Origin of the sequence: Halomonas gemina (assembly GCF_023554995.1) — a bacterium.
GTDB classification, from domain to species: domain Bacteria; phylum Pseudomonadota; class Gammaproteobacteria; order Pseudomonadales; family Halomonadaceae; genus Halomonas; species Halomonas gemina.
In genome coordinates, this window is sequence record NZ_JAMJPK010000006.1 from 57,672 (window position 1) to 281,340 (window position 223,669).

Below are 223,669 nucleotides of genomic sequence, written 5' to 3' on the forward strand. Positions count from 1 at the left end.
CGCGCATCAGCCTGGCGGTCCAGGTGGTGGCGGCCCAGCACTCCACCATCGCCAGCCTGGTGTTCGACGAGGTGGACGTGGGCGTCTCCGGCGCCACCGCGGAGATCGTCGGCCAGCTGCTGCGACGGCTCGGCCACAACGGCCAGGTGATGACCGTGACCCACCTGCCCCAGGTGGCTGCCCAGGCGCACCATCACCTGCACATCGAGAAGCAGGCCGGCGAGGCCTCTACCCTGACCCGCATGGCGCTGCTCGACGAGGCCGGCCGGGTCGGTGAGCTGGCCCGCATGCTGGGCGGGGTGAACCTCTCCGACCGCACCCTGGCCCACGCCCGGGAGATGCTCGACGCCAGCCAGCGCGCCCACCACTGAGCGCCCCGATCGCCCGGCCCTGACGTCAAGCCCTGACGCAACGCGGCCCCGATCCTGGGATCGGGGCCGCGGTCGTCTGCCTGGCGGAATTCAGCGAGGCGGGATCACTTCTTCTGGATGCCTTCCTGGCGGGTCGCCCGTGAGCCACGGGGCCTCACGTAGAGCACCAGGGCATGGTCGACCAGCTCGAAGCCGTGTTCCTCGGCGAGCTCCTGCTGGCGACGCTCGATGGTCTCGTCGAAGAACTCGATGATCTCGCCGCTCTCCAGGCACACCATATGGTCGTGGTGCTCCTCCTGGGAGAGCTCGAAGACCGCATGACCGCCATCGAAGTTGTGGCGGATCACCAGGCCGGCGGACTCGAACTGGGTCAGCACGCGATAGACGGTGGCCAGGCCCACGTCCTCGCCCGCATCCAGCAGGGTCTTGTAGACATCCTCGGCACTCAGGTGGTGCTGCTCGGAGGCATTCTCGAGGATCTGCAGGATCTTGACGCGCGGCAGGGTCACCTTGAGACCGGCCTTGCGTAATTCATGGTTCTGGTCGGCCATGGTCGCTCTTCGCAGTATCGGGTAGGGTCGGTTATGATCGACCGAATCCACGATAGTGAAGAACAGGCGCAAATGCAAAAGCTGACCAGAATCGTCACCCTTTCCCTCGCCCTGCTGATGATCAGCGGTTGCAGCTATTTCGGCGTGTACAAGCGCGACCTGCCCCAGGGCAACCTGGTGACCAAGGCCATGGTCGAGCAGCTGCGGCCGGGCATGAGCCGCCAGCAGGTGGTCGACCTGATGGGCAGCCCGCTGCTCGAGGCCCCCTTCGATGCCAGCCAGTGGGACTATGTCTACCGCCTCGACGAGGCCTATGGCGGCGTGGAGCAGCGCCGGGTCACCCTGACCTTCCAGGGCGAGCGCCTGGCCGGCATCGAGAGCGAGGGCAATATCGCCGGCGACATCCGGCTACCCAATGACCAGGGGGCCGGCCCCCGCGTCGAGGGGACGTCGGACACCGAGATAGAGCCCATCGACAACGTCACCCCGGACCGCCCCTGACCGCACCGAACGGCATGGTTCGCTGACGCCCCGTACCGGCCCTCGCCGGGCGGGGCGTCAGCGTTTCGCGCGGGCGGCCCGCTCGCTGCGCGCCACCTTGGGGTCGAGCTGCAGCGGGCGATAGACCTCGACCCGATCCCCGGCGCGCAGCCGCTCCGCGTCCGGGTCGCGCAGCCGTCTGCCGAAGATGCCCAGGTCGGCTTCACGGAAGGTGGCCGGCGGCAGTTCCGGAAACGCCTCTTCCAGCCCGGCCATCACCACCGCCTGGCGCGGCGTGGTGCCCTCGGGCACCGCGAGCGGGATGATGCGCTGCCGCTCGGGCAGCGCGAAGGCCACCTCGACCTCGAGCATGGCGGGCATGCTAGCGGCCATAGAGGTTGTCCGCCCGGCGGGTGAAGGAGTCCACCAGCTGGCCGGCCACCTGCTGGAAGAGCTTGCCGAAGGCCATGCCCAGCAGGCGGTTGGCGAACTCGAACTCCAGTTCGAGGCTCACCTTGCAGGCCCGCTCGCCCATGGGCAGGAACAGCCAGCGCCCTCGCAGGCGCTTGAAGGGGCCGCTGACCAGCGACATCTCGATGCGCTCGGGCTCGATCAGGTCGTTGCGAGTGGTGAAGCTCTGCTCGATGCCGGCCCGTCCCAGGGTCATCTCGCCGATCAGGTGCGAGTCGTCGCGCTCGAGCAGGCGTGCGCGCCGACACCCGGGCAGGAACTCCGGATAGCGCTCGAAGTCGTTGACCAGGTCGAACATGTCCTTGGGGGTGTGCCGCACCATGGCGGACCGATTGACCGTTGGCATTGAGCTCTCCGCTGACTTCACAGTGCCCAGGGCGTATCATGAGCGGTTATTTCAGGCCTTGAATGGTACCACGCTTCCCCCCACATCGAAGGGGCAGCGCCACCGGCAGATACAGGACACGAGGTTTCATGGCCAACAAGAAAGGCAAGAGCAAGGGGCCCGGCAACAACGTCATCGCCCAGAACAAGAAGGCTCGCTTCGAGTACCACATCGACGAGACCTTCGAGGCCGGCCTGGTGCTGGCCGGCTGGGAAGTGAAGAGCCTGCGGGCCGGCAAGGGGCAGCTCACCGATACCTACATCCTGGTCAAGAACGGTGAAGCCTGGCTGCTGGGCAGCCATATCATGCCGCTCAACACCGCCAGCACCCATGAGGTGGCGGACCCGACGCGCACCCGCAAGCTGCTGCTGCACCGCAAGGAGATCGCCAAGATCTTCTCGCGCAGCCAGGAGAAGGGCCACACCTGCGTGCCGCTCAAGCTCTACTGGAAGAACAACCGGGTGAAGTGCGAGCTGGCCCTGGTGACCGGCAAGAAGCTGCACGACAAGCGGGCCACCGAGAAGGACCGCGACTGGCAGCGCCAGAAGAGTCGCATCATGCGGGAACAAACCAAGGCCTGAGGTGTCACAGAATCGCACATCCTGTTAGGATACGCGTTACGGGGGCGACACGGTTTCGACGCCGGTGACAATCCCCGAGGTGCATGCCGAGAGCGTGATGTATCTCGTAAATACAACATCACGATTGAATAGTCGCAAACGACGACAACTACGCTCAGGGCGCGCTGGCAGCTTAAACGCCGCTAGCTTCTAGCCCGGCCCCGAAGTGATGTGCCCATTCATCACGGAGGGGATACGAGCGACGACTGATGGGATCGCGATCGGTGGTGTCCTCTCGCCGGTCGTTAAAACTCAGAGGAATCGCGTGGCTGGATCCTGCTCGTCGGAGCCAGTCGCGCTAAAACAAAAGACGAAACTAAGCATGTAGAGCCAAGGGGTGAGTGCCGGCGGACGCGGGTTCAATTCCCGCCGCCTCCACCAAACAGTCGACGAATCAAGCGCCTACGGGCGCTTTTTTCGTTTCCGGCCGACCGGCTCTGCCCCGCCCGCCCGTCGACCGGCAGACGGCTCGTGCAACGGGCTGACCCAGCCCGACTTTCGTCTTAGTCTTGACGCGAAAACCTCTTGCGACCAGCCTCAGGGGGCGCCATTATCAGCGCCCACTCGCCGGCCCATGCGTCCGGCCGGGCGAGAGTGAGACCGGGGTGGCATCGGGTCCGGACGCGCCAAGGCGCTCCCATTTCCGATAAGACCCTACCATTGTTGATATTTTCCCGATCTGGATTCGAACCCCCATGAGCAAAGTCCTGATTATCGGCGCCGGTGGCGTCGGCGGTGTCGTCACCCACAAGTGCGCCCAGCATCCCGAGGTGTTCAGCGAGATCTGCCTGGCCAGCCGCAACCAGGCGAAGTGCCGTGCCATCGCGGCCCAGCTGGAGCGCCCCATCCAGACCGCCGAGGTGGATGCCGATGACGTCGAGGCGCTGGTCGCGCTGATCGAGTCGTTCCAGCCCGATGTGCTGATCCACGTCGCCCTGCCCTATCAGGACCTGACCATCATGGAGGCCTGCCTGCGCACCGGCGTGCCCTACCTGGACACCGCCAACTACGAGCACCCGGACGAGGCCAAGTTCGAGTACAAGGAGCAGTGGGCCTTCCAGGAGCGCTACGCCAAGGCCGGCAACATGGCCACCCTGGGCTGCGGCTTCGACCCGGGCATGACCAACATCTACTGCGCCTGGGGCCAGAAGAACCTGTTCGACGAGATCCACCGCATCGACATCCTGGATGCCAACGGCGGCGACCACGGCTATCCGTTCGCCACCAACTTCAACCCCGAGATCAACATCCGCGAGATCACCGCCAACGGCCGCTACTGGGAAGAGGGCGAGTGGAAGGAGACCGCGCCGCTGGCCGAGAAGCGCACCTTCGACTTCGACGGCATCGGCGAGAAGGACCTCTACCTGCTCTACCACGAGGAGCTCGAGTCCCTCAGCCAGAACATCAAGGGGCTGAAGCGCATCCGTTTCTGGATGACCTTCTCCGAGAAGTACATCACACACCTCAAGGTGCTCGAGAACGTCGGCATGACCCGCATCGAGCCGATCGAGTTCGAGGGCCGCGAGATCGCCCCGCTGCAGTTCCTCAAGGCGGTGCTGCCGGACCCGGCCTCGCTCGGCCCGCGCACCAAGGGCAAGACCAACATCGGCGTGATCCTCGACGGCATCAAGGATGGCAAGCGGCGCAAGGTGCACATCTACAACATCTGCGACCACCAGGCCTGCTACCGCGAGGTGCAATCCCAGGCGATCTCCTACACCACCGGCGTGCCGGCGGTGACCGGCGCCATGCTGATGCTCGAGGGCCTGTGGAAGGGCGACGGCGTGTTCAACGTCGAGCAGCTCGACCCGGACCCCTTCATGGAGCGCATCGGCGACATGGGCCTGCCCTGGCAGATGGTCGAGCTCGACCCCGATGCCGACCCGCTGGCCTGAGCCCGACATGAGCCAGATCGCCTATCCGTTCGATGCGTATCCCTTCGACATTGGGGCCTGTCCGTCGCCCGCCTACGTGATGGACGATGCGCTCTTGCTTCGTAACCTGGAGCTGCTGCGCCAGGTCCAGGAGCGCAGCGGCGCGCGCATCCTGCTGGCACTGAAGGGCTTCGCCATGTGGGACAGCTTCCCGCTGGTCAGCCAGTACCTGGTGGGCACCACGGCAAGCGGCCAGGACGAGGCGCGCCTCGGCTTTGATACCTTCGGCGGCGAGGTCCACTGCTACTCGCCGGCCTTCAGCGAGGCGGAGATGGCGGTGGTGCTGCAGTATGCGGACCACCTCAGCTTCAACTCCCCGACCCAGTGGCAGCACTTCCGCGAGCGGGTGGCCCAGGCGCCGCGACGGGTCTCCTGCGGCCTGCGGGTCAACCCGGAGTACTCCGAGGGCAAGGTGGCACTCTATGACCCCTGCGCCCCCGGCTCGCGGCTCGGCACCCGGGCCGTGGACCTGGAGGGCGTGGACCTCGCCGGCCTGGAGGGCCTGCATTTCCACACCCTATGCGAGCAGAACAGCGACGCCCTGGAACACACCCTGGCCGCCTTCGAGGAGCGTTTCGGCCGGCACCTCGCCGGTCTCAAGTGGGTGAACTTCGGCGGCGGCCACCACATCACCCGCGAGGACTATGACGTCGAGCGGCTGGTGCGGGTGATCCGCGACTTCAAGGCGCGCCATCCACACCTCGAGGTCTACCTGGAGCCCGGCGAGGCGATCGCCCTCAACACCGGCTACCTGGTGTGCAGCGTGCTGGACATCGTCGAGAACGACGGCACCATCGCCATCCTCGACACCTCGGCCACGGCACATATGCCCGACGTGCTGGAGATGCCCTACCGGCCCGAGATCATCGGTGCCGGCGAGCCCGGCGAGAAGGCGTATACCTATCGGCTGGGCGGGCTGACCTGCCTGGCCGGCGACGTGGTGGGCGAGTACAGCTTCGACGCGCCGCTTGCGATCGGCGACCGGCTGGTGTTCACCGACATGGCCCACTACACCATGGTCAAGACCACCACCTTCAACGGCATGCGCCTGCCGTCGATCTGCCGGGTCGACGCGGCCAGCCGCGAGGTGCGCACGGTCAAGACCTTCGGCTACGAGGACTATCGGCAGCGGCTGAGCTGACGCCCGCGCAGGGCCCGGCAGAACCAGAACAGGCACCCGTGGGTGCCTGTTCTGGTTCTGTCGGCGGCCGGCACGCCCTTTCCCCGGTCGGCAATTTCACGCAAGGTAGCACCCGTAACCACAGTGAATGGCGGGAGGATTCGGATGACCCAGGTCTTCAAGTTCGGCGGTGCCTCGATCCAGGACGCCGCCGCCATCCGCCGACTGGGCGAGCTGCTGGCCCGCTTCCGGGCGCGCCCCCTGGTCATGGTGGTCTCGGCCATGGGCAAGACCACCAATGCGCTGGAGGCGCTGCTGGCCGCAGCGCGGGAGGGCGAGGAGGCCGACTATCGCGACCGCCTCGAGACTCTGCGCCGGGAGCACCTGACCACGGTGGAGGCCCTGTTCGGCACCAGGGCCGGCCCCGTGGCGGAGCGGGTCGAGGCACTGATCACCGAGCTCGACCGCCGCCATCGCCGCCATGCGGGGCGTGAGCGCCCCTTCCACTACGACCAGACCGTCTGCTTCGGCGAGCTGCTCTCCACCACCATCGTCAGTGCCTGGCTCGACGAGGCCGGCATGGAAACCCAGTGGCTCGATGCCCGGGAGCTGGTGGTCACCGACGACTGCTACCAGGCGGCCAATGTCGACTGGCAGGCCACCGCCGAACGGCTACGCGGCCTGGACGCCGACGACGGCAGGATACGGGTCACCCAGGGCTTCATCGGCGGCGCCGCCGAGGGCGTCTCGACCACCCTAGGCCGCGAGGGCTCGGATTTCAGCGCGGCGATCCTCGCCCACTGCCTGGACGCGGAGGAGGTCACCATCTGGAAGGACGTCCCCGGGCTCTTCAATGCCGACCCGCGGCGCTTCGACAACGCGGTGCAGCTCGAGCGGATCTCCTACGACGAGGCCATCGAGCTGGCCTGGCACGGCGCCAAGGTGATCCATCCCAAGACCCTGGGGCCGCTGCAGCAGAAGGCAATCCCGCTGACGGTGCGCTCCTTCCAGGACCTCGAGGCGCCCCCCAGTACCATCGGCCGCGACACCCGGTTCGACACCCAGACGCCCTCCCTGGTCCTGCGCGAGGCGCAGACGCTGCTGGAGATCCGCTCCCGGGACTTCGCCTTCATGGACGAGGCGTGCCAGCACGACATCCTCGGCCGCCTGGTGGAGGCCGGGCTGCATGCCGGCCTGGTCGACGGCGGGGCCATGCGCCTCTCGCTGTGCCTCGACGGCCACCCCGAGCGCCTCGAGCCGCTGGTCGCCTCGCTGTGCGCCGACTATGCGGTGGCGCGCCACGATGACCTGACCCTGCTCACCGTGCGCCATGGCGACGACGCCCTGCTGGCGGCCCTGGGCGCCGGACGCGACAGCCTCGCCGAACGGCGCAACGCCGATACCGCCCAGCGGCTCTTCCCCGGCAGCCAGTGCCGGGGGACCTGGCACATCCCGAGTTGAGGGTCAGCCCAGCGCCCGAAGCAGCAGCTGCACGCCGACGATGGCCATGGCCAGGATCACCAGGCGGTAGAAGAGGCGCTCGCTGACCCGGTGCTGCAACCACAGGCCGCTCTTCACCCCGGCCCAGGCCACCGGCACCAGCAGCAGCGATGCCCCGGCACTGGTCAGGTTGATCTCGCCGAGCCACAGGTAGGGCGGCAGCTTCATCAGGTTCACCGCGGCGAAGAGGATCGCGCTGGTGGCGATGAAGGCCTCCTTGCTCAGCCGCCGGGGAACCAGGTAGAGGTTGAGCGGCGGCGCCCCGGCATGGGCCAGGAAGCTGGTGAAGCCGCAGCCGGCACCTGCCGGCAGTGCCCAGCGGGGCGAGAGGGGACGCCCCGCGCTGGGCTTGAGTAGCATGTAGGCGGCGAACAGCAACGAGATCACGCCCAGCAGCAGGCGCACGCCATCCTCGTCCAGGCGACCGATCAGCAGGGTGCCGATGACCACCCCGATGGCCAGCCCCGGGAGCACGCGACGCACCTCGGCGCGGTCGTGATGCCCCCACCAGGCCTTCACCGTGAAGGCGTCCATCACCAGCAGCAGCGGCAGCAGCAGGCCGGCCGCCTCGACGGGGCCGATGGCAAGCGCCATCAGCGGCACCGAGAGGGTGCCGAAGCCGCCGGCAAACCCGCCCTTGGAGACGCCGGTGAGGTAGGTGGACACCACGATGAGGGTCCAGGCCAGCCAGGAGTAGTCGGGGAGCGACATGGGCCTTCCTTGGGTTTCATCCATCCTTGTCACGAGACGACGCCGGGCCACGGTGGTGGCCCGGCGTCATGCTACCGCAAGGATAGGGCCGTCCGTCAGGGACGGCCGGAGATCAGGCGGCGTCGCGCTGGCGCCCGGCGGCCGCGTGCATGGCCAGGGCGGTATCCAGCATGCGGTTGGAGAAGCCCCACTCGTTGTCGTACCAGGCCATCACCTTGACCAGGCGGCCGTTCACCCGGGTGTGGTTGGCATCGAAGGTCGAGGAGTGGGCATCGTGGTTGAAGTCGATGGAGACCAGCGGCTGGGCGTTGACCGCCAGCACCGGGGAGGCCTCGGCCGCGCCGGCCACGATCTCGTTGATCTCCTCCCGGGTGGTATCGCGCCCGGCGGTGAACACCAGGTCGACCAGCGAGACGTTGATCACCGGCACGCGCACCGCCAGGCCGTCGAACTTGCCGGCCAACTCCGGCAGTACCTTGCCCACCGCGGCGGCGGCGCCGGTCTTGGTGGGAATCATGGAGTGCGTTGCGCTGCGCGCCCGGTAGGGGTCCGGGTGATAGACGTCGGAGAGGTTCTGGTCGTTGGTGTAGGCGTGCACCGTGGTCATCAGGCCGTTCTCGATGCCCACCGCATCGTTGAGCGCCTTGGCCACCGGGGCCAGGCAGTTGGTGGTGCAGGAGGCGTTGGAGACTATCTTGTGCTCGGGCTTTAGCATCTGCTCGTTGACCCCGTAGACCACCATGATGTCGGCATCCCCGCTGGGCGCCGAGATCAGCACGCGCTCGGCGCCGGCCTTGATGTGCTTGGCGGCGGCCTCGCGCTGGGTGAACAGGCCGGTACACTCCATCACCAGGTCCACGTCCAGCGACTTCCAGGGCAGCGCCGCGGGATCCCGCTCGGAGAGGATGGTGATGCGCTGGCCATCCACGCTCATGCTCTCCTCGTCATGCTCCACCTTGAAGGGGAAGTGACCGTGCACGGTGTCATGGCGCAGCAGGTGCGCATTCAGCGCCGGGTCGCCGAGGTCGTTGATGGCGACCACCTGCACGCGATTGCGGTAGCCGTTCTCGTAAAGGGCCCGCAGCACGTTGCGGCCGATGCGGCCGAAGCCGTTGATGGCGATCTTGAGCGTCATGGCGTTGTTCTCCTCGGTCCAATAGCGTCATCTCCCCCATAATGTGGACCAGTCCTGTCCGGGGCTCAAGCATTTTTTAGTAACTTTACAACATATGAGCCTTCGACCTGATGACAGCCGGTGTCGCCATAATCGACGCGCCCGATAGAATCCGCCAATAGAAGGGGCTGGTATCTCGGCATACAGGCAAGGCCAACACCGGCCATAATGTAGTAAACTTACCATAAAGACGTTATCGTGAACGGATAACAACCCGCGTCCACCGGAGGAGCCCGACATGTCGACCACCCCACTGCACACCCCCATCCGTCGCACCAAGATCGTCGCCACCCTGGGGCCGGCCAGCGACCGCGAGGGGGTCCTGGAGGCGATGCTCGAGGCCGGCGTCGACGTGGTACGCCTCAACTTCTCCCATGGCAGCCCCGATGACCACCGCCGTCGCCTCGAGCGGGTGCGCGCGATCGCCGACCGCCTGGGCCGGAGCGTCGCCGCCCTGGGCGACCTCCAGGGCCCCAAGATTCGTATCGCCCGCTTCAAGGAAGGCACGGTGGAGCTCGAGGAGGGCCAGTCCTTCATCCTCGACATGGGCCTGGGCAGCGATGAGGGCGACGCCCGCCGCGTCGGCTGCGACTACAAGACCCTGGCCGACGACGTCGCCCCCGGCGACCGCCTGCTGCTCGACGACGGCCGGGTGGTGCTCGACGTCAACCGGGTCGCCGACCACCTGATCCACACCAGCGTGGTGGTGGGCGGCACCCTCTCCAACAACAAGGGCATCAACAAGCAGGGCGGCGGCCTCTCGGCTCCGGCCCTCACCGACAAGGACAAGGCCGACCTGGAGACCGCCGTGGCGATCGGCGTCGACTACCTGGCGATCTCCTTCCCGCGCAGCGCCGCCGACATGCAGGAGGCCCGCGAGCGGCTCGGCGAGGCGGGTGCCGAGATCGGCCTGGTGGCCAAGCTCGAGCGCGCCGAGGCGGTGGCCGACGACGCCACGCTGGACGCCATCATCGAGGCCTCCGAGGCGGTGATGGTGGCGCGCGGCGACCTCGGCGTGGAGATCGGCGATGCCCAGCTGATCGGCACCCAGAAGCGCATCATCAAGCACGCCCGCACGCTGAATCGCGCGGTGATCACCGCCACCCAGATGATGGAGTCGATGATCGAGTCCCCGCTGCCCACCCGCGCCGAGGTGTTCGACGTCGCCAACGCGGTGCTCGACGGCACCGACGCGGTGATGCTCTCCGCCGAGACCGCCGCCGGCGACTTCCCGGTGGAGACCGTCGAGGCCATGGACCGGGTCTGCCTGGGCGCCGAGCGCGAGCGGCGCATCCAGGAGTCCGGCCACCGCATCCACGAGGGGTTCTCGCAGGTCGACGAGACCATCGCGCTCTCCGCCATGTACGCCGCCAACCACCTTTCCGGGGTGGCCGCCATCGCCTGCATGACCGCCTCGGGCTTCACGCCGCTGATCGCCTCACGGATCAGCTCGGGGCTGCCGATCGTCGGCCTGGCTCACAACCCCATCGCCCAGCGGCGCATGGCGCTCTACCGCGGGGTGGTCTCGCTGCCCTTCGACACCAGCGAGATGAGCGCCCAGGAGCTCAACGACCGGGCCCTTCAGCGGCTGGTGGAGCACGGCATCGCCGAACCCGGCGACCACGTCATCCTCACCCGGGGCGATCACATGAACGCCCACGGCGGCACCAATACCCTGAAGATCCTCGCCGTGGAGGCCAGCCATGAGTGACATCCGCCCACCGCGCACCGTGAAGCGCACCCTGCCGGCCCGCAAGCGCATCGCCCTGGTCGCCCACGACGGCAAGAAAGACGAAATGCTGGAGTGGGCGGCGCGCTGGCGGGAGACCCTGGCCGAGCACCAGCTGATCGGCAGCGGCACCACGGCGGGGCGGGTCTCGCGCACCCTGGGGCTCGAGGTGGAGGGCCTGATGAGCGGCCCGCTGGGCGGCGACCAGCAGATCGGCGCGCGCATCGCCGAGCAGCGGCTCGACCTGCTGATCTTCTTCTGGGACCCCTTCGCGCCGCAGCCCCACGACCCCGACGTCAAGGCCCTGCTGCGCCTGGCGGCGCTGTGGAACATCCCGGTGGCCTGCAACGCCGCCAGCGCCGACTTCCTGATCAGTTCCCCCTGGCTCGGCCAGGACTACGAGATGACCATCCCCGATGCCGGCGCCTGGGTCTCCTCGCGCACCGGCTGATCGCACCCCCTGCCCTGCCGAGACGTCGACAACCCTACCAACCCACAAGAGGTCGACCATGTTCCAGCTCACCCGCAGCGTCACCTGGCAGGCCCTCGAGGGCCTGCAGCAGACCACCGCCAACGACCGCATCCGCGACTATTTCGCCGCCGATCCCAAGCGCTTCGAGAAGATGAGCCTGCGCGTCGGCGGGCTCTTCCTCGACTACTCCAAGCAGCCGGTCTCCGATGAGGTGCTCGAGACCCTGATCGAGCTCGCCGAGCACTCCGCACTCGTCCAGCGCCGCGCCCAGATGTTCTCCGGCGACATCATCAACGTCACCGAGGACCGGCCCGTCCTCCATACGGCCCTGCGCAACCTCGGCCAGGGGCCGCTCAAGGTCGACGGAAAGGACGTGATGCCGGAGATCCAGCGCACCCGCGAGCAGATCCGCGCCTTCTCCGAGGCGGTGCGCAGCGGCGAGTGGACGGGCTTCGATGGCCAGCGCATCAAGGATGTGATCAACATCGGCATCGGCGGCTCGGACCTGGGCCCCAACATGGCCTGCCGGGCGCTGCTCAAGTACCGCCATCCCGAGCTCAGTTTCCATTTCGTCTCCAACGTCGACGGCGCCCACATCCAGAAGGTGCTCAGCCGCCTCGACCCGGCCACCACCCTGTTCATCGTCTCCACCAAGACCTTCTCCACCCAGGAGACGCTGCTCAACGCCCATACCGCGCGGCGCTGGTTCCTCGACAACGCCGGCCCCGACGCCGACGTGGGGGCGCACTTCATCGCCGCCTCCACCAACAAGGCGGCGGCCATGGAATTCGGCATCCGCGAGGAGAACGTCTTCGAGTTCTGGGCCTGGGTCGGCGGGCGCTACTCGATGTGGTCCTCCATCGGGTTGCCCATCGCGCTCTCCATCGGCTTCGAGGGCTTCATGGAACTGCTCGAGGGCGCCTACGAGATGGACCAGCACTTCCTCGCCGCGCCCTTCGCCGAGAACATGCCGGTGCTGATGGCGCTGATCGGCATCTGGCACATCAACTTCCAGGGCGCCGAGACCCAGGCCATCGTGCCCTACGACCAGGCGCTGCATCAGCTGCCGGCCTTCCTGCAGCAGCTCGACATGGAGTCCAACGGCAAGTCGGTGGACATCTTCGGCCACCCGGTGGACTACAAGACCGGGCCCATCGTCTGGGGCCAGACCGGCTCCAACGGCCAGCACGCCTTCTTCCAGCTGCTGCACCAGGGCACCCGCTACGTGCCCATCGACTTCATCGCCTCGCTCAAGCCCGAGCCGGGCATGGAGGAGCACCACTTCGCGCTGCTCACCAACATGCTGGCCCAGGCCAACGCCTTCATGGAGGGTAGCCTCAAGGGGGGCGAGGGAAGCGGCAGCCGGCCCGACCCCTACAGCTGCCCGGGCAACCGCCCCTCCAGCGTGCTGCTGCTCGACGAGCTGACGCCCAAGACCCTCGGCGCGCTGATCGCGCTCTACGAGCACAAGGTGTTCGTCCAGGGGGTGATCTGGAACATCAACTCCTTCGACCAGTGGGGCGTGCAGCTGGGCAAGCGCATCGCCGGCGAGATCAGCGAACGCATCGACGCCCACAGCCAGGACTTCGACGCCTCCACCCAGGGCCTGCTGGCGCTGGTGCGCGGGCACTTCCCCCGCGGCAGCGGCGAACCGGCTCCCGGGGGCGGCAAGAAGGGCAAGGCCAAGGGCTGAGGCCCCTTAGCCCCGGGCGACCGCCAGCCGATGCCCGGCGTAATATCCTCCCCAGGCGGCGCCAAGCCACACCACGAGGCTGACCGCCACATAGCCCAGGGCCGCCAACAGGCGGCCCTGATGCATCAGGGCCAGGGTCTCCAGGCCAAAGAGCGAGAAGGTGGTGAAGCCGCCACAGAAGCCACCCACCAGGAAGGGCTGCCAGCGCGCGACCCGGCCGTGGGTGCGGCGGGCGGCATAGGCGGCGAAGCCGACGATCAGCCAGGAACCGAGGCCGTTCACCGCCAGGGTGGCCCAGGGAAAGGCCGGCCCCGCCAGCGCCAGCGAGACGAGGTAGCGCAGCGTGGACCCCAGGGCGCTGCCCAGCCCCACGGCGCCATAGGCACGCCAGGCGATCATGTCAGGCCGCCCGCCAGCCAGGCCCCGACCAGCAGGGCAGCGAACCCGGTCCCCAGGGTCAGGGCGACGTAGCCCAGGGCAGCGGCCTTGCGCCGCTGCTGCCAGAGCGTCAGGGTCTGCAGGCTGAAGGAGGAGACGGTGGTGTAGCCCCCCAGCAAGCCGATGGCCAGCAGCGACCAGGCCAGACCCGCCTCGGGGCCAGGCAGGCCCAGCCCCCCGGCCGCGAGGCCCATCAGCAGGGCGCCACTCAGATTGACCACCAGGGTCCCCCAGGGAAAGCCGGCGCCCAGGTAATGGGCCACGAGGTTGCCCACCGCCAGGCGCGCCATGCCGCCCAGCCCCCCACCACCGGCCACGGCCAGCAGCACCAGCGGGTCGATGCTCATCCACTCTCCAGGCGTTGCGAGGAACCAAAAAAAAGCCACCCGATGAGGGTGGCCAAGAGTATCGCATGCTTGCCTTGCAGGTGGCAGTGACCCTCGGGTCGCTGCTGCAAGCAATATTGGCACATGCTGGTCGTGATGTACAATACATGTACATGAAAATGTGATCACAGCGTCCAGCTCGTGACCCCGAGACAAAGTCCGTATCATGCCGATACCCGAGCGCAACCCCGACACAACATCGCCAACACGCCAAGAGACGGAGGTCACAGCGTGAACCCATTGCGAGCCCTTCCAGCCATCCTCGGCTGGCTGCTGATTGCCCTGGTGGCACTCGCCGCCCCGGCCCATGCCCAGCAGGCCGATGCCGGCAGCGAGCCGCCGGCCTACTCCACCCTGGCCGACCTGCTCGAGAACGAGCAGTCTCGCCAGCAGCTGATCGACCAGCTGCGCGGCATGGCCGGTGACGTCGCCGCCTCCGAATCGACGGCCGCCGAGCGGAGCGCCGCCGCCGAGCCCTCGCTGCCCCGTCAACTGGCCGAAGCCACCAGCCGCATCGTCGGCGATGTCGGCAGCCAGTTCACCAGCCTGGTGGAGGTGCTCGGCGGGCTGTTCACCGGCAGTGCCGATGCGACCAGCAGCTTCGACACGGCCGCCTTCACCAGCGCCGCCATCAACCTCGGCCTGGTGATACTGGCCACCTTCGTGCTGTTCGTGGTGATCCGCCGCCTGGCCCGGCCGCTGTTCACACGCATTAGCCAGTGGTCGCTCAACGGCCAGGGGCTGACCCCGGTGCTGCGCCTGGTGCTCTGCGTGGCCCTGGCGGCGGTGATCGACGTGGCGGTGGTGGCCCTGTCCTACGTGGGGGGCAACCTGGTCGCGACCTTCGCGGTGGGCGAGACCGGCGAACTCTCGACCCGTGCCTCGCTGTTCCTCAACGCCTTCCTGGTGATCGAGCTGCTCAAGGCGGCCGTGCGCATGCTCTTCTCGTCGCGCTACGAGGGGCTGCGCCTGCTGCCTGTGGGGGCCGAGGACGCCGCCTACTGGAACCGCTGGATCGCGCGCCTGATCGGGCTGGTGGGCTACGGCCTGATGGTGGTGGTGCCGCTGGTCAATGTCTACCTGTCGCCGACCCTGGGCCAGAGCGTTGGCACCCTGATCATGATCGGCGCCTTCATCTATGCGGTCGGCGTGGTGCTGCGCAACCGGGTTCGCCTGCGCGACGCCCTGAACCACAAGGCCGACAACGCCACCATGGCCGCCAGCCGGGTCTCGCTGCAGCTGTTCGCCCGCACCTGGCACCTGTTCGCCCTGGCCTACTTCGTGATGGTGCTGGTGCTGGTGCTGACCCGGCCGGCGGACGCCCTGCCCTTCGTGCTCTTCGCCACCCTCAAGACCATCGCCGCGGTGATAGTGGGCCTGCTGGTCTCGAACCTGCTGACCCAGACCATCGGCCGACGCATCCGCCTGGGCGACGACCTGCGCCGCAAGCTGCCGCTGCTCGAACCGCGGCTCAACAGCTATGTGCCCAATGCCCTGCGGGTGATCCGCACCCTGATCCTGATCACGGTATTCCTAGTGGTGCTGAACGCCTGGGGCGCCTTCGACCTGGCGACCTGGTACGCCTCCGAGGCCGGCCGCGGCCTGGTCGGCAAGGTGATCAGCGTGGCGGTGATCCTGATGATCGCCGTGGCCGTCTGGCTGGGGCTGGCCAGCCTGATCGAGCACAAGCTCAACCCGGAGACCGGCGGCGGCATTCCCTCGGCCCGGGCCCAGACGCTGCTGGCCCTGTTCCGCAACGCCCTGGCCATCGCGCTGATCACCATGACCGCGATGATCGTGCTGGCCGAGATCGGCATCAACATCGGCCCGCTGATCGCCGGTGCCGGCGTGCTGGGCCTGGCCATCGGCTTCGGTGCCCAGAAGCTGGTGCAGGACATCATCACCGGCATCTTCATCCAGGTGGAGAACGCCATGAATACCGGCGATGTGGTCACGGTGGGCGGCATCACCGGCACCGCCGAGAAGCTCAGCATCCGCTCGGTGGGCATCCGTGACCTTTCCGGCACCTACCACCTGATTCCCTTTTCCAGCGTGGATACCGTCTCCAACTACATGCGCGAGTTCGGCAATCACGTCGGCGAGTACGGCATCGCCTACCGCGAGAGCATCGACGAGGCCATCGAGCAGCTCAAGCTCGCCTTCGAGGACCTCCAGGCCAGCGAGGAGCACGGCCACAAGCTGCTGGAGCCGCTCACCGTGGCCGGCGTCGTGGCGCTGGCCGACAGTTCGGTGAACATCCGGGTAGTCATCAAGACCACGCCCGGCGACCAGTGGGCCGTGGGCCGCGCCTACAACCGCCTGGTCAAGCTGCGCTTCGACGAGGCCGGCATCGAGATCCCCTTCCCGCATACCACTTTGTATTTCGGTCAGGACAAGACAGGATCCGCGCCACCAGCCAACCTGCGAGTAATGCAGCAGGCCTTCACCATCGATGGAAGCCCGGCTGGCCAGCCCAAGACCCTGGACAGGCAGACTGACGATCGCTTCGACCCCAGGGGAAACAAGCACAAGCGGCATGATGTGGAGGAAGTATCAGATCCCTCACATGAGAAACCGAGTGGTGATGACGTCGACGAGACCTGACGACCCGGCAACTCTCCAATCTCAGCGAAAAGCGGGGCTGCCGAAAGGCAGCCCCGCTGTGCACTCGGGTGGGCAGCGGCGATGTCTTAGTGGGTGGTCACCAGCATCAGCACGCTGAGTGCCGCCGAGACCCACATGGCCGGACGGATCGCCTCCAGGCGCCCGGTGAAGAGCTTGATCAGCACGAAGGAGAGGAAGCCGAAGGCGATCCCCAGGGTGATGGAGTAGGTCAGCGGCATCAGGATGATCGCCAGGAAGGCCGGGAAGGCTTCGTCGTAGCGGCTCCAGTCGATCTTGGCAATCGGTGAGAGCATGAACAGCCCCACCAGCACCAGGGCCGGGGCCGTGGCGATGCCCGGCACCAGCGAGAGCAGTGGCGAGAGGAACAGGAAGGGCAGGAAGAGCAGGGCGATGGTCACCGCCACCAGGCCGGTACGCCCGCCCTGGGCGACCCCGGCACCGGACTCGATGAAGGTCTGGGCCGCGCTCGTACCGAGCGGTGCCGCGATCATCGAGGCGAAGGCATCCACGGTCATGGAGCGCTTGAGGTTGCGCGGGTTACCGTCCTTGTCCTTGAGGTCGGCCGACTCGGAGAGCGCCATGAAGCAGGAGAGGGCATCGAAGAAGTTGGTGAACAGCATCACGAAGATGAACGGCAGGTAGGCCACCTTCAGCGCCCCCCAGATGTCCACCTGCATCACCGCGCTGAAGTCGGGCCAGGCGGCCAGGCCGCTCCACTCCACCATCACTTCTTCGCCCCACACGCGCCCCATGGGGGCCGCCAGCAAGGTGGTCAGGGCGATGCCGAGGATCAGCGCGCCGTTGAAGCGCAGCACCACCATGATGGCCGTGGCCATCAGCCCGATGAAGAAGGTCACCAGGCTGGCGTCGAAGTTGCCCAGGGTCACCAGGGTGGCCTCGCTGCCGACGATGAAGCCGGCGTTCTTCAGCCCGATGAAGGTGATGAAGAGCCCGATGCCGCAGGTGATGGCGTAGCGCAGCGAGGCCGGGATCGCCTCGATGATCGCCTGGCGCACGTTGAACATCGCCAGCACCGCGAACAGCACGCCGGACCAGAAGACGCAGCCCAGCGCCACCTCCCAGGAGAGGCCGGCGCCCAGCACCAGGGTGTAGGTGAAGAGCGCATTCATGCCCATGCCGGGGGCCACCAGGATGGGGTTGCGCGCATAGAGCCCCATGGCCAGGCTGCTCATGAAGCTGATCAGCACGGTGGCGGAGAGGGCCGCCGAGAAGGGGATGCCGGCATCCGAGAGGATCGCTGGATTGACCACGACGATGTACATCGAGGCCAGGAAGGTGGCGATCCCCGCGAGCACCTCGGTGCGCAGGGAGGAGCCGCGGTCACGTACACGAAAGTAGCGGTCGATCCAACGCCCCTCCGAGGCGTCGGCGGGAGAGGCGGCGGCGGTCGATGTCTGTTCCATGGCGGGGTCCCGTTGTTGTTGTGGGTCGTGGTGGAAGGTCTGTCGCCGACTAGGGTAGGCAATTCCTGACCGATTGGACAACACCCGAGGCGCCATCAGGGTATACAAAAAGGTCTAATACCTGGATACCGGATGGCCAGGCAGCAGAAGGGGCGCCCTAAGGCGCCCCATGGAGAGTGGATCACTGGCCGGCTCGGCGGCGAGCGCTCAGGCCGTCTTGCTCTGTTTCTCCTCGTGCGGCGCCTCGCTCGGCTGGGGCAGGGAGGGCAGCGACTTGTCGAGCAGCTCGACGCTTTGCCGATAGAAGAGCTGGCTCTTCTGGTGCTCGCCCAAGTTGGCATAGAGCCGGGCCAGCTCGGCACTGGCCACGCCGCTTGGCCGCTGGCGCTGGCTCGCCTCGAAGTACTCCTGGGCCTTGCCCCAGTAGGCGTTGCGCAGCGACAGGCGCCCCAGGGTCAGCAGCAGGTCCGGGTCGTTGGGCCGCTCCTGCAGCCACTTCTCCGCCACCACCAGCTGCCGCGGGGCATCCACGTCGAGCAGGCCATAGCGCAGCACCAGGCGGCTGTCCCAGTGCTCCTTGAGCGAGTGGCGCAGCAGCCGCTCGGCGATGCCCTCCTCGTGGCCCCGCACCAGCGCCTCGCCATAGAGCACGATCAGGTCGGTGTTGATACGCAGGTAGTCGGGCATGTCGGCCCAGAGGTTGCGGACTCGCTCGATGTCGCCGGGACTGCGCGCCTCCTGGCCGATCAGCTCGCGGTAGGCGCGCAGCTCGAGCTGTTCGCGCTCCTCGCGGGAGATCAGCTGCTGGGCCCCCAGCCGGGGCATCAGGCGGCGCAGGCCATCCCAGTCGCTGACGCTGAGGTAGGCCTGCTTGAGCTGCTTGAGCACCTGGGGGTGATTGGGCAAGTGGCGGTCCAGGCGGGTGAGGATTGCCAGCGCCTCCTCGTACTGCTGGCGGTCCAGCATCAGCTGGGCCTGCATCATGCCCACCGCGGTGTCGGCCCCCTCGGTACTCAGGTGGGCCCGCTTGAGCAGGGTGTCGGCCTGCTCGTAGCGCCCCTGGTAGTGGGCCGCCAGGGCCGCCGAGAGGTAGTTGACCAGCGGCGTGCTGGAGTCATCGGCCGCCTTGACCAGCGACTTCTCGGCCTTCTTCCAGCGGCCCTCGGCCAGCGCCACCAGGCCGCGCACGGTGCGTTTCATGGCGGTGCGGTTGCGGGCACGGCTGTTCCACACCTTGAAGCGGCTCACCGGCCGCGTCAGGCGCATCAGCAGCCGCAGGGCGAAGTGCAGCACGATGAAGGCGGCCAGCAGCAGGATCAGGCCGAACCAGAAGGAGGTCTGGAAGGAGGTATCACCCACCCGCACCAGCCAGTAGCCCGGCACCGACATCATCAGCTGGCCGAACAGCGCCCCGAGCGCCAGGCCCAGGACCACGATCAGGATCAGCTTTCTCATGCGTCATCTCCCTGGCCCTGGCCATCGTCATTTTCCTGGCTGTTGCCACGACCCTCGAAGCGCCGCTCGATAAAGGTCGCCAGCGCCTGCTGGGAGCCGCTGATATCGGGAAGCTCCGGGCGGATGCTCTGCTCCTTGAGCTCCTCGAGACGCTCGATCACCGACTGGACGCCGCTGGCGCTGGTGTCATAGTAGCCGCGGATCAGCGTCAGGGCCTTGTCGAGGCTGGCCTCATAGAGCTCCTGCTCCTCCTTGAGCAGCGCCAGCTGGGACTGCTCGAGCACCAGGCGCACGCTCTGGCGCAGATAGGACTCCTGCTCCGGCGAGATCAGCGCCTCCAGGGCCTGGTCGTGCTGGCGCACGGTGACCAGCTCCTTGAGCTCGCCGCCGAAGCGCGCCAACTGCTCCTGCCACCCGCCCGTGGGCGCCTCCTCGAGGGCGGCGGCGTCGGCGGTGATCTCCTCGATCTCCTGGGCCAGCGGCTGGCCGGCGAGCTGCTCCTGCTGGGCGTTGAGCGCCAGGTAGAGCCCGGTACGGTCGACCCGCGGCACCGAGTCCAGCGCGGCCAGCTCGGAAGCGATCTCGCGGCGCACCGGCACCAGGGCCGGGTTGTCGGCCTCGCGGAGCCGCTCGTCGGCGGTGCGCAACAGGGCGGCGGCGCCCTCGACATCGCGCTCCAGCTGCAGGCGCTGGTTGGCCAGGCGCAGCAGGTAGGCGGCCTCGGCGTGCAGCCAGTCGCGCTCGTCGGTGTCCTGCTCGCGGGAGAGCTCGTCGAGCACCTTGTCCAGGGTCTCGTCGACGCTGCCGCGATAGTCGGCGAATTCGCCGCGCAGGTCGGAGAGGGCCGAGTCGAGGGCCGCATCACGCTCGCTCTCCGCGCTCTCGAGCTGCCCCTGCAGGTCGCCGAGGTCCGACTGGCTGGCCACGTCGCCGGGCAGCGAGGCCAGGCGCTGCTGCTGGGCGTCGAGCTTCTGCCAGGCCTGCCAGCCGAACAGCACAACCCCGATGGCCAGCAGGATCACCAGCACCAGGGCCAGGATACCGGCCTTGCCCCCGCCCTTGCGGCCATCACCACCGGAGCTCCCCGTCGTGGCAGCGGACGCACCGCCACCCGCCGCGGCGGTCGAACCACCGCTGCCGGCGCTCTTGCCGATCTTGGCCGAGGTGTCGGCCTTGCCGGACTTGTCGGCACCGCCACTCGAGGCAGTCGGCTTGGGGCTGGCCGCCTGGCTCGCGGCGGGCTTCTCTGCCGCGGACTTCTCTGCCGCGGGCTTCTCTGCCGCGGGCTTCTCTGCCGCGGGCTTCTCTGCCGCGGGCTTCTCTGCCGCGGGCTTCTCTGCCGCAGGCTTTTCCGCCGCGGGCTTCTCTGCCGCGGGCTTCTCTGCCGCAGGCTTTTCCGCCGCGGGCTTCTCTGCCGCAGGCTTTTCCGCCGCGGGCTTGTCGCTGCCGGTTGCTGGCTTGTCGCCCTTTGCCGGAGGGCTGGCGGACGTGTCGGCGGCGCTGGACGACGTCTTACCGGCGCCGGACTCGCCGGCCGCAGCAGGCGCCTGCGTGGCGTCCGGCTTGCCCTGCGTCGCGCCGGCGGCCTGCTTGCCACCGGCCTTGTCATAGCGACGCGATCGACGCCTGCCGGAAGCGGCCGGCTTGCCGGCCTCGCCTCCCGAGCTCGCCGATTCCGCGCCGGAGGGCGCCTGCTGTTCGTCCTGATCGTGTGGTTGCTTGCTCATCTGTCGCTAGCCCTTTTCGAGATCATCATGATCGACATCGGCCTCCTCCGGGGCGCTGCTCCTGGCGACCGCGACCGCCAGGGCGGCAGGCGTGGCACCCGACGCCACGACGGGGAAACGAAACCCCAGCCTGCCGGCCAGTGTAGCCAACCGGGCACTGGAAACGATTAGCGGTTGGTTCAAGGCGGCGTCTGTGCACCATCTTGCCAGATGTTCGAGGATTTCTCCGCTGCTGACCACCAGCGCACGGTAATCGCCGGCAGCGAGTCGCGCCTGCATGGCGGGTTCGGGGTCGAGGAGGCGACGGCGATAGACCGCCAGGCGCCTCACCCGGGCACCGCGTGCCGCCAGAGTCTCGGCGATCAGCGCACGCCCTCCTTCGCCGGCGACCAGCAGCACGCGCCGCGCGTCGAGGGCCTGCAGGGAGGCGAGCCGCAGCAGCGCCTCGCTGGTGTCCTCACCGGCCGAGGGCGAGGGCACATGGACCCGCACGCCCAGGCGCCGGTGGAGCAGGGCGGCGGTAGAGGCCCCCACGGCATAGAAGTCGATGCCCACCGGCAACTGCGGCCAGTAGCGGTCCAGCGCCTCGACCAGGCACTCGGCGGCGAAGGGGCTCACCACCACCACCTTGTGGAAGTGGTCGATGTCCAGCCAGGCGGTGCGCGTCGCCGGGGCGTCCGGCAACGCCTCGAGGCGCATGACGTCCAGACGCAGGACGTCGAGGCCGCGGGCCTCGATGGCCGCGGCCAGCGGGCCAGCCCGCTCGCCCGGCCGGGAGATCAGTACCGGCAGGTCCGCCATCAGCCGGCGCCGTAGACCTCGGCGAGGATCTCGCCGGCGCCCTGGTCGAGCAGCTCCTCGGCGACACGAATCCCCAGGGCCTCCGGCTCGTGCATGGAGCCGCGCCCCTCGGCACGCAGCACCCAAGTGCCTTCCGGATTGCCCACCAGGGCCCGCAGCCACAGGGTCTGGCCGTCGTCCTCGAACACCGCATGACCGCCGATGGGCACCTGGCAGCCCCCCTCCAGGCGGGTGTTCATGGCCCGCTCGGCGCGCACCCGGGTCGCGGTGGCCGCATCGTCCAGGGGGGTGAGCAGCGCGAGCAGCTCGGGGTCGTGCAGCCGACACTCGATGCCCAGCGCGCCCTGGCCGCAGGCCGGCAGGCAGACCTCGGGGGGCAGCTCCATGGTGATGCGGTCGTCGAGGCCCAGGCGCCGGAGGCCCGAGGTGGCCAGCAGGATGGCGTCGAACTCGCCGTCGTCGAGCTTGCCCAGGCGGGTCTGGACGTTGCCGCGCAGGCTCAGGACCTCGAGGTCGGGACGTGCCTCGCGCATCTGCAGGCCGCGACGCAGGCTCGAAGTGCCGATGCGCGCCCCTTCGGGCAGCTCGTCCAGGGAGGCGTAGTGGTTGGAGATGAAGGCGTCGGTGGGCTCGGCACCCTCGAGGATCACCGAGAGACCCAGGCTCTCGGGAAAGTGCATGGGCACGTCCTTCATGGAGTGCACGGCGATGTCGGCGCGGCCGTCGAGCATCGCCTCCTCGAGTTCCTTGACGAAGAGTCCCTTGCCGCCGACCTTGGCCAGCGGCGTGTCGAGGATCTTGTCGCCGCGGGTGGACATGGCCACCAGCTCCACCTTCAGGCCGGGATGGGCGGCCATGAGTCGGTCGCGGACATGCTCGGCCTGCCACATGGCCAGTTGACTCTTGCGGGTGGCGATACGCAGGGTATTGATGGCTTGCACGTGGTTCTCCCGTACCGGTTGCCTGCCGTTGGCGCGCGTTGTGCCGCCGCCCGGTGATGACATGGATATCCTTCATCATAAAGCACCGCGCGAGGCAGGAAAAATCGCGTCGTCCCGCGGCGACCTTCCACTGCCGCCCCTCGCCAGCCCCACGGACTCTGGTACACTTTCCGCCATGTCAAGGCAGCACCGCCCCGGCGGCGCTGCGGCCGGCACGCCGGCCGTCACCCACCGCAATCGTCTAGCAGGATGCCCAGCCCGATGAGCCCTAGTTCACCGAACCCCGGCACCAACCAGTCCTGGGGCGGCCGCTTCAGCGAGCCCACCGACGCCTTCGTCGAGCGCTTCACCGCCTCGGTCGACTTCGACCAGCGCCTCGCCCTCCACGACATCCAGGGCTCCATCGCCCATGCCACCATGCTGGCCCGGGTCGGGGTGCTGACCGACGAGGAGCGCGACGCCATCATCGAGGGGCTCGGCGAGATCCGCGGCGAGATCGAGGCTGGCACCTTCGAGTGGTCCGTGGCCCTCGAGGACGTGCATATGAATATCGAGGCGCGGCTCACCGAGAAGATCGGCATCACCGGCAAGAAGCTGCACACCGGCCGCTCGCGCAACGACCAGGTGGCCACCGACATCCGCCTCTTCCTGCGCGACGAGATCGACGTGGTCGGCGCCGAGCTGGCCCGCCTGCGCGAGGGGCTGATCACCCTGGCCGACCGCGAGGCCGACACCATCATGCCCGGCTTCACCCACCTGCAGACCGCCCAGCCGGTCACCTTTGGCCACCACCTGCTGGCCTGGCAGGAGATGCTCGCCCGCGACCACGAGCGCCTGCTCGACTGCCGCCGGCGGGTCAACGTGATGCCGCTCGGCGCCGCCGCGCTGGCCGGCACCACCTACCCCATCGACCGCCACGTCACCGCCGAGCTGCTGGGCTTCGAGCGCCCCGCCGAGAACAGCCTCGATGCGGTGAGCGATCGCGACTTCGCCATCGAGTTCACCGCCTTCGCCAGCATCCTGCTGATGCACCTGTCGCGCATGAGCGAGGAGCTGGTGCTGTGGACCAGCGCCCAGTTCGACTTCATCGACCTGCCCGACCGCTTCTGCACCGGCTCCTCGATCATGCCGCAGAAGAAGAATCCGGACGTGCCGGAACTGGTGCGCGGCAAGACCGGCCGGGTCTACGGCCATCTGGTGGGCCTGCTGACCCTGATGAAGTCCCAGCCGCTGGCCTACAACAAGGACAACCAGGAGGACAAGGAGCCGCTGTTCGACAGCCTGGATACCGTCAAGGGCTGCCTGCGCGCCTTCGCCGACATGGTGCCGGCCATCGAACCCAGGAAGGCCAGCATGGCCGAGGCCGCCCGCCGCGGCTTCTCCACCGCCACCGACCTCGCCGACTACCTGGTGCGCAAGGGCGTGGCCTTCCGCGACGCCCACGAGATCGTCGGCCAGTCGGTGGCCTTCGGGCTGGCCGAGGGCAAGGACCTCTCCGAGATGCGCCTCGAGGAACTCAAGCAGTTCTCCGACACCATCGAGGCGGACGTCTTCGAGGTGCTGACCCTGGAGGGCTCGGTGGCCGCCCGCAACCATATCGGCGGCACCGCCCCGGACCAGGTACGCGCCGCGGCCCAGCGGGCCCGGGACGCCCTGGCGACCCTGACGGGCCAGGCCTGATGCGTGGCCTCGCCCCCCTGACCATGGGACTGGCCTTGGCGCTGGCCCTGGCCGGCTGTGGCCAGAAGGGCCCGCTCTACCTGCCCGGCGACGAGGCGGCCGCCGAGCGCTACGACCCCGCCGGCCAGCAGGAGGCGTCGGACGAGGACGCAGCCCGGCAGGACGACGACACCGCCCGAGACGACGAGAGCTAGGCATGGACCACTTCGAATACCGCGACGGCGTCCTCTATGGCGAGGACGTGCCGCTCACCCGCATCGCCGAGGAGTTCGGCACCCCCTGCTACGTCTACTCCCGCGCGACGCTATCTCGCCACTTCCGCGCCTATACCGAGGCGCTGGGCGGACACCCGCACCTGATCTGCTACGCAGTGAAGGCCAACAGCAACCTGGCGGTACTGGGGCTGCTGGCGAGGCTCGGCGCCGGCTTCGACATCGTCTCCGTGGGCGAACTGGAGCGGGTAGTGGCCGCCGGCGGCGACCCGGCCCGGGTGGTGTTCTCCGGGGTCGCCAAGCAGGAGGCCGAGATGGCCCGCGCCCTGCAGGTGGGCATCAAGTGCTTCAACGTTGAGTCGCGCCCCGAGCTCGAGCGCCTCGACGCCGTGGCCGGACGGCTCGGCAAGGTGGCCCCGGTGTCGCTGCGGGTCAACCCGGACGTGGACGCCGGGTCCCACCCCTACATCTCCACCGGGCTCAAGGACAACAAGTTCGGCATCCCGGTGGACGAGGCGCTGGCCGTCTACGAGCTCGCCGCCACGCTCCCCCACGTGCGCGTCACCGGCCTGGACTGCCATATCGGCTCGCAGCTCACCGAGCTCTCGCCCTTCCTCGACGCCCTGGACCGCCTGCTGCTGCTGCTCGAGCGCCTGCGCGAGCGCGGCATCGAGGTGGAACACCTGGACCTGGGCGGCGGCCTCGGCGTGCCTTACCGGAACGAGCGCCCGCCGGCGCCCTTCGACTATGCCACCGCCCTGCTCGAGCGACTGTCGAAATGGCCGGGCAGCGAACGCCTGACCCTGCTCTTCGAACCGGGTCGCTCCATCGCCGCCAATGCCGGGGTGCTGCTGACCCGGGTCGAGTTCCTCAAGCCCGGCGAGACGAAGAACTTCGCCATCGTCGACGCGGCCATGAATGACCTGATCCGCCCCGCCCTCTACCAGGCGTGGCAGGCGATCATCCCGGTCGACACCCGCCGCCCACGGGAGAGCGCCGTCTACGACGTGGTCGGCCCGGTCTGCGAGACCGGCGACTTCCTGGGCAAGGACCGCGCGCTCGCCATCGCTCCCGGCGACCTGCTGGCGGTACGCTCCGCCGGTGCCTACGGCTTCGCGATGGCCTCGAACTACAACAGTCGTCCGCGCCCCGCCGAGGTGATGGTCGACGGCGAGACCACCCACCTGGTGCGCCGCCGCGAACGCCTGGAAGAACTCTGGGCCGGAGAGTCGCTGCTGCCCGACGACGCCCCAGGCCGCGGGGGGGAGGCGCGCTGATGCTGCTGCACTTCACCAAGATGCAGGGGCTGGGCAACGACTTCATGGTGGTCGACCTGGTCACCCAGCGGGCCCACCTGACCGACGACCAGATCCGACGGCTCGCCGACCGCCGCTTCGGCATCGGCTTCGACCAGCTGCTGGTCGTGGAACCCCCGCGGGACCCGGAGATGGACTTCCGCTACCGGATCTACAACGCCGACGGCAGCGAGGTGGAGAACTGCGGCAACGGCGCCCGCTGCTTCGCCCGCTTCGTGCGCGACCAGCGCCTGACCCACAAGCGCGAGATCCATGTCGAGACCGCCGGCGGCCCGCTGACGCTGGTGGTCGAGGACGACGGCCAGGTTCGCGTCGACATGGGCGCGCCGCGCTTCGCGCCCGAGGCGCTGCCCTTCGAGGCCGCCGAGGACCGCCCGCTGCATCCGCTGCAAGTGGACGGCGAGCGCCTCGAGGTGGGCGTGGTCTCGATGGGCAACCCCCATGCGGTGCTGCGCGTCAACGACGTCGACACGGCCGCCGTCGAGCGCCTGGGACCGGCCCTCGAGGCCCATCCGTGCTTCCCGCGGCGGGTCAATGTGGGCTTCATGCAGGTGATTTCTGCCCATGAGATACGCTTGAGGGTATACGAGCGCGGCAGTGGCGAGACCCTCGCCTGCGGCACCGGCGCCTGCGCCGCGGTGGCCAGCGGCATCCGCCAGGGGCTGCTGGAGAGCCCGGTCACCGTGCACCTGCGCGGCGGCGACCTGCGCATCGACTGGGCCGGCGGCGACGCCTCCCTGATCATGACCGGTCCCGCCGAGCGCGTCTTCGACGGCCGCATCGTCCTGAACTGAGCCGCCCCGCCACCAGAGGAGAAGCTGCCATGACCCGAGCCGCCCCCGACCCGCGCAAGACCCTCGACCCCGACCGGGTGGCCCAGTGGCTGGCCTGCCACCCTGACTTCTTCGTCGGTCGCGAGGGCCTGCTGCAGCAGCTCAAGGTGCCGCACCCCGAGGCCCGCGGCGCCACCTCGCTGCTCGAGCGGCTGGTCCACGACCTGCGCTCCCGCGCCGAGCAGGCCGAGTGGCGTCTGGAGCAGCTGCTGGAGTCGGCCCGCCACAACGAGGGCCAGTATCGCCGCACCCGCGAGCTGGTGCTGGCGCTGCTCGAGGCCGAGGACAACGACGCCCTGGGCCAGGCGCTGGCCACCCAGCTCGCCGAGCGCTTCCATACCCCGGCGGTGGCGCTGTGGTGCCCGGCCAGCCTCACCGATGCCGAGCCCCGGCCGCCCCAGGCCCCGCGCCAGGTCCTCGACGACCATGCCGGCCAGCGTCTGGCCGCCCTGCTCGACGGCCGCACCAGCCGCTGCACGCGACTGACGCCGACCGACTGGAAGCGCCTGCTGCCCCATGTGCCGGCGCCCGACAAGGCCGGCTCCTGCGCCCTGTCGCGGCTGACCCTGGGCGAGCCGCTGGGCTACCTGGTGCTGGCGAGCCCCGACCCCGACCACTTCCGCGCCAGCATGGATACCCTGTTCACCGAGTACGTGGGCGAGGTGGTGGCGCGGCTGCTGGTGCGCCTGGCCCCGGCCTCGCCGTGACCGCTCGCGCGCTGGACCGCGAGGTCGACGCCTTCCTGGCCGGGCTGGCCCGCACCGCCAGTCCGGCGACCATCAGTGCCTACCGGCGTGACCTGGCGGCCCTGGTGAGCTTTCTCGAGGCCGAGGCCATCGACGACTGGTCGCGGCTGGATGCCGCCCTGCTGCGCCGTTTCCTGGGCAGCGAGCGCCTGCGGGGGCAGGCCCCGCGCAGCCTGGCCCGGCGCCGGGCGGCCATCTCGGGCTTCGCCCGCTATCTGGTGGAGGCCGGCCGGCTCCGCCACAACCCGGTGCCGCTGGTGCGGACACCGCGCCAGCCCCGGCACCTGCCGCATCCCCTGGACGTGGACCAGCTGGCACGCTTCCTCGACACACCCCACGACGACTCGCCCCTGGCCCGGCGCGACCAGGCGATGCTCGAGCTCTTCTACTCGAGCGGCCTGCGCCTGGCCGAGCTGGCGGCGCTGGACCTCGGCGACCTCCAGCCGCAGCGGGTGCGGGTGCTGGGCAAGGGCGGCAAGCCCCGCCAGGTCCCGGTGGGTCGCCGGGCGCGCCAGGCGCTGGAGGCCTGGCAGGCGGTGCGCGGCCAGCTGGCCGCGCGCGACACGCCGGCGCTGCTCGTCGGGGTGCGCGGTGCCCGGCTGGGCCATCGCGCCATCCAGAAGCGGCTGGCCGGCCTGGCCAGGGCCAGGGGGCTGGCCGAGCACCTCCACCCGCACCGGCTGCGCCACTCCTTCGCCAGCCACCTGCTGGAGTCGAGTCAGGACCTGCGGGCCGTGCAGGAGCTGCTGGGCCATGCGGACCTCGCCACCACCCAGGTCTACACCCGGCTCGACTGGCAGCACCTGGCGGCCAGCTACGACGCGGCCCACCCCCGGGCACGCCGCCGCACCGACGATGGCGGGGAGCCTTCATGAGCCTGCAGGCGATCACCTTCGACCTCGACGACACCCTGTGGGATAACCGCGGCGTGATGGCGCGCACCGAGAGCGGCCACTATGCCTGGCTCGACGAGGCCCTGGCCGCCTGGCTGGCGCGCCGCGGCGAAACGCATCTCGGCCGCTTCGCCGAGCGCTTCCCCCTGGCGGCCTACCAGGCCGGTCGCCGCGAGCTCGCCGAGCGGCACCCGCTGCGTCGTGGCGACTTCAGCTGGCTGCGCGAGCGCGCCCTCGTCGCGCTGCTGGAGGAGTTCGGGCTGCCGCGCAGTGGCGCCTGGCTGTGGGCCGCCGCGACCATGGCCCGCTTCCACGAGCTGCGCCTCGCGGTCTCGCCCCATCCCGAGGTGGAGCCGCTGCTCACCGAGCTCGGTGGCCGCTACCGGCTGGGAGCCATCACCAACGGCAACCTGGCAGTGCATCGCCTGGCGCTTTACCGCCACTTCCGGGTAGCCATCGCCGCCGGCGAGATCCAGGCGCCCAAGCCGGACGCCCGTCCCTTCCTCGCCGCCCTGGCATGGCTCGCCACGCCGCCCTCCCGGGCACTGCATGTGGGGGATTCCTGGCAGGAGGATGTGCTGCCGGCCCTGCGCCTGGGCATGCGCGCGGCCTGGATCGCCGCCGACACGCCGCATGCCGGCGAGCTCCCCGCGGGGGTGCACCGCCTGCGCCACGTGCGGGAGCTGCCGGCATTGATCGACCGGCTGGAGCGTAAGGGCTAGAGCCCTCCGGGGTCAGCTTGGCTCGGCATCGAGCAGCCACTGATCGAGGCGCTCGTGCACCTCTTCGATGCCCTGCTTCTTGAGGGCGGAGAAGAGCTGGATGCTCACCAGGTCCTCCCACTCGCGCAGCCGCGAGCGCACCTGCTGAAGGGCGCTCTTCGCCGCGCCGCTCTTGAGCTTGTCGGCCTTGGTCAGCAGGATGTGCACCGGCATGCCAGCCTCGTCGGCCCAGCCGAGCAGGGTCTGGTCGAACTCCGTCAGCGGGTGACGCACGTCCATCACCAGCACCAGCCCGCGCAGCGAGCCGCGGCGGCGCAGGTAGTCGGAGAGATGGCGCTGCCACTCCAGCTTAACCTGCTCGGGCACCTTGGCGTAGCCGTAGCCCGGCAGGTCGACCAGCCGGTGGCCGCTGTCCTCGCCCAGCGTGAAGAAGTTGATCAGCTGGGTGCGTCCCGGCGTCTTGGAGGTGCGCGCCAGCGCCTTCTGCCGCGTCAGGGCATTGATGGCGCTGGACTTTCCGGCATTGGAGCGGCCGGCGAAGGCCACCTCGGCACCCTCGTCCGGCGGGCACCTGGCCAGGGTCGGGGCGCTGGTGAGGAAACGCGAGGCCTGATAGTTGAGGCGAGAGTTGAGTCGCGACATGGCGGGAAAATCCTGACGTTGATCAAGGGCGCCACGGCTTGCATTCCCGCGGCTCGGGTGTTCCGTTATAATGCAGTGTCTTTGTCTGCGACCCGGGGCGCGCCAGTATATCACCGTGCTCCGGCCGTCAGCGACCGACCACAGGGCGTCGGCGACGATCGGCCTGAGGGCAGCCGGCCTCGAGGATCGGGCGGCACCCGGGGTACGTACCGGCCAACAACGTAACGGGATAGTGGAACAGCGATGAGAAAGCTACTGGCAAGCCTGGCAATCACCGTGGGCGCCGTCGGCGTGGCCCATGCAGACCTTCAAGCGGATGCCGATGCCGCAGCGGGCAAGGAGAAGGCGCAGGCCTGTGCCGCCTGCCACGGCCAGCAGGGCATCAGCCCGTCCGGCGCCTTTCCCAACCTGGCCGGCCAGCAGGCCTCCTACCTGGCCAAGCAGATCATGGACATCCGCGACGGTGATCGCGAGGTGGCCCAGATGGCCGGCCAGGTGGACAACTACTCCGACCAGGATGCCTGGGACGTAGCAGTCTACTTCGCCGACATGGACCCCGCCCTGGGCCAGGCCGATGCCGAGGAGGCGCTGGTCGAGCGCGGCCGCGAGCTCTATCGCGCCGGCGACATGGCCAAGGGCGTCCCCGCCTGTGCCGCCTGCCACACGCCCACCGGCGAGGGCATCGGCAGCGCTGTCTATCCGGCGCTCTCCGGCCAGCACCCCGAGTACACCCTGAGCACCCTGCAGGACTTCGCCTCTGGCGCGCGGAACAACTCCCCCGCCAACATGATGAGTGATATCGCCTCCAAGCTGAGCGATCGCGACATGGAAGCCGTGGCCAACTACGTGCTCGGCCTGCACTGAGGCCGACCCGGCGCAGGCTGCGCTGACACGCCGAGGGCGGCCGTTGGCCGCCCTCGGCGTCTGCGGGGAACCCCACCCCCGGTCGGGACTCAAAGCCTGGGTTGTACCGCCCTGGATCACGATTCATTCAAGGAGAACCCCATGCTCAAGCCCCTGATGCTCGTCCTCGCCGGCCTCGCCCTGCCGGGCCTGGCTACCGCCCAGTCGCTCGTCGAGGGCGAGCAATACGAGGTGCTCGACAATCCGGTGGAGACCCAGGTCGAGGACGGGCACATCGCGGTGACCGAGGCCTTCTGGTACGGCTGTCCCCACTGCTACAACCTGGAGGAGCCACTCAACGCCTGGGTGGCCGAGCAGCCTGAGGATGTCGCCTTCCAGCGCATGCCGGCCACCATGGGCGGCGACTGGAACACGCATGCCTTCGCCTTCTACGCGGCCCAGGAGTTGGAGATCCTCGACGACCTGCATGACGACTTCTTCCATGCCATCCACGAGGAGGGGCGCAGCCTGACCGACCCCGATGCCATCGCCGCCTTCTTCAGCGACTATGGCGTCAGCGAAGAGGAGGCCAAGGGGGCACTGGGCTCCTTCGCCGTCAAGGGCAAGGTGAACCAGGCCCATGCCCGCATGCGCCAGATGCAGCTGATGGGCGTGCCGGCGCTGATCGTCGACGGCCGCTACCTCGTCTCGCCGAGCTCGGCCGGCAGCCTCGACAACATGCCAGAGGTCGCCGGCGCCCTGGTCGAGCGGGTCCGCGAGGAGCGGGCAGACTGAGATGTCGCACCTGGCCGAGGCAAGGACGCCGCTGCTCGAGGGCGGCCACTTGAAGCTGCTCACCTTCAACCTGCAGGTGGGCATCCAGACCTCGGCCTACCACCACTACTTGACGCGCAGCTGGCAGCACCTGCTACCGCACCCGAACCGGCTGCGGCGCCTGGACATGATCGGCGAAGTGCTCGGCCGCTTCGACATCGTCGGCCTCCAGGAGGCCGACGGCGGGAGCTTCCGCTCGAGCCAGGTCAACCAGGTGGAGTACCTGGCCAGCCATGCCGGCTTTCCCCACCACTTCCAGCAGCTCAACCGCAACCTGGGCCGCATCGCCCAGCACAGCAACGGGCTGCTGTCGCGGCTGGCCCCGACCCGCATCAAGGAGTACCGCCTGCCCGGCACCCTGCCCGGCCGCGGCGCCATCCATGCCCGCTACGGCGAGGGCCCCGATGCCCTGCACCTGTTCGTCGCCCACCTGGCGCTGAGCCACCGTGGCCGGGTACGCCAGCTCGACTACCTCAGTGAGATCATCCAGCCGCTGCGCCATGTGGTGGTGATGGGGGACCTCAACTGCACCCCCGAACAGCTCCATGGCCACCGGCGCTTCTGCGCCTCGCTGCCGCTGCATCCGGTGCGCCCGCCGCTGAGCTACCCCTCCTGGCAGCCCCGCCGAGCCCTGGACCACATCCTGCTGTCGGACTCCCTCCAGGCCGACGAGGTGCGGGTGCTCGACCACCTCTTCTCGGACCACCTGCCCATCGCCGTGGACGTGCGACTGCCCGAGGCCTGCCTGGAAACCTGCCTGGCCGCCACCCGAGACAAGACCCGACGGCGGCAGCGCTGACGGCCACCGCGCGAGTATCGTATAGTCAACGTTGGCCCGAGTAGCTGCTGCCGGGACGCCGGTATGCAACAATATCGTCCATCAGACGCGAAGACCGAACAGCGAGACCCACACCCATGGCCCAACCCCGTGAGCTGCCAGGCGTCATCGCCTGGCTCGACCGTGCCTCGGAATGGCTCGGCAGAAGCCTCTCCTGGCTTGTCCTGGCGATGATGCTCATCCAGTTCCTGATCGTGGTGCTGCGCTACGCCTTCAGCTTCAACAGCATTCCCATGCAGGAGTCGGTGATGTACATGCATGCCACCGTCTTCATGTTGGCGGCCGCCTGGACCCTCAAGCACGACGGCCATGTGCGCGTGGACATCTTCTATCGTGCCATGACGCCGAAGCGCAAGGCGCTGGTCGACCTCTGCGGCACCCTCTTCCTGCTGCTGCCGGTGATGGTCTTCGTGATCCTGTCGAGCACGGGCTACGTGAGCAAGTCGTGGCGCATCTTCGAGGGGTCGCCCGATTCCGGCGGCATCCCCGGGGTCTTCCTGCTCAAGACGCTGATCCCGCTGTTCGCCGGGCTGATGCTCCTGCAGGCGCTGGTGGAGGCGAGTCGCCACCTCCTGGTCCTCACCGGGCGCATCGACCCGCCCGCCCATGACCACGACCACGCCGAGGAGCGCCTGTGATGCTGGAGTTCATGCCGCTGGTGCTGTTCCTCGTCATCTGCCTGGTGCTGATGGCCGGCTATCCCGTCGCCCTGTCGCTGGCCGGCACCGCCCTGGCCTTCGCCGGCCTGGGGCTGGGACTCGAGACCCTGGGGATCGATGCCCACTTCGACAGCGGGTACCTGGGTGCCTTTCCCAATCGCCTCTACGGCATCATGACCAACCAGACCCTGCTGGCGGTGCCGCTGTTCGTGCTGATGGGGGTGCTGCTGGAGAAGTCCAAGGTCGCCGAGACCCTGCTCGAGGCCATGGCTCTGCTGTTCGGCTCGCTGCGCGGGGGCCTGGGCATCTCGGTGACCCTGGTCGGCATGCTGCTGGCCGCTTCCACCGGGATCGTCGGCGCCACCGTGGTGACCATGGGCCTGATGTCGTTGCCGACCATGCTCAAGCGCGGCTACAGCATGCCGCTGGCCACCGGCACCATCTGTGCCACCGGCACCCTGGGCCAGATCATTCCGCCCTCCATCGCCCTGGTACTGCTAGGCGACGTGCTCTCCTCCGCCTATCAGCAGGCCCAGCTGTCGATGGGCATCTTCAGCCCCAAGACGGTCTCGGTAGGCGACCTGTTCATGGGCGCCCTGGTACCCGGCTTGCTGCTGGTGGCGTTCTACATCGTGTATGTGGCGATCATCGCCTGGCTCAAGCCCAGTGCCGCGCCGGCTGTCGATCGCCGGGAGCTGATGGCCGAGCTCGGTCACAAGGGCGGCCTCGGGCTGTTGCTACTCAAGGGGCTGGTGCCACCCGTCGTGCTGATCGTCATCGTGCTGGGCTCGATTCTCGGCGGCTTCGCCACGCCCACCGAGGCCTCGGCGGTGGGGGCCTTCGGTGCCCTGGTATTGGCCCTGGCCTATCGGCGCCTGGACCTCCAGACCCTCAAGGAAGTGCTGCGTTCGACGACCCATGTCACCACCATGGTGTTCATGATCCTGATCGGTGCCGCGCTCTTCTCGCTGGTGTTCCGCGCCTATGGTGGCGAGGAGCTGGTCACCGGCCTGTTCGAGAACATGCCCGGCGGTGTGGTGGGGGCCACCCTCATCGTGATGCTGGTGATCTTCCTGCTCGGCTTCATCCTCGACTTCATCGAGATCACCTTCGTGGTGGTACCGATCGTCGGGCCGATCCTGCTGGCCATGGGGCTCGACCCCATCTGGCTGGGCATCATGATCGCCATCAACCTGCAGACCTCCTTTTTGACCCCGCCCTTCGGCTTCGCGCTCTTCTACCTGCGCGGCGTGGCCCCGGACTCGGTGCCCACCTCGGCGATCTACCGCGGGGTCATTCCGTTCATCGTGCTGCAGCTTTGCATGCTGCTGGCCCTGGCCTGGTTCCCGGAGCTGGCCACCTGGCTGCCGGACCAGTTCTGAGCGGATAAATGACGACAGGATTGCCGGTGGCCGCTGTGGCCGCCGGACACACGCCGGCCCTCGCGAGGGCTTTCCACGACAACATACAACACGCACAACAAGCAGAGGGAAAGCACATGAAACTCAGATCACTCGCCGTCGCCGTGGCCATGAGCGGGGCCGTCTCCGGCCTGATGCTGGTCTCCAGCGTCGACAACACCGCGCAGGCCCAGGAAACCTTCGAGTGGAAGATGGTCACCTCCTGGCCGAAGAACTTCCCGGGCGTCGGCCAGGGGCCCGAGCGCCTGTCCAAGCTGGTCGAGGAGATGTCCGACGGCCGCCTGACCATCGAGGTCTTCGGGGCCGGTCAGCTGGTGCCGGGCTTCGAGGTATTCGACGCCGTCTCCGGGGGCACCGCGGAGCTCGGCCATTCCGCCTCCTACTACTGGAAGGGCAAGGCCCCGGCCGCCCAGTTCTTCGCCGCCGTGCCCTTCGGCATGAATGCCCAGGAGATGAACGCCTGGCTGCACTACGGCGGTGGCCTCGAGCTGTGGAACGAGCTCTATGACGACTTCGGCGTCGACGTGCTGGTCGCCGGCGCTTCCGGCGTGCAGATGGGCGGCTGGTACAACAAGGAGATCAACTCCGTCGACGACCTTAACGGCCTGAAGATGCGCATGCCGGGCCTGGGCGGCGAGGTAATGGAGCGCATGGGCGTGGCCATCGTCAACATGCCCGGCGGCGAGATCTTCACCTCGCTGCAGTCCGGCGCCATCGACGCCACCGAGTGGATCGGCCCCTACAACGACCTGGCCTTCGGCCTGCACCAGGCCGCCGACTACTACTACTACCCGGGCTGGCACGAGCCGACGGTGATGTTCGAGGCGATCATCAACGAGGAGGCCTATGCCTCGCTGCCCGCCGACCTGCAGGCGATCCTGCGCACCGCGGTGCGCGACATCAATGCCGATGTGCTGGACGAGTACACTGCGCGCAACAACGACGCCCTGGAGACCCTGGTCAACGAGCACGGGGTGGAACTGCGCCGCCTGCCGGACGACGTCCTCGCCCAGGCCAAGGAGCACTCCGCCGACGTGGTCGCCGAACTCGCCGAAGACAGCGAGATGGCCGGCAAGATCTACGACTCCTACCGGACTTTCCAGGACAAGGTGGTCGACTACCACGCCATCTCCGAGCAGGCCTACTACAACGCCCGCAACCCGGACGAGAGCACCGGCAACTGAGGCCGTTGTCTCGCCAGCGCAGGGGGCCGCCTACGGGCGGCCCCCGTGCGTTGCGGCAGTGATCCTGGGCCTGGCGATCAGCGGCACAGCGGCGCCAGCCAGGCCTGCGCGAACCACAGCACCAGGGCATAGCGCACCGCCTTGGCCAGGGCGATCAGCAGGATGGCACGCCACCATGGCAGGCGCAGGACGCCGGCCAGCACGGTGAGCGGGTCGCCGACCACCGGCGCCCAGCAGGCCAGCAGGCTCCACTCGCCGAAACGCAGGTACCAGCGCTCGGCCCGCTCCAAGCCGCGACGGGACACCGGGAACCAGCGGCGATCCTGGAAATGCCGCGCGTAGCGCCCCAGGGCCACGTTGACCAGGCTGCCCAGGGTATTGCCGGCGCTGGCCACCGCCCACAGCAGCAGGGCCGGCTCGCCGCTGCACCACAGCCGGGCCAGCCACACCTCGGAGCCACCGGGCAGCAGGGTGGCGCTGGCCAGCGCCACCAGGAACAGGGTCAGCATGGTACCGCCCCCCGTCGCTGCAGTAGGCTAGGGGCCCCCTTCGACCGCAATGACGTGACGCCGATGGCCGCCTCCCGCTCCATACCCAACACCCTGACCATCGCCGGCTCCGACCCCAGTGGCGGTGCCGGCATCCAGGCCGACCTCAAGACCCTATCGGCCCTGGGAACCTATGCTACCAGCGTGATCACCGCCCTGACCGCCCAGAACACCCGCGGCGTCAACGGGGTTCATCCGGTACCGGCAGCGTTCATCGCCGCCCAGCTCGAGACGCTGCTCGATGACATTGCCATCGACGCCGTGAAGATCGGCATGGTGGCCAGCCGGGAGGTGGCCGAGGTGATCCGCGAGGCCCTGGGCACCCGGCGGCCGGGCTGGATCGTGCTCGACCCGGTAATGGTGGCCAAGAGCGGCGACATCCTGGTCAACGATGCCGGCATCGCGGCGGTGCGCGAGTGCCTGGTGCCGCTGGCCGACCTGATCACCCCCAACCTGCCGGAGGCCGCGGTGCTGCTGGGCTGTCCGGTACCGGAGGACCGCGCCGGCATGGAGGCGCTGGCCCCGGGCCTGCGGGCCCTGGGCGCCGGCGCCGTGCTGCTCAAGGGGGGCCACCTGCATGGCGAGCACTGCCCCGACCTGCTGATCGAGGGTGGCGCCCTGCACTGGGTGGAAGGGGCTCGCATCGCCACCGGCAACCTGCACGGCACCGGCTGCACCCTCTCCTCGGCGATCACCGCCCGCCTGGCCCTCGGCGACGCGCCTCGCGACGCCGTGGCCGCCGCCAAGGCCTGGCTGTCGCGGGCGCTCGAGGAGAGCCACCAGCTTGACGTGGGTCAGGGCCATGGGCCGGTACACCATTTCCATGCTGCCTGGTAGCCCGACTGGCTTGCGCGCTCCCGCCCTGCCGCCCATGCTGAAGGCTGTGCCGTGGGGATCCACCTTCCCGGGAGGGAGCCATCATGAACCAGACCCTGCTCTTCGCCAGCGACCTCTCCGCCGAGAACCGGGCCGCCTTCGCCCGCGCCATCCGCCTGGCGGTGGAGAGCGGTGCCCGGCTCGATGTCATCCATGTGCTCGACCCCTACCTGCCGCGGCGGGTCCTGCACGACCTGGAAGCGGCCGTGGTGGAGGACATCCGCGCCACCCTCGTCGACATCCGCGAGGACTATGCCCTGCCCGAGCCCCAGTGCCTGATCCAGACCATGGCCGGCGCCCCCTATGCCGAGATCATCCGCGAGGCCCATGAGCGCGAGGCGGACATGATCATCCTCGGCGCCCATCGCAAGCGCGGCCAGCCTGATCTGGTCGCCGGCACCACCCTCGCCCGGGTGCTGCGCAGCGCTCCCTGCCCGGTGCTCTCGGTCAGCCACCTGGCCACCCAGGAGTGGCAGGACATCCTGGTACCGGTGGACTTCTCGCTGACCTCGCGGCATACCCTGCGCGAGACCCTCAAGCGCTTCCCCGGCGCCCGGTTGACCCTGCTCCATGCCTGGGACATCCCCGGCGAGCGGGAGCTGGGCTCCGACGGCGACTATGCCCGCTGGCGCGACCGCGAGGTGGAGCGCCTGCGCACGCAGCTCGAGCGCGAGACCGAGCAGCTGATGAGCGAGCTCGACGACGTCCCGGAGCTCGAGCTGGTGCTGGAGCAGGGCGAGCCCCTCGAGGTCCTGATGACCCGCCTGCGCCGCCAGCCGCCGGACCTGCTCGCCCTGGGCAGCCGCGGTCAGCTGGGCCGCCACAGCCAGATCACCGAGCACCTGCTCGCCGAGCCCCACTGCGACATCATGCTCTGCCGCGCCTGGTAGGGAACGCAAGATAGCTATACAAAACCTTTACCGATGGGTATTGTCCATGTCGGTAAATCCCCTGTCGTGAGAGGTTCGCCATGCCCCTTCCCAGCCTACGAGGCGCCCTCCTGCTGACGACCCTGGCAATCGGCCCCGCGGCGGCGGCCGAGACGGTGGAGATCAAGGGCGCGCGCTTCCCGGCCGCTCTGGAGGCCGACGAGCGCCGCTACGAGCGGATCGGCCACGGCCTCTTTCGCTACATGATCTGGGACGCCTATGCCGGTGCCTACTACCAGGCCCAGGGCTTCCCGCGCCCGGCCCCTCAGTCCAAGGTGCCGCGCCGCCTGGAACTCGAGTACTTCCACGCCATCGAGGCCGAGGAGTTCGCCGAGGCAACCCTCAAGAGCGTGCGCAAGTCCCTCGACGACGCCAGCTATGCCGAGCTGGCATCGCCGCTGGCGGCCTTCAACGAGCGCTATCGCGACGTCGCCCCCGGTGACCGCTACGCCTTGGGCTGGGACGGCGACGAGCTGACCCTGGCCCTCAACGGCGAGATTCTCTACGAGGGCGACAATCCGGCGCTGGCCAACGCCCTGTTCGGTATCTGGCTGGGGGAGGATCCGCTGGGCGAGGCGTTCCGCGACGACCTGCTGGGGCGCTGAGGCGGCAACATGCTAGGCTTGGCGCTCCGTGACGGCAGCCAAGGAGACCCCGCCCGATGAAGGCCCTGATCCAGCGCGTGAAACGCGCCAGCGTCGAGGTAGACGGTCGCGAGGTGGGCGCCATCGGCACGGGGCTGCTGGCCCTGGTGGGCGTCGAGAAGGGCGACGACGAGGCGACGGCCGACCGCCTGCTGCACAGGCTGCTGCACTACCGGGTGTTCCCCGACGAGGCGGGCAGGATGAACTTGAACCTCCAGCAGGCCGAGGGCGGCCTGCTGCTGGTCGCCCAGTTCACCCTGGCCGCCGATACCCGCAAGGGGCTGAGGCCCAGCTTCTCCAGCGCCGCGCCGCCCGCCGAGGGCGACCGGCTCTTCCACTACCTGCTCGCGCGCGCCCATGACGCCTGGCCACGGGTCGCCAGCGGCGAGTTCGCCGCCGACATGCAGGTCTCGCTGATCAACGACGGGCCGGTGACCTTCCTGCTGGAGAGTTAGCTACTTAGTTCTGCCTCCATGGCCTCCAGCGCCTCCTCGGCCTCCAACCAGGCCTGTTCCAGCTCTTCCAGACGCGACTTGAGCTCGCCCTGGCGACCGAGGCGGTCGGTGAGCTCCGCCTTGCGCGCGGGGTCGGTATAGAGCTCGGCGTCGCCCAGTGCCTCCTCCACGCTGGCAAGCTCTGCCTGGACCCTTTCCATGGCCTGCTCGGCACGGTCGCGCTGCTTCTTCAGCGGCCGCAGCCTCTCGCGCAGCTCGGCGGCGACGCGACGGGCCGTCTTGCGATCCTCCCTGGGGCCCTCCGCCTCGGCCTGGCGGTCGGCCTTGTCGGCCCGGGCCTCGCGGCGCTCGCCCTCCAGACGCGCCTTCAGCCAGGCCCGGTAGTCCTCCAGGTCACCGTCGAAGGGCTCGACGCGGTGGTCGGCCACCCGCCAGAACTCGTCCACAGTGGCGCGCAGCAGGTGGCGGTCGTGGGAGACGATGATCACCGTCCCCTCGAAACTCGCCAGCGCCTCGGTGAGCGCCTCGCGCATCTCCAGGTCCAGGTGGTTGGTGGGCTCGTCGAGCAGCAGCAGGTTGGGCTTCTGCCAGGCGACCAGCGCCAGGGCCAGGCGCGCCTTCTCGCCGCCGGAGAAGCGCCCCACCTCGGCGAAGACGTCATCGCCGTGGAAACCGAAGCCGCCCAGGAACTTGCGGATGTCCAGGTCGGCGGCCGCGGGCGACAGGCGCTGCACGTGCATGAAGGGGGTAGCGGCCAGGTCCAGCCCCTCCAGCTGATGCTGGGCGAAGTAACCGATCGCCAGGTGTTCGCCGGCCACCCGCCTGCCGGACAGCAGCGGCAGGTCGCCGGTCAGCGACTTGATCAGGGTCGACTTGCCGGCCCCGTTGGGACCCAGCAGGCCGATGCGTTGACCGGGCAGCAGGGTCAGCTTGACGCCGTCGAGCTGCACCGTCTCCCGGCCGGCCCCGTCACGGTAGCCCAGGCGCGCCTCGTCGAGCACCAGCAGCGGGTGGGAGACCTTGTCTGAGGCGGGAATGGTGAAGTGGAACGGCGAGTCGGCATGGGCCACGGCGATATCCCCCATGCGCTCGAGGGTCTTGAGCCGGCTCTGGGCGGCGCGGGCCTTGTTGGCCTGATAGCGGAAGCGCGCCACGAAGCGCTCGATCTCCTCGCGGCGCGCCTGCTGCTTGGCGGCCTCGGCCTGCTGCAGGGCCAGCTTCTCGGCCCGGGTGCGCTCGAAGGTGGAGTAGTTGCCGCGATAGAGCACCAGGCTGCCGCGATCGAAGTGCACGATGTGGTCGCACACCGCGTCGAGGAAGTCGCGGTCGTGGGAGATCAGCAGCAGGGTGCCGGGGTAGCGGGTCAGCCACTGCTCGAGCCACAGCAGGGCATCCAGGTCCAGGTGGTTGGTGGGCTCATCCAGCAGCAGCAGGTCGGAGGGCTTGAACAGCGTGCGCGCCAGGTTGACGCGCATCCGCCAGCCCCCCGAGAACGCGGCCAGGGGCCGGTCCAGGTCGGCCTGGACGAAGCCCAGCCCGACCAGCAGCTGGGCCGCCCGGGCCGGTGCGCTGTAGCCGTCCAGCGTCTCGATGGCGCCATGCAGCTCCGCCTCGCGGTGGTCGTCGCCCCGCTCCCGGGCAGCCGCCAGGGCCGCTTCCGTCTGGCGCAGTTCGCGGTCGCCATCCAGCACGTAATCGACGATGGAGCGCTCCAGGGCTTCCACCTCCTGGTCCATGTGGGCGATGCGCTGGCCACCGCTCATCTCCACCTCCCCCTTGTCCGGGGGGAGCTCGCCGAGCAGCAACTTGAACAGGCTCGACTTGCCCGCCCCGTTGGGCCCGACGATGCCCGCCTTGTGGCCGGCGTGCAGGGTCAGGTCGGCCCCCTCGAGCAGGGTCTGGGTGCCGCGTTGCAGGGAAACTTGGCGCAGTGCGATCATGCAGGCTCCACTCGGCAGTCCGTGAGGCTGCCGCCCACCGGGACGACAGCCATGTCATGAACCACGATTCTACCCAATTGCCGTCCGCTCTGCGGGCTCGACTGCGCGACGCCCCCCTGTGGGAGTTCGCCCTCGCCCTCTACGGGCGCGACGGCGTCGAGGCGGCCTGCCTGTTGCTCCAGGACGAGGCCGGGGTCGATGTCTGCGAACTGCTCTGGCTCTGCTGGCTGCACCGTCACGGAGTGTCGTGCGACGCCTGCCTCGAGCCGGTCCGCCGCTGGCAGCGCCATGTCACGGCCCCCCTGCGTCGGCTGCGCCGGGAGCTGAAGCCAGAGGCCCGAGGGCGCGAGACCGTGGCCTCGCTGCGCCGGACGCTCCAGCAGGCCGAGCTCCAGGCAGAGCGCGAGGCCCTGTCGCGACTAGAGCGGCTGGCGCTGGAGAGCGACCGGCTGGATGCCCTGCCGAGCCCTGCCCCCCGTCTGGCTGAACGCCTCGCCACGCATCTGCAAGTGCAGAAAAAACCTCATCTTAGCGCCCTGAGAACCCTGGAAAGCCAGCTTGACCCCCCATGTCGGCCACGCTAGCCTGAAATTAGCCGAGTGAATGTCATGTTCACCTGACACCCGTCGATGGTCGCATCCTCCATCACGGGACACACCTGCAGAGGGACCACAAGAATGAAGTCACACAAGCTGTTGACGGGCGCCGGAATCGGCGCACTGATGTTCGGCATGTCCACCGCTGCCATGGCCGACAACTGGCGCTACGCCCACGAGGAGTACGAGGGTGACGTCCAGGATGTCTTCGCCCAGGAGTTCAAGCGCTACGTCGAGGAAAACTCCGACCATAGCGTCCAGGTCTACCGCTTCGGTGAGCTCGGCGAGTCCGACGACATCATGGAGCAGACCCAGAACGGCATCCTGCAGTTCGTCAACCAGTCGCCCGGCTTCACCGGCGCCTTGATTCCCGAGGCACAGATCTTCTTCATCCCCTACCTGATGCCCACCGACATGGATCAGGTGCTCGAGTTCTTCGACGAGAGCAAGGCCATCAACGAGATGTTCCCGGAGCTCTATGCCGAGCAGGGCCTGGAGCTACTCCAGATGTATCCGGAAGGCGAGATGGTGGTCACCGCCGACGAGCCGATCACCTCGCCGGAGGACTTCAATAACAAGAAGATCCGCACCATGACCAACCCGCTGCTGGCGGAGACCTACAACGCCTTCGGCGCGACCCCCACGCCGCTGCCCTGGGGCGAGGTCTATGGCGGCCTGCAGACCGGCATCATCGACGGGCAGGAGAACCCGATCTTCTGGATCGAGTCCGGCGGCCTCTACGAGGTCTCCCCGCACCTGACCTTCACCAGCCATGGCTGGTTCACCACCGCCATGATGGCCAACCAGGACTTCTTCGAGGGCCTCTCCGAAGAGGACAAGGAGCTGGTGCGTGAGGCGTCGAATGCGGCCTACGACCACACCATCGAGCATATCCAGGGCCTGGCCGAGGAGTCTCTCGCCAAGATCCAGGAAGCCTCCGACGAGGTCACCGTGACGCGCCTGAACGAGGAGCAGATCCAGGCCTTCAAGGAGCGCGCTCCCCAGGTCGAGGAGGAGTTCATCGAGATGACTGGCGAGAGCGGCAAGGAACTGCTCGACCAGTTCAAGGCCGACCTTGAGGCCGTGAGCGAAGACGCGGAGTAATCACCGCCGGCTTCGACCTTGAAGGGGGGGTGGCCTGCCCGGGCCACCCCCCTGGTGTTTCTGGACATGAGATTTCTGGAAATGAGGTTGCTGGGCATGAAGTTTCCGGACAGGGCAGCGTGCACCCAGCGTTGACGTCGGTGGCCACCTGGCCTGGCATCCACGCGTATGCTGGCCATAAGGAAATCCTGATTTTCCCGCATCGCAGCCGAAGGGGAGTACGGACATGACCGACGACGAGTCCGAAAAGCACTATCGCTCGGGCCTTCCTGGCCCGCTCGGGATCATCGACACCCTGATCAGCAAGCTGGAGGCGGCGATCCTGGCGCTCGGCGTGCTGCTGATGGCAGTCAATACCATCGCCAATGTCATCGGCCGTTTCGTCTTTGGGGAAAGCATCATGATCTCCGGCGAGATCAACCGCATCCTGATCATCATGATCACCTTCGCCGGCATCGGCTATGCGGCACGCCACGGCCGCCATATCCGCATGTCGGCCATCTATGATGCCCTGCCGGCAGGAGGTCGCAAGGCGTTGATGATCGTCATTTCACTGCTGACCTCGCTGGTGATGTTCTTCCTTCTCTACTACTCGATCATCTATATCCTCGATATGTATTCCAAGGGCCGCGTGTTGCCGTCGACGGGCCTACCGATCTGGATCATCTACGTCTGGGTGCCGTTGGGCTTCCTGATCACCGGGATCCAGTACCTGCTCACCGCGATCAAGAACCTGACGTCACGGGACGTCTACCTGTCGACCGGCGTAATCGACGGCTACAAGGACACGGAAACGGAAGTCTGACGCAGGGCAGAATGCCCGGGGGAACGCACGATGACGACAATAATGGTTACCACCATGATCGCCCTGCTGCTGCTGGGCTTTCCCATGATGATCCCGCTGATCACCGCGGCGATCATCGGTTTCTACATGATGTTCAATGGCCTGGGCCAGATGGACACGCTCATCCAGCAGATGTTGGCCGGCATCCGCCCCGCCTCGCTGATCGCGGTGCCGATGTTCATCCTCGCTGCGGACATCATGACGCGCGGCCAGTCGGCCGAGCGGCTGATCAACATGGTGATGGCCTTCATCGGCCATGTGAAGGGCGGCCTGGCGGTCTCCACGGCCGCCTCCTGCACCCTGTTCGGCGCAGTGTCGGGCTCCACCCAGGCTACGGTGGTGGCCGTCGGCTCCCCCCTGCGCCCCAAGCTGCTCAAGGCCGGCTACTCGGACTCCTTCACCCTGGCGCTGATCATCAACGCCAGCGATATCGCCTTCCTGATCCCGCCGAGCATCGGCATGATCATCTACGGGGTCATCTCGGGAACCTCCATCGCCGAGCTGTTCATCGCCGGCATCGGTCCAGGGCTGCTGATCCTGCTGATGTTCTCGATCTACTGCGTGATCTACGCCACCGTGCGCAAGGTGCCCACCGAGCCGAAGTCAAGCTGGGGCGAGCGCCTGACCGCGGTCCGCTTGGCCCTGTGGCCGCTGGGCTTCCCGGTGATCATCGTCGGCGGCATCTACGGCGGCATCTTCAGCCCCACCGAGGCGGCCGCGGCCTGCGTGCTCTACGCCATCTTTCTGGAGTTCCTGATCTTCCGTTCGCTGAAGGTCAACGACATCTACGCCATCGCCAAGTCCACCGGCCTGATCACCGCCGTGGTGTTCATCCTGGTGGCCGTGGGCAATGGCTTCTCCTGGATCATCTCCTTCGCCCAGATTCCCCAGGAGATCCTGGCGGCAGCGGGCATCCACGAGGCCGGCCCCACGGGCGTGCTGATCGCCATCTGCATCGCCTTCTTTGTGGCCTGCATGTTCGTCGACCCCATCGTGGTGATCCTGGTACTGACGCCGATCTTCGCCCCGGCCGTGGCCGCCACCGGGCTCGACCCGGTGCTGGTGGGCATCCTGATCACCCTGCAGGTGGCCATCGGCTCGGCGACGCCACCCTTCGGCTGCGACATCTTCACCGCCATCGCCATCTTCAAGCGCCCCTACTGGGACGTGATCAAGGGCACGCCGCCCTTCGTCTTGATGCTGATCCTGGCCGCAGCCCTGCTGATCATGTTCCCGCAGATCGCCCTGTTCCTGCGTGACCTGGCGTTCCGTTGACCCAAGGAGTAACGACCATGTTCAATCGGATACTGGTCCCGGTGGATGGCTCCAAGGGCGCCCTCAAGGCGCTGGAGAAAGGCGCCGGCCTGCAGCTGCTGACCGGGGCCGAGCTCTACATCCTGTGCGTCTTCAAGCACCACAGCCTGCTCGAGGCCTCGCTCTCCATGGTGAGGCCCGACCGGCTCGACCTGCCCGATGACGCCCTCAAGGAGTACGCCACCGAGATTGCGGTCCATGCCAAGTCGCATGCCGTGGAGCTCGGGGTGCCGGCCGAGAAGGTCCGCGCCTTCGTCAAGGGGGGACGACCGTCGCGCACCATCGTGCGCTTCGCCCGCAAGCGCGAGTGCGACCTGATCGTGATCGGCTCCCAGGGCACCAACGGCGACAAGAGCCTGTTGCTGGGCAGCGTGGCCCAGCGGGTGGCCGGCTCTGCCCACTGCCCGACCCTGATCGTCTGACCCTCGCGCACGCCCCCGCCGGGCCGGTTTCCCCCGCATGCCATGCGGGTGCGGAACCGGCCCGGCCCTGTTAGAGTCCCATGAATTCCATGCATTTCGTGACATCCACCCGAGGCGCCTGCGCGCCAACGTACAAGGTTCCTTCATGAAGACACTGCTGACCTCCGCTTCCCTGGCGGCCCTGCTGGCCGCCGCTCCCCTGGCACTGGCCGCCGCCCCGGAGACCGACGACGAGAAGCTGGGCTACAGCCTCGGCGTGACCCTGGGTCAAAGCATCCAGCAGGACGTCGAGGACCTGGACATCGATGCCTTCACCCAGGCCATCCGTGACGTCTTCGACGGCGGCGAGCTGGAGATGAGCGACGAGGAGATGGCCGAGGCCCTGACGACGTTCCAGCAGGAGGCCATGGCCGCCCGTGAGGCCGAGGCCGAACAGCAGTCCGCGGCCAACCGCGCCGAGGGCGAGGCCTACATGGCCGAGAACGCCGAACAGGACGAGGTGACGGTCACCGACTCCGGCCTGCAGTATCGCGAGCTGGAGTCCGGCGATGGTGCGACCCCCGGCGCCGACGACACCGTCGAGGTCCACTACGAGGGCACCCTGATCGACGGCACCGTCTTCGACAGCTCCTACGAGCGCGGCGAGCCGGTGAGCTTCCAGGTCGGCCAGGTCATCGAGGGGTGGCAGGAGGCCCTCCAGCTGATGAGCGTGGGAGACACCTGGGAAGTGGTGATTCCCTCCGATCTCGCCTACGGCGCCCAGGGACAGGGGCCCATCGGCCCCCACGAGACGCTGATCTTTAAGGTCGAGCTGCTCGACGTGGCCGGTGAATGATCCGGTCCCGATGAAGGCCATCCGCCACCTGGCCGCCGCCAGCCTCTGTCTGGGGCTGGCGGCCCCGCTGGCCGCCCAGGAGCCGCCGGCACAGCTGCCGGGCCTGGGTGTCGACCGGGACGGGGTCAGCGTGCTCGGCGTCTCCTCGGGGGGCTACATGGCCACCCAGCTGGCAGTGGCCTGGCCCGAGCGGTTCGCCGGGCTGGGCGTTGCGGCCGCAGGGCCCTGGGCCTGCGCCCGCGGCTCCCTCGGCCTGGCCCTGGGCCAGTGCATGGCGACCCGGCGGGGCATGCCGGACCCGGCGGAACTGCAGAACCGCTACCAGGGGTACCGACAGCGCGAGCTGGTCGGCGACCCCGAGGCCCTGGCCGAACTGCGGGTCTTCGTCTGGCATGGCGCCAAGGACGAGACCGTGACCCCGTCACTGGGCCGTGCCCTGGCAGAGCAGTTCCGCGACTGGCTGGCCTCGCCCGATGACCAGCTGAGGTTCGTGGAGAGCGAGGAGGCCGGCCATGGCTGGCCGCTGGCGGCGCCACCGGGCACGCCCGTGGATGCCCTGGCGGACTGCCGCGCGGGCGGCGGGACCCATCTGCTGGCCTGCGACCTAGACATCGCCGGAGAGATGCTGGGCTGGCTACACGGCGACCTGGAGCCCCCCGAGCCGGGCGAGCCTCGGGGCGAGCTGGTGCGCTTCGACCAGTCGGACTTCGACGCCCGCGGGCTGGGCGATACCGGTTACCTCTTCGTGCCGACGGGCTGCGAGGACGGCGGCTGTGAGCTCAGCGTGGCGCTGCATGGCTGTGCCATGGATGTCGAGCAGATCGACGAGGCCTTCGTCCGCCACAGTGGCCTCAACGAGTGGGCCGCCGCCAATCGACGGGTGGTGCTCTACCCCCAGGCGGAAACCAGCCTGCCCAATCCTCAGGGCTGCTGGGACTGGTGGGGCTTCGCCGAGAGCACCTGGCAGCTCGACCCCCTGCATGACAGCCGGCAGGGCTCCCAGACGGGGGCGCTGATGGCCATGATCGAACGCCTGCAGCAGGCACCCGACACAAACTGAACCGGCCGGCGCATCATCCCTCGGCCAGCGCCTGCTCCAGGGCGGCCTGCAGCGGGCCTGACGTGGGAGAGTGCAGCACCCGGCGGCGAATCTCGCCGTCGCGGTCGACCAGGAACAGCGAGGCACTGTGGTCGATGGTGTAGGCCATGGCCGAGTCGGGGGTCTCCACCTTGCGCCAGATCACACCGTAGCGCTCGGCCAGTTCCTCGAGCGCTTCCTGGCTGCCGGTGGCACCGATGAACTCCTCCCCGAAGAAGGCCAAGTACTCCTCCAGTCGTGCCAGGGTGTCCCGCTCGGGGTCCACCGAGACCATCAGCGGGACCACCCGGCGCCGCTGCTCGGGGTCGAGGCGCCCCATCACCTGGCGCACCACGGCGAGGCTCATCGGGCAGACATCCGGGCACCAGGTGTAGCCGAAGAAGACCACCGCCAGCTGATCATCGTCGAGCTGGCTCAGCGAGAACTCGCCTTCGGTCGACGGCAGTTCGATCGGCCCTCCCTGGGGTTCGCCGTTCGCCTGTTCCCTCAGCTGCTGCTGATAGAGGCCGAGACCGACCGCCGCCACCACCAGTATCGCGCCCAGTCCCAGCCAGATGCCTCGCCGCTTCATGATCACCGCCTCGCCACTTCGAAGTCGAACCAGCTTCCCAGACGCCCCTGCGGGGTGTCCACCACCACCTTCGCGCGCCAGGGCATGACCGCTTCGGTGCAGATCGCCACCTGCCCCTCCCCGCGGAAGACGCCGCCCCCCATGGCCTCGAGGGGAAAACGGTGCAGCCCCATCTCCATGTCGCGGCCGACGAAGTCGACGCGGGCCGAATCGGCGCTAATGCCGGCCAGGCGCACCTCCAGCGGCAGACGCTCCAGGGCCCGGATGGGACCATCCGACTCGATCGCCAGGCGCAGCGTGATGCCCTGCCCCAGGCGCGCCGTGCAGGGGGCCGCATGGAGGTCGCAGCGGGCCTCCGCCGGCGGATGCCAGTGCACGCCCGCCTCGTCGCGCAGGCTGTAGCGGGTCAGGTACCAGAGCGCCACGGCAAGGGTCAGCAGGGTGAGGATGATCAGCAGGCGCAGCAGCGGGGGGCGAGCCGCGCCGGTCGACGACAGGATGCGCTGTGGCATGGCGGAGAACGGGGCCTCCATCGGTGGCAGGATGCAGGTAAGCTTATCAGCATTTGCCTGCGGCGAAGTGCGCAAGGATGTCGCAGGGGGGAGCATCGCGAAGGAGGTGTCATGGAAGGCGTGGGCAATGCACTGGGACCGCTGTTCCTGCTGATCCTGCTGGGCGCCGGGCTCGGCTGGTGGCGCCAGCCGGGCGGCGACTTCTGGCCTCGCATGGAACGGCTGATCTACTTCCTGCTGTTTCCCGCCATGCTGGTCTCGACCCTGGCCACCGCGGACGTTGCCCAGGTGCCGGTGGCCCGGCTGGCCCTCGCCCTGCTGGGCGCCATAGGCCTGTTCGGCCTGCTGCTGTGGGGGCTGCGAGCCCGGCTGCGTCTCGATGCGCCCGCCTTCACCTCGGCCTTCCAGGGGGCGCTGCGCTTCAATACCTATGTCGGCGTGGCCGGGGCCGCCGCCCTTCACGGCAGTGCCGGCGCCACGGTGGCCGCGGTAGCGGTCGCGCTGATGGTGCCGGTGGTCAACGTGCTCTGCGTGGCGAGCTTCATCGCTGCCGGCACCCTGGGTTCGGCGAGCCTGGGCAAAAGCCTCGCCGCCCTGACCCGCAATCCGCTGATCCTGGCCTGCCTGACCGGCATCGCCCTCAACGTCAGCGGCATCGGCCTGCCCGGCTGGAGCGAGCCCGGCATGGAACTGCTGGGGCGTGCCGCCCTGCCGCTGGGCCTGGTGGCCGTGGGCGTGGCGCTGCGCCCCGCCGCCCTGCTGAGGCTGGACCGCGGGGTCTGGGCCGCCAACCTGGTCAAGCTGGGCCTGATGCCGGCCCTAGTGCTCGCCTTCGCCCTGCTACTGGGCCTGGACCCGGTAACCCGCGACGTGGCGCTGCTCTTTGCCGCCCTGCCCACCGCCACCTCGGCCTATATCCTGGCCCGCCAGCTGGGCGGAGACGCCGAGCTGATGGCGGCCCTGATCACCGGCCAGACGCTGCTGGCCATGGTGACCCTGCCGCTATGGCTACGCCTCGCAGGCTGAAGCCACGCCGATAACGAAAAGCGTTCGCATTTGTATTGACAGAGCAAACGAGAATTATTACGCTTAAATCGTGGCGTTGATGAGGCGCCACGCCGGGCAGGAAGGCGCCAGTCTCCTGCCTTGGTTTCTCCCTCTCATTGCTAGTCACGGTCTTTTTTGCCGCCCCTACGGGGCGGCTTTCTTTTGCCCGCAAGATTTCTTCCCGGACGAAAGCGCCCCCGGCACCTGTTGAATGCCGGGGGCGCGGAAGGGGGGGCAGGCCCTGAGCGGTCAGTCGACCCGCTTGAAAATCAGGTCCCAGACGCCGTGCCCCAGCTTCTCGCCACGCGCCTCGAACTTGGTCAACGGACGAAACTCGGGGCGGGGCACATAGGGGGCCGTCTCGGGGCCGGCGATGTTGGCGAAGCCGGGGGCGGCGTCCATCACCTCGGCCATCCACTCGGCATAGGCCTCCCAGTCGGTGGCCATGTGCAGGATGCCACCGGGCTTGAGGCGGGTGCGTACCAGCTCGACGAAGGCGTACTGGACGATACGCCGCTTGTGGTGCTTCTTCTTCGGCCAGGGGTCGGGGAAGAACAGCTGCAGGGTATCGAGGCTCGCCTCGGGCAGGCACTGCTCGAGCACCGCCAGGGCGTCCTCGCGGTAGACGCGCAGGTTGGTCAGGCCACGCTTGTCGGCCTCGTCGAGCAGCTTGCCGACCCCTGGCGCATGCACCTCGATGCCGATGAAATCGGTATCGGGATGGCGCTCGGCCTGCTCGACCAGGGAGGCCCCCATGCCGAAGCCCACCTCCAGCACCCGGGGCGCCTGTCGCCCGAACAGGGCATCGAGGTCCTGGCGGCCATCGGCGAGGCTCAGCCCCAGGCGCGGCCAGACCTCCTCGAGCCCCCGGGTCTGGGCCTGGGTCATGCGGCCGGCACGCAGCACATAGCTCTTGATGCCGCGGCGGTGCAGCGGGGCGTCCGGACCTTCGGGGCCGGTCGTCTTGTCGTCGTGTCGCGGGTCGCTCATGGCGTAGGGAAACTCTTGCCTGGAAAACCTGAGGGGCGCGTATTGTAGCGGCTAACGCATTCGCCGGGTACGGTAGCGACCGATTCCACAGGCAGAGAGGAGACGGGTATGCAGGACAGGGGATGGTGGCTGGGCGCGGCGCTCTCCGGCGCCCTGATGGTGATGGCCGGTGCCTTCGGCGCCCATGCGCTGGAGGGACAGCTGGCCCCGCGGCTGGCGGCGGCCTTCGAGACCGGGGTGCGCTACCAGGCGTGGCATACCCTGGCACTGCTGGCCGTGCTGGCCTGGCGCTCCACTACGCCACGCGCCGGCCAGCGGCAGGCCATGGGGCTGTGGGCGGCCGGCATGGTGCTCTTCTCGGGCTCGCTCTACGCCATGACACTTACCGGCGCGACAGGCCTGGGGATGGTCACACCCATCGGCGGGGTGCTGATGATCGGCGGCTGGCTGGCCCTGGCGGTGGCGGTGCTGCGCGCACGGTCCTAATCACTGTCCGGCAGCGCGTAGGTGGCGGTGACCAGGGCCACCGGCCGCTCATCGCCATCGGAGAACAGCTGCACCTCGCCCACCGCCAGGCGGCGTCCCAGCTTGAGGATGCGGGCGTTGGCGATGACATCGCGATCGCCCCGCGGCCGGCGCAGGAAGCGGCAATGCAGGTCGCTGGTCACGGCCATGGGCTCGGGGCCGATCTGTGCCAGGATCGCCACGTAGAGACAGACGTCGGCCAGCCCCATCAGGGTGGGACCGGAAACGCTGGCCCCGGGCCGCAGGTGCTCGTCCTCGATGGCCAGGCTCATGGTCGCGCGCATCTCGTCGACGCCCTCGATGGTCCCCGTCCGCTGGGGAAAGATCTCGTCGAGGAAGTCCTCGATGGCGGCGGCGGTCATCACGGTCATCGGCAGGCTCCTTGCGGTGGTGGTGGTGATGGCGAGGCAGGCCCCACGATAGCCGAGCCTGCCCCTGGCCGACAGTCACCGAACGTCGAGCGCTTCAACGACGGCCCCATCATGGAAACGCCCCCGCGGCCGAAACCGCGGGGGCGTTCTGTCTCGGGGCCCGGCGCAGGCCGGTGCCCCATCGGGCGATGGCCTTACTTGGCCTTGTGCACGGCACGCCAGTGGTGCAGCAGCGGCTCGGTATAGCCGGCAGGCTGCTCGCGGCCCTTGAAGATCAGATCGCTGGCGGCCTGGAAGGCGGTCGAGGCGGCGAAGTCGCCGCTCATCGGCGTGTATTCCGGGTCGCCGGCGTTCTGCTGGTCGACCACCTTGGCCATGCGCTCCAGGGTCTCCCGGACCCGGGCGGCATCGACCACACCATGGTGCAGCCAGTTGGCGATGTGCTGGCTGGAGATCCGCAGGGTGGCGCGGTCTTCCATCAGGCCCACGTCGTGGATATCCGGTACCTTGGAGCAGCCCACGCCGTGCTCGACCCAGCGCACCACATAGCCGAGGATGCCCTGGCAGTTGTTGTCCAGCTCCTGCTGGCGCTCCTCGTCGCTCCACTGCGGTGACTCGGCCACCGGCACGGTAAGCAGGTCATTCAGGAAGTCCGTCTCGCCATAGCCCTCCATCTCGCGCTGCAGGGCCGCCACGTCCACCTGGTGGTAGTGCAGGGCATGCAGGGTCGCGGCGGTGGGCGACGGCACCCAGGCGGTGTTGGCGCCGGCCTTGGGATGGCCGACCTTCTGCTCGAGCATGGCGGCCATCAGGTCCGGCATGGCCCACATGCCCTTGCCGATCTGGGCGCGGCCGCGCAGGCCACAGGCCAGGCCGACCTGGACGTTGTTCTTCTCGTAGGCCTGGATCCAGGCGGAGCCCTTCATGTCGCCCTTGCGGATCATCGGGCCCGCCTCCATGGCGGTGTGCATCTCGTCGCCGGTGCGGTCGAGGAAGCCGGTGTTGATGAACACCACCCGCGAGCTGGCCTCATTGATGCAGGCCTTGAGGTTGACCGAGGTGCGACGCTCCTCGTCCATGATGCCCATCTTCAAGGTGTCGCGGGCCATGCCGAGGATGTCCTCGATGCGGCCGAACAGCTCGTTGGAGAAGGCGACCTCCTTCGGCCCATGCATCTTCGGCTTGACGATATACATGGAGCCGGTGCGCGAGTTGCGCGGCTCGTCCTCGCCCTTCTTCAGGTCGTGCAGGGCGGCCAGGCCAGTGACGATGCCGTCGAGGATGCCCTCGGGAAGCTCGTTGCCCTCGGCATCGAGAACCGCCGGGGTGGTCATCAGGTGGCCCACGTTACGCACGAACATCAGCGAGCGGCCAGGCAGAGTCACGCTGCCGCCGTCGGTGTTGTGCCAGGTGCGGTCGGCATTGAGGCGGCGGGTAATGGTCTTGCCGCCCTTCTCGACCTGCTCCTCCAGGTCGCCCTTCATCAGCCCCAGCCAGCTGGCATAGACCCCGACCTTGTCCTCGGCATCCACCGCGGCCACGGAGTCCTCGCAGTCCATGATGGTGGTCAGCGCCGCCTCGACCACCACGTCCTTGACGCCGGCCGGGTCGGTCTTGCCGATCGGGTGGCTCGGATCGATCTGGATCTCCAGATGCAGGCCATGGTTGACCAGCAGCACGGACTCGGGGCGCTCGGCCGGGCCATTGAAGCCCACCAGCTTGCCCGGGTCCTTGAGGCCAGTCTCGCGACCACCCTCCAGGGAGACCACCAGGTGGCCGTCACGCAGCGCGTACTTGACGGCATCATGATGGGAGCCGGTGGCCAGCGGGGCGGCGCGGTCGAGCACGCTGCGGGCATAGCCGATGACCTTCTCGCCGCGCTTGGGGTTGAAGCTCGCCCCCTTCTCGGCACCGCCCTCCTCGGAGATGGCATCGGTGCCATAGAGGGCGTCGTAGAGGCTGCCCCAGCGGGCATTGCCGGCGTTCAGCGCATAGCGCGGGTTGTTGACCGGCACCACCAGCTGCGGGCCGGCCTGGACGGCGATCTCGCGGTCGACGTTGGCGGTGGTCACCTTGACCTCGGACGGGGCCTCCACCAGATAGCCGATCTCCTCGAGAAAGGCACGGTAGGCGGCCATGTCGCGGATCGGGCCAGGGTGCTCGCAATGCCAGGCATCGAGCTTCTCCTGCAGGCGGTCACGCTCGGCGAGCAGTTCGCAGTTCTGCGGGGTCAAATCATGGAAGAGGGCGTCAACGCCGGCCCAGAAGGCCTCGGGGTCGACGCCGGTGCCCGGCAGGGCCTGTTCGTTGATGAAGCGGTCCAGCTCGGCGGCCACCTGAAGGCGATGGCGAGTGGTGCGTTGGGTCATGGGTCGTGCTCCTCATGCTTGGCTGCTCGGTGCCCCCTGGCACCGACCGGCCGGACAGGGAATGGTGACTGCGTAGCACCAATTTTGTGGAAAATACTTCCACATGTAAACCCGTAGCTGCCGCCTGCCGCCCGGCGCTAGACCAAATGATGAGGCCGACGCCGGCCACCGAGGCATTGCTGGCCGGGCCGTCGGCTTGGCGCTAGCATGAACGGGCATTGCGGAGAAACCGATGAGCGACTTCACCCCCCTGCAGGCCCTGGGGCCCCTGGCCCCGGCCGACCTGTCCGGCCAGGACCTCGAGCGCTACCTGGGCCACTACGGCCTGGCGCCCCTGCTTGCCGAACACGTGGGGCTCTATGTGGGGTACCTAGAGGCCGGTGACTTCCGCCTCTGGACCCAGGTCTGGAGTCCCGAGGCGCCCATCGGCACGGCCTTCGTGGTACACGGCTACTTCGACCATCTGGGCCTCTACCGTCACCTGCTGGAGTGCCTGCTCGCGCGGGGCTGGCGGGTCGTGCTCTGGGACCTGCCCGGCCACGGCCTCTCCAGCGGCCGCCGCGCCTCCATCGACGACTTCAAGGACTATGGCAGCTGCCTGCACCGCTTGCAGCAACATCTCGAGGAGGAGGGGCTGGCTCCCCGCCCCTGGCTGGGCGTCGGCCAGAGCACCGGGGCGGCGATTCTCGCCACCGATGCCCTGACCCGCGGCGACGACGGCGCCTGGTCGGGACTGGCGCTGCTGGCGCCGCTGGTGCGCCCCTGGGGCTGGAACCAGTCGAGCTGGCTGCACCGCCTGGTGGGGCCCTTCGTGGACTCGATCCCTCGCAAGTTCCGCGCCAACTCCACGGATGCCGACTTCGCCGACTTCCTGCGCGAGGGCGACCCCCTCCAGGCCGACCGCCTGGCGATGGACTGGGTCGGGGCCATGCGCCGCTGGATGCCGCAGCTGCTGGCGCTGCCGCCGAGCTCAGTGCCCACCCTGATCCTGCAGGGTGAGCAGGACCTGACCGTGGACTGGGAGTGGAACCTCGAGGTGCTGGCACGCAAGTTCCCCGGCGCCGAGATCCATCGCCACCCCGAGGCCCGTCACCACCTGGTCAACGAGGCAGCACCGATCCGCCGCGAGCTCTTCACGGTGCTCGACCGCTTCATTGCCGGACTCGAGCCGGCCGACACCCCGCCCCGGGAGATACCCTCACCATGAAGTCCTACCGTCTTCTGCTGCTGGTGCCCCTGCTGCTCGCCGGCTGTGCCGCTGCGCCGGAGCAGCCGACCACGCTGCGCCAGGCCCTGTTCGGGCTGGGCGAGCGCGCCGCCGAGCAGCTCACGGCAACGCCACCCATGCCCAGGCCGGCAACCGACCAGGTCCTGCTGCTGGCCAGGCCGGAGGTCGACAACCGCCTGGGGCTCGGCGACGAGCGCGTCCTCGAGAGCCTGACCCGCGCCCTGCTGGCGGTTTCCGACGGCCCCCAGGTGCTGGCGTGGCGGGAAGCCATGGCCGAGGGGGGCGGTGGCAACCAGTGGCGCCTGGACAGCCGACTCGAGGCCGACGGCCCCCGGCTGCAGCTCTCCGACCGCGAGCTGCTGCCCTATCGACTGAGCCTGGAGCTGCGACGCGCGGGGAGCGACGCGCCCGAATGGCGCAGCGAGATCAGCGGGGCCCTGGACGCCACCGCCCTCTGAACGCACGGATCCTCACCCCTTGAGCAGGCGATCGAGCTGGCGGTAACCGATCGCCTCGATCAGCTGGTCACGCCCGGGACGCGCCTCGCCGGCCAGGTCGGCCAGGGTCAGGGCCACCCTCAGCACCCGATGGTAGGCCCGGGCCGAGAGCTTGAGACGCTCCAGCACGCCGGCCAGCCAGGCGCGATCCGCCGCCTGCAGGGCGCAGGCTTCCTCCAGGGCCCGCCCGGCCAGCCGCGCATTCAGCGCGCCGCGTGCCGCCTGGCGTTCCCGTGCCGCCAGCACGCGTTCGCGCACCACCGCCGAGGACTCGCCCGGTTCGCGGGAGGTGAGCTGCTCCGGCGCCAGGGCCGGCACCTCCACCTGCAGGTCGATGCGGTCGAGCAGCGGTCCCGAGAGGCGTGCCTGGTAGCGCTGAATCTGCGCCGCCGTGCAGTGGCAGGCCTGGCGCGGATCACCCAGATGGCCGCAGGGGCAGGGATTCATGGCGGCCACCAACTGGAACCCCGCAGGGTAGCGCCGCTCGTGGCTGGCCCGGGCGATATGGATCTGCCCCGACTCCATGGGTTCACGCATCACCTCCAGCACGTGTCGCGAGAACTCCGGCAGCTCGTCGAGGAACAGCACCCCGCGGTGGGCCAGGGAGATCTCGCCGGGCCGCGGCCGGGAGCCACCGCCCACCAGGGCCACGGCGCTGGCGGTATGGTGCGGGGCACGAAAGGGGCGCACGCCCCACTGCTCGGCGTGCGAAAGCCCGCTGACCGAGCGGATCGCCGCCACCTCGAGGGCCTCCTCCTCGGAAAGCGGCGGCAGGATTCCCGGCAGGCGGCTGGCCAGCATGGTCTTGCCGGTCCCGGGCGGTCCGGCGAACAGCAGGTTGTGGCCGCCGGCCGCGGCCACCTCCAGGGCACGCCGGGCCTGGTGCTGGCCACGCACCTCCGCCAGGTCGGAGCCCGCCTCGAGTGCCGGGACGGCCCTCGGCGGCCGATGGGGCGCGATGGGCGCCTGACCCAGCAGGTGGGCCACCACTTCGAGCAGGTGATCCGCGGGTAGCACCTCGAGATCGCCGGCCAGGGCCGCCTCGTCGGCATTCTCCTGGGGCACGATCAGTCGTCGGCCGGCGCGGCGCGTCGCCATGGCCAGCGGCAGCACGCCGGTCACCGGGCGCAGACGCCCATCCAGGGCCAGCTCGCCGGCACACTCGACGCCCGACAGCGCCTCGGGCGGCACCTGTCCGGAGGCCACCAGCAGGCCGAGGGCGATGGGCAGGTCGAAGCGGCCGCCCTCCTTGGGCAGGTCGGCGGGCGCCAGGTTGAGGGTGATGCGCCTCAGCGGGAAGTCGAAGCCGGCATTGACCAAGGCACTGCGCACCCGCTCGCGGCTCTCCTTGACGGCGGCTTCCGGCAGGCCCACCAAGGTCATGCCGGGCAGTCCATTGGCCAGGTGAACCTCGACCAGCACCTCGGGAGCCTCGAGGCCGAGGCCGGCCCGGGTGTGGATGATTGCCAGCGTCATCGGCGATCCCTCGCAGCCCGTCTGACCTCAGGCTAGCCCAGGCCGCCGGGATGCGCCCGGCGCCGGCCGGGGATCAGCGGTCGCTCTCGCCGCCGCCGGCATCCTCCTCGGGGCTCGGCGCGTCCGGCAGCGCGGCCGGGGACTCGCTCGGTGCCGCCTCCTGCGAGGCCTTGCCATCCAGCGCCGCCTCGAGGGCCGCCACCTGCGTCTCCAGCGCCTCGACCCGCGCCCGGGTGCGCTGCAACACGTCCATCAGGATGTCGAAATCCTCCCGCGAGACCAGCTCCAGGCGATCGAAGGCGCCCTTCACCACCTGCTGGATGCCCTTCTGCATCTCCTCCGGGGCCTGGGAGGCGCCCTGCAGGCGGTCGCCGATCTGCTGGGCCAGGCGACTAAGGGGATCTTGTCTTGCCATGGTGTCTCTCCTGAATCGTGATGGGATGCCTGCCCACAGGATACGCAAGGCCCTCGCCCGGCGCATTCCCCACCGTCGCCCTCTTGTGGAGCATGCGCACCACGACAACGCACCACAACAGGGCAGTCACGGCGACACCAAGCTTCTCCTGCCTGGAAACCCGCCCCGAAAATCCATTCATCATGCTGATATAAAAACCATATTCTGCAAGGTGGCACGATTTGCGCTTGAACAGGGCAGCCACTCATCGCGCGGCATCACGCCGCCGACATCCAGCAGGGGAGATTCGGGATGAAGCTGATAACCGCCATCATCAAGCCGTTCAAGCTCGACGACGTGCGCGAGGCACTCGCCGACAACGGCGTCCAGGGCATCACCGTTACCGAGGTCAAGGGCTTCGGGCGCCAGAAGGGCCATACCGAGCTCTATCGCGGTGCAGAGTATGTCGTCGACTTTCTGCCCAAGGTGAAGGTCGAGGTCGCAGTGGACGACTCGCGGCTGGAGACGGTACTCGATGCCATCTGCAGCGCGGCCAACAGCGGCAAGATCGGCGACGGCAAGGTCTTCGTCACGCCGCTGGAGGACGTCATCCGCATCCGCACCGGCGAGCGCGGCGCCGATGCCGTTTAACGACGCCTACGATATTCCTGAACGGAGACTGAAGCATGAATGATATTCCACAACTGACCGAGCTGATGTACGCGGTAGATACCTTCTACTTCCTCATCTGCGGCGTGCTGGTGATGTGGATGGCCGCCGGCTTCTCGATGCTTGAGGCCGGCCTGGTGCGCTCCAAGAACACCGCCGAGATCCTCACCAAGAATATCGCCCTGTTCGCCATCGCCTGCACCATGTACCTGGTTCTCGGGTACTACCTGATGTATTCCAGCAGCGCAGGGGGCTTTCTGCCCAACCTGGGCTTCCTGATCGGCGGCGAGAACACCGTAGATGCGATCACGGCCGGCGGTGATGACGCGCCCTATTACTCGATGCGCTCCGACTTCTTCTTCCAGGTGGTATTCGTGGCCACCGCCATGTCCATCGTCTCGGGTGCCGTGGCCGAGCGCATGAAGCTATGGGCCTTCCTGGCCTTCGCCGTGGTCATGACCGGGGTGATCTACCCGGTCTCCGGCTATTGGACCTGGGGCGGCGGCTGGCTGGCCGAGGTCGGCTACTCCGACTATGCCGGTTCCGGCATCGTGCACATGGCCGGTGCGGCCGCGGCGCTGGCCGGCGTGCTGGTGCTCGGCCCACGCAAGGGCAAGTACGGCAAGGACGGCAGCATCTTCGCCATTCCCGGCGCCAATCTGCCGCTGGCCACCCTGGGTACCTTCATCCTGTGGATGGGCTGGTTCGGTTTCAACGGCGGTTCCGAGCTGAAGCTGTCCGACGCCGGATCGGCCAACAACGTCGCCCAGGTATTCGTCAACACCAACGCGGCCGCCGCCGGGGGCGTGATCGTCGCCCTGATCCTGGCCAAGCTGTGGTTCCGCAAGGCCGACCTGACCATGGCCCTGAACGGCGCCCTGGCCGGCCTGGTGGCCATCACCGCCGATCCGCTCTCCCCCAGTGCCGTTGGCGCTACCCTCATCGGCGCCGTGGGTGGCCTGATCGTGGTCGCCGCCATCGTCACCCTGGACAAGCTCAAGATCGACGACCCGGTGGGTGCCATCTCCGTCCACGGTGTGGTGGGTATCTGGGGTGTATTGGCTGTGCCGATCAACAATGGCGACGCCGGCTTCGGTGCCCAGATCATCGGTATCCTCGGCATCTTCGTCTGGGTCTTCGTGGCCAGCCTGGTCGTCTGGCTGATCCTCAAGGCCATCATGGGCATCCGGGTCAGCGAGGAAGAAGAGTACGAAGGTGTCGACCTGGCCGAGTGCGGCCTGGAAGCCTACCCCGAGTTCAGCGCCTCCAAGAAGTGAGCCAGGCCCCGGAATGAGCGGGCATGCTCCTCCTGGCCCCCTTCGGGGGGCCTTTTTTATTCCTCCCGCAGCGGGTGTATGCTCTGGCACAATGAATCCAGCAGGGGTGGCGGTCAGCGCCACCGACCAACGCACAGGACGAGGATCAAGACCATGAAACTGGTGACCGCCATCATCAAGCCGTTCAAGCTCGACGACGTACGGGAGTCGCTCTCCGAGATCGGCGTCCAGGGCATCACCGTCACCGAGGTCAAGGGCTTCGGGCGCCAGAAGGGCCACACCGAGCTCTATCGCGGCGCCGAGTACGTGGTCGACTTCCTGCCCAAGGTGAAGCTCGAGGTGGCCGTGGACGACGAGATGGCCGAGAAGGTGATCGATGCCATCACTCAGGTCGCCAACACCGGCAAGATCGGCGACGGCAAGATCTTCGTCACCGCCCTGGAGCAGGTGATCCGGATCCGTACCGGGGAAACCGGCAAGGATGCGGTCTAAGCACCAAGCGGCCAAGCGGCCAAGCGGCCAAGCGGCCAAGCGGCCAAGCGGCCAAGCGGCCAAGTGGCCAAGCGGCCAAGCGGCCAAGCGGCCAAGCGGCCAAGCGGCCAAGCGGCCAAGCGGCCAAGCGGCCAAGCGGAGTCTAGGTCCAGGTGACAAGTAGCAAGAAACCCCACCAGAGGTTAGCCCGGTGGGGTTTCACGTCTCTGCCTCGCTAGCGATCGCCCATCACCGAACAGCTTGGCGGCTCGGCGCTTGTAGCTCGGTGCTGCTTACTTCTCGACGAACGCCCGCTCGATGACGTAGTCCCCCGGCTCGCCCATGCGCGGCGAGATGGTGAAGCCGAGCTCGTCGAGCAGGACGCTGGTGTCGTCGAGCATCGCCGGGCTGCCGCAGATCATGGCGCGATCCTGCTTGGGGTCGATGGCCGGCAGGCCGGTGTCCTCTGCCAGCTTGCCGCTGCGGATATGGTCGGTCAGACGCCCCATGGTGTGGAAGGTCTCGCGGGTCACCGTGGGATAGTAGACCAGCTTCTCGCTGATCTCCTCGCCAAGGTACTCGTGGGCGGGCAGGTCCTTCTGTATGAAGTCGGCATAGGCCAGCTCGCTGACGTTGCGCACGCCGTGCACCAGCACCACCTTCTCGAAGCGCTCGTAGACCTCCGGGTCCTGGATCAGGCTCATGAACGGGGCCAGGCCGGTGCCGGTGGAGAGCAGGTAGAGGTTGCGTCCCGGCAGCAGGTCGTCGGTGACCAGGGTCCCGGTCGGTTTGCGGCTGACCATGATCTGGTCACCCACCTGGAGGTGCTGGAGGCGCGAGGTCAGGGGGCCATCGGGCACCTTGATGCTGAAGAACTCCAGGTGATCCTCGTAGTTGGGGCTGGCGATGGAGTAGGCCCGCATCAGCGGCTTGCCGTTCACCTCGAGGCCGATCATCACGAACTGGCCGTTCTTGAAGCGCAGGCTGCGCTCGCGGGTGGTCCGGAAACTGAACAGGGTATCGTTCCAGTGGTGCACACTCAGAACGTCCTCAAGCGCAAACTTGCTCATGCCGACTCCTTGATATTCCATAAGAGAATAGATCGGACAGCCAATCTTTGAGTGCAATTCTAAGAGCCGGGGGAATATCTGTTAAATGGATTGTGTGGATAACACTTATCTATACTATGGATATCAAGCCACCCGAGGAGCATCATGCGCTACACCCTGCGCCAGCTGGAAGTCTTCGTCGCCGTCGCCCAGCACGAGAGCGTCTCCCGGGCGGCCCGCGCCCTGGCGCTCTCCCAGTCGGCGACCAGCACCGCCCTCGCCGAGCTGGAGCGGCAATTCGACTGCCGGCTGCTCGACCGCATCGGCAAGCGCCTCAAGCTCAACGCCCTGGGCTTCCAGCTGCTGCCCAAGGCGGTGGCGCTGCTCGACCGGGCCGAGGAGGTCGAGGAACTGCTGCGCGGCCAGCAGGGCATCGGCACCCTGGACGTGGGCGCCACCCTGACCATCGGCAACTACCTGGCGACCCTGCTGATCAGCGACTTCATGCAGCGCCATCCGGGCAGCCGGGTGCGCCTCTCGGTGCGCAACACCCGGACCATCATCGACAGCGTTCGCCAGCACGGGCTCGACCTGGGGCTGATCGAGGGGCAGTGCGAGGAGGAGGACGTGATCACTCAGCCCTGGGTGGAGGACGAGCTGGCGGTGTTCTGCTCGCCTCGCCATCCGCTCGCCACGGCCGGCCCGGTGGAGCTGGACCGCCTGCTGCGCGAGGCCTGGATCATGCGCGAGCAGGGCTCCGGCACCCGGCTGACCCTGGAGCAGGCGGCCCGTCACCGCCGCGGGCGCTTCAACATCCTGCTGGAACTGGAGCATACCGAGGGCATCAAGCGGGCGGTGGAATCGGGGCTCGGCATCGGCTGCGTCTCGAAGCTGGCCCTGCGCGACGCCTTCCGCCGCGGCAGCCTGGTGCCCATCGCCACCCCCGAGCTGGACCTGAGCCGCCAGTTCACCTTCATCTGGCACCGCCACAAGTACCTGGCCACCGGCATGCGGGAGTTCCTCAAGCTGTGCCGGCAGATGACCGAAGGCATACGGCGCAGCGACCAGATCGACCTCCCACAGGTGCCCTGACGCAGCGCGGCCCGGCAACAGGGCCGGGCCGCGGGGAAGGCATCAGCGCGTGGCTAGCGCAGGTCGCTGACCGCCTCCTGGATATCGGCGAGAGAGGCCTTGGTGAGATCCTTGGCCAGGGTATGGATCACCAGCTTGGCGGTGGGGCCATCAACCTTGTCCCGCAGCTGGCCGAGGAAGCGCGGCGGGGCGACCAGGATCAACTTCTCCATGGTGTTGTCGACGCGGGCGCGATAGAGCCGCTCGGCGACCTCGCGGGCGAAGATCTCCTCGTGGTGCTGGATCGCCACGTTCTCCCCGCCGGCGCTGCGCGCCGTCGTCGAGGTAGACTCGTGGACGTCGCCGCCGCGGTCCGTCACCAGGTCGCCCTCGTGCATGCGTCCTTCGGCATGGACGAGGCTGTCCTTCTCGCTGACCTTGAGTCCATCGCGGGTGAACAGTCGAGCCCGCGCCGCATCAGCCACCACGATATAGGTTGTCATAGCCGCTCCTTGATGCCGGTGAGTTGACGGAAGTCCTCCCGACGGGACAGCCACTTCCGCCTCTCGTTCAACATTGGCAAGACCGCTCCCGTTGGTCAACCTGGCGAGACGCGAAGACTGCAGGACGGCGGGATCTGGGGTAGCATCCTGCCCTGGCCGGCACGGAAGTCGGCGCGACTCATCACCACGATGTGCATCCTCCGGGAGGACCCCGATGCGACAGTTCCTGTTTCCCCGCCGGCCGCTGGCCCGCACCACCCTGCTGACCTGCCACCTGCTGCTGCAACTCGGCCTGCTGGCCGCAGTGGCCCTGTGGCTGGCTCCCCGTACGCCCTGGCTGGCGCCCATCGACTGGGCCGCCGCCTGGCCGACCCTGGCACTGGGTGGTGGCAGCTGGCTGCTCGCCGCCGTGGCCCTGCGCCTGCTGGCCGAGCTCTGGCTGCTGCCCCACCACCTGGGCGCACAGCGCCCCGGCTTCGCCCCCGGCGCCGTGGTCACCCGCTCCTGGGCACGGCGCCCGGCGGTGCATGACCGCGAGGCCGCCTGGACCAGCGCGGCGAGCAGCGTCGCGCCCGAGGAGGAGAGCGTACTGGGCCACGCCCGGGTGCTGCGCCCCGCCGAGCGCCACCGCCCCGCCGCCAGCGAGCCGACCCTGGACCTGAGGGCCGACCAGGCAGAGCCTGCCTCGACCCGGGAGCCACGCTACTAGCGGGATGGCGCCTTACGCTCCTGCCGCGGCGAGCGACGCAGGCAGGCCCGACGGAAGGCATGCAGCCCCAGGGCCGCCGAGGCAGCACCCAGGCCGTTGGCCAGGATGTCGGCCCAGTCGCCGCCGCTGCGGCCGGCGACGGCGACCTGGGCAAACTCGATGGCGATGCCCAGCAGCAGCGCGGCCAGGAAGGCCAGCGACAGACGAACCCCGGCGAGCCCCAACAGGCCCGCCAGGCCGGCATAGCCGATGAAGTGGCTGGCCTTGTCCCAGGGCAGCGTCTCGGGCAGCTCGCTGCCGGGGGTCAGGCTGCCCCAGGCGATCACCAGGGCCGCCAGGCAGGCCAGCACCGCCCAGCGGCGGCGCCACCGCCGGTCCTCCCCGGCGGCCAGCCGGTACAGCCAGTCAGCCATGGGCAATGTTGCGATGGTAGGCCGGGCTCAGGTCATGCAGGGCCTCCATGAAGGCTGTCACATGATCCGGGTCGGTGAACTGGTTGATGCCGTGGCCCAGGTTGAAGACATGGCCGGGCCCGTGGCCGAAGCTGTCGAGGGTGCGCGCCACCTCGGCACGAATCGCCGAGGGGCGGGCAAACAGCACGTGGGGGTCGAGGTTGCCCTGCAGGGCGACGCGATGGCCGACCCGCCCCCGGGCATCGGAGAGCTCGGTGGTCCAGTCCAGGCCGACGGCATCGGAGCCGGCCGCCGCGATGTCCTCGAGCCACTGACCGCCGTTCTTGGTGAACAGGATCACCGGCACCCGGCGCCCCTCGTGCTCGCGGATCAGGCCGGCAACGATCTGCTCCATGTAGCGCAGCGAGAACTCCAGATAGGCCGGCGTGGAGAGCGCGCCACCCCAGGTATCGAAGATCTGTACCGCCTGGGCGCCGGCGCGGATCTGGGCGTTGAGGTAGTCGGTGACCGCATGGGCCAGAGTATCGAGCAGCCGATGCATGGTGTCCGGCGCGTCGTAGAGCATCGTCTTGACGTGGCGGAAGTCCTTGCTGGAGGCGCCCTCCACCATGTAGGTGGCCAGCGTCCAGGGGCTGCCGGAGAAGCCGATCAGCGGCACCCGGCCGTTCAGCTCACGGCGGATGGTCGAGACCGCCCGCATCACGTAGTCCAGGTCACGCTCTGCGTCCGGCGCCTGCAGGGCGTCCACCTCGGCCGAGGTGCGCACCGGCTTGCGGAATTTCGGGCCCTCGCCGGTCTCGAAATAGAGTCCCAGCCCCATGGCATCGGGGATGGTCAGGATGTCCGAGAAGAGGATGGCCGCATCCAGGGGATAGCGCTCCAGCGGCTGCAGGGTGACCTCGCAGGCCAGCTCCTGGTTGCGGCACAGGTCCATGAAGCTGCCGGCATGGCCACGCACCTCGCGATACTCCGGCAGGTAGCGGCCGGCCTGGCGCATCATCCACACCGGGGTGCGGTCGACGGGTTGACGCGCCAGGGCGCGCAGAAAGCGGTCGTTCTTGAGTTCCATGCGGGCGCTCGTCCACGGAAAATGTGGGCGCCATTGTACCCCATCGAACGACCCGGGGATGAGCCCCGTGACACAACGGTGAGCCGGCCCGGCCTTCCTGATAGAATGACCCTCCACCCGTCGGCAACGCCGTGGTCTTCCACCGAGGTACATCGTGACGATTCGATTCATCGCCGCCTCCCGGCTGCCCACCCCCTGGGCCACCTTCACCATGCACGGCTTCGAGGACGATGCCACCGGCAAGGACCATATCGCCCTGACCCTGGGCGACGTGGCCGATGGCGAGCCGGTGCTGGGACGGGTCCACTCCGAGTGCCTGACCGGCGATGCCCTCTTCTCCATGCGCTGCGACTGCGGCTTCCAGCTGCAGGAGGCACTCAAGCGCATCGCCGAGGAAGGGCGGGGCGTGCTGCTCTACCTGCGTCAGGAGGGCCGCGGCATCGGCCTGCTCAACAAGATCCGCGCCTACCACCTACAGGATGCCGGCGCCGACACCGTGGAAGCCAACGAGCAGCTTGGCTTTGCCGCCGACCTGCGCCGCTATGACCTCTGCGTGCCGATGCTCGACCACCTGGGGATCAAGGCGCTACGCCTGATGACCAACAACCCGCGAAAGGTCGATGCCCTGACACAGGCCGGCGTGGTAGTGGAGGAACGCGTCCCACTGACCACCGGTCTAAACCCCCACAACGAGCAATATCTCACCACCAAGGCCGGCAAGCTGGGCCACATGATGGCGCTAGGCGACTTCACCCAGGCCAGTGACGTGGATATCGAACGCAAGCCCTGAGCCACCGGGACCCGGGATCGGGCTGGCTCCTCGGCAGGAGGCTCCTCCGATGACGCATCCCCCCCGCAACGACGAGATACCCTTCAGTAGCCGCGAGGAGCTCCTTCACAGCATCAGCCATGGCATCGGCGCGGCGCTAAGCCTCGCCGGGGTGGTGGTGCTGCTGGTGCTGGCCAGCCTGGCCGCCCGGGTCGACCCCTGGAAGATCGTCGGCATCGGCTTGTATGGCGTCAGCCTGGTGCTGCTCTATACCGCTTCGACCCTCTACCATGGGGTCCGCCACCCGCGCCTGAAGCGCCTGTTCCAGTCGCTCGACCACTGCGCGATCTACCTGCTGATCGCCGGCACCTACACCCCCTTCCTGCTGGTCAACCTGCGTGGCCCGACGGGCTGGGTGCTGTTCGCCACCGTCTGGTCCCTGGCGCTGGCCGGCATCGCCTGCAAGCTGGCCTGGCCCCACCGCTTCGCCACGCTGCGTGTCGCGATCTACCTGGTGATGGGCTGGCTGATCGTCTTCGCCGGCGACGAGCTGGCCGCCCGCCTGTCCGATACCGGCCTCGCCCTGCTGGTCGCAGGTGGCGTCACCTACACCCTGGGCGTGATCTTCTATGCCATCAGCGCCATCCCCTTCAACCACGCGATCTGGCACCTGTTCGTGATGGGCGGCAGCACCTGCCACTACTTCGCGGTCTACACCGCGGTGCTGCCCTTCGCCGCCTGAACGCCCTCAGGTGGCGCGAGCCTTGCGGATGCGCTCGTAGGCGCTGCCGATCTCGCTGGTGCGCTCCTTGGCGACCTCGCGCATGCTCTCGGGCAGGCCCTTGGCGGCGAGCTTGTCGGGGTGGTTCTCGCTCATCAGGCGGCGGTAGGCCTTCTTGATCTCGGCGTCGCTGGCGTCCTCGTTGACCCCCAGCACCCGGTAGGCATCCTCCAGCGACGGGCCCTGTTCGTCCGCCGCTCGGGGACCACCGCGCAGCATGGCCTCGACCTGGGCAATCTCGGCCTCGCTGCAGCCCAGGCCACGCACCACTCGCATCAGCATCTCGTGCTCGGCGGGGTGCAGCTCACCATCCGCGGCGACCGCGGCCAGCTGCACCTGCAGGAACACCTGGCGCAGCGCGGGCTGGTGTGCCGCGATGCGGCGAATCTTGGCCAGCTCGGCGTCCAGGTCGAAGTCGGCGCCCTTGCCGCGGGTAAAGTCGGCGCGGGCCTGGGCGCGTTGGGCCTCATTGAGCCGCAGCCGATCCCACAGCTTGCGGGAGGCTTCCAGCTCGTCCTCGGAGACCTGGCCATCGGCCTTGCACAGACATCCCATGACGGCGAAGGTCGATTCCAGGAACTGCGACTGGGCGCCGAGGAGCTTGTTCATCAGGCGCTTTCGCAGGGTCTTGCCCAGCCAGTAGCCCAGGGCGCCACCCACCAGCAGGCCGATGGGGCCGCCGATGGCCAGCCCCAGCAGGGCACCGATCAGTATCAGAAACAGCATCGCAACCTCGTGAGAAAACGTGACGTATCAGGGCAGCCGGGCGCGGATCGAGGCCTCGAGGCCGTCCGCATCCAGGCCGCACTCGGCGAGCAGCTCGGCGGGCTTGCCGTGCTCGACGAAGGCATCGGGGAGTCCGAGGTTGAGCACTTCCACCTGAACCCCCTCGGCCATCAGCAGCTCGTTGACCGCGCTGCCGGCACCACCGGCGACCACGTTCTCCTCCAGGGTCACCAGCAGGTCGTGCTCGTCGGCCGCGGCCAGCACGGCATCACGGTCCAGCGGCTTGATCGAGCGCATGTTGAGGTGGCTGGCGTCGAGGCGCTCGGCCACCTCCGCCGCCGGGCCGTTGAGGCTGCCGAAGGCCAGCAGGGCCACCCGCGTCGCCTCCCCGCTGCCACGTCGCCGCCACTCGGCGCGGCCGATCTCGATCGGCTCGAGGTGATCCGGCGTGGCAACGCCCGGGCCGGTGCCGCGCGGGTAGCGCACCGCTGCCGGGCCGGGATGGTAATAGGCGGCGCTGAGCATCGCTCGACACTCGGCCTCGTCGGCGGGGGCCAGCACCACCATCCCCGGAATGCAGCGCAGGTAGGAGAGATCCAGGCTGCCGTGGTGGGTGGGGCCGTCCTCGCCCACCAGGCCGGCACGGTCGATGGCGAAGGTGACATCGAGCTCCTGCACCGCCACGTCATGGATCAGCTGGTCATAGCCGCGCTGCAGGAAGGTGGAGTAGATCGCCAACACGGGCTTCATGGCCTCGCAGGCCAGGCCCGCGGCAAGGGTCACCGCATGCTGCTCGGCGATGGCCACGTCGAAGTAGCGCTCGGGGTACTCCTTCGAGAAGCGCACCAGGTCGGAGCCCTCGCGCATGGCCGGCGTGATGCCGACCAGGCGCTCGTCCACCGCCGCCATGTCGCACAGCCAGTTGCCGAAGACACGGCAGTACTTCTGCTGGCGGCTTGCCGGTGGGCTCTTTGGCTTGAGCGGCGGTGGCGTCTCGCCGTTTTTTTCCAGCTTGGTGATGGCATGGTAGCCGATGGGGTCGGCCTCGGCGGGCAGGAAGCCCTTGCCCTTGCAGGTCTTCACGTGGAGGAACTGGGGCCCCTCGAGGTCACGCATGTTGCGCAGGGTCTGCACGAGCAGCGGCAGGTCATGGCCGTCGATGGGCCCGATGTAGTTGAAGCCCAGCTCCTCGAAGAGTGTGGCCGGGCTGATCATGCCCTTCATGTGCTCCTCGGTGCGCCGCGCCAGCTCCAGGGCCCCGGGCAGGTGGGAGAGCACCCGCTTGCCGCCCTCGCGCATGCTGGTGTAGGGCTTGCTGGTGAGGATGCGCGCCAGGTAGCTGGCCATGCCGCCGACGTTCTCGGAGATCGACATCTCGTTGTCGTTGAGCACCACCAGCAGGTTGGCATCCACATGGCCGGCATGGGCCAGGGCCTCGAAGGCCATCCCCGCGGTCAGCGCGCCGTCGCCGATCACCGCGCAGACCCGCCGCTGCTCGCCGCGGGTGCGGGCGGCCAGAGCCATGCCCAGGGCCGCCGAGAGTGAGGTGCTCGAATGGCCCACGCCGAAGGTGTCGTACTCCGACTCGGCCCGCCGCGGGAAGGCGGCGAGGCCGCCGTACTGGCGGATGCCGGTCATCGCCTCGCGGCGCCCGGTGAGAATCTTGTGGGGATAGGCCTGGTGGCCCACGTCCCACACCAGGCGGTCGAAGGGGGTCTCCAGCGCCTGATGCAGGGCCACGGTGAGCTCCACCACGCCCAGGCCGGCGCCGAAGTGGCCGCCGGAGACGCCCACGCTATAGAGCAGGTAGGCGCGCAACTCGTCGGCCACCTGGGCCAGCTGCCCGGCGTTCATGGCGCGCAGCGCGGCGGGGGTATCCAGGGTATCGAGCAGCGGCGTGGCCGGACGCTCGACGGGGATGTCATCGAACAGCTTCATGGGGGCCCTGTAGTATCAATGGTCACGCTCGATCATGTAGCGGGCCAGGTCGGCCAGGGGAGTGGCGTCCTCACCCAGCGGCGCCAGGGCCGCCACGGCCGTCTCGACCAGTGCGTCGGCCCGTCGACGGGCGCCCTCGAGCCCCAGCAGGCTCGGGTAGGTGGGCTTGGCCCGGGCGGCGTCGGCCCCGGATGTCTTGCCCAGGGTGGCGGTGTCGCCGGTCACGTCGAGGACATCGTCGTGGATCTGGAAGGCCAGGCCGATGGCATCGGCATAGGCGTCCAGGGCGGCCAGCCGGGGGTCGGCCACGTCGACGGCGACCAGCCCGCCGAGGCGCACCGCGGCGCGGATCAGCGCGCCGGTCTTGTGGCCATGCATGGCCGCCAGGGCCGCCGCGTCGGGATGCCCGCCGACGGCGGCGAGGTCCAGCGCCTGGCCGGCCACCATGCCGTCGCGTCCGGCGGCCCCGGCCAGGCTGGCGACCAGTGCCGGCAGCCGGGGGTGAGAGGCCTGCGCCAGCACCTCGAAGGCCAGGGCCTGGAGGGCATCACCGGCGAGGATCGCGGTGGCCTCGTCATAGGCCCGGTGCACCGTGGGCTGGCCGCGCCTCAGGTCATCGTCGTCCATGGCCGGCAGGTCATCGTGGACCAGCGAATAGGCGTGGACCAACTCCAGCGCCATGGCCGGGGCATCCAGGTCGTCGTCTGGCGCCCCCAGGGCGCGACCGGCCGCATAGACCAGCACCGGCCTCAGTCGTTTGCCACCCACCAGCAGGCCGTGGCGCATGGCCGCCTCGAGACGCGGCGAGGGGGCCGAGCGCGCCGCGAAGAGTGCCTCGAGACAGGCATCGACCCGGGCCCGGTCCACGGCCAAGCGACCGGCCAGGGAATCAACGCTCACCATCGGCCTCCGCGGCGGGCGCATCGAAGGGCTGCAGGTCAACGCCACCGGCCTCGCCCTCGGTCAGGGTGCGCACCCTAAGCTCCGCCTCGTCGAGCCGGCGCTGGGCGTCGCGGGTCAGGCGAACCCCCTGTTCGAAGGCGGCCAGCGACCCCTCCAGCGACAGCTCGCCGGATTCCAGTCGCTCGACGAGCTGCTCGAGCCGCTCGACGGTGGCGGCGAAGTCGGCCGGTGCCGGCTCGTCGCCGCTGCCTTGGCTGTGCTGTTCCGCCATCGACTCTCTCGCTGGTGGCTGATCCATGGGCGAACAGTATACACGCTCTCCCCGGGGGGTCGTCTGCCCCGGCCGGCCCGCGGACAAGGTGCATGCCATTCATCCATGGCGCCCAGCATTTTCATCCTCGCTCATGCCGGCTGTGGTAAGCTATCGGCCCTGTTTCGAGCCTGCCCTTGGGCCCCAGGCTCTTCAGCATCTTCACGACACATGCATGCGGCGCGCGCCGACGAAGGGGTTGAATCGACCATGGCCAAAACGTCCCTGGACAAGAGCAAGATCAAGATCCTGCTGCTCGAGGGCGTCCACCAGAGTGCGGTGGACAACCTACTCAATGCCGGTTACACCAACATCGAGCACCTGCCGACCTCGCTGGACGAGGCGACGCTGATCGAGAAGATCCGCGACGTCCACTTCATCGGCATCCGCTCGCGTACCCAGCTCAACGATCGCGTCTTCGACGCGGCAGAGAAGCTGGTGGCGGTGGGCTGCTTCTGCATCGGGACCAACCAGGTGGACCTCGATGCCGCCCTGGTGCGTGGCATCCCGGTCTTCAACGCCCCCTTCTCCAACACCCGTTCGGTGGCCGAGCTGGTGCTGGCCGAGGCCATCATGCTGCTGCGCGGCATCCCCGAGAAGAGCGCGCGCGCCCACCAGGGCGGCTGGCTGAAGTCAGCGAAGAACGCCCACGAGGCGCGCGGCAAGACGCTGGGCATCATCGGCTATGGCAGCATCGGCTCGCAGCTCTCGGTGCTCGCCGAGTCGCTGGGCTTCGACGTCATCTACTACGACGTGGTAACCAAGCTGGCGATGGGCAATGCCCGCCAGGTGGCCAGCCTCGAGGAGCTGCTGGCCCGCGCCGACGTGGTCAGCCTGCACGTACCGGACCTGCCCTCCACCCGCTGGATGATCGGCGAGCCCGAGATCGCCCTGATGAAGCCGGGTAGCATCCTGATCAACGCCTCCCGCGGCAGCGTGGTGGTGATCGAGGCCCTGGCCGAGGCGCTGAGGGCCGGCCGCTTGAACGGCGCCGCCATCGACGTCTTCCCGGTGGAGCCCAAGGGCAACGAGGAGGAGTTCGAGAGCCCGCTGCGCGGCCTGGCCAACGTCATCCTTACTCCGCACATCGGCGGCTCCACCCTCGAGGCCCAGGAGAACATCGGCATCGAGGTCTCCGAGAAGCTGGTCACCTACTCCGACAACGGCACCACCGTCAGCTCGGTCAATTTCCCCGAGGTGGCCCTGCCGGCCCACCCCGGCAAGCACCGCCTGCTGCATATCCACGAGAACGTGCCCGGGGTCCTCTCCGAGATCAACCGCGTGCTCTCCGAGAACGACATCAACATCCTTGGCCAGTACCTGCAGACCAACGAGCGCATCGGCTACGTGGTCATCGACGTGGACAAGGCCTACGGCGCGCGAGCGCTGGAGGCCCTGCGCCAGGTGAAGCATACCCTGCGCGTACGGGTGCTCTACTCGGAGAGCAGCTACGCCGGCTGAGCCCCGCCCCTCCTTCGGCAGACCAAAGCCGCCGCGTCGATGACGCGGCGGCTTTTTCATGGTTCTACCACGACTTGACAGATCACACTTCCCCTATCACTTTGTACACAATCCATGCCGCTCATTGACTGATACTGAAAGTACACACATGAAGCCGACTTCACAGACCCTATGGATCCGGGCCCCCCGCGCCTGCAGCGATGCGCGTGCCGCCGGCGGCGTGGTGATCCGCGACTCGCACATCGTCGAGGCCGTGCCGGCCAGCGGCGCCCCCGAGACGCCGATCGACACGACCTTCGACGCCTCGGCGCACGTGCTGCTGCCAGGGCTGGTGAATACCCACCATCACTTCTACCAGACCCTGACCCGGGCCTACTCGCCGGCCCTGAACAAGGAGCTCTTTCCCTGGCTGACGACCCTCTATGACGTCTGGGCCCGCCTCACCGAGCGCCAGCTGGCACTCGCCAGCGAACTCGCCATGGTCGAGCTGCTGATGTCCGGCTGCACCACCGTGGCCGACCATCACTACGTCTTCTCCGGCGCGCTGGAGAACGCCATCGATGTCCAGGTGGAGACCGCCCGCCGCCTCGGCGTGCGGGCCGCCCTCACCCGGGGGTCGATGAGCGTCGGCCGCGACGACGGCGGCCTGCCGCCCCAGTCGGTGGTGCAGGACGAGGCCACCATCCTCGACGAGAGCGCCCGGCTCATCGACGCCCACCACCAGCGCGGCGACGGCGCCATGACCACCATCGCCCTGGCGCCCTGCTCACCCTTCTCGGTAAGCCGCGAGCTGATGCAGGAGAGCGCCCGCCTGGCCGAGGAGAAGGACGTCCGCCTGCACACCCACCTGGCGGAGACCGAGGACGAGACGGCCTACTGCCAGCGGCTGTTCGGCATGCGCCCGCTGGACTACCTGGAGGCCACCGGCTGGCTGGGCCCGCGTACCTGGCTGGCCCACGGCATCCACTTCAATGACCAGGAAGTCGCTCGCTTGGGGCAAGCCGGCACCGGCATCGCCCACTGCCCGTCGTCGAACATGGTGCTGGGCTCGGGGCTGTGCCGCACCCTGGAGCTCGAGGCCGCCGGCTGCCCGGTGGGCCTGGCGGTGGACGGCTCGGCCTCCAACGACCACTCCAACCTGGCCGAGGAGATGCGCCAGGCCCTGCTGCTGGGCCGGCTGCGCTACTCGCCGAGCCGGGTAACCCATGACGACGTGATCCGCTGGGCCACCCGCGGCTCGGCGGCCTGCCTGGGGCGCAGCGACATCGGCGGGCTGGCACCCGGCCAGCAGGCCGACCTGGCGCTGTTCCGGCTCGACGAGGCGCGCTTCTCGGGTGCCGAGAACCCGGTCGCCGCCCTGCTGCTGTGCGGGGCCCACCGCGCCGACCGGGTGATGGTCGCCGGTCGCTGGCGTCTGATCGATGGCCGGCCACGGGACCTCGACCTCGACGCCCTGCTGGCCGCGCATGACCGAGCCGCCCGGGAGCTGCGCGGGTCGCGCTGATTCCCTTCCCGTTTCCAGCCCTGTTCTACCACGTCCAACAACGACAACAGGAGACACCCCATGACCACCGAGTCCCGCGCCGAAGCGACGGAGCACCGCGTGCGCAGCACCCAGGACGTCGATGCCATGCCACCCCTGGGGCGCGCCATCCCTCTGGGGTTGCAGCACGTGCTGGCGATGTTCGTCGGCAACGTCACCGTGCCCATCATCATCGCCGGGGCGGCGGACCTTTCCGCCGAGCAGACCACCTTCATGATCCAGGCCGCCATGTTCGTGGCCGGGGTGGCCACCCTGGTGCAGTCCCTGGGGCTCGGCCCGATCGGCGCCCGCCTGCCCATCGTCATGGGCACCAGCTTCGGCTTCGTGCCGGTGCTGATCCCCATCGCCGTGGGCATGGGGCTGCCGGCGGCACTGGGCGCTGCCCTCTGCGGCGGGGTCGCCATGGCCCTGGTGGGGCTCTTCCTGCCCTGGTTCCGCTTCCTCTTCCCGCCGGTGGTCACCGGCACCTTCGTGATCATGCTGGGCACCCTGCTGATGCCGGTGGGCCTGGCCTATGTCGGCGGCGGCTTCGGGGCCGAGGACTTCGGGGCCTCGCACCACCTGCTGCTGGCGGGACTGGTGCTGGTCATCACCCTGGGGCTGCACCAGTTCGGCCGCGGCATCTGGTCGGAGGCGGCCCCGCTGCTCGGCCTGCTGGCCGGCTACGCCACGGCCACCGCCTTCGGCCTGGTGGACTTCTCCGCCATCGGTGGCGCCGCCTGGATCTCGCTGCCCACCCCGCTGGCCATCGGCCTGGAGTTCCACTGGGCCGCGGTGCTGCCGGTGGTGCTGCTGGCCGTGGTGACCTGCGCCGAGTCGATCGGCGACATCGCCGGCACCACCGCCGGGGGTCTGGACCGCGCCCCGACCCCCAAGGAGCTCTCCGGCGGGGTGATGGCCGACGGCCTGGCCAGCGTCTTCGCCGCCATCTTCAACGCCTTCCCCCAGATCAGCTTCAGCCAGAACGTCGGCATGGTGGCGCTGACCGGCGTGGTCAGCCGCTACGTGGTGGCCATCGGCGGCGCCTTCCTGGTCATCGCCGGCCTGCTGCCCAAGCTCGGCGCCATCGTCTCCAGCATCCCCAACGCGGTGCTCGGCGGTGCGGTGGTGATCATGTTCGGCATGATCGCCAGCGCCGGCATCAAGATGCTCTCCCATATCGACTTCAACAAGCGCAACATGGTGATCATCGGCGTCTCGCTGTCGGCGGCCATCGGCCTGCCGGCCCAGGAGGGGCTCTACGCCAACCTCTCCGACAACCTCCAGGCGATCATCGAGTCGGGGCTGATTCCCGGCGCGCTCTGCGCCATCGTCCTCAATCTGATCCTGCCCCGCGAGGAGCGCCCCTTCCGCAGCGACGTCTGAGCTGACCCGAGCCCGCCCCGCCGCCTCGAGGAGGTGGCGGTGTTTCGCGTTCGGGGTATCAGAAGCAGGTCTCGAGGACCTCGACCACCGCCAGCGATGCGTCGACCCGGCACAGGCGTCGCCACTTGTCGAAGGTCAGGCAGGGATGGGAGATGCCGAAGGCGACGATGTCGCCCACGCGCACGTCGCTCGCCGTCTCGGGCAGGCCCACGAAGGCGTGCTGGTCCATGAGCTTCTCCACCCGCCAGCCTTCGACCGACAAGGTCCGGTCCGCCATCCCGCCTTCGCGATAGCGGCGCAGCGCCCGCGGCAGGCGGTCGCCGCCGACATCGCGACGCCCCATGGCGACGATGGCAAGCCCCGGCTCGGGCAACGACTGCACCTGGGCGAAGACCTCCAGGGCCGGGCGCAGCCCCTCGCCGAGGGCGGGCCGACGCCCCAGCACCCGGGCCTGGGCCTCGCCGTAGAGCCCGTGGTCGTGGGTCACGTAGCAGCCGGGGCGCATCACCCGGCGGACCTGGCCGTCCAGCCCGGCATCGCGGAAGGCCTCGGCGACGATGTCGTGCCAGGCGGAACCGGAGGCAGTGACCAGCGGCCGCGCCACCGCCAGCCGGCCGGCCCGCTGCAGGGCGGTGAGGGTGTCCACCAGGTCGGCCGCATAGGCCGCCACCGCTGCCTCCGGGGAGGCCCCCGCCTCGGCCTGGACCAGGCCCTCGTAGCCCTCCACGCCGGAGAGCTCAAGGCCGGCCGTCGCGTCGACCACGGCGGCCAGCGCCAGCACCTCCTCGCGGCTGCGACAGCCGCAGCGCCCGCCCGGAACGCCCCGCTCGATCAGCACCGGCAGGCGCAGGCCACGCCCGGCGAAGAAGGCGTCTAGCTCGCGGGCGTTGTCGGCGGAGTCCACCAGGCACCAGAGCTCGGCGCCGGCCTCGAGCAGCTCCGCCACGATGGCCATGTTGGCCCGCCCCACCAGCTGGTTGGCCAGCAGCAGGCGCGTCACGCCATGGGCGAAGGCGGCCCGGCACTGGGGGGCGGTGGCCAGAGTGATCGCCCAGGCGCCGCTTTCCCGCTGGCGGCGAAAGAGCGCCGGGGCCATGGTGGTCTTGCCGTGGGGTGCCAGCAGGGCGCCATGGGCATCACAGAAGGCCTGCATCCAGCCCAAGTTGTGGGCCAGCGATGCCTCGTGCAGCACCGCCGCCGGCAGGCTCACGTCCGCCAGCAGGCGGGGGCCGGTCTCGGGCAGCCCCTTGTGCTCGGCGCGTGCGGTGGCCGCCGGGAAGGCGGCGGACTCGGGGGAAACATCGCTCATGGGCACTCCTCGCCAGGGACCATCTTTGGTCGCAAGCCTAACGAAAGCGCTGCCCGGGACGCTAGGCTGGGGGCTCTTCCTTCCACCGGAGTTCCCACGATGCAGGATGACAGCCCCCTGGTCCGCCGCCACGATCTCGACGGCGTGACCACCCTGACGCTGAACCGGCCGAAGCAGTTCAACGCCCTCTCCGAGGAGATGCTCGAGGCCCTGGGTGGCGAGCTCGACCGCGTGACCGATGACATGCACGTGCGTTGCGTGGTGATCGCCGCCGAGGGCCGCGCCTTCTGTGCCGGTCACGACTTAAAGCAGATGCGTGCCACCCCCGACGAGGCCTACTACCAGCAACTCTTCGCGCGCTGCGGGGCCGTGATGCAGGCCATCGTCGAGCTGCCGGTGCCGGTGATCGCCCGGGTGCAGGGCATCGCCACGGCGGCGGGCTGCCAGCTGGTGGCCAGCTGTGACCTGGCCGTGGCGGCGCGCTCGGCGCGCTTCGCCGTCTCGGGCATCAACGCCGGGCTGTTCTGCTCCACGCCGGCGGTGGCGCTGTCGCGCAACGTGGCCCGCAAGCGGGCCATGGAGATGCTCTTCACCGGCGAGTTTATCGACGCCGACACCGCCCGCGACTGGGGGCTGGTCAACCGGGTCGCCGACGACGAGGCCCTCGACGAGACGCTGGGTGCGCTCACCTCAAGCATCTGCGCCAAGAGCGCGGTGGCGGTGCGCACCGGCAAGGCGATGTTCCAGCGCCAGCTGCGCATGCCGCTGGACGAGGCCTACGCCTTCGCCGGTGAGGTGATGGCACGAAACATGACGGCCGAGGATGCCGGCGAAGGGATCGACGCCTTCATCGAGAAGCGCCCACCCGAGTGGCGACACCGCTGAGGTCATGCACAACGCTGGATGGAAGCCATTTCCGCAACCGCGACAACGCCCGCCCGAGACGGTATCCTGTGGCCTCGAGAGAATGCGGCAGGAGGACGATCCGGGTGACCGAAGGCAAGCGCAGAACGGCGGGACGACCCGCGGGGTCGGGCAAGAGTACCAGCGGCCACAGCCAGTCGCTGGTCCGCGGACTTAACCTGCTCGAGCGCCTGGCGGCCAGCCCCGGCGGCCTGGCCCTCTCCGAGGTGGCCGAGCAGGCGGACCTCGCCCCCTCCACCACCCACCGGCTGCTGCAGGCCCTGCAGAGCCAGGGCTTCGTCGCCCAGGACAGCGAACTGGGTGTGTGGAAGATCGACGTCAAGACCTTCCGCATCGGCAACAGCTTCCTCGAGGCCCGCGACTTCGTCGGTACCAGTCGCCCCTTCCTGCGCCGCCTCACCGCCCAGACCGGCGAGACGGCCAACCTCGGCGTGCGTGACGACGGCACGGCGGTCTTCCTGGCCCAGAGCGAGTCGCCGCAGATGATGCGCATGATCACCCGGCTCGGCTCCCGGGCGCCGCTGCACGCCTCGGGCGTCGGCAAGGCGCTGATGGCCTGGCTGCCGGACGACGAGCTCCAGCGCATCCTCGACGCGCGGGGCCTGGCGCGCGTCACCGAGAACACCCTGCACACCCCCGCATCGCTGCGCGAGGGGCTGGCCGAGATCCGCCGTCAGGGCTTCGCCTGCGACCGGGAGGAGCACGCCATCGGCCTGCAGTGCGTGGCCGCCTGCATCCACGACGAGCATGGCACTCCGCTGGCCGCCATCTCGGTCTCCGGCCCCAAGGCGCGCATCCCTGAGCAGCGGCTGGCCGAGCTAGGCGCGCTGGTGCGCGACACCGCCACCGAGATCACTGCGCGGCTGGGGGGCAAGGTCCCGGCGGCCTGACCGCTGCCCTGCACCTGACCCACACGACAGAGCCCGGCCATGGCCGGGCGCTGTCGTGTGGAGGTTGGCGTCGAGGGCCGGCCTAGCCGATCCGCTCCAGCTGCCGCTCGAGCTTGCCCATGGCATTGAGCAGGTCACGGTACTCACCCGCACTCAGGGTCGCCACGAGCTCCGCCTCCCAGTCCTGGGCCTCCGGAATCAGGCGCGAGAGCAGCGCTGCCCCCTCGGGGGTCAGGTGCAGGTCATGCACCCGCTGGTCCCTTGCGGAGGGCGTCCGGGTCACCAGGCCACGATCGACCAGCGCCTGCACCGCCCGGGAGACCCGCGCCTTGTCCATATTGGTGTAGGTGCAGACCTTCTTGGCGGTCAGGTCATCGCAGTGGCTGAGCCAGGCCAGCACCCGCCACTGGGCCACGTTGAGGTCGTAGCGCTGTGCGTACATGCGTTCCAGCTCGTCGCTGATGCGGTCGGCCAGCCGGTTGAGCCGATAGGGCAGGAACTGGTTGAGGTCCAGTCGTCCGGGTCCCTGCTGCGCTACTCGTGGATGCTCCTCGCCTGACGACATCCCACCTTCCTCCTGGTCTGGGGAACTACCTTGATGCACAGGCAGATAGTTGCATATGAAACCATCCCGGTCTAGCATCGAGGAATTGGTTTCATGTGAAACTGCATCTCGGAGCACAATGACAATGACCGCCCCCCTCCTCTACCAGAACGGCTTTCGCAACCACTTCGCCACCGAGGCCCTGCCCGGTGCACTCCCCGAGGGTCAGAACTCCCCGCAGAAGTGTGCCTACGGGCTCTATGCCGAACAGCTGACCGGCTCGGCCTTCACGGCACCACGCCACCAGAACCTGCGCAGCTGGCTCTATCGCATCCGCCCGTCCGTGGTGCAGAGCGCCTACCAGCCGCTGGAGAACCGCCAGGTCCATACCTCGCCGCTTGACAAGCCCGCCGCCGACCCCAACCAGATGCGCTGGGATCCGGCACCGCTGCCCAATGAGCCCACCGATTTCATTGATGGCCTGCTGACCATCGCCGTCAACGGCGATGCCGGCGCCCAGACCGGTGTCGGGGTGCATGTCTACACGCTCAACCAGGACATGACCGAGCGCTTCTTCTACAGCGCCGATGGCGAGATGCTGTTCGTACCCCAGCTCGGCGCACTGCGGCTGCGCACCGAGTTTGGCGAGATCGAGATAGACAACGGCGAGATCGCCGTGATCCCCCGCGGCGTGAAGTTTCAGGTGTGTCGCGCCGCCGGCGTCGATGCCGCCCGCGGCTATATCTGCGAGAACTACGGCAGCCCGATGGAGCTGCCCGGCCTGGGTCCCATCGGCGCCAACGGCCTGGCCAACCCGCGCGATTTCCAGAGCCCCCTAGCCACCTACGAGGATGTGGAAGGCGACTTCTCCCTGGTGGCCAAGTTCTCCGGTCGCTTCTGGGAGACGCGCCTGAACCACTCACCGCTGGACGTGGTGGCCTGGCACGGCAACTACGCGCCCTACAAGTACGACCTGGCCAACTTCAACACCATCAACACGGTCAGCTTCGATCACCCCGACCCGTCGATCTTCACCGTGCTGACCTCGGCTTCCGACACGCCGGGGATGGCCAACCTGGACTTCGTGGTCTTCCCGCCGCGCTGGATGGTGGCCGAGAACACCTTTCGTCCGCCCTGGTTCCACCGCAACCTGATGAGCGAGTTCATGGGGCTGGTCCATGGCGAGTACGATGCCAAGGCCGAGGGCTTCCTGCCCGGCGGCGCCAGCCTGCACAACTGCATGTCGCCCCACGGCCCCGATGCCGAGACCTTCGACAAGGCCTCCAACGCCGAGCTCAAGCCGCAATATCTTGGTGATACCCTGGCCTTCATGTTCGAGAGCCGTTACGTCTACCACCCCACCGAGGCGGCGCTGGCCACGGACTTCCGCCAGCGCGACTACGTGGATGTCTGGTCGACCCTGCGCTCCAACTTCACCCCGGACAAGACCTGACCCACACCCATAATGCGCGGGGCTCAGGCAGCCCCACCCCTGATGAAAAGGACCGAATTCGAATGAAACTGGCAACGCTGAAGAAAGGCCGTGACGGCGAACTGATCCTCGTCTCTCGCGACCTCTCCCGCGCGGTAAGTGCGGCCGACATCGCCCCGACTCTCCAGCAGGCCATCGAGGCCTGGGACGCCGTAAGCCCGAAGCTCGAGGCACGCTACGCCGAGCTCAACGACGACAAGGCCGAGGGTGCCTTCGACCTCGACCAGAGCGCCCTGCACTCTCCCCTGCCGCGCACCTACCACTGGGCCGATGGCTCCGCCTACCTGAACCACGTCAAGCTGGTACGCCAGGCGCGTAATGCCGAGATGCCCGAGACCTTCTGGACCGACCCGCTGATGTACCAGGGCGGCGGCGACAAGTTCCTCGCCCCCACCGAGGATATCGAGGCGATCAGCGAGGAGCACGGCATCGACTTCGAGGGCGAGATCGCCGTGGTCACCGACGATGTGCCCATGGCGGTCACGCCCGAACAGGCGGCCAAGCACATCAAGCTGGTGATGCTGGTCAACGACGTCAGCCTGCGCGGCCTGATCCCCGGCGAACTCGCCAAGGGCTTCGGCTTCTTCCAGGCCAAGCCGGCATCAAGCTTCTCGCCCATCGCGGTGACACCGGACGAGTTGGGTGACGCCTGGCAGGAGGGCAAGGTACACCTGCCGCTGACCGTGCACCTCAACGGCGAGAAGTTCGGTGAGCCCGAGGCCGGTCCCGACATGATCTTCGGCTTCCCGCAGCTCATCGCCCACGCCGCCCGCACCCGCTATCTGGGCGCCGGTGCCATCGTCGGGTCCGGCACCGTCTCCAACCCGGATCCTGACGGCGGCCCCGGTAAGCCGATCAGCGAGGGTGGAGTGGGCTACAGCTGCCTGGCCGAGGTACGCATGGTGGAGAAGATCTTGCACGGCGACAGCAAGACGCCGTTTATGCGCTTCGGCGACCGGGTCCGTATCGAGATGTTCGACCGTGAGGGCAAGAGCATCTTCGGCACCATCGACCAGCAGGTCGTGAAATACGAGCCCAAGTAAGTCAGCGGAGACGCAACGATGACCACGCTCTACGGTTACTACCGTTCGTCGGCCGCGTACCGGGTTCGCATCGCCCTGAACCTCAAGGGCCTGGACTACGAGCAGGCCCCGGTCAACCTGGTCAAGGGCGAACAGCGCCTAGATGCGAATCTCGCCCGCAATCCCCAGGGACTGGTGCCTAGCCTGGTGACAGACCATGGCCTGGTGCTCAACCAATCGCTGGCGATCTGCGAATACCTCGACGAACGCCATCCCGAGCCGCCCCTGCTGCCGGCGGATGCCGAGGGGCGTGCCCGGGTGCGCTCGCTCGCCCAGCTGGTGGCCTGCGAGATTCACCCGCTCAACAATCTGCGAGTGCTCAAGTACCTGGTGGGCGAGCTCGGCCTCGACGACGAGGCCAAGCTCAGCTGGTACCGCCACTGGATCGCCGAAGGCTTCGCCGCCCTGGAAACCCAGCTCTCCCGGGAAGCCGGCAGCGGTGACTTCTGCCACGGCGACACGCCGAGCCTGGCGGATATCTGTCTTATCCCTCAGGTCTATAACGCCGAGCGCTTCGCGTGTGACCTGTCGCACTACCCGACGATACGACGCATCGCCGCCAACTGTCGTGCACTGCCGGCCTTCTCCCAGGCCGCGCCGGAGGCGCAACCCGACGCCCGCTGAGAATATACCGGGATATGATGCCGAGCATGACCCGGCGCGCGAGAGTCGGACGTGCACTGTTTCGACCGTGAAGCCCTCCCCCCGGAGGGTTACACTAGCGCCCGTCCCCCAGCCACCAGCCGAGGCCTGTGATGAGTTCCCACCTGCTCTCCATCGACTCCCTGTCCCGCGACGACATCGACCACCTGATGCGCGTCGCCGCACGAATGGAGCCCATCGCCCAGCGGCGCAAGATCACCCGGGTGCTGGAAGGGGCCGTGCTCGGCAACCTCTTCTTCGAGGCCAGCACCCGCACCCGGGTCAGCTTCCATGCCGCCTTCTCGCGGCTCGGCGGCAGCGTCTGCGACACCACCGGCTTCACCTTCTCCTCCATGGCCAAGGGCGAGTCGCTCTACGATACCAGCCGGGTGATGAGCGGCTACTGCGACGCCATCGTCATGCGCCACCCGGACCAGGGCTCGGTGGCGGAGTTCGCCGCCGCGACGAATGTGCCGGTGATCAACGCCGGTGACGGCCCCGGCGAGCATCCCAGCCAGGCGCTGCTGGACTTCTACACCATCGACAAGGAGTTCGCCCTCCAGGGCAAGGCGCTCAGGGACGCCCACGTGCTGATGACCGGCGACCTGAAGTACGGCCGCACCGTGCACTCCCTGATCAAGCTGCTGTCGCGCTACGCCCCGATGCGCATCACCCTGGTGGCGCCGCCCGGCCTCGAGATGCCGAACCACCTGATAGAGCGGGTCAGCCGCCAGGGGCTCAGCGTGGAGGTCCGCGAGAGCCTGGCCGGCGACTTCTCCGACGTGGACGTGGTCTACACCACCCGCATCCAGAAGGAGCGCTTCACCGCCGAGATGAGCGAGGGCTTCAACCTCTCCCGGGACTTCACCGTGGATCGCGCCTTCCTGGACAGCCGCTGCAACGCCTCCACCATTGTCATGCACCCGCTGCCCCGCGACAGCCGCCCCGAGGCCAACGACCTGGACGTGGACCTCAACGGCGACCCGCGCCTGGCGATCTTCCGCCAGACCGACAACGGCATCCCGGTACGCATGGCGATCTTCGCCACCCTGCTCGGGGTCGAGGAACTCATCGACAAGGACCTGCGCGACGTGCCCTGGTTCGTTCCCGACCGCCTGGGCGTTGACGACGCCTCCTTCTGAACGGCCTGCAGGTCGCGCCAGTTCACCTATGCTGGTGGGGAACGACAATCCGCGTCGCCGCGCATGGCGACCAGGCCTGGAGGCGCAACACCGATGAATCTGAAGCGTGCGTACCTGCTGCTGTGTGGCTTCTACACCCTGCTGATCCTGATCGGCGTCATCGCCCTGCTGAGTGGCGGGGGGTCGCTTACCGCCATGATCCAGTTGGGCGTGGGGGCAGTGGTGGTGATCGGGCTGTGGGGCTACTTCCTGGAGAGGGGATTCATGAATCCGCGGATGTGGCGCCCCCTGGCGGGGCTGCTGGCGCTGGGCATCGTCGTGCAGCTGGTCGCGGTGTTCACGGCGCATCTCTCCGGCGCGGCGATGACCTGGACCCTCACGACCGCCATCTTCTCGGTGCTGCCGATGATCTTCCTGTATCGCTACGGCGACCGTGACCAGCCCCTCTGGGCCTCGCCCGAGGAGCGCGAGGGGGGCAAGGTGCTGGGGGAGCTGCTCGAGGGGCAGCGCGAGCTGCTGGTCGAGAAGCGGGCCGAGGACAGCCAGGCGACCGTCAGGGTACGCAAGGCCGGTGACGCCTACCTGGCGAGCGTCGAGCGGGAACGGGAAGGAGAGGTGGAGGCCTTCGAGGAGCGCTTCCGCTGCCCGGCGACCCTGGCGTTCTTCATCGAGAAGTTCACCTGCATCTCGGTGGGCGACTTCGCCCGGAAGTACCGCGACGGCGGCACCAGCCCGGCCTGATCAGCGCGGCGGCAGGCCCTCGCGCCGGGCGAAAAAGCCCTCCAGGATCAGCACCGCGGCGATGCCGTCGACCCCCTGGTCGCGATAGTTGCCGCGGTGGCCGGCTTCACGGGCGATCGACTTGGCCTCGCGGGTGGAGCCGCGCTCGTCGACCATCTCGCAGGGGATGCCGTAGCGGCCGTAGAGGCGCTTGCCGAACTTGCGTGCCCGGGTGCTCATGACCGACTCGCTGCCGTCCATGTTGAGCGGCAGCCCCACCACGAAGAGGTCGGGGCGCCACTCGTCCACCAGCCGCGCCACCTGCGCCCAGTCGGGGATGCCGTCCCGGGCCGGCAGCGGCTCGAGCTCCCGGGCGCTGGCGAGCAGCTCGTTGCCCACCGCCACGCCGATGCGCCGGGTGCCAAAGTCGAAGACCAGGATCAGTCGCGAACCGGCGTCGGCCATCACGCCGGCTCCGTCATCGCGAGCCGTCCCCTCATCACGCGCCGACCCTTGATCAAGAGTGGCCCGCCTCGCGGGTCATCAGGTTCAGGTCGATGCCCAGGATCCCCGCGGCGGCGCCCAGGCGCTGCTCGGGCGGCACCGTGAAGAGGATGTCGGCACGTCCCTCCACCGTGAGCCAGGCGTTCTCCTTGAGCTCGGCCTCCAGCTGGCCCGACTCCCAGCCGGCACAGCCCAGGCAGACCAGGAACTGCTCGGGCCCCTTGCCATCCGCCAGCGCCTGGAGGATGTCCATCGAGGTGGTCAGGGCGATCTCATCGGCGACCTGGATGCTGGAATCCCAGGCGTCGCTGGACCCGCGATGCAGGATGAAGCCGCGATCCTTGTGGGTCGGGCCGCCATAGTAGACCGGCGCCTGGCGATGGGGACTCTCGTCGCCGCCCAGCTCGAGCTGCTCGAAGAGGGCGTCCAGGGTCAGCTCAAGGGGCCGGTTGACGATCACGCCCATGGTGCCGTTCTCGTCATGGTCGCAGAGGTAGCTGAGGCTGCCGGCGAAATTGGGGTCTTCCAGGTGCGGCATCGCCAGCAGGAAGTGGTTTTTCAAGCCGAAGTGTTGCACGGATTGCATGAGACTCCCCGGCGGACCTATTGCACGCCGTAATGATTGCCTTGGCCGAACCGCCAGACCCGAGTGATGGACAGGCTGTCCAGGTTGCCCATGCCCCGGTCGAAGGGGCGATAGGGCGCGGCACCGTGCACCGTGTCCAGGGCCGCCTGGTCGAGTTCGGCATGTCCCGAGGATTGTACCACCTCTGCCCGGCGAACCTGACCGTCGCGGCCGATCACCACCCGGATGCGCAGCTGCCCCTCCAGGTGACGCGGCGCCGGGTGCACCCGGTTGCCGTAATCCTCGACCCGGCGGGTCCAGTCGTCGATGTAGCGCGCCTCGGCGGCCTGCTGGGCGGCCTGGCGCCCCTCGCCCGGCTGCTCGCCGGCGAACTCCGACGAGAGGCCCTGCTCGCGGATGCTGGAGGTAGCCTGGGCGAGCAGGTCGCGCCCCGAGGCGGAGGGAGCCGAGGCGGTGGGCGGTGCCGAGGTCTCGGCCGACTGGGGGGCACTGTCGCGAGGCTCGGGGGTTGCCTGGGCCTCGCGGGGGCGCTCGGCCGCCGGGGGCTCGGGCGCCTCGCTGGCGCGCTCGGGCTCGGGGCGGGCGGCACTCTCGGGCTCGGCCGGGGTGGCCGGGTCCACCTCGGGCTCGGCCGCCTGCAGCTCGGGGAGCTCGTCCATGGGCGCGGCCCGGGCCTCCGCCGGGGCCTGCTCCTGGGGGGTACCCGCCGCACGCTGGTCGGCCTCGGCGATGGCCGCGGCCTCCACGGCCTCCGGCGACGGCCGGCTCACCAGCACCACGTCGATGCTGGAGCGCTCGACGGGCGCCGGCGCGAACTGGCGGCTGGCCACCACCCCGATGACCACCAGGTGCAGCAGCAGCGCCAGCGACCAGGCCAGCCAGTGCCGGTACGGCCGGGTCACCGGGGCATACTGGATGGGGTCGCTGAGGGGGCTGCTCATGGGCCGCAGGCCTCCCGGATCAGCGCCGCTCGACGAGACGCCGCTGGATGGCGTCCATCAGGGTACCGGCGATATCGGTACCGCGCTGGTCGTCGATCTCGCGCACGCAGGTAGGGCTCGTGACATTTATCTCGGTGATGTAGTCGCCGATCACGTCGAGGCCGACGAACATCAAGCCCTTCTCGCGGATCGTCGGCTGGACCTGCTCGATCAGCCAGTGGTCGCGGGCGGTGAGCTCGCGACTGACGCCCGTGCCGCCGGCGGCCAGGTTGCCGCGGGTCTCGCCGGCCATGGGCACCCGCGCCAGGCCGAAGGGGATCGGCTCGCCGTCCACCAGCAGGATGCGAGTATCGCCCTCGCTTATCTCTGGGATGTAGCGCTGGGCCATGATCTGGCGCCTGCCACGCTCGCTCAGCATCTCGATGATGGCGCCCAGGTTGCGGCCCTCGGGGCGCACGTGGAAGATTCCGGTGCCGCCCATGCCGTCCAGCGGCTTGAAGATCACGTCGCCGTGCTCGGCGTGGAAGTCGCGCAGCACGGCCTCGTTGCAGGAGACCAGGGTCGGTGTACAGCAGTGGGGAAACTGCTGGGCGAAGAGCTTCTCGTTGCACTCCAGCAGTGCCTGGGTGGGGTTTACCACCAGCACCCCCTCGCGCTCGGCGAAGCCCAGCAGGTAGACGGCGTTGAGGAAGTAGCCATCGACCGGCGGGTCCTTGCGCATCAGGATCACGTCGAGCTCGGCCAGGGGCGCCACCTCGGGCTCGCCCAGGTCGAACCAGTGGCCTGGGTCGCGATGCACTTCCAGCGCGCGCATCCGGCCGAAGGCGCGCCCCTCGCGCAGGAAGAGGTCCTCCTGCTCGAGGTAGTACAGCGGCCAGCCGCGGTCCCTGGCGGCCCACAGCATGGCCAGGCTGGTGTCCTTCTTGTAGGTGAGATCGGCGATGGGGTCCATCACCACGCCGATCTTCAGCGCGCGTTCGCTCATGGCGTCGGGTTTCCGGTCGGAGAGTGAATGCGGTCAGTATGCCGCAGGGCCGGCGAGCGCACCAAGTTGCCAGGCCAGTAACAACAAGGCTACTCCCCGCCCGGCACCAGACGGATCCCGCCGGGCTCCAGGGTGATCAACTGGCGCTTGTAGAGGCGGCCGATGGCCTGCTTGAAGGCGTTCTTGCTCACCCCCAGCCGCGCCTTGATCTCCGCCGGGTCGCTCTTGTCGCTCAGTCGCAGGTAGCCACCGCTCTCGCGCAGGGCCTTGAGCACACGCTCGCCGACCACGTCCAGCCGCGCTTCCCCCGGCGGAAGCAGCGAGAGGTCCAGGCGGCCGTCGTCACGCAGGCGCTTGACGTAGCCGGTGAGGCGCTGGCCGCGACGCAGCGGCCGGTTCGCGTCGTCGCGGAAGAGCAGGCCCCAGAAGCGGTGGTTCACCACCGCCTTGACCCCCAGGTCGGTCGCCTCGGCGATCACCAGCGACACCTCGTCGCCCGCTTGCAGGCCCACGGCCTCGTCGGCGATGAAGCGTTCGAGCTTCTGGGAGGCCACCGGCCGGCCCTGCTGGTCCTCGTAGATCATCACCAGCACCCGCTTGCCCACGCTGGGACGGAAGCGCTGCTCGCCGTAGGGCAGCAGCAGGTCACGGGGGTGGCCCCAGTCGAGGAAGGCGCCGGTATCATTGACGGTCACCACCTCCAGGTAGGCCACGTCGCCGACTGCCGCCCTGGGGGCACGATAGTTGCGGGTGCCGGCCGGGCGAGGCGAGGGGGATGTCCGTGGGTGACGGTCTCGGGAATCGGGCATGGGGAGCTCCGGTGAGGGGAGAGGCGCAAGGCGTCGGGGATGCGTCGGCGCTCACAGATCCCCGAAGCGGGATTGCAAAAGCGACAGCGCCACCACCGGCGCGGTCTCGGTGCGCAGGATACGCGGACCGAGGGAGAGGGGGACGAAGTCGCCGGCCAGGGCCGCCTCGACCTCGGCCTCGGAGAGCCCACCCTCCGGCCCGATCAGCAGAGCGGCGGTGGCAGGCGCCTCCCGCTGTGCCAGGGCCCCGGCGGTGCCGGGATGCAGCACCAGGCGAAGCGCCTCGTGGCGACCCGCCAGCCAGTCGACCAGGCCCGCGGGGGGATACACGGGCGGCAGGGTCGCGCGACCGCACTGCTCGCAGGCGCTGGCCGCCACAGCCTGCCAGTGGGCGAGCTTCTTCGCCTCGCGCTCGCCCCTGAGGCGCACGTCGCCGTGCTCGGTGTAGAGCGGGGTGATCGCCGCCACGCCGAGCTCGACCGCCTTCTGGATGGCGTAGTCCATGCGGTCGCCCTTGGAGATCGCCTGTCCCAGGTGCACCGCGAGCGGCGACTCGCCGCTACCGGGGGCCACGGCCTCGATACGCGCTACTACCCGCTTGCGAGAGGCCTCGGTGATCACCGCCCTGGCCTCCAGGCCGGCGCCGTCGAAGAGCCGCAGCGACGCGCCCTCGGCCAGGCGCAGCACCCGGGCCACATGGCGAGCCGGCCCCTCGGGCAGAACGACGTTGCCGCCGACGGCAAGGTCGGCGGCAACGTGGATGCGCGGGGCCTTCACTCGCAGGGCGCTCACTGGCATTGGCCGCTCACCCTTACTGGGTCGCCTGCTCGCCCGACTGCTGGGCCTGTTCGGCCTCGCGCTTCTTCTTCTGGGCGTAGATCGCCTCGAAGTTGACCGGCGCCAGCATCAGCGGCGGGAAGCCGCCCCGGTTGACCAGGTTGTCGATGCACTCGCGGGCATAGGGGAAGAGCATGTTGGGGCAGAAGGCGCCCAGGGTGTGGTCGAGCTGCTGCCCCTCGATGCCGCTGATACGGAACAGGCCGGCCTGCTCGATCTCGGCCAGGAAGGAGGTGGTGCCTTCCTCGCTGTGGGTGACCTGGGCGGTGACCTTGACGACCACCTCGTAGAGGCCTTCCCCGACCTGGCGGCTGGTGGTGTTCAGGTCCAGGCCGACCTTGGGCTTGAACGGCTGCTGGAAGACCGTCGGCGAGTTGGGGGCCTCGAAGGAGATGTCCTTGACGTAGATGCGCTGCAGGGCGAACTGCAGCTGGGGCTTGTCCTGCTGGCCGGCCGCCTGGCCGTTGGCGCCGGCGTTCTGGTTGTTCTCTTCCGCCATGGGAAAGGTCCTTTGATTCGATGAACGAAATTTACTTCTTGACGACCGGCAGGCCATCGGCCTGCCACTGGGCCATGCCGCCCTTGAGCTTGAGCACCCGCTCGAAGCCTGCCTTGGTCAGCTTGGCCTGGGCGACGCCGGCGCTCTGGCCATGCTTGCAGGCGACGATGATCGGCTTGCCCTTGAACTTCTCGAGTTCGCGCATGCGATCGTCGAGCTTGCTCTGGGGGATGTTGCGCGCCCCGGCGATGTGGCCCGCCTTGAATTCGCCGGCCTCGCGCAGGTCCAGCACCACGGCGTCCTCGCGATTGACCAGCTGGGTCGCCTCGCCGGAGGTCACGCCTCCGCTGCTGCTGTTGCGGACCTCGTAGGCGATCCAGGCGGTCAATACCAGCAGGAAGGCCCCCACCAGCAGCGGGTGATTCTGCACGAATTCGAACAGCTGATCGATCATGGGTTCGGCTAACTCTTTTCTCGGGTGCACGGTGAACGGGGCCGGCCAGTCGCGGCGGCACCCAGTATACATGAAGCCAGGTCATGACGCGGCCCGCGGGGCCGGTCAAATGACGTCCGGCGGTGCCCTGCGATATGATGCCGCAAGCAGATACAAGTCGCGACCCCGGTGACCGGCCCCGCGCCTCCCGGGGCTGACAAGGACAAAGAGGCCCTCCCCATGACCGAACCCCGCACCCCTACCCCGCGTCCGGTGGCGCTGATCATCCTCGACGGCTACGGCTACAACGAGGACGCCAGTGACAACGCCGTGCTCGCCGCCCGCACCCCGGTGATGGATCGCCTGTGGCAGGAGCAGCCGCATACCCTGATCCATACTGACGGCCGCCACGTGGGCCTGCCGGATGGCCAGATGGGCAACTCCGAGGTCGGCCACATGAACCTGGGGGCCGGGCGCATCGTCTACCAGGACTTCACGCGCATCACCAAGGCCGTCGAGGACGGCGACCTGGACACCATCGAAGCCCTCACCGCGCCGGTTGATACCGCCGTGGCGGACGGCAGGGCGGTACATCTGCTGGGCCTGCTCTCGCCGGGCGGCGTGCACAGCCACGAGGAGCACTTCCTGGCGATGGCCGAGCTGGCCGCCCGCCGCGGCGCGCAACGAATCTACGTCCACGCCTTCCTCGACGGCCGCGACATGCCGCCCAAGAGCGCCATGGCCTCGCTGGAGCGCACCAACGCGCGCCTCGCCGAGCTGGTAGGCCCCGAGAATGGCTTCGTGGCCTCGATCATCGGTCGTTACTACGCCATGGACCGCGACAACCGCTGGGATCGCGTCGAGAAGGCCTACCGCCTGATCACCGAAGGCGAGGGCGAGTTCGAGGCGATCGGCGCCGAGGAGGGGCTGCGCCGGGCCTACGAGCGCGACGAGACCGACGAGTTCGTCACTGCCACCAGCATCCGCCCGAGCGGCGCACCGGTGGCCATGGCCGATGGCGATGCCGCCATCTTCATGAACTTCCGTGCCGACCGCGCCCGGGAGCTGACCCGTGCCTTCGTCGAGGAGGGCTTCAGCGGCTTCGAGCGCCGGGCGCGCCCGAGGCTCGCCGCCGACGGCCTGGTGATGCTGACCCAGTATGCCGCCGACATCCCGACGCCGGCGGCCTTCCCGCCGGCGGAGCTGGTCAACACCCTGGGCGAGGTGATGGAGCAGCGCGGCCTCACCCAGCTGCGCATCGCCGAGACCGAGAAGTATGCCCACGTCACCTTCTTCTTCTCCGGCGGCCGCGAGGAGGAGTACCGGGGCGAGACCCGGGTGCTGGTGCCTTCCCCCCAGGAGGTGAAGACCTACGACGAGAAGCCCGAGATGAGTGCCGAGGAGGTCACCGACCGGCTGGTGGAGGCGATCGACGCCGGACGGTTCGACCTGATCGTCTGCAACTACGCCAACGGCGACATGGTCGGCCACACCGGCGACTTCGAAGCCGCCGTCAAGGCCATCGAAGCGGTGGACGCCTGCGTCGGCCGCGTGGTCGAGGCGATCCAGCGCGCCGGCGGCGCCTGCCTGGTCACCGCCGACCATGGCAACGCCGAACAGATGGTCCACCCCGAGACCGGGGCGCCGCAGACCGCCCACACCACCTTCGAGGTACCGCTGATCTATGTCGGCGAGCGCCCGGCGCGACTGCTGGACGACGGCAGCCTGTGCGACATCGCCCCGACCCTGCTGACGATGATGGACCAGCCGATTCCCGAGGAGATGACCGGCCGGGTGCTGATCGAGCGCGACTGAGCCGGGCAGGGAGGCCAGGGCATGGCGAGAGTCGGCGCGACGCTCGGCGCATGGCTGTCGGGACTGGCGCTGGTGCTGGGCCTGGCTTCCCCGCTGGCCGCACAGCCCTCCGAGCGCGAGGCACAGGCCCGCCTCGATGCCCTCGGTGAGGAGCTCCGGGAGGTTTCCGAGCAGCTCTCCACCACCCGGGAGGCCCGGGACGAAGCCAGCGAAGCGCTGCGCGAGGTGGAGACCGCCCTGGCCGAGACCCACCGCCGTCTCGACACCCTGCAGGCCGAGCGGCGCACCCTCGATGACGAGATCATCAGCCTCGAGGCGCGCCGCGAGCAGCTCGCCGCCGAGCGCGCCGAGCAGGTCGAGGCCCTCTCGGCCCAGCTCGACGCCCTCTACCGCCTCGGCCGCACCCCCCAGCTCAAGCTGCTGCTCAACCAGGACGACCCGGCGCGGCTCGACCGCCTGCAGACCTACCTCAACCGCCTGGCCCGGGCGCGCAACGAACGTCTCGACGAACTGGCGAGGCTCGATGCCGAGCTGGCCGACACTCGCCGGGCCCTGGCTGCGCGCGACGAGCGCCTCGAGGCCGTGGCCGAGGAGCTTGCCGCACGCAGCGCCACCCTGGCCGAGCAGATGGCAGAACGTACCACCCTGGTGGCCGAGCTAGACGAGCGCTTCGCCAGCGAACAGGCCCGTCTGGCTAGCCTCGCCCAGGACCGGGCCCATGCCGAGCGCACCCTGCGCGAAGTGCAGGAGCGGCTGGCTCGCCTGGAGCGGCCACCGCCCTCCACCGCCATCGAGCAGACCCGCGGCGAGCTGCCGTGGCCGGTACAGGGCCGCATCGCCTCCACCTTCCACGAGGGGGCTGGCGTGCATCGCAACGGCCTGCTGATCCAGGCCGCCGCGGGCACCCCGGTCAGGGCCGTGCACGCGGGCCGGGTGGTATTCGCCGACTGGATGCGCGGCTTCGGCAACCTGCTGATCGTCGATCACGGCGACCGGGTGATGACCCTGCATGCCCACCTGCAGCACTTCGAGGTGCCGGTGGGGACCGCGGTTTCCCGCGGCGACACCCTGGGCGCGGTGGGGGACAGCGGCGGTCAACAACGGCCGGGGCTCTACTTCGAGGTACGCCGCGGCGGCGACCCCATCGACCCGCGGCGCTGGATCGCCCGCCAGCCCTGAGACCCCGGCTATTCCATAGACGCCCGGCCACGGGCTATGCTGGGCGGCCACCTCCGGAACCGCGAGAACCTGCATGCCCCTACGTCCCGCCGCTCTGCCCACCGTGACGCGCCGCCTGGTGTCGGCACTGCTGCCGGCCGCCCTGCTGGCACTCGCTCCCCTGCCTGTCGCCGCCCAGGGCCAGAGCCCGGAGGATGACCTGCCGGTCGCCGAGATCCAGGCCTTCGCCGAGGTGTTCGAACGCATCAAGCGCGCCTACGTGGAGGAGGTCGAGGATGCCGATCTGCTGCGCAATGCCATGCGCGGCATGCTCAGCGAGCTCGACCCTCACTCGGCCTACCTGGACAGCGAGGAGTTCGAGAGCCTGCGCGAGTCCACCGAGGGAGAGTTCGGCGGCGTGGGCATCGAGGTGGGCATGGAGGATGGCCAGCTGACGGTGATCACGCCCATCGACGACACCCCGGCCTCCCGGGCCGGCTTGCAGTCCCGGGACAAGATCCTGCGCATCGATGACACGCCCACCGACCGGCTCTCGCTGCAGGAGGCGGTCAACCTGATGCGCGGCGACCCCGGGACCGAGATCCGCCTGACCATCCTGCGCCAGGGCGAGAACGCCCCCCAGGAGGTCACCCTGACCCGCGAGGTCATCCGCACCGAGAGCGTCAAGAGCGAGCTGCTGGAGGCGGGCTATGGCTACCTGCGGGTCAGCCAGTTCCAGACCCGCACCGGCGAGCAGGTCGGCAGCGCCATCCGCCGCCTGGAGCGCGACGCGCCGCTCAAGGGCCTGGTACTCGACCTGCGCAACAATCCCGGCGGGGTGCTGCAGGCCGCGGTGGACGTGGCCGATGCCTTCCTCGACGAGGGACTGATCGTCTACACCGAGGGGCGCCTGCCGGACAGCGAGATGCGCTTCTCGGCCGGTCGCGAGACGGCGGCCGCCGAGGTGCCGCTGGTGGTGCTGATCAACGGTGGCAGCGCCTCGGCGGCGGAGATCGTCGCCGGCGCCCTGCAGGACCAGCGCCGCGGCGTGGTGATGGGTACCGAGAGCTTCGGCAAGGGCTCGGTGCAGCAGATCATGCCGCTGGGCAACGGCGAGGGGCTCAAGCTGACCACGGCGCTCTACTTCACCCCCGACGGCCGCTCGATCCAGGCCCAGGGCATCGAGCCCGACGTGGAGGTGATCCGCGGCCGCCTGGAAGTCGCCGAGGGCAGCGGCCTGGACGTGCGCGAAGCGGACCTGGAGGGCCACCTGGGCTCCCGTGACGAACAGCGCATCCGCAGCGAGATGAGCGAACGCCTGCGCGAGGACTACCAGCTCGGCGAGGCCCTCAACCTGCTCAAGGCCCTCAACGTGCTCAGCCAGCGTCGCGGCGGCTGAGCGGTCGGCAGACGCGAGGCAGGCGACCGCGATGTCCCGTCGCCTGCTGCATCAGCAGCCGCTTGAGCGGTCCGAGCCGGTCGACGCCCGAGAGCCCCAGGTTGCGCGCCAGAGTCAGCGCCGGGTGGCGCGCCCCGAACAGCAGCCGGAAGCCGTCCATCAGCGCCAGCATGGCGGCATTGTCGCCGCGCCGCCGTCGGGCGTAGCGGCCCAGCAGCGCCGCATCCCCCGGGGAGAGCCCCCGCCGCCGGCCCGTGACCAGCTCCTCGGCGAGCACCGCCGCATCCATCAGCCCCAGGTTGACCCCCTGGCCCGCCAGGGGGTGGATGCTGTGCGCCGCGTCGCCCACCAGGGCGAAGCCCGGCAGCACGTAGCGCTCGGCATGGCGCTGGGTGAGCGGCACCGCCAGCGCACGGTCCGTCACCGTCACCTCGCCCAGCCGGTGGTCGATGGCGGCCGCCAGCTCCACGCCCAGCGCCTCCCCGGGCAGCGCCACCAGGCGCTCGGCCTCCTCCGGGGTGGTGGACCAGACGATGGAGCAGTGGCGGTCATCGCCTTCGATATGCAGCGGCAGGAAGGCCAGCGGTCCCGTGGGGAGGAAGACCTGGCGCGCCACGCCGCCATGGGCGAGGCGGGTACGCACCGTGGTGACCACGGCCACCTGGCCGGTATCGCGGGAGCGGACGCCGATGCCGGCCATCTCGCGCAGCGGTGACCGGGCCCCGTCGGCGGCCACCACCAGGGGGGCCGTCAGCCGGCCGCCATCCTCCAGCCGCACCGTTCGCCCGGCGTCGCCTTCCTCGAGCCCGGCTACCCGGGCGCCGAAGTACAGCTGGACGCCCGGCAGCTCGGCCAGGCACGCCTCCAGCGCCGCCAGGGTGACGTCGTTCTCGACGATATGCCCGAGCACCGGTACCCCGGCCTGCTCCGCGGAGAAGTTCACCTCGCCGCTGCCCTCGCCATCCCAGACCTGCATGAAGCGGTAGGGGCTCACCCGGCGCGAGGCCATCCACGCCCAGGCCCCCAGCCCCTCCAGCAGCTGCCGCGATACCGGGGTCAGGGCGCTGACGCGCATCGAGGGCGGTCCCTCGCCCACGGCGTCGTGGTCGAGCGGTGCCTCGCGGGCATCCAGCAGCGCCACCTCCAGCCCGGCCCGGCCCAGCAGGCAGGCCAGGGCCGTGCCCACCATGCCGCCGCCGACGATGATCACCTCTAACGGCGCCGGCGCGCGTCCCTGTTCTGCGCTCATGACCTCTGCTCCTCGTGATGGCCCCGATGGCCATGCTCTCTGTTCAGCGTGTCGATGCCCAATCTTCGCGCTCCTGTGTCTTTCCAGGCCTTGACGTTCCGGCGCCCAGTGTTCCGGCCGCTATCTTTCCAACCGCTATCTTTCCAACCCCATGGCCCGGCGGGCCAGGTCGCGACGCAGCGGCCCCATCAGGTTCAGCCCCACCAGGCCGGCGCCGCGGGCATGGGAGAGCAGGGGAAGGTCGAGCCCGAACAGGCGGATCAGGCCGTCGCTGAAGCGGATGACATTGCCACGGTCGGCGTCCCGGCGCGCCTCGAAGTCCTGCAACACCGCCGGGCTCCCCGGGCGCTGGTCGCGCTGGCTGCCGGCCTCGATGGCCGCCACCAGGTCCATGACCCCGCGCAGCGCCAGGTTGAAGCCCTGGCCGGCCACCGGGTGCAGGGCATGGGCCGCATTGCCCAGCACCGCGAGCCCCGGACGAGCGGTCTCGCGGGCGGTGATCAGCGACAGCGGGTAGGCATGGCGACGACCCACCCGCCGGAAGTGTCCGGCCCGGTCGCCGAAGGCCTGCTGCAGCTCGGCCAGGAAGTCCCCGTCGGAGAGGGCCAGGCGGCGTTCCTCCTCGCCGCGCGCGTGGGTCCAGACCAGCTCCATGGCCTGGCCCCGAAGCGGCAGCAGGGCGATGGGTCCCGCCGGCGTGAATCGCTCGTAGGCGACGCCCCCGTGGGGGCGGCTGACCTCGACGCTGGCGATCAGCGCCACCTGGTCATAGGGCCGCTCGCGGCTCTCGATCCCCAGCCGCTCCTTGAGCCCCGAGCGACCGCCATCGGCGAGCACCGTCAGCTCGGCCTCCAGCGAACTGCCATCCGACAGCTGCAGCCGGTGCCCCTCGGCGGCGGGGTGAATCGCCTCGACCCTGGCCGGACAGTGCCAGGCCAGCGGCAGCTCGCTCAGCCGGCCATGCAGCACTCGCCCCATCCAGGCATTGGGGATCACGTGGCCCAGCGCCTCGACGTCCAGCTCCGCGGCGCGCAGCCGCGTCACGCCCAGCCGGCCCCGCTCGCTGACGTGGATGGTGCGGATCGGAGCGGCCATCTCGGCCATGCGCTCCCAGACGCCCAGGCTCGCGAAGTGCCGGGCGGAGCCACCGGCGATGGCACTCGCCCGGGCATCGAAGCTGGGCTGCCAGGGCTCGGCCTGCTGCGGCGCCAGCGGTGCCGCCTCGATCACCGCCACCCTGAGCCCCCTCCGCTCGACCAGCGCGGCCAGGGCGCAGCCGAGGCTGGCCCCCACCAGGCCGCCGCCGATGATGGCGATATCCACCTTCTCTTCCCGCATCGCCGTCATGGCCATAGCCCGGCTATTTCATAACGTACATTACATAAAGGCATTTCCTGACACTCCTAGGCTGGTCAATTCCTGTCCATCAGGGCTTCGATATCTGCCGCCCGCTTGGGGACATCCGCGGTCAGCACCTCGTGGCCATCGGGAGTCACCACCACGTCATCCTCGATGCGGATGCCCTGGCCGCGGAAGGCCTCGGGCAGGTCGTCGTCGGCCGGCACGTAGAGGCCGGGCTCCACGGTGAGCACCATGCCGGGCAGCAGGGCACGGGGCTGGCCCTCGTGGCGGTAGGCACCCACGTCATGCACGTCGAGTCCCAGCCAGTGGGAGGTCGAGTGCAGGTAGAAGCGCTTGTAGCTGCCATCATCGATGCGCGCCTGGACGTCGCCCTCCAGCAGCCCGAGTTGGACGAGACCGGCGGTGAGGTCGTGCACCACGCCCTCGTGGATCGTCGCCAGGGTGACGCCGGGGCGGACCGCGGCGACGGCGCGCTCCTGAGCGTCCAGCACCACCTCGTAGAGGGCACGCTGGGCCTCGGTGAAGCGGCCGTTGACCGGGAAGGTACGGGTGATGTCGCCGGCATAGAGATCGAACTCGGCACCGGCATCGATCAGCACCAGAGCGCCATCCTCCAGGGGGGCGTGGTTCTCGATGTAGTGCAGCACACAGGCATTGATGCCGCCACCGACGATGCTGGCGTAGGCCGGGCCGCTACCCCCCTGCCAGCGGAACTCGTGCTCGAGCTCGGCCTGCAGCTGCCGCTCCATTAGCCCCGGGCGAGCCGTGCGCATGGCCCGCACATGGGCCCGGGCGGAGATCGCCCCGGCATGGCGCATCAGGGCCAGCTCCGCCTCGCTCTTGCGAAGGCGCTGCTCGTGGATCAGTTCGCTGACGTCGGCGAAGGCCGATGGCGCCACCGCCCCACGACGGGCGCGGCCGGCCAGCTCGCCGCGCACCTCCTCGGCGAGTGCCAGGGCCTCGGCATCGCCCAGCGGAAGGTAGAGCGCCTGACGTCCGTCGAGCAGCTCGGCCAGCCGCGCCTCGCGCTCGGCATTCTCGAAGGCCTCGCCGACGCCATGCTCACGCACGGCGCCCTCGGCGCCCAGGCGGATACCGGTCCAGGCTTCCAGGGTCGGGTCACGGTCCTGGCAGAACAGCACGCTCTCGCCGGCCTCGCGGCCGGGCAGCAACAGCAGCAGGGCCTCCGGTTCGGGAAAACCGGTCAGGTAGTGGAAGTCGCTGTCCTGGCGGAAGGGGAACTCGCTGTCCCGCGAGCGGGTAACGAGTGCCGCACCGGGCAGCAGCACGGCACTGCCGGCGGGCAGCCGATCCATCAGCGCCCGGCGGCGGGCGCGATACTCGTCATTGGTGATCGGGGCGGGGCGGGGCAGGGTTTCGGGGTGCATCGCGGCTCCTGGAAGGGTGGGGTTCTCTGATCGGCCTCAGTGGCGGGTAGGCTCGTCGACCTGCTCGACCTGGGGCTTACCGGGGTGCTGCTCGGTATAGAGCAGCATGGCGGCCATCCGCGCGTGCTCGGTGAGGGCGAAGAGGTCATTCTCGTTCTCCGGGTTTTCCTCGATATCGGTCTCGATACTCGTCAGGCCCTGGAGGTCCTCGAGGGCCTCGCGCAGGGCCGGCGACCAGGCACGACAAGGCTCCTCGCCGGCATCGGCCACCACCTCGAGGAAGCCCAGCGTCCACTCCTGCAGGCCCAGGGCGCGCTCGGCCAGGGAGAAAAGCTCGTCCGGCAGCAGGGGCTCGAAGTTGAGCTCGGCGGCGGAGAGGGCCTCGAGGGTCTGGCGGCGCCAGCCCAGCAGCCGTTCGGCACTGGGCTCGTCGCGGGGCTGGTCGACGCCGAGGCTCAGGCAGACCTCTTCCAGCCAGGCCTCGGGGGTCAGGTCATGCAGCGCGAGTTCGGCGCACAATCGCCCGTCGAGGAAGGCCGGCGACTGCATGCTGCCGTGGAGCAGGAAGGTGTCGGCAATGGTCGAGAAGTCCTGGCGTTCGTTGATCAGTGACATGGCAAGATCCGCTGGTGGGGCCGCCGGGCGCGTTGACCGCCCGCAAACGGCTCTCTTATAGTGACTGGCGTTCAATCTGTGGCCTCGATGTTAACGCATCGGCTCCCCATGACGCGCACCCGGCGTGCGCCACCTTCCTCTGGCCCTTAGCGGAGCCCGCCATGACCGAGCCCAAGCGGCCCACCACCGAGATCACCCTCCTGGAGCGCAGCTATGCCATCGCCTGCCCGCCGGAGGAGCAAGACAAGCTCGAGCGGGCTGCCCGCTACCTCGACCGCGCCATGCAGGGCATCCACTCCCGTGGCCGGGTGATCGACCGCGAGAAGATCGCCATCATGGCGGCCCTCAACATCGCCCACGAGCTGCTCGAGGCCCTGGATGACCAGCGGGCCGGCGAGCAGAGCCTCAACGAGCTCAACGCCCGCCTGGAGAAGGCGCTGGACGACATGCCCGAGCGCTGAGCCGGCGCAATCATCCCTTTGGCCCCGCCCGAGCCTCTGATAGGATGAAGATGTTCCCTGGGGTGTTTGCCAGTCGTTATCGTCCCTCGAGCCTATGCGCAGTACCCAGGGGGCCAAATGCTAGCCGGACCCGTGTGCATGTCCGTGCGTCGGAAAGCCTGACGGTTCGGCTGCGGCCACCCACCTTGAACCACTGGGTTCAAGGGCCAGAACGACAGCGGCACTCTGGGGAACCCTCATCCGACATGAACCACATGCAGGATACCGCCGCCGCCCCTCCGACCGACGACGCCCGTCGCCGGCTGAGACGTGAATTGCGTCTTCGCAGGCGCGAACTGAGCGCCGACGCCCGCCGTGACGCCGCAGAACGGCTCTGCCGACACCTCCGCCAGCTGCCCGAGATCCAGCGTGCCCATCGCGTGGCCCTCTACCTGCCCAATGACGGCGAAATCGATCCCACTCCGCTGATCCCCTGGCTCGAGCGCCGCGGCACCCGCGTACACTTGCCGGTTCTCAAGCCGCTCTCCCGCAACCAGCTGTGGTTCGTGCATTACCATTCGGGGACGCCCATGGTGGCCAACCGCTTCGGCATCCCGGAGCCCGAGGCCCGCCACGGGGCGCATCGTGCACGGCGCACGCCGGCCTGGGCCCTCGATGTGATCCTGCTGCCGCTGGTGGGCTTCGACGCCCAGGGGCAGCGGATGGGCATGGGCGGCGGCTTCTACGACCGCACCCTGGCCTTCACCCGTCGACCGGGACCGCGCCCTCGGCTGATCGGCCTGGCCCACGACTGCCAGCGTGTCGAACGCCTACCCGCCGCGCCCTGGGACGTGCCGCTGGACGCCATCGTCAGCGACGCCCGGGTGATTCGCCCCTGAAAGACCCCGCTGCACGAACGACGAAGGCCGATGCAGATGCATCGGCCTTCGTCATCAGGCGGTTCCGGTCGTGGTGCTCTCCACCCGGCCTGAGGGGGATTCAGCCACCCGCCAGCGCCTGGGCATAGCCGGTCGCCACGACCCCGATGCCGAATACCAGCACCAGTGCCATGACCAGATCGGGCTTGCGCTTCATTGTCGACTCCATGGGAGGCAGGACCGCGAGGGTCGTTGTGGATATTGTTCTCGGGTCACCGCGAGGGAGCGATGACGCCGTGACTATAGGGCCTGATGCCTGCGTATGACAACCAGCATACTTAGGGTGTTACATATTTAAACACTCGGCATTGCCCGGCTCCGCGGTGAGTCAGCGCTTACTCGGTGCTTCGAGGATGGCCCGACGTCAGGCCATGAAGAGCCGGTAGGCCGGGTTATCGCTCTCCTTCCAGTAGCGATAGCCGATGTCGTCGAAGTACTCCTCGACGTGGGTGCGATCACCATTGGGGACCTGCATGCCCACCAGCACCCGACCATAAGCGGCCCCGTGGTTGCGGTAGTGGAACAGCGAGATGTTCCAGTCGTGGGGCAGGTGGGTGAGGAAGTTCATCAACGCCCCGGGTCGCTCCGGGAACTCGAAGCGGTAGACCTCCTCGTCGAAGTGCTCCTTCGGCCGACCGCCCCCCAGGTGGCGGATATGCAGCTTGGCCAGCTCGTTGTCGGTGAGGTCCTCCACCGGGTAGCCGGCCCCACGGAGCTTGTCGATCACCGCCTGGCGGTCCTCGCCACCGGGCTTCACCTGGACGCCGACGAAGATATGGGCCTTCTCCGGATCCGCGTAGCGGTAGTTGAACTCGGTGACCATCCGCTTGCCGATGGTGCGGCAGAACTTCTTGAAGCTGCCGGGCCGCTCGGGGATGGTCACGGCGAGGATCGCCTCGCGCTGCTCACCCAGTTCGGTACGCTCGGCGATGTGCTGCAGGCGGTCGAAGTTGGTGTTGGCCCCGGAGTTGATGCAGACCAGCGTCTGGTGCTCGGCCCCGGTCTGCTGGATGTACTTCTTGAGGCCCGCCAGCGAGAGCGCCCCGGAGGTCTCGGAGACCGCCCGGGTGTCCTCGAAGATGTCTTTCACCGCGGCACACATCTCGTCGGTGTTGACGGTGATGACGTCGTCGATCAGGTCGCGCAGGATCGAGAAGGGCACCTCGCCGACCTGCGCCACGGCCACGCCCTCGGCGAAGACCCCCACCTGGTCCAGCACCACGCGCTCCCCGGCGGCCAGCGCCGCCTTGAGGCAGGCGCTGTCCTCGGACTCAACCCCGATCACCTTGATCTCGGGCCGCAGGTACTTGATGTAGGCCGCCATGCCGGCGATCAGGCCACCGCCCCCTACCGGCACGAAGATGGCATCGATCGGCCCGCCATGCTGGCGCAGGATCTCCACGGCGATGGTGCCCTGGCCGGCGATGACATCAATATCGTCGAAGGGCGGGATATAGGTGTAGCCGTGCTCGGCGATCAGCTCCTGGGCATGGGCCGCCGCCTCGGCGAAGGCATCGCCCTTGAGCACCACCTTGGCGCCGCGCGCCCGCACCGCCTGGACCTTGATCTCCGGCGTGATGCGCGGCATCACGATCACCGCCTTGACGCCCATCAGCTTGGCCGCCATGGCCAGCCCCTGAGCATGGTTGCCGGCAGACGCCGCGATCACGCCCTGGGCCTTCTGCGCCTCGCTGAGCTGGGCCATCTTGTTGTAGGCGCCGCGAATCTTGAAGGAGTAGACCGGCTGCAGGTCCTCGCGCTTGATCAGAATGGTGTTGTTGAAGCGACGGGAGAGGAAGGGGGCCGGGGAGATGGGGGTTTCCCGGGCGGCCTCGTAGACCCGGGCCTGGAGAATCTTCTTGACGGTAGCTTCGAGCATCCTGATATCCCAGAAGTGACGCGAGGGGCGCCGTGAGCGGCGCCGCGAGGAATCCTTATTGGTAGCATTGCGACGGCCATGGCGTCCAGCACCCGCCACCGGCATCGCCTATAATGGCGCGGCATTCGCCATCCACCCGACAGCGAGCACGACATGACCCAGGACGAACTCAAGGACGCCGTGGCCGCCACCGCCATCGACGAGATCCGCCCCCGCCTCGAGCGCGACACCATCCTCGGCATCGGCACCGGCTCCACCGCCGACCGCTTCATCGATCGGCTGGCGGCCCTGCGCCATGACTTCCGCGGCGCCGTGGCCAGCTCCGATGCCAGCGCCGCGCGCCTGCGCGGCCATGGCATCGAGCTCTTCGAGCTCAACGAAGCCGGCAGCGTGCCCTTCTACATCGATGGTGCCGACGAAGTGAACGCTCACCTCCAGATGATCAAGGGGGGCGGTGCGGCCCTGACCCGGGAGAAGATCGTCGCCGCCTGCGCCGAGCGCTTCATCTGCATCGCCGACGCCTCCAAGAGGGTCGAGCGGCTGGGACACTTCCCGCTGCCGGTGGAGGTGATCCCCATGGCTCGCTCCTACGTGGCCCGGGAGCTGGTCAAGCTGGGGGCCGATCCGGTCTATCGCCAGGGAGTGGTCACCGACAACGGCAACCAGATCATCGACTGCTTCGAGTTCATGATCGATGACCCGGTGGCCATGGAGGCACGGCTCAATGCCATCGTTGGCGTGGTCACCAACGGACTGTTCGCGGCGCGCGGTGCCGATGTGCTGCTGCTGGGCACCGAGCAGGGCGTGGAGCGCCTGCTGCCCGCCTGACCCCGCCTGACGAAGTGAGCACTCACTCCGTCGGCATGAGCCCTTCCAGGCCCGCCAGGGTGCGCGCCAGGGCGCCCCGATTGGCCGCGACCACCCCGCGGCCGGCCTCGGCGAGGCGGCGCCGCTCCTCCCGGTCGCCGAACAGGCGCCGCAGTTCGGTGGCCAGCGTCTCGGCGTCTTCGACCTCCACCAGGGCGCCGGCCTCGCGCATCACCTCGGCCACGTCCGAGAAGTTGGCCAGCGCCGGCCCGGTGAGCACCGGGGTTCCCAGTGCCGCCGGCTCCAGCAGGTTGTGCCCGCCGATGGGCACCAGGCTGCCACCCACGAAGGCCAGGTCGGCCACGCCATAGAGCGCCAACAGCTCGCCCATGGTGTCGCCCAGGTAAACGGCCGTGTCGTCCCGCGGCCACTCGTCGCGGGAGCGGCGCGCCAGTGTCAGGTCCGCCTGGCGGCACAGCGCGGCCACGGCGTCGAAGCGACGGGGATGGCGGGGCACCAGGACCAGCAAGGCATCGGGTAGCCGCTCGCGCAGGCGGGCATGGGCGGCCAGCAGCTGCTCGTCCTCGCCGGGATGGGTGGAGCCGGCTACCCAGACAGGACGCTCGCCCAGCCGGGTACGCAAGCGCTCACTCACCTCCCGGGCCTTGCCACCGACGGTGATATCGAACTTCAGCGAGCCCACCACCGTGGTGCGTGGCGGCGCCATGCCCAGCTCAATGAAGCGCCGGGCATCGGCCTCGGACTTGGCCGCCAGCCAGGCCACATGGGACAGCGCCTCGGCCATCAGCGGGCGCAGGCGGCGGTAGCCCCGAAAGCCGCGGGGCGAGAGACGGCCGTTGACCACCGCCACCGGCACCCCGGCCCGGTCGCAGGCGGCCAGCAGGTTAGGCCAGAGTTCGGTCTCGAAGAAGATGGCAAGCTCGGGGCGTAGCCGGGCGACGAAACGGCGGGCCGCGCCGGGAAAATCCAGCGGCACGAAGTGATGGCTCACTTCGCCCCCGCTTCCCGAGCCGCTGCGGTTCCCTGCCAGCGCCAGCACGCGTTCGGCGCCGGTGGCGGTCATGGTGGTAACGACCAGGCGGTGGCCGGGCCAGCGTTCGAGGAGCACCTCGATCAACGGGCGGGCGGCCTGCACCTCGCCTACCGAGGCGCAGTGTAGCCAGAGGGTGCGCTCGCCCTCGCCGGCGGGCGGGATCAGGCCCAACCGCTCGCGACGCGCCCTCCCGGGCAACTGCTCGCGCCAGACGCGTCGCCAGATCAGCGGCGCAAGGAGGTAGAGGGCCGCCGCATAGCCCCGACGCGCCCAGGGACGTGGCGCCGGCATCAGGCCTCGCGGTCGAGGATGGTGGAGATCATCGCCGTGGTGGAGACGCCATCCTCGAAGCCCAGCACCCTGACCTCGCCCCCCGCCTCGCGGACGGCCGCGCCACCGGCGATTTCCTCGGGGCGATAGTCACCGCCCTTGACCAGCACGTCCGGCAGCACCGCCTCGATCAGCCGCTGGGGGGTGTCCTCGCCGAAGGGCACCACCCAGTCGACGGCGCCCAGGCCGGCCAGCACCTGCATGCGCCGCGCCAGGGGATTGATGGGCCGCTTGGGGCCCTTGAGGCGGCCGATGGAGGCATCATCGTTGACGGCCACCACCAGCCGGTCGCCGAGGCGGCGGGCCTGCTCCAGGTAGGCGACGTGGCCGGCATGCAGGATGTCGAAGCAGCCATTGGTCATCACTACCCGCTCACCGCGGGCCTGGGCGGCACGTACCGCCTCGATCAGCACAGGCTCCTCGATCACCCCGAACTCGGCCAGCTTGTCGCCGTGCAAGGCGGTATAGAGCTCGGCAATCGACAGGGTCGCGGTGCCAGGCTTGGCCACCACCAGGCCGGCGGCCAGGTTGGCCAGGGTCATCGCCTCGGCGAAACCGTGCCCGGCCGCCAGCGCCAGGCCCAGCACGCCGATCACGGTGTCGCCCGCCCCGGTGACGTCGAAAACCTCGCGGGCATGGGTCGGCAGGTTCAGCGGCTCGTGTCCCTCGCGGATCAGCGTCATCCCCTTCTCGCTGCGGGTGATCAGCAGCGCCTCCAGCTCCAGCTCGGCGCGTAGTGCCTCGCCCCGGACGGCGAGTTCGGCGTCGTCCCGGCAATGGCCTACCACAGCCTCGAACTCCCCCAGGTTGGGGGTGATCACGCTGGCCCCGCGGTAGCGGCTGAAGTCGCTGCCCTTGGGATCCACCAGCACCCGTTTGCCGGCGGCCTTCACCAGCCGGATCAGCGCCTCGACCCGATTCAGGGTCCCCTTGCCGTAATCTGAGAGGATCACCAGGTCGCAGTCGGGCAGGGCCGCCTCGACCTTCTCCAGCAGCCCGCTGGTGTCGACGTCGCCGAGCCCCTCCTCGAAGTCCAGGCGGATCAACTGCTGGTTGCGGCTCATCACCCGCAGCTTGGTGATGGTCGGAATGCCGGGGCTGCGGTCGAAGTGAGTACTCACTCCGGAATCCTCTAGCCGGGAGGACAACCGCTCGGCATTGTCGTCGTCACCCACCAGGCCGGCCAGGGCGGCATGGGCGCCCAGGGAGGCGATGTTGAGGGCCACGTTGGCGGCGCCGCCGGGACGGTCCTCGGACTCGTCTACCCGGACCACCGGCACCGGCGCCTCCGGGGAGATGCGCGAGGTGCCACCATGCCAGTAGCGATCGAGCATGACATCGCCCACCACCAGCAGGCGGGAGCGCTCCAGGGCGGTCAGGTCAAGCTTCATCAGGGGACTCCGTGTCCGGTGGGATCTCGGGTTGGGCCAGCACTGCCTCGAGACGGTCGATCACGTCCTCGGCACGAATCAGCGACATGGCGTCGGGGTGACGGACCCGCTGGCCCCAGGAGAGTTCCGTGGGTTCCTTGTGCAGGAAGGTACGTACCGCGTCTGCGTAGCGATTCACGGCGAATTCCCGCCATAGGTAGGGGCCCGTCCTGTCCACATTCGATGTGGCATAAAGTCCGACCACGGGTGTTCCGAGGGCATTGGCCATGTGTACGGGCCCCGTGTCGGGAGCGATCACCAATCGAGCGCTGCGAATCAGCGCCAGCAGGCCCTTGAGCGAGGTCTGGCCGATGGCATCGATCACCACGTCGTCAGGACAGAGGGCCTGGATGCGCTCGCCGAGCTGGCGCTCCTGGGTGCTACCGCCGCCAGTGAGCACCGTCTTCAGGCCATACTGGCGCCAGGCATGCTCGATCACCGCCGCATAGCCCTCGGCAGACCAGTTGCGAAAATTTCGCAGACGTACGCTGCTGCAAGGGTTGATCATCACATAAGGTGTCTCGCCGGTGATGTCGGCGGCCTCCTCGACAGCGGCCTCGGGTACCGGCAGGTCCCAGGCCAGCGAGAGGTCCTCGACGCCCAGCAGGCGTGCAAAGTCGAGGAAGGACTCCAGCACATGGGCTCGAGGATGGGGCGCCAGGTGGCGCTGGGTGAACCAGTGCTGGGCATCCTTGGCACGGGCCCTGTCGTAGCCCACCCGTACGTCGACCTTGAGTCCCAGGGAGAGCACGCTGGCCCGCAGCGCCTGCTGCATATGCAGCAGGACGTCGAAGCGGGTATCGGCCAGCTCGCGCCACAGGGCCCGCATGCCCGCTACCCCCGTCGCCTTGTCGTAGACGATGAACTCGACCCCGGATAGGCCCGCCAGTAGACTGTGCTCGCCCTTGCCGATGATCCAGGTGATCCGCGCCTCGGGCCACTGACGCTGCAGGGCACGCACCGTCGGCACCAAGTTACAGACATCGCCCAGGGCGGAGAGCCGCAGTATGCAGATATGCTCAGGTCGGGCGGGCAGAGGATGCTTCATGCGGTTGGCAACGTATCGAGCGGGAAAGATTTTCATTCTATATGATGCAGACAGTTTATGTGACGCCGACCGGGCGTCACAAACGGCACCGCCCATCCCGCCCCGCGCCTTCGAATCCGCCTACTGGCGCGACGCCGGCCGGGTCATTGGCGAGGCCCCCGGCCGCGGGGCCAGCCTCTTCCTGGATGCCAGCCCCTTCGAGGAGGGCGCCCAATGGGTGCTCAGGCCCTATCGTCGCGGTGGCCTCATCGCCAGGCTCGGCGACACCCGCTACCTGTGGACCGGCCTGGAGCGGACCCGCGCCTTTCGCGAGTGTCGCCTGACCGCCGAGCTCTTCGAGCAAGGCCTGCCAGTGCCACGACCGGTCGCCGCTCGGGTGACCCGCCAGGGGCTCGCCTACCAGGCGGCACTAATCACGGAGCGCATTCCCGGCGCCCGTGCCCTGGCCAGCCTGCTTCAGAACGACGAAGCCGATGACCGCCTGCTTGCACGCGTCGGCGCCACCATCCGGCGCTTCCACGATGCCGGCCTGGATCACGTGGACCTCAACGCACGCAACCTGCTGGTCGACCCGCAGCACGCGGTGTGGCTGATCGACCTCGACCGCTGCCGGCTGCGCCTCAAGGGCGCCTGGCAGGCGGGCAACCTGGCGCGTCTCGAACGCTCGCTGGTGAAGTTCGAGGCCCCCGCGGCCATGGCAGTCATCCGAGCCGGCTATGACGCTCACTCCCAGGCGTCGATATAAGCCCTCTCCAGCCCCTGCACGTGGGCATTCAGCGTGAAGTGAGCACTTACTTTCTCGCGAGCACCCTCACCCAGGCACTGTCTCAGCGTGGCATCGCCGGCCAGTTCCCCCATGGCGTCACGCCAGGCCAGGGGATCATCGGGCGCGGCCAGGCGGCCCGTCCCCTCATCGATGAGCTCGGGAATGGCCCCACTGTTGGCACCGACCACGGCCTTGCCGGCGGCCATCGCCTCGATCACCGTCAGGCCGAAGGCCTCATTGCGCGACGGCACGCAGACGATATCGAGGGCCTCGAACAGCCTCGGCAGGTCAGCCCGGAAGCCGGCGAAGGTCACCCGCTCCGCCAGGCCGAGTTCGGCCACGCGCTCGTGCAGTTCGGCCACGAAGGCCTCGCTGCTGCCCTCAGCGGCGGTCAACCCGCCGATCAGCACCCCGTGCCAGGCCAGCGCCGGATGACGCTCGGCGAGCCCTGCCAGTGCCTCGATCCACAGGCCCTGGCCCTTGCCAGGCGTCAGCCGACCTGCCAGGCCGATCACCACTGCCCCGGGCGGAACACCGAGCGAGTCGCGCAGGGCCTGCCGCTTGGTCTCGGTGAGGCGCGGCGCATAGGGTGCCGGGTCGATGCCCAGATAGAGCCGGCGGATGCGCCCGGGTGGCAGCGGGAAGGCAGCCAGATTGCGTTGACGAGTCGTCTCGCTGATGGAAAAGACAAGCGTCACCTTGCCGTAGGCCCAGCGATGGTAGGGATCCTTCTTGGGACGCGTGACGCCCATATGGTCGGTGAAGAAGAGTCGCAGCGAGGGACGCAGGGTCACCAGCAGGGCCCCCAGGCGCAGGTCGCTGGACTTGTGGCAATGGAGGATCCGGATATCGTGGGCCTTCAGGTATTTGAGCAGGCGCCCCACCTTCAAGAGGGCCTTGCCACGGGAAGCCACTGTCAGCGGCGTGATGTCGGCCTCGACAAGGCTCGCGGCGACCCGAGAACCCGCTAGCGCCAGGCCGTGGGCCTCCCACCCCTGTCGCCTCAGCTCGGGTATAATGCGCGATGGATACATTTCCAGTCCGCCCCAGCCGTTCGAGAGGCAGATATGCATGACCTTGCGGGACAAGAGGGTCTCCTTTGCGGTTACGGGGCTCGGGAGCCCGGATGATGACACTTCGCCCTGCCAACGGTGATGGCGACAGCCCCCGTCTGCTGGTGGTTCGCAACGACAAGCTCGGGGATTTCATGCTCGCCTGGCCGGCACTGGCCGGTCTCAAGGCGACCGATCCTAGCCCCCATGTCAGCGTGCTGGTACCAGCCTACACCGCGCCCCTTGCCAGGCAGTGCCCCTGGATCGACGAGGTGCTGATCGACCCGGGTGAAGCAGGCGGCCGCCCGGGTCGACAGGCGCTGCTACACCAGCTGCGCGAGGCGCGCTTCGATGCCCTGCTGACGCTCTTTTCAACACCGCGCATCGGCTGGCTGGGCTGGCGGGCTGGTATTCCCCTGCGTCTGGCCCCGGCCACCAAGTGGGCCCAGCTATTCTACAATCGACGCATCGTGCAGCGCAGGTCCCGCTCCGAGAAGCCGGAATACCTCTACAACCTGGAGCTGGCCGAGGCCCTGCTGGCAGAACTCGGGCTCGCGGTGCCGGCACGCCCCGAGCCGCCCTACTGGCCGCTTCCCGAGGGGGTCCGTGAGGCGCAGCGGGAGCGAATTTCCGACGAGTTGGGCCTGGATAGCTCGCGCCCCTGGTTCTTCGTGCATCCCGGCAGCGGCGGCTCGGCCGTGAACCTATCCCTCGAGCGCTATGCGACCCTGGTACTGGGCGTGGAAGCTCGACTGGCCAAGGCGAATCTTCCCGCCCCGGCCTGGGTGCTCACCGCCGGCCCCGGCGAGGAGGCCGCAGCCGATCGACTCCGCGAGCGCCTGGTCGGCGACGGGGTAACGGCATGCCTGCTGCCGCCCCGCCACGGGCTCGAAGACTTTGCCCTCAGCCTGTCCGCCGCCGACCTCTTCATCGCCGGCTCTACCGGCCCCCTGCATATTGCCGGCTGCCTGGACCGCCCTACCGCGGGCTTCTATCCCTCCCGGCGCTCGTCTACCCCCTTGCGCTGGCAGACCTGCAATGCCGAGGCCCGTCGGCTAGCCTTCTGCCCGCCACCCGGGGCCGGTGAGCGCGACATGGACAGCATCGACCTGGAGGCCGCAGCGAGCCGGATCGCCGACCACCTATACCACTTCCCGACCAGCGAGACGACGTCATGACCCCGATCACCGGCATCATCATCACCCTCGATGAAGCGGAGAACATCGCCGACTGCATCGCCTCGCTGAAACCGGTCTGCGACGAGATCATCGTCGTGGACTCGGGAAGCCGGGACGATACGATGGCGATCGCCGAGCGAGAGGGCGCCAACGTCATCCATCAGCCCTACCTCGGCGACGGCCCACAGAAGGCCTTCGCCGTGCCTCGGGCGCGCAACGACTGGATCCTCGCCCTGGATGCCGATGAGCGACTCGAGGAGGATGCCATCGCTGCCATCCGGGCACTGGAACTGGATGATCCCGACAAGGCCTATCGCTTCAATCGCCGAAACTTTGCCGGCAACCACTGGATCAAGGCCGCTGGCTTCTATCCAGACCCGGTGACACGGCTTTACAACCGCACCACCTCGGGTTACCTGCCGAAGAAAGCACACTCTTCCGTAAAGGCCCCACAAGCCCTGGACACTGGGACGCATATCCGTCATTTCACCTACCGGGACCTGTCCCACTGGATCATCCGCATCGATCAACTTTCGAGCCGAGACGCCTGGGCGATGAAGCAGCAAGGGAAAGGGCCCTCCCGTAGCCGGCCCACCTGGCATGCACTGAGTGCCTTGTTGAGAAAGCTCATACTCAAGGGAGGGCTGTTCCAGGGCGCCGACGGGATGACGGTGGCCGTGACCACCGCGTTTCATGCCTACATGAAGTACGCGAAGTTGAATGAGCTGTACGAGAACGAACGAGCGCGCGTAGCTTCTGATCATGCCTAGAGAAGTGATCCAGTTTCGCCACCCCCGCTGGTGGGCCCTGCTCGTCATCGGGCTATGGCTGGGGTTTGCCGTGGCCACCCTGCCCCATGTTCCGCTCTGGGCCATGGTGCCGGTCACCGGGGGATGGCTGCTGCTAGCCCGCTGGTGGCGCTGGGGCGCGCCATCACACCCTCGCCCCGTGCGCAGGGTGTGGCCCTGGTCGCTGTTTCCGATCGCCTTGTGGGGGCTCTACGTCTTCCTGGCCAACAGCTTCGGCAAGGTCGATCTCGGGGCTGTCTTCTTTCACCTGCAGGCCGGCATGGAGGAGCATGGTGGCGGAGAGCGCATCGGCGCCGCCATCCTCTACACCCTGTGCATGATCCTGTTGCTGGCCTCCTTCACCTGGCTGGTACGGGTCGACCATCGCTGGCGGCTGGCGGAGCGTCTGCTGGCCCTGGCGCTGCTGGCGAGCAACCCGATGCTCTATGGGATCGGCCAACGCGGTGCCGCCATCGTCACCGACGATGGCGCCTGGCTGGAGCGCCAGTATGTCGAGCCGGTCATCCTCGAGGCCCCGCGCGACCCGCCCAACCTGCTGCTGCTCTACCTGGAGAGCATCGAGCGCACCTATGCCGACCGGGAGCGCTTCGGGGATGCCTATGCCCATCTCGAAGCCCTGGGCGAGAAGGGCGTGGTCTTCGAGGGTGTCCGCCAGGTCGACAACACCGGCTGGACCATGGCCGGCATGATCGCCAGCCAGTGCGGCACGCCGCTGATGCCGGCCGGCCTGCTCCATGACAGCCAGTTCGAACCCCTCGGCAAGGTGGTGCCGGGCGTCGACTGCCTGGGCGACCTGCTCGACGCCCAGGGCTACGCCCTGTCCTACATGGGCGGCGCCAGCACCCGCTTCGCCGGCAAGGGCGTGTTTTACGAAGACCACGGCTTCGACCGGATATTGGGGAGGGAGGAGCTGGAGCCCCGGCTCGAGGCGCCCGACTACGTGAACAGCTGGGGGCTCTACGACGACACGCTGTATGACCTCACCGTCGAGGAGATCCGCCGGCTGGAGCGGCAAGACGACCCCTGGGGGCTGGTCAACCTGAGCATCACCGGCCATGCCCCCAACGGCTACCCGGCCCGCGACTGTCGGGAGCGGCAGGGCGAATTCGACGGCGTGGATATCCTCTATTCGGTGGAGTGCTCGGCCTGGCTGGCCCGCCGGCTAGTGGAGCGGCTCGAGGAGGAAGGGCTGCTGGAGAACACCCTGGTGGTGGTCGCCAGTGACCACCTGACCATGCGCGTCTCCGCCTGGGAGCAACTGGTCGCCGGGGAGCGGGACAATACCTTCATGCTGATCGGGGAAAAGCTCGAGCCTCGCCGGCTGGACGTCGAGGCATCGACCATGGACGTCCTGCCCACAGTGCTCGAAGCCATGGGCTTCGTCATCGACTGGCACCGTGCGGGGCTGGGGGTCTCGCTGCTCTCCGCCGAGCCGACCCTGGTCGAGGAGCACGGGCTGGATACCATCAACAACCGCCTGCGGGAGGAGACGGCCCTGCAGGAGCGCCTGTGGGAAGGCCTGGCGCCTCCGCAAGGCCCGCCGCCACCGCCCGAGCCGGTCGTCGAGCAGGTCGTCGAGACCCCCGAGGACCAGGCGCTCGAGGCGCCCGAGGAGCTGCCCTAGCCGGCGCTCGCCAGTATCGCCTGCAGGATGCGCTCGGGCATCAGCTGCTTCAGGCAATTGGTATGCCCCAGCGGGCAGGTGCGCTGGAAACAGGGCGAGCAGTCGAGGGCGAGGTAGTGCACCTCGGCATTCTCGGTCAATGGCGGTGTATAGGCAGGCGATGACGACCCGTAGAGGGCCTGCACCCGGGTCCCTACCGCGGCCGCCACATGCATCAGCCCGGAGTCGTTGGTCACCACCTGCTGACAGTCACCGAGCAGGTCGACGGCGTCCGCCAGCCGCGTCCTGCCACACAGGTTATGGGTGTGAGGTAGCGCATCGGCGATCACCTCGCCGGAATCCACGTCCTTGGGGCCTCCCAGGACACGGACCTCGAACCCCTCCACCACCAGCGATCTCGCCAGCTCCCGAAAATAGGCGAGCGGCCACTGCTTGGCGGGGCCATATTCTGCCCCCGGCATCATGCCGATGGCCGGGCGCGACGAGAGCCCCAGTTCGACGCGGCGCTCGACCAGGTTCTCGGTATCCAGCCGCAGCCGGGGCCGGGGTATGGGGAAGTCGCCCCGGGCGGTCTCTTCCGCGGGCAGGCCCAGGGCCACGAAGCGCTTCACGGTCTGGTCCAGCACCGCCTTGTCGAGCCGCCTGCGGTCATTGAGCAGCCACAGGCGCTGCTCGCCGGTGAAGCCGGTACGTCGAGGGATACGCGCCAGGAAGGGCACCAGCGCCGACTTCCAGGAGCGTGGCAGCACGATGGCATGGTCGAAGCGCCCCTGCAGGGAGCGGGCGAGCTGCCGCCGGGTGGCCAGGCCGAACTGGCCATGCCCTACCTCGAGGCTGGCCACCTCGTCGACCTCGTCCATCCGCTCGAGGATCGGCCGTGACCAGGCGGGGGCCACCACGGTGATCCGGCTGCCCGGCTGCCTCGCCTTCAGGGTCTTGAACAGGCTCTGCGCCATGACCATGTCGCCGACCCAGGAAGGCCCCACCACCAGGATGCGAGGCTCCCGGGAGGCCGGCATCTGCGGGGCCTCAGCCATTCAGCCACTCCAGGTACTCGTGCACCCCCTGGGCCACGGTACGGAACTCGCGATCGTAGCCGGCCTCGCGCAGGCGGCTGATATCGGCGCGCGTATAGCTCTGGTAGCGCCCCTTGAGTTCCTCGGGAAAGTCGATGTACTCGATCCTGCCGTGGCCGTAGTAGTTGACCACGGTCTCGCCGATGGCCTTGAAGGGCTCGGCGCGGCCGGTGCCCAGGTTGAAGATCCCGGAGGCCTCGGGGTGATCAAGGAACCACAGGTTGACGTCCACCACGTCGCCCACATAGACGAAGTCGCGGCTCTGCATGCCGGCCTCATAACCCTCCCAGGCGCCGAACAGCTTCACGTTCTGCCCGGCGCTAATCTGGGTATGGTGGTGGTAGGCGACGCTGGCCATCTTGCCCTTGTGCTGCTCCCGGGGCCCGTAGACGTTGAAGTAGCGGAACCCCACCACCTGGCTGGTGAAGTCGTCGTGGCGGGCGCGCACGTACTGGTCGAACAGCAGCTTGGAGTAGCCGTAGACGTTAAGCGGCTTCTCATGCTCCGGGGCCTCGAAGAACACCTCGCTGCCACCGTAGGTGGCCGCCGAGGAGGCGTAGAGGAAGGGGATGCCCTCGCGCTGGCAGAAGTGCAACAGCACCTTGGAGTACTCGAAGTTGTTCTCGAGCATGAAGCGCCCGTCCCACTCGGTGGTGTCCGAACAGGCGCCCTCGTGGAAGATGGCCTCGATAGGCGGCAGGTGCGAGGCCTCGCCATTCATCGCCGCCCTCACCCGGGCGAGGAAGTCATCCTTGTCCAGGTAGTCGCCGAGGGTGCAGTCGGCGAGGTTCACGAACTTGGTGCCGTCGCTGAGGTCGTCCACCACCAGCACATCGTCGTGGCCGCGGGCATTGAGTGCCTTGACCAGATTCGAGCCGATGAAGCCGGCCCCGCCTGTCACTACGATCATGGGAATCCTCTCGTCTCCGGGCCTGCGCCTATAACCGATCTTCCGGTGATTGTATACTTGACGGCTCGTGAATTCATGGCCAACGGTGCTTCCAATGACACAGTCGACGCCAGACGTGACAACCTTCCAGGGCCTGATCCTCGCCCTGCAGCAGTACTGGGCCGATCAGGGCTGCGTGATCCTCCAGCCCCTGGACATGGAGGTGGGAGCCGGCACCTTCCACACCGCCACCTTCCTGCGCTCCATCGGCCCCGAGACCTGGAACGCGGCCTACGTGCAGCCTTCACGCCGCCCTACCGATGGCCGCTACGGGGAGAACCCCAACCGCCTGCAGCACTACTACCAGTTTCAGGTGGTGATGAAGCCCTCCCCCGCCGACCTGCAGGAACGCTACCTGGGCTCCCTGAGGCACCTGGGGCTCGACCCGCTGGTCCATGACATCCGCTTCGTCGAGGACAACTGGGAGTCCCCCACCCTCGGCGCCTGGGGCCTGGGCTGGGAGGTCTGGCTCAACGGCATGGAGGTGACCCAGTTCACCTACTTCCAGCAGGCCGGGGGCCTGGAGTGCTACCCGGTCACCGGCGAGCTCACCTACGGCCTGGAGCGGATCGCCATGTACCTGCAGGATGTCGACAGCGTCTACGACCTGGTCTGGACGGTGGCCCCGGATGGCAGCCGCGTCACCTACGGCGACGTCTACCTGCAGAACGAGCGTGAGCAGTCGGCCTACAACTTCGAGCACGCCGACGTCGACTTCCTCTTCGCCTCCTTCGACCACCAGGAGCGCGAGTGCACCAAGCTGCTGGATGCCAGCCTGCCGTTGCCCGCCTACGAACAGGTGCTCAAGGCATCGCACACCTTCAACCTGCTGGATGCCCGTCACGCCATCTCGGTGACCGAACGCCAGCGCTACATCCTGCGCGTGCGCACCATGGCCCGTGACGTGGCCCAGGCCTACTACGACTCGCGCAAGGCCGCCGGCTTCCCGCTGGCCCCCGAGGCCTTGCGCCACGAACTGCTTGCCGAACAGGGAGAAGCTTGATGGCTGCCAATACCCTACTGGTCGAACTGGGCGTCGAGGAGCTGCCACCGGGCGCCATCGATGACCTCTCCGACGCCCTTGCCGAGGGCATCCGCAGGGGGCTCGTCGAGGCCGACATCGACTTCGGTGAGGTCCTCGCTCATGGCGGCCCGCGCCGGCTGGCCGTCCAGGTGGGCGAACTGGCCGACAAGCAGCCCGACCGCGAGGTCGAGCGTCGTGGCCCGGCCCTGGCCGCCGCCTTCAAGGAGGGCCAGCCGACACGAGCCGCCGAAGGCTTCGCCCGCTCCTGCGGCGTCGGCGTCGACGACCTGATCCACCTGGAGACCGACAAGGGCACCTGGCTCGGTTACCGCGAGCTGCAGCAGGGTGAGGCGACCACGGCCCTGCTCCCCGCCATCGTCGAGAAGGCCATCGGCGCCCTGCCGGTGCCCAAGAACATGCGTTGGGGTGCCTCACGGGTAGAGTTCTCCCGACCCGTCCACTGGCTGGTCATGCTCTACGGCAGCGAGGTCGTCGAGGCCAGTGCCCTGGGCCTGCAGGCAGGACGCACCACCCGCGGCCACCGCTTCCACGCGCCGGCCCCCATCGAACTGGCCCACGCCGACGACTACCTCGGCGCCCTGGAACAGGCCTGGGTGCTGGCCGACCGCGACAAGCGCCGCGAGCGTATCCGCGAGCAGGTGCTGGCCGAGGCCGAGGTCCAGGACGCCGCGGCCGTGATCGACGAGGAACTGCTCGTCGAGGTCAGCGGCCTGGTGGAGTGGCCCGTGGCCCTCACCGGCAGCTTCGACGAGCGCTTCCTCGAGGTGCCCGCCGAGTGCCTGATCTCCTCCATGAAGGCCAACCAGAAGTACTTCCACCTGCTGGATCACCAGGGCCGCCTCAAGCCGCTGTTCATCACCATCTCCAACATCGACAGCCACGAGCCGGAGCAGGTGATCCAGGGCAACGAGAAGGTGATCCGTCCACGCCTGGCCGATGCCGCCTTTTTCTACGACACCGATCGCCGCCGCCCGCTGGCGGACCGCGCCCCGGAACTGGCTGGCGTGGTGTTCCAGAAGAAGCTCGGCACCCTGGAAGACAAGGCGCATCGCAGCGCCGCCGTGGCGGCCTTCATCGCCGGCCGCATCGACGGTGACGTGGCCCAGGCCCGCCGCGCCGCGGAGCTCGGCAAGTGTGACCTGGTCACCGAGATGGTCCTCGAGTTCCCCGAGCTGCAGGGCATTATGGGCCGCTACTATGCCATCAACGACGGCGAGGCCGCCGAGGTGGCCCAGGCCCTGGAGGAGCAGTACCTGCCCCGCTTCGCCAGCGATGCGATCCCCCAGAGCCACACCGGCCTGGCACTGGCGCTGGCCGATCGCCTCGATACCCTTACCGGCATCTTCGGTATCGGCCAGCGCCCAAGCGGCACCAAGGACCCCTTCGCCCTGCGCCGTGCAGCTATCGGCGTGATCAATATCCTGGTCAAGGGCAAACTGGCCCTCGACCTGCGGGAGTTGCTGGAGCTGGCCACGGCACAGCACCAGGAGCTGCCTTACGCTGAAGGGCTGGTGGACGAGGTACTCACCTACATGCTCGACCGTTTCCGCGCCTGGGCGCGCGACGAGGGTATCGATACCGAGGTCTACCTCGCCGTGCGGGCCCGCCCGGTGACCCAACCCCTCGATTTCGCGCGCCGCCTGCGGGCCGTCCAGGGCTTCTCTCGCCGCGAGGAAGCCGCGGCCCTCGCTGCCGCCAACAAGCGGGTCTCCAACATCCTCAGCAAGCAGCAGCATGACGGCAGCACCGAAGTGGAGGCGGGACTGTTCCAGGAGACTGCCGAGAAGGCACTCTACGAGGCCCTGGCATCGCGCCGACAGGCGGTGATGCCGCTCTTCGCCGAGGCGCGCTACAGCGAGGCACTGGACGCCCTGGCTGGCCTGCGGGAACCGGTGGACACCTTCTTCGACCAGGTGATGGTCATGGCCGAGGATCCCGCCGTGCGCCGCAACCGACTGGCCCTGCTCGCCGGCCTTCAGGGCCTCTTCCTGGAGGTGGCGGATATCGCCCTGCTCCAGCAGTGACGCCATCCCCGAGTGACCAACCGAGGCCGGCGAGCAATCGCCGGCCTTTTTCATGCACGACACCGCTTGTTCCACGTGAAACACTCCTGCACAACGGACAATCCGCCCAAGGAGATCACCACCATGCCCGCAGCCGACCGGCTCGTGATCCTCGACCGTGATGGCGTCATCAACCAGGACTCCGACGACTATGTGAAATCCCTGGATGAGTGGATCCCCTACCCTGCCGCCATCGAGGCCATCGCCCGGCTCAATCGTGCCGGCTGGACAGTGGCCATCGCTACCAACCAGTCCGGCATTGCCCGCGGTTACTATGACGTGGAGGAGTTGGAGGCCATGCATGACCGGCTCCATGAGCTGGTTCACGACGCCGGCGGGGAGATTGCCCATATTGCCCACTGTCCCCATGGCCCGGATGAGGGCTGTGAATGCCGCAAGCCCTTGCCCGGCCTGCTGGAAGAGATTCGGGAGGCTCTGGCGATGGACAGCCTCGAAGGCAGCTGGATGGTCGGCGACAGCCTGCGGGACCTGCAAGCCGGCGAGCCGATGGGTTGCCGGCCGGTACTGGTCCGCACCGGCAAGGGGCGCCGGACGGAAGAGAAGGGGGAGGGACTCGAAGACGCGCTGGTCTTCGATGATCTAGCGGCCTTCGTGGACTGGCTGCTGGCGCACTAACTAGGCACTGACACAAGGAGCAAGAAGCAAGAAGCAAGGAGCAAGGAGCAAGGAAGGCTCGCCTGCAGCATATAGAAAAGCCCCACCATCGAGAAATGGTGGGGCTTTTCTTTGGTGCTGGGCGCTGGGCGCCTTCAGTAGTGTTTCACGTGGAACATGCTACCTCGGCCATCAGATATCCAGGTTGGCCACCAGCGCATAGCGTTCGATGAAGTCGCGGCGGGGCTCGACCTCGTCACCCATCAGGGTATTGAACATCATGTCGGCGGCGACCGCATCCTCGATGGAGACCCTCAGCATGCGACGGGTATCCGGGTTCATGGTCGTCTCCCAGAGCTGGTCCGGGTTCATCTCGCCCAGCCCCTTGTAGCGCTGGATGGATAGGCCTCGCTGGGCCTCGGCCATCAGCCACTCCAGGGCATCATAGAAGGTCGCGACGGGCTTCTGTCGTTCACCACGAGCCACATGGCTGCCCTCCTCCAGCAAACCGTCCAGCGTCTCGCCGAGGCTTGCCATGGCGCGATAGTCGGCACTGGTGAAGAACTCGATACCCCAGACATAGTCGGTAGTGACACCATGCGCCGTCAGCGTCACCGCCGGCAGGAAGACACCACGCTCCCCTTCCTCCTCGAGGCGGAAGGTATATCTCGGGCCACCCTCGTAGGAGACCAGCGCATCCATCTCGGCCTGCAGGTACTCTATCCAGTTCTGCATGGTGACGCGATCACGCAGGCTTTGCTCGCCGTCGAGATGCGCCGCATGGACGATCTTGCGCAGCACCACATTGGGGTAGACGCGCGACAGGCGATCGATGCGCTTCATCACATCGCGATACTGGTTGACGAGGGCTTCCAGCTGGGCACCGCCGATGCCGGGTGCATCCGCATTGACATGCAGCCGGGCTCCGTCGAGCGCCGTCGTCGTCAGGTAGTCGATCATCGCCTGCTCATCCTTGAGATAGAGCTCCTGCTTGCCACGCTTGATCTTGTAGAGCGGCGGCTGGGCGATGAAGACATGGCCTCGTTCGATAAGCTGCGACATCTGGCGGAAGAAGAAGGTCAGCAGCAGGGTCCGGATGTGCGACCCGTCCACGTCGGCATCGGTCATGATGATGATGGAGTGATAGCGCAGCTTGTCGGGGTCGAACTCCTCCCGGCCGATACTGCAGCCCAGGGCCGTGATCAGGGTGCCGACCTCTGCCGAAGAGAGCATCTTGTCGAAGCGCGCCTTCTCGACGTTGAGGATCTTGCCCTTGAGCGGAAGGATCGCCTGGGTACGACGATCCCGCCCCTGCTTGGCACTTCCGCCGGCCGAGTCACCCTCGACGAGGAAAAGCTCGGAGAGGCTGGGGTCCTTCTCCTGGCAGTCGGCCAACTTGCCGGGCAGGCCCGCGATGTCCAGGGCTCCCTTGCGGCGGGTCATGTCACGCGCCTTGCGCGCCGCCTCGCGGGCACGTGCCGCATCCAGCATCTTGTTGACGATGGCCTTGGCTTCGTTGGGCTTCTCGATCAGGTATTCCGAGAACAGCCGCCCCATCTCCTGCTCAACCGCGGTCTTGACCTCGGAGGAGACCAACTTGTCCTTCGTCTGGGCAGAGAACTTCGGATCCGGCACCTTCACGGAGATGATCGCGGTCAGTCCCTCACGGGCATCGTCGCCGGAGGTATTGACCTTGGCCTTCTTGAGCAACCCCTCGGCCTCGATGTAGTGGTTGAGGGAGCGAGTGAGGGCCGCGCGGAAACCCGCCAGATGGGTGCCGCCATCCCGCTGGGGGATGTTGTTGGTATAGCAGAAGATGTTCTCGGAGAAGGTGTCGTTCCACTGCATCGCCACCTCCACGCCGACGCCATCCTCTCGTTCGGCATTGAAGTGGAACACCGGGTTGAGCACCGTCTTGTTGGTGTTCAGGTGATTGACGAAGGCCTTGAGACCACCCTCGTAGTGGAACAGCTCCTCCTTGCCACTGCGCTCGTCCATCAGGCGGATGGCCACGCCGGAGTTCAGGAAGGAGAGCTCCCTGAGGCGCTTGGCCAGGATGTCGTAGTGGAATTCGATGTTGTGGAAGGTCTCGGACGAGGGGCGGAAGTGCACGCGCGTCCCGCTCTTCTCCGTCTTGCCGACCAACGACAGCGGCGCATCGGGAACGCCATGGTGATAGATCTGCTCATGTATCTGGCCCGCACGCCAGATGGTCAGCTTGAGCTCCTCGGACAGGGCATTGACGACCGAGACGCCCACGCCATGCAGGCCACCGGACACCTTGTAGGAGTTGTCGTCAAACTTGCCGCCGGCATGCAGCACCGTCATGATCACTTCGGCCGCCGACACGCCCTCTTCTTCATGAAGCTCGGTCGGAACGCCACGGCCATTGTCGGTGACGGTTACAGATTCGTCGGGATGGATGATGACCCGGATCTCGCTGCAGTATCCGGCCAAGGCTTCATCGATGGAGTTGTCCACCAGCTCGAACACCATGTGGTGCAGGCCCGTGCCGTCGTCGGTGTCGCCGATATACATGCCCGGCCGCTTGCGTACGGCATCCAGACCCTTGAGGACCTTGATGCTCGATGAGTCGTAAGCCTGTTCGCTCATTGACTACTCCGTCATGAAGTCTGTCTGTCCAGTGGCAGCAGCTGTCCCTGCCCCGATTCGGAATGTTTCACGTGGAACATCGCCACCTGGGTGTCCGGCTGCCAGAGGCCTGCCAGGGCATCGGGGTCGACGCTGGTGACGAACACCTGGCAGCGCATCCGCTCCAGCCAGCCGCAGAATACCCGGCGGTGCTCGAGATCCAGTTCGGCAGGCAGGTCATCGATCAGGTAGATGCAGGTGCGGCCGGTGATCTGCTCGAGCAGGCGCCCCTGGGCCAGCTTCAGGGCACTCACCACCAGCTTCTGCTGACCGCGGGAGAGCACGTCCACGGCCGGACGCTTGCCGAGACGGATACCCAGCTCTGCCCGCTGAGGCCCCTGCTGGGTAAAGCCCATCTGGCGATCGGTGTCGCGTGCCTGATGAAGGATGTCCGCCAGTTCTCGCCTGCGGTCCCAGCCGCGCGTATAGCGCAGCGAAAGCCCAGGCAGGGTGATCAGCTCGGCCAACGTGTCCTCGAACACCGGAACGAACATCTCGATCCAGTCGCGACGCATGCCATCCACTCGGTCGCCCCAGTGCACCAGTTCCTGTTCCCAGGCATCCAGGGAAGCATCCGTCATTCTACCATGCCGGAGAAGGGCATTCCGATGTTTCAGCGCGCGCCGAAAGCGTCGCCAGACATCGAGAAAGCCATGTTTCACGTGAAACACGCCCCAGTCGAGGAACTCGCGTCGCCCAGACGGCGGCCCCTCCAGGAGACGGAAGGCGTCGGGGTTGATCAGCTGCAACGGCAGGGCCTCCACCAGGCGCGAGACGCGTTCCAGACGCTCTCCCGCCAGGCGCATCTCCAGCTCACTACCCTCGCGGTGTCGGCGTATGCCGATGGTCATCGCCGGATCACCGGCCAGGCGTCCATGCAGCGTCATGGCGTCGGCATCGTGAGCGATGACGTGACGCAGCTGACGGGCGCGAAAGGAGCGCCCCATGCCGAGGACATGGATGCCCTCCAGCAGGCTGGTCTTGCCGCTGCCGTTGGCGCCGGTGAAGAGGTTGATGCGAGGGCCCGGGGTCAGGTCCACGGCCTGCAGGTTGCGCAGGCCATGGAAGGCAAGGCGTTCGAGAGGCATCAGGCAGAATCGACCGCAGCGGCGGTGACGCCCGGCATGGGCGCCACCGGCCGGCGCCTCAGAGGCGCATCGGCATGACGACGTACATGGCGTCGCCGCCGCCGGGCTCTTCCATCAGCGCACTGCTGTTGGGATCGGCCAGGGTCATCTGCACCCGGTCCTCGTCCAGCACGCTGAGCACGTCGACGAGATAGCCGACATTGAAGCCGATCTCCATGACCGGCCCGCTGTACTCGATGGCGACGTTCTCCTCGGCCTCCTCTTGCTCGGGGTTGTTGGCCATCACTCGCAGGTTGCCCTCCTCGAGATTCAGGCGTACGCCGCGATACTTCTCGTTGGAGAGGATGGCCGTGCGCGACAGGACCTGGCGCAGCTCGGCACGATCGGCGATGAAGACCTTGTCACCTCCGCGCGGCACGACCCGCTCGTAGTCGGGGAACTTGCCGTCGACCAGCTTGGACGTGAAGGTAAAGTCGCCGGTATGGGCACGCACATGGCTGGCACCGAGGGTCAGACTTACCGGCTCCTCGCCATCATCGAGCAGGCGCACCAGCTCCAGGACCCCCTTACGCGGCACGATCAGCTTCTGGGCGGGCTCCACCTGGATCTCGGCCGGACGCGAGCAGACGGCCAGGCGATGGCCGTCGGTGGCCACGGTGCGCACCAGGTTGTTGCCCAGTTCGAGCAGCATGCCATTGAGGTAATAGCGGACGTCCTGCTGGGCCATCGCGAAGGAGGTCGCATCGATCAGGTGCTTCAGGACGCCCCGCGGCAGGCTGAGCTCCACGTTTCCCGGGTCATCCTCGATATTGGGGAACTCGGCCACCGGCAGGGTCGAGAGGGTAAAGCGCGAGCGACCGCTGCGCAGTACCGCCCTCCCCTCTTCGAGGGAAAGCTGTATCTCGGACTGGTCCGGCAGTGACTTGCAGATATCCATGAGCTTGCGCGCAGGTACCGTCGCCGATCCAGGCTCTTGCACCTGGCTGGCGGCGGTACGGCCGATCAGCTCGACCTCGAGATCGGTACCGGTGAGTGATACCTGATCCTGGTCGACCTGAATCAGTACGTTGGAGAGTACCGGCAAGGTCTGGCGTCGCTCCACCACGCCGGCAACCAGCGTCAGCGGGCGCAGCAGCGCTTCTCGGGAGATGGAAAAATTCATGTCGGCTCCACTACTTGTCCTGGAGGGATTGAGGCCGGCGACCCGACCGCTGGTGTTCCGTTCAGCTGGTCAACAGCCGCAGCAGATTCTTGTAGTCCTCGCGGATGTCCGCGCTCTCCTCCTGCAACGCCTTCACCTTGCGGCAGGCATGCAGCACCGTGGTGTGATCCCGGCCACCGAAGGCATCACCGATCTCCGGCAGGCTATGGTTGGTCAACTCCTTGGCCAGGGCCATGGCGACCTGTCGGGGCCGGGCCACCGAGCGGGAGCGACGCTTGGAGAGCAGGTCGGCAAGCTTGATCTTGTAGTACTCGGCCACGGTGCGCTGGATGTTGTCCACACCGACCTGCTTGTCCTGGAGCGCCAGCAGGTCCTTGAGGGATTCGCGGATGAAGTCCTGGGTGATCGTCTTGCCCATGAAGTGGGAGTCGGCGATTACCTTCTTCAGGGCACCCTCCAGCTCACGCACGTTGGAGCGGATCTTCTGGGCGATGAAGAAGGCGGCGTCGTGGGGCAGGTCGACCTTGGCCTGGTCGGCCTTCTTCATCAGGATCGCCACCCGGGTCTCCAGTTCTGGCGGCTCGATGGCCACCGTCAGACCCCATCCGAAACGCGACTTCAGGCGTTCCTCTACCCCACTGATTTCCTTGGGGTATCGATCGGAGGTCAGGATCATCTGCTGGCCACCCTCGAGCAGCGCATTGAAGGTATGGAAGAACTCCTCCTGGGAGCGCTCCTTGCCGGCGAAGAACTGGATATCGTCGATCAGCAGGGCGTCGACGCTGCGATAGAAGCGCTTGAAGTCGTTGATGGCGTTGAGCTGCAGCGCCTTGACCATGTCGGCCACGAAGCGTTCGGAGTGCAGGTAGACGACGCGGGCATTCTCGCGGCGCGTTGCCAGGGCGTTGCCCACGGCGTGCATCAGGTGGGTCTTGCCGAGGCCGACCCCGCCATAGAGGAACAGCGGATTGTAGGCGCCGCCGGGATTCTCGGACACCTGGCGGGAGGCGGCCCTGGCCAGCTGGTTCGACTTGCCCTCGACGAAGGTCTCGAAGGTGAAGTTAGGATTGAGGCCACTGCTGTGCTTGAGGCTCCCCTCCACCTGCACCTGCCGCTCGCCGCCACGCCGCTGCCCAGCGCCTTCCTCTCGCAGCTGGTCGATCTCGCGCTCGTCCCCCACATCCCCCCGCGGAGGCACCTGGACTGCCGGTGAAGCCGGAGCTCGTGACGCCGAGACGGGATTGCCCAGCTCACGAGGCTGAGGAGCCGGCGCCGCGCGGCGACTGCCGACTGTCAGCACCACCTTGGGTGGCTTGGCGGGCGAGAGTTCACGCATCAGCTCGCTGATCCGCTTGGCATACTTGTCGCTGACCCAGTCGCGCACGAAGCGGTTCGGCGCCAACAGGCGCAACTGGTTGGACTCCCCTTCCTCCGCCTGCAGCGGGCGGATCCAGGTATTGAACTGCTGTGAATTCAGTTCATCCTGCAGGGTATCCAGACATTGTTGCCAGAGAGCCAGTGACACGCGACCTCACCATTGCATTGAAAACGACCGCCCATTGTATCGTTCAGGTGACGGGTTATCCACATGCCCCATATTGTGACATTCTCTGTGGAAAACCCTCGGAGGCCTGATGGAGGAAGGTCTGATGGGAGACTGTAGGTCGACGATCTCGGCACCCACGTCATCGGCATGCGATGCCGGCGGCTGGTGCACGTCATCCCCGCAGCATCCCCACCTTGTCCACAGCTAAACATTTAAAGCAAAATACTGATATTAAATGCCTATAGCAACTTACTCACAATACATATCCCCAATAGTGATAACAGGGCCTGATCACTGCCGGTGATTGCCCGCGGCCGCGACGAGCGCCCAGGCGCGCGCCACACCCTGCCGGCAGCATCGTGACGCACGGAATAATTGCACCGCGGGCCTGAAATCACTACAATTTCCGGTCTTGAACCGAACACCCCCGGGTCCGCCAGCGGCATCCGGATCTCTCCGAATGATCGATTCGTTCCAAAAACCACGTGGGAATAACGAGTTATGAAACGTACTTTTCAACCTAGCGTCCTCAAGCGCAAGCGCGTGCATGGCTTCCGTGCACGCATGGCCACCAAGAATGGTCGTGCCGTACTGGCTCGTCGCCGTGCCAAGGGCCGCAAGCGCCTGAGCGCCTGACCGCGGCCCTCGCGTGTCCAATCAGGGCTATCCCCGGCAGCTGCGACTGCTGACCGCCGGGGATTATCGACGTGTCTTCGAAACGGCTGCATTCAAGGTCCACGGCAAAGGGCTGATGGCCCTCGCCTCTCCCAACGAGCGAGGTCATCCGCGACTCGGCCTGATCTTCAGCAAGAAGAACGTCCGCAGAGCCGTCGACCGAAACCGCCTCAAGCGCATCGTGCGTGAATCCATCCGGCTTCAGCAGCATCGCCTGCCCTCGGTGGATATCGTGGTGCTGGCAAGACGAGGTGTCCATGAACTGGACAATGCCACCGTGCATCGCCAGCTCCACGGCATGTGGCGTCGCCTGGAGCGAGAGGCACGCAGGTCGTCCCACGGGACGGACTCGCCCAGCCCGGAGAACGGTAACGCGGGCCGCGCACGATGACCGGCACCTCAGCGTGCCGATGTATCCCGGAGCCGGCATGGGCATGACCCCTGCCATCCTCGCTGCGCCCCTCCACGCTGACGCCTTGGATGCAGCCAGCCTGCACGCGTTGTCCAGCCTGCCCCCGGCAGGCTTTCGTGTATCTCGGGTGGGCGACCTGCGTTGCACCATCGGAATGTTCACTACCCATCGGGCAGACCCCTCATGGACGTAAAACGACTTCTCCTCGTGATTCCCCTGGCGGTACTCGCCTACCTGCTGATCGTCCAGTGGAATCAGGACTACGGACAGGTGACCCCTGAGCCGCAAGCTCCCGCCATCACCAGCAGCACCCAGGAAGGGGCCCGCCAGGACTCGGCTTCCTCGGGTGGTGACGACCTCTCTGTCCCCGCGACAGCCGGTTCGGCGGACGACATGACCGGCGAGATTCCCGGCGAGGCCGCTTCGGCATCAGGCAGCCGTGACCTGGTGGCCGTGGTCACCGACGTGCTCGATGTCCGCATCGACCCCCAGGGCGGTGACATCGTCTATGCGGCGCTGCCCCAGCATCGCTTCAGCCTCGACTCCAAACAGCCCTATGTGCTGCTCTCCAACAGCGAGGGTCGCAGCTATGTGGCACGCTCCGGCCTTCAGCTCGAGGGCCACGAGGGACGCATCACCTTCGCCCCGGAAGCGACCGAATACCGGCTGGGCGAGAACGACGAGCGTCTCGAGGTCGACCTTACCGCCGAGGTAAATGGCGTGGAAGTGATCAAACGCTTCACCTTCGAGCGTGACAGCTACGCGGTGGACGTGAACTACTACCTGGCCAACAACACCGAGCAGCCGGTCACCGCCCGCTTCATCGGCCAACTGGCCCGCGACAACAGCAGCGACCCCTCCAGCGGTCCGGCCCTGGGCATGCAGTCCTTCCTCGGCGCCGCCTACTCCACCCCGGAGGATCGTTACCTCAAGGTCGACTTCGAGGAGATTCAGGAGGGCGCCTTCAACAACCGCGATGTCGAGGGTGGCTGGGTCGCCATCATCCAGCACTACTTCACCTCGGCCTGGGCCCCTGCCCAGAACCAGCAGAACCTCTACTACGCCACCACCGACTCCCGTGGCCGCAACGTGGCCGCCTTCGCCGGCCCCACCATCAGCATGGCCGCCAACGGCGAGGCTACACTGGGCGCGACCCTCTACATGGGGCCCAAGGTGCAGGAGCGACTCGAGGCCGTGGCCCCCCACCTGGAGCTGACGGTGGACTTCGGCTGGCTGTGGTTCATCGCCAACCCGCTGTTCTGGCTGCTGGACCAGATCCACGACCTGATCGGCAACTGGGGCTGGTCCATCGTCCTGCTGACCCTGCTGGTGAAGCTGGCCCTGTGGCCGCTCTCCGCCAAGGCCTACAAGTCCATGGCCCGCATGCGCAAGCTGGGCCCGGAGATGCAGCGCCTCAAGGAGCAGTTCGGCGATGACCGCCAGAAGATGTCCCAGGAGATGATGAAGTTCTACCAGAAGGAGAAAATCAATCCCCTGGGCGGCTGCCTGCCGATCCTGGTGCAGATGCCGGTGTTCATCGCCCTCTACTGGATGCTGCTGGAGTCCGTGGAGCTGCGTCACGCGCCCTTCATGTTCTGGATCCAGGACCTGTCGGTGAAGGATCCATACTTCATCCTGCCGATCCTGATGGGCGCCTCGATGTTCGTTCAGCAGATGCTCAACCCGACACCTCCGGACCCCATGCAGGCGAAGATCATGAAGATGCTGCCGATCGTCTTCACCTTCTTCTTCCTGTGGTTCCCGGCGGGCCTGGTCATCTACTGGGTGGTCAACAACTGCATCTCGATCGTTCAGCAGTATGCGATCACCCGCAAGATCGAGGCCGACCCGAGCATCGGCAAGGGCATGAAGACCAAGTAACGCGGTGCTTCTCCCTCACCTCCAGACCCCCGCTCCGGCGGGGGTCTGGCGTTTGCGGGGCCCGACCCGGAGAATATCCCCCTTCCAGCAGAGGAGCCGCCGATGACCGCCAGCCTCCATGATCAGGACACCATCACCGCCCTGGCCACCCCGCCGGGACGCGGCGGCGTGGGCATCATCCGCGTCTCCGGCCCCAGCTGCAGGACGATCGTCGAGGCCATGGTGGGCCACTGCCCGGCCCCGCGATACGCCCACTACGGGCCCTTCCGCGGCGACTCCACGGTGATCGACGAGGGCATCGCGCTGTTCTTCCCGGGACCCCACTCCTTCACCGGCGAGGATGTCCTGGAACTGCAGGGACATGGCGGCCCGGTGATCATGGACCTGCTGCTCGAGCGCTGCGTGCAGCTCGGGGCACGGCTCGCCCGCCCCGGGGAGTTCTCGGAGCGCGCCTTCCTCAACGACAAGCTGGACCTGGCCCAGGCCGAGGCCATCGCCGACCTGATCGAGGCCAGTTCCCGGGGGGCGGCCGAGAACGCCCTGCGCTCCCTGCAGGGCGAGTTCTCGCATCGCGTGGCGTCACTGGTCCAGCGGCTGATCGAGCTGCGCATGTACGTCGAGGCGGCCATCGACTTCCCCGAGGAGGAGATCGACTTCCTGGCCGACGGGCATGTCGCCGAGAGGCTCGCCGCGGTCCAGACGGAACTGGCCGAAGTGCGGGCCGCGGCCGGCCAGGGGGCGCTGATGCGAGAAGGCATGAGCGTGGTGATCGCCGGGCGTCCCAATGCCGGCAAGTCGAGCCTGCTCAATGCGCTGACCGAACAGGACACCGCCATCGTCACCGACATCGAGGGCACCACCCGGGACGTGCTACGCGAGCATATCCACCTGGATGGCATGCCCCTGCACGTCATCGATACGGCCGGGCTGCGCGATACGCCGGACGCGGTGGAGAAGATCGGGGTGGCCCGGGCCTGGGAGGAAATCGAGAAGGCCGACCGGGTGCTGCTGCTGGTGGATGCGGCCACCACCGATGCCATCGACCCCATGGCCATCTGGCCCCAATTCGTCGCACGCCTTCGGGACCCCTCACGCCTGACGCTGGTGCGCAACAAGATCGACGCCAGCCACGAGGCCCCCGGCATCGACGCCGACACCGGCACCCCGGTGATTCGGCTGTCGGCCAAAAGCGGCGCGGGGGTGGATGGCCTCAAAGAGCACCTCAAGTCGGTGATGGGTTATGCCACCACCACCGAAGGGCGCTTCTCGGCCCGGCGCCGGCACCTGGAGGCCCTGGACCGGGCGCGCCAGGCCCTCAGTAACGGCGAAACGCAGCTCGCTGGCTATGGGGCCGGCGAGCTGCTTGCCGAGGACCTACGCGACGCCCAGCAGGCCCTGGGCGAGATCACCGGGGAGTTCAGTGCCGACGACCTGCTCGGCGAGATCTTCGGTAGCTTCTGCATCGGCAAGTAGCCGCACCCCTACTCTCCGACCCACCAGTCGCCCGTATGGCGGCAGGTCGCTCCCAACAGCGGCGTAACCTGGCGCATGGCCGCGTCCAGCCGCGTATCGAGCCCCCAGGGCGGGTTGATCACCAGCATGCCGCTACCGACCATGCCACGCTCGCCCTCCTTCGCCTCGCGCAGCTTGAGCTCGCTGCGCCAGATCTTGCGCAGCCCCCCCTCACGCAGCCCCTCCAGCAGCTCCCGATGACGACCGGCCGGCAACAGGGGGTACCACACCAGCATGACGCCGTGACGTGCCCTGCGCATGGCCTCGAGCACCGCCTCGGCCACCTCGCCATACTCCGCCTTGCGCTCGTAGCTGGGGTCGACCAGCACGCAGAGCCGCGGAGTGGTTGCCGGCAGGCGCTTCACCAGCCCCTGCAGGCCGTCACCATGGATACGCTGCACATTGTCCGGCAGCGTCTGACGGGCCAGGTGGCCATGCTCGCCGGGGTGGAGCTCGAAAAGCATCAGACGGTCCTGCGGACGCAACCTGTCCGACAGCCACCAGGGTGAGCCGGGATAGTGGTCGAGCCGGCCGTTACGGGCCTGGACCCGAGCGACGGCGGCGAGCCAGTCGCCGAGCAGTGGGTCGTCACCCAGGCGCGTCCTCGCCTGCCATAGCCGGGCGATGCCCTCAAGGTACTCCCCGAGCCTCGCGGTCTCCTCGGCCGCCAGCGGGTAGAGGCCCCGACCGGCATGGGTATCCATATACGTAACGGGAGATTTCTTACGTAACAGATGGTCGATGACCGCGAAAAGCGTCAGATGCTTGTGAACGTCGGCGAAATTGCCCGCATGATAGGCATGCTGATAGGAGAGCATGGAAGGAGATCCGTGAGTCGGCAAGACGAAAGGGCCCGCCACTGCACGGCAGTGACGGGCCCGAAGGTACGGCGTTGGGAGACCGGCTTACTGCTGCTGGAAGCGGTCCTCGATGGGTGACAGGGTGACCTCGACCCGACGGTTCTGGGCCCGGCCCTGCTCGTTGTCGTTGCTGGCCACCGGCTGGTTCTCACCATAGCCGCGCATGTTCAGGCGGTTGCGCGATACGCCGGACTGGGCCAGGTAGCTGCCCACCGATTCGGCACGACGCTCGGAGAGCCGCTGGTTGTAGCTGGCATCACCCGTGCTGTCGGTATGGCCGGCGATGTTGACGCGCGTATCGGGATACTGCTGCAGCACCGAGGCCACGTCATTGAGGGCGTTGCGCGCGTTGGGGGTCAGGTCGCTGGAGTCGAAGGCAAAGGTCACCTCGCTCGGCATGTTGAGCACGATATCGTCACCGCGACGCTCGACACCGATACCGGTGCCCTGAGTGCTCTGACGCAGCTGCTCCTCCTGACGATCCATGTAGGCGCCGATGCCACCGCCGGCAGCGGCACCCACGGCAGCGCCGATCAGGGCGCGATCACGGCGGCTGGTACTACCGTCGCCACTGAGGGCACCGGCAGCGGCACCCACGGCGGCGCCGATGGCCGCACCCGTCCCGGTCTGGCTACGCTGGGTCTCCCCGCTATAGGGGTCGGTGGTGGTGCAGCCTACCAGCAGCGCGGCGGCAGCCAGCGGTGCGATCAGTCGGATGGATCTGCTCATGGTGTCCTCTTCTCCTTGGGTTGACGAATGTCATCCTTCACTGGCTCGCTCATCATCGATCAGAGCCAGCAGCTCGTTCAAGAATAGTAGACCCTGGGGTGATGCCCTAAGCCAGTCGGCATCTTCCACAAGAAGTCCTTTTTCACGGGCCGCGACCAGCCTGTCCAGCAGCGCCCGCGACCCGCGCCCCGTATGGGCCTGCCAGGTCGACAGGGGCACCCCCTCCACCAAGCGCAGGGCATTCATGGTGAACTCCAGTGGCAGCTCGCGCTCATCGATGTCGGCCCGACCGGCCACGAAGCCCCGTGGGTCGTGGAGCCGACGCAGATAGGCGTCGGGCAGACGCGATTTCCAGCGGCGCTGGATCTGCAGGCCCTCGGCGCCCGGAGCGCTGAGCTTGCCATGGGCACCGGCCCCGATCCCCAGATAGTCACCGAAGCCCCAGTAGTTGAGGTTATGACGCGACCCCCGCCCGGCACGGGCATAGGCGGAAATCTCGTAACGCTCCAGGCCGGCGGCTTCCAGCCGCTCGTGTCCCAGGTCCTGGATATCCCACAGCACCTCCTCAACGGGCAGCGAAGGCGGGAAGGCATGGAATTCGGTATTCGGCTCCAGGGTCAGCTGATACCAGGAGAGATGTTCCGGTGAGAGGGAGAGCGCCCGGTCGAGGTCGGCCAGCGCCAGTGCCGGCGTCTGCTGCGGAAGGCCGTGCATCAGGTCGAGGTTGAGGTTGTCGAAGCCTGCCTGACGCGCCTCCTCGATGGCCGCCACGGCATCGTCACCGCCATGGATACGACCCAGGGCCGCCAGCTGGGCGTCCTGGAAGCTCTGTACGCCCAGCGACAGGCGGTTGATGCCCGCCGCCCGGTAGTGGGCGAAACGTCCCCGCTCCAGGGTTCCGGGATTCGCTTCCAGGGTGATCTCGATGTCGGCGGCCAGCGGAAGCCGTCTCGCCACGGCCTGCAACAGCCGCTCGTAGAAGTCGCCCGACATCAGGCTCGGCGTACCGCCACCGATGAAGATACTCACCAGCTCACGCCCCGCGGCCAGCGGCAGGTCGGCCTCGAGATCCGCGATCAGCGCCTCGAGGTAGCTCGCCTCGGGGAGTTCGGCGCTTTGCCCCACGCCATGGGAATTGAAGTCGCAGTAGGGGCACTTGCGCACGCACCAGGGGACATGGACATACAGCGACAGCGGTGGCAGGGCAGAGGCGCTCATCGTTCTCCTTGCCCGCCGTCCATCGCCGCCACCAGCGCCTGCAGGGCCCGCCCCCGATGACTGAGACGATTCTTCTGCTCGGCGGTGAGTTCGGCGGCACTCGCACCGTGGTCGGGAAGCCAGAACAGCGGATCATAGCCGAACCCCCCCTCGCCGCGGGGCGCCAGCAGGATCTCGCCTTCCCAGCTACGCTGCACGATAAGCGGCACCGGGTCCTCGGCATGACGCAGCAGCACCAGAACGCACCAGTAGCGGGCCCGGCGACGCCCCTCCGGCACCTCGGCCAGGGACGCCAGCAGTCGGGCGTTGTTGCGCGCATCGCTCTTCGGCTCGCCGGCATAGCGCGCGGAGTAGATGCCGGGCGCCCCGTTCAGGGCATCGACCTCGAGGCCGGAATCGTCGGCCAGGGCCGGCAGACCGCTGAGGCGACTGGCTTCCCGGGCCTTGAGGAGGGCGTTCTCGACGAAGGTCAGGCCAGTCTCCTCGACGTCGGCCACGCCGAAGTCGGCCTGGGGTCGCACGGCGAAGCCAAATGGGGCGAACAGCTGATGAAACTCGCGCAGCTTGCCGGCATTGCCACTGGCCAGCACCAGCAGGGCTGGGGTCATGTTGGTTCTCCAGACGAAGAGGTATGTCCCATTCTACGAGCCGAGGCCATCAGGGGGAAATGGCCGGACCGGAGAGGTTGTAAAATGTCATTCATAGAAATGACTAATCTCATTCTGAATTCTGATCTCTTGAACCACGAAACCTTGAGTACTAGGCTGATTTTTCTTGTATGACCTCCTTTTCAGGCCAAGATACTTTTTTACGCACATCCCCCAACATACTGATTATATTAGGTTAATACAGATTCAGCTTCAAAAATTAATACAAGTGAATAAGTAAATAACCAAAAGTTAGTAACTAAAAGTTACATTCTGACCAAGACTGAGGGCCAGTGTGGCGCTTGTGCCACAAATGGCTGATTGCCTCATCATGAAAGTTAACCGCGTCTTGCGAAGGGGTCGGACCATGGAACAGGAGAAGAGCCTGGTATTGCTGGTTACCGCCAACAATCCTCAGTCACAACTCTTCATCAACTATCTCCACGATCAGCTCGACTGCCCGGTCTCGGTGGTCGCGCCGGGAACGGAGTGGAAAGGCAAGGATGCCTCGCCGACCGTGGTACTGCTCGATGCGGATCATATCGACGAGGCCACCATGCAGCAGTGGCATGTCAGGGCGGCCGAGGCCGGTGACTTGTCGCTGGCCGCCTTCAACCTGCGGGATGAGGAGCATGCCGTCGAGATCCTCTCGGCCATGAACCTGCAGGGCGTCTTCTACCGCAGTGATTCGCTGGACATGATCTGCAAGGGGCTCTCGATCCTGCTGGAAGGCAACCTGTGGATGTCGCGCTCGTTGATGACGCGAATGATCCAGTTCTTTCGCCGCCAGCAGCTCAACTCCTACCGGCCGGTCTGCGGCCTCACGCACCGGGAGCTGGAGATCATCGCCATGCTGGGTACGGGGGCCTCGAATATCGAGATCGCCGACCAGCTGTTCGTCAGCGAACATACCGTCAAGTCCCACCTCTACAACATCTTCCGCAAGATCAAGGTGCACAACCGCCTCCAGGCGGTGAACTGGGCCCGCCAGAACCTCGGCGCCCCACCTCCTCTGGTGGGGCGCCGCCAGCGCGATGCGACCCACCAGGGCTCGCCTCATCCCTCCTGAGCGATCCTCAGGTCAAGCGCACGTGATCCTGGATCAGGCCTGCCAGGGTCTCGGCGGCATTGTCCGCCGTGGTATCGAGGTGCAGCAGGTGCAGGCGCTCCTCGTCGCTGAATGCCTCGATGTCGGCCTGCTGACGCGCCAGGATGGCGAGGCTCTCCTCGACCGGGACACCGTGGCGCCGGGCACGCTTGTCGATGCGACGGCGCAGGGTGGCCTCATCGACCTCAAAGCTGACCAGCAGCACCGGCAGGCCCCTGGCCTCGGCCTGCTGGCGCAGGAGATCGCGCTGCTCCCGCCTGAGGAAGGTGCCATCGACGCAGGTCGGGAAACCCGCCTCTAGCAGCGTGCCGGCACATTCGGCCAGTCGACGATAGGTGCGCTCGGTGGCCTCCCGGGAGAAGATGTCCACAGGCAGTCGTGATGAAACCGCTTGTGGATCGATACCGTGCAGCCGTCGCCGCTCCACGTCCGAACAGAGACGAACGGCCCCCAGGCGGCCGACCAGGGTCCGGGTGAAGCGGCTCTTGCCGCTGCCCGAGACGCCAATGCCAATGATCAACGGGGGGAAGCGGAACTCGGCATAGGCCTCCGCCAGGTCCAGGTAGCCACGGCACTCCCGCATGGTCTCGGCCAGTAGGGCAGGGCGTTCTCCATCCTCACCGGCCGCCTGATGGCGCTGCAGGGCGCATCGCGCACCGGCCAGGGCCTCGACGACACGGAAGACCGAGAGCAGGCGCGCCAGCCCATAATCCCCGGACCGGCGCAGATAGCCATCGAGGGCCTGTCGAGCCAGGCCGGTCTCGCCATGAGATTCCAGCCCCACCAGCAGCGACGCCAGGTCACTGCCCGGATCGACGATGTCCTCAGCGCCGGGACCGTGGAGGTCCAGACCGATGGCATTGGCCAGCAGCACCCGGCCCTGGTCGCAGAGCCGACTATCGGGATGCGCGACGGCCCAGCTGCTCGTCAACAGGCGCTCCCGACGCGCCCTGAAGACCGGCGACAGCCGGGCAATGTCCTGCTCGAGCCACTGTTGGAGACGGGCAAGTCGCTGACGATCCTCCTCTCCGGCGAGCAGCGGCTCGATGGCCGTCACTTCCCCGTCGAGCCGTTCCCGGAAAGCGACCAGCCCGGCATCCTCGGGGTGGGGTGCTTCCGGCGAGCGGCGATGAAAGGCCACCAGCCGCTCGACCAGCTCCTCCAGCTGCAGCGCTTCCTCACAGGAGGCCGCGTGTTCGACATCTGTCTGGCTCATCTGGGGTCTCCCGCTATGGAGGGTGGAGTCTCAGGCCGGCTGCATCGCGGCGAATGCCTTCTCGGCACCGTCCAGGGTCAGCTGGATATCCTCCGGCGCATGGGCACTGGACATGAACCCGGCCTCGAAGGCCGATGGCGCCAGGTAGACCCCCTGGTCGAGCATCAGGGAGAAGAAGCGACGGAAGGCATCGGCGTCGCAGGCGGTGGCCTGGGCGAAGTTATCGACCCGGGTCTGGCCGGTGAAGAAGATCCCGAACATGCCGCCGGCACGCTGGGTGATCATGTCGACCCCCGCGGCATCAGCCCTCTCCTGGAGGCCGTGGCAGAGGGTCTCGACCCGCTGTGCCAGGGCGTCATGGAAGCCTGGCTGGCGAAGCTTGCCAAGAAGCGCGATGCCCGCCGCCATGGCCAGCGGGTTGCCGGAGAGGGTGCCGGCCTGATAGACGGGGCCGAGCGGCGAGATCATCTCCATGATCTCGCGACGCCCGCCGAAGGCGCCCACCGGCATGCCGCCACCGACGATCTTGCCCAGGCAGGTGAGGTCCGGCTCGATGCCGTAGTGGGCCTGGGCACCGCCCATCGCGACCCGGAAGCCGGTCATTACCTCGTCGAAGATGAGCACGCTGCCATGCTCGTCGCAGACGCGGCGCAGGGTCTCCAGGAAGCCCGGCTGCGGCGGGATGCAGTTCATGTTGCCGGCCACCGGTTCGACGATGATGCAGGCCACCTCGCTGCCGATCTCCTCGAAGCACTGCTCCACGGCATCGGGATCGTTGTAGGAGAGGGTCACGGTGTGCTCGGCCAGGGAGGCCGGTACCCCGGGGGAACTCGGCTCGCCGTGGGTCAGGGCGCCCGAGCCGGCCTTGACCAGCAGCGAGTCGGAGTGGCCGTGGTAGTTGCCCTCGAACTTGACGATCTTGTCGCGACCGGTATAGCCGCGCGCCAGGCGGATGGCGGACATGGTGGCCTCGGTGCCGGAATTGACCATGCGCACCATCTCGATGGAGGGGATCATCTCGCAGATCAGGTCGGCCATGGTGGTCTCGATGGCCGTGGGAGTGCCGAAGGAGAGCCCACTGTCGAGTCGTTCGCGCACCGCCCCCAACACCTCGGGGTCGGCATGGCCGGTGATCATGGGCCCCCAGGAGCCGACATAATCGACATAGCGCTTGCCTTCCACATCGAAGAGATAGGCGCCCCGCGCACGCTCCATGAACACCGGGGGGCGGTCCATCCCCTTGAAGGCGCGAACCGGCGAGTTGACCCCGCCGGGAATGTGGCGGCAGGCCTGCTCGAAGAGCTGTGCGGATGTGGTCATGTCAACCTCTTGCCCTGTTGATGCGTGCCCGCCCAGGCGGGCTGTGGATAGATCTCTGGATAACCTCGTGACGGACGGTGAAGGGTCGGTGAATGTCGTCGAACGACGCCTGTCCGCGCCTCAATCGGATTCACCCCATTCTCGTCTGCCGAGGAGGCGATGACCAGCCCGCCCCGTCATCCCGGCGGTGGCACCGCGTCGATGGCGAGAAAGGCGGGTCTCGCCGGCAACTGCCAGAGGCGCCGCGGCAGCCGCTGGTCATGGCCCGGCTGCCAACCGCGGGCCAGCGCCTGCCAGGTGAAGGCCTGCGCCTGCTCGCAGGCAGTGACCAGAGACTCGCCCGCCGCCAGGCGCGCCGCCAGCGCGCTCGCCAGGGTACAGCCTGACCCGTGGAAACGCCCGGCGAGTCGCGGCCAGCTCCACTGCCGGCTGGTCTCCGGCGCGTGCAGCGTATGCTCTACCCGATCGGCCGGCACCCGTCCCGCGGGATGGTCGGTGCCGGTGACCAGCAGTGCCTGGCAGCCGAGCGACATCAGCCTCACCGCCCGCTCGGTGTCATCGACGAACTCGACGCCCGCCAGCCGGGCCAGCTCCTGACGATTGGGGGTCAGGATATCCACACGCGGCAGCAGGTGGCGGCACATGCCATCGATGAGCTCGGCTGTGGACAAGTCACTGCCACCGCCGGCCCTGAGCACCGGGTCCATCACCACCGGCACCCCCGGTCGACGCCGCAGGATATCCACCACGGCATCCAGCACGGCGACATCCGGCACCAGGCCGATCTTGATCGCGGCGATCTCGAAGTCGTCCAGGGCCGCCGCCATGGCGCACAGGTCTGAGGCGGGGACGGTCCTCACCGCGCTCACGTCCCGGCAGTTCTGCACCGTCAGCGCCGTGGGTAGGGTCAACGCCCAGCCGCCGCAGGCCGCCACCGCCTCGCTGTCGGCGACCAGGCCGGCGCCACCGGTAGGGTCGTGACCGGACAGCACCAGCACCGTCGGCAGGTGGGGGGAGAGTTCAGGGGAATCGGCCATCAGAATGGCTTGAGCACGGCCAGGAAGATGATCAGCAGCAGGACAATCACCGGCAGCTCGTTGAACCAGCGGAAGAACACATGGCCGCGTCGACAGCGCGCTTCGGCGAACTGCTTCAGGTAGATCAGGCAGATATGGTGATAGCCCACCAGCAGCGCCACCAGCAGCAGTTTGGCATGGATCCAGCCCTGGGCGAGCCAGGCGGGATTGAGCACCAGCAGGGCACCCCCGAACAGCAGTACCGCGATCATCGACGGGGTCATGATCCCGCGGTAGAGCTTGCGCTCCATCACCAGGAAGTGATCGATGGCCTGCTGCTCGCCCCTGTCCCGCGCCATGGCGTGGTAGACGTAGAGGCGTGGCAGATAGAACAGGGCGGCGAACCAGGTCACCATGGCCACCAGGTGCAGGGCCTTCATCCAGAGATACATGACGACTCCTCAGCCGTGGGTCGAATCGGAAAAGCGGTAATAGCGCTCGATGGCGTCGCGGGTGATAATACCGGAAATCCGCTTCTGCTTCGGCCGGTGACCGTGCTCCACGTAGAGGGCATCCAGCGCCTTGTCGTTGAGCCGCTCGAAGGCCTCGGAAAGCGTCGCCTGCAGATGGATCGGTGCCATGTCCAGGCGCTGGCCGGGGATCTCCAGCAGGTCCAACAGGGCGCTGTCGTCCTCCGACTCGGGCGCGTCGTGCTCCAGCAGCCAGCGGGCCAGGTCGGCCGCCTTGAGCGCCAGGGTCGGCTTGTCGTCCGTGGAACGCTCGATCAGCACCCAGGCAGGATTGGACTCGAGCAGGGCACTGGCCTGATCACGGGTCACCATGCGCGAGGTGCGCACCAGGCGACGCTCCATCACCGCCGGGACCGAGACCCGGGACAGCGCCTGCATCAGGGGCTGCTGTAGCGGGTGCAGCCCCTGACGGGTCTGGGTGAGGAAGAAACCTTGAGTACGCCCCAGCTGTCTCGCCGTGAGGCCGGCCACCACCACCGCCAGCATCCCCGGCATGATGATGCCGGGATTATGGGTGAGCTCGAGCAGGGCCATCAGCGCCGCCAGGGGCGCCTGCAGCACGGCCCCCATCATGGCGGCCATGCCCAGCAGGGCATAGACCTCGGGTGCCGAGGCCCCCACCGGCAGCAGGGCCTGGCCGGCCAGGCCACACAGGACACCAGCCGCGCCGCCGACCACCAGGATGGGGCCGATGATGCTGATCGGGATGCCGCAGGCCACGGTGAAGGCCGTGAGCAGCAGCTTGCCGATGGCCACCGCCAGCAGCACGTCCACCGCGACGGCCCCGCCCAGCGCCAGCTGCAGCGTGTCATAGCCCATACCCTGCACCTCGGGGTACCACCAGGCGACGCCGGCCACCGCCAGCGCCGCCAGCGCGAAGCGCAGCGCCATGGGCAGGCGCTGAAGCCGCTCGTGCCCCCGGGCCACGCGCACGAAGAGGGCCGCCAGCAGCCCGATCAGCAGGGCACTGACCAGAATCCAGGGCAGGTCCAGCAAGGATCTCAGGTGCAGGTCGGGGATGCCGATGGCGGGTTCGGGCCCGTAGACCAGCTGAGCCACCACGGCGCCCATGGAGGAGGCCAGGATCACCGGCATGAAGCCGATGATGGTGTACTCCATCATCACCACTTCCATGGCGAAGATGACCCCGGCAATGGGCGTATTGAACGAGGCCGAAATGCCCGCCGCCGTGCCGCAGGCCACCAGCACCCTGAGGCTGTTGTGGGGCAGGCGCAGATACTGCCCCAAGCCGGTGGAGGCCGCCGCCCCCAGGTGGATGGCCGGCCCCTCGCGACCTGCGGAAAGGCCACCGATCACCGACACCACGCCTACCCACCACTGGGTCAGCCAGTTGCGCAGCGGAAAGCGTCCCTGATGATAGGTCAGCCGGTCGATGACGTGAACCACGCCGATACGCCGTCCCTCCGGCGGCAGGCGAAGGAGCCACAGACCGATCAGGGCCGCCGCGGCCAGGGGCATCAGCACCCGCAGGACCGACGGCAGGGCCTCGAAGGCCTCGGGGTCGCCGCCGGGAAACAGCAGCATGCCGCCCAGCGACAGCAGCAGGCGAAACACCACCATCAGCCCGCCCGTCACCAGACCCGATACCACCCCCAGCACGCAGAGCTGCGGCAGGGCATCGACGTTGGCCAGCTTGCGACGGAAACCCTCCAGGCTGAAGTCGGGTAGCGAGAGACGCGGCACGGCGACGATCCTGTTCGGCCTTGCGGGGGAAGACCCGCCCATCTGGGTAGGTCGCGTCTCTCTTGTGTATCATATCCGGGGACACTGGTCCCAGCGTCACGTCACCAACCCCAGGAGGCCATCGTGATCAAGGTCGGAATCGTCGGCGGCACCGGTTACACCGGCGTCGAACTGCTCAGGCTGCTGGCCCGTCACCCGGACGTGGCGGTGAACGCCATCACCTCGCGCTCCGAGGCCGGCATGGCCGTCAGCGAGCTCTATCCCAACCTGCGCGGCCACTATGACGACCTGGCCTTCAGCGAGCCCGATGCCGACCGGCTGGCCCGCTGCGATGCCGTCTTCTTCGCCACCCCCCACGGCGTGGCCCATGCCCTGGCCGGCGAGCTGCTCGAGAGAGGCACCCGGGTCATCGACCTCTCGGCCGACTTCCGGCTGCGTGATACCGAGGAGTGGGCCCACTGGTACGGCCAGCCCCACGGGGCGCCCGAACTGCTCGGCGAGGCGATCTACGGCCTGCCCGAGGTCAACCGCGAGCATATCCGCCAGGCACGACTGATCGCCGTGCCCGGCTGCTATCCCACCGCCGTGCAGCTCGGCCTGCTGCCGCTGCTGGAGGCGGGCATGATCGATGCCGATCATGTCATCGCCGACTGCAAGTCCGGGGTGACCGGTGCCGGCCGCGGCGCCAAGGTGCCGTCGCTGCTGGCCGAGGCCAGCGAGTCCATGAAGGCCTATGGCGCCTCGGGCCACCGCCACCTGCCGGAGATCCGCCAGGGGCTGGCCGATGCCGCCGGAGGCCCGGTGGGCCTGACCTTCGTGCCCCACCTGACGCCGATGATCCGCGGCATCCACGCCACCCTCTATGGCCGCCTGACCGCCGACCCCGGCGACCTCCAGGCGCTCTTCGAGCGGCGCTTCGCCAGAGAGCCCTTCGTCGACGTGATGCCGGCCGGCAGCCATCCCGAGACACGCAGCGTCAAGGGGGCCAACCTCTGCCGCCTGGCCGTGCACCGTCCCGGTGACGGCGACACCGTGGTGGTGCTCTCGGTGATCGACAACCTGGTCAAGGGCGCCTCGGGGCAGGCCGTGCACAACCTCAACCTGATGTTCGGCCTCGACGAGCTGGCCGGCCTCGACGCCCCGGCCATCATGCCCTGAGCCGCACTGCACGCGGCTCACTCCCCAGCAAAAGTTGACCCTTTTGCTGGGGATTGTGGATAATCCCCCCAGGCAAGACATTCATCGATCCAGGGGAGGTCACCCATGAGCGGTGCCGAATCCTTCGTTCCCACCCCCTTGTTGCTCTCGGACGGGGCCCGTGCCCGTCTCGCGGCGCTCATCGAGGAACAGGGCAACCCCCGGCTCAAGCTGCGGGTCTACGTCACCGGTGGTGGCTGCTCGGGCTTTCAGTACGGCTTCGACTTCGCCGAGGAGGTCGCCGACGACGACACCCTCGTCGAGTTCGGCCAGGTGGCCCTGGTGGTCGACCCGCTCTCCTACCAGTACCTCGTCGGCTCCACCGTTGACTACGAGGAGGGGCTCGCCGGTGCTCGCTTCCTGGTGCAGAATCCCAACGCCACCACCACCTGCGGCTGCGGTGCCTCCTTCATGGTCTGACCCCCAGCGTTGGCTCAGCGGCGACAGCACGCTTTTCCCTCCACTTGACGCTTCCCCGGGAACTCGCCATGGTTTAAGGCGTAATCCACAACAAATTCTTCCATGGGGAATTATATGAAACGCCAACTGAAGACCGCCTCCCTGGCCGCCAGCGTCGCTTTCGGGCTGGGGCTTTCCGGTGTGGCCAGCGCCGATGACCATGTCCTCGAGGTCGTCACCGACCCCAGCTTCGTGCCCTTCGAGATGATGGACCAGGAGACCGGCGAGATGGTCGGCTTCGACATGGACATCATCAGCGAACTGGCCGAGCGTGCCGGCTTCGAATACAACCTGCGCACCATGGACTTCAACGGCATCATCCCCGCCGTGCAGACCGGCAACGTCGATATCGCCATCGCCGGGATCACGATCACCGAGGAACGTGCCGAAATCGTCGATTTCTCCGACCCCTACTACGACAGCGGCCTGCGCATCCTGGTCGGCGCCAACGACGACAGCGTCGAGGAGCTCGAGGACCTGAAGGGCAAGAAGATCGGTACCAAGGTCGGCTCCACCAGCTACGACTTCCTCGAGGAGAACCTCGGCGACGAGGCCGATATCACCCCCTACCCGGGCAGCAGCGACATGTACATGGCCCTGCTCGGCGGCAGCGTCGATGCCGTCTTCTACGACGCTCCCAACGTAGGCTACTTCTCCAAGACCCGCGGCGAGGGCCGCGTCAAGGTCGTGGGGGACCTCTACGAGGGGCAGCAGTACGGCATCGTCTTCGTCAAGGACAGCGAGTGGGTCGAGCCCGTCAACGAGGCCCTGGCCGAGATGAAGGAGGACGGTACCTACGACGAGCTCCACGAGAAATGGTTCGGCAGCGCCAGCGACGAGTGAGGCACACCGCTCCCTGATCGCGCGGGGTCGGGTCGAATGACCCGGCCCCGCTGCGTTGCGAACCCCGACACGCTCGCCCTGTCGTCATCCCTGCGTCTTGACGGAGAAACCTTGTGGACGTCACCTTCCAATTCGACTGGCAGGCGGCCTTCGCCTCCATCCCCTTCCTGCTGAAGGGCATTCCCTACACCCTGCTGATCTCCTTTGGCGGCCTGGCCATCGGTTTTTTAATCGGCATCCTCTTCGGCCTGCTGCGGATCAGCCCCTTCGCCTGGCTGCGTATCCCGGCCGTGACCTACATCGAGATCTTCCGCGGCACCCCGGTGCTGGTGCAGGTGCTGTTCATCTTCTATGGCCTGCCCCAGCTCCTCGGCGGGCCGATCAACGCCCTGGTGGCCGGTATCGTCGCCATCGCCGTCAACTCCGGCGCCTACATCTCCGAGATCGTGCGTGGCGGCGTGCAGTCCATCGAGCGCGGCCAGCGCGAGGCGGGCCTGTCACTCGGCCTGTCGCGACGCCAGACCTTCCGCTACATCATCTGGCCCCAGGCCTTCCGGCGCATGATCCCGGCACTGGGCAACCAGGGCATTATCAGCATCAAGGACACCTCGCTGTTCTCGGTGATCGGGGTCGGTGAGCTGGTCCGTCAGGGCCAGGTCTATATCGCCACCACCTTCAATGCCCTGGAGGTCTATCTGATGGTCGCCCTGCTCTACCTGGTGATCACCCTGACCCTTTCGTTTGCGCTGCGCCAGCTGGAGCGCAGGGGCCTGGTCGGACAATAAGGAAAGCGCGACATGAACCAAGACAAGTCCCCTTCCGGCGCAGACCCCATCGTGCGCCTGGAGAAAGTCAACAAGCACTTCGGTGAGCTGCATGTGCTGAAGGATATCGACCTGGAGATCTCGCCCGGGGAAGTGGTGGTGATCGTCGGTGCCAGCGGTTCGGGCAAGTCGACGCTGATCCGCTGCGTCAACGGCCTCGAGGAGTTCCAGCAGGGCCATATCGAGGTCGACGGCAACGAGCTACTGCCCCATGGCAAGGCCGGCCAGGCGCTGCAGAAGATCCGTACCGAGGTCGGCATGGTCTTCCAGCAGTTCAATCTCTTCCCGCACCTAAGCGTGCTCGACAACGTGACCCTGGCGCCCATGAAGGTACGCGGCTGGAGCCGTGCGGATGCCACCGAGACGGCCGAACGGCTGCTCGAGCGGGTGGGCATCAGCGACCAGGCGGCCAAGCATCCCGGGCAGCTCTCAGGCGGTCAGCAGCAGCGGGTGGCCCTGGCGCGTGCCCTGGCGATGGAGCCGCGCCTGATGCTGTTCGACGAGCCGACCTCCGCGCTCGACCCGGAGATGATCGGCGAGGTCCTCGATGCCATGCGTGAGCTGGCGAAAGAGGGCATGACCATGATGATCGTGACCCACGAGATGGGCTTCGCCCGGGAGGTCGCCGACCGGGTGATCTTCATCCACCAGGGCGAGATCGCCGAGGAGGGTCCACCCGAGGAGGTCCTCGATCATCCCCGCAACAAGCCGACCCAGCAGTTCCTGTCGAGGGTTCTCAAGCACTGATCCACCCTCACGTGCACCGTCACGGAAAGGCCCTGTCGTTATCGACAGGGCCTTTTTTTGCCTGTGGACAGAAAAATCGGAAAACCCGGTCCGATCGCACGACAACCCCCGTCACGCGGGGCAATGGAAGGATCACGGCAGGGTGTTCACCGTCATGGTGACAAGCCGGGTAGGCAGCGGTGGACAAGCGGTGTCCGAATCGGGCTGTGGACAAGCGAGCTTTCCGTCCACAGGATCCCGACACCTCATACGCAGCCAGTCACCCTCCTGTCCCGCCAGGCGTCAACAACGCAACCTTCTGAAAAAAATGAGGTTAATGCGGTTATCCACGGAAAATGTCCACACCAGTAGTTACTACCACAACAGAACTTCTCTTTTATATTCTGTTTTATTGTATTGGAGTGCAGCAGTGACCATCGGTAAGGGCAATCGGATGTGGAAAACCCTGACGATTACCCACAGGAGGTTTATACTGGCCCGCTGATTTCCACTCCTGACTGCAACATCGGCGCCATGCGCCAAGAGGTGACCCTTGGAGTACCCCGACCGCTTTGACGTCATCGTCATCGGCGGCGGCCATGCCGGAACCGAAGCCGCCCTGGCCTCGGCCCGCATGGGCTGCCGGACCCTGCTGCTGACCCACAACATCGAGACCCTCGGCCAGATGTCCTGCAATCCCGCCATCGGCGGGATCGGCAAGAGCCATCTGGTCAAGGAGATCGATGCCCTGGGCGGTGCCATGGGCCTGGCAACCGACCTGGGCGGTATCCAGTTTCGCGTGCTCAATGCCCGCAAGGGACCGGCGGTACGTGCCACCCGGGCCCAGGCCGACCGGGTGCGCTACAAGGCGGCGATTCGCACCATGCTGGAGACCCAGGCCAACCTGACGCTCTTCCAGCAGGCGGCGGGCGACCTGATCGTCGAGGGTGATACCGTGCGCGGCGTGGTCACCGAGACCGGTATCCGCTTCCTGGCCGAGACCGTGGTGCTGTGTACCGGCACCTTCCTCGGCGGGGTGATCCATATCGGCCTCGACACCAGCCGTGGCGGCCGTGCCGGTGACCCGCCCTCCAATGCCCTAGCCGAACGGCTTCGGGCGCTGCCGTTCCGGGTCGACCGCCTGAAGACGGGAACCCCCCCCCGGCTCGACGCCAAGAGCGTGGATTTCTCTCGCCTCGAGGAGCAGCCCGGCGACAGCCCGACGCCGGTGATGTCCTACCTCGGCAACCGCGGGATGCACCCCCGGCAGGTAAGCTGCCATATCGCGCACACCAACGAGCGCACCCACGAGATCATCCTCGCCAACCTGGACCGTTCGCCGATGTACTCGGGGGTGATCGAGGGGGTCGGGCCACGCTACTGCCCCTCCATCGAGGACAAGGTGCATCGCTTCGCCGACAAGGCGAGCCACCAGGTGTTCATCGAGCCGGAAGGCCTCGACACCCACGAGCTCTACCCCAACGGGATCTCCACCTCGCTGCCCTTTGACGTCCAGCTGCAGGTGGTCCGCTCCATCGCCGGGCTGGAGAACGCCCATATCACCCGGCCGGGCTACGCCATCGAGTACGACTTCTTTGATCCCCGTGACCTGCGTCACTCGCTGGAAACGAAGTTTATCCACAACCTCTATTTCGCCGGCCAGATCAACGGCACCACCGGCTACGAGGAAGCGGGGGCCCAGGGGCTGCTGGCCGGCCTCAATGCCGCACGGCGGGCCCGTGGACGGGAGGCCTGGTCACCACGGCGAGACGAGGCCTACCTCGGCGTGCTGGTCGATGACCTGATTACCCTGGGCACCAGGGAGCCCTACCGGATGTTCACCTCACGGGCCGAATACCGCCTGCTGCTGCGCGAGGACAACGCCGACATGCGTCTCACCGAAACCGGTCGCGAACTGGGACTGGTGGATGATGCCCGCTGGTCGGCCTTTGCGGCCAAGCGTGAGGCCGTGGAGCGCGAGAGCGCGCGGCTGCGGGCCAGCTGGGTGCAGCCGGGAACCCCGGCGGCCGCCCGGGTCGAGGTCAGGACCGGCACGCCGCTGGCGCGCGAGTACAGCCTCATGGACCTGCTGCGGCGCCCGGAACTCGCCTATGGCGACCTCGCCGACCTGCCCGGCATCGAGGGCCAGGCGGTCGAGGACGAGGCGGTGGCCGACCAGGTGCAGATCCAGGCCAAGTACCAGGGCTACATCGCGCGACAGCAGAACGAGATCGATAAGCTCAAGCGCCACGAGGCCACGCCGCTGCCGGACGATCTCGACTACCAGCGCGTCGAGGGGCTCTCCAACGAGATCCTCCAGAAGCTCGAGGAGGCCCGCCCCGAGACCCTGGCCCAGGCGGGACGCATCTCCGGCGTGACCCCCGCAGCGGTCTCGATCCTGCTGATCCATCTAAAGAAGCGGCGGCTGCTCGATGACAGCCGGGCGGCCAGCGCATGACGTCAGGCGCGGGGATCGTCGAGGCGCGCCTCGATGGCGGACTGGCGGCGCTGGGCATCGCCGTGGATGGTGAGCAGCGGCATCGGCTGCTGGCGCTGGTGGCACTGTTGCACAAGTGGAACCGCGCCTATAACCTCACCGCGGTACGCACGCCGGAGGAGATGGTGACCCGCCACCTCCTCGACAGTGCCGCGGTGCTGCCCTTCGTCCGGGGCCCCGAACTGCTCGACGTGGGCTCGGGACCGGGCCTGCCGGGACTGGTGCTGGCGATCCTCGAGCCGACGCTCTCGGTCACGCTGCTCGACAGCAACGGCAAGAAGGTGCGCTTCCAGCGCCAGGCCGTGATGGAGCTGGGCCTTGGCAACGTCACCCCGGTTCAGGCCAGGGTCGAAGCCTTCGAGCCCGCCGCCGGGGGCTATTCCCAGGTGATCTCGCGAGCCTTCTCGAGCCTGGGCGACTTCATCGCGCTGACCGCGCGCCTGGTGGCCCCCGATGGTGAATGGCTGGCCATGAAGGGGCCCGCCGTGGATGATGAACTGGCCGGACTGCCCGAGGAGATCAGCGTGGCGGCACGACACGACCTCGCGGTGCCCTATTCAAACGGCAGCCGGCAGCTCGTGGTCCTCCGGCACCGGGATGTGACCCAGGCCTGACCCAGAGGCGTCTGTTTCCCCAGCAAGGGAGTTGCCCGTGACCAAGATCATAGCCTTGACCAACCAGAAGGGCGGCGTGGGCAAGACCACCACCGCCGTCAACCTCGCCGCCAGCCTGGCGGCGCTGGACCGCCGCGTGCTGCTGGTCGACCTGGATCCCCAGGGCCATGCCACCATGGGCAGCGGCGCCGACAAGCATGATCTGGATGGCAGCGTACTCGACGTAGTGCTGGGCGAGAAACGGCCTACCGAGGTGATCCTCGACTGCCCCCAGGCGGGCTATGCGCTGCTGCCCGGCAACGGCGACCTGACCGCCGCCGAGGTGGAGCTGCTCGACCGCCACGAGGGGCGGGAGCGCTGCCTGGTCAAGGCCCTGGAGGAGGTGGCCGGCGAATATGACGTGGTGCTGATCGACTGCCCACCGTCGCTGAACATGCTCACCGTCAATGCCCTGACCGCCGCCGACGGCGTGCTGATCCCGCTGCAGTGCGAATTCTATGCCCTGGAGGGACTGTCGGCGCTGCTCGATACCGTGGAGCAGATCAAGGATAGCGTGAATCCCCAGATCGAGATCTTCGGGATCCTGCGCACCATGTTCGATGCCCGCAACAGCCTCACCCGCGACGTCAGCAAGCAACTGCGCGACTACTTCGGCGATGCGCTGCTCAAGACCACCATCCCGCGCAACGTGCGGGTCGCCGAGGCGCCGAGCCACGGGCTCCCGGTGACCAAGTACGCGCGCTTCTCGCGCGGCAGCCAGGCCCACCGGGTGCTGGCCAAGGAACTGATTCGGCGCCTGTCGCTGTAGGTCGGCCGCCGAATACCGCTGGTAGTGATGAGGGAATGTCGATGACGCGTAAACGCGCCCTGGGACGCGGCCTGGATGCCCTGATCGGTGCCAATGCCCGCCGTCGTGAAAGCCTCGACCTGCCCGAGGTCGATACGAGCGAGGCCACGCCGGTCGCGGAAGCGCCGGAGAGCCCCGCCGAGGAGCGCCTCGAGCGGCTGCCGCTGGGGCAGCTCTCCCGCGGCAAGTACCAGCCGCGTCGTGACATCCAGCCCGAGGCCCTCGAGGAGCTGGCCGACTCGATTCGCGCCCAAGGCGTGATGCAGCCCATCGTGGTCCGTCCCGTCGGCGAGGCGCGCTACGAGATCATTGCCGGCGAGCGTCGCTGGCGCGCCGCCCAACTCGCCGAGCTCGACGTGATTCCCGCGGTGATCCGCGAGGTCAGCGACGAGGTTGCGCTGGCGCTGGCGCTGATCGAGAACATCCAGCGCGAGGACCTGAACCCCGTCGAGGAGGCGATGGCCCTCAAGCGGCTGCTCGAGGAGTTCGCCCTGACCCAGCAGCAGGTGGCCGATGCCGTGGGCCGCTCCCGTGCCCAGGTGGCCAACCTGCTGCGGCTGCTGACGCTGGATCCCGAGGTCCAGACCCTGCTCGAGCGCGGTGACCTGGACATGGGCCATGCCCGTGCCCTGCTGGCGCTCTCCGGCGCCAAGCAGCGCAAGGCCGCCCATGAGGTGGTCAACAAGGACCTCACGGTCCGAGACACCGAGGCGCTGGTCAAGCGCCTTGCCAATGGGGAGCCCGCAAAACCACGGCGCGACGCGCCATCCGCGGACGTGGCCGGCCTCGAGACACGGCTCGCCGAGGTACTTGGCGCGCCCGTGAAGATCCAGCACGGGCGCGGGGGCAAGGGACGGGTCACCATCCGCTACGCCAGCCTCGACGAGCTCGACGGTATCCTGGAGCATATCCGGTGAGGCTGTCGGTGGTGGGTCCTCGTCGGTGCTGTCGACAATCTGTCCCCCTTTGGTCGAAGGCGGATCCTATATCGCCGGAATCGCCGTCACTCTGGTTGAAGGGCCGGGGGGGGTTCCCTATAATCCGCGGTTGTTTGCCTGTGGGTCGGGGCCCGACGCGCAGGGCGTGTCGAGTGAGGCATGACTAGCCACCCGGCAATGAGACGGCGACCGAACTATCGCCGACTGCTGCAGGCTCAGGGAGGCGTCGTCGTCGCCATTACGCTCCTCGGCCTGGTGGCCGGTGGGCAGGAGGTTGCCCTCTCGGCAGTGACCGGCGGGCTGGTCTGTTTCCTGCCCAATCTGTACTTTGTCTGGCGACTCGGCGTTCTGGGGGACGGCCGACAGACAAGGCGCTTCGTGTCCAGCTTCTATCGGGCCGAGGCGGGCAAGCTCGGTTTGACGGTGGCACTGTTCGCCCTGGTGTTTGCGTCAGTACCCCCTTCAAACCTGGCTTTTTTCTTTGGCGCATACGTGGCGGTCCACTTCATGCACTGGCTGGCTCCCTGGCTACTGCGTGGATGACCGACCCCAACGAGAGGCAGATCCATGGCTGGCAACAACCCCTCGCCGACCGAGTACATACAGCACCACCTGCAGAATCTGACCTTCGGTTACCATCCCGAGAACGGCTGGTCGATGGCGCACTCCGCCGCCGAGGCGCAGGAGATGGGCTTCTGGGCCCTGCACCTGGATACCATGGGCTGGTCCATCGCTATGGGTGTGCTGTTCATCTGGCTGTTCCGCAAGGCCGGAAAGGTGGCGACCACCGGGGTGCCCGGCACCCTGCAGAACATCGTCGAGATGGTCTTCGAGTTCGTCGAGAACACCGTCCATGGGGCCTTCCATGGCCGCAACCCGGTCATCGCGCCGCTGGCGCTGACGCTGTTCGTCTGGATCTTCCTGATGAACCTGCTCAAGCTGATCCCGGTGGACTATGTGCCCGAGATCTTCCTGCGCCTCGGCATCGACTACATGAAGATGGTGCCCACCACCGATCCGAACGCCACCCTGGGCATGGCGATCGGCGTCTTCCTGCTGATCATCTACTACAGCCTCAAGGTCAAGGGCGCGGGCGGTTTCGCCAAGGAGCTCTCGCTGACGCCGTTCAACCACTGGTCGCTGATCCCCTTCAATTTGGTCATGGAAGTGATCGGCCTGCTGGTGAAGCCGCTCAGCCTCGGCCTGCGTCTGTTCGGCAACATGTTCGCCGGCGAGGTGATTTTCATCCTCATCGCCCTGCTGCCGTTCTGGGTGATGTGGACGCTGAACGTGCCCTGGGCGATCTTCCATATCCTGGTCATTACCCTGCAGGCCTTCATCTTCACCGTGCTGTCCGTCGTCTACCTGAGCCAGGCGCACGAACATCACTGAAACGCGCAACACTTGATCAACCCCCAACCCTTTAACCTCAACTCGAGAAACTAGGAGCACCACCATGGAACTCGTCTACATTGCTGCCTCCCTCATGATCGGTCTGGGCGCCCTCGGCACCGGCATCGGCTTCGCCATCCTCGGTGGCAAGCTGCTGGAATCCACCGCGCGCCAGCCGGAGCTGGGTGACCAGCTGCAGACCAAGACCTTCCTGATGGCCGGCCTGCTGGACGCCGTGCCGATGATCGGTGTCGGTATCGCGATGTACCTGATCTTCGTTGTCGCCGGTTAACGTGCTGCATACCGGGCGCCCTGCGCTCGGTTTGCCTGTTTCCGGTCGCCACGAACCAGTCAGAGGTACATCCCTGTGAATATCAACATGACGCTTATCGGGCAGACGATCGCCTTCGCGATCTTTGTCTGGTTCTGCATAAAGTTTGTGTGGCCGCCGATCAGCAACGCGCTCCACGAGCGGCAGCGCAAGATTGCCGATGGTCTCGATGCGGCCAGCCGGGCTTCACGCGACCTCGAGCTCGCCCAGGAGAAGGCAGACGCCACCCTGCGCGAGAGCAAGGAGCAGGCTTCCCAGATCCTCGAGCAGGCCAACAAGCGCTCCTCGCAGATGATCGAGGAGGCCCGCGAGCAGGCCCGCGCCGAAGGTGAGCGCATCGTGGCTTCCGCGCGTGCCGAGATCGACCAGGAAGTCCAGCGTGCCAAGGACGAACTTCGCGCCCAGGTGTCGTATCTGGCGGTCTCCGGGGCCGAGCGGGTTCTTGAAGCCTCCGTCGACGAGAAGGCACATCGCAAGCTGCTCGACAAGCTTGCTGCCGAACTGTGAGGAGGTGATCCATGGCGGAACTGTCTACCGTCGCACGACCCTATGCCAAGGCAGCGTTCGGCTATGCCCGTGACCAGCAGGTGCTGGATGCCTGGTCCGGCTGGCTGGTCACGCTGGGTCGAGTCGTCGCCGTGCGTGATGTCGAGAAACTTCTGACCCATCCGGGACTGACCGCCGAGCGCAAGGTGGCCCTGCTGCTGGAGCTGGCGGAAGTCGACATCGACGAGGCGGCGCGTCGCTTCCTCGACACCCTGGGCGAGAAGGGCCGCCTGCCGGCCCTGACGGCCATCGCCGAACAGTTCGAGCGGCTGCGCGCCGAGCTCGAGAAGCGCGTCGATGTCACCGTGGTCTCGGCCTACCCGCTCGACGACAAGCAGCAGAACAAGCTCGCCGGTGCGCTCAAGAAGCGCCTGAATCGCGAAATCTCCATTACCACTCAGGTGGACTCCGCGCTTCTCGGTGGTGTCATCCTGCGTGCCGGCGACACCGTCATCGACGGGTCGGTACGCGGTCGACTGACGCGCCTTTCCGAAGCCCTTACCGCTTGAGTCTGAGGGACATGGCATGCAGCAACTGAATCCTTCCGAGATCAGCGACATCATCAAGCAGCGTATCGAGAAGCTGGATGTCGCATCCGAAGCCCGCAATCAGGGCACCATCGTCAGCGTCTCCGACGGCATCGTGAAAGTGCACGGCCTCGAGGACGCGATGTTCGGTGAAATGATCGAGTTCCCCGGCAGTATCTTCGGCATGGTGCTCAACCTCGAGCGCGACTCCGTGGGCGCCGTGGTGCTGGGCGACTACCTGCAGCTCGAAGAGGGCATGACCGCCCAGTGTACCGGGCGCATCCTCGAGGTCCCGGTGGGCCCCGAGCTGGTCGGCCGCGTGGTCGACGCCCTGGGCAATCCCATCGATGGCAAGGGCGATATCAACGCCAAGCTGACGGATGCGGTGGAGAAGGTCGCCCCCGGCGTCATCACCCGCCAGTCGGTCGACGAGCCGGTGCAGACCGGCCTCAAGTCCATCGACGCCATGGTGCCGATCGGCCGCGGCCAGCGTGAGCTGATCATCGGCGACCGCCAGATCGGCAAGTCGGCCATCGCCATCGACGCCATCATCAACCAGAAAGGCAAGGGTATTACCTGCGTCTACGTGGCCATCGGCCAGAAGCAGTCGACCATTGCCAACGTGGTGCGCAAGCTCGAGGAGCACGGCGCGATGGAGCACACCATCGTGGTCGCCGCCGGCGCCGCCGACCCGGCCCCGATGCAGTTCCTCGCGGCCTATTCCGGCTGCACCATGGGCGAGTACTTCCGCGACCGCGGTGAAGACGCGCTGATCGTCTATGATGACCTCTCCAAGCAGGCCGTGGCCTATCGCCAGGTCTCCCTGCTGCTGCGTCGTCCGCCGGGCCGTGAGGCCTATCCGGGTGATGTCTTCTACCTGCACTCTCGCCTGCTGGAGCGTGCCGCCCGCGTGAATGCCGACTTTGTCGAGAAGTTCACCAATGGCGAAGTGAAGGGCAAGACCGGCTCGCTGACGGCCCTGCCGATCATCGAGACCCAGGGCGGTGACGTCTCGGCCTTCGTGCCGACCAACGTGATCTCGATCACCGACGGTCAGATCTTCCTCGAGACCGACCTGTTCAACTCGGGCATCCGTCCGGCGATCAACGCCGGTCTCTCGGTCTCCCGTGTCGGCGGTTCGGCTCAGACCAAGATCATCAAGAAGCTCGGCGGCAGCGTGCGCCTGGCCCTGGCCCAGTATCGCGAGCTGGCGGCCTTCGCCCAGTTCGCCTCCGACCTGGACGAGGCCACCCGCAAGCAGCTGGAGCATGGTCAGCGCGTCACCGAGCTGATGAAGCAGAACCAGTACTCGCCGATGTCCGTGGCCGAGATGGCCCTCTCCCTGTATGCCGCCAACGAGGGCTACCTGGAGGAGGTCGAGGTCAACAAGGTGCTGGACTTCGAGCGCGCCCTGCGTGACTTCATGAAGGCCGAATACGCCGAGCTGCTCGACAAGATCAATCAGACCGGCGACTACAGCGACGAGATCCAGCAAGGGCTGAAAGAGGGTCTCGACAAGTTCAAGGCCACTCAGAGCTGGTAATCCCGTTGGCCCGTCCCGCATGCGGGGCGGGCCCTGGAGCTTTCTGAGTGCCACGAACGGAGTAGATCGCTATGGCAGCTGCAAAAGAGATACGCACCCAGATCGGGAGCATCAAGAACACGCAGAAGATCACCAGCGCCATGGAAATGGTCGCGGCGTCGAAGATGCGCAAGGCCCAGGACCTGATGAAGGCCAGCCAGCCCTATGCGCGTCAGATCCGCAACGTGGTCTCGCATGTCGCCGATGCCAACCCGGAGTACCGTCACCCCTGGATGGTCGAGCGCGACGCCAAACGGGTCGGCTATATCGTGGTCTCCACCGACCGTGGCCTGTGTGGCGGCCTGAACGTCAACCTGTTCAAGGCCGTGGTCAAGGATGCCAGGGCATGGCGCGACCAGGGCGCGGAGCTCGACTTCTGTGCCCTGGGCTCCAAGGCCGGCACCTTCTTCAAGAGCTATGGGGGCAACCTCGTCGCGGCGAAGAGCGGCCTGGGCGAGTCGCCCGAGGTCGAGGACCTGATCGGCAGCGTGAAGGTGATGCTGGATGCCTATGACGAGGGCGAGCTGGACCGCCTGTTCGTGGTGTACAACGAGTTCGTCAACACCATGACCCAGAAGCCGGTGGTCCGCCAGCTGTTGCCCCTGTCGCCCGACATGGGAACGGATCCGCACGACGAAGAAGACAAGCGTCCCGGTAGCTGGGACTACCTGTATGAGCCGGATGCCAAGGCGCTGCTGGATAGCCTGCTGGTGAGATTCGTCGAATCGCAGGTCTATCAGGCGGTGGTCGAGAACGGGGCCTGTGAGCAGGCCGCGCGGATGATCGCCATGAAGAGTGCCACCGACAACGCCGGTAACCTCATCGACGACCTGGAGCTGGTGTACAACAAGGCCCGTCAGGCGGCCATTACCCAGGAAATCTCCGAGATCGTCGGTGGTGCCGCCGCCGTATAGCGCCAGGGGAGGCCATGGCCCTCCCGGCATGCAGGTTTCATTTTCAGGTATTTGAGAGGAACCAAGATGAGCGGACGTATCGTACAAATCATCGGCGCGGTGATTGACGTAGAGTTTCCGCGGGACGATGTTCCCAAGGTCTACGACGCGCTGAAGGTCTCCGAGAAAGAGACCATTCTCGAGACCCAGCAGCAGCTGGGTGACGGCGTGGTGCGCACCATCGCCATGGGCTCCACCGAAGGGCTCAAGCGCGGCATGGACGTCACCAACACCGGTGCCGCCATCTCCGTGCCGGTGGGCACGGAGACGCTGGGTCGCATCATGAACGTACTCGGTGAGCCCATCGACGAGGCGGGGGATATCGGCGAGCAGGAGCGCATGCCGATCCACCGCAAGGCGCCGGGCTACGCCGACCAGGCGGTCTCCAACGAGCTGCTCGAGACCGGCATCAAGGTCATCGATCTGGTCTGCCCGTTCGCCAAGGGCGGCAAGGTCGGCTTGTTCGGCGGCGCCGGCGTGGGCAAGACCGTCAACATGATGGAGCTGATCCGCAACATCGCCACCGAGCACAGCGGCTACTCGGTCTTCGCGGGTGTCGGCGAGCGTACCCGTGAGGGTAACGACTTCTACCACGAGATGACCGAGTCCAACGTCATCGACAAGGTGTCGCTGGTCTATGGCCAGATGAACGAACCGCCCGGCAACCGCCTGCGCGTGGCCCTGACCGGCCTGACCATCGCCGAGAAGTTCCGCGATGAAGGCCGCGACGTGCTGCTGTTCGTCGACAACATCTACCGCTACACCCTGGCCGGCACCGAGGTCTCCGCTCTGCTGGGCCGGATGCCCTCCGCGGTGGGCTACCAGCCGACCCTGGCCGAGGAGATGGGCGTGCTCCAGGAGCGCATCACCTCCACCAAGACCGGCTCGATCACCTCTGTGCAGGCCGTCTACGTGCCCGCGGACGACCTGACCGACCCGTCGCCGGCGACCACCTTCTCGCACCTGGACGCCACCGTGGTGCTGGCGCGCTCCATCGCCGAGTTGGGTATCTATCCGGCCATCGATCCGCTGGACTCCACCTCGCGTCAGCTCGACCCGCTGGTCGTCGGCGAGGAGCACTACAACACCGCCCGCGGCGTGCAGAACGTGCTGCAGCGCTACAAGGAGCTCAAGGACATCATCGCGATCCTGGGCATGGACGAGCTGTCCGACGAGGACAAGCTGGCCGTGAACCGGGCACGCAAGATCCAGCGCTTCCTGTCGCAGCCGTTCTTCGTGGCCGAGGTGTTCACCGGCTCGCCCGGCAAGTACGTGTCCCTCAAGGACACCATCCGCGGCTTCCAGGGCATCCTCGACGGCGAGTACGACGAGCTGCCGGAGCAGGCCTTCTACATGGTCGGCACCATCGACGAGGCCGTCGAGAAAGCCAACCAGATGAAGTAATCCCGTCTACCTGGGAGACGTCGTCATGACGAAAAGCTTCAAGTGCGAGATCGTCAGCGCCGAGGAGGGGATCTTCTCCGGCCAGATCGAGCGGATCATCGCCACCGGTCGCATGGGTGAGCTGGGGATCCTCCCCGGCCACGCCCCGCTGCTGACCGAGCTCAAGCCGGGCCCGGTGCGTGTGATCCATGATGGCGGCCAGGAGGAGAACTACTATGTCTCGGGAGGCTTCCTGGAAGTCCAGCCGGATGTGGTGACCATCCTGGCCGACGCGGCCACCCGCGCCCATGACCTCGATGAGGCGGCGGCCGAGGAGGCACGTCAGCAGGCGCTGAAGAACCTCAACGATAAGTCCGCCGAGCTGGACTACACCCGGGCATCGGCCGAGCTGGCCGAGGCTGCGGCCCAGCTGCGCACGATCCAGCAACTGCGCAAGAAGGCCGGCAAGGGCTGATCCCGCCTGGTGCCGTCGACCGCGCCCCCCGTACCCAGTGTCCGGGGGGCGTTGTCGTCTCTGGCGGCCCCGGCTGACGACACGGCGTTCACAGGAGGATAGCCATGTCCCTCGATGACACCCTGCAGCCGCACCGTGCGGCGCTGATGACCGCCCTGGAGGAGGAGGACGGCGATCGACTCGGCATGCTGCTGCGCGAGCTGCGTTCGGCGGACATCGGCGAGATCGTCGAGAACGCCCTGGGCGAGGACGAGGAGGGCCTGCCGGTGGCCCTGGCCCTGCTCGATGGCCTGCCCCTCGAGCGGCGTGCCAACGTGCTGGGCTACCTGCCCGGCGAGGAGCAGCGGGCGGTCGCCGAGGCGATGGAGGACAAGGCGCTGCTGCTGCTGCTCGAGGAGATGGGCTCCGACGAGCGGACCGACCTGTTCAAGGTGCTGGACGAGGATCGGCGCGAGGCCCTGCTGCGTCGCATGGCCCACCGCGAGCGCGAGGAGCTCAAGCGGCTGGCCAGCTACGAGGAGGGCACCGCCGGGGCGATCATGACCGCGGACTACGTGGCCATCCCGACGGGGATGACCGTCTCCCGTGCCCTGATGCGGGTGCGGCAGACGGCCCCGGATGCCGAGACGGTCTACCAGCTCTATATCATCGACCCCGAGGGGCGCTTGGCCGGCACCCTGTCGCTGCGCCAGCTGATGGTGGCGCGCCCCGGGGCGCTGATCGACGAACTGATGATCAAGGACGTGATCAGCGCCAGCGTGGACGAGGCCCAGGAGGAGGTGGCACGGACCGTCGCCCGCTACGACCTGCTGGCCCTGCCGGTGGTCGACGCCGACCGTCGCCTGGTGGGTATCGTCACCCATGACGACGCCATGGACGTGGTCGAGTCCGAGGCCACCGAGGATATCCACAAGGGGATGTCCATCGGTGCGCTGGAGGACGGGGTCAGCCGGGTGCCGCTATGGAGCCTCTATCGCAAGCGGGTCACCTGGCTGGTACTGCTGGTGTTCGGCAACCTCTTCTCCGGGGCCGGCATCGCCTACTTCGAGGAGACCATCGCCGCCCAGGTGGCGCTGGTGTTCTTCCTGCCGCTGCTGATTGGCAGCGGCGGCAACGCCGGTGCCCAGGCCGCCACCCTGATGGTGCGCGGCATGGCCACCGGCGACGTGGGCGTCAAGGACTGGGGCAAGCTGCTGGGACGCGAGCTGCTGGTGGCCGGCTCCCTGGGGCTGACCATGGCGCTGGCCGTGGCACCCATCGGGGTGATCCGCGGCGGCGAGGCGGTGGCGATGGTGGTGGCGGTGAGCATGATCTGTATCGTGCTGTTCGGCAGCCTGCTGGGCATGTGCCTGCCCTTCGTGCTCGACCGCCTCGGCTGGGACCCGGCCACCGCCTCGGCGCCGCTGGTGACTACCGTGATCGATGCCTCGGGGGTGGTGATCTACTTCGGCTTTGCCACCGCCATGCTGTCGGGAGTCTGAGCCCCTGACGGCGGACAGCCGGGCCGAGGATGTGTATCCTCTGCTTCCGCCGAGATGCCGGCGTCCTCCACCCACATGGACCGTTTCATGGACTGGCTACAGATCTTCGTCCTCTCGATCGTTCAGGGTTTGACCGAGTTCCTGCCGATCTCCAGCTCCGCCCATCTGATCCTGGTGCCGGTCTTGACCGACTGGGACGATCAGGGCCTGGCCTTCGACGTCGCCCTGCACATCGGCAGCCTGAGCGCGGTGGTGCTCTACTTCCGCCATGAGCTGGCCGGGATGACCGCCAGCTGGTGTCGTAGCGTGGCGGGCCGGGGCTGTGACGAGGACGCGCGACTGGCCTGGTGGGTGATCCTCGCCACCATCCCGGTGGGGCTCGCCGGGCTGGCCTTCCAGGACACCATCGAGGTCGTCATGCGCTCGCCGCTGGTCATCGCCGGCGGCCTGATCGGGTTCGGCCTGTTGCTCGCCTACGCCGACTGGCACCGCCGCGGCTCGCGAAACGAGTACCACCTGAGCTGGCAGGATGCCCTCTGGATCGGCCTGGCCCAGGCCCTGGCGCTGATCCCGGGAACTTCCCGTTCCGGCATCACCATGACCGCCGGGCTGCTGCTGGGCCTGAATCGGGAGGGCGCGGCGCGCTTCTCCTTCCTGCTGTCGATCCCGGTGATCGTGCTGGCCGGTGGCCTGGAGATCCTGGGACTCGCCGGCGCTCCCGGACCGGTGGACTGGGGCGCCCTGATCATGGGGGCGCTCCTCTCGGGCATCAGCGCCTATCTCTGCATCCACTTCTTCCTGGTCTTCATCAAGCGCATCGGCATGCAGCCCTTCGTGGTCTATCGCCTGGTGCTGGGTGTGGCCCTGATCTGGCTATTCGGAGGTTCCCCGTCATGAGCGTGTGGCGTCCCCTGTGGCTGCTCCTGCTGATTACCCTGCTGGCGGGCTGTTCCGAACGCGACCGGCCGCTGGAGTCGCCGGTGACCCTGGAGGGGGAGACCTTCGGCACATTCTACCAGGTGACCATCGCCGACCCCCTGACCCAGGGTGAGGCCAATGAGTTGGAGGAGGGCATCCAGGCCGAGCTCGAGGCGGTCGATGCGGCCATGTCCACCTGGCGCGAGGATTCCGAGCTCATGGCCTTTAACGAGGCGCCGCTGGGCAAGTGGCAGCCGCTCTCCGACGAGCTGATCGAGGTGATGGCCATCGGCCAGTCGGTGGCCGAGGCCAGCGACGGGGCCTTCGACATGACCATCGGCGGACTGGTCAACCTGTGGAGCTTCGGGCCCGAGGCGCGGCCCCGCGAGATACCGGACGAGGCCACCCTGGCCGCCCGACTGGCCGAGATCGGCCCCGGCAGCCTGGAGGTCGACGAGCGGGCGTTCCAGGCGCGCCGCCTGCGCGATGTCTTCGTCGACCTCTCCGGCGTGGCCAAGGGGCACGCCACCGACCGGCTGGCGGCCTACCTGACCCAGCAGGAACTCGATCACTACCTGGTCAACCTCGGCGGCGAGGTCAGGGTGCGCGGCCATCGCGACACCGAGTCCGCACCCTGGCGCATCGGCGTCGAGATCCCCCAGGACGGCCCCCGAGAGGCCCAGCACGTGCTGGGCCTGGAGGATATCGCTGTCGCCACCTCCGGCGACTACCGCAACTACTTCGAACATGACGGCCAGCGCTACTCCCACACCCTGGACCCGCGCACCGGCCGGCCCATCGACCATCGCCTGGCTTCGGTGACCGTCATCCACCCCTCGGACGCCTGGGCCGATGCCTGGGCCACCGCGCTGCTGGTGCTCGGCGAGGAAGCCGGTATGGCGCTGGCCCTGGAGCGGTCGCTCGCGGTGCTGATGCTGGTGCGCCAGGACGAGGGCTGGACAAGCCTCGCCAGCCCGGCCTTCGTGGACCACTTCGGCCGCGAGGTCGTCGACGAACTCGGCGTGACCGTATCCGATGGACCGGCATCCGGTGCGGCGGCGGAGGCAGGACGCCCCTAGGCTTCGTCAGAAAAGTCGGCGAGCGAAGGTCAGATAAGGCAAAAATCGCCGAAAAGACGGAGTTTACGGGTTGTAAATGAGTACTTTGAGTCGATTTTTAACGCCGAATGGCCGAGCGTAGCCAGTTTTCGGACATAGCCTAGACATGGCGGCAGAGGCGGGACGCCCCTTAGAATAGACGGGATGAGATGAACCAGCACAAGGAGTCATGATGACGCTCGACGTGGTGATACTGGCAGCGGGGCAGGGAACCCGCATGCGCTCGACCCGGCCCAAGGTGCTGCACCGCCTGGCCGGCAAGCCGATGGTGCGTCACGTGATCGACACCGCTCGCGGGCTCGAGGCCGAGCGCACCCATGTGGTGGTCGGCCATGGGGCCGAGCTGGTCCGCGAGGCGCTGGCCGACTGCCGGGTGCACTTCGCCCTGCAGGCCGAGCAGAAAGGCACCGGCCATGCCGTGGCTCAGACCCTGGAGGCACTCGGCGAGGGCCGGGTGCTGGTGCTCTATGGCGACGTGCCGCTGATCCGCCGCGAGACCCTGGTCGAGCTGCTGGCCCATGTCGACGAGCGGCACCTGGGCCTGCTCACCGTGACCCTGGAGGATCCCGCGGGCTACGGGCGCATCCTGCGCAACGCGGCCGGTGAGGTGGTGGCCATCGTCGAGCACAAGGATGCCTCCGAGACCGAGCGAGCCGTGCGCGAGTGCAATACCGGCATCATGGCCATGACCGCCGCCCAGCTTCGGCGCTGGCTGCCGCGTCTCTCCGCCGACAACGCCCAGGGCGAGTACTACCTGACCGACATCATCGCCATGGCCGCCGCCGAGGGCGTGAGGATCGCCACCGCCCAGCCGGCGCGTCCGCTGGAGGTCGAGGGCGTCAACAACCGTGCCCAGATGGCCCGCCTGGAGCGCGCCCACCAGCACGACATCGCCGAGCGGCTGATGGAGCAGGGGGTGGCGCTGGCCGACCCGTCGCGCCTCGACGTGCGCGGCCACCTGACCTGCGGCCATGATGTCGAGATCGACGTGGGCTGTGTCTTCGAGGGCGAGGTGGAACTGGGCGAGGGGGTGCGCATCGGGCCCCACTGCGTGATCCGCGACAGCCATGTCGGCGCCGAGAGCGTGATCGAACCCCACAGCGTCCTCGACGGCGCGGTGGTGGCCGGCCGCAATCGCATCGGTCCCTTCGCCCGGCTGCGGCCCGGCTCGCGGCTGGCGGTGGGCGCCCGGGTCGGCAACTTCGTCGAGACCAAGAACGTCGAGGTGGGCGAGGGCAGTAAGATCAACCACCTGAGCTATGTGGGCGATGCCCGGCTGGGGCATGACGTCAACGTCGGCGCCGGCACCATCACCTGCAACTATGATGGCGTCAACAAGCACCGTACCGAGATCGGCGACGAGGCCTTCATCGGCTCCAACACCGCCCTGGTGGCGCCGGTCAGCATCGGCCGCGGCGCCACCGTGGGCGCCGGCTCGACCATCAGCAAGGATGTCGCCGACAACGCCCTGGCCGTCTCCCGGGGCCGCCAGGTCAGCAAGGCCGACTGGCCGCGGCCGACCAAGCGTCAGGAACCCTGAGGAGAGTTCATATGTGTGGAATCGTCGGTGCCGTTGCCGAACGCAACGTCCAGGGCATCCTGCTGGAGGGGCTCAAGCGCCTGGAGTACCGCGGCTACGACTCCGCCGGCATGGCGGTGCTCGACCCGCAGGGTCGCCTGCGGCGGCGGCGTGCCCTGGGCAAGGTGGCGGCCCTGGAGGAGCGCCTGGTCGCCGAGCCGCTGCCGGGACATAGCGGGATCGCCCATACCCGCTGGGCGACCCACGGCCGCCCCAGCGAGGTGAATGCCCATCCCCACCAGTCCGGCGAGCGCCTGGCGGTGGTGCACAACGGCATCATCGAGAACCATGAGGCCCTGCGACGCGAGCTAGAGGCCGAGGGCTACGCCTTCACCTCCGAGACAGATACCGAGGTGATCGCCCACCTGCTGGAGCGGGAGAGCCGCCAGGCCGGCGACCTGCTCACCGCCGTACGGCGGGTGCTGGCCCGGCTCGACGGCGCCTATGCGCTGGGCGTGATCCATGCCGAGGAACCTGACGTCGTCATCGGCGCCCGCAAGGGCAGCCCGCTGGTGGTGGGGGTGGGCATCGACGAGGCCTTCCTGGCCTCCGACCCCCTAGCCCTGCTGCAGGTCACCGACCGCTTCATCTACCTTCAGGAGGGTGACGCGGTGCGCCTCTCCGCCGGGGGGCGCATCGAGGTGTTCGACGCCCGGGGCAGCGCGGTCGAGCGCGAGGTGCAGACCTTCGAGCATGGCGACGGGGCGGCCAGCAAGGGCGACTATCGCCACTTCATGCTCAAGGAGATCCATGAGCAGCCGATGGTGATCGCCGCGGCCCTGGAAGGGCGCCTGGGCGAGCGCTCGGTGCTGGTGGAGAGCTTCGGCCCCGAGGCCGAGGCCCTCTTCCGGCAGGCCAGGCAGATCCATATCGTCGCCTGCGGCACCAGCTACCATGCCGGCATGGTGGCCCGCTATTGGCTCGAGCGCTATGCCGGCGTGCCGGTGCAGGTGGAGGTTGCCTCGGAGTATCGCTATCGCCAGGTGGTGGTACCCGAGGGGACCCTCTTCGTGACCCTCTCCCAGTCCGGCGAGACCGCCGACACCCTGGCGGCGCTGCGCTTCGCCCGGGAACGCGGCTATCTGGCCAGCCTGGCGATCTGCAACGTGCCGGGCAGCTCCCTGGTGCGCGAGTCGGACCTGAACCTGATGACCCAGGCCGGCCCCGAGATCGGCGTGGCCTCCACCAAGGCCTTCACCACCCAGCTCACCGCCCTGATGCTGCTGACCCTGGCGCTGGGCCGGGTGCGAGGCCTGGCCGAGGCCGAGCAGGCTAGCCTGGTCCAGGGGCTGCGTGAGCTGCCCGGCCTGGTGGCCCGGGTGCTGGAGCTGGACCCGGCCATCGAGCGGCTCTCCATGGCCTTCGCCGAGAAGCACCATGCCCTCTTCCTGGGTCGCGGTACCCACTTCCCCATCGCCCTGGAGGGGGCGCTCAAGCTCAAGGAGATCTCCTACATCCACGCCGAGGCCTACCCGGCGGGCGAGCTCAAGCACGGCCCATTGGCGCTGGTCGATAGCGAGATGCCGGTCATCTCCGTGGCACCCAACGACGAGCTCCTCGACAAGCTCAAGTCCAACCTCCAGGAGGTGCGGGCCCGCGGCGGCGAGCTCTTCGTCTTCGCCGACGAGCAGGTGGGGCTGGCCGAGGAGGAGCACGTGCACGTGCTGCGCCTGCCCCATGTGCACGAGGCACTGGCGCCGATCCTCTATACCCTGCCGCTGCAGCTGCTCAGCTACCACGTGGCGGTGCTCAAGGGCACCGATGTGGACCAGCCACGCAACCTGGCCAAGTCCGTCACCGTGGAGTGAGTCCGCGCGACACCTCGCCGCGCCTTCACCTGGGCCTGCCCATGTGGGCCAATCCCGACTGGCGCGGCGGCCTCTATCCGCCCCATGGCGGCAGCGACGGCTGGCTCGCCGATTACGCGCGGGTGTTCGCCACCGTGGAGGGCAACACCACCTTCTACAGCGGCGCTCCGCGGGAGGCGACGGTGGCGGCCTGGGCCCGCCAGGCGCCGCCGGGCTTTCGCTTCTGCTTCAAGCTGCCGGCGAGCCTGACTCATGAGCGGCGCCTGGTCGGCATCGAGGCGGCGTTCGACGGCTTCCTCGAGGCACTCACTCCGCTGCATGACCGGCTCGGCCCGATGATGGTCCAGCTGCCCCGGGATTTCGGTCCCGACGAGCTGCCTCGGCTGGACCATCTGCTGGCACGCTGGCCGGCAGGGATTCCCTGTGCCGTGGAAGTGCGTCATAGGGAATTTTTCCACAAGGGGAGGGCCGAGCAGGCCCTCAACCGAATGTTGATAACTTATGGCGCTAACCGCGTGATGCTCGACGTGCGCCCGCTCTTCGCCACCGCTCCCGGCGGCCATCCGGGACTCCAGCACGCCCAGGCCGAGAAGCCGAGAGTCCCATTACACGTGCTTTCCACGGGAGACTGCCCGCTGGTGCGCTTCATCGGTCACCTGGACGGCGACCTCAACGAGCGCTGTTTCAGGCCCTGGATCGAACGCCTCATCCTGTGGATAGATCAGGGGAAAACCCCTTACCTGATGGTGCATACCCCAGACAACCGCGGGGCACCGCAGCTGGCGCGTCGCCTGTATTCGCGGCTTTGTGAACACCGTTCGCTCCCTCCCCTCGAGGCGTTCGCAGGCGAAGCTCAGGCGTCGCTTTTCTAGCTCGTTGTCTACGCCTAAAGAGGGGTGGGCAATCTCGCCATGGCGTCTAGCCACCAAGCGTTTGATCGGATAGTTTTATGGGTCGGAGTGCCAATCCCCATGGATATTGACTGGATCCTGCGTACAACCCGCGTGGATCTTGCGAATATCGGGCACCCGGGCATCTCCCGTTCCTTGCCGCACCGGCCCGGGACGCGCGAAGTGCGACACGGCAGCGATCCTGCCTGGATCCTGTCATGCTCTGGACGGCGTCGTGTGACCCATGGCGCCCTGGACGTGGCAATGACAAGCACAAGCCGTCATCGCGCCGGATCGGCCGTTGGCGACACGTACACTCAGGGTGAAACATGTCGAAACTCTCCCACGCACAGTGGTCATCGAAGATGGCCTTCATTCTGGCAGCCACCGGCTCGGCGGTGGGGCTAGGCAATATCTGGCGTTTTTCCTACATGGTGGGTGACAGCGGGGGCGCGGCCTTCGTGCTCATCTACCTGGCCTGTGTGGCCCTGGTGGGTCTGCCGATCCTGGTGGCGGAATGGCTGATCGGTCGCCGTGGCCAGGAGAACCCGATCAATTCCATGGTCGACCTGGCCCGCAAGAACGGCCGACTGCCCGCCTGGGCGCTGGTCGGCGCCAGCGGGGTGCTGGCCGCCTTCCTGATCCTCTCCTTCTACAGCGTGATCGGTGGCTGGTCGCTCTCCTACACCCTCGGCTCGGTGACCGGGGCCTTCAGCGGCCAGGACGCCGATGGCGTCGGCGAGATCTTCAGCGGCCTGCTGGGCAACCCCGTGGCCCTGACCCTGTGGCACACCGCCTTCATGGCGCTGGTGATCTGGATCGTGGCGCGTGGCGTCACCAAGGGCCTGGAGGGCGCCGTGCGCACCCTGATGCCGGCCCTGGTGGTGCTGATGCTGGTGCTGGTGGGTTACGGCATGACCACCGGCCATTTCGGCGAGGCGCTGGCCTTCATGTTCAGCCCCGACTGGGGCGCGGTCACCGGCGAGGTGGTGCTGGCCGCCATGGGCCAGGCCTTCTTCACCCTGTCGCTGGGCATGGGCATCATGATGGCCTACGGCTCCTACCTGGGCGAGGACGTCAACCTGATCGGCACGGCCCGCACGGTGATCATCCTGGATACCACCATTGCCCTGCTGGCGGGCCTGGCCATCTTCCCCATCGTCTTCGCCAACGGCCTGAGCCCGGGGGAGGGACCCGGCCTGATCTTCGTCACCCTGCCGCTGGCCTTCGGCAACATGACCGGAGGCATGATCCTCGGCCTGATGTTCTTCCTGCTGCTGACCTTCGCTGCCCTGACCTCGGCGATCTCGCTGCTGGAGCCGGTGGTGGAGCTGATGGAGGAGCGCACCCCGCTCTCCCGCGTGGCGGCCACCCTGGTGGGCGGCGTGGCAGTCTGGGCGTTGGGTATCGCGGCGCTGATGTCGTTCAACGTCTGGGACAGCTTCCTGATCCTGGGCCTGAACGTCTTCGACCTGCTGGACACCTTCACCAGCAAGTTCCTGCTGCCGCTGACCGGCCTCGGGGCCATCCTGTTCGTGGCCTGGCGGCTGGACCGCGACAGCGTGGTGGCCGAGCTGAACCTGACCGGCGGCCAGGCGACGCTGTGGCATGTTGTGTCCCGCTTCGTGGCGCCGATCGGCGTGATCCTGGTCTTCGTCTCGAGCCTGTGAGACGCGAGCGCCGGACGGTTCGGCGCATTGAACCCTCAGCGAGCCCCGCCCCGGCGGGGCTCGTTGCGTGATGTGGTGTCAGTGCATCTCGTCTTCCGCCAGCTCCTCGTCGGGCAGCGGGGCGATGTCCCGAGTCAGTCGCTTGAATTCGTTGTGCAGTTCGATACCGCGCCGGGCGCGCAGGTTGCGCTGGGCGGCGGTGCGTGAACGCTGCTCGTGTTCGACGACTTCCATGCTCATGAAGATGTCGAGAAGTTCACTCTTGAGGGAGGATATCCGTTCGACATTGCGCATGTTCGACTCTCCTGAAAGATTCGCGACACTGCATGTCTTACTATATATCACTTGACAGAATGATGACGGCGCATGCTGCGAATGCACAACGCTGTGCCAACGCTCGCCGGAGGAGATGGCACTTGGCCGTACGCGGGTGCCGAAGTGCGCATCGGTCGTCGGCTTGGGGCATACTGTGGGCATGAGTCCGCCAATCGTTCCGCCGTTCCGCCCTCGTCGCGGGACGGCCAGCCCGCAAGGAGTCCCGCGTGAGCCGCGCCCTGTTCGATGAGATGAGACGTCGCATGGAGCACTTCCGCCGCTCCGAGCAGAAGGTGGCGCGCTTCGTGCTGCGCCAACCCGAGGAAGTGATCCACATGCGCATCGTCGACCTGGCCACCGAGGCCAAGGTCAGCGAGCCCACCGTGGTGCGCTTCTGCCGCGCCCTGGGATGCAACGGCTTCCAGGACTTCAAGCTCCAGCTGGCGCAGATGCTGGCCTCGGGCAGCCAGTTCGCCCAGTTCTCGATGAACGACAGCGACTCGGTGGCGGAATTCTCCCAGAGCATCTTCGACTCCACCGTGGGCACTCTGCTCTCGGTGCGCGACCGGCTCGACAACGAGGCCCTGAGCCAGGCGATCAATGCCCTGGCCATGGCCAACCGGGTGGAGTTCTACGGCTTCGGCGCCTCCGGCGCCGTGGCCTTCGATGCCCAGCACAAGTTCTTCCGCCTGCAGATCTCCACCGCGGCCTACGCCGACCCGCACATGCAGAACATGTCGGCGGTGACCCTGAATGAGGGCGACGTGGTGGTGGCGATCTCCCAGACCGGCCGCACCCGGGCGCTGGTGGCCAGCGTGCGCCTCGCCCGGGAGGCCGGCGCCACGGTGATCGGGCTCTGCCCCAGCGGCTCTCCGCTGGCCGAGGAAGTCACCCTGCCGCTCTACATCGACGTCCACGAGGACACCGAGATCTATACCCCGATGAGCTCGCGCATCGCCCATCTGGTGCTGGTCGACGTGCTGGCGGTGGGCGTGGCCAAGACCCGCGGCCCGAAGCTCGCCGAGCAGCTCCGCGAAGTGAAGAAGAGCCTCAACCCGCTGCGCTTCCCGGAGCAGGAGGGCAAGCCCTAGGCCTTCGGCCAGCTACAAGCGCCCTTCGGGCAGCTACAAGCTACAAGGAGCGAGCTACAAGGAAACTCATGGCCTTCGGCCAACTAAAGGTTCAAGGGGCAAGCGAAAAGGAAAATCCCTTGTGGCTTGCAGCCAGGGATGGATACTGCCTTGCCCCTTGCCCCTTGCCCCTTGCCCCTTGCCCCTTGCCCCTTGCCCCTTGCCCCTTGCCCCTTGCCCCTTGCCCCTTGCCCCTTGCCCCTTGCCCCTTGCCCCTTGCCCCTATGCTAAGCTGTCGGCCCACTTTCCGAGCAGCGATGCCTTCCCCATGGACGACGTCACGGCGATTCTTGACCACATGAACCCGGCCCAGCGCGAGGCCGTCAGTGCGCCCCAGGGCAACATGCTGGTGCTGGCCGGGGCCGGGTCCGGCAAGACCCGGGTGCTGGTACATCGCATCGCCTGGCTGATGCAGGCCGAGGGCCTCTCGCCCTACGCGGTGCTCGCCGTGACCTTCACCAACAAGGCGGCCCGCGAGATGCGCACCCGCCTGGAGGCGCTGCTGGGCATCTCGCTGCGCAATGTCTGGGTGGGCACCTTCCACTCCATCGCCCACCGCCTGCTGCGCACCCACTGGCAGGATGCACGGCTGCCCCAGCACTTCCAGATCATCGACAGCGACGACCAGTTGCGGCTGGTCAAGCGGCTGCTCAAGGACCATCGCATCGACGACGAGCGCTTCCCGCCGCGCCAGGTGCAATCGTTCATCTCTGGCTGCAAGGAGGAGGGGCTGCGCCCCCACCAGGTCGATGTCCACGGCGATGCCTATCTGGCCCAGATGGTCGAGCTCTATGAGCGCTACCAGCTGACCTGCGAGCGCGGCGGCCTGGTGGACTTCGGCGAGTTGCTGCTGCGCAGCCTTGAGCTGTTGCGTGACAACCCCGAGCTGCTGGCCCACTACCAGCAGCGCTTCGGCCATGTGCTGGTCGACGAGTTCCAGGACACCAATACCCTGCAGTATGCCTGGCTCAAGCTGCTCACCGGCATGCAGACCCCGATGACCGTGGTGGGCGACGACGACCAGTCGATCTACGGCTGGCGCGGGGCGCGCATCGAGAACATCCGGCGCTTCGAGCAGGAGTTTCCTGGCGCGAAGACCGTGCGCCTGGAGCAGAATTACCGCTCCACCAGCGCCATCCTCGATGCCGCCAATGCCCTGATCCGCCACAACAGCGAGCGCATGGGCAAGGAGCTGTGGACCGAGGGTGCCAGGGGCGAGCCGATCTCCGTCTACTCGGGCTTCAACGACCTGGACGAGGCGCGTTTTATCGTCGACACCATTCGCGAGAAGGTCGAGGAGGGCACCAACCGGCGCGAGATCGCCATCCTCTACCGCTCCAACGCCCAGTCCCGGGTGCTGGAGGAGACCCTGATCCGCCAGGGCGTGCCCTACCGCATCTACGGTGGCCAGCGCTTCTACGAGCGCCTGGAGATCAAGAACGCCCTGGCCTACCTGCGGCTGCTGCTCAACCGCGACGATGACGCCTCCCTGGAGCGGGTGATCAACGTCCCGGCCCGAGGCATCGGTACCCGCACCGTGGAGGTGCTGCGCACCCGCGCCCGGCAGACCGAGGTCTCGCTGTGGCAGGCGCTGCACGACGCCCTGCTGGATGCCTCGCTCAAGGGGCGGGCGGCCACGTCGGTGCGGGCCTTCGCCGAGTTGATCGAGGGGCTCGACAACGACACCGCCGGCCTGGCGCTCCACGAGATCATCGACCATGTGATCGAGCGCAGCGGCCTGATCGAGCACCACCGCAGCGAGAAGGGCGAGAAGGGGCAGGCCCGGGTCGAGAACCTCGAGGAGCTGGTCACCGCCGCCAAGGCCTTCACCCAGGGCGAGACCTTCGAGCCCCCCGAGGCCGGCGAGGGGGCGGTGGCCCTGGAGGCCTTCCTCTCCGAGGCTGCGCTCAACGCCGGTGACCACGAGGCCGACGAGTTCGAGGACTGCGTGCAACTGATGACCCTACACTCGGCCAAGGGCCTGGAGTTCCCGGTGGTGTTCATCGCCGGGGTCGAGGAGGGCCTGTTCCCGCACAAGATGTCCATGGAGGAGCCGGGTCGCCTGGAGGAGGAGCGGCGGCTCTGCTATGTGGGCCTGACCCGTGCCATGCGCAAGCTCTACCTGACTCATGCCGAGCTGCGGCGTCTGCACGGCAAGGAGACCTTCCAGCGCGCCTCGCGCTTCCTGCGCGAGCTCCCCGAGGAGCACCTCGAGGAGGTGCGGCTGCGCGGCCAGATCTCCCGGCCGGTGACCGCCGGCCGCCCGGCCGTGGGGCTCTCGCGGCAGACCTCGGTCGATGGGGGCGCTGAACTGCCGTCGCTCTCGCTGGGCCAGCGGGTCAGCCATCCGGTGTTCGGCGAGGGGGTGATCCTCAACGCCGAGGGCGAGGGCGAGCGCGCCCGGGTCCAGGTCAGCTTCGAGGGCGAGGGCGACAAGTGGCTGGTGCTGGGCTTCGCCAAGCTGACGCCGCTCTGATTTTCGTTGACGTTGACGTCAGCTGCAGGCACTTGCCGGGCAATTCGGCCTTGACGCATACTCTTGAGCGGACACGCCTTATCCCGCGATCACAGCGGGAACAATAATCATCCTGGAGTCACGCTCGCATGCAACGTCGCCTCTTTCTAAAGAATAGCCTCAAGACCCTGGGCGCCGGTGCCGCCGCCGGCGCCGCCGCCCCCTTCATCTCCACGGCCAGTGCGCAGGAGACCATCACCTGGGACATGGTGACCTCCTGGCCCAAGAACTTCCCGGCACTGGGCACCGGGGCCAACGATTTCGCCGCGCGTATCGAGCGCCTCTCGGGCGGCCGCATGAAGGTCCGCGTGCACGGCGCGGGTGAACTGGTGCCCGCCATGGAGGTGTTCGACGCGGTGGGCGAGGGTACCGCCCAGATGGGCCACTCCGCCTCCTACTACTGGCGTGGCAAGACCCTGGCCTCCCAGTTCTTCACCGCCGTGCCCTTCGGCATGAATACCACCGAGACCAACGCCTGGCTCTACCATGGCGGTGGCCTTGAGCTGTGGGACGAGGTGTACGCCAAGCACAACCTCAAGCCCTTCCCGGTGGGCAATACCGGCACCCAGATGGCCGGCTGGTTCAAGAAGGAGATCAACTCGCTGGAGGATATGCAGGGCCTCAAGCTGCGCCTGCCGGGACTGGCCGGCGAGGCCATGAACGGCATCGGCGTGACCACCGTAAACACCCCGGGCTCCGAGATCTTCACCTCCCTGCAGACCGGCGTGCTGGATGCCGCCGACTGGGTCGGCCCCTACAACGACCTGGCCTTCGGCCTGCACCAGGTGGCCAAGTACTACTACACCTCGGCCTGGAACGAGCCCAGTGCCATCCTCGAGGGCACGGTCAACCTGGAGGCCTGGAACGCCTTGCCCGACGACCTCAAGGCGGTGGTCAGCGAGGCGGCCATGGCTTCCAACCTGGCGATGATCAGCGAGTTCGCGGTGCGTAATGCCGAGGCGCTCGATACCCTGGTCAGCGAGCATGGCGTGGAACTGCGCGCCTTCCCGGAGGAGGTACTGGAGGCGCTCTACGCCTCCTCCCAGGAGGTGCTCCAGAAGCAGGTGGAGGCCGACGAGGAGTCGCGGAAGGTCTACGACTCCTACACCGCCTTCCAGCAGAAGGTACGGCGCTTCACCGACGTGGGCGAATTCGCCTACCTGAAGACCCGGGAGAAGGTCGGCGTCTGAGGCCCGGCCTCTCTCGCCATCCTGCCATGGGCGCCCCTGGGGGGCGCCCATTCTCGCTCCGGAACTGGCACGGGGCACGGCATCAGTCGCCCTCTCGGGCGGCACGGATTCGCCCGTTGTCGTCCAGGGCCACCATAACGAAGCGGGCCTCGGTGACCTTGTGCAACTCGTCGGGGTCGCGTTCATGGGGGGCACGGATCCACACCTCCACGTCGATCTTGATCGAGCTGTGGCCGATCTCGCTGACCCGGGTGAAGATGTTGACCATCGAGCCCACCCGCACCGGGCAGAGGAAGTCCATGGCCTCGATGGCCACGGTGGCCGTGCGCCCCCGGGCCTCGCAGCCGGCGGCCACCTCGGCGGCCTGGTCCATGCGGGCGATCAGCCAGCCACCGGGAATGTCGCCGTGCAGGTTGGTATCCTGGCGACTGGCCAGCAGCTTGAGGGTCAGCCGACCCTGGGGGGCGGGAATATCGTCGATGTCTGTCATGAAAGCCTGAGCGACTCGGGTTGTTGTTGTGGGGCGTTTATCAGCTCGCCATGGTATACGGCGAGGCCATGGGTTCACCACCATTGCGACACGATGCCCCACTGCCGGCCCGGTTCACCCCTTCATCGAGGAAGCTGAGATGTCTGCCGCCCTGCGTCGTTGCCTGACTCCCTGGTTGCTGCTGGTCATGCTCTGGGCGCCTCATGCCCAGGCCCAGACAGAGGAGATTGCCGGGAGCCTGGGCACCGTGGGTTCCGATACCATGGCGGAGCTGATGCTGCGCTGGGGTGAGGCGCTGACCCGCCAGCATCCCGGCATCCGCCTGCAGCTGCAGGCCAGCGGGTCGGCCAGCGCGCCGCCGGCCCTGGTGTCCGGTACCACCCGGCTGGGGCCCATGTCCCGGCCCATGAACGAGGCCGAGCGTCGGACCTTCATCGAGCGCCATGGCTATCCGCCGCGGGAGCTGGCGGTGGCCCGGGATGCCCTGGTGGTCGTGGTCCATCGCCACAACCCGCTCGAGAGCCTGGGGAGGCGCGAGCTGGATGCCATCTTTTCCGACTCACGGCGCTGCGGGGCGAGCGAGGGGATCCGCCGCTGGCAACAGCTGGGCCTCGACAGGCCGGAGGGGCGCATCCGCCTGCATGGTCGCAATGCGGCGTCCGGCACCCAGGGGCTGTTCCGGCGGATTGCGCTGTGTGACGGCCACTTCCGTCCCGAGGTCAACGAGCACCCGGGGTCCGCCGCGGTGGTGTCAGCGGTGGCGGAGGACCCGCGGGCCATCGGCTATGCCGGGCTCAACCACCTCACGCCGGGCGTCAAGGCCCTGGCGCGCCGCGATGCCGAGGGGACGCGCCACTTCCCCGACCCCGAGGCGGTGCGGCGCGGCGACTATGCGCTTTCCCGCGACCTCTACCTCTATCTCAACCTGCCCCCCGGCGAGTCGCTGCCGGCCCCCGAGCGGGCCTTCCTCGACCTGGTGCTGTCCCCGGCCGGGCAGGCGATCGTCGAGGAGCTGGGTTTCGTGGCCCTGCCCGAGGCGAGGCGGCAGCATCAGCGACAGAGGCTGGCGCTGGGCGAGGCGGACCCCTGATGCTGTCATCTCCCTGTCATCACTCTGTCGTACGATTCCGCTAGCCCCCGTTTCGCGCAGGCCTGGTCATGCCCGACTCCTCCTCCCCGCCCTCCGTTCGACGCCGCCTGCGTCAGGGGCGCGATCGCCTGGCCACCGTCCTGGTCACCGCGGGCGGCATCGGGGTGATCGCCGCGCTGCTGGCCATCGGCGTCTTCCTGGTGGTCGAGGTGGTGCCGCTGTTCTGGCCCTCCGGTGCGACGCAGGCGGTCAGCCCCCAGGCGCTCTGGCTGCCCCTGGAGGGAGCAGATGACTCGGTCCGCTTTCGCTGGGACCCCACCGCCACCCTGGGGACGGACGAGCCGGCCCGGATCAGCCTGGTGCCCCTGGCCTGGGGCACCCTGGAGGCGGCGGCCTGGGCCCTGCTGATCGCCGTGCCCCTGGCCCTGGGCGCGGCCGCCCACTCGGCCCTGTACATGTCGCCACGCCTGCGCAGCCGCCTCAAGCCGACGCTGGAGCTGATGGAGGCGTTGCCCGGGGTGGTGATCGGCTTCGTCGCTGGCCTGGTGCTCGCCCCCTGGGTGGAGCGCCACCTGGCGGACGTGCTGGCCATGCTGGTGCTGCTGGTGCCCGGCCTGCTGCTGGCGGGTGGCCTCTGGTCGCGCCTGCCTCCGCGCCTGCAGCAGGCGCTGCCGCTGGGCTGGGCGGGGCTGTGGCTGCTGCCCTGGCTGCTGCTGCTGCTGGCCGCCTCGCACGCGCTCTCGCCCTGGCTCGAGGCCTGGGCGTTCGGCGGTGACCTGCGCCGCTGGCTGGAGGTTCACCTGGGGCTCGATGTCGCCGTGCGCAACGCCATGATCGTCGGCATGGCCATGGGCTTTGCGGTGATGCCCAGCGTCTACGCATTGGCCGAGGATGCCCTCTCGAGTGTACCGCGAAGCCTCGCGGAGGGCGCCCAGGCACTGGGGGCGACCCGCTGGCAGACCCTGTGGCGGGTGGTGCTGCCGGCGGCGTCCCCCGGGATCTTCTCGGCGGTGATGATCGGCGCCGGACGAGCCGTGGGCGAGACCATGATCGTGCTGATGGCCAGCGGCAACACGGCCCTGATGACCTGGAACCCCCTGGACGGGCTGCGCTCCCTGGCGGCCACCATCGCCATCGAGCTGCCGGAGGCGGGCCCCGAGGGCCCGCACTATCGGCTGCTGCTGCTGGCGGCCCTGCTGCTCTTCATCTTCACCTTCCTGGTCAATACCCTGGCCGAGCTGGTGCGCAGCCGCCTGCGACGGCGCTACCGGCGCCTGGGGGGCGGGGCATGAGGCCGGTTCCCGGCTCACGGGCGCGCCTGCCCCGGGGCGAGGGTCCCGGCGACTGGCTGGCGGCAGGTAGCGTGGCGCTCTCGCTGCTGGCGCTGCTGGCGCTGCTGGCGCTGCTGGCGGTTCGCGGCCTGGGACACTTCTGGCCCGCTCCCGTCGCCCTGGTGACGCTCGACGATGGCCGACAGCTCGCCGGCGAGCGGGTCCGCGAGGTCCCGCTGCCGGAGGGAGAGGGGCATGAGCGGCTCTACCGGACCGGCAACCGTGACCTGGATGGCGCCCGCTGGGCGTGGGTGGCGGTGTCGGCCATCGCCGCGGTCAGCCATCCGCCCGACCTGGTGGTGCTGGAACGCCGACGCTGGGGGGAAGCGATCGGCCGGCTCACCGTGCTGGAGAGCGCGACCGGAGAGCGCCTCGAGGGCGAGGCTGCCTGGGCGGCCCTCGAGGCGCGGCTGGCCGAGCTGGCCTCGCTGCGCCGGGCCCGCGACACCCTGCGCGACGAGGTCATCCTGCCGCGGGTCCGGGCCCTCGCGGAGGGGGCCGGCGTGGATCCCGAGCTGGCCGCGGCCAATGCCCGGCTGCGCGAGCTGCAGGCGGCCATGGAGGGGGGGCGGCTGACCCTGGCGACCGCCGAGGGGGAGCGCCTGGTGGTAGCGCTGGAGCAGATACTGCGGGCGCGGCGTCCCAATGCCATGTCGTCGCTCGACAAGCTGGCCGCCTGGGGTGAGGGCGTGTGGCGCTTCCTCTCGGAGGGCCCGCGGGCGGCCAATACCGCCGGCGGCGTCTGGCCGGCGATCTTCGGCACCGTGCTGATGGTGATGCTGATGTCGCTCCTGGTGACGCCCTTCGGGGTGCTGGCGGCCATCTACCTCAACGAGGTGGCCCATCAGGGGCGGCTGACGCGCCTGGTGCGGATCGCCGTGCGCAACCTCGCCGGGGTGCCCTCCATCGTCTATGGCGTCTTCGGCCTGGGGGTGTTCGTCTACGGCATCGGCGGCACCCTGGACGAGTGGTTCTTCGACGCGACCCTGCCCTCGCCGACCTTCGGCACCGGCGGCCTGTTGTGGGCCTCGCTGACCCTGGCCCTGCTGACCCTGCCGGTGGTGATCGTGGCCACCGAGGAGGGGCTGGCGCGAATCCCCGACCAGCAGCGCGAGGGCGCCCTGGCGCTGGGGGCCACCCGGCTGGAGATGCTCACCCGGGTGGTGTTGCCCATGGCCGCGCCGGCCATGCTCACCGGGGTGATCCTGGCCGTGGCCCGCGCCGCCGGCGAGGTCGCGCCGCTGATGCTGGTGGGCGTGGCCAAGCTGGCGCCCCAGGTGCCGGTGGACGGCGACTTCCCCTTCCTGCATCTTGACAGGAAGTTCATGCACCTCGGCTACCACATCTTCGATGCGGCCTTCCACGGCGGCGATGTCCAGGCGGCGATGCCGCTGGTCTATGCCACGGCGCTGCTGCTGGTGCTGGTGATCCTGGTGCTTAACCTGACTGCAATATTTCTGCGTCATCATCTCAGTATGCGTCACGGGGCGCTCACCCGCCGATGAGCCCACTACCGTCGCGCCACCCGGGAGCCTCGATGCCATTCGTCCAGGACCAGCGCCCGTCGTCCGACCCGGCGGCGGTCATCGACTTTTCCCCCGAGGCCAGCAGCCTGGCCATCCGGGGGCTGAGCCTCGCCTACGGGGATAAGCCGGCGCTGCGCAACCTGACGCTGCGCATCCCGCGCCACCGAGTGACGGCCTTTATCGGGCCCTCCGGCTGCGGCAAGTCGACCCTGCTGCGGGTGCTCAATCGCCTCCACGACCTCAATGACGAGGTGGTGCGCACGGGCGAGGTGCTATTCGAGGGCGAGGAGATCCATGCGCCCGGGGTGGCGGTGGCGGAACTGCGTCGGCGGGTGGGGATGGTGTTCCAGGCGCCTAACCCCTTCCCCATGTCGATCCACGACAACGTGGCCTTTGGCCTGCGCCTGCAGGGCGGGCTGAGCAAGCGCAAGCGCGACGACATCATCGAGTGGGCGCTGCGTTCGGCGGCGCTATGGGATGAGGTGAAGGACCGGCTGCGCGCTTCGGCCTGGTCGCTCTCCGGGGGCCAGCAGCAGCGCCTAGTGATCGCCCGGACCCTGGCGGTGGGGCCCGAGGTGCTGCTGCTCGACGAGCCGGCCTCGGCGCTCGACCCCATCTCCACGCTGAAGATCGAGGAGCTGATCGGCAACCTGAAGTCGCACCTGACCCTGGTGCTGGTCACCCACAACATGCAGCAGGCGGCCCGGGTCTCCGACTACACCGCCTTCCTGCAGGACGGCGAACTGGTGGAGTATGGCCCCACCGACACCCTGTTCACACACCCGCGCCTGCGGCGTACCGAGAACTACATCACCGGGCGCATGGCCTGACGGCCGGCCCCAAGGAGAGGTCCCATGGACATTACCAGCGATATCCACAGCCAGCATATCTCCCGGCAGTTCAACCAGGAGCTCGAGGAGCTCAAGACCCACCTGATGGCGATGGGGGGACTGGTCGAGAAGCAGGTGCAGGACGCCGTGGCGGCCCTGCTCGAGAGCGACTCCGAACTGGGCCAGCGCGTGGTCGACAACGATCGCGCGGTCAACGACATGCAGATCAAGATCGACGAGGAGAGCACCCAGGTGCTGGCAAGGCGCCAGCCCACCGCCTCGGACCTGCGCCTGGTGCTGGCGGTGATCCGCGCGGCCTCCGACCTGGAACGGATCGGCGACGAGGCGAGCAAGATCGCCCGCAATGCCATCGAGCTGATCGACGCCAACAACGGCAACCGCGGCTTCGTCGAGGTGCGGGTGATCAGCGAGCACGTGCGGCGCATGGTGCGCGACGCCCTGACCTCCTTCGCCCGCCTCGACACCGAGCTGGCACTCAAGCTGGTGCACGAGGACGAGGAGGTGGACAACGAGTACCGCAGCGCCATGCGCTCGCTGATGACCTTCATGATGGAGGATGCCCGTTCGATCTCCCCCATCCTCAGCCTGATGTGGATCCTGCGCGCCCTGGAACGCATCGGCGACCATGCCAACAACCTCGCCGAGTACGTGGTCTACTTGGTGAAGGGGCTGGATATCCGCCACACTGACCCGGACGACCTCGACGAGCAGGCGATCACCCGCAAGGGTTAGGTCCTTCGCCGCTGACCAGAAAGCTCGAGGCTGTTCCGGGGGCAGGTCTGCGAGGGGGCGCTGTGAACCCTTCCCTGGGCGCTACCGACGCCATCCATGGCGTAGGACCCCCTCTCCGACCTGTCCCCGGCGCCTCTTGTCGCGCAGTGTAACGGTGCAAGGGTTGACGGTTCACCACGATTGGCCGTCAATGACGCAGGCCGCCGCCCCATCGGGCGGCGGCCTGCTGCGTGACATGAGGACGTGACGGATGCTCGATGCCTTGACGGCGCTGACCCGCGGGACCCGCCTGGTCTACTCCCGCGGCCTGCGGCGCTACGTGTTCCTGCCGATACTGGTCAACCTGCTGGTCTATACGGCCATGCTCTGGTACGTGCTGGGCCACTTCGGCGGCTGGCTGGATGGCTGGATGGCCATGGTCCCCGGCTGGCTGGACTGGCTCTCCTGGCTGATCTGGCCGCTCTTCGTGGTCAGCCTGGTGCTGATCGTCTTCTTCACCTTCACCCTGGTGACCCACCTGATCGCCGCGCCCTTCTACGGCTTCCTGGCCGCCCGGGTGGAGGTGGAGGCGACCGGGCGCCCCCCGCTGGACGACCGCGGCCTGGCGAAGACGGCGGTGGATGCCATGGGGCGCGAGCTGGTCAAGCTGGGCTATATCCTGCCGCGCATGGCGCTGCTCTTCGTGCTCAGCTGGATCCCGGTGCTCAACCTGGTGGCGCCGCTGCTGTGGGCGGCCTTCTCGGCCTGGATCATGGCGATCACCTACCTCGACTACCCCATGGACAACAACAAGGTCAGCTTCCGCGACATGCGGCGCCGGCTGAGGGCGCGCTGGTGGCCGACCCTCACCTACGGCGGCTGGGTGACCCTGATTACCTGGATCCCCCTGGCCAACCTCTTCCTGCTGCCCGGCGCCGTGGCCGCGGCGGTGCTGATGTGGGAGCGCCATTACCGCGGCATCGAGGCCGACGTGGCGCCCGGCGGGCCGCCTCAGGCGCGCTGAGCGCTCTCGGCCGTCTCGCGCAGGCGCTCGGCGGGGAAGAGGCAGCGGAAGGTGGCGCCGCGGCCGGGGTGGGAGTCGATCTCCAGCCGGGCATCGTGGCGCAGCAGCACGTGCTTGACGATGGCGAGCCCCAGGCCGGTGCCGCCGGTGGCGGTGCTGCGCCCCTTGTCGACCCGGTAGAAGCGCTCTGTCAGGCGCGGGATATGCACCGGGTCGATGCCTTCACCGTCGTCCTCCACCTCCAGGCAGGCGCCCTCGCCATGGGGGCGCCAGCGCAGCACGATATGGCGCCCCTCCCCGGCATAGCGCACGGCATTGAAGGCCAGATTGGAGAGCGCACTGCGGATCTCCTGCTCGCTGCCGACCAGGAGGCGGGACTCCTCGACCTCCACCGCGATCGACTGGCGACCGGCGGAGAGCGCCGCGGCGTCGCTCTGCACGGCCGCGAGCAGCGTGTCCATCGCCAGCGGGGCGTCATCGCGCCCGCCCCGGTCGATCTCCAGCCGCGACAGCAGCAGCAGGTCGTTGACCAGGTTCTGCATGCGGTCGGTCTGGGCCTTCATCTGCGACAGGCTGCGGCCCAGTCGCGGCGGCAGCTGGCCGGCCATGTCGCCATAGGTCTCCAGGTAGCCGGCCAGCACGGTCAGCGGAGTGCGCAGCTCGTGGGAGACGTTGGCCACGAAGTCCCGACGCATCTGCTCCAGGCGATGCAGCCGGGTGATGTCCCGGGCCATCACCAGGCGCTCGTCGTCGCCGTAGAGGGTGATCTGGAACTGCAGGATCAGTCTCTCGTCGATGGGTGAGGGCAGGGTCAGCGGCTCGCGATAGTCGCGGCCATGGAAGTAATCGACGAAGCGCGGGTCACGCAGCAGGTTGGTGATGTGCTGGCCGCGGTCGAGCTGGGGCTTGAGGCCGAGCATCCGCTCGGCGGCGCTGTTCCACCACTCCAGGTCGCCGTGGCGGTCGAGCATCACCACGCTGTCGCGCATCGCCTCGGAGGACTCCTGGATGCGCTGCAGCGTGGCCCGCAGCCGCTGCTGGGTGAGGCGCTGGCTCTTCTGGTAGCGGTAGAGGCGGTCGAACAGCTCGCCCCACAGGCCGCTGGCGGCGGGGGGCTCCTCCTGGGGGCGCAGGGTGAGCCACTGGTAGAGGGCATGCAGCTGGCGCAGGTGGAAGGCCAGGCATAGCAGCAGGCCGGCGGCGATGCCGGCCACCGTGGCGGAGAGGGGCCAGCCGACCAGGGCCCCGATGGCGACCAGGGTCGCCAGTCGCCAGAACTCGCGTCGCCAGAGCCGCCCCACGTCAGCCCTTGGCGGAGAACCGGTAGCCGGTGCCACGCACGGTCTGGATCAGCTGGTGATGGGGTTCGCCCAGCGCCTTGCGCAGGCGGCGGATATGCACGTCCACGGTACGCTCCTCGACATAGACATTGCCGCCCCACACCTGGTCGAGCAGCTGCCCGCGGGTGTAGGCGCGCTCCTGGTGGGTCATGAAGAACTGCAGCAGGCGGTACTCGGTGGGCCCCATCTCCAGCGAGCGGCCATCGACGCTGACCCGGTGGCTGACCGGGTCGAGCAGCAGCCCGCCGACCTCCACCGGGTCCTCGATGCCCCGCGGCGTGGCACGGCGCAGCACCGCCTTGAGGCGCGCCACCAGCTCCCGCGGCGAGAAGGGCTTGGTGATGTAGTCGTCGGCCCCGGCCTCGAGCCCCTGGATCTTGTTGTCCTCCTCGCCCTTGGCGGTGAGCATGATGATCGGCAGCTCGGCGGTGGCCTCCTCGCGCTTGAGGCGACGGGCTAGCTCGATGCCGCTGGTCCCGGGCATCATCCAGTCGAGCAGCACCAGGTCGGGCTGGTGGTCGACCACCATGGCGTGGGCATCCTGGGCATTGTCCGCCTCGAGGACGCGATAGTCGGCCATCTCCAGCGCCACCGCGATCATCTCGCGGATCGGCGCCTCATCATCGACGATCAGTACGGTCTTGGCGGTCATCCCGGAGCCTCGTGGTCAATGACAGATCGATGACGATGACAGCACGTCATGATGACAATAGCGTGACAGCTCCTGCCTGTCGCTCTATCAGCCGCCGTTCACCGCCGGCCACAGGGAGAGCGCGATGCCGGCGAAGACCAGCAGGCCCGACCAGTGGTTGTTGAGGAAGGCCTGGAAGCAGCGGTCCCGGTCCCGCTCGCGGATCAGGAACTGCTGGTGCACGAAGGTCGCCGCCATGGCGGCCAGCCCCAGCCAGAAGAAGCCCCCCAGCGCCAGCAGTCCGCCGGCCCAGGCCAGCAGCCCCAGGGTCAGGCCCTGCAGCAGGCCGATCATCAGCCGGTCGGCGCGGCCGAACAGCACCGCGGTGGACTTGATGCCGATCTTCAGGTCGTCGTCGCGGTCGACCATGGCGTACTCGGTGTCGTAGGCCACCGTCCAGGCCACGTTGGCGGCGAACAGCAGCCAGGCCACCGGGGGCAGCGTGCCCAGCACAGCACCGAAGGCCATGGGGATCGCCCAGGAGAAGGCCGCGCCGAGGAAGGCCTGGGGCAGATGGGTGTAGCGCTTCATGAAGGGGTAGATGAAGGCCAGGATCACCCCCACCACCGAGAGCATCACCGTGAAGAGGTTGGTGAACCAGACCAGCACGAAGGCGGCCATCACCAGCATCAGGAACAGCGCCTGGGCCTCGCCCTCGCTGATCCGCCCGGTGGCCAGGGGGCGGTTTCGGGTGCGCTTGACGTGGCCGTCGAAGTGGCGGTCGGCGTAGTCGTTGACCACGCAGCCGGCGGCACGCATCAGGTAGACCCCGGCGACGAAGATCAGCAGCACCTTGCGGCCGGGTATGCCCTCGGCGGCGACCCACAGGGCCCAGAGGGTGGGCCACATCAGCAGCCAGGTGCCGATGGGGCGGTCCAGCCTCGTCAGGTGCAGGAAGTCGGGCACCCGGGCCAGGCCCCTGGGGTGCATCAGGGATCGGTCCATCTCGTCCTCGTCATATCCAGTTAGGCTGCACGGGAGCCTAGCGCGAAGGCAGCCCGAGGTCATCCGCCATGCGGTCGAGGAAGAACTCCTGGACCAGCACGGCGAAGCGCCGGTGGCGGAACAGCGAGCGGCGCGCCCAGGGGCCCGAGGCGGCATGGAAGGGGGCCGGGTCGGCACTGACCTCGAGGGGGCCGCGCTCAAGGTCCGGCTGGCGGAACAGCCAGCTGCCGAGCGAGCGTTCGCCCAGGCGGTCGAGCCGCTGGCCGTGCAGCCCGGAGAGCGGCACCACCGAGCGGGCGACCACCCAGGGGCGCTCGTCCAGGCACAGTGCCACCTCGCGCAGCCAGGCATGGCGGGCCGGTGGCAGGCCCAGGGCCAGCGCCTCGTCGCGACGCGGCCGACCGAGGCGCTGGTCCAGCAGCCGGACCCGGAAGGCCCGCTGTCCGCCGGCGCTGACCAGCCTTGCGGTGAGCGAGTCGCGGGAGGCGACCCACTGCCACCAGGCGGCGCTCATGGCAGGGCGTGCCGCCGCCAGGGGGCGCCAGCGGGGATCGCTTCCCGGGCCGTTGCTCACCGTCTCTCTCCGCGTCGATTTCGGGGGCGGCTAGTGTACCATGGCGAATTTGAACTCTTATGGTGGCCGGCCGCCATCACCTGATCTCGACGGCCCCTGCAGGAAGGATTGCCATGGCTGCACCCCTGACCATCATCGGCTCCGGCATGGCGGGCCTGGGCCTGCTGCGCCAGCTGCGCGCGCAGGACCCGACGCGACCGGTGACGCTGATCACCGCCGACAGCGGCGATGACTATTCCAAGCCGCTGCTCTCCACCGGGTTCGCCAAGCGCCTGCCGCCGCAGCGCCTGGCGGCACGTTCGGCCCTGGAGGTTGCCGACGACCTCGGCGTCGTGGTGCGCACCCACACGCGGGTGGAGGCCATCGACCCGGTGGAGCGCACCCTGACCCTCGGCACCGAGACCCTGCCCTGGAGCGAGCTGGTGCTGGCCACCGGCGCCTCCCCGGTGCACCCCTTCGCGGTGCCCGACGCCGTGGCCGACCGGGTGTTCAGCATCAATGACCTGGACGACTACCGCGCCTTCCATGCGGCCCTGGAGGCGCTGGGCCGGCCGGCGCGCGTGGCGGTCATCGGCATGGGCCTGGTGGGTTGCGAGTTCGCCAACGACCTCACCGCCGGCGGCCACGCCGTCGAGCTGGTCGCCCCGGAGCCCGCGCCCCTGCCGCGCCTGGTGCCGGAGCCCCTGGGACGCGCCCTGGGCGAGGCCTTCCGGGAGGCCGGGATGGTGCTGCACAGCGGACGCCAGCTGGTGGCCCTGGGGGCCGAGGGTGCCTGTGTCGGCCTGGAACTGGACGGTGGCGCCTCGCTGGCGGCCGATCTGGTGCTGGTGGCCACGGGGCTGCGGCCGCGTAGCGTCCTGGCCGAGTCGGCCGGGCTCGAGGTCAGCGAGGCGGGCATCCACGCCGACCGGCACCTGGCCACCTCGGTGCCCGGCATCCATGCCCTGGGCGATGCGGCCTGCGTCGATGGCGTCAATGCCATGTACGTGCAGCCGCTGCTGGCCAGCGCCAGGGCCCTGGCCCGCACCCTGACCGGTACCCCCACCGCGGTGACCTATGGCCCCTGGCCGGTGCTGGTCAAGACCCCCCTGTTGCCGGTGGTGGCCCTTCCGCCGGCGCGTCCCCCGTCACGCTGGCGCCTCGAGGGGGAGGGCGGTGACCTGACGGCCCTGGCCGAGGCCGAGGACGGACGTTTGATCGGATTTGCGTTGACAGGACGCTGCGTCCGTCGGAAAGTCGAACTGGCGCGAGCCGCGCCGCCGTTGCTAGGCTAGTCTCGTCTACGGCGGGGCCTGCCGCGGACAGCGAGCCGACAAAGCAGCGGCGTTGAGGACCGGTATCATCCGCATGTCGTTTCCCGAGATCTCCCCGTCTGTGGCACGAGGCCCCGGGATCGAGAGAGCCGGCATGCGCGTGATGCAGTACTCGTTCATCTGCCATAACAACACCGCCGGTGGTGATCGCCGGCATCATGATGCCAATACCAGGAGGGCTGTATGCGCAAGCCAGAACTCGCCGCGGCGATTGCCGAGCGTGCCGATCTTTCCAAGGACAAGGCGAGCCAGGTGCTCAACGTGATCCTCGACGAGATCACCGGTAGCGTTTCCCAGGGGCAGGACGTGACCCTGATCGGCTTCGGTACCTTCAGCGTGCGCGAGCGCGCCGCACGCACCGGCAAGAACCCCCAGACCGGCCAGCCGCTGACAATTCCGGCCAGCAAGACCGTCGCCTTCAAGCCGGGCAAGGGCCTCAAGGACGCCGTAGCGAAGTAAGGCATTGCGGCCCGTTCCATGCGGGTCGCTCACTCGACATTCCCGGTGGCGGAGCCGATATGAAGCTGCGATTGATGCTGTGGCTGCTCGGGCTGATGCTCAAGCGAGCCCTGCGCCGCAAGGCGCGGTTCCGCGAACTGCTCGGCGAGATGCGTGGCCTCGACTGGGGCATCGCCACCGAGGACCTCTCCATCGCCCGCCACTACCGCATGTCGCCCCGCGGCATCCGCGCGGGCCGAGGCCTGCCGGTGGACCTCGACCTGGAACTGCGCTTCGAGGACGAGGCCACGGCCATCAGGGTCCTCAAGAAGCCGACCCAGCAGGCCTTTCTCGACGGCATGATGGCCGGCAGCGTGCGCCTGGTCGGCGACTCCGGCGACCTGCAGAAGCTGCAGCGGCTGCTCAAGCATCTATAGCTGAAAGCGCCGAGCGCCGAGCGCCGAGCGCCGAGCTACAAGTAAACCCCTTGTAGCTTGCCTCGGTGGCATACACTGCTTGGCCGCTTGGCGCCGTCACACCTGCCCATAGCGCCCCGCTTCCTCGCCCAGCCAGCGGCGGATCAGCGGGCGGCTGGCCTGGGGATGCGCGTCGAGGAGCGCCTCGGCCAGGGGAGCCACGCGCTCCAGCAGGTCGGCGTCGCGCTCCAGGTCGGCGATCTTCATCTGCGCGAGCCCCGTCTGGCGGGTGCCCAGCACCTCGCCGGGGCCACGGATCTCCAGGTCCTTCTCGGCGATGCGAAAGCCGTCGGTGGTCTCGCGCATAACTGCCAGGCGCTCCCGGGAGTGGGCCGACAGCGGCGGGTGATAGAGCAGCACGCAGAAGCTCTCGACGGCGCCGCGACCTACCCGGCCGCGCAGCTGGTGGAGCTGGGAGAGGCCCAGGCGCTCCGGGTTCTCGATGATCATCAGGCTGGCATTGGGCACGTCGACCCCCACCTCGATCACCGTGGTGGCCACCAGCAGGTCCAGCTCGCCGGCCTTGAAGGCCTCCATCACCGCGGCCTTCTCACTGGCCTTCATGCGCCCGTGGACCAGGCCGATGGCCAGTTCCGGCAGGGTCTCGACGAGCTCGTCGCGGGTCGCCTCGGCGGCCTGGCACTCAAGGACTTCGGACTCCTCGATCAGGGTGCAGACCCAGTAGGCCTGGCGGCCCTCGGCGCAGGCGTGGCGGATGCGCGCCATCACTTCGGGGCGCCGCTCGTCGGGCATCACCACCGTCTTTACCGGGGTCCGGCCCGGGGGCAGCTCGTCGATCACTGAGACGTCCAGGTCGGCATAGGCGCTCATCGCCAGGGTGCGCGGGATCGGGGTGGCGGTCATCACCAGCTGGTGGGGGGTCAGGCCGCCGGCCTCGCCCTTCTCGCGCAGCGCCAGGCGCTGGTGGACGCCGAAACGGTGCTGCTCGTCGACGATCGCCAGGCCCAGGCGCTGGAAGTGGACGTCGCCCTGGAAGAGCGCATGGGTGCCCACCACCATGCGCGCCCGGCCATCCTGGATGGCCGCCTTGGTATCCAGGCGCGCCTTGCCCTTGAGCTTGCCGGAGAGCCAGGCGACCTCGATGCCCAGCGGCTCGAACCAGGCGCTGAAGGTGCGATAGTGCTGCTCGGCCAGTATCTCGGTGGGGGCCATCATCGCCGCCTGGCAGTCGGCGGCGATGGCCGAGAGCGCCGCCATGGCGGCAACCACCGTCTTGCCCGAGCCCACGTCGCCCTGCACCAGCCGCAGCATGGGCACCTGGCGTGCCAGGTCGGCGGCGATCTCGTCGAGCACCCGGCGCTGGGCACCGGTCAGCGCGAAGGGCAGCTGGGTCAGGAAGCGGGCCTGCAGGCTGCGTCCGCCGGGCAGCGCCGGGGCGCCGTCCTCCTGGATGCGCTGGCGCACCTCCTGCAGGCTGAGCCGGTGGGCGAGCAGTTCCTCCAGGGCCAGGCGGCGCCGCGCCGGGTGCCGGCCGGCCGCCAGCTGCTCGGCGTCGGCCTCCGGCGGCGGGCGGTGCAGGGTGTCCAGGCAGTGGTGAAGCTCGGGCAGGTCGAAACGCTCGCGCAGGGACGCGGGAATGCCGTCGGGGAGGGCGTCCGGGGCAGCATCCAGGCGGGCCAGGGCCTGGTCGATCAGCGCCCGCAGGCGAGTCTGATGGAGGCCCTCGGTCGCCGGGTAGATGGGCGTCAGGTGGTCCTCCACCGGCGCCTCGCCGCTGGCCAGCAGGCGGTACTCCGGGTGATAGAGCTCCAGGCCGGTGGCGCCGGCACGGGCCTCGCCGAAGGCGCGCACCCGCACCCCAGGCTGGAACTGCTGCTGCTGTGCCGGGGAGAAGTGGAAGAAGCGCAGGCTGAGGATGCCGGAGCCGTCACGCAGGCGCACCAGCAGGCTGCGCCGACGGCCGCGCACTACCTCGCCGGCCACCACCTCGCCCTCCACCACGGCCTCGTGGCCCGCGCGCAGGGTGGCGATGGGGGTGATGCGGGTGCGGTCCTGGTAGCGCAGCGGCAGGTGGAACAGCAGGTCGCTGACTCGCTCGATGCCCAGCCGGGCCAGCTTGAGCGCCAGTGCCTCGCCGACGCCCTTGAGCTCCGTGACGGGCGCGTCAAGAGAACTGATCTCAGTGCTCATGCCGGATCGAGCTCTGCCTGACGGCAGCGCTCGATGGCGTCGGTGACGGCATCGATGGCCCGGGGCCGCGGGAAGCTGGCGCGCCAGGCGATGGCCACGGTCCGCGAAGGTGCCGGGGCAGAGAAGGGGCGGCTGATCAGCATGCCGCTCTCGTAGTGGCCGGTGCCGATGGCCGAGTGGGGCAGCACGGTGATGCCGAGCTTGGAGGCCACCATGTGGCGGATGGTCTCCAGCGAGCCGCCCTCGGCGGTGAGGGTATTGCTGGGGCTGGCGAGCTGGTGGCTGATCGCCGGGCAGGCCTCGAGGATCTGGTCACGGAAGCAGTGGCCCTCGCCGAGCAGCAGCAGCCGCTCCTCCAGCAGGTCCTCCTTGTCGATGTCCTCCCGGGAGGCCCAGCGATGGTCGGCCGGCAGCAGCACCTCGAAGGCCTCCTCGTAGAGCGGCTTGGTGACCACGTCGGTCTCGGTGAAGGGCAGCGCGATGATGATGGCATCCAGTTCGCCGCTGCGCAGCTTGCGGCGCAGGTTACCGGTGAAGCCCTCCTCGATATAGAGCGACATCTGCGGGGCACGCCGCGAGAGCTCCGGGATCAGGTGAGGGAAGAGGTAGGGGCCGATGGTGTAGATGGCGCCGATGCGCAGGGGGCTCGCCAGCTGGTCGCGACCGGCCGTGGCGAGTTCCTTGATGACGCTGGCCTGTTCCAGCACGCGCTGGGCCTGTTCGACGATTCGCTCGCCCATGGGGGTGACCTGCACGGTGGATTTGGAGCGCTCGAACAGGGCCACGCCCAGCTCCTCCTCGAGCTTCTTGACGGCCACCGAGAGCGTCGGCTGGGAGACGAAGCAGCGCTCCGCCGCGCGTCCGAAATGGCGCTCCTGGGCCAGTGTCACGATGTAGCGGAGTTCTGTTAGAGTCATTGTGGTGCCGGCAGGCATCCTCTTCCGAACGGGTGATGGTCACAGGCGATCTCGCCCGACACCAAGGGACACAATAATGCCAATAGGGACTTTTTATCAGGGGGCGAGGGAAAGGTGAAGACGACGACACTGATTCTGGGCTGCGGCGACATCGGCATGGCACTGGGACGCGAGCTGCACGAGGCGGGGCACCGGGTGATCGGGGCGCGCCGCAACCCGGGCGCACTGGAGGGCAGCGGGCTGGAGGCCGTCGCGGTCGACCTGAACGAGCCAACCACCCTGGCCGGGCTGCCCGATGCCGAGACACTGGTCTACGTGGTCAGCGCCGACCGCTTCGACGAGGCGGCCTATCGCGCCGCCTACCTCGATGGCCTGACCGCGGTGCTGGCCGAATTCGCCGCCCGTGACACGCCGCCCGGGCGGGTGTTCTTCGTCTCCTCGACCAGCGTCTACGCCCAACGCGATGGCGAGGTGGTCGACGAGACCAGCCCCGTCGAGCCCTCGGGCTTCTCGGGCCTGCTGATGCGCGAGGCCGAGCAGGCGCTGATCGACCATGACCTGCCGGGCACCGTGGTGCGCTTCTCGGGCATCTACGGCCCGGGCCGTGACCGCCTGATCCGCCAGGTCGGCGAGGGACGTATCGCCCCGGCGAGCCCCGTCATGTACTCCAACCGCATCCACCGCGACGACTGCGCCGGAATCCTGGCGCACCTGATTGGCCGGCAGCTGGCCGGCGACCCCCTCGAGGCGCTCTATCTCGCCAGCGACTGCGAGCCGGCGCCCCTGCACGAGGTGATGGCCTGGCTGGCGAAGCAGTTGAAGGTCGAGGCCACCGAGACCATCCAGTCGCCGCTGCGCCGGCGTGCCAGCAAGCGCTGCGACAATACCCGGCTTCTCGAGAGCGGCTATCGCTTCCACTACCCGAGCTTCCGCGAGGGCTATGCCCAGGTGCTGAAGGCGGGGGGCTTCCTGCCCGAGAGGGCGTGATGGAGCCCCGATAGGAAGACGGCCCGCTCAGGCCACCGGTGAACGAGCCAGGGTCTGGTAGCGGGCGCCGTCGTTCTCGGTGAAGGAGCGCACCAGTGAGAATCGCCGCCACGGCCAGGCCAGGTCGATCGTGGGCAGGCCCCGGGTCTCCAGTCGGCGGGCGCGGCGCAGCAGGGTGACGTGGGGCACGAAGTGCTCCAGCCTGTGGTTGAACCCGAACGCTGCGAGCCCGTCCCACAGTGACCCATGGAGCCGCGCCAGCGCCGTGTCGGGTTCCCGGCCGCCGACCCAGACGATGCCGGGGCGACGGAAGGTGCCCCAGGCATCGAGCCGCCACTCCCCCGATGGGATCGACCGCTCACCGACCCAGGCCGAGAGCGCCGTCACCCGCTCCTCGGGCACCTCGCCGAGGAAGGCCAGCGTCAGGTGCAGGCTTTCGTCTGGCATGCGCCGCCCGCCGCAGCGGGCCTGGGCGAGATCGGCCAGTTCCCCCAGCCGCTCGCGAAGTGAATCAGGCGGCTCCAGCGCCAGAAATAAACGCAATAAGATCGTCCTTCCGCTCAGTCGCCGATGACCATGATCCCCTCCGCCTCGAACTGCGCGCCCTTGGGCAGCGCCTTGACGCCGATGGCGGCGCGGGCCGGATAGGGCCTCTCGAAGAACTCTTCCATCACCTCGTTGACCACGGCGAAGTTGTCCAGGTCGACCAGGTAGAGGTTGAGCTTGACCACGTCCTGCAGGGTGCCGGCGGCCTCCTCGCAGACGGCCCTGAGGTTGGTGAAGACCTGGCGCGCCTGGGCCTCGAAGTCGTCGGAGACGAGCGTCATGGTGGCCGGGTCCAGCGGGATCTGCCCGGAGAGGTAGACGGTGTTGCCGGCCTTGATGGCCTGGGAGTAGGGGCCGATGGCGGCGGGAGCCTGGTCGGTGTTGATCACGGCCTTGTTGCTCATGGTAATTCTCCTTTCAGTCCAGCGTCGCGAAATGGGAAAGCCGCCGCCGTCGCGTCATGCGGCCGGCGGGCGACAAGGGTTCAGTTGCCGAGGCGGGTGATGCGGCCTACGTGGGCGAGGTTGCGCAGGCGCTTGATGATGCGCGCCAGGTGCACGCGGTTGCGCACCGAGAGGATGAGGTTGACGATCGACAGCCGCGCATCGCGTTCCTCGATGCCGATGTGCTCGATGTTGGCGCCGGCGTCGGTGACCAGCGCGGCGAGTTCCGCTACCAGGCCGCGGCGGCTCTCCACCTCCAGGCGCAGGGCGGCCGGGAAGTCCTCGTCGATGTCGTCGGACCACTCCAGGGCGAACAGCTTGTCCGGGTCGTTCCTGAGCTCGGCGAGGTTGCGGCACTCGGTGCGGTGGACCACGATGCCCTTGCCCGCGGAGAGGTGGCCGACCACCGGGTCGCCGGGCAGCGGACGGCAGCAGCGGGCGAACTTGATCACCATGCCTTCCGCGCCGCTGATCACGACCGGTCTCTGGGCATGCGACGGCTGCGCCGCGGGCTGGCCCGTCTCGCCCTGCTGCAGCTCGAGCAGCCGGCGGGCCACCACATGGGCAACCCGGGTGCCCAGCCCGATGGATTCCAGCAGGCTCTCCTGCCCCTTCAGCGAATGCTCCTTGAGCAGGCTCTCGAGCAGGCCCTCGGGCAGCTCCTCCAGGCTGGTCTCGAACGGCGCCAGGGCCTTGTTGAGCAGGCGTCGGCCCAGCTGTACCGCCTCGGTGTGCTGCTGGTGCTTGAGCGCGTGGCGGATCGCCGAGCGCGCCTTGGCGGTGACCACGAAGTTGAGCCAGGCCAGGTTGGGCCGCGCCCCGGGAGCGGTGATGATCTCCAGGGTCTGGCCGCTCTCCAGGCGGGTGGAGAGCGGCGCCAGGTGGCGGTCGATGCGACAGGCGATGCAGCTGTTGCCGATGTCGGTATGCACGCTGTAGGCGAAGTCGATCACCGTGGCGCCCTGGGGCAGCTCCATGATGTCGCCCTTGGGCGTGAACACGTAGATGTCGTCGGGGAAGAGGTCGTTCTTGACGTGCTCGATGAACTCCAGCGAATCCCCGGCGTGGCGCTGCATCTCCAGCAGGCCCTTGACCCAGGCCCGGGCCCGGGCATGGCTGCCCTGGGCGATGGGGTGCTCGGTCTGGCCGGCCTTGTAGAGCCAGTGGGCGGCGATGCCGTTGTTGGCCAGGGCCTCCATCTCGCGGGTGCGGATCTGCACCTCGATGGGCATGCCGCCACGGCCGAACAGGGTGGTGTGCAGGCTCTGGTAGCCGTTGGCCTTGGGGATGGCGATGTAGTCCTTGAAGCGACCCGGCACCGGCTTGTAGAGGTTGTGCACCACGCCGAGGATCCGGTAGCAGCTGTCGACGTTCTCGGTGATGATGCGAAAGCCGAAGACGTCCATGATCTCGGCGAAGGACTTCCGCTGGTCGCGCATCTTGCGGTAGATCGACAGCAGGTGCTTCTGGCGGCCGATCACCGTGCCCGGCAGCCCCTCGTCGTCGAGGCTCTGCTGCAGGCTGGTCTGGAGTTGGCGGATCGTCGAGCGGCGATGGCCCCGGGCGCTGGAGACGGCGCGCTTGATGCGCTCGGCGCGCATCGGATAGAGGGCCTGGAAGGAGAGGTCCTCGAGCTCGACCCGAATGGTGTTGATGCCCAGCCGACTGGCGATGCGGGCGTAGATCTCCAGGGTCTCGCGGGCGATGCGGCGTTTCTTCTCGGGGCGCAGCGCGCCCAGGGTGCGCATGTTGTGCAGGCGGTCGGCGAGCTTGACGATGATCACCCGGATGTCGCGCGACATCGCCAGCACCATCTTCTGGAAGTTCTCGGCCTGGGCGACCGCCTTGTCCTCGAAGGTGATCTGGGTCAGCTTGGAGACGCCGTCGACCAACTCGGCGACGGGCTTGCCGAACTGTTCGCCCAGGGCCTTCTTGGAGACCCCGGTATCCTCGATGACGTCGTGCAGCATCGCGGCCATCAGGCTCTGATGGTCCATGTGCATGTTGGCCAGGATGTTGGCCACCGCCAGGGGGTGCGTGACGTAGGGCTCGCCGGAGCGCCGCCGCTGGCCGTCGTGGGCCTGCTCGGCATAGTAGAAGGCGCGCCTGACCTGCCGGATCTCGTCCTGGGGAAGGTAGCCGCCGAGTCGGTCGGCCAGGTCATCGATGGTGAACATGCGGCGCGCCCTGACTGCTGCGTGATGGCCCTGAGGGAAAGCGCTCCTGCGCCGGGAGGGGCAGGATCACTCCTCGAGGTGGGTGCCCGGCTCGAACTCGGGCCGGACGCGCACCGGTGCGGCCTCGACGGGCTCATCGAGCACGCTGGCGTCGACCAGCCCTTCGGCGATCTCGCGCAGCGCCATGACGGTGGGCTTGTCGTTCTCCCAGGGCAAGAGGGCGTCGCGGGAGCCGCGGGCCAGCTGGCGGGCACGGTGAGTGGAGATCATCACCAGCTTGAAGCGGTTTTCGACGTTTTCCAGACAATCTTCGACGGTGACACGTGCCATGGCTGCCTTCCTGAATAGTGCTGACGGGCAAAACCCCGGCCGACGTGGGGACGTCCCGGGAATTCCACCGATGGGTAGACCGGATAGATTACTCGACGCCCGGCTGCCCTGACAAGCGCCGCGGCGGGGGCAGGACCGGCGCCGTGGCCGGATTCACGACCAGCGCCGCTGCCGAAGAGTCAAGACAAGAGTGCGGCGAGCAGCGGGGCATGGTGCTCGCTCACCTTCTCGCGGGTCAGGCGACGGGCGATGACCAGCGACTGCAGCTCGCGCAGGGCGGTGGTGAAGTCGTCGTTGATCACCAGGTAGTCGTACTCGTCGTGGTGGGTCATCTCGTCCACCGCATCGCGCATGCGTCGGGCGATCACCGCGTGCTCGTCGGTGCCGCGGCTGGCCAGCCGGCGCTCCAGCTCGTCCCGCGAGGGGGGGAGGATGAACACCGAGACGGCATCGGGCAGCTGATGGCGAACCTGGCGGGCGCCCTGCCAGTCGATCTCCAGGATCACGTCCTGGCCGGCGGCGAGCATCGCCTCCACGTTGCGGCGCGAGGTGCCGTAGTAGTTGTCGAAGACGCGGGCATACTCGAAGAAGTCGCCGTGCTCGATCATCGCCTCGAAGGCCGGCACGTCCACGAAGTGGTAGTTGACGCCATCCACCTCGCCCTCGCGGCGCTCGCGGGTGGTGTGGGAGACCGAGACCTGGATGCCGTCGAGGCTTTCGATCAACTCGCGCACCAGGCTGGTCTTGCCGGCACCGGAGGGAGCGGAAACGATGAAGAGCGTACCTTGGGCCATGAGCAGGGGTCCCCGACGTGACAACGGATGGTGAGCGGCTGCGCAAAGGGCGAAGTATCGCACACAAAGGCGCCCGGCCTGTAGCCGGGGCCTACTCGATGTTCTGGATCCTAAGATAGGATAGAGATAATAAGCTAATAAAAATCATATACTTATATTGGTCATGTTTCGTTTTATCCCAGGTATACTCCCCAATTCACTCCCCACCTGGCTGAGGCTGCTGAGATCGGTCAGAACGGTAGCCGGCATCGGGAGATTAGTGCGTGTCGTCTGTAAGGCGCCCAGAGCCAGATCTCTCGGCCAGTGCTCGCATCCGCGATCTTAATGTAGCGCCACCCGGCCGTGCCAGGTTCATGTCCTGCAGTGCCGCCTCCAGTTCCGTCAGCCGTTCTGAGACCAAGGCGCGGTAATCGTCAATCGATGTGCCTTTCAGTGGTGCGTCATCATCCCCCCCTATGCGGGCCTCCATACTGCACCGCTGATGGAGTTCCTCAGCCAAGACCTCGAGCAAGCTGTCGCTAATGCGGCGATATAGGGTTTTGTCCTGCTTGCGCTCTTCCCTGATCTTCTTGACCGCCTGCCTGTCGTGATCGTGCTGGTCTGCCGCGTCACTGATCACCTGACGAAGGGTCTCCACCTTCAGTTGTCCCCGTGCCTTGGCCAAACGGGCCAGATCCGCCCGTACCTGTTTGGGAAGTTGAAAACACACCGTGCCGTCTTGCTGCACTCTGGAGGTGAGGGGGGCAGAGCCACCACCAGCAGGGTAGGGTGCTGGGGCCTCAGCCCCACAGGTCCAGTAGCCGATACCAGTTGGTCATTGCCACGATGCCGAGTCGCCGCATCGAATAGAACGGGATCGCCTTGTGTGTCGTGATGGGGAGCGGCAGGCCTTCCTGGTTGCCGTCGATGAGATACTGGGCAAGCGGCTGGCCGATGGCGGTGCCCATGGCCACCCCGCGTCCCGAGTAGCCCAGCATGCATATGAGGCCGGGCTCTGGCTCGTGGAGGTGGGGCAGGAAGTCGGGGGTGACGGCGAAGCGGCCGAACCACCGCGACTCCCATTCCGTGCCCTTGAGCTGGGGAAAGATACGATCCAGCTTGTGCTCCACATCGCGGAAGGATTTCGCCGAGGCGGGATCGGCATAGGAGCCCCGGCCTCCCAGCAGGAGGCGACCCGCATCATCCATGCGCATGTAGGTCAGGACCCTGCGCGTGTCGGAGCAGCCCTGGCGTCCCGGGAAGATCGTGCGCTGGGCCTCGGCCGACAACGGCTTCGTGGCCACGATGAAGCTGGTGAGGTCGACGATGGACTTACGCAGGTCGGGGATCAGGTCATCGGAGTACCCGTTGGTGGCGACGACCACCTTGTCGGCGTTGAGGATCCCGGTGTTGGTGGTGACCTGCCAGCGGCCCTGGCGCTTGGAGATGTCCTTGGCCGGGGCGTTCTGGTAGACGTGGCCCCCCTTCTCGATGATGGTCCTCGCCAGCTCCCGCGCGAAGCTCAGGGGCTGGATGGTGCCGGCATTGGGATACAGGAAGGCGCTCTTGTAGAAGTCGCTGCCGATGCTTCGGGCCGCCTCGGCCTCGGAGAGCTCCTCCACGTCGACGCCATGTTCACGCCACTGCTCGGCGCGCTTCAGGGCAGACTCTCGGGCACTGGCGTTGTGGACCGCCTGCAACCAGCCCTGATCATGAAGGTCGCAGTCGAGCTCATGCCTCTTGATGATGTCGATGGCCTTGTTGGAGCTGCTCTTGGCAAACTCGAAGACCTTGCGCCCCTGATGCTCGCCCAGTTTCTCAACCAGCTGGTGCGGGTCCCACTTCAGGCCGGGAATGATCTGGCCGCCGTTGCGGCCCGAGGCCCCCCAGCCGGGCTCGTGGCTGTCGATGACGGCCACGCGGGATCCCTTCTCGACCATTGCCAGCGCCGTCGAGAGCCCGGTGAAGCCGGCCCCGACGATCACGACGTCATAGTCGGCCGTCCCCTCCAGGGTCCGGTATTCCGGTGCCGAAATCGCCGTTTTTGTCCAAAGAGAGTCCTCGAACCCAGCAAAGCCTGGCATGTGTCTTGTCCTCGTGGCCAGAAATGATATCCCGACATGTTAGCTGGGCCATCGCATAATCATAATGAATATATATCAATTGTTGATAACTAGAGGTTATGCACGTAACCTGAAGGCATCGGCTCAGGATATCCCCACGCATGACCATGAATATCAAGCACCTACGGCTATTTCACGAGATCATGACCACCGGCAAGATGTCTGTCGCTGCCAAGCGCATGAGCTTCAGCCAGCCGGCGGCCAGCAAGATGCTGGCGAGTCTCGAGGAGCAACTCGACTACAAGCTGTTCTTCCGACAGCAGGGGCGCCTGCTGCCAACGCCGGAAGCGATGTTCCTGCATGCGGAAACCCTGAACGTGCTGCAGAGCCTGCGTCGGCTGGAGGAGAGCTTCGAGCGGGCGCGCCATGGGCAGACGGGCAAGCTCACCATCGGCACCATTTTCGGGCCGAGCTACGGGCTCCTGCCCGATGTCGTGAGCGACTACATCGACGAGCACCCCGGCCTTAACGTCAGCCTGCAGGTCATGAACTCGGGGGCGGTATGCGAGTATGTGGCCTCTGGCCAGATGGAGGTGGGGCTGGCGGATCGGGTCAGTCCGTCGAATCGATACGAGGTTGAGGGCGTCGAACTGCCGGTCTACTGCGCAATCCACAAGGATCACCCCATGGCGCACCATGACACCCTCTCGCCTCGCCTGCTGGCGGATGAGCCCTGGATCACACTCGATCCGGAGTCCGGCCTGTATCACGCCCTTCAGGAGAGCTACCACGAGGAGGGCCTGACATTCCTGCCGACCATCGAGGTCAACACCAGCCTGAATGCCCTGTCGTTCGTGCAGCGCGGCTGCGGGGTCGCCCTGATCGACGCGGTGAATCGCCATTACTACACGCGCACCTTCATCCAGGGCGACGTGGTGTTCCGGCGGTTCTCGATACCCACGAGCGAACCGCTCAGCATCATCTGCTCGAACTTCAAGCCCCTCTCGAGGCCTGCTCGGATGTTAAGGAAACAGATTCTCGAGACCCTCGACCGGATCATCGCCGACCCGACCGTCTAGCGACGCCGTGCAGCGGTGGAGCCCACCGCCGCGGCCGGTGTTGCGCCGGGCCTTTCCGTCCTCTCCACTGCTCGCGCGACCGCAGGGAAGCCTGGGACCTCGCGCCCTCTCCCCGGGGCTGCGGAGCCCTTATTGCGGGCAGTAGCATAACCTCAAGTTAATGACTGTTTGTATATATTCATTTGGACTATGGGTGGGGGGTTGCTACCGTCATAGGACTTGCCTATTGAAGGTAACAAAGAAAACTAATATTAAGCACAGTTCTCGAGCGTTCTTCATTAGTTGAAACTCAAGGATAGTGGTATGGCTGTCAATAACAATGAACCAGGGCCAAGGCCCGAGCAGGGCGGCGCCGACCAGCGCATGGTCGTCATCGATTGCATCTCGCGCCGCTTCAGCATCGATGGCGGCAAGACCGTCGTCACGGCGCTCGATGACGTCTCCAACTACATCGACCGAGGCGAGGTCGTCGTCATCATCGGTCCCAGTGGTTCGGGAAAGAGCACGCTACTGCGCACCCTGAACGGGCTGGAAAGCATCGACGAGGGCAATATCGTCATTGACGGCGTGGACCTGGCCGACAAGAAGACCAACATGAACACTCTGCGCGCCGACGTCGGCATGGTCTTCCAGCACTTCAACCTCTTCGAGAACAAGACGTGCCTGGAAAATATCGTGTTGCCCCAGGTCGTCGTGCTCAAGAAGAACCGCGAGAAAGCGGAAAGGGTCGCCCGTGACCTGCTCGAGCGGGTGGGTATTCCGGATCGCGAGAACAACTATCCGCGGCAGCTGTCCGGCGGGCAGCAGCAGCGCGTGGCGATCGCCAGGGCCTTGGCCATGAAGCCGAAGATGATGCTGTTCGATGAGGCCACCTCGGCCCTGGACCCGGAAACCGTCAACGGCGTCCTGAGCCTGATGAAGGAGCTGGCCTACGACGGTATGACCATGGCGGTCGTGACCCACGAAATGGGCTTCGCTCGCGAAGTCGCGGATCGGGTCATCTTCATGGACGGCGGTCGTGTCATCGAGGAGGGCTCTCCCGGCCGGTTCTTCGACGCGCCGGAAAGCGATCGCGCGAAGAAGTTCCTCGAACAGATTCTCTGATTTGCCATGAAGGCAGATGAGGGTTGCCCGGAAGGCACCCCAAGCGAGCCCGTTGGCTCACATTGAAAACCAGGAAAACAACAACTCTGGAGGACTCTCCGATGTTAAACCTGAAACGCCTGATCACATCCGCCTTTGCCTGTGTCGTGGCCGTCTCGGCCCCCATGATGGCCAGTGCCGATGAGAGCACCATGGAAAAGATCATCAATAGCGGCGAGATCAGCATCGCCGTACAGACCCAGGGCCCACCCGTCAGCTTCATCGACATGAACGGCGAGCGCACCGGTCTGGCCGTCGAAATGGCCCGGACCTTCGCCGACGACATGGGGGTCGAACTCGTCATCAAGGACTATGACTGGAAAGGCCTGATTCCGGCCCTGACCTCCGGCAAGGTGGACTTCATCGCCGCGGACATGACCCCGACAGCCAAGCGTCACATGCAGATGCTGTTCACCGATCCGGCCTTCTATTCCGAGGTGGTGGTCTTCGCCAAGAAGGGCCTGGACCTCGACTCCTGGAAGGACCTCAACAGCGGCGACTACGCCATTGGCGCGGCCCAGGCTTCTTCATATGCCGAACAGGCGCGTGAAAAGCTGCCGGAAGCCGAGCTGAAGGCCTACGCCGGAGCGACGCCTCAGGTGGTGCAATCCGTGCTGAGCGATCGCGTCCAGGCCGGCGTCTCCGACCGAGCCGCCCTGGCGAGCTTCCTCAAGCAGAACGAGGAGCTCGAGATCATCGGCACGCTCAACAAGGAGCCCCTGGGCTTCGCCGTGCGTCCGGATTCGGTTCACCTGCTGCTGGCGCTCAACAACTTCCTGCGCCTGATTGAGCACGACGGTCGTCACCAGGAACTGCTGGACTACTGGTGGAACAGCACCGACTGGGAAGCCGACCACAAGTAATTTCCTGCATCATTGAAATGACTGACAGGCCTGCCTCGGCAGGCCTGCTTTGACTTTCACGCTTATCGTGTCGACTCCAGTGATAACAATGAATAGCTCATATGCTGTACCAAGAGGCCAAACATGAACTGGCTTAATGGAATATATAACTTTCGCATTGTTTCCGATTATTTCGAGACATTCCTCAACGGCATCTTCAATACCGTATGGATCACGCTGGTGTGCCTTGGCTTGTCAGTGTTTTTCGGAATCTTTCTGGCACTCATGCGGATGTCGTCGATCAGCGTGATGTGGCGCACCGCAGCCGCCTACATCCAGTTCGTAAGGGCAACGCCCCTGCTGATCCAGATCTATCTCGTCTATTACGGTCTGCCTGGCCTGATCGGTAATTTCTTCGATGAGACGCAGACCGGCATCATCGCGCTCACTCTGCACACGACGCCTTACATGGCCGAGATCATCCGTGCCGGCATCATCTCCGTGCCGAAGACACAGACGGAAGGGGCCCAGGCGGTCGGGATGAGCAGCGCCCAGGCGATGTACCACATCATCCTTCCCCAAGCCATTGCCAAGCTGATCTCGCCCTTGCTGGGGCAGGCTGTGGTGCTGCTCAAGGACACGTCGCTTCTGAGCATCATCGCCGTCTTCGAGCTGATGGGGGCGGGCCTGATCATGTTCTCGGAAACCGTCTCGGCCACGGAAAGCTACGTCACCACGGCGATCTGTTACCTGCTCATCTACCTGATGATGCTGGTCGCCTCGGGCTTCATTCAACGCAAGCTGGGTGGCACGGCCACTTACGCTACCTAGCGGGGGATCTCTCATGGAATGGTTCGCACAGAAATGGCAGGTGGTGGAAAGTCTGGCGCCCTTTCTCCTGCATGGGCTGTGGATGACGTTTCAGGTCTCCATGATCGCCATCATCCTGGGCAGTCTGCTCGGCGCCATCCTCGGCGTCATGAAGACCCTGGATTCCCGGGCGCTGCGTCTCTGCATCGATGCCTACATGCACTTCTTCCGGGGTACGCCCTACCTGGTGCAGCTCTACCTGATCTACTTCGTCCTGCCCTCGCTCGGCATTGCCTGGCTGCAGTTTGACAGCTATACCGCCGCCATCGTATCGCTGACGCTCTACACCGCCAGCTACGTGACGGCCATCGTGGCATCGGCTATCGATGCTGTGCCGAGAGGCCAGGAAGAGGCCGCTCGCGCCTGCGGCATGACCAAGGCCCAGCGGCTGTACCACATCATCGTGCCCCAGGCCCTGCGGCTGACGGTGCCGCCCATGGCCAGCGTGTACGTCATCGTGATCAAGAGCACGGCCGTGCTCTCCGTCATCGGGCTGTCCGAGCTCACCCGGCAGGGCGAGACCTCCATCCTCCGGATGCCACAGGACACCATGTTCATCTACGCCCTGATCGCGGGCCTTTACTTCCTGTACTGCTATCCGGTCCTGAGGTTCGCGCGCTGGGCCGAGCGTCGCGTGGGGTCCTCGGCGGCCGCCCAGGAGAATGCCTGATAGCGGGCCGGCAGCGGTCTGCATTCATCACCGTGTCGAGGGCGTAAACAGAGTGGAACCAGCAATCCCAGTGGCACCGGAAACCCAGCAGCGCGTGGCCGTGATCGGTGCCGGCATCATTGGTGTGTGCAGCGCCCTGGAACTGCAGAAGCGCGGCTATCGCGTCACGCTTCTGGACGCGCGCGACCCGGCGGCGGGTGCTTCGGCCGGCAACTGCGGACTGATGGCGGTGGGCGCCGTGGTGCCCTTCGCCAAGCCGGGCACCTTCAAGAAGGTTCCGGGCTGGTTGCTGGACGCCAAGGGCCCGTTGAGCATTCGTCCTAGCTACCTGCCGACGCTGCTCCCCTGGATGACGCGCTTTCTCATGGCCGCCCGACCCTCGCGCGTGAAGGCCAGCAGCCTCGGGTTGGCGGCCTTGACCGAGCGGGCCCTGGGAGCCTATGAGCCCTGGCTCGAGGCCGCCGGCATCCGCGATATCATTAAGCCTCAGGAAACCCTGGTGGTGTATGAAACAGAAGCGGACTTCCACCAGGATCGCGCCGATCTGGAGATGCGTCGCGAGCTGGGGTTCGAGCACGACTACGTGTCGCATGACGAGCTGCGCACCCTAGAGCCGGACCTGGCCGATGACTTTGCTTGTGCGGTGCGCCTCAAGGGCTGGGTCTACTTCGCGGATCCCGCGCGACTGGTGAGGTCGCTGCATGGCCTCTTCCTGGAGCAGGGGGGACGGTTCGTTGCCGGCAGGGTCGAGGGGATCGACCACGACAACGGCGTCGCCACCTCCCTGCGGGTGGAGGGGCAGGAGGACATGACCGCCGATCATGTCGTCGTCGCCGCCGGTGCCTGGTCCCGGACGCTGGCCGCCGGGCTGGGCGATGCCGTGCCCCTCGAGGCGCTGGCGGGCTATTCCACTACCGTCGGCGATTCCGGCGTCCGGCTCCGGCATCCCATCACCTATTCCGCCGGCGGCTTCGTGGTCACGCCCATGGAGGGCGGTCTGCGCATCGGCGGCACCATCGAGATGGGCGGGCTGGATCACTCGCCCGACTTCCGTCGCGCCAGGACCATCGCCCAGCAGGCCAGGCGCCTCTTTCCCGGAATCGCGTCCGTGGAAGGGAAGGAGTGGATGGGATATCGCCCCTTCTTGCCGGATACCCTTCCGGTGATCGACCGGGCATCACGCTGCCAAAATGTGGTCTACGCCTTTGGGCATGGGCAGGTCGGCATCACCATGGGGGCCATCACCGGGCAGCTGGTAGCACAGCTTGTAGCGGGCGAGCCGACCGACATCGATCTGCGCCCCTATTCGGCCCGGCGATTCTTGACGCTCAGCAGCCGACGGAATTGACTGTGACCACTTGGGCGAGGCAGCTGACAATGGCATCGCCCTGGGTCCCCCGGCATCTGAAGACCCGGGAGTCGACGCTCCCGGGCACTTCCATAGGCACATGATAATGCCCGCTCCATTGAGCGGGCACGGGTCATGTCGACATCACCTGAGGGCAGCGGGCCGCCTCAGGAGGCGTAGGCGCCGTCGGAATAGGTCAGCTAGTAGCTGTGGCTGTAGATCTTAAGGATATTGCCGAAGGGGTCTTCCATTTAGGGGATGCGGAACGGCTTCTCGCTGGGGAAGTACTCGCGGACTGGCATGCGCTGCTTGCCGTCAGTGGGTGATGCCCTGTTCGATTACCAGCGTGAACTGCAGGTCGCTGATCAGCGCCTGGCCGGTGACGATGGGGTGAGGAGGAGCTTAGCATCATGACGCCGGGCAGCATCGGCCTGGCAATCTACCCCACCTGCTGGCACTTCAACTTGAGTCTCCCGCGCTCTCCATTCGCCATTGGTTCGGCCCGACCACCGAGGTCATCGATGCCGTTCTCGACAACCGCGCGGAACTCGAGCTTGCCACCCCGCGTCCGGAGGATCCCCGGCTGGCGGTGTCGCTGTTCGTACGAGAAGAGCTGGAGCTGGTGGTACCGGCCAGCGAAAGGGTGCAGGGCTGGGATGACCTGGCGCGGCTAGGCTTCATCGATCACCCGGATGGGCATGACAATGCCACTCGCCTGTTGAGCCGGTGCTTCCCCGGTAACCTTGGGGCATCGCCCTCTTTGGAGGTACGAGCGACGCCCCGGTGTCGAGCCGGGGAGGATCCCGAGTTTAGCGATCATTCAGCGGCTTGACAGCCGACCATTGGGCGGCCCGGCAAGGGGCCTTCGCTCTATTGCCATCTCCATGATTTTGTGGGGTAAAAACACGACGAATCGGCGTGGTTGCGACCTTTGCCGCATAACGTCGGGCTATGGGTGCATAGCTGGTATGAGCTTTTCAGCTATGGGCGGTATCGCCAGAATGCCCAGGCACCAATACACAACAAATGGATATCGTATGAGCAATATCGACTGGGTGATGATAGTCCTGTACTTCCTGCTGATGATCGGCATCGGGGTGTACAGCGCTGTCAGGGTAAAAAACAGCGAGGATTTCGCTGTCGCGGGCAACAAGATCATCTGGCCCGTCCTCTTCGCTACGCTTTCTGCCTCCTTCCTGGGCGGCGGCTCCAGCCTGGGTCGTGCCGGTCAGACCTTCAGTGACGGCTACGTCTTCCTCTTCGCAGCCTCCGGCTTCGCCATCCAGACCTTCCTGTCGGGTTGGCTGATCGCGCCGCGGCTGAAGCGCTATCCCGGCGCCCAGACCCTGGGCGACATCATGCAGGCGCACTACGGCGGAGGGGCCCGCCTGATCAGCGCGGTGCTGTCGCTGGTGTTCTGCGTGGGCATCCTGGGTGCCCAGGCGCTGGCCATCGGCACCATCTTCCAGGCTATCCTCGGCACCAGCATCACCACCGGCATCCTGCTCGGTATGGTCATCGTCATGGTCTACTCGGTGGCCGGCGGCATGTGGGCGGTCATCCAGACGGACGTGGTGCAGTTCCTGCTGCTGGGCGTCTTCCTGCCCGTCACGCTGATCATCGGCCTGCAGCAGGTCGGCGGCCCGGCGGAGCTCGCCGCGGCCCTGCCGGACGGCCACTTCAGTGTCATGGGCAGCTACGAGATCACCACCTTCGTCACCATCTTCATCGCCTTCATGCTCGGCGAGGCGCTGGTGCAGCCCTATGCCCAGCGGGCCTTCTGCGCGCCGAACCCCAAGCATGCCCAGAAGGGCTATATGCTGGCCGGGGTGTTCGGCCTGATGTTCTTCACCGTCACGGCGACCCTGGGGGTCCTGGCCGTGGTCATGTTCCCGGACATCTCCCCGGACCAGGCCCTGCCCACACTGGTCAAGAACATCCTGCCAGTGGGGATCACGGGGCTCGTGCTGGCGGCGCTGCTGGCCGTGGTCATGTCGACCGCCGACTCCTACCTGAACTCGACGGCCGTGGTCTTCGTCCGCGACATCTACTCCAAGCACATCAACCGTGAGGCGACCTCGAAGCAGCACCTGAAGATCGAGCGCTGGGTCAGCTTGCTGGTGGGCGTAGCGGCCACGCTGTTCGCCCTGACGGCCACCTCCATCGTCGATGCGCTGCTGATGAGCTACGCCCTCTGGGCGCCCACCATGATCATCCCGCTGGTCGGTGCCGTGCTGTTCGACGTGATGAGCAAGCGTGCCGCGCTGTCCGCCATCGTTCTGGGCGGTGCCACCACCGCACTGTGGAACTGGGGGCCCTTCCCGCTCCAGGAGCTGACCGGGCTCACCCCGCTGCTCGCTGGCGTGTTCACCAACCTCGCGGTCTTCGTCCTGGTGGCGATGACCGACAAGCAGACCCAGAGCATCCACACCGTCCTGGAGGGCAAGTCATGATTCTCTTTTCCGCCGCCATCTATGGCGTGAGTGCCCTGTGCATCGCCACGTCACTCTACGTCGGCATCGTCAGCCTGAAGTTCTACGCAGACGACGCCAAGAACATGAAATGATCAGGAGCGACGGGGGAGCCATGCTCCCCCGTCGCTCTTTCAGGATGCATGAGTCATGGATCACTCAATCATTGTGGTAGGGGCGGGCGTCGTGGGGCTCAACACCGCGATCGCCCTCGCTAGGAAGGGCCACGACACCTGCCTGATGGACACCGGCGTGCCGGGCGCCGGCACGTCCTTCGGCAATGCCGGCATCATCGCCAACTATGCCGTCATGCCCTTGATCACCCCGAGCCTCAGGAAGAGCCTGGTGCCGATGGTGCTCGACCGGGACAGCCCGGTGTCCATCCAGTCGAGCTATGCGCTCCGGCTCTCGAAGTTCGGCCGGTACTTCCTCCGCGCCACGCGGCAGCGGGAGTGGGAGGCCAGCGGCCATTCGATGGGCTCGCTGATGAAGGATGCCTGGCGCTGCTGGGAAATGGTGCTCGAGGCCTCTGGCAGCACGTCGCTGGTGAAGTCCTCGGGGGTCGTCGTGGCCTTCGAGAAGCTGGCGTCGTTCCAGGAGTTCCTGGACATCGAGGTGCAGTACAAGAAGGCCTTCGACATTCCCTATGAGACCCTCGACGGCGACGAGGTCAGGGAAAAGGTCGGGGGGCTCAGGAACTCGCACAGTGGCGGGGTCTTCTATCCCGACGCCCGCTTTGCCGTCGATCCCTATGCCCTCAGTCGGCATCTCTTTGAGCACTACTTGGCCATCGGCGGCCAGTTCGAAGAGGCCAGCCTCGAGGCGATTCGCCCCGTCGACGGGGGACACACTCTCACGCTGAAAGACGGCGAGCTTTCGGCAAGGCAGGTGGTGCTGGCGACCGGCACCGCCACGAAGCAGCTGCTCAAGGGCCTCGGCGTCGACCTGCCCATCGCCTCCGAGCGCGGCTACCACGCCATCGTCGATGCGCCGCTGGAGATGGTGCGGCCGGTGGGGCTCGCCAACCACGGCGTCTTTGCCACGCCCATGCAGAACGGCGTGCGCATCGCCGGTCTCTCGGAGTTTGCGCGCCAGGATGCCTCGGCGAACCGGCAGCGCATCGCGCAGCTCGACCGCATCTCCCGGCATCACTTCGGAGCAGGAATCCGGACGCCTTGGGTGGGATCACGCTCCACCACCCCGGACGGCGTGCCCTATGTCGGGGGGCTTCGCCGCCATCCGGGGCTCTGGGTCAATACGGGGCATGGCCACCTGGGCCTGACCCTCGCCGCCGTCACCGCCCGGGCCCTCGCCGACGAGGTGGAATCCGGCGTGGCTGCCATGAATCCCTTCTCGCCCCACCGGCACCTTTAGCTCCTCGAATAACAACGGAAGGAGGCTCCATGAGTCACGCGACCCCGATCCTCGGCGTCTACCTGAGTGATTCGCTCGACCTCGAGGCCCTCTATGGCGACGCGCTGCGCGAGAGGGCCGACGACGTTGTCCTGCGTTATCCGCACGAGATCGACCACCCCGAGGATGTGCGATTCGCGATCTGCTGGCTGCCCGACGAGCGGGCCTTCGAGCCCTATCCCAACCTGGCGCTCGCCATGTCGACCGGCGCCGGCGTTGACGCCCTGCTGGCGCATCCCGGCCTGGATGAATCGGTGAAGATCGCCCGGGTGCGTGACCCGCACCAGGCCGACCTGATGGCCGGCTTTGCCGCGCACGAGGTGCTCCATCGGGAGCGGGAGTTCGCCACCCTGGAGCGCAACGCCGCCTCGGCGCGCTGGGCGCCGCTGCCCATGCGCGCGCCGGCCTCTGCCACGGTGGCGGTGCTGGGGCATGGCACCATGGGCCGTGCCGTGGTGCAGGCCATGGCCGCGCTCGGGTTTTCCGTGCGCGTAGCCTGCCGCGGCGTGCCAGAGGCGCCGGTTGAGGGCGTGACCTACTTGACGGGCGAGGGCGCCGCGCTGGCTGCGGCGAAGGGCGCCGACTACCTGATCAACGTGCTGCCGCTGACGGCCTCGACCGAAGACGTGCTCGACCGGACGCTCTTCGCGACCCTCGCCCCGGGGGCCTGGCTGGTGCAGATCGGCCGCGGCGAGCATCTGGTCGAGGAGGACCTGATCGAGGCCCTTGAGCGTGGCCGCCTGGCCGGGGCAAGCCTGGACGTGTTCCGCGACGAGCCGCTGCACTCCGACCATCCCTTCTGGCAGGATGACCGGCTGCGTATCACGCCGCACATCGCCAGCGACACCCTGACGGAGGTGGTGGCGGGGCAGGTGATCGATACCGCCCGTGCCCTGCGTGACGGTCAGCCGCTCGCCACGGGTGTCGACCGGGCCCGCGGTTACTGAAGCGCCGCCCGTTCACGCGCCACGACGACCCACCTGCCTCTATATACCTATTTAAAGGAGCGTCCCATGAGCCTGCACCAGCCCCGTCGCACCCCGATAAGCGACGCCGAGAAAGAGACCCGCATTGCCCTGGCGGCCTGCTACCGCCTGGCGGCGTACTACCGCATGACGGACCTGATCTACACCCACATCACCGCGCGGGTCCCCGGGGAGGAGGGGCGTTTCCTGATCAACCCCTATGGCTGGCGGTGGGAGGAGATCACCGCGTCCTCGCTGGTGAAGATCGACGTCGACGGCAACAAGGTGGATGACAGCCCGGAAAGGGTGAACCCGGCCGGCTTCACCATCCACTCGGCGATCCATCGGGCGAGCCACGGCGCCGCCTGGGTGATGCACACCCACACCCGCGCCGGGATCACGGTGTGCTCGATGGAGGCGGGGCTCGAGACCCGGCTCAACCAGATCTCGCTGCAGTTCCACGACCGGGTGTCCTACCACGACTACGAGGGCATCGCCCTTAACTTGGAGGAGCGCGAGCGCATCGTTGCGAGCCTCGGCGACAACCCGGTGCTGCTGCTGCGCAACCACGGCCTGCTGACTACCGGGGCCTCGGCCGCCGAGATGTTCAACAACATGTTCTATCTCGAGCGCGCCTGCGAGCTGCAGGTGGCGGCGCAGTCGACCGGCCAGCCGCTGCGGCTGGTGTCGGAGGAGGTCGCCCGTCACGTGGCCCGCCAGTACGATGCCGCCAACCACGAGGATGGCGACCTCGGGCTCGAGTGGGCGGGGCACCTGCGTACCCTCGAGGCGCTGGATCCGGGCTACAAGGATTGAGGGCGCTCCGGAGGAAAGCCGGATGACCGCCCGTGCGGTTGTCGCCGAGGGGGGATTCTGGCTTTAATGGCTCCACCCCATTTCACGCCCCAGCTACCCCCTCGGTCCTCCTGACATGCTGAACCCGCGGCAGCTCTCCCTCTTCCAGTCGATCGCCCTCACGGGCAGCATCAGTGCCGCGGCCAGGCAGCTGGGCATCTCGCAGCCCGCCGCAAGCAACATGCTGGGACGGCTGGAGGAGGCCGTCGGCTTCGTTCTGTTCAAGCGCATGCAGGGGCAGCTGGAGATCACGCCCGAGGGGTCCGCCCTTCTGATCGAGGCGACGCATGCGCTGGACGTCCTGAAGAACCTGGAGACCCGGGCCGAGCAGCTCGTCAGGCTGGAGCACGGCACGCTCACGGTCGGGGCGCTGGGCTGGGTGTCGACGGGCGTACTGCCCTACGTCGTCGCGGACTTCATGAGAGCCCATCCCGGCCTCAAGGTCTCGTTGCAGACCCATCCCTCGACCAAGGTGGTCGATACCGTCATCGCCGGCCATTTCGATATCGGGGTGGTGGAGACCCCCTCTCCGACGCCGTCGCTGAGGATCTCGCCCTTCCAAGTCGAGCTGATCGCCGTGCTGCCGGAGGGGAGCGACCTGATGGAGGCGAACACCCTGACGCCCGAGCAGCTGAACGGGGTGCCGCTGGTCACGCTGGACAGGTCGCATCCGACCACCCAGCGCCTGTTGCAGAACTTCAACCTGGTGGGGGCGGAGTGCCACATCGTTGCGGAGTCGCACCTCTTCTCGCCGGCCCTGGTCATGTGCCAGGAGGGCGTGGGCATCGCCATCGTCGACGAGCACACCGCGAAGCAGCATCATGTCGATCCCCGTCGGATCAAGAGGCTCTCGCCCTCGATCCCCTTCCCGGTCTCGGTGATCACCGCCCAGCACCGTCCACGCTCGCGGCTTTCCCACGCCTTCGAGCGCCTGCTCATGCAGCATATGGCGACCCTCTCGACGTCCAGCGAGACCGTCTGAGCTTCCATTCGCCCCAGCGGCTGGGCGCCAAGGCGACGCCCGGCCCGCCGCAGTAACGCGCCTGTCGGGGTTCCCGGCATCTCCCCCCGGCCGCCAGCGGTCAATGGTCGAGGTGGAGACACTGTTCTGGCGGGGCAGCTCGCTATCAATGATGCTGAAGTGCGCTGACTTGATCTCGGCACGTGTCTTCGGTGTCGTCTTCGCATATTTATGTAGCTAAAGTCCACGAATCTGCTACCGGATGAGTTGCTAAAGAAGCTTCCTGGCTGCTAGCAGGGGATAATTTCTATGGGTGCTATGATCATTCGGGCACCCAACAGTTGGGGGTTTTTGATCGCTGCAGACGCCCATGAACGAATTGTTCAGTCATTCATTAGCGTGATTAGTGTTTTTAGAGTCAACGAGTGAGTCAATTAGTGTCTGAAGGTATAACATGGCGACATTCCAGGAAAACAAAAAAGCATTTGATATTATATCTGTCTATGTCCAAGCTTTGTTCTACAAACTTATAAATGAATAAAAAACTAATGAAAAATGTTAACGGAAAAAAATTTGATGTTGTAATCATCGGCGGGGGGATTATTGGAGCTAGTACCGCCCGCGAAGTCGCTGCCGAGGGTTACTCCGTGCTGCTGGTGGAAAAAGATGATTTTGCATCTGGCGCCACCAGTCGTTCCAGTAGGCTTCTTCACTGTGGTCTCAGGTATTTTGAGGCGCCGAAGCCAGTAAGAACCTTCATGATGAATCCGACCAGGCTGTTAAATGCTTTAAAGATGTCAAAGCAAGCCATGAAGGCAAGGTACGAGATCGTCAAATCGGTCCCGCAGCGCGTCAACAAAATCAATTTCATCCTGCCGATCTACTCTGACGATGACTTCAAGCCATGGCAGATTGATATCGGCTTCTCCTTGTTGTCGCGCTTTACCCCTAACGACGTCCCGCTTGACTATCAAAGAATTGGGAAAAGCGAAGCTCTAGAAAATCCCCTCATCGCGTCACTATCTAACAAAGATAAACTGATTGGAGCCGCCAAGTTTACAGAATACCAGTTCAATTGGCCGGAAAGACTCTGTGTAGATGCAGTCATGGATGCCAAGCGCCTTGGCGCTGTAACACTAAATTATACGGTCGCCAAGATAAAGGACGCGTCAGGGTGTGAAAGGACGATTGAGTTGAAGGATCACGCAGGTAAGACGGCTCAAGTCAAGGCATCCCGCGTGATGGTAATGGCTGGTGCATGGATTGACCGAGTGCTAGCGGACGTTGAAAGCACCATGCCACGCAAGTCAACGGGGACAAAAGGTGCTCATATTGTCGTCAAGTTACCGGAATCCTGCAGAGGACAGGGGATCACCAAGTTAAACAGCCAAGGTGAACCCTTCTATTGCATTCCTTGGTCAGACTATCACTACATCGGGCCCACGGAGACTTTGTATGAGGGCAATCTCGATGAGGTGCATGCGGATAGCGCTGACGTAAGATTTCTCCTTAAGGAAACAGCCTCACTCTTTCCCGGTCTGAAAATCACCCATGAGGATGTTATCAGTACCTGGGCAGGGGTACGTCCTTTGACCTTCGACGAAAACCAGCTGAAAGGGGCGCGTAATAAGGTCCTTCATGACCTCTCCAGACATGGTCTGCCGGGCGTCTACGCGCTTACAGCGGGCCCTATCATGAGTCACAGAGATACAGGCAGGGAAGTCGTCACTAAGCTACTCCAGGAAATAGAGCCGCACGGACAGAAAATATCATTCGAGTATGTGTCCGATTTTTCCTTGAATTATGCGGACAATTTCTATTCCAAATTTAGCGAACAAAGTATCAAGAAGGCTGTTAACGATGAAGATGCCAGAACAATTTTCGATGTTATCTACAGGAGGTTAGGTATTGGATGGGATTACGATGCTTTACCTGAGCTTGACGTCGACCATGTCAGCCGCATCATGGCGAAGGAGCTTCACTGGGAAGAGGACGATAGAGAAAGAGAGGTAGAAAAATTTCTCAGAGAAACTAAAAAGTTATTCGATGTGCCGGATATCTGAGTGATCATGTTTTCATTAAATTACAAAAGGAAATAAAACAATGAGCGTACAAATGAAAGAAAAAAAGAATCAAGAGTTGAACATGAGTCGCCGGACACTCCTTAAGGCCGGAGCGGCCGGAGGTGTGTTGGCAATGATACCAGCCTGGGCCTCAAAGGCATTTGCTGAAACAGGATGCAGTGAACTGACAGCAGCGATTACTGGCTTCACTACTATCAATACCCTGGATCCATCGCAAGCGACTCTCATTCCTGAGTTCTACGTTCTCTGGGGTGTCTTCAATAGTCTCGTCAAGTTCAATGAGAACATGGAGATCGTTCCGGATCTGGCGGAAAGCTACGAAATTGTCAGTCCAACCGTACTGAGGTTCAAGCTTCGCGACGGCGTCAAATTCCATGACGGCCATGATGTCACGGCTGAGGACGTGAAGTTCAGTCTCGAACGTACAATGGATGAAAGCCAAGGTTCACCCCATCGTAACAAGTTTGAAGCGGTATCTGAAATAAATGTGCTGAATCGGGTTGAACTCGAGATTGTCACGCGTGAGCCTTTTGCGCCCATGCTGAGTTACTTGAGTAATACTAGAACAGGAAGCCAGATCGTTCCGAAACATCTTCTCGAAAATGGAACTCCGAGCGACTTCTCGACCTCACCGGTCGGAACTGGAGCCTATCGGGTCACCAACATGGAGGCCGGAGCTTCCGTGACACTGGAAAGTTTTAACGAATATTTTGTTGCCAATCAGCCAAAAGTATCTAAGATAAACATACCCTTGATTTCAGAAGAGAGCGCAGGCGTCAATGCTCTACTCGGCGGTAATGTAGATATAACGAGTACGGCCCCATTCTCTGATGTCAAAAATCTCAAGGACGATTCAAGGGTACAGGTGCTGAGCTCGCCCGGCGTCAATACACGCTTTATCAGCCTAAATACGAAGACTGCTCCCTTTGATGACGTCCACTTCCGGCGAGCAATCTCTATGGCTTTCAGCCGCCAGGCAATGGTAGATGTCGTGCTCTTCGGCGAAGGGAAAGTCGCCAAAGGAGTGATTCCAAGCTCGATCTCTTGGGCAAGCCGTGATACGTCATCTGACATCCTGAACATGGATGCCGAAAAGGCGAGGGAGGAACTATCAAAATCTGCATATCCTGCCGATATAGAAGTTAAGCTTCTGACATGGGGGTCTGGCTGGTGGAAACGGTTTGCTGAAGTGTTTGCTCTGCAGGTCAATCAAACGCTTGGCACCAATATTTCGGTTGAAGTGTCGGAATCGGGAGCGGTTTACCAACGAAAGCAGAGCGGTGATTTCCAAGCTAGTATTTGGGGGTGGCTTGGGCTGATCGACCCCGATGAGTATGCGTACGAGATATTGCATACCAAGGGATCGAGAAACTACGGCGGATATTCGAATCCTGAGGTCGATTCTCTGCTTGAACAGGCCCGGCGTGAATTTGACCAGTCCGTGCGTGGCAACCTTTACCGTCAAGCAGAGTCGATCATGCAGGAAGATTGCCCTGTCATCCCGTGTTTCGAAAGTAATATACATAATTTGCTTGCTCCTGATGTTCGCGGTTTTAAGCAATTGCCTTATTCAGCTTTCGGCTCACAGTTTGCCTCTATAAGCGAGTGTTAAAAGAGGGCGACAAACCAAAGGGCTCGATAACAGCCTTGTTACTATCGAGCCCAAACCTTAATGGGTAAACTATGCCTGCACATTTAAAATACTTCTTATCGCGTTTTCTGGGTGCCTTAGCTACTATTGTGGTTGGGTCCTTTCTAGTCTTTATGGTCATGAAAGCCGCGCCTGGAGATCCTGCTCTCACAGTACTGGGTGACTTTGCCACTCCAGAAACAATAGTGGAGTTTAATAAAAAACATGGCCTTGATAATCCTCTTATCATTCAGTATCTGGACTGGTTCAATGGCGTAATTCGCTTCAATTTCGGTCAGTCATTAACTATTTCCAGCGGTCAAGATATAAGCGACTTGTTGGCATATCGACTTCCCAATACCATCACCATCGGTATCTATTCCATTGTAATCGCTACTCTTGTTTCCCTCGTCTTGGGAACCGCCGCTGCACTGAATCGTGGCAAACTGACTGATACCGCAACGACATCCTTTTCTATCCTAGGCGTGTCAATGCCGGATTTCTGGCTAGGTTATATGTTGATATTGGGTCTATCCATTAATATCGGATTATTTCCAGCTTATGGTTTTATATCACCCTTCGAGTCAATCTCAGGGTCTTTGCATTCAGGGTTTTTACCAGCGCTGGCGATAGCAGCCCCCATGGCTGCCGTGTTTTCAAGAACGTTAAGAGCCTCTTTGGTTGAAAACCTTAATCGAGACCATGTGATTGTGGCCAAATCCATCGGTCATTCCTACAAGTTCATATTTTTACACCATGTCTTCAGGAACTCCATTATTCCATTCGTAGTGGTCATCGGGCTCCAGGTGCGTTATTTACTCGGTGGTGTTGTTATCATTGAAAAGATATTCGGAATTAATGGTATAGGGTCTCTCATGGTCGAAGCCGCCTTCGCAAGAGATTACTTTGTTGTCCAGGCGTGTGCAGTCGTCTTTCTAGCTACAGTCCTTGTCATCAATTTTATTGTTGACATGATTTGTGTTCTGCTAGACCCTAGGAGGGCCAGCTAAAATGAACTATAAATTTTTATTAAAAAATCATTCCGCACTTGCCGGAGCTGTAATTACTTTGCTGTTTTTGTTGGCCATCATTTTCTGGCCTGTAATTTCCCCTTGGAGCAGTAGCGCACATGATTTTTTAAACGTTCTGAAGCAACCGTCATTTCAGCATCCTTTTGGGACAGATAGTCTAGGAAGAGATGTTGCCACACGAGTATTCGAAGGTGCACAGGTCTCGCTATTGATTAGTCTGTCAGGCGTTATAATAGCGATGATCATCGGTGTGAGTATCGGGCTTTATGCGGGCTACCGAGGCGGCTACTTCGATCTGATCGTCATGCGCGTTGTGGACTTGTTTTTTGGCTTCCCCGCTTTCGTGCTGGCGCTTTTCCTCATGGTAGCGCTTGGCTTTGGAGTAACGAACGTGAGCCTTGCGATCATGCTGGTCTACTTTCCGATCTTTGCCAGGATTACAAGGAACACGACCGAGGTCGTCAAAAACGATCATTTTGTGCAGGCAGCAATGATCATGGGGCAGAGCACACGGCGCATACTGTGTCTTGAAATTCTCCCGAATATCTCGGCCCCGATACTTGTGCAGGCGAGCGTAGCCGTAGCCTTTGGCATAGTGATCGAGTCAGGACTGTCGTTCATTGGCCTGGGGGTACAGCCGCCTACCGCTTCACTGGGTGTCATCATGGCCGATGGGCAAGAGTATTTTCGTCGAGCGCCTTGGGTCATGACCCTGACGGGCCTGGTCATCACTGCCTTGCTACTTGGACTCAACTTGCTAGGCGACGGCCTGAGAGACCTTTCTGATCCTCGGCTAAAAACTCGGGAGTCTTGAACATGAAAATGCTCGATGTGAAAGGACTGAATATCAGCTTTGCTCTGGATTCCAGTTCGATAAATATTTGTTCTGATGTGTCGTTCAGCCTGGCCCAAGGGAAAGTGCTTGGCCTTATCGGCGAGTCTGGTTCTGGTAAAACGATAACATGCAAGGCCATTCTGGATTTGCTCCCAGAAAATGCGGAGGTAGAAGCCAAGGAAATCAGCTTCAAAGGTCAGAACCTTTTGGGCTTGAATCAAAAGGAATTTGATGCCATGCGAGGCACGGCCATGGCCATGATCTTTCAAGATCCCGTTGGTTCATTCAACCCCGTGAAGACGATCGGGTGGCACTTCTTGCATGCAGGAAAACGGCGAAACCTGAAGCAGTATGGTCGGGGTAGAATCTTCGATGACGCAGAAGCGGCCTTAAAGGAGGTTGAGATTGCTAACCCCAGAGAGGCACTGAAAAAATACCCTCACCAGCTGAGCGGTGGAATGTTGCAACGTTGCCTGATTGCTCTGGTGCTCTTCTTGAAGCCGTCTCTGATCGTTGCCGATGAGCCGACGACCAATCTAGACAATCTTGTCGAGCGACAAATTGTTGATATCTTTGACAAGCTTAGAAACAAAATTGATGCTAGCTTCATCTTTATTACTCACGACATGACCATCGCAGAACAAATCAGTGATGAGATTGCTGTCATGTATGCCGGACAAATAGTCGAGCATGGCAATACTGCAGACATTATCGACAATCCTCACCACCCCTATACCCGGGCCTTGATCAATACGGCCAGGGAGCTAGAGAGCGACGTCGACGTCTTGACGGAAATTTCCGGTGATATCACATCGGGTCTCGGTGTTCATGACAAATGCCGGTTTGGTCCGCGTTGCCCCCTCCACAGTGCGGAGTGTGATAAGCCGATCGAGCTGAGGAACATTGGAAACCATGGGCAAGTCCGCTGCATTAAAGCCGAGAGCTTTGAGGGCCATGTATGAATACCATACTCGAATTTGACGATGTCGTAGTGCATTTCCAAGCACGTGGGAACTTGCTTTCCACGTTGTCCGGAAGGAAATCAGGCTTCAATGCGGTGGATCATGTAAGCCTGACAGTCGATAAAGGTGAGATACTAGGTATTGCCGGGGAGTCTGGTAGTGGTAAGACGACAATTTGTAAAGCAGCTCTTGGCCTGCACAGTACAGCCAGTGGGGCTATCACCCAGGAAGGCAAGCCATTATCAATCAATAATGGATCACTGCAGATGATCTTTCAGGATCCATTGTCGTCTCTTAACCCGAGACAGACCGTGGCCAAATCACTCGAGACCCCCCTGAAGTTACACAAAGATGATAATAAAGAAAATATTGATGAGACCATCGACAAGCTTCTTAACGATGTTGGCTTGAATGAAAAGTTTCGTAACAGGTTTCCCCATGAGTTATCTGGAGGGCAACTGCAGCGAGTGGCGATTGCCCGTGCATTGGCAACAAAGCCGAAAATCATCTTCGCTGATGAAGCCGTCTCGAAACTTGATGTCTCTGTTCGGGCTCAAATTCTGAATCTCTTGAAGAGTCTCAGGGACAAGTACAATCTGACTATTATATTCGTTACCCACGACTTGCATGTTGCGCATTTTTTATGTGACAGAATTGCCATTATGTATTTCGGAAAATTGCTCGAGTTGGGGCCGACGAAAGAAGTCTATGCCAACCCCTGTCACCCCTATACGCGAGAGTTGCTGGGTACGCTAGACCGTGACAACCATGTCATTGCAAGTACGCGTGACATTTTCAATCCCCTCAGTGATGATGTCAGGCCTTGTCGATATCTAAATCGATGTCCTCATGTAATGGATGAATGCAGGAAACTGCATCCAGATCATTACCCTGTCGGCCCCGAGCATACGGCGGCCTGCTATCTATTCGACAATGAGGATGATTAAGGATATGAATAATTCAGAGGCCGATGTGAAAACGTTTACGGCCCTTATCACAGGAGGAGAGCGGGGGATTGGGGCGGCTATCACCCAGGCCCTTCGGCAAGACGGAATAACGTGTACCGTGACGGGGAGGTCAAAGGGTCGCCCAACAGATCTTCATCCCGATGTGAATTACGAACCATTGGACTTCCTTGTCCAACGCAGTGTTGAAGATTTTCTGGGGTATGCCTGTGAAGATTTAAAGCCAGATATTCTTGTCAACAATGCAGGTTTCAACTTAGTAGCGCCCATAGCTGAAATGTCTTCAAGCTTACTTCGAGACATCATGGAAGTAAACCTCATTGGTCCATACCTGTTAACACAGGCATGTCTCCCTGCCATGATTGCCAATGAGTGGGGACGTATTGTGAACATTTCATCCATCTGGAGTGTTATTGGAAATTCAGGGAACAGCGCATATTGTGCTTCGAAATTCGGTATTGACGGCTTCACGGCATCATTGGCGTCCGAGGTCGCCGACAAAGGTGTTCTGGTCAATGCCGTTGCGCCAGGATACACAGCTACGGAAGCTCTCAAGTCCAAGTACAGTCAGCGTCAGATTGAGGAGGTGTCCAGACACATTCCGGTGGGGCGCCTTGGTGAGCCCGAAGAGGTAGCCGAATTAGTTTCCTGGCTGGTAAGCCCAAAGAATGGCTATGTGTCAGGCCAGAATATCTGTGTCGACGGGGGGCTGACACGAACGTCTCATCCGCTTCGAAGATGGAAATGATCCGTTGAGGAACGGGACCTGTACGTTCGCGTACAGGTCCGAAAAAATCCTTTCTGGGGATTTGTCCTCATACAGCGTCCAGCATTTTTTGTGCATCGTTTATCACTAAATCTCTTTTTGCACGTAACAGCTGTAGAAATTCGGAAGCGGTACGAGATAGGGGCTGGTGTTTTGGGTACAGCAGCCCTACATGAAACATGATCTGTGGTTCGAATCTTCGGAACGCGATACTTTTTTCTGCATAATCATGAGCAGTGAACATATCCACCATTCCTATACCGAGTCCGCGATCAATTAGTTCGCACAGTCCTGAAGCATACAGGGTTTCACATACCACTCTTGGCCTTATGTTGTGTCTTGTCAAAGATGCATCGAGCAGCTTTCTTCCCACTGCTTCTGGTCCCAGACATACGAGTGGTACACCCGAGAGATCGTCGGGCCTGATGATGCGTTTCTTGGCCAACGGATGAGCCTCAGGTATGGCAATGACATAGGGTTCGACAGAAAAGTCCTCGCTATCGAACCCGAAGCCCTCGCACGGAAACTCAGCTAGCCCCAGATCGACTTGCTGTGAGGTTACCCATCCTTCAACCCGCATCGATAATTGTAGGTCGTAGCGAATCGCCACGTCTGGCTGCTTCCTCGAAAAATCGACGACTACATCGGGAATAAATGAAAGGCCGAGTGCAGGAAGGCAGGCGACGTGCAGGCTTCCCATACGTCCAAGACGTATGTCTTCTGCAACTGTTGAGAGTTGATCATAGCTGCTAAAAGCCTTCTGCACCTCTTTATAAAAAAGCTGTGCTTCTACTGTAGGGAGCAGTCTTCCAGATCGTCTGTCAAAGAGGGTTATAGATAATGTCTGTTCCAATGAATCAATTAATCGGCTGACAGCAGGTTGGGAAATGCCCATCAACTCTGCTGCACCGCTGACTGTACCTGTTACCATGGTTTCCCGAAAAGCCTGAAGCTGCCGCCAGCGCATTGTTGTATTTCCTCTGAAATCTCGTTCACTAGTTGTGGTCTATAGATAGTTTGTTCATCCTGAGTTTACCCTGCATTAATCGCCCCGGGTATTTTAGACACTCATCAGGCTCTACATGTTGTGCCAGTGGTATTCGATGGTGAGTGCTCAGCTCTCCTCACGTGCTTCCTGGGCTTCGTTGATGGCGGGCTCCACCAACTCGGCCACTTTGGTCAGGGCCTCTTTCCTTTCATCGAAGTAATCGTGGCGGTCGTAGATGCCCTGTACTCCCTTGAGCTTGTGATTCAGGCAACGCTCCGCGACATGACCCGGCACGCCAGCAGCAGCCAACAGGCTACGGAAGGTACGGCGCAGGTCGTGCACGGTGAACTCGGCGATATCGCCCATTCTGTTCTCTGGCTGCGGCTTCTTTCCGGGCTCCTTGCCGAAGAGCTTCGCGATGGCGCGATTCAGGGTGTCCTTGCCCATGTGGGGCCGCTTGCTGCTGCGGCGGCTGGGAAAGACGTAGGGCGAACCGCAGGCGCGGGTCTTGAGCTCTTCCAGCCATCCGATGGTTTCCGGGGGGAGGGGAATGACAATCCGGGTGCCTGTTTTGCTGCGCTCTCCGGAGAGCTTCCACTGGCCTTTCTTCAGATTGAATTCTGACCACTGGGCTTCGGTCAATTCGGTCTTGCGCACCCCCAAGACGAGCAGAAGCGCACAGGCGAGGTAGTTGTCGCGACTGAAGCCGTCGCTGTTTTCCCTGAAGACCTGGAAGACATGGCGAATCTCATCGAGGCTCAGTGCTCGGTCGCGGCTTTTCTCGATGCCGCCTGCGTCGTTGACGTTGAAGGCCGCTGCTGGGTTGTAGGTGAGTAGACCCAGCTTGATGGCGTGGTTAAACAGCTGCTTCAGGTACATCAGGGTGTCGTTTGCGATGGCCGGGCGGCCACTATCGGCGACCTTCCTGACGATGGCCCGCACGTCCATGGGGGTGACGCTATCCAGGGTGAGGTGCCCGATGGAGGGCGCGACCTCCTTTTCGAAGATCCGCTTCGGGATGTTGGGGTGCTTGAGGCGCTTCTCCAAGTCCTGGAACCAGTCGCTGAATAGCTCCTTGACGGTGTGGATGGCGACCTGCTCTTTACGCTTACGCTCTTCGATGGGGTCGGCGCCGTTGCGGATGGCCTTCCGGGCCTCTCCAGCCTGCTCGCGCGCCTCAGCTAGGGACAGGTCCGCGAATTTATCCAGCGTCATCTCACGACGCTTTCCAGCGACGGTATACCGAAGCATCCAGTAGGGCGCTCCCTTACCGGGGATCATCAGGTACAGGCCGTTGCCGTCGTTGTAGCGTCCCGGATTGCCGTCCTTGATCAGGGCCTGGACCTTCTTGGCAGTGAAGCTACCCATTACCCCTCCCAGAGAGCGCCATCAAAAAATTTGAAACAAATGTTTGAGTACTTGGCGACCAGGGTAGGGCACGCCGCATCAAGTGCATGTTTACACAGCCTATGGCGCCTGGCTGGCAGGGGAGGGCTGTCACTGGAAAGGGTGGCCAGGCTCGGGGTGAGCGTTTGAAGTGGGGAGTACATTTTGGGAAAAGTGCCTTTTGGGTGGGGAGTAAGCCAGTGTACTCCCCATTGTACTCCCCACTTGGCGGTGGCTTAAGCTAGATTTTCGTAGACATCCATAGACAGTCCACACTTGATATTGCATAAAAAACAATATGATATGGATGGTGGTAGAAGTCTGTGGACATCATTCGATGTTCTGGATCTGCTCGCGCATCTGCTCGATCAGCACCTTGAGCTCCACGGCGCAGCGGGTGGTGGCCGCCACCACCGACTTGGACGACAGGGTGTTGGCCTCGCGGTTGAGCTCCTGCATCAGGAAGTCCAGGCGGCGTCCCACCGGGCCCGGCTGGTCGAGCTGGCGCTCCACCTCGGCGACATGGGTGGCCAGGCGGTCGAGTTCCTCGTCGACGTCGGCCTTCTGGGCGAGCAGCACCAGCTCGGCTTCCAGCCGCTGGGGGTCCAGCTCGGCGCGGATCGCCTCCAGGCGTTCCAGCAGCTGGGCTCGCTGGCGCTCGAGGATATGGGGCATCAGCCGTCGCACCTCGGCCACCTGAGTGTTTACTGCGGTGAGCCGCTCGCGGATCAGTGCGGCGAGCTTCTCGCCCTCCCGGGCGCGGCCCGCGACCAGGTCGTCCAGGGCGGCCTGGAACAGCGCGAGCGCCTGCTGCTTGACGGTCTCCATGTCGGGACCGCGACTCTCCAGCACGCCGGGATGGTCGAGCAGGCTCAGGGCATCGGGCATGGCGGTCCCGGGGACGCTTTCGCGGACCTCCTCCAGCGCCGTGGCCAGCGCCGCGAGACGATGGCGGTCCACGGCCGGGGCGGCCTCGTCGCCGGCCGGCTCGAAGCGCAGGGTGCACTCGACCTTGCCGCGGGCCAGGCGCGTACGCAGCGCCTCGCGGAACATCGGCTCCAGGTCGCGCAGCGCCTCGGGCAGGCGGAAGTGCGGTTCCAGATAGCGCTGGTTCACCGAGCGCAGCTCGAGCTGCAGGGTGCCGGCCGCGGTGTCGCGATCCTGGCGTGAAAAGGCGGTCATGCTGTGGGTCATGGTGCCTCCCGATGCGCCGTGATCTCTATGGGGCGGGCAGTGTAACCGATTCCCCGCCGATAGCGTGTAGAATGGCCGCCATCCCACAGCGTGACATCCCGTCACTCTTCCGGTTCAAGAGAGGTGCCATGTCTTCGGAGATCCGGCGTCCTAGCGGACGCGCCCCCGACCAGCCCCGCGAGATCCGTCTCACTCGCGACTATACCCGCCACGCCGAGGGCTCGGTGCTGGTGGAGTTCGGCGACACCAAGGTGCTGTGCAACGCCAGCGTCGAGGTCGGCGTGCCGCGCTGGCTGCGCGGCAAGAAGCAGGGCTGGGTGACCGCCGAGTACGGCATGCTGCCCCGCGCTACCCACACCCGGGGCAGCCGCGAGGCGACCCGTGGCAAGCAGGGCGGCCGTACCCTGGAGATCCAGCGGCTGATCGGCCGCTCGTTGCGGGCCGCGGTGAACCTCAAGAAGCTCGGCGAGTTCACCATCACCGTGGACTGCGACGTCATCCAGGCCGATGGTGGCACCCGCACCGCCTCCATCACCGGCGGCTGCGTGGCGCTGATCGATGCCATTCGCCACCTGCAGCGCGAGAAGCTGATCAAGGGCGACCCCTTCCACCAGCTGGTGAGTTCGGTCTCGGTGGGGCTGTTCAAGGGGCTGCCGGTGGTCGACCTGGACTACCCCGAGGACTCCAGCGCCGATACCGACATGAACGTGGTGATGGCCGAGGGTGGCGGACTGATCGAGGTACAGGGCACTGCCGAGGCCGGCACCTTCAGCCGCGCCCAGCTCGACGCCATGCTCGACCTGGCCGAGAAGGCCGGCAGCGAGCTGTTCGAACACCAGCGCGCGGCCTTGGGCATTCGCGGCTGAGCCAACCTATTGGCCGAAGCGCTGTCGCGCCTCGCCCCGTAGGAACGCATCGCGCCGGCCCGAGGGCCGGCGCGATGCGTTCCGGGCAGGCCGGAACGGCGACGAAGGGAGCGGACTCAGAGCGTCAGGTCGTACTCGACGATCAGCGGGGCGAACTCCGAGAAGGTGGCATCGTAGTCGATCCAGGCGTCCACCACGTGGCGACGGAACTCGGGGCCCACCACCTGGTAGTCGATGCGCCAGCCTTCCTGGCGGGAGCGTGGCACCTCCTGGTCGAGCTTCGGCCACCAGGTATACTCGCCGGCGTCGCGGTTGATCTCGCGGAAGGTGTCGATGAAGCCGGTGGGGCCGAACACCTGGTCCATCCAGGCGCGCTCCTCGGGCTTGAAGCCGGGCGTGGTCTGGTTGTCGGCCCAGTTCTCCAGGTCGATGGTCTTGTGGGCGATGTGCCAGGTGCCACAGATGATATACTCGCGCCGCTTGCGGGCCATCTTCGACAGGTACTCCTGGTACTGGGCCATGAAGGCCTGCTTGGCGGCAACGTCGCTGCCGTCGGGCATCAGGAAGCTGGCGATGCTGAAGCGGTCGTAGTCAGCCTGCAGGAAGCGCGCCTCATGGTCGCACTGGGGAAAGCCCAGCCCGTACATGATCGCCTTGGGGATCTTGCGGCAGTAAAGGCCGACCCCCGAGAAGCCGTCCTGTTCGGCATCGAGGAAGTAGCCCTCGTAGCCTTCCGGATAGAGGATGCTGTCGTCCAGCTCGAAGCTCTTGGCCTTGAGATTCTGCACGCAGACGACGTCGGCGTCCTGGTCGGCCAGCCAGTCGAGAAAGCCTCGACCGACGGCCTCGCGGATGCCGTTGACATTGATGGTGGCGATTTTCATACATGGTCCCTTTTGCGTCGCGCGTGTATGATACCCGACGTTTCGACGTTTGGGTAAATGGCCCCGGTCGATAGACGTGATATAGGCCCTTGACCGTGTAGAGGAGGCCCTGTGGCGGACCAACCCGGCGCGCAGCGCATGCAAGACTACCAGCGGGAGTTCATCGAGTTCGCCATCGAGCAGGGCGTGTTGAGCTTCGGCGAATTCACCCTGAAGTCCGGTCGGGTCAGCCCCTATTTCTTCAATGCCGGCCTGTTCCGGACCGGGGGCGCCCTGGCGCGGCTGGGGCGCTTCTATGCCCGGGCCATCCAGGCCAGTGGCCTCGAGGTCGACGTGCTGTTCGGGCCGGCCTACAAGGGCATCCCGCTGGCGGCCACCACCGCCGTGGCACTGGCCGACCACCATGACCGCGACCTGCCCTATGCCTTCAACCGCAAGGAGGCCAAGGATCACGGCGAGGGGGGCAACATCGTCGGTGCCGCGCTCGAGGGACGGGTCCTGATCATCGACGACGTGATCACCGCCGGCACCGCCATCCGCGAGGTGATGGGCCTGATCGAGGGCGACGGCGCCCGGGCGGCCGGCGTGCTGATCGCCCTGGATCGCCAGGAGCGTGGTCGGGGCGAAACCAGTGCCATCCAGGAAGTCGAGGCTGCCTACGCTATGCCGGTGGTCAGCATCGTCACCCTGGACATGGTGCTCGAGTACCTTGAAGAGCACGCCGGCGAGGCGATGAAACCCCATGCCGAGGCGATCCGCGCCTACCGTGCGCGCTATGGCGTAGGAGGCGATTGAGCGTCACGCGGCGTGCGGTAGGCGCTTGGCGACCGACCCTCGGGCCCCGCACGGGGCCCGAGGGCGTTGCGTGCCCTTCATATCAGGAGTCGTTGATGCTCGACGTGGTGCTCTACCAGCCCGAGATCCCCCCCAACACCGGCAACCTGATCCGGCTGTGCGCGAACACCGGGTTCCGCCTGCACCTGATCGAGCCCATGGGCTTCGTGCTGGACGACAAGCGCCTGCGGCGTGCCGGGCTCGACTACCACGAGTGGGCGCGGGTAACGGTCCATGCCGACTGGGCGGCCTTCCTGGCGGCGGTGGCCCCCGAGCGGCTCTTCGCCGTCTCGACCCGCGGGCGCACCGGCTACCATGAGCCCGCCTATCGCGAGGGCGATGCCCTGGTGTTCGGCCCGGAGACCCGTGGCCTGCCCCAGGCGCTGCTCGATGCCCTGCCCGAGGAGCAGCGCCTGCGCATTCCCATGCTGGCGGAGAGTCGCAGCCTGAACCTCTCCAACGCCTGTGCGGTGGTGGTCTTCGAGGCCTGGCGCCAACTGGGATTCATGGGGTCCGGCCTTCCGGGGGCCGGCCTGCCGGAGGGCGACGACCCCGAGTCTGCGAGGAAGTGCTGATGTCACCGACCATCGCCAGCCGGCTCGCCGGCCTCAACCCCCGCCAGCAGGAGGCCGTGCGCTACATCGACGGCCCCTGCCTGGTGCTGGCCGGGGCGGGCTCCGGCAAGACCAGCGTGATCACCACCAAGATCGCCTACCTGGTGCAGGAGTGCGGCATGAGCGCCCGGCGCATCGCCGCGGTGACCTTCACCAACAAGGCCGCCCGGGAGATGAAGGAGCGCGTGGGCAGCATGCTCAAGGGCAAGGAAGGGCACGGGCTGACCGTCTCCACCTTCCATACCCTGGGGCTCAATATCATCCGCAGCGAGCTCAAGGCGCTGGGCTATCGGCCGGGCTTCTCGCTGTTCGACCCGGAGGATGCCAAGGCGCTGCTGCGCGACCTGATGAACAAGGACGCCCAGGTCGATGCCGAGGCGATCAACGGCGTGCAGCACCAGATCTCCCAGTGGAAGAATGACCTGGTGCTGCCCGGCCAGGCCCTCTCGCATGCCGCGGACGACGACGAGCAGTACGCCGCCCGGGTCTATGAGGCCTATGTGCGTCACCTCAAGGCCTACAACGCCGTGGACTTCGACGACCTGATCCTGCTGCCGGTGGTACTGCTGCGTGACGATCCCGAGGCGCTGGCCCGCTGGCGGCGCAAGATCCACTACATGCTGGTCGACGAGTACCAGGACACCAACATCAGCCAGTACCTGCTGGTGCGGCTGCTGATGGGCGAGCGCTCGACCTTCACCGTGGTGGGCGACGACGACCAGTCGATCTATGCCTGGCGCGGGGCTCGCCCCGAGAACCTGGTCACCCTCGGCGAGGACTTCCCGCGCCTCAAGGTGATCAAGCTGGAGCAGAACTACCGCTCCACCGGCACCATCCTGCGCGCCGCCAACACCCTGATCGCCAACAACCCCCACGTCTACGAGAAATCCCTGTGGTCGGAGATGGGCGAGGGGGCGGCGATCCGCGTGGTAGTCAACCGCCATGAGGAGGCCGAGGCCGAGCGCGTGGCCAGCGAGATCCTCACCCGGCGCATCAAGGAGTCTGCCGAGTGGCGCGACTTCGCGGTACTCTATCGCGGCAACTTCCAGGCTCGGCTGCTGGAGCTCAAGCTGCAGCACTACCAGATCCCCTACAAGCTCTCCGGCGGCACCTCCTTCTTCTCGCGCAATGAGATCAAGGACGCCATGGCCTACCTGCGGCTGCTGATCAACCCGGCCGACGACAACGCCTTCCTGCGCATCGTCAACGTGCCGCGCCGCGAGATCGGCCCCAGCACCCTGGAGAAGCTCGCCAACTATGCCAACGACCAGGCCTCCGGCCGCAACATCTCGCTGTTCGCCGCCTGTCATGAGCTGGGCCTGGAGCAGCTGTTGCCGGTCAGAGCGGTCGAGAGGTTGGGGAGGTTTACCCACTTTATCGACGGTGTGCGGCGGCGCATGGACCAGGGCGACGCCATCGACGCCATCCGCGGCATGCTCCACGAGATGGACTACGAGGCCTGGCTCTACCAGAACGCCAGCGCCCCGACCATCGCCGAGCGGCGCATGGCCAATGTCTGGGTGCTGGTCGACCAGCTCGAGAAGTCCATGAACCGTGACCCCGAGGACACGGCCAGCACGGAGACCGAGACCGATGACGTGGAGGCGGCCATCTCGCGGCTGGTGCTGCGCGACATCCTCGAGCAGCAGGCCGAGGAGGACGACTCCGACCGGGTCCAGCTGCTGACCATGCACGCCTCCAAGGGCCTGGAGTTTCCCCATGTCTACCTGATGGGCCTGGAGGAGGAGCTGCTGCCCCACCGCAACGCCATCGAGGCGGGCACGGTGGAGGAGGAGCGGCGTCTGGCCTATGTGGGCATCACCCGGGCGCGGCGTACCCTGACCCTGACCCTGGCGCGACAGCGCAAGGCCTACGGCGAGCTGATGGACTGCACGCCCAGCCGCTTCCTCGACGAGTTGCCGGAAGGCGACCTCGAGTGGGAGGGCCGCGCCGACCGGGAGGACCCCGAGAAGAAGCAGGCGAGAGGCCAGGACGCCATCGCCGGGTTGCGCTCGTTGTTGGGCTGAAGCCTTTTTATTGGGCGGAGGGCCTCATCCTCGAACGCAAGCGGGGCGCCCGAAGGCGCCCCGCTTGTTGTCCTGTGGCCGGGAGCTTACTGCACCGGCTCGACCAGGTAGTCGGTGGCGGCCTTCACCTCGTCATCGGAGAGGCTCGGGTTGCCGCCCTTGGCCGGCATGGCGTTGAAGCCATTGATCGAGTGGTCATAGAGGGTCTCCATGCCCTGCTCCAGGCGGGCGGCCCACTGGTCGGCATTGCCACGTACCGGCGCACCGGCGGCGCCGGTCTCATGGCAGGCCATGCAGATCTGGTTGTAGATGGCCTCGCCGTCGATGCCGGCATGGGCCGGTTCGTCACCGGAGGCGGCGCCTTCCTCGTCTGAGGTCGCTGCTTCCTCTTCACCGGAGGCGGTACCTTCCTCGTCGGTAGCAGCCTGTTCCTCGCCAGAGGACGCGTCTTCTTCGTCTCCGGCAGCCTGTTCTTCGCCGGACGCCGCATCTTCCTCGTCGCCACCCAGTTCGGGCACGTCCATCACCGGTTCGACCAGGTAGGCGGTCGCCGCTTCCATCTCCTCATCGGAGAGGTTGGGGTTGCCGCCGCGGGCCGGCATGGCGTTGAAGCCGTTGATGGAGTGGCTCAACAGGGTCTCGAAGCCCTTGCCGGTGCGCTCGCTCCAGGCGGCTTCGTCGCCGCGCACCGGAGCGCCGGCGGCGCCGGTCTCGTGGCAGGCCATGCAGACATTGTTGTAGATGCCTTCGCCATCCACGCTGCCGCCACCGTCGGAGGTATCATCGCCACCGCTGCTGGCTGCCATGGCCGTACCGCAGTCCTCGCCCTGCAGGCAGAGCTCCCCGACCGGCTTCAGGCGTTCCGCGATGGCCTCGCGCTCCGCGTCGTCCTGTGCCACGGCGATACCTGCGGTCAGGCCCAGGGTGGCCAGACACCCCATGAACAGCTTGCTGGATTTCACTCTCACCACCTCTCGACGGTCCTGTCTTCGGAATCACGCTCGGCATCACGTCAGCCGGTGGACGCCATGGCGCGCATAAGTGCTAGCCAGTATACCGGCATCACCTACGCCTGGAAAATGTCTCGGCTCATACCATGGCCGGAAGCGAGCGGGTTGGCCGCTGGACAGCGGCGGGGCTGGCGGGTACGATGTCGACCGCCTGGCACCCATCGCCAGGCATGTGCGCCCGTAGCTCAGTTGGATAGAGTATCGGCCTCCGAAGCCGAGGGTCGCAGGTTCGAATCCTGCCGGGCGCGCCACGAATTCAAGGACTTACGGAAATTCCGTAGGTCCTTTTTTCTGCCTGTGCCCAAATCGTGTCCATACCGTGCCCAGGTCAGAAAGCAAATCAGCCATATTCTCTTTTGCTGATTGACCCGTGGCTTCTCTGGGGCACGGGTTTGGGCACAGGCTCCGAGTAACGACGTTCAACAACTCGAGACACCTTCTGGAAGGAATCGGGAGCAGGATCGCACTCGCATGACATTGACTGTTCAGGAGCGCCTCCGTCGCTCTTGCATCACCAGAACGGCCAACGTTAGCGCCGTCAGTGGCAACGCGAAATAATAGAGCAGGGTGGCACTGAAGGCTGGCAGGGCGTCGTGGTAGGTGGCCGCGAGAATCAGATAGAGGGTATAGGCCAGGTGATAGGCCAGCAGCATGGCGCCCTCCCAGCGGTTGATCAATCCGCCGGTGAAGCAGATGGGTAGGCAGGCCAGGGCGACGACGATCATCTGCCTCGAGCTTGGCGTCAAGCGCATCGAGGTGTTCTGGGCGCGGCCGGGTAGTGACTTCACCTTGCTGTTCGAGCAGACCGCCATGTCCCTGGTCAAGGAGATGCCAGTGATGGCCGCCTCCCGGCAGCTGGAGATCTCATACAAGGGGCTATGGCGAATCGTGCA

The 223,669-nt window shown here is 66.8% G+C and carries 219 protein-coding genes, 1 tRNA gene, 2 other RNA genes and 1 pseudogene (1 of these 223 running past the window's edge); 137 read left to right on the plus strand and 86 right to left on the minus strand.

Annotated elements, in window-relative coordinates; translation table 11 throughout:
- Positions 1-371, plus strand: partial view of a DNA repair protein RecN gene (gene recN / locus M8009_RS13580; protein ID WP_250062065.1) — the 3' end only. The gene continues 1,303 nt to the left of window position 1, outside the view; the window shows 371 of its 1,674 coding nt (coding positions 1,304-1,674); the start codon falls outside the window, past its left edge; it ends in the stop codon at positions 369-371.
- 104 nt (positions 372-475) lie between these two features.
- On the opposite strand, the gene fur is transcribed toward recN, so the two are convergent.
- The gene (gene fur, locus M8009_RS13585; RefSeq protein ID WP_250062067.1) at positions 476-922 is read right to left on the minus strand and encodes a ferric iron uptake transcriptional regulator; all 447 of its coding nucleotides are present in this window, start codon (positions 920-922) and stop codon (positions 476-478) included.
- A gap of 72 nt (positions 923-994) precedes the next feature.
- Here fur and M8009_RS13590 point away from each other — a divergent pair, with 72 nt between their 5' ends.
- Positions 995-1,423 (plus strand): outer membrane protein assembly factor BamE, encoded by a 429-nt coding sequence (locus tag M8009_RS13590; RefSeq protein WP_250062069.1) that lies wholly within the window; start codon positions 995-997, stop codon positions 1,421-1,423.
- A 57-nt stretch (positions 1,424-1,480) separates the two neighbouring features.
- On the opposite strand, the gene M8009_RS13595 is transcribed toward M8009_RS13590, so the two are convergent.
- Both M8009_RS13595 and M8009_RS13600 read right to left on the minus strand, forming a co-directional pair.
- A complete protein-coding gene (locus M8009_RS13595) occupies positions 1,481-1,795 on the minus strand; it encodes an RnfH family protein (RefSeq protein WP_250062071.1) in 315 nt (104 codons plus the stop codon).
- Positions 1,785-2,219: a type II toxin-antitoxin system RatA family toxin gene (locus M8009_RS13600; protein ID WP_106232298.1), complete on the minus strand. Its 435-nt coding sequence runs from the start codon at positions 2,217-2,219 to the stop codon at positions 1,785-1,787. Before M8009_RS13600 ends, M8009_RS13595 begins: the two co-directional genes overlap by 11 nt.
- A 128-nt stretch (positions 2,220-2,347) precedes the next feature.
- Between M8009_RS13600 and smpB the strand changes: the two genes are divergently transcribed.
- The 5 genes from smpB to M8009_RS13625 all read left to right on the plus strand — a co-directional run bounded on the left by smpB (position 2,348) and on the right by M8009_RS13625 (position 7,393).
- Entirely contained in the window at positions 2,348-2,839 is a 492-nt protein-coding gene (smpB, locus tag M8009_RS13605; RefSeq protein WP_250062073.1) for an SsrA-binding protein SmpB, read from the plus strand.
- A gap of 40 nt (positions 2,840-2,879) precedes the next feature.
- Positions 2,880-3,259: a transfer-messenger RNA gene (gene ssrA, locus M8009_RS13610) on the plus strand.
- A 314-nt stretch (positions 3,260-3,573) separates the two neighbouring features.
- The gene (locus M8009_RS13615; RefSeq protein ID WP_250062075.1) at positions 3,574-4,773 is read left to right on the plus strand and encodes a saccharopine dehydrogenase family protein; all 1,200 of its coding nucleotides are present in this window, start codon (positions 3,574-3,576) and stop codon (positions 4,771-4,773) included.
- A gap of 7 nt (positions 4,774-4,780) precedes the next feature.
- Entirely contained in the window at positions 4,781-5,953 is a 1,173-nt protein-coding gene (gene nspC, locus M8009_RS13620; RefSeq protein ID WP_250062077.1) for a carboxynorspermidine decarboxylase, read from the plus strand.
- 144 nt (positions 5,954-6,097) lie between these two features.
- Positions 6,098-7,393, plus strand: a complete 1,296-nt coding sequence (locus tag M8009_RS13625) for an aspartate kinase (protein ID WP_250062079.1) — start codon at positions 6,098-6,100, stop codon at positions 7,391-7,393.
- A gap of 3 nt (positions 7,394-7,396) precedes the next feature.
- Here the strand turns inward: M8009_RS13625 and M8009_RS13630 are convergent, their stop codons facing one another.
- Together M8009_RS13630 and gap are read right to left on the minus strand one after the other, a co-directional pair.
- The gene (locus tag M8009_RS13630; protein ID WP_250062081.1) at positions 7,397-8,143 is read right to left on the minus strand and encodes a sulfite exporter TauE/SafE family protein; all 747 of its coding nucleotides are present in this window, start codon (positions 8,141-8,143) and stop codon (positions 7,397-7,399) included.
- Positions 8,144-8,255: 112 nt separating this feature from the next.
- On the minus strand, positions 8,256-9,278 hold the full coding sequence (gene gap, locus M8009_RS13635; RefSeq protein WP_250062083.1) for a type I glyceraldehyde-3-phosphate dehydrogenase: 1,023 nt from the start codon (positions 9,276-9,278) through the stop codon (positions 8,256-8,258).
- 277 nt (positions 9,279-9,555) lie between these two features.
- Here gap and pyk point away from each other — a divergent pair, with 277 nt between their 5' ends.
- From pyk to pgi, 3 genes are read left to right on the plus strand one after another with little or no spacing between them, the layout of a single operon-like run.
- Positions 9,556-11,028 carry a pyruvate kinase gene (pyk, locus tag M8009_RS13640; RefSeq protein WP_250062085.1) on the plus strand — a complete coding sequence of 491 codons (1,473 nt, stop codon included), beginning with the start codon at positions 9,556-9,558 and terminating at the stop codon, positions 11,026-11,028.
- Positions 11,021-11,497, plus strand: coding sequence for a methylglyoxal synthase (locus tag M8009_RS13645; protein ID WP_250062087.1), 477 nt, complete (start codon positions 11,021-11,023; stop codon positions 11,495-11,497). Before pyk ends, M8009_RS13645 begins: the two co-directional genes overlap by 8 nt.
- 58 nt (positions 11,498-11,555) lie before the next feature.
- On the plus strand, positions 11,556-13,211 hold the full coding sequence (gene pgi, locus M8009_RS13650) for a glucose-6-phosphate isomerase (RefSeq protein ID WP_250062089.1): 1,656 nt from the start codon (positions 11,556-11,558) through the stop codon (positions 13,209-13,211).
- A 6-nt stretch (positions 13,212-13,217) separates the two neighbouring features.
- On the opposite strand, the gene M8009_RS13655 is transcribed toward pgi, so the two are convergent.
- Both M8009_RS13655 and M8009_RS13660 read right to left on the minus strand, forming a co-directional pair.
- Positions 13,218-13,610, minus strand: coding sequence for a fluoride efflux transporter FluC (locus M8009_RS13655; RefSeq protein WP_250062091.1), 393 nt, complete (start codon positions 13,608-13,610; stop codon positions 13,218-13,220).
- Positions 13,607-13,996, minus strand: a complete 390-nt coding sequence (locus M8009_RS13660) for a fluoride efflux transporter FluC (protein WP_250062093.1) — start codon at positions 13,994-13,996, stop codon at positions 13,607-13,609. The genes M8009_RS13655 and M8009_RS13660 overlap by 4 nt, the downstream gene beginning before the upstream one ends.
- A 270-nt stretch (positions 13,997-14,266) precedes the next feature.
- On the opposite strand from M8009_RS13660, the gene ybiO reads away from it, so the two are divergent.
- Positions 14,267-16,639 carry a mechanosensitive channel protein gene (gene ybiO / locus M8009_RS13665; RefSeq protein WP_250062095.1) on the plus strand — a complete coding sequence of 791 codons (2,373 nt, stop codon included), beginning with the start codon at positions 14,267-14,269 and terminating at the stop codon, positions 16,637-16,639.
- A gap of 86 nt (positions 16,640-16,725) precedes the next feature.
- Here ybiO and M8009_RS13670 read toward each other — a convergent pair whose 3' ends face one another.
- From M8009_RS13670 to hemC, 5 genes are all read right to left on the minus strand, one after another.
- Complete coding sequence (locus M8009_RS13670) at positions 16,726-18,084, minus strand: NCS2 family permease (RefSeq protein WP_250062097.1); 1,359 nt, start codon at positions 18,082-18,084, stop codon at positions 16,726-16,728.
- A gap of 207 nt (positions 18,085-18,291) precedes the next feature.
- A complete protein-coding gene (locus M8009_RS13675; RefSeq protein ID WP_250062099.1) occupies positions 18,292-19,539 on the minus strand; it encodes a heme biosynthesis HemY N-terminal domain-containing protein in 1,248 nt (415 codons plus the stop codon).
- On the minus strand, positions 19,536-21,266 hold the full coding sequence (locus M8009_RS13680; protein ID WP_250062107.1) for a uroporphyrinogen-III C-methyltransferase: 1,731 nt from the start codon (positions 21,264-21,266) through the stop codon (positions 19,536-19,538). The genes M8009_RS13675 and M8009_RS13680 overlap by 4 nt, the downstream gene beginning before the upstream one ends.
- A 6-nt stretch (positions 21,267-21,272) precedes the next feature.
- Complete coding sequence (locus tag M8009_RS13685; protein WP_250062109.1) at positions 21,273-22,067, minus strand: uroporphyrinogen-III synthase; 795 nt, start codon at positions 22,065-22,067, stop codon at positions 21,273-21,275.
- Positions 22,067-23,008, minus strand: coding sequence for a hydroxymethylbilane synthase (gene hemC, locus M8009_RS13690; RefSeq protein ID WP_250062111.1), 942 nt, complete (start codon positions 23,006-23,008; stop codon positions 22,067-22,069). The genes M8009_RS13685 and hemC overlap by 1 nt, the downstream gene beginning before the upstream one ends.
- 261 nt (positions 23,009-23,269) lie before the next feature.
- Here hemC and argH point away from each other — a divergent pair, with 261 nt between their 5' ends.
- The 7 genes from argH to M8009_RS13725 are packed head-to-tail and all read left to right on the plus strand — an operon-like array spanning position 23,270 to position 29,410.
- Positions 23,270-24,688, plus strand: coding sequence for an argininosuccinate lyase (gene argH / locus M8009_RS13695; RefSeq protein ID WP_250062113.1), 1,419 nt, complete (start codon positions 23,270-23,272; stop codon positions 24,686-24,688).
- The gene (gene lptM, locus M8009_RS13700; RefSeq protein WP_250062114.1) at positions 24,688-24,882 is read left to right on the plus strand and encodes an LPS translocon maturation chaperone LptM; all 195 of its coding nucleotides are present in this window, start codon (positions 24,688-24,690) and stop codon (positions 24,880-24,882) included. Before argH ends, lptM begins: the two co-directional genes overlap by 1 nt.
- Before the next feature lie 2 nt (positions 24,883-24,884).
- On the plus strand, positions 24,885-26,177 hold the full coding sequence (gene lysA, locus M8009_RS13705) for a diaminopimelate decarboxylase (protein WP_250062116.1): 1,293 nt from the start codon (positions 24,885-24,887) through the stop codon (positions 26,175-26,177).
- Positions 26,177-27,010, plus strand: coding sequence for a diaminopimelate epimerase (dapF, locus tag M8009_RS13710; RefSeq protein ID WP_250062124.1), 834 nt, complete (start codon positions 26,177-26,179; stop codon positions 27,008-27,010). The genes lysA and dapF overlap by 1 nt, the downstream gene beginning before the upstream one ends.
- Before the next feature lie 29 nt (positions 27,011-27,039).
- On the plus strand, positions 27,040-27,756 hold the full coding sequence (locus M8009_RS13715) for a DUF484 family protein (protein WP_133636788.1): 717 nt from the start codon (positions 27,040-27,042) through the stop codon (positions 27,754-27,756).
- Positions 27,753-28,670 (plus strand): tyrosine recombinase XerC, encoded by a 918-nt coding sequence (locus tag M8009_RS13720; protein ID WP_250062125.1) that lies wholly within the window; start codon positions 27,753-27,755, stop codon positions 28,668-28,670. Before M8009_RS13715 ends, M8009_RS13720 begins: the two co-directional genes overlap by 4 nt.
- Entirely contained in the window at positions 28,667-29,410 is a 744-nt protein-coding gene (locus tag M8009_RS13725; protein ID WP_250062127.1) for an HAD family hydrolase, read from the plus strand. The genes M8009_RS13720 and M8009_RS13725 overlap by 4 nt, the downstream gene beginning before the upstream one ends.
- A 12-nt stretch (positions 29,411-29,422) precedes the next feature.
- Here the strand turns inward: M8009_RS13725 and yihA are convergent, their stop codons facing one another.
- On the minus strand, positions 29,423-30,052 hold the full coding sequence (gene yihA, locus M8009_RS13730) for a ribosome biogenesis GTP-binding protein YihA/YsxC (protein WP_250062129.1): 630 nt from the start codon (positions 30,050-30,052) through the stop codon (positions 29,423-29,425).
- Positions 30,053-30,295: 243 nt separating this feature from the next.
- Between yihA and M8009_RS13735 the strand changes: the two genes are divergently transcribed.
- The 6 genes from M8009_RS13735 to M8009_RS13760 all read left to right on the plus strand — a co-directional run bounded on the left by M8009_RS13735 (position 30,296) and on the right by M8009_RS13760 (position 35,831).
- Entirely contained in the window at positions 30,296-30,916 is a 621-nt protein-coding gene (locus M8009_RS13735; protein ID WP_250062131.1) for a c-type cytochrome, read from the plus strand.
- Between the two features lie 141 nt (positions 30,917-31,057).
- A complete protein-coding gene (locus tag M8009_RS13740; RefSeq protein ID WP_250062133.1) occupies positions 31,058-31,690 on the plus strand; it encodes a thiol:disulfide interchange protein DsbA/DsbL in 633 nt (210 codons plus the stop codon).
- Position 31,691: 1 nt separating this feature from the next.
- Entirely contained in the window at positions 31,692-32,528 is an 837-nt protein-coding gene (locus tag M8009_RS13745) for an endonuclease/exonuclease/phosphatase family protein (protein ID WP_250062135.1), read from the plus strand.
- A gap of 116 nt (positions 32,529-32,644) precedes the next feature.
- A complete protein-coding gene (locus M8009_RS13750) occupies positions 32,645-33,205 on the plus strand; it encodes a TRAP transporter small permease subunit (RefSeq protein ID WP_250062136.1) in 561 nt (186 codons plus the stop codon).
- On the plus strand, positions 33,205-34,608 hold the full coding sequence (locus M8009_RS13755) for a TRAP transporter large permease (RefSeq protein ID WP_250062138.1): 1,404 nt from the start codon (positions 33,205-33,207) through the stop codon (positions 34,606-34,608). The genes M8009_RS13750 and M8009_RS13755 overlap by 1 nt, the downstream gene beginning before the upstream one ends.
- 116 nt (positions 34,609-34,724) lie before the next feature.
- Positions 34,725-35,831 carry a TRAP transporter substrate-binding protein gene (locus tag M8009_RS13760; RefSeq protein WP_250062140.1) on the plus strand — a complete coding sequence of 369 codons (1,107 nt, stop codon included), beginning with the start codon at positions 34,725-34,727 and terminating at the stop codon, positions 35,829-35,831.
- 77 nt (positions 35,832-35,908) lie between these two features.
- On the opposite strand, the gene M8009_RS13765 is transcribed toward M8009_RS13760, so the two are convergent.
- On the minus strand, positions 35,909-36,340 hold the full coding sequence (locus M8009_RS13765) for a YqaA family protein (RefSeq protein ID WP_250062142.1): 432 nt from the start codon (positions 36,338-36,340) through the stop codon (positions 35,909-35,911).
- 63 nt (positions 36,341-36,403) lie between these two features.
- Between M8009_RS13765 and thiD (M8009_RS13770) the strand changes: the two genes are divergently transcribed.
- The 4 genes from thiD (M8009_RS13770) (at position 36,404) to dtd (ending at position 39,283) form a co-directional block, all read left to right on the plus strand.
- Positions 36,404-37,216 carry a bifunctional hydroxymethylpyrimidine kinase/phosphomethylpyrimidine kinase gene (gene thiD, locus M8009_RS13770; RefSeq protein WP_250062150.1) on the plus strand — a complete coding sequence of 271 codons (813 nt, stop codon included), beginning with the start codon at positions 36,404-36,406 and terminating at the stop codon, positions 37,214-37,216.
- Positions 37,217-37,299: 83 nt separating this feature from the next.
- Positions 37,300-38,145 carry a universal stress protein gene (locus M8009_RS13775; RefSeq protein ID WP_250062152.1) on the plus strand — a complete coding sequence of 282 codons (846 nt, stop codon included), beginning with the start codon at positions 37,300-37,302 and terminating at the stop codon, positions 38,143-38,145.
- 80 nt (positions 38,146-38,225) lie between these two features.
- On the plus strand, positions 38,226-38,789 hold the full coding sequence (locus M8009_RS13780; protein ID WP_250062154.1) for a chalcone isomerase family protein: 564 nt from the start codon (positions 38,226-38,228) through the stop codon (positions 38,787-38,789).
- Between the two features lie 56 nt (positions 38,790-38,845).
- A complete protein-coding gene (gene dtd / locus M8009_RS13785) occupies positions 38,846-39,283 on the plus strand; it encodes a D-aminoacyl-tRNA deacylase (RefSeq protein WP_250062156.1) in 438 nt (145 codons plus the stop codon).
- Here the strand turns inward: dtd and M8009_RS13790 are convergent.
- Entirely contained in the window at positions 39,280-41,223 is a 1,944-nt protein-coding gene (locus M8009_RS13790) for an ATP-binding cassette domain-containing protein (protein WP_250062157.1), read from the minus strand. The two genes, dtd and M8009_RS13790, sit on opposite strands and share 4 nt — an antisense overlap.
- Before the next feature lie 56 nt (positions 41,224-41,279).
- Here M8009_RS13790 and M8009_RS13795 point away from each other — a divergent pair, with 56 nt between their 5' ends.
- From M8009_RS13795 to M8009_RS13825, 7 genes are all read left to right on the plus strand, one after another.
- Positions 41,280-41,807 carry a TIGR02444 family protein gene (locus M8009_RS13795; protein ID WP_250062159.1) on the plus strand — a complete coding sequence of 176 codons (528 nt, stop codon included), beginning with the start codon at positions 41,280-41,282 and terminating at the stop codon, positions 41,805-41,807.
- A 93-nt stretch (positions 41,808-41,900) separates the two neighbouring features.
- Positions 41,901-42,923, plus strand: a complete 1,023-nt coding sequence (locus M8009_RS13800) for a TRAP transporter substrate-binding protein (protein WP_250062161.1) — start codon at positions 41,901-41,903, stop codon at positions 42,921-42,923.
- A gap of 226 nt (positions 42,924-43,149) precedes the next feature.
- On the plus strand, positions 43,150-43,728 hold the full coding sequence (locus M8009_RS13805; protein ID WP_250062163.1) for a TRAP transporter small permease: 579 nt from the start codon (positions 43,150-43,152) through the stop codon (positions 43,726-43,728).
- 30 nt (positions 43,729-43,758) lie between these two features.
- On the plus strand, positions 43,759-45,042 hold the full coding sequence (locus M8009_RS13810; RefSeq protein ID WP_250062165.1) for a TRAP transporter large permease: 1,284 nt from the start codon (positions 43,759-43,761) through the stop codon (positions 45,040-45,042).
- Between the two features lie 17 nt (positions 45,043-45,059).
- The gene (locus M8009_RS13815) at positions 45,060-45,503 is read left to right on the plus strand and encodes a universal stress protein (protein WP_250062167.1); all 444 of its coding nucleotides are present in this window, start codon (positions 45,060-45,062) and stop codon (positions 45,501-45,503) included.
- 145 nt (positions 45,504-45,648) lie between these two features.
- Positions 45,649-46,338, plus strand: coding sequence for a BamJ family beta-barrel-assembly machinery protein (gene bamJ / locus M8009_RS13820; RefSeq protein WP_250062169.1), 690 nt, complete (start codon positions 45,649-45,651; stop codon positions 46,336-46,338).
- The gene (locus M8009_RS13825; RefSeq protein WP_347709846.1) at positions 46,331-47,398 is read left to right on the plus strand and encodes a prolyl oligopeptidase family serine peptidase; all 1,068 of its coding nucleotides are present in this window, start codon (positions 46,331-46,333) and stop codon (positions 47,396-47,398) included. Before bamJ ends, M8009_RS13825 begins: the two co-directional genes overlap by 8 nt.
- Before the next feature lie 13 nt (positions 47,399-47,411).
- Here the strand turns inward: M8009_RS13825 and M8009_RS13830 are convergent, their stop codons facing one another.
- Positions 47,412-48,008 carry an SCO family protein gene (locus M8009_RS13830; protein WP_250062171.1) on the minus strand — a complete coding sequence of 199 codons (597 nt, stop codon included), beginning with the start codon at positions 48,006-48,008 and terminating at the stop codon, positions 47,412-47,414.
- Between the two features lie 2 nt (positions 48,009-48,010).
- On the minus strand, positions 48,011-48,520 hold the full coding sequence (locus M8009_RS13835; RefSeq protein WP_250062173.1) for a hypothetical protein: 510 nt from the start codon (positions 48,518-48,520) through the stop codon (positions 48,011-48,013).
- A 111-nt stretch (positions 48,521-48,631) separates the two neighbouring features.
- On the opposite strand from M8009_RS13835, the gene M8009_RS13840 reads away from it, so the two are divergent.
- A complete protein-coding gene (locus M8009_RS13840) occupies positions 48,632-49,546 on the plus strand; it encodes an AEC family transporter (protein ID WP_250062175.1) in 915 nt (304 codons plus the stop codon).
- Between the two features lie 270 nt (positions 49,547-49,816).
- Here M8009_RS13840 and trmB read toward each other — a convergent pair whose 3' ends face one another.
- Positions 49,817-50,557: a tRNA (guanosine(46)-N7)-methyltransferase TrmB gene (gene trmB, locus M8009_RS13845; RefSeq protein ID WP_250062177.1), complete on the minus strand. Its 741-nt coding sequence runs from the start codon at positions 50,555-50,557 to the stop codon at positions 49,817-49,819.
- 108 nt (positions 50,558-50,665) lie between these two features.
- Here trmB and M8009_RS13850 point away from each other — a divergent pair, with 108 nt between their 5' ends.
- Entirely contained in the window at positions 50,666-51,043 is a 378-nt protein-coding gene (locus M8009_RS13850) for a DUF423 domain-containing protein (protein WP_250062179.1), read from the plus strand.
- Here the strand turns inward: M8009_RS13850 and M8009_RS13855 are convergent.
- Both M8009_RS13855 and M8009_RS13860 read right to left on the minus strand, forming a co-directional pair.
- Positions 51,040-51,453: a PaaI family thioesterase gene (locus M8009_RS13855; RefSeq protein ID WP_250062181.1), complete on the minus strand. Its 414-nt coding sequence runs from the start codon at positions 51,451-51,453 to the stop codon at positions 51,040-51,042. The two genes, M8009_RS13850 and M8009_RS13855, sit on opposite strands and share 4 nt — an antisense overlap.
- Before the next feature lie 194 nt (positions 51,454-51,647).
- Positions 51,648-53,822, minus strand: coding sequence for a malate synthase G (locus M8009_RS13860; RefSeq protein ID WP_250062184.1), 2,175 nt, complete (start codon positions 53,820-53,822; stop codon positions 51,648-51,650).
- A 232-nt stretch (positions 53,823-54,054) separates the two neighbouring features.
- Here M8009_RS13860 and M8009_RS13865 point away from each other — a divergent pair, with 232 nt between their 5' ends.
- Together M8009_RS13865 and M8009_RS13870 are read left to right on the plus strand one after the other, a co-directional pair.
- Entirely contained in the window at positions 54,055-55,029 is a 975-nt protein-coding gene (locus tag M8009_RS13865; protein WP_250062186.1) for an alpha/beta hydrolase, read from the plus strand.
- Positions 55,026-55,508: a hypothetical protein gene (locus M8009_RS13870; protein ID WP_250062189.1), complete on the plus strand. Its 483-nt coding sequence runs from the start codon at positions 55,026-55,028 to the stop codon at positions 55,506-55,508. The genes M8009_RS13865 and M8009_RS13870 overlap by 4 nt, the downstream gene beginning before the upstream one ends.
- Positions 55,509-55,520: 12 nt before the next feature.
- On the opposite strand, the gene M8009_RS13875 is transcribed toward M8009_RS13870, so the two are convergent.
- Both M8009_RS13875 and M8009_RS13880 read right to left on the minus strand, forming a co-directional pair.
- Positions 55,521-57,023, minus strand: a complete 1,503-nt coding sequence (locus M8009_RS13875) for a YifB family Mg chelatase-like AAA ATPase (RefSeq protein WP_250062190.1) — start codon at positions 57,021-57,023, stop codon at positions 55,521-55,523.
- Positions 57,024-57,096: 73 nt separating this feature from the next.
- A complete protein-coding gene (locus M8009_RS13880; RefSeq protein ID WP_250062192.1) occupies positions 57,097-57,438 on the minus strand; it encodes an accessory factor UbiK family protein in 342 nt (113 codons plus the stop codon).
- Positions 57,439-57,729: 291 nt separating this feature from the next.
- On the opposite strand from M8009_RS13880, the gene M8009_RS13885 reads away from it, so the two are divergent.
- The 3 genes from M8009_RS13885 to glnK all read left to right on the plus strand — a co-directional run bounded on the left by M8009_RS13885 (position 57,730) and on the right by glnK (position 59,855).
- Positions 57,730-58,068 (plus strand): P-II family nitrogen regulator, encoded by a 339-nt coding sequence (locus M8009_RS13885; protein WP_106231078.1) that lies wholly within the window; start codon positions 57,730-57,732, stop codon positions 58,066-58,068.
- Between the two features lie 35 nt (positions 58,069-58,103).
- Entirely contained in the window at positions 58,104-59,363 is a 1,260-nt protein-coding gene (locus M8009_RS13890; RefSeq protein ID WP_284047835.1) for an ammonium transporter, read from the plus strand.
- A gap of 153 nt (positions 59,364-59,516) precedes the next feature.
- Positions 59,517-59,855: a P-II family nitrogen regulator gene (gene glnK / locus M8009_RS13895; RefSeq protein WP_106231080.1), complete on the plus strand. Its 339-nt coding sequence runs from the start codon at positions 59,517-59,519 to the stop codon at positions 59,853-59,855.
- A 272-nt stretch (positions 59,856-60,127) separates the two neighbouring features.
- Here the strand turns inward: glnK and M8009_RS13900 are convergent, their stop codons facing one another.
- Positions 60,128-60,904, minus strand: a complete 777-nt coding sequence (locus M8009_RS13900) for a ferredoxin--NADP reductase (RefSeq protein WP_250062194.1) — start codon at positions 60,902-60,904, stop codon at positions 60,128-60,130.
- 144 nt (positions 60,905-61,048) lie between these two features.
- Between M8009_RS13900 and M8009_RS13905 the strand changes: the two genes are divergently transcribed.
- Entirely contained in the window at positions 61,049-61,975 is a 927-nt protein-coding gene (locus M8009_RS13905; protein ID WP_106231082.1) for a LysR family transcriptional regulator, read from the plus strand.
- 53 nt (positions 61,976-62,028) lie between these two features.
- Here the strand turns inward: M8009_RS13905 and M8009_RS13910 are convergent, their stop codons facing one another.
- Entirely contained in the window at positions 62,029-62,457 is a 429-nt protein-coding gene (locus M8009_RS13910) for a host attachment protein (RefSeq protein ID WP_250062196.1), read from the minus strand.
- 214 nt (positions 62,458-62,671) lie between these two features.
- Between M8009_RS13910 and M8009_RS13915 the strand changes: the two genes are divergently transcribed.
- Positions 62,672-63,166: a hypothetical protein gene (locus M8009_RS13915; protein WP_250062198.1), complete on the plus strand. Its 495-nt coding sequence runs from the start codon at positions 62,672-62,674 to the stop codon at positions 63,164-63,166.
- Here the strand turns inward: M8009_RS13915 and M8009_RS13920 are convergent.
- Positions 63,163-63,579, minus strand: a complete 417-nt coding sequence (locus tag M8009_RS13920; RefSeq protein ID WP_250062200.1) for a VanZ family protein — start codon at positions 63,577-63,579, stop codon at positions 63,163-63,165. The two genes, M8009_RS13915 and M8009_RS13920, sit on opposite strands and share 4 nt — an antisense overlap.
- A complete protein-coding gene (hemE, locus tag M8009_RS13925) occupies positions 63,572-64,648 on the minus strand; it encodes a uroporphyrinogen decarboxylase (protein ID WP_250062202.1) in 1,077 nt (358 codons plus the stop codon). Before hemE ends, M8009_RS13920 begins: the two co-directional genes overlap by 8 nt.
- A 154-nt stretch (positions 64,649-64,802) precedes the next feature.
- On the opposite strand from hemE, the gene ribA reads away from it, so the two are divergent.
- Both ribA and trhA read left to right on the plus strand, forming a co-directional pair.
- On the plus strand, positions 64,803-65,438 hold the full coding sequence (ribA, locus tag M8009_RS13930; RefSeq protein WP_250062204.1) for a GTP cyclohydrolase II: 636 nt from the start codon (positions 64,803-64,805) through the stop codon (positions 65,436-65,438).
- A 49-nt stretch (positions 65,439-65,487) separates the two neighbouring features.
- Positions 65,488-66,159: a PAQR family membrane homeostasis protein TrhA gene (gene trhA, locus M8009_RS13935; protein WP_250062206.1), complete on the plus strand. Its 672-nt coding sequence runs from the start codon at positions 65,488-65,490 to the stop codon at positions 66,157-66,159.
- 6 nt (positions 66,160-66,165) lie between these two features.
- Here the strand turns inward: trhA and djlA are convergent, their stop codons facing one another.
- From djlA to M8009_RS13955, 4 genes are read right to left on the minus strand one after another with little or no spacing between them, the layout of a single operon-like run.
- Entirely contained in the window at positions 66,166-66,924 is a 759-nt protein-coding gene (gene djlA, locus M8009_RS13940; RefSeq protein WP_250062208.1) for a co-chaperone DjlA, read from the minus strand.
- Positions 66,925-66,951: 27 nt separating this feature from the next.
- Positions 66,952-68,862, minus strand: a complete 1,911-nt coding sequence (dxs, locus tag M8009_RS13945; protein ID WP_250062210.1) for a 1-deoxy-D-xylulose-5-phosphate synthase — start codon at positions 68,860-68,862, stop codon at positions 66,952-66,954.
- 15 nt (positions 68,863-68,877) lie between these two features.
- Positions 68,878-69,765 (minus strand): farnesyl diphosphate synthase, encoded by an 888-nt coding sequence (locus tag M8009_RS13950; RefSeq protein WP_250062212.1) that lies wholly within the window; start codon positions 69,763-69,765, stop codon positions 68,878-68,880.
- Positions 69,752-70,036 (minus strand): exodeoxyribonuclease VII small subunit, encoded by a 285-nt coding sequence (locus M8009_RS13955; RefSeq protein WP_250062214.1) that lies wholly within the window; start codon positions 70,034-70,036, stop codon positions 69,752-69,754. Before M8009_RS13955 ends, M8009_RS13950 begins: the two co-directional genes overlap by 14 nt.
- Positions 70,037-70,285: 249 nt before the next feature.
- Here M8009_RS13955 and serA point away from each other — a divergent pair, with 249 nt between their 5' ends.
- The 3 genes from serA (at position 70,286) to M8009_RS13970 (ending at position 74,444) form a co-directional block, all read left to right on the plus strand.
- Entirely contained in the window at positions 70,286-71,536 is a 1,251-nt protein-coding gene (gene serA / locus M8009_RS13960) for a phosphoglycerate dehydrogenase (protein WP_250062216.1), read from the plus strand.
- A gap of 148 nt (positions 71,537-71,684) precedes the next feature.
- The gene (locus tag M8009_RS13965) at positions 71,685-73,040 is read left to right on the plus strand and encodes an 8-oxoguanine deaminase (protein WP_250062218.1); all 1,356 of its coding nucleotides are present in this window, start codon (positions 71,685-71,687) and stop codon (positions 73,038-73,040) included.
- A 60-nt stretch (positions 73,041-73,100) separates the two neighbouring features.
- Positions 73,101-74,444: a uracil-xanthine permease family protein gene (locus M8009_RS13970; protein WP_250062220.1), complete on the plus strand. Its 1,344-nt coding sequence runs from the start codon at positions 73,101-73,103 to the stop codon at positions 74,442-74,444.
- Between the two features lie 58 nt (positions 74,445-74,502).
- Here M8009_RS13970 and M8009_RS13975 read toward each other — a convergent pair whose 3' ends face one another.
- Positions 74,503-75,753, minus strand: a complete 1,251-nt coding sequence (locus M8009_RS13975) for an amino acid deaminase (RefSeq protein WP_250062222.1) — start codon at positions 75,751-75,753, stop codon at positions 74,503-74,505.
- A gap of 99 nt (positions 75,754-75,852) precedes the next feature.
- Here M8009_RS13975 and M8009_RS13980 point away from each other — a divergent pair, with 99 nt between their 5' ends.
- Together M8009_RS13980 and bhcR are read left to right on the plus strand one after the other, a co-directional pair.
- Positions 75,853-76,638 (plus strand): enoyl-CoA hydratase, encoded by a 786-nt coding sequence (locus M8009_RS13980; protein ID WP_250062224.1) that lies wholly within the window; start codon positions 75,853-75,855, stop codon positions 76,636-76,638.
- 104 nt (positions 76,639-76,742) lie between these two features.
- Entirely contained in the window at positions 76,743-77,567 is an 825-nt protein-coding gene (gene bhcR / locus M8009_RS13985; RefSeq protein WP_250062226.1) for an HTH-type transcriptional regulator BhcR, read from the plus strand.
- An 82-nt stretch (positions 77,568-77,649) separates the two neighbouring features.
- Here the strand turns inward: bhcR and M8009_RS13990 are convergent, their stop codons facing one another.
- A complete protein-coding gene (locus M8009_RS13990; protein ID WP_250062228.1) occupies positions 77,650-78,132 on the minus strand; it encodes a MarR family winged helix-turn-helix transcriptional regulator in 483 nt (160 codons plus the stop codon).
- 124 nt (positions 78,133-78,256) lie between these two features.
- On the opposite strand from M8009_RS13990, the gene hmgA reads away from it, so the two are divergent.
- From hmgA to M8009_RS14015, 5 genes are all read left to right on the plus strand, one after another.
- Positions 78,257-79,564: a homogentisate 1,2-dioxygenase gene (gene hmgA / locus M8009_RS13995; RefSeq protein WP_250062230.1), complete on the plus strand. Its 1,308-nt coding sequence runs from the start codon at positions 78,257-78,259 to the stop codon at positions 79,562-79,564.
- 62 nt (positions 79,565-79,626) lie between these two features.
- Entirely contained in the window at positions 79,627-80,646 is a 1,020-nt protein-coding gene (locus M8009_RS14000; RefSeq protein WP_250062232.1) for a fumarylacetoacetate hydrolase family protein, read from the plus strand.
- Positions 80,647-80,664: 18 nt separating this feature from the next.
- Entirely contained in the window at positions 80,665-81,309 is a 645-nt protein-coding gene (maiA, locus tag M8009_RS14005) for a maleylacetoacetate isomerase (RefSeq protein WP_250062234.1), read from the plus strand.
- Positions 81,310-81,440: 131 nt separating this feature from the next.
- The gene (gene pyrB, locus M8009_RS14010) at positions 81,441-82,469 is read left to right on the plus strand and encodes an aspartate carbamoyltransferase (protein WP_250062235.1); all 1,029 of its coding nucleotides are present in this window, start codon (positions 81,441-81,443) and stop codon (positions 82,467-82,469) included.
- Between the two features lie 93 nt (positions 82,470-82,562).
- Complete coding sequence (locus M8009_RS14015) at positions 82,563-83,210, plus strand: hypothetical protein (protein WP_250062237.1); 648 nt, start codon at positions 82,563-82,565, stop codon at positions 83,208-83,210.
- On the opposite strand, the gene ruvX is transcribed toward M8009_RS14015, so the two are convergent.
- The 8 genes from ruvX to M8009_RS14055 all read right to left on the minus strand — a co-directional run bounded on the left by ruvX (position 83,211) and on the right by M8009_RS14055 (position 88,804).
- Positions 83,211-83,654 (minus strand): Holliday junction resolvase RuvX, encoded by a 444-nt coding sequence (gene ruvX, locus M8009_RS14020; protein ID WP_250062239.1) that lies wholly within the window; start codon positions 83,652-83,654, stop codon positions 83,211-83,213.
- 52 nt (positions 83,655-83,706) lie between these two features.
- On the minus strand, positions 83,707-84,279 hold the full coding sequence (locus M8009_RS14025; protein WP_250062241.1) for a YqgE/AlgH family protein: 573 nt from the start codon (positions 84,277-84,279) through the stop codon (positions 83,707-83,709).
- A 17-nt stretch (positions 84,280-84,296) separates the two neighbouring features.
- Complete coding sequence (locus M8009_RS14030) at positions 84,297-85,220, minus strand: energy transducer TonB (RefSeq protein WP_250062243.1); 924 nt, start codon at positions 85,218-85,220, stop codon at positions 84,297-84,299.
- Positions 85,221-85,239: 19 nt separating this feature from the next.
- Entirely contained in the window at positions 85,240-86,205 is a 966-nt protein-coding gene (gene gshB / locus M8009_RS14035; RefSeq protein ID WP_250062253.1) for a glutathione synthase, read from the minus strand.
- A gap of 89 nt (positions 86,206-86,294) precedes the next feature.
- Positions 86,295-87,014, minus strand: a complete 720-nt coding sequence (locus M8009_RS14040) for a CvfB family protein (RefSeq protein WP_250062255.1) — start codon at positions 87,012-87,014, stop codon at positions 86,295-86,297.
- 51 nt (positions 87,015-87,065) lie between these two features.
- Positions 87,066-87,812, minus strand: coding sequence for a 16S rRNA (uracil(1498)-N(3))-methyltransferase (locus M8009_RS14045; protein ID WP_250062257.1), 747 nt, complete (start codon positions 87,810-87,812; stop codon positions 87,066-87,068).
- A gap of 13 nt (positions 87,813-87,825) precedes the next feature.
- Positions 87,826-88,350: a protein-export chaperone SecB gene (gene secB / locus M8009_RS14050; RefSeq protein ID WP_106231121.1), complete on the minus strand. Its 525-nt coding sequence runs from the start codon at positions 88,348-88,350 to the stop codon at positions 87,826-87,828.
- Positions 88,351-88,381: 31 nt separating this feature from the next.
- Positions 88,382-88,804, minus strand: a complete 423-nt coding sequence (locus M8009_RS14055; RefSeq protein ID WP_250062259.1) for a rhodanese-like domain-containing protein — start codon at positions 88,802-88,804, stop codon at positions 88,382-88,384.
- 219 nt (positions 88,805-89,023) lie between these two features.
- Between M8009_RS14055 and gpmI the strand changes: the two genes are divergently transcribed.
- From gpmI to M8009_RS14070, 3 genes are all read left to right on the plus strand, one after another.
- Positions 89,024-90,598, plus strand: a complete 1,575-nt coding sequence (gene gpmI / locus M8009_RS14060) for a 2,3-bisphosphoglycerate-independent phosphoglycerate mutase (RefSeq protein WP_250062261.1) — start codon at positions 89,024-89,026, stop codon at positions 90,596-90,598.
- A 21-nt stretch (positions 90,599-90,619) separates the two neighbouring features.
- On the plus strand, positions 90,620-91,777 hold the full coding sequence (locus M8009_RS14065; RefSeq protein WP_250062263.1) for a murein hydrolase activator EnvC family protein: 1,158 nt from the start codon (positions 90,620-90,622) through the stop codon (positions 91,775-91,777).
- Between the two features lie 73 nt (positions 91,778-91,850).
- The gene (locus M8009_RS14070) at positions 91,851-93,155 is read left to right on the plus strand and encodes a S41 family peptidase (protein ID WP_250062265.1); all 1,305 of its coding nucleotides are present in this window, start codon (positions 91,851-91,853) and stop codon (positions 93,153-93,155) included.
- On the opposite strand, the gene M8009_RS14075 is transcribed toward M8009_RS14070, so the two are convergent.
- From M8009_RS14075 to M8009_RS14090, 4 genes are all read right to left on the minus strand, one after another.
- Positions 93,133-94,404 (minus strand): UbiH/UbiF/VisC/COQ6 family ubiquinone biosynthesis hydroxylase, encoded by a 1,272-nt coding sequence (locus M8009_RS14075; protein WP_250062267.1) that lies wholly within the window; start codon positions 94,402-94,404, stop codon positions 93,133-93,135. The two genes, M8009_RS14070 and M8009_RS14075, sit on opposite strands and share 23 nt — an antisense overlap.
- A 135-nt stretch (positions 94,405-94,539) precedes the next feature.
- Positions 94,540-95,751 carry a 2-octaprenyl-6-methoxyphenyl hydroxylase gene (gene ubiH / locus M8009_RS14080; RefSeq protein WP_250062269.1) on the minus strand — a complete coding sequence of 404 codons (1,212 nt, stop codon included), beginning with the start codon at positions 95,749-95,751 and terminating at the stop codon, positions 94,540-94,542.
- 65 nt (positions 95,752-95,816) lie between these two features.
- Positions 95,817-97,154 carry a Xaa-Pro aminopeptidase gene (pepP, locus tag M8009_RS14085; RefSeq protein WP_250062271.1) on the minus strand — a complete coding sequence of 446 codons (1,338 nt, stop codon included), beginning with the start codon at positions 97,152-97,154 and terminating at the stop codon, positions 95,817-95,819.
- Between the two features lie 36 nt (positions 97,155-97,190).
- Positions 97,191-97,769 (minus strand): UPF0149 family protein, encoded by a 579-nt coding sequence (locus M8009_RS14090; protein ID WP_250062273.1) that lies wholly within the window; start codon positions 97,767-97,769, stop codon positions 97,191-97,193.
- A gap of 161 nt (positions 97,770-97,930) precedes the next feature.
- On the opposite strand from M8009_RS14090, the gene M8009_RS14095 reads away from it, so the two are divergent.
- From M8009_RS14095 to M8009_RS14105, 3 genes are all read left to right on the plus strand, one after another.
- Positions 97,931-98,230: a cell division protein ZapA gene (locus tag M8009_RS14095; RefSeq protein ID WP_250062275.1), complete on the plus strand. Its 300-nt coding sequence runs from the start codon at positions 97,931-97,933 to the stop codon at positions 98,228-98,230.
- Between the two features lie 51 nt (positions 98,231-98,281).
- Positions 98,282-98,466, plus strand: a non-coding RNA gene (gene ssrS / locus M8009_RS14100) — 6S RNA.
- 9 nt (positions 98,467-98,475) lie between these two features.
- Positions 98,476-99,108 carry a 5-formyltetrahydrofolate cyclo-ligase gene (locus M8009_RS14105; RefSeq protein WP_250062277.1) on the plus strand — a complete coding sequence of 211 codons (633 nt, stop codon included), beginning with the start codon at positions 98,476-98,478 and terminating at the stop codon, positions 99,106-99,108.
- A gap of 403 nt (positions 99,109-99,511) precedes the next feature.
- On the opposite strand, the gene ilvA is transcribed toward M8009_RS14105, so the two are convergent.
- Entirely contained in the window at positions 99,512-101,026 is a 1,515-nt protein-coding gene (ilvA, locus tag M8009_RS14110) for a threonine ammonia-lyase, biosynthetic (RefSeq protein ID WP_250062279.1), read from the minus strand.
- 153 nt (positions 101,027-101,179) lie between these two features.
- On the opposite strand from ilvA, the gene rpiA reads away from it, so the two are divergent.
- Positions 101,180-101,854 carry a ribose-5-phosphate isomerase RpiA gene (gene rpiA, locus M8009_RS14115; RefSeq protein WP_250062281.1) on the plus strand — a complete coding sequence of 225 codons (675 nt, stop codon included), beginning with the start codon at positions 101,180-101,182 and terminating at the stop codon, positions 101,852-101,854.
- Positions 101,855-101,876: 22 nt separating this feature from the next.
- Here rpiA and waaA read toward each other — a convergent pair whose 3' ends face one another.
- From waaA to M8009_RS14130, 3 genes are read right to left on the minus strand one after another with little or no spacing between them, the layout of a single operon-like run.
- Positions 101,877-103,178 (minus strand): lipid IV(A) 3-deoxy-D-manno-octulosonic acid transferase, encoded by a 1,302-nt coding sequence (waaA, locus tag M8009_RS14120; RefSeq protein WP_250062283.1) that lies wholly within the window; start codon positions 103,176-103,178, stop codon positions 101,877-101,879.
- Entirely contained in the window at positions 103,178-104,608 is a 1,431-nt protein-coding gene (gene hldE / locus M8009_RS14125) for a bifunctional D-glycero-beta-D-manno-heptose-7-phosphate kinase/D-glycero-beta-D-manno-heptose 1-phosphate adenylyltransferase HldE (protein ID WP_250062291.1), read from the minus strand. Before hldE ends, waaA begins: the two co-directional genes overlap by 1 nt.
- Entirely contained in the window at positions 104,598-105,695 is a 1,098-nt protein-coding gene (locus tag M8009_RS14130; protein WP_250062293.1) for a glycosyltransferase family 9 protein, read from the minus strand. Before M8009_RS14130 ends, hldE begins: the two co-directional genes overlap by 11 nt.
- On the opposite strand from M8009_RS14130, the gene M8009_RS14135 reads away from it, so the two are divergent.
- Positions 105,694-106,440: a 3-deoxy-D-manno-octulosonic acid kinase gene (locus M8009_RS14135; protein ID WP_250062295.1), complete on the plus strand. Its 747-nt coding sequence runs from the start codon at positions 105,694-105,696 to the stop codon at positions 106,438-106,440. The two genes, M8009_RS14130 and M8009_RS14135, sit on opposite strands and share 2 nt — an antisense overlap.
- On the opposite strand, the gene M8009_RS14140 is transcribed toward M8009_RS14135, so the two are convergent.
- Positions 106,419-107,549, minus strand: coding sequence for a glycosyltransferase family 4 protein (locus tag M8009_RS14140; protein ID WP_250062297.1), 1,131 nt, complete (start codon positions 107,547-107,549; stop codon positions 106,419-106,421). The genes M8009_RS14135 and M8009_RS14140 overlap by 22 nt on opposite strands.
- 38 nt (positions 107,550-107,587) lie before the next feature.
- On the opposite strand from M8009_RS14140, the gene M8009_RS14145 reads away from it, so the two are divergent.
- From M8009_RS14145 to M8009_RS14155, 3 genes are read left to right on the plus strand one after another with little or no spacing between them, the layout of a single operon-like run.
- The gene (locus tag M8009_RS14145; RefSeq protein WP_250062299.1) at positions 107,588-108,691 is read left to right on the plus strand and encodes a glycosyltransferase family 9 protein; all 1,104 of its coding nucleotides are present in this window, start codon (positions 107,588-107,590) and stop codon (positions 108,689-108,691) included.
- Positions 108,688-109,461, plus strand: coding sequence for a glycosyltransferase family 2 protein (locus M8009_RS14150; RefSeq protein ID WP_250062301.1), 774 nt, complete (start codon positions 108,688-108,690; stop codon positions 109,459-109,461). Before M8009_RS14145 ends, M8009_RS14150 begins: the two co-directional genes overlap by 4 nt.
- Complete coding sequence (locus M8009_RS14155; RefSeq protein ID WP_250062303.1) at positions 109,454-111,124, plus strand: sulfatase-like hydrolase/transferase; 1,671 nt, start codon at positions 109,454-109,456, stop codon at positions 111,122-111,124. The genes M8009_RS14150 and M8009_RS14155 overlap by 8 nt, the downstream gene beginning before the upstream one ends.
- On the opposite strand, the gene waaF is transcribed toward M8009_RS14155, so the two are convergent.
- Complete coding sequence (gene waaF / locus M8009_RS14160; protein WP_250062305.1) at positions 111,121-112,161, minus strand: lipopolysaccharide heptosyltransferase II; 1,041 nt, start codon at positions 112,159-112,161, stop codon at positions 111,121-111,123. The two genes, M8009_RS14155 and waaF, sit on opposite strands and share 4 nt — an antisense overlap.
- Positions 112,154-113,110, minus strand: coding sequence for an ADP-glyceromanno-heptose 6-epimerase (rfaD, locus tag M8009_RS14165; protein WP_250062307.1), 957 nt, complete (start codon positions 113,108-113,110; stop codon positions 112,154-112,156). The genes waaF and rfaD overlap by 8 nt, the downstream gene beginning before the upstream one ends.
- 94 nt (positions 113,111-113,204) lie before the next feature.
- Between rfaD and glyQ the strand changes: the two genes are divergently transcribed.
- The 3 genes from glyQ to gmhB all read left to right on the plus strand — a co-directional run bounded on the left by glyQ (position 113,205) and on the right by gmhB (position 116,893).
- Positions 113,205-114,152, plus strand: a complete 948-nt coding sequence (gene glyQ, locus M8009_RS14170) for a glycine--tRNA ligase subunit alpha (protein ID WP_250062309.1) — start codon at positions 113,205-113,207, stop codon at positions 114,150-114,152.
- A complete protein-coding gene (gene glyS / locus M8009_RS14175; RefSeq protein WP_250062311.1) occupies positions 114,152-116,218 on the plus strand; it encodes a glycine--tRNA ligase subunit beta in 2,067 nt (688 codons plus the stop codon). The genes glyQ and glyS overlap by 1 nt, the downstream gene beginning before the upstream one ends.
- Positions 116,219-116,341: 123 nt before the next feature.
- A complete protein-coding gene (gene gmhB, locus M8009_RS14180; protein WP_250062313.1) occupies positions 116,342-116,893 on the plus strand; it encodes a D-glycero-beta-D-manno-heptose 1,7-bisphosphate 7-phosphatase in 552 nt (183 codons plus the stop codon).
- A gap of 171 nt (positions 116,894-117,064) precedes the next feature.
- Here gmhB and gyrB read toward each other — a convergent pair whose 3' ends face one another.
- From gyrB to dnaA, 4 genes are all read right to left on the minus strand, one after another.
- Entirely contained in the window at positions 117,065-119,485 is a 2,421-nt protein-coding gene (gyrB, locus tag M8009_RS14185; protein WP_250062315.1) for a DNA topoisomerase (ATP-hydrolyzing) subunit B, read from the minus strand.
- 11 nt (positions 119,486-119,496) lie between these two features.
- Entirely contained in the window at positions 119,497-120,612 is a 1,116-nt protein-coding gene (gene recF / locus M8009_RS14190; RefSeq protein ID WP_250062317.1) for a DNA replication/repair protein RecF, read from the minus strand.
- A 58-nt stretch (positions 120,613-120,670) separates the two neighbouring features.
- Entirely contained in the window at positions 120,671-121,774 is a 1,104-nt protein-coding gene (gene dnaN / locus M8009_RS14195; protein WP_250062319.1) for a DNA polymerase III subunit beta, read from the minus strand.
- A gap of 61 nt (positions 121,775-121,835) precedes the next feature.
- Positions 121,836-123,299: a chromosomal replication initiator protein DnaA gene (gene dnaA / locus M8009_RS14200; protein ID WP_250062321.1), complete on the minus strand. Its 1,464-nt coding sequence runs from the start codon at positions 123,297-123,299 to the stop codon at positions 121,836-121,838.
- A 522-nt stretch (positions 123,300-123,821) separates the two neighbouring features.
- On the opposite strand from dnaA, the gene rpmH reads away from it, so the two are divergent.
- The 4 genes from rpmH to mnmE all read left to right on the plus strand — a co-directional run bounded on the left by rpmH (position 123,822) and on the right by mnmE (position 127,761).
- Positions 123,822-123,956, plus strand: a complete 135-nt coding sequence (gene rpmH, locus M8009_RS14205) for a 50S ribosomal protein L34 (protein ID WP_010626003.1) — start codon at positions 123,822-123,824, stop codon at positions 123,954-123,956.
- A 13-nt stretch (positions 123,957-123,969) separates the two neighbouring features.
- Positions 123,970-124,386 (plus strand): ribonuclease P protein component, encoded by a 417-nt coding sequence (rnpA, locus tag M8009_RS14210; protein ID WP_250062323.1) that lies wholly within the window; start codon positions 123,970-123,972, stop codon positions 124,384-124,386.
- Between the two features lie 204 nt (positions 124,387-124,590).
- On the plus strand, positions 124,591-126,288 hold the full coding sequence (gene yidC, locus M8009_RS14215) for a membrane protein insertase YidC (RefSeq protein WP_250062325.1): 1,698 nt from the start codon (positions 124,591-124,593) through the stop codon (positions 126,286-126,288).
- A 102-nt stretch (positions 126,289-126,390) separates the two neighbouring features.
- Positions 126,391-127,761, plus strand: coding sequence for a tRNA uridine-5-carboxymethylaminomethyl(34) synthesis GTPase MnmE (gene mnmE / locus M8009_RS14220; protein ID WP_250062334.1), 1,371 nt, complete (start codon positions 126,391-126,393; stop codon positions 127,759-127,761).
- 8 nt (positions 127,762-127,769) lie between these two features.
- Here the strand turns inward: mnmE and M8009_RS14225 are convergent, their stop codons facing one another.
- The 4 genes from M8009_RS14225 to rdgB form a co-directional block, all read right to left on the minus strand.
- Positions 127,770-128,618, minus strand: coding sequence for a 23S rRNA (adenine(2030)-N(6))-methyltransferase RlmJ (locus M8009_RS14225; RefSeq protein WP_250062335.1), 849 nt, complete (start codon positions 128,616-128,618; stop codon positions 127,770-127,772).
- An 87-nt stretch (positions 128,619-128,705) separates the two neighbouring features.
- Positions 128,706-129,389 carry a YiaD family glycine zipper/OmpA-like lipoprotein gene (locus tag M8009_RS14230; RefSeq protein ID WP_250062337.1) on the minus strand — a complete coding sequence of 228 codons (684 nt, stop codon included), beginning with the start codon at positions 129,387-129,389 and terminating at the stop codon, positions 128,706-128,708.
- Between the two features lie 30 nt (positions 129,390-129,419).
- Complete coding sequence (gene hemW, locus M8009_RS14235; protein ID WP_250062339.1) at positions 129,420-130,607, minus strand: radical SAM family heme chaperone HemW; 1,188 nt, start codon at positions 130,605-130,607, stop codon at positions 129,420-129,422.
- On the minus strand, positions 130,604-131,215 hold the full coding sequence (gene rdgB, locus M8009_RS14240; RefSeq protein WP_250062342.1) for an RdgB/HAM1 family non-canonical purine NTP pyrophosphatase: 612 nt from the start codon (positions 131,213-131,215) through the stop codon (positions 130,604-130,606). Before rdgB ends, hemW begins: the two co-directional genes overlap by 4 nt.
- 406 nt (positions 131,216-131,621) lie before the next feature.
- On the opposite strand from rdgB, the gene M8009_RS14245 reads away from it, so the two are divergent.
- Positions 131,622-132,323 (plus strand): LuxR C-terminal-related transcriptional regulator, encoded by a 702-nt coding sequence (locus tag M8009_RS14245; RefSeq protein WP_250062344.1) that lies wholly within the window; start codon positions 131,622-131,624, stop codon positions 132,321-132,323.
- A gap of 7 nt (positions 132,324-132,330) precedes the next feature.
- Here the strand turns inward: M8009_RS14245 and M8009_RS14250 are convergent, their stop codons facing one another.
- The 5 genes from M8009_RS14250 to M8009_RS14270 all read right to left on the minus strand — a co-directional run bounded on the left by M8009_RS14250 (position 132,331) and on the right by M8009_RS14270 (position 138,148).
- Complete coding sequence (locus tag M8009_RS14250; RefSeq protein ID WP_250062345.1) at positions 132,331-133,578, minus strand: P-loop nucleotide/nucleoside kinase family protein; 1,248 nt, start codon at positions 133,576-133,578, stop codon at positions 132,331-132,333.
- Positions 133,579-133,608: 30 nt separating this feature from the next.
- On the minus strand, positions 133,609-134,898 hold the full coding sequence (gene hemL / locus M8009_RS14255; RefSeq protein WP_250062348.1) for a glutamate-1-semialdehyde 2,1-aminomutase: 1,290 nt from the start codon (positions 134,896-134,898) through the stop codon (positions 133,609-133,611).
- 176 nt (positions 134,899-135,074) lie between these two features.
- Positions 135,075-135,935 carry a bifunctional hydroxymethylpyrimidine kinase/phosphomethylpyrimidine kinase gene (gene thiD / locus M8009_RS14260; RefSeq protein WP_250062350.1) on the minus strand — a complete coding sequence of 287 codons (861 nt, stop codon included), beginning with the start codon at positions 135,933-135,935 and terminating at the stop codon, positions 135,075-135,077.
- Positions 135,935-136,366, minus strand: coding sequence for a protoporphyrinogen oxidase HemJ (gene hemJ / locus M8009_RS14265; protein ID WP_250062352.1), 432 nt, complete (start codon positions 136,364-136,366; stop codon positions 135,935-135,937). Before hemJ ends, thiD (M8009_RS14260) begins: the two co-directional genes overlap by 1 nt.
- A 9-nt stretch (positions 136,367-136,375) precedes the next feature.
- A complete protein-coding gene (locus tag M8009_RS14270) occupies positions 136,376-138,148 on the minus strand; it encodes a chloride channel protein (RefSeq protein ID WP_250062354.1) in 1,773 nt (590 codons plus the stop codon).
- Between the two features lie 123 nt (positions 138,149-138,271).
- Between M8009_RS14270 and argC the strand changes: the two genes are divergently transcribed.
- The 25 genes from argC to M8009_RS14395 all read left to right on the plus strand — a co-directional run bounded on the left by argC (position 138,272) and on the right by M8009_RS14395 (position 163,746).
- A complete protein-coding gene (argC, locus tag M8009_RS14275; RefSeq protein WP_250062356.1) occupies positions 138,272-139,306 on the plus strand; it encodes an N-acetyl-gamma-glutamyl-phosphate reductase in 1,035 nt (344 codons plus the stop codon).
- Positions 139,307-139,411: 105 nt separating this feature from the next.
- A complete protein-coding gene (gene erpA, locus M8009_RS14280; protein WP_250062358.1) occupies positions 139,412-139,765 on the plus strand; it encodes an iron-sulfur cluster insertion protein ErpA in 354 nt (117 codons plus the stop codon).
- Positions 139,766-139,879: 114 nt separating this feature from the next.
- Entirely contained in the window at positions 139,880-140,647 is a 768-nt protein-coding gene (locus M8009_RS14285; RefSeq protein ID WP_250062360.1) for a transporter substrate-binding domain-containing protein, read from the plus strand.
- Between the two features lie 113 nt (positions 140,648-140,760).
- Positions 140,761-141,432 carry an amino acid ABC transporter permease gene (locus M8009_RS14290; protein WP_250062362.1) on the plus strand — a complete coding sequence of 224 codons (672 nt, stop codon included), beginning with the start codon at positions 140,761-140,763 and terminating at the stop codon, positions 141,430-141,432.
- 12 nt (positions 141,433-141,444) lie between these two features.
- The gene (locus M8009_RS14295) at positions 141,445-142,218 is read left to right on the plus strand and encodes an amino acid ABC transporter ATP-binding protein (RefSeq protein ID WP_284047836.1); all 774 of its coding nucleotides are present in this window, start codon (positions 141,445-141,447) and stop codon (positions 142,216-142,218) included.
- 532 nt (positions 142,219-142,750) lie between these two features.
- Complete coding sequence (gene mnmG, locus M8009_RS14300; protein WP_250062364.1) at positions 142,751-144,655, plus strand: tRNA uridine-5-carboxymethylaminomethyl(34) synthesis enzyme MnmG; 1,905 nt, start codon at positions 142,751-142,753, stop codon at positions 144,653-144,655.
- Complete coding sequence (rsmG, locus tag M8009_RS14305) at positions 144,652-145,308, plus strand: 16S rRNA (guanine(527)-N(7))-methyltransferase RsmG (RefSeq protein ID WP_250062366.1); 657 nt, start codon at positions 144,652-144,654, stop codon at positions 145,306-145,308. Before mnmG ends, rsmG begins: the two co-directional genes overlap by 4 nt.
- Positions 145,309-145,345: 37 nt before the next feature.
- The gene (locus tag M8009_RS14310; protein WP_106231169.1) at positions 145,346-146,116 is read left to right on the plus strand and encodes a ParA family protein; all 771 of its coding nucleotides are present in this window, start codon (positions 145,346-145,348) and stop codon (positions 146,114-146,116) included.
- Positions 146,117-146,157: 41 nt separating this feature from the next.
- Positions 146,158-147,072, plus strand: coding sequence for a ParB/RepB/Spo0J family partition protein (locus M8009_RS14315; RefSeq protein WP_250062368.1), 915 nt, complete (start codon positions 146,158-146,160; stop codon positions 147,070-147,072).
- A gap of 180 nt (positions 147,073-147,252) precedes the next feature.
- Positions 147,253-147,636: an ATP synthase subunit I gene (locus M8009_RS14320; RefSeq protein WP_250062370.1), complete on the plus strand. Its 384-nt coding sequence runs from the start codon at positions 147,253-147,255 to the stop codon at positions 147,634-147,636.
- A gap of 24 nt (positions 147,637-147,660) precedes the next feature.
- Positions 147,661-148,485 (plus strand): F0F1 ATP synthase subunit A, encoded by an 825-nt coding sequence (atpB, locus tag M8009_RS14325; RefSeq protein ID WP_250062372.1) that lies wholly within the window; start codon positions 147,661-147,663, stop codon positions 148,483-148,485.
- Positions 148,486-148,549: 64 nt separating this feature from the next.
- Complete coding sequence (atpE, locus tag M8009_RS14330) at positions 148,550-148,777, plus strand: F0F1 ATP synthase subunit C (protein ID WP_023006402.1); 228 nt, start codon at positions 148,550-148,552, stop codon at positions 148,775-148,777.
- Positions 148,778-148,852: 75 nt separating this feature from the next.
- The gene (locus M8009_RS14335) at positions 148,853-149,323 is read left to right on the plus strand and encodes a F0F1 ATP synthase subunit B (RefSeq protein WP_250062374.1); all 471 of its coding nucleotides are present in this window, start codon (positions 148,853-148,855) and stop codon (positions 149,321-149,323) included.
- A gap of 11 nt (positions 149,324-149,334) precedes the next feature.
- Positions 149,335-149,871 carry a F0F1 ATP synthase subunit delta gene (locus tag M8009_RS14340; protein ID WP_250062376.1) on the plus strand — a complete coding sequence of 179 codons (537 nt, stop codon included), beginning with the start codon at positions 149,335-149,337 and terminating at the stop codon, positions 149,869-149,871.
- Positions 149,872-149,887: 16 nt separating this feature from the next.
- Complete coding sequence (gene atpA, locus M8009_RS14345; protein ID WP_250062378.1) at positions 149,888-151,432, plus strand: F0F1 ATP synthase subunit alpha; 1,545 nt, start codon at positions 149,888-149,890, stop codon at positions 151,430-151,432.
- A 71-nt stretch (positions 151,433-151,503) separates the two neighbouring features.
- Positions 151,504-152,385: a F0F1 ATP synthase subunit gamma gene (gene atpG, locus M8009_RS14350; RefSeq protein WP_250062380.1), complete on the plus strand. Its 882-nt coding sequence runs from the start codon at positions 151,504-151,506 to the stop codon at positions 152,383-152,385.
- 66 nt (positions 152,386-152,451) lie between these two features.
- Complete coding sequence (gene atpD, locus M8009_RS14355; RefSeq protein WP_250062381.1) at positions 152,452-153,828, plus strand: F0F1 ATP synthase subunit beta; 1,377 nt, start codon at positions 152,452-152,454, stop codon at positions 153,826-153,828.
- Between the two features lie 25 nt (positions 153,829-153,853).
- Positions 153,854-154,282 (plus strand): F0F1 ATP synthase subunit epsilon, encoded by a 429-nt coding sequence (locus tag M8009_RS14360; protein WP_250062383.1) that lies wholly within the window; start codon positions 153,854-153,856, stop codon positions 154,280-154,282.
- A 104-nt stretch (positions 154,283-154,386) separates the two neighbouring features.
- Positions 154,387-155,763 carry a magnesium transporter gene (mgtE, locus tag M8009_RS14365; RefSeq protein ID WP_250062385.1) on the plus strand — a complete coding sequence of 459 codons (1,377 nt, stop codon included), beginning with the start codon at positions 154,387-154,389 and terminating at the stop codon, positions 155,761-155,763.
- Between the two features lie 87 nt (positions 155,764-155,850).
- Positions 155,851-156,660: an undecaprenyl-diphosphate phosphatase gene (locus M8009_RS14370; RefSeq protein WP_250062387.1), complete on the plus strand. Its 810-nt coding sequence runs from the start codon at positions 155,851-155,853 to the stop codon at positions 156,658-156,660.
- Positions 156,657-157,760: an FAD:protein FMN transferase gene (locus M8009_RS14375; protein ID WP_250062389.1), complete on the plus strand. Its 1,104-nt coding sequence runs from the start codon at positions 156,657-156,659 to the stop codon at positions 157,758-157,760. Before M8009_RS14370 ends, M8009_RS14375 begins: the two co-directional genes overlap by 4 nt.
- 211 nt (positions 157,761-157,971) lie before the next feature.
- The gene (glmU, locus tag M8009_RS14380) at positions 157,972-159,339 is read left to right on the plus strand and encodes a bifunctional UDP-N-acetylglucosamine diphosphorylase/glucosamine-1-phosphate N-acetyltransferase GlmU (RefSeq protein ID WP_250062639.1); all 1,368 of its coding nucleotides are present in this window, start codon (positions 157,972-157,974) and stop codon (positions 159,337-159,339) included.
- An 11-nt stretch (positions 159,340-159,350) separates the two neighbouring features.
- A complete protein-coding gene (glmS, locus tag M8009_RS14385) occupies positions 159,351-161,186 on the plus strand; it encodes a glutamine--fructose-6-phosphate transaminase (isomerizing) (protein WP_250062391.1) in 1,836 nt (611 codons plus the stop codon).
- The gene (locus tag M8009_RS14390) at positions 161,183-162,058 is read left to right on the plus strand and encodes a DUF72 domain-containing protein (protein ID WP_488592968.1); all 876 of its coding nucleotides are present in this window, start codon (positions 161,183-161,185) and stop codon (positions 162,056-162,058) included. Before glmS ends, M8009_RS14390 begins: the two co-directional genes overlap by 4 nt.
- 347 nt (positions 162,059-162,405) lie before the next feature.
- Positions 162,406-163,746, plus strand: a complete 1,341-nt coding sequence (locus M8009_RS14395; RefSeq protein WP_250062393.1) for a sodium-dependent transporter — start codon at positions 162,406-162,408, stop codon at positions 163,744-163,746.
- A 78-nt stretch (positions 163,747-163,824) separates the two neighbouring features.
- Here the strand turns inward: M8009_RS14395 and M8009_RS14400 are convergent, their stop codons facing one another.
- Positions 163,825-164,040, minus strand: a complete 216-nt coding sequence (locus M8009_RS14400; RefSeq protein WP_250062394.1) for a PA3496 family putative envelope integrity protein — start codon at positions 164,038-164,040, stop codon at positions 163,825-163,827.
- Between the two features lie 248 nt (positions 164,041-164,288).
- Here M8009_RS14400 and hexR point away from each other — a divergent pair, with 248 nt between their 5' ends.
- The 3 genes from hexR (at position 164,289) to M8009_RS14415 (ending at position 168,896) form a co-directional block, all read left to right on the plus strand.
- Positions 164,289-165,152, plus strand: coding sequence for a transcriptional regulator HexR (hexR, locus tag M8009_RS14405; RefSeq protein ID WP_250062397.1), 864 nt, complete (start codon positions 164,289-164,291; stop codon positions 165,150-165,152).
- A 307-nt stretch (positions 165,153-165,459) separates the two neighbouring features.
- A complete protein-coding gene (uvrD, locus tag M8009_RS14410; RefSeq protein WP_250062399.1) occupies positions 165,460-167,667 on the plus strand; it encodes a DNA helicase II in 2,208 nt (735 codons plus the stop codon).
- Between the two features lie 128 nt (positions 167,668-167,795).
- Positions 167,796-168,896 (plus strand): TRAP transporter substrate-binding protein, encoded by a 1,101-nt coding sequence (locus M8009_RS14415; RefSeq protein ID WP_250062401.1) that lies wholly within the window; start codon positions 167,796-167,798, stop codon positions 168,894-168,896.
- 82 nt (positions 168,897-168,978) lie between these two features.
- Here the strand turns inward: M8009_RS14415 and M8009_RS14420 are convergent, their stop codons facing one another.
- On the minus strand, positions 168,979-169,386 hold the full coding sequence (locus tag M8009_RS14420; protein WP_250062403.1) for an acyl-CoA thioesterase: 408 nt from the start codon (positions 169,384-169,386) through the stop codon (positions 168,979-168,981).
- A 139-nt stretch (positions 169,387-169,525) separates the two neighbouring features.
- Here M8009_RS14420 and M8009_RS14425 point away from each other — a divergent pair, with 139 nt between their 5' ends.
- The 6 genes from M8009_RS14425 (at position 169,526) to cysZ (ending at position 175,919) form a co-directional block, all read left to right on the plus strand.
- Complete coding sequence (locus tag M8009_RS14425; protein WP_250062405.1) at positions 169,526-170,476, plus strand: phosphate ABC transporter substrate-binding protein; 951 nt, start codon at positions 169,526-169,528, stop codon at positions 170,474-170,476.
- A 68-nt stretch (positions 170,477-170,544) separates the two neighbouring features.
- Positions 170,545-171,768, plus strand: coding sequence for an ABC transporter permease subunit (locus M8009_RS14430; RefSeq protein ID WP_250062407.1), 1,224 nt, complete (start codon positions 170,545-170,547; stop codon positions 171,766-171,768).
- Positions 171,765-173,312, plus strand: coding sequence for a phosphate ABC transporter permease PstA (gene pstA / locus M8009_RS14435; protein ID WP_250062409.1), 1,548 nt, complete (start codon positions 171,765-171,767; stop codon positions 173,310-173,312). Before M8009_RS14430 ends, pstA begins: the two co-directional genes overlap by 4 nt.
- A 32-nt stretch (positions 173,313-173,344) precedes the next feature.
- Positions 173,345-174,163, plus strand: a complete 819-nt coding sequence (pstB, locus tag M8009_RS14440) for a phosphate ABC transporter ATP-binding protein PstB (RefSeq protein ID WP_250062411.1) — start codon at positions 173,345-173,347, stop codon at positions 174,161-174,163.
- A gap of 24 nt (positions 174,164-174,187) precedes the next feature.
- Entirely contained in the window at positions 174,188-174,916 is a 729-nt protein-coding gene (gene phoU, locus M8009_RS14445) for a phosphate signaling complex protein PhoU (protein ID WP_250062413.1), read from the plus strand.
- Between the two features lie 250 nt (positions 174,917-175,166).
- A complete protein-coding gene (cysZ, locus tag M8009_RS14450; RefSeq protein WP_250062415.1) occupies positions 175,167-175,919 on the plus strand; it encodes a sulfate transporter CysZ in 753 nt (250 codons plus the stop codon).
- On the opposite strand, the gene phoR is transcribed toward cysZ, so the two are convergent.
- From phoR to M8009_RS14470, 4 genes are all read right to left on the minus strand, one after another.
- Positions 175,907-177,220, minus strand: a complete 1,314-nt coding sequence (phoR, locus tag M8009_RS14455; protein WP_250062417.1) for a phosphate regulon sensor histidine kinase PhoR — start codon at positions 177,218-177,220, stop codon at positions 175,907-175,909. The two genes, cysZ and phoR, sit on opposite strands and share 13 nt — an antisense overlap.
- 1 nt (position 177,221) lies before the next feature.
- Positions 177,222-177,911, minus strand: a complete 690-nt coding sequence (gene phoB / locus M8009_RS14460) for a phosphate regulon transcriptional regulator PhoB (RefSeq protein ID WP_106229634.1) — start codon at positions 177,909-177,911, stop codon at positions 177,222-177,224.
- 87 nt (positions 177,912-177,998) lie between these two features.
- A complete protein-coding gene (gene ubiA, locus M8009_RS14465) occupies positions 177,999-178,895 on the minus strand; it encodes a 4-hydroxybenzoate octaprenyltransferase (protein ID WP_250062419.1) in 897 nt (298 codons plus the stop codon).
- A 37-nt stretch (positions 178,896-178,932) separates the two neighbouring features.
- On the minus strand, positions 178,933-179,409 hold the full coding sequence (locus M8009_RS14470) for a chorismate--pyruvate lyase family protein (RefSeq protein WP_250062643.1): 477 nt from the start codon (positions 179,407-179,409) through the stop codon (positions 178,933-178,935).
- A 173-nt stretch (positions 179,410-179,582) separates the two neighbouring features.
- Here M8009_RS14470 and M8009_RS14475 point away from each other — a divergent pair, with 173 nt between their 5' ends.
- The 3 genes from M8009_RS14475 to M8009_RS14485 all read left to right on the plus strand — a co-directional run bounded on the left by M8009_RS14475 (position 179,583) and on the right by M8009_RS14485 (position 181,657).
- Positions 179,583-180,743, plus strand: a complete 1,161-nt coding sequence (locus M8009_RS14475) for an NAD(P)/FAD-dependent oxidoreductase (RefSeq protein WP_250062421.1) — start codon at positions 179,583-179,585, stop codon at positions 180,741-180,743.
- Between the two features lie 222 nt (positions 180,744-180,965).
- Positions 180,966-181,241, plus strand: coding sequence for an HU family DNA-binding protein (locus tag M8009_RS14480; protein WP_040183570.1), 276 nt, complete (start codon positions 180,966-180,968; stop codon positions 181,239-181,241).
- Between the two features lie 59 nt (positions 181,242-181,300).
- On the plus strand, positions 181,301-181,657 hold the full coding sequence (locus M8009_RS14485; protein ID WP_250062423.1) for a hypothetical protein: 357 nt from the start codon (positions 181,301-181,303) through the stop codon (positions 181,655-181,657).
- 96 nt (positions 181,658-181,753) lie between these two features.
- Here M8009_RS14485 and recG read toward each other — a convergent pair whose 3' ends face one another.
- On the minus strand, positions 181,754-183,835 hold the full coding sequence (gene recG, locus M8009_RS14490; protein ID WP_250062644.1) for an ATP-dependent DNA helicase RecG: 2,082 nt from the start codon (positions 183,833-183,835) through the stop codon (positions 181,754-181,756).
- Positions 183,836-183,843: 8 nt separating this feature from the next.
- Positions 183,844-184,764 (minus strand): hydrogen peroxide-inducible genes activator, encoded by a 921-nt coding sequence (locus M8009_RS14495; protein ID WP_250062425.1) that lies wholly within the window; start codon positions 184,762-184,764, stop codon positions 183,844-183,846.
- Between the two features lie 114 nt (positions 184,765-184,878).
- Here M8009_RS14495 and M8009_RS14500 point away from each other — a divergent pair, with 114 nt between their 5' ends.
- Positions 184,879-185,751 carry an SDR family oxidoreductase gene (locus tag M8009_RS14500; protein WP_250062427.1) on the plus strand — a complete coding sequence of 291 codons (873 nt, stop codon included), beginning with the start codon at positions 184,879-184,881 and terminating at the stop codon, positions 185,749-185,751.
- 27 nt (positions 185,752-185,778) lie between these two features.
- On the opposite strand, the gene thpR is transcribed toward M8009_RS14500, so the two are convergent.
- The 7 genes from thpR to M8009_RS14535 form a co-directional block, all read right to left on the minus strand.
- On the minus strand, positions 185,779-186,294 hold the full coding sequence (thpR, locus tag M8009_RS14505; RefSeq protein ID WP_250062428.1) for an RNA 2',3'-cyclic phosphodiesterase: 516 nt from the start codon (positions 186,292-186,294) through the stop codon (positions 185,779-185,781).
- Positions 186,295-186,311: 17 nt separating this feature from the next.
- Complete coding sequence (locus M8009_RS14510; RefSeq protein WP_250062430.1) at positions 186,312-186,701, minus strand: RidA family protein; 390 nt, start codon at positions 186,699-186,701, stop codon at positions 186,312-186,314.
- An 80-nt stretch (positions 186,702-186,781) separates the two neighbouring features.
- Positions 186,782-188,917 carry a RelA/SpoT family protein gene (locus tag M8009_RS14515; RefSeq protein ID WP_250062432.1) on the minus strand — a complete coding sequence of 712 codons (2,136 nt, stop codon included), beginning with the start codon at positions 188,915-188,917 and terminating at the stop codon, positions 186,782-186,784.
- A 66-nt stretch (positions 188,918-188,983) separates the two neighbouring features.
- Positions 188,984-189,247 carry a DNA-directed RNA polymerase subunit omega gene (rpoZ, locus tag M8009_RS14520; RefSeq protein WP_250062434.1) on the minus strand — a complete coding sequence of 88 codons (264 nt, stop codon included), beginning with the start codon at positions 189,245-189,247 and terminating at the stop codon, positions 188,984-188,986.
- A gap of 179 nt (positions 189,248-189,426) precedes the next feature.
- Positions 189,427-190,041: a guanylate kinase gene (gene gmk / locus M8009_RS14525; RefSeq protein WP_250062436.1), complete on the minus strand. Its 615-nt coding sequence runs from the start codon at positions 190,039-190,041 to the stop codon at positions 189,427-189,429.
- Between the two features lie 256 nt (positions 190,042-190,297).
- The gene (locus M8009_RS14530; RefSeq protein WP_250062438.1) at positions 190,298-190,678 is read right to left on the minus strand and encodes a hypothetical protein; all 381 of its coding nucleotides are present in this window, start codon (positions 190,676-190,678) and stop codon (positions 190,298-190,300) included.
- Positions 190,679-190,820: 142 nt separating this feature from the next.
- Positions 190,821-192,104 (minus strand): NAD(P)/FAD-dependent oxidoreductase, encoded by a 1,284-nt coding sequence (locus M8009_RS14535; protein WP_250062440.1) that lies wholly within the window; start codon positions 192,102-192,104, stop codon positions 190,821-190,823.
- Between the two features lie 140 nt (positions 192,105-192,244).
- Between M8009_RS14535 and M8009_RS14540 the strand changes: the two genes are divergently transcribed.
- The 6 genes from M8009_RS14540 (at position 192,245) to M8009_RS14565 (ending at position 198,035) form a co-directional block, all read left to right on the plus strand.
- Entirely contained in the window at positions 192,245-193,162 is a 918-nt protein-coding gene (locus M8009_RS14540; RefSeq protein ID WP_250062442.1) for a LysR family transcriptional regulator, read from the plus strand.
- Between the two features lie 282 nt (positions 193,163-193,444).
- Positions 193,445-194,266, plus strand: coding sequence for an amino acid ABC transporter ATP-binding protein (locus M8009_RS14545; RefSeq protein WP_284047839.1), 822 nt, complete (start codon positions 193,445-193,447; stop codon positions 194,264-194,266).
- Positions 194,267-194,367: 101 nt separating this feature from the next.
- On the plus strand, positions 194,368-195,168 hold the full coding sequence (locus M8009_RS14550) for a substrate-binding periplasmic protein (protein WP_250062444.1): 801 nt from the start codon (positions 194,368-194,370) through the stop codon (positions 195,166-195,168).
- Between the two features lie 123 nt (positions 195,169-195,291).
- Positions 195,292-195,978 (plus strand): amino acid ABC transporter permease, encoded by a 687-nt coding sequence (locus M8009_RS14555; protein WP_250062446.1) that lies wholly within the window; start codon positions 195,292-195,294, stop codon positions 195,976-195,978.
- 13 nt (positions 195,979-195,991) lie between these two features.
- Positions 195,992-196,687, plus strand: a complete 696-nt coding sequence (locus M8009_RS14560; protein WP_250062448.1) for an amino acid ABC transporter permease — start codon at positions 195,992-195,994, stop codon at positions 196,685-196,687.
- A gap of 70 nt (positions 196,688-196,757) precedes the next feature.
- On the plus strand, positions 196,758-198,035 hold the full coding sequence (locus tag M8009_RS14565) for an NAD(P)/FAD-dependent oxidoreductase (RefSeq protein ID WP_250062450.1): 1,278 nt from the start codon (positions 196,758-196,760) through the stop codon (positions 198,033-198,035).
- Between the two features lie 200 nt (positions 198,036-198,235).
- Here M8009_RS14565 and M8009_RS14570 read toward each other — a convergent pair.
- Positions 198,236-198,349, minus strand: a pseudogene (locus M8009_RS14570) (glyoxalase); the annotation flags it as partial.
- Positions 198,350-198,519: 170 nt separating this feature from the next.
- Here M8009_RS14570 and M8009_RS14575 point away from each other — a divergent pair.
- The 13 genes from M8009_RS14575 to M8009_RS14640 all read left to right on the plus strand — a co-directional run bounded on the left by M8009_RS14575 (position 198,520) and on the right by M8009_RS14640 (position 212,955).
- Positions 198,520-198,867, plus strand: a complete 348-nt coding sequence (locus M8009_RS14575) for a type 2 periplasmic-binding domain-containing protein (protein ID WP_250062648.1) — start codon at positions 198,520-198,522, stop codon at positions 198,865-198,867.
- Between the two features lie 205 nt (positions 198,868-199,072).
- Positions 199,073-200,488 carry a sodium:solute symporter family protein gene (locus tag M8009_RS14580; RefSeq protein WP_250062452.1) on the plus strand — a complete coding sequence of 472 codons (1,416 nt, stop codon included), beginning with the start codon at positions 199,073-199,075 and terminating at the stop codon, positions 200,486-200,488.
- Between the two features lie 168 nt (positions 200,489-200,656).
- Positions 200,657-201,880, plus strand: a complete 1,224-nt coding sequence (locus M8009_RS14585; protein ID WP_250062454.1) for an NAD(P)/FAD-dependent oxidoreductase — start codon at positions 200,657-200,659, stop codon at positions 201,878-201,880.
- 29 nt (positions 201,881-201,909) lie between these two features.
- Positions 201,910-202,866 carry an NAD(P)-dependent oxidoreductase gene (locus tag M8009_RS14590; protein ID WP_250062456.1) on the plus strand — a complete coding sequence of 319 codons (957 nt, stop codon included), beginning with the start codon at positions 201,910-201,912 and terminating at the stop codon, positions 202,864-202,866.
- 66 nt (positions 202,867-202,932) lie between these two features.
- A complete protein-coding gene (locus M8009_RS14595; RefSeq protein ID WP_250062458.1) occupies positions 202,933-203,700 on the plus strand; it encodes a class II aldolase/adducin family protein in 768 nt (255 codons plus the stop codon).
- 115 nt (positions 203,701-203,815) lie between these two features.
- Positions 203,816-204,721 (plus strand): LysR family transcriptional regulator, encoded by a 906-nt coding sequence (locus tag M8009_RS14600; RefSeq protein ID WP_250062460.1) that lies wholly within the window; start codon positions 203,816-203,818, stop codon positions 204,719-204,721.
- 512 nt (positions 204,722-205,233) lie between these two features.
- Positions 205,234-206,763 carry an FAD-dependent oxidoreductase gene (locus M8009_RS14610; protein WP_250062462.1) on the plus strand — a complete coding sequence of 510 codons (1,530 nt, stop codon included), beginning with the start codon at positions 205,234-205,236 and terminating at the stop codon, positions 206,761-206,763.
- 40 nt (positions 206,764-206,803) lie between these two features.
- Complete coding sequence (locus M8009_RS14615) at positions 206,804-208,396, plus strand: ABC transporter substrate-binding protein (protein WP_250062464.1); 1,593 nt, start codon at positions 206,804-206,806, stop codon at positions 208,394-208,396.
- 71 nt (positions 208,397-208,467) lie between these two features.
- Positions 208,468-209,424, plus strand: coding sequence for an ABC transporter permease (locus M8009_RS14620; protein ID WP_250062466.1), 957 nt, complete (start codon positions 208,468-208,470; stop codon positions 209,422-209,424).
- A gap of 1 nt (position 209,425) precedes the next feature.
- Complete coding sequence (locus tag M8009_RS14625; RefSeq protein WP_250062468.1) at positions 209,426-210,259, plus strand: ABC transporter permease; 834 nt, start codon at positions 209,426-209,428, stop codon at positions 210,257-210,259.
- Positions 210,260-210,261: 2 nt separating this feature from the next.
- Positions 210,262-211,242 (plus strand): ABC transporter ATP-binding protein, encoded by a 981-nt coding sequence (locus M8009_RS14630; RefSeq protein ID WP_250062470.1) that lies wholly within the window; start codon positions 210,262-210,264, stop codon positions 211,240-211,242.
- A complete protein-coding gene (locus tag M8009_RS14635; protein ID WP_250062472.1) occupies positions 211,239-212,189 on the plus strand; it encodes an ABC transporter ATP-binding protein in 951 nt (316 codons plus the stop codon). The genes M8009_RS14630 and M8009_RS14635 overlap by 4 nt, the downstream gene beginning before the upstream one ends.
- 4 nt (positions 212,190-212,193) lie before the next feature.
- The gene (locus M8009_RS14640) at positions 212,194-212,955 is read left to right on the plus strand and encodes an SDR family NAD(P)-dependent oxidoreductase (RefSeq protein ID WP_250062474.1); all 762 of its coding nucleotides are present in this window, start codon (positions 212,194-212,196) and stop codon (positions 212,953-212,955) included.
- Positions 212,956-213,022: 67 nt separating this feature from the next.
- Here the strand turns inward: M8009_RS14640 and M8009_RS14645 are convergent, their stop codons facing one another.
- From M8009_RS14645 to M8009_RS14655, 3 genes are all read right to left on the minus strand, one after another.
- Complete coding sequence (locus M8009_RS14645) at positions 213,023-213,940, minus strand: LysR substrate-binding domain-containing protein (RefSeq protein ID WP_250062476.1); 918 nt, start codon at positions 213,938-213,940, stop codon at positions 213,023-213,025.
- A gap of 147 nt (positions 213,941-214,087) precedes the next feature.
- Positions 214,088-215,329, minus strand: a complete 1,242-nt coding sequence (locus tag M8009_RS14650; protein ID WP_250062478.1) for a tyrosine-type recombinase/integrase — start codon at positions 215,327-215,329, stop codon at positions 214,088-214,090.
- A gap of 348 nt (positions 215,330-215,677) precedes the next feature.
- Complete coding sequence (locus M8009_RS14655) at positions 215,678-216,541, minus strand: YicC/YloC family endoribonuclease (protein ID WP_250062480.1); 864 nt, start codon at positions 216,539-216,541, stop codon at positions 215,678-215,680.
- A gap of 128 nt (positions 216,542-216,669) precedes the next feature.
- Here M8009_RS14655 and rph point away from each other — a divergent pair, with 128 nt between their 5' ends.
- On the plus strand, positions 216,670-217,407 hold the full coding sequence (gene rph / locus M8009_RS14660; protein WP_250062482.1) for a ribonuclease PH: 738 nt from the start codon (positions 216,670-216,672) through the stop codon (positions 217,405-217,407).
- A gap of 116 nt (positions 217,408-217,523) precedes the next feature.
- On the opposite strand, the gene M8009_RS14665 is transcribed toward rph, so the two are convergent.
- Entirely contained in the window at positions 217,524-218,291 is a 768-nt protein-coding gene (locus M8009_RS14665; RefSeq protein ID WP_250062484.1) for an exodeoxyribonuclease III, read from the minus strand.
- 138 nt (positions 218,292-218,429) lie between these two features.
- On the opposite strand from M8009_RS14665, the gene pyrE reads away from it, so the two are divergent.
- The 3 genes from pyrE to rep all read left to right on the plus strand — a co-directional run bounded on the left by pyrE (position 218,430) and on the right by rep (position 221,766).
- Positions 218,430-219,086: an orotate phosphoribosyltransferase gene (pyrE, locus tag M8009_RS14670; protein ID WP_250062650.1), complete on the plus strand. Its 657-nt coding sequence runs from the start codon at positions 218,430-218,432 to the stop codon at positions 219,084-219,086.
- 95 nt (positions 219,087-219,181) lie between these two features.
- Positions 219,182-219,700 (plus strand): tRNA (uridine(34)/cytosine(34)/5-carboxymethylaminomethyluridine(34)-2'-O)-methyltransferase TrmL, encoded by a 519-nt coding sequence (gene trmL / locus M8009_RS14675; protein ID WP_250062486.1) that lies wholly within the window; start codon positions 219,182-219,184, stop codon positions 219,698-219,700.
- The gene (gene rep / locus M8009_RS14680; protein WP_250062488.1) at positions 219,700-221,766 is read left to right on the plus strand and encodes a DNA helicase Rep; all 2,067 of its coding nucleotides are present in this window, start codon (positions 219,700-219,702) and stop codon (positions 221,764-221,766) included. The genes trmL and rep overlap by 1 nt, the downstream gene beginning before the upstream one ends.
- Positions 221,767-221,852: 86 nt before the next feature.
- On the opposite strand, the gene M8009_RS14685 is transcribed toward rep, so the two are convergent.
- Positions 221,853-222,728, minus strand: a complete 876-nt coding sequence (locus M8009_RS14685) for a c-type cytochrome (RefSeq protein WP_250062490.1) — start codon at positions 222,726-222,728, stop codon at positions 221,853-221,855.
- A gap of 222 nt (positions 222,729-222,950) precedes the next feature.
- On the opposite strand from M8009_RS14685, the gene M8009_RS14690 reads away from it, so the two are divergent.
- Positions 222,951-223,027 (plus strand) — tRNA-Arg (locus tag M8009_RS14690).
- Between the two features lie 234 nt (positions 223,028-223,261).
- Here the strand turns inward: M8009_RS14690 and M8009_RS14695 are convergent.
- On the minus strand, positions 223,262-223,564 hold the full coding sequence (locus M8009_RS14695) for a hypothetical protein (RefSeq protein WP_250062492.1): 303 nt from the start codon (positions 223,562-223,564) through the stop codon (positions 223,262-223,264).
- Positions 223,565-223,669 lie beyond the last annotated feature (105 nt).

Coding starts and splice junctions, on each gene's coding strand:
- M8009_RS14510 (WP_250062430.1), bottom strand. CDS start 186,701: ATGAGCAACAAGGCCGTGATCAACACCGACCAGGCTCCCGCCGCCATC.
- M8009_RS13655 (WP_250062091.1), bottom strand. CDS start 13,610: ATGATCGCCTGGCGTGCCTATGGCGCCGTGGGGCTGGGCAGCGCCCTG.
- M8009_RS14360 (WP_250062383.1), top strand. CDS start 153,854: ATGACGAAAAGCTTCAAGTGCGAGATCGTCAGCGCCGAGGAGGGGATC.
- erpA (WP_250062358.1), top strand. CDS start 139,412: ATGAGCGGTGCCGAATCCTTCGTTCCCACCCCCTTGTTGCTCTCGGAC.
- M8009_RS13955 (WP_250062214.1), bottom strand. CDS start 70,036: ATGGCGGAACAGCACAGCCAAGGCAGCGGCGACGAGCCGGCACCGGCC.
- M8009_RS14595 (WP_250062458.1), top strand. CDS start 202,933: ATGAGCCTGCACCAGCCCCGTCGCACCCCGATAAGCGACGCCGAGAAA.
- M8009_RS13815 (WP_250062167.1), top strand. CDS start 45,060: ATGTTCAATCGGATACTGGTCCCGGTGGATGGCTCCAAGGGCGCCCTC.
- M8009_RS14225 (WP_250062335.1), bottom strand. CDS start 128,618: ATGCTCTCCTATCAGCATGCCTATCATGCGGGCAATTTCGCCGACGTT.
- hemW (WP_250062339.1), bottom strand. CDS start 130,607: ATGAGCGCCTCTGCCCTGCCACCGCTGTCGCTGTATGTCCATGTCCCC.
- trmB (WP_250062177.1), bottom strand. CDS start 50,557: ATGAGCGACCCGCGACACGACGACAAGACGACCGGCCCCGAAGGTCCG.
- ubiH (WP_250062269.1), bottom strand. CDS start 95,751: ATGACGGCGATGCGGGAAGAGAAGGTGGATATCGCCATCATCGGCGGC.
- hmgA (WP_250062230.1), top strand. CDS start 78,257: ATGACCGCCCCCCTCCTCTACCAGAACGGCTTTCGCAACCACTTCGCC.
- M8009_RS14230 (WP_250062337.1), bottom strand. CDS start 129,389: ATGAGCAGATCCATCCGACTGATCGCACCGCTGGCTGCCGCCGCGCTG.
- M8009_RS14395 (WP_250062393.1), top strand. CDS start 162,406: ATGTCGAAACTCTCCCACGCACAGTGGTCATCGAAGATGGCCTTCATT.
- M8009_RS13685 (WP_250062109.1), bottom strand. CDS start 22,067: ATGGCGGACCTGCCGGTACTGATCTCCCGGCCGGGCGAGCGGGCTGGC.
- M8009_RS14045 (WP_250062257.1), bottom strand. CDS start 87,812: ATGCCAGTGAGCGCCCTGCGAGTGAAGGCCCCGCGCATCCACGTTGCC.
- fur (WP_250062067.1), bottom strand. CDS start 922: ATGGCCGACCAGAACCATGAATTACGCAAGGCCGGTCTCAAGGTGACC.
- rpoZ (WP_250062434.1), bottom strand. CDS start 189,247: ATGGCACGTGTCACCGTCGAAGATTGTCTGGAAAACGTCGAAAACCGC.
- M8009_RS13755 (WP_250062138.1), top strand. CDS start 33,205: ATGCTGGAGTTCATGCCGCTGGTGCTGTTCCTCGTCATCTGCCTGGTG.
- rpiA (WP_250062281.1), top strand. CDS start 101,180: ATGACCCAGGACGAACTCAAGGACGCCGTGGCCGCCACCGCCATCGAC.
- hemE (WP_250062202.1), bottom strand. CDS start 64,648: ATGGAACTCAAGAACGACCGCTTTCTGCGCGCCCTGGCGCGTCAACCC.
- M8009_RS14105 (WP_250062277.1), top strand. CDS start 98,476: ATGAACCACATGCAGGATACCGCCGCCGCCCCTCCGACCGACGACGCC.
- M8009_RS13670 (WP_250062097.1), bottom strand. CDS start 18,084: ATGGAACAGACATCGACCGCCGCCGCCTCTCCCGCCGACGCCTCGGAG.
- M8009_RS14485 (WP_250062423.1), top strand. CDS start 181,301: ATGAAGCTGCGATTGATGCTGTGGCTGCTCGGGCTGATGCTCAAGCGA.
- M8009_RS13890 (WP_284047835.1), top strand. CDS start 58,104: ATGAATGATATTCCACAACTGACCGAGCTGATGTACGCGGTAGATACC.
- M8009_RS13750 (WP_250062136.1), top strand. CDS start 32,645: ATGGCCCAACCCCGTGAGCTGCCAGGCGTCATCGCCTGGCTCGACCGT.
- M8009_RS13975 (WP_250062222.1), bottom strand. CDS start 75,753: ATGAGCGATGTTTCCCCCGAGTCCGCCGCCTTCCCGGCGGCCACCGCA.
- uvrD (WP_250062399.1), top strand. CDS start 165,460: ATGGACGACGTCACGGCGATTCTTGACCACATGAACCCGGCCCAGCGC.
- atpG (WP_250062380.1), top strand. CDS start 151,504: ATGGCAGCTGCAAAAGAGATACGCACCCAGATCGGGAGCATCAAGAAC.
- M8009_RS14320 (WP_250062370.1), top strand. CDS start 147,253: ATGACTAGCCACCCGGCAATGAGACGGCGACCGAACTATCGCCGACTG.
- M8009_RS14065 (WP_250062263.1), top strand. CDS start 90,620: ATGGCGAGAGTCGGCGCGACGCTCGGCGCATGGCTGTCGGGACTGGCG.
- M8009_RS13790 (WP_250062157.1), bottom strand. CDS start 41,223: ATGATCGCACTGCGCCAAGTTTCCCTGCAACGCGGCACCCAGACCCTG.
- secB (WP_106231121.1), bottom strand. CDS start 88,350: ATGGCGGAAGAGAACAACCAGAACGCCGGCGCCAACGGCCAGGCGGCC.
- M8009_RS13990 (WP_250062228.1), bottom strand. CDS start 78,132: ATGTCGTCAGGCGAGGAGCATCCACGAGTAGCGCAGCAGGGACCCGGA.
- pstA (WP_250062409.1), top strand. CDS start 171,765: ATGAGGCCGGTTCCCGGCTCACGGGCGCGCCTGCCCCGGGGCGAGGGT.
- pyk (WP_250062085.1), top strand. CDS start 9,556: ATGTCGACCACCCCACTGCACACCCCCATCCGTCGCACCAAGATCGTC.
- M8009_RS14095 (WP_250062275.1), top strand. CDS start 97,931: ATGACCGAGCCCAAGCGGCCCACCACCGAGATCACCCTCCTGGAGCGC.
- M8009_RS13745 (WP_250062135.1), top strand. CDS start 31,692: ATGTCGCACCTGGCCGAGGCAAGGACGCCGCTGCTCGAGGGCGGCCAC.
- M8009_RS14620 (WP_250062466.1), top strand. CDS start 208,468: ATGCCTGCACATTTAAAATACTTCTTATCGCGTTTTCTGGGTGCCTTA.
- M8009_RS13760 (WP_250062140.1), top strand. CDS start 34,725: ATGAAACTCAGATCACTCGCCGTCGCCGTGGCCATGAGCGGGGCCGTC.
- thiD (WP_250062350.1), bottom strand. CDS start 135,935: ATGGCCGATTCCCCTGAACTCTCCCCCCACCTGCCGACGGTGCTGGTG.
- M8009_RS14315 (WP_250062368.1), top strand. CDS start 146,158: ATGACGCGTAAACGCGCCCTGGGACGCGGCCTGGATGCCCTGATCGGT.
- M8009_RS13765 (WP_250062142.1), bottom strand. CDS start 36,340: ATGCTGACCCTGTTCCTGGTGGCGCTGGCCAGCGCCACCCTGCTGCCC.
- M8009_RS13900 (WP_250062194.1), bottom strand. CDS start 60,904: ATGAGCAAGTTTGCGCTTGAGGACGTTCTGAGTGTGCACCACTGGAAC.
- M8009_RS14130 (WP_250062293.1), bottom strand. CDS start 105,695: ATGAAGCATCCTCTGCCCGCCCGACCTGAGCATATCTGCATACTGCGG.
- smpB (WP_250062073.1), top strand. CDS start 2,348: ATGGCCAACAAGAAAGGCAAGAGCAAGGGGCCCGGCAACAACGTCATC.
- M8009_RS14025 (WP_250062241.1), bottom strand. CDS start 84,279: ATGCAATCCGTGCAACACTTCGGCTTGAAAAACCACTTCCTGCTGGCG.
- M8009_RS13905 (WP_106231082.1), top strand. CDS start 61,049: ATGCGCTACACCCTGCGCCAGCTGGAAGTCTTCGTCGCCGTCGCCCAG.
- M8009_RS14480 (WP_040183570.1), top strand. CDS start 180,966: ATGCGCAAGCCAGAACTCGCCGCGGCGATTGCCGAGCGTGCCGATCTT.
- M8009_RS13970 (WP_250062220.1), top strand. CDS start 73,101: ATGACCACCGAGTCCCGCGCCGAAGCGACGGAGCACCGCGTGCGCAGC.
- M8009_RS13865 (WP_250062186.1), top strand. CDS start 54,055: ATGAGCGACTTCACCCCCCTGCAGGCCCTGGGGCCCCTGGCCCCGGCC.
- mnmE (WP_250062334.1), top strand. CDS start 126,391: ATGACCGCCAGCCTCCATGATCAGGACACCATCACCGCCCTGGCCACC.
- M8009_RS14000 (WP_250062232.1), top strand. CDS start 79,627: ATGAAACTGGCAACGCTGAAGAAAGGCCGTGACGGCGAACTGATCCTC.
- M8009_RS13880 (WP_250062192.1), bottom strand. CDS start 57,438: ATGGCAAGACAAGATCCCCTTAGTCGCCTGGCCCAGCAGATCGGCGAC.
- M8009_RS14635 (WP_250062472.1), top strand. CDS start 211,239: ATGAATACCATACTCGAATTTGACGATGTCGTAGTGCATTTCCAAGCA.
- pstB (WP_250062411.1), top strand. CDS start 173,345: ATGCCATTCGTCCAGGACCAGCGCCCGTCGTCCGACCCGGCGGCGGTC.
- gyrB (WP_250062315.1), bottom strand. CDS start 119,485: ATGAGCGAACAGGCTTACGACTCATCGAGCATCAAGGTCCTCAAGGGT.
- argH (WP_250062113.1), top strand. CDS start 23,270: ATGAGCCCTAGTTCACCGAACCCCGGCACCAACCAGTCCTGGGGCGGC.
- M8009_RS14650 (WP_250062478.1), bottom strand. CDS start 215,329: ATGGGTAGCTTCACTGCCAAGAAGGTCCAGGCCCTGATCAAGGACGGC.
- hemJ (WP_250062352.1), bottom strand. CDS start 136,366: ATGTATCTCTGGATGAAGGCCCTGCACCTGGTGGCCATGGTGACCTGG.
- M8009_RS13675 (WP_250062099.1), bottom strand. CDS start 19,539: ATGAGAAAGCTGATCCTGATCGTGGTCCTGGGCCTGGCGCTCGGGGCG.
- pyrB (WP_250062235.1), top strand. CDS start 81,441: ATGAGTTCCCACCTGCTCTCCATCGACTCCCTGTCCCGCGACGACATC.
- M8009_RS14495 (WP_250062425.1), bottom strand. CDS start 184,764: ATGACTCTAACAGAACTCCGCTACATCGTGACACTGGCCCAGGAGCGC.
- maiA (WP_250062234.1), top strand. CDS start 80,665: ATGACCACGCTCTACGGTTACTACCGTTCGTCGGCCGCGTACCGGGTT.
- M8009_RS13660 (WP_250062093.1), bottom strand. CDS start 13,996: ATGAGCATCGACCCGCTGGTGCTGCTGGCCGTGGCCGGTGGTGGGGGG.
- M8009_RS13965 (WP_250062218.1), top strand. CDS start 71,685: ATGAAGCCGACTTCACAGACCCTATGGATCCGGGCCCCCCGCGCCTGC.
- M8009_RS13980 (WP_250062224.1), top strand. CDS start 75,853: ATGCAGGATGACAGCCCCCTGGTCCGCCGCCACGATCTCGACGGCGTG.
- ubiA (WP_250062419.1), bottom strand. CDS start 178,895: ATGGACCGATCCCTGATGCACCCCAGGGGCCTGGCCCGGGTGCCCGAC.
- M8009_RS14640 (WP_250062474.1), top strand. CDS start 212,194: ATGAATAATTCAGAGGCCGATGTGAAAACGTTTACGGCCCTTATCACA.
- pepP (WP_250062271.1), bottom strand. CDS start 97,154: ATGCACCCCGAAACCCTGCCCCGCCCCGCCCCGATCACCAATGACGAG.
- hemL (WP_250062348.1), bottom strand. CDS start 134,898: ATGACCACATCCGCACAGCTCTTCGAGCAGGCCTGCCGCCACATTCCC.
- yidC (WP_250062325.1), top strand. CDS start 124,591: ATGGACGTAAAACGACTTCTCCTCGTGATTCCCCTGGCGGTACTCGCC.
- M8009_RS13625 (WP_250062079.1), top strand. CDS start 6,098: ATGACCCAGGTCTTCAAGTTCGGCGGTGCCTCGATCCAGGACGCCGCC.
- M8009_RS14555 (WP_250062446.1), top strand. CDS start 195,292: ATGAACTGGCTTAATGGAATATATAACTTTCGCATTGTTTCCGATTAT.
- M8009_RS14145 (WP_250062299.1), top strand. CDS start 107,588: ATGATGACACTTCGCCCTGCCAACGGTGATGGCGACAGCCCCCGTCTG.
- ruvX (WP_250062239.1), bottom strand. CDS start 83,654: ATGGCCGACGCCGGTTCGCGACTGATCCTGGTCTTCGACTTTGGCACC.
- M8009_RS14340 (WP_250062376.1), top strand. CDS start 149,335: ATGGCGGAACTGTCTACCGTCGCACGACCCTATGCCAAGGCAGCGTTC.
- M8009_RS14155 (WP_250062303.1), top strand. CDS start 109,454: ATGCCTAGAGAAGTGATCCAGTTTCGCCACCCCCGCTGGTGGGCCCTG.
- M8009_RS14585 (WP_250062454.1), top strand. CDS start 200,657: ATGGATCACTCAATCATTGTGGTAGGGGCGGGCGTCGTGGGGCTCAAC.
- M8009_RS13615 (WP_250062075.1), top strand. CDS start 3,574: ATGAGCAAAGTCCTGATTATCGGCGCCGGTGGCGTCGGCGGTGTCGTC.
- ilvA (WP_250062279.1), bottom strand. CDS start 101,026: ATGCTCGAAGCTACCGTCAAGAAGATTCTCCAGGCCCGGGTCTACGAG.
- M8009_RS13835 (WP_250062173.1), bottom strand. CDS start 48,520: ATGCCACAGCGCATCCTGTCGTCGACCGGCGCGGCTCGCCCCCCGCTG.
- gpmI (WP_250062261.1), top strand. CDS start 89,024: ATGACCGAACCCCGCACCCCTACCCCGCGTCCGGTGGCGCTGATCATC.
- atpE (WP_023006402.1), top strand. CDS start 148,550: ATGGAACTCGTCTACATTGCTGCCTCCCTCATGATCGGTCTGGGCGCC.
- rsmG (WP_250062366.1), top strand. CDS start 144,652: ATGACGTCAGGCGCGGGGATCGTCGAGGCGCGCCTCGATGGCGGACTG.
- M8009_RS13855 (WP_250062181.1), bottom strand. CDS start 51,453: ATGACCGTGATGACCGCCGCCGCCATCGAGGACTTCCTCGACGAGATC.
- M8009_RS13870 (WP_250062189.1), top strand. CDS start 55,026: ATGAAGTCCTACCGTCTTCTGCTGCTGGTGCCCCTGCTGCTCGCCGGC.
- M8009_RS14655 (WP_250062480.1), bottom strand. CDS start 216,541: ATGACCCACAGCATGACCGCCTTTTCACGCCAGGATCGCGACACCGCG.
- djlA (WP_250062208.1), bottom strand. CDS start 66,924: ATGCTGTTTCTGATACTGATCGGTGCCCTGCTGGGGCTGGCCATCGGC.
- dtd (WP_250062156.1), top strand. CDS start 38,846: ATGAAGGCCCTGATCCAGCGCGTGAAACGCGCCAGCGTCGAGGTAGAC.
- waaF (WP_250062305.1), bottom strand. CDS start 112,161: ATGGCTGAGGCCCCGCAGATGCCGGCCTCCCGGGAGCCTCGCATCCTG.
- M8009_RS13630 (WP_250062081.1), bottom strand. CDS start 8,143: ATGTCGCTCCCCGACTACTCCTGGCTGGCCTGGACCCTCATCGTGGTG.
- M8009_RS14150 (WP_250062301.1), top strand. CDS start 108,688: ATGACCCCGATCACCGGCATCATCATCACCCTCGATGAAGCGGAGAAC.
- M8009_RS14295 (WP_284047836.1), top strand. CDS start 141,445: ATGAACCAAGACAAGTCCCCTTCCGGCGCAGACCCCATCGTGCGCCTG.
- M8009_RS14135 (WP_250062295.1), top strand. CDS start 105,694: ATGCGGTTGGCAACGTATCGAGCGGGAAAGATTTTCATTCTATATGAT.
- M8009_RS14030 (WP_250062243.1), bottom strand. CDS start 85,220: ATGAGCAGCCCCCTCAGCGACCCCATCCAGTATGCCCCGGTGACCCGG.
- M8009_RS14475 (WP_250062421.1), top strand. CDS start 179,583: ATGGCTGCACCCCTGACCATCATCGGCTCCGGCATGGCGGGCCTGGGC.
- glyQ (WP_250062309.1), top strand. CDS start 113,205: ATGACACAGTCGACGCCAGACGTGACAACCTTCCAGGGCCTGATCCTC.
- atpD (WP_250062381.1), top strand. CDS start 152,452: ATGAGCGGACGTATCGTACAAATCATCGGCGCGGTGATTGACGTAGAG.
- M8009_RS14415 (WP_250062401.1), top strand. CDS start 167,796: ATGCAACGTCGCCTCTTTCTAAAGAATAGCCTCAAGACCCTGGGCGCC.
- glnK (WP_106231080.1), top strand. CDS start 59,517: ATGAAACTGGTGACCGCCATCATCAAGCCGTTCAAGCTCGACGACGTA.
- M8009_RS14070 (WP_250062265.1), top strand. CDS start 91,851: ATGCCCCTACGTCCCGCCGCTCTGCCCACCGTGACGCGCCGCCTGGTG.
- rpmH (WP_010626003.1), top strand. CDS start 123,822: ATGAAACGTACTTTTCAACCTAGCGTCCTCAAGCGCAAGCGCGTGCAT.
- bamJ (WP_250062169.1), top strand. CDS start 45,649: ATGAAGACACTGCTGACCTCCGCTTCCCTGGCGGCCCTGCTGGCCGCC.
- gshB (WP_250062253.1), bottom strand. CDS start 86,205: ATGAGCGAACGCGCGCTGAAGATCGGCGTGGTGATGGACCCCATCGCC.
- M8009_RS14665 (WP_250062484.1), bottom strand. CDS start 218,291: ATGAAAATCGCCACCATCAATGTCAACGGCATCCGCGAGGCCGTCGGT.
- M8009_RS13800 (WP_250062161.1), top strand. CDS start 41,901: ATGAAGTCACACAAGCTGTTGACGGGCGCCGGAATCGGCGCACTGATG.
- M8009_RS14550 (WP_250062444.1), top strand. CDS start 194,368: ATGTTAAACCTGAAACGCCTGATCACATCCGCCTTTGCCTGTGTCGTG.
- M8009_RS14245 (WP_250062344.1), top strand. CDS start 131,622: ATGGAACAGGAGAAGAGCCTGGTATTGCTGGTTACCGCCAACAATCCT.
- waaA (WP_250062283.1), bottom strand. CDS start 103,178: ATGCCGGCGCCACGTCCCTGGGCGCGTCGGGGCTATGCGGCGGCCCTC.
- lysA (WP_250062116.1), top strand. CDS start 24,885: ATGGACCACTTCGAATACCGCGACGGCGTCCTCTATGGCGAGGACGTG.
- gmhB (WP_250062313.1), top strand. CDS start 116,342: ATGCCCGCAGCCGACCGGCTCGTGATCCTCGACCGTGATGGCGTCATC.
- M8009_RS13590 (WP_250062069.1), top strand. CDS start 995: ATGCAAAAGCTGACCAGAATCGTCACCCTTTCCCTCGCCCTGCTGATG.
- M8009_RS13910 (WP_250062196.1), bottom strand. CDS start 62,457: ATGACAACCTATATCGTGGTGGCTGATGCGGCGCGGGCTCGACTGTTC.
- M8009_RS13810 (WP_250062165.1), top strand. CDS start 43,759: ATGACGACAATAATGGTTACCACCATGATCGCCCTGCTGCTGCTGGGC.
- M8009_RS13950 (WP_250062212.1), bottom strand. CDS start 69,765: ATGGTGAGCGTTGATTCCCTGGCCGGTCGCTTGGCCGTGGACCGGGCC.
- serA (WP_250062216.1), top strand. CDS start 70,286: ATGGCCAAAACGTCCCTGGACAAGAGCAAGATCAAGATCCTGCTGCTC.
- M8009_RS14560 (WP_250062448.1), top strand. CDS start 195,992: ATGGAATGGTTCGCACAGAAATGGCAGGTGGTGGAAAGTCTGGCGCCC.
- M8009_RS14430 (WP_250062407.1), top strand. CDS start 170,545: ATGCCCGACTCCTCCTCCCCGCCCTCCGTTCGACGCCGCCTGCGTCAG.
- M8009_RS13775 (WP_250062152.1), top strand. CDS start 37,300: ATGAACCAGACCCTGCTCTTCGCCAGCGACCTCTCCGCCGAGAACCGG.
- M8009_RS13725 (WP_250062127.1), top strand. CDS start 28,667: ATGAGCCTGCAGGCGATCACCTTCGACCTCGACGACACCCTGTGGGAT.
- M8009_RS13680 (WP_250062107.1), bottom strand. CDS start 21,266: ATGAGCAAGCAACCACACGATCAGGACGAACAGCAGGCGCCCTCCGGC.
- M8009_RS14250 (WP_250062345.1), bottom strand. CDS start 133,578: ATGAGCCAGACAGATGTCGAACACGCGGCCTCCTGTGAGGAAGCGCTG.
- M8009_RS13735 (WP_250062131.1), top strand. CDS start 30,296: ATGAGAAAGCTACTGGCAAGCCTGGCAATCACCGTGGGCGCCGTCGGC.
- dxs (WP_250062210.1), bottom strand. CDS start 68,862: ATGAAGCTGTTCGATGACATCCCCGTCGAGCGTCCGGCCACGCCGCTG.
- dnaN (WP_250062319.1), bottom strand. CDS start 121,774: ATGAATTTTTCCATCTCCCGAGAAGCGCTGCTGCGCCCGCTGACGCTG.
- M8009_RS14600 (WP_250062460.1), top strand. CDS start 203,816: ATGCTGAACCCGCGGCAGCTCTCCCTCTTCCAGTCGATCGCCCTCACG.
- M8009_RS13850 (WP_250062179.1), top strand. CDS start 50,666: ATGCAGGACAGGGGATGGTGGCTGGGCGCGGCGCTCTCCGGCGCCCTG.
- M8009_RS14625 (WP_250062468.1), top strand. CDS start 209,426: ATGAACTATAAATTTTTATTAAAAAATCATTCCGCACTTGCCGGAGCT.
- M8009_RS14515 (WP_250062432.1), bottom strand. CDS start 188,917: ATGTTCACCATCGATGACCTGGCCGACCGACTCGGCGGCTACCTTCCC.
- M8009_RS13920 (WP_250062200.1), bottom strand. CDS start 63,579: ATGGCTGACTGGCTGTACCGGCTGGCCGCCGGGGAGGACCGGCGGTGG.
- atpB (WP_250062372.1), top strand. CDS start 147,661: ATGGCTGGCAACAACCCCTCGCCGACCGAGTACATACAGCACCACCTG.
- M8009_RS13645 (WP_250062087.1), top strand. CDS start 11,021: ATGAGTGACATCCGCCCACCGCGCACCGTGAAGCGCACCCTGCCGGCC.
- pgi (WP_250062089.1), top strand. CDS start 11,556: ATGTTCCAGCTCACCCGCAGCGTCACCTGGCAGGCCCTCGAGGGCCTG.
- M8009_RS13885 (WP_106231078.1), top strand. CDS start 57,730: ATGAAGCTGATAACCGCCATCATCAAGCCGTTCAAGCTCGACGACGTG.
- M8009_RS13600 (WP_106232298.1), bottom strand. CDS start 2,219: ATGCCAACGGTCAATCGGTCCGCCATGGTGCGGCACACCCCCAAGGAC.
- M8009_RS14615 (WP_250062464.1), top strand. CDS start 206,804: ATGAGCGTACAAATGAAAGAAAAAAAGAATCAAGAGTTGAACATGAGT.
- yihA (WP_250062129.1), bottom strand. CDS start 30,052: ATGTCGCGACTCAACTCTCGCCTCAACTATCAGGCCTCGCGTTTCCTC.
- glmS (WP_250062391.1), top strand. CDS start 159,351: ATGTGTGGAATCGTCGGTGCCGTTGCCGAACGCAACGTCCAGGGCATC.
- thiD (WP_250062150.1), top strand. CDS start 36,404: ATGGCCGCCTCCCGCTCCATACCCAACACCCTGACCATCGCCGGCTCC.
- rdgB (WP_250062342.1), bottom strand. CDS start 131,215: ATGACCCCAGCCCTGCTGGTGCTGGCCAGTGGCAATGCCGGCAAGCTG.
- M8009_RS13740 (WP_250062133.1), top strand. CDS start 31,058: ATGCTCAAGCCCCTGATGCTCGTCCTCGCCGGCCTCGCCCTGCCGGGC.
- glmU (WP_250062639.1), top strand. CDS start 157,972: ATGACGCTCGACGTGGTGATACTGGCAGCGGGGCAGGGAACCCGCATG.
- M8009_RS14590 (WP_250062456.1), top strand. CDS start 201,910: ATGAGTCACGCGACCCCGATCCTCGGCGTCTACCTGAGTGATTCGCTC.
- trmL (WP_250062486.1), top strand. CDS start 219,182: ATGCTCGACGTGGTGCTCTACCAGCCCGAGATCCCCCCCAACACCGGC.
- M8009_RS14040 (WP_250062255.1), bottom strand. CDS start 87,014: ATGCCCGATTCCCGAGACCGTCACCCACGGACATCCCCCTCGCCTCGC.
- M8009_RS14645 (WP_250062476.1), bottom strand. CDS start 213,940: ATGCGCTGGCGGCAGCTTCAGGCTTTTCGGGAAACCATGGTAACAGGT.
- M8009_RS14610 (WP_250062462.1), top strand. CDS start 205,234: ATGAATAAAAAACTAATGAAAAATGTTAACGGAAAAAAATTTGATGTT.
- rep (WP_250062488.1), top strand. CDS start 219,700: ATGTCACCGACCATCGCCAGCCGGCTCGCCGGCCTCAACCCCCGCCAG.
- gap (WP_250062083.1), bottom strand. CDS start 9,278: ATGACGCTCAAGATCGCCATCAACGGCTTCGGCCGCATCGGCCGCAAC.
- M8009_RS13915 (WP_250062198.1), top strand. CDS start 62,672: ATGCGACAGTTCCTGTTTCCCCGCCGGCCGCTGGCCCGCACCACCCTG.
- M8009_RS14015 (WP_250062237.1), top strand. CDS start 82,563: ATGAATCTGAAGCGTGCGTACCTGCTGCTGTGTGGCTTCTACACCCTG.
- M8009_RS14285 (WP_250062360.1), top strand. CDS start 139,880: ATGAAACGCCAACTGAAGACCGCCTCCCTGGCCGCCAGCGTCGCTTTC.
- phoU (WP_250062413.1), top strand. CDS start 174,188: ATGGACATTACCAGCGATATCCACAGCCAGCATATCTCCCGGCAGTTC.
- M8009_RS13830 (WP_250062171.1), bottom strand. CDS start 48,008: ATGAAGCGGCGAGGCATCTGGCTGGGACTGGGCGCGATACTGGTGGTG.
- M8009_RS13780 (WP_250062154.1), top strand. CDS start 38,226: ATGCCCCTTCCCAGCCTACGAGGCGCCCTCCTGCTGACGACCCTGGCA.
- gmk (WP_250062436.1), bottom strand. CDS start 190,041: ATGGCCCAAGGTACGCTCTTCATCGTTTCCGCTCCCTCCGGTGCCGGC.
- hldE (WP_250062291.1), bottom strand. CDS start 104,608: ATGAAGCTTGACCTGACCGCCCTGGAGCGCTCCCGCCTGCTGGTGGTG.
- recF (WP_250062317.1), bottom strand. CDS start 120,612: ATGCCTCTCGAACGCCTTGCCTTCCATGGCCTGCGCAACCTGCAGGCC.
- dapF (WP_250062124.1), top strand. CDS start 26,177: ATGCTGCTGCACTTCACCAAGATGCAGGGGCTGGGCAACGACTTCATG.
- M8009_RS14420 (WP_250062403.1), bottom strand. CDS start 169,386: ATGACAGACATCGACGATATTCCCGCCCCCCAGGGTCGGCTGACCCTC.
- trhA (WP_250062206.1), top strand. CDS start 65,488: ATGACGCATCCCCCCCGCAACGACGAGATACCCTTCAGTAGCCGCGAG.
- M8009_RS13875 (WP_250062190.1), bottom strand. CDS start 57,023: ATGACGCTGGCAATCATCCACACCCGGGCCGGCCTCGGCCTCGAGGCT.
- M8009_RS14055 (WP_250062259.1), bottom strand. CDS start 88,804: ATGATCGATCAGCTGTTCGAATTCGTGCAGAATCACCCGCTGCTGGTG.
- phoB (WP_106229634.1), bottom strand. CDS start 177,911: ATGACCGCCAAGACCGTACTGATCGTCGATGATGAGGCGCCGATCCGC.
- M8009_RS14580 (WP_250062452.1), top strand. CDS start 199,073: ATGAGCAATATCGACTGGGTGATGATAGTCCTGTACTTCCTGCTGATG.
- rph (WP_250062482.1), top strand. CDS start 216,670: ATGTCTTCGGAGATCCGGCGTCCTAGCGGACGCGCCCCCGACCAGCCC.
- glyS (WP_250062311.1), top strand. CDS start 114,152: ATGGCTGCCAATACCCTACTGGTCGAACTGGGCGTCGAGGAGCTGCCA.
- M8009_RS14370 (WP_250062387.1), top strand. CDS start 155,851: ATGGACTGGCTACAGATCTTCGTCCTCTCGATCGTTCAGGGTTTGACC.
- M8009_RS13595 (WP_250062071.1), bottom strand. CDS start 1,795: ATGGCCGCTAGCATGCCCGCCATGCTCGAGGTCGAGGTGGCCTTCGCG.
- mgtE (WP_250062385.1), top strand. CDS start 154,387: ATGTCCCTCGATGACACCCTGCAGCCGCACCGTGCGGCGCTGATGACC.
- pyrE (WP_250062650.1), top strand. CDS start 218,430: ATGCAAGACTACCAGCGGGAGTTCATCGAGTTCGCCATCGAGCAGGGC.
- M8009_RS14630 (WP_250062470.1), top strand. CDS start 210,262: ATGAAAATGCTCGATGTGAAAGGACTGAATATCAGCTTTGCTCTGGAT.
- cysZ (WP_250062415.1), top strand. CDS start 175,167: ATGCTCGATGCCTTGACGGCGCTGACCCGCGGGACCCGCCTGGTCTAC.
- M8009_RS13860 (WP_250062184.1), bottom strand. CDS start 53,822: ATGACCCAACGCACCACTCGCCATCGCCTTCAGGTGGCCGCCGAGCTG.
- atpA (WP_250062378.1), top strand. CDS start 149,888: ATGCAGCAACTGAATCCTTCCGAGATCAGCGACATCATCAAGCAGCGT.
- nspC (WP_250062077.1), top strand. CDS start 4,781: ATGAGCCAGATCGCCTATCCGTTCGATGCGTATCCCTTCGACATTGGG.
- M8009_RS14425 (WP_250062405.1), top strand. CDS start 169,526: ATGTCTGCCGCCCTGCGTCGTTGCCTGACTCCCTGGTTGCTGCTGGTC.
- lptM (WP_250062114.1), top strand. CDS start 24,688: ATGCGTGGCCTCGCCCCCCTGACCATGGGACTGGCCTTGGCGCTGGCC.
- M8009_RS14470 (WP_250062643.1), bottom strand. CDS start 179,409: ATGAGCGCCGCCTGGTGGCAGTGGGTCGCCTCCCGCGACTCGCTCACC.
- M8009_RS14075 (WP_250062267.1), bottom strand. CDS start 94,404: ATGAGCGCAGAACAGGGACGCGCGCCGGCGCCGTTAGAGGTGATCATC.
- M8009_RS13715 (WP_133636788.1), top strand. CDS start 27,040: ATGACCCGAGCCGCCCCCGACCCGCGCAAGACCCTCGACCCCGACCGG.
- rfaD (WP_250062307.1), bottom strand. CDS start 113,110: ATGATCGTAGTGACAGGCGGGGCCGGCTTCATCGGCTCGAATCTGGTC.
- M8009_RS14400 (WP_250062394.1), bottom strand. CDS start 164,040: ATGCGCAATGTCGAACGGATATCCTCCCTCAAGAGTGAACTTCTCGAC.
- M8009_RS14535 (WP_250062440.1), bottom strand. CDS start 192,104: ATGCCAGGCTTTGCTGGGTTCGAGGACTCTCTTTGGACAAAAACGGCG.
- M8009_RS13795 (WP_250062159.1), top strand. CDS start 41,280: ATGAACCACGATTCTACCCAATTGCCGTCCGCTCTGCGGGCTCGACTG.
- M8009_RS14540 (WP_250062442.1), top strand. CDS start 192,245: ATGACCATGAATATCAAGCACCTACGGCTATTTCACGAGATCATGACC.
- M8009_RS14375 (WP_250062389.1), top strand. CDS start 156,657: ATGAGCGTGTGGCGTCCCCTGTGGCTGCTCCTGCTGATTACCCTGCTG.
- M8009_RS14090 (WP_250062273.1), bottom strand. CDS start 97,769: ATGTCACTGATCAACGAACGCCAGGACTTCTCGACCATTGCCGACACC.
- M8009_RS13805 (WP_250062163.1), top strand. CDS start 43,150: ATGACCGACGACGAGTCCGAAAAGCACTATCGCTCGGGCCTTCCTGGC.
- M8009_RS13840 (WP_250062175.1), top strand. CDS start 48,632: ATGGAAGGCGTGGGCAATGCACTGGGACCGCTGTTCCTGCTGATCCTG.